Below are 230,686 nucleotides of genomic sequence, written 5' to 3'. Positions count from 1 at the left end.
CCTGATCCTTCAGCTCCTTCATCTGAACCATAAAATCCTCCAAGACAAGCTTCATGGCGTCATTTGTCAACCTGAGGTCCTGATTCTGCTCAGCAAGGTATTGTATGTACCGGTCTTTTTGATCGTCTGCCATACCTTCACTATAATTTATAGGGTTCCGTGAGTAGGTTTCCCTACTCAACAATTCCCTTTTTGAGTCTATTATATGTTGCAGTTCGATCATGTTTAAACCTTTGATTTACAGATATAAAGGTACTAAAATAATCGCAAAAACGCAAGCAAATAGACATATTAATTATCTGATTTTTAATGTTTTAACTATAGGGTTTTCCAGTATCAGGACCACATCTTTCCAGTCAATCCGATAAATGGTATCCGCCCCGTTCCGCTCCACTTTCATGAACTGGTAGCCCGCGACAAACTTCTTTTCGAACAGGCTGTATGAATGATTGTCAAATGAAAACATACGGACTATCCTTCGGTTTCGCGACATGACAATGAAGACATCCCCGTCACAGGGTTCCCGGTGAAGCCGTTCACGGATGATGGACAACACACGGCTGTGCTTACAACGCATGTCGGTAAAGTCACGCACATAATAAAAATGATTCAGGCCGGTAACACTCAGCATAGACCCTCCAGCTTCTCTATCATCCGGACTAAATCCTGATAGCTTAAATTCTTTTGGGACAAGTGCAATCCATTACTGATACGGATGTCTATCCATATGCGGACGGGATTGTCATTACCGCTTCTTGATACAGGTTTAGGCCGGTCACCAATTTTAGTCTTTTCTTCATGGGTAATCTCAGGAGCACCGTCAACCTGAATCTCAACTACTTTTTTGCGGGTATCCTTAAACCATTTCTGGAAAATGTTATAAGGGACTTTGTTCTTGACACAAAACGATTGGAGAGATTCTCCACGGGGTAACGCCTCCGTCTGGTACTGAAAGTAAAACCTTTCAAGATCTTCACTGCTATACATAATTCTATAAATTTGGTTGGCAGCGAAGTTACCCATTTCAATCAATAGCCATTTTTTGACTGCTTACCAAAACAAACTAAAACTTTCTTTCTTCTTAACTTTTACGTTTGCCTGCCATTTGTTCTTCGGATCTGCGCTATAGAACTTGGTTTTGACAATTGCATTGGGATTCTCTTGTTTTCTATCGCCATGCTTAGGACTTGTACGGTACTCAAAATGCAGGTGCTCATCCTCGCCAGACAAATTATAAGCATTCCCTGTAATACCGCTTTTACCCAATACAGTGCCTTTTCGTACTTTCTCGCCATATTTTACAGAAACTGTACTCAAGTGGGCATAAAAAGAATAATAAATTCGTTTAGGCCTTTTGTGGGTAATCAAAACACAATGTCCATAATCAGGATGATTCTGAATCAATGATACAACGCCATCTCCCACTGCATAAACAGGTGTTCCTTGAGGTGCATAATAATCAAATCCTCGATGCCAACGCACACTGCCATCTGCATTATGTCTTACCGGACCAAATAGATTGCTTGCCTTATTGGCTCTTATTTGGGGATTGGCGACAGGGTCTCCCCATGAAGTATCAAAAGAAATCTCGCCTAAAGTCAAATCAATGTCCACATCAAAAAGTTTGAAAATGGAATCATTTATACTTAATTCAATTTGTTCTTCCTGCTGTTGAGGCTTTGAGTTTGATTTGGACTTTTGCTTCTCTTGGAATATCTGGTCAAACGATATTTCTTGCAGTTTTTTGAAATTATCATTTGATTGCGCAAAAGCACTCGACCCATACAAAATGAATATGGAATACAATAAGATTCTTAAAAGATTTGTATTTATAGCCAGCATCACTTCAACTCTTTATAGTGGACAGCCCCATAAAATATATCGCATAACCGTTCATGCATTTCATCATTTTCATCAAAGTATCGGACACCTATTGCTCCAATATCATATCTGTCATAAATATCCTCAGGTTCATGTATCGAATTATTTGTTATCACTTCTCTGTAAATGTCTTTTAATTGATTTAATATATAAGGATAAATAGGGTCATCATTACTATCTGATATTTCTTTCACATAAGTTATAGTGTCTTTTACGACTTGGCTATAAGTGAACTTTGTCGGCATTTCAGAAAATCGCTTGTACATGATTTGAATGATATTTTATTTAATGTTCGATTTCTTAACAAAGAACACTTGCGTACCGCCGCCCGGTACTTTTACCGGATTTTTACGATCACTCCATGAGTCCGTTGTTTTTCTTGCTTTTGTAACAACATAAGGTGTGTTTTCTGTTATTTCAACAGAGTACATTTCTCTTTTAAATGGAATTTCTTTTCCCTCTGAAGTTTCCAACTTACCTCCATCGGCGATGCCAACACGTCCAGGTGTTGTGTTTGAAGAGTCGATTTCTCTTATTCCATAATTACCCGGTGCATCTATGATAGTTCCATGTTCGTTAACTTTTCTGAACATATAATATCTATCTCCTTTCTGTGCGATTCCTTTTTCTATGATAGGTGATGACACATCAACACAGTTCAAATGAGATTCTCTTTCAAACATGTCAACATCCGAACCATCATATAGCTTAGAGATTTCATCTCTTCTATAGTAACGCACCTTCTTCATAAAGAAATCAGAATCCGAGTCAGAAATTCCTAATTGTTTTAATTTCTGTGGTGTGATGTCTATATATTTAAATTCTTTAGAAGCCTGAGCTAATTGGGCATGCCGCTTATATTTGTCAGTTTCTTTAGCTGCTTTACTAATCTTCTGCATTACTCCTGTCTTTTGCAATACCCTCGCTGTTTTTGCCCCCCTATACGCAATTTTAGCTCCGCCAACGACATCACCAATCAAAGGTACGGCTGCTATGATGGATAATCCTGCACCAACCCAATCACCTCTCAATGCCGAAATAGCGGCATTCATCAAATCCGGGATAGCTCCAACGCCCGGTGTCATCCCAGCAACATCCAATGCCATCTGTACACCATCTAGAACTGACTGTTGCGATAATCTTTCTCTATCAAGCGCATTAAACTCTTGAAGAAGTTCTTCCGGAATTTCTTGCATCGCTTTTTCCTGCTGTGTTTCACTCCTTTGTGAGAAAGATACACCACGTACCTTTATTTCTAAACTTTGCCCCGGATTTACAATCGAAATTGTTCCCCCATACATGCACCTTAAAGTCGCAGGCTCCAATAAAGCCGGTTCTCCACATATCAGGCTGTCTTTATCTATAGCCTGCCATTTAGGACATGTCCCCGGTACGCAAGGCATGGGAGTAAGCTTGCCATGATTAGCGGCTGTTGCAGATGCAGTTGGGGGATAACCCAATGAACGGCATCTACCAAAACTTGGGATATTTTTTATGGATACATAATCCGCTATATTGGCTTGATCTTTTCCAGTTAAAGAAACATTTTTAGGCGTTGCTTTCAATTTGGGACACGATGTTCCCATCGTGCATCTCAGCGTTGCCCCTGTACAAACATATTTCATAATCAGCCCTGTTGGATGTTAGCGTACTTTGACTTTCGAAGCTTGTATAGACACTTCTCTTTCTGCTTCCATTGAAATATTCCCTTTAGATTTTATCCCGATATTCCCGTCTGCATTAATTCCTATATTCCCTTTGGCATTGATGTTTACATCTGTATCTGCAACAACTTCTACCTCTCCAGCAGAATAGATGGTTATTTTCTTGTCATCGGCAGACAGTGTTATGTGATAAGTATTGTTTTTATTGTCATAGATTTCGATTAAACCCGCTTCACCTTTATCGTTAAACAGAATCGTATGTCCATTACGAGTCCTGATAGCTTTTACATTATTACTTGTCCCATCTTTTTCTTGCGACACAGCCCATGCCTCATCAGGCTTTCCTGTCCCACCGTTATAAAATGAACCGATGATATATGGGCGTTCAGCATTGTTCATTTCGAACCCGACCATAACCTCTTCACCTATCTCTGGCACGAATTGTTGTCCTTTGCTCTGACCAGCATAAGGAACGGCTATACGCAACCAAGGTGTTTTCATGTCCTTGTCTTGTATTTCCTGCCATGGGAACTGTACCCGCACACGGCCTAACATCTGTTCATCTTTATTCTCGACAACTTTTGCTCTTTGCTGGGGAGCCGACGCAAACACATCAGCATCAGAATAGGAAGGGTAGTCACATGCCACAGGTATGGCCATAAAACTATTGGAATATTCCTGCCTATAATCAAACGAGTGGTTAATGCCTATGACCTTTAATGATTTCTGTTCCACATCTTTGCTTTCTCCAGATTTATTTTGGACATTGTCACGAATTAGAAATGTCTGTCCGATTTTTAGCATAGCCAGTTTAGAAAATCCTTGAACGGTCATAATACCCGTTTTCTTCCCTTCTGCTTCTACTTTCAGGGAATAATCTAATATAGCATCGGCTCCTTCGTCTTCCTTTCCACTGTCAAATCCGCCAGCTTTCAATGCCACGGTTTGTTCGTCTTGAAATCTTTGTATTGAAGCATTGTATGCTTTGTCAGTCCAATCATTCACTGTTCCATCGGCCATACCTTGTGCTGACGTTTTTAGAATGTCCTTACCCTTTCCATACTGATAATAATCCGGAAGTAAATGACTGAATGAAAATGAAGTCACATTTTGATGCAGGCTGTATGACATCAAGCTTCCTCCCGGATATTCCAAATTTGCAGCCGATGAATCTTCTATATCCAATTCACCAAAAACAAATGTATCTCCTGTATTATACATCCATTCTCCGAAACGCATTGCCAACATGCTAATGAAAGCGTAGTCACTTTGGTCGTATTGTACAATATAGGGTATCTTATCCTTAAACCTTGGTGACACAATTGATTTTATGTCGCGGTATGGTTCAAGGACAGTATCTATTATTTCTTTCAATGTCATATTTTCAAAAGAACGACAATGTGGGACATTTTGGAGCAAGGCATCCCATGTGGCTACAGTGATACTTGCTGATTGGGCACTTGCTGTCGCTCTTGAAGCAGACACATCTATAATCATTCCTTTAAATACGAAAGCTACTTGAGGATTGGCTTCTTCATCGTCCTGGCTGGCCTTTATCGTTGAAACATTTATTTCCAATGATTTCCCAATCAACTGCGTGATATTAGCAAACACCACATCCTGTTGTGTTTCTGTTTTGTCTTCTTTTTCCAAAGAAAAGCTTAACAACATCGGTCGCAGTAATTCTTGAGAAAGGGAATAACCGTTCAACACATAATTTTCACCATTAATGACGCAACACGAATTTTGTGAAGATGGACAGCCTTCTAAAACCACCTCGATTTCGTGAATCATGTCTGCGCTGTAGTTTCCACCCTGTGTCTGTGTTTGGGTACCAGATTTCTTTTCCGAGCTATTCTTTTGCTCGTTTGGATCAGATTGTCCCGTCTGAGTTTTTTCGTCCTTACCCTCTTCCTTTCCCGTGTTTTTAGCTTGGCTGCCGTTGCCATCGGTATTTTCAGTTGGGTCAGGATTGGGTTCATATCTTCCTAACTCGTTCTCCTCTATCTTGTTTTTTATGTCTTTGCTTCTAAAGTCCAAGTATGTTCCGCGGATGGAATTAATAGTGTCTTTTACCCCACTGATTCCCGCCGATATATTTCCCTCTTTAAATGCATTAAAGCTGCCTATGCCTATCGATGCCGCACCCGCCAACGAGCCTAACGAGTTAACGCCCATGTTGTTCAGGTTGTCTAACTTTCCAAGAATTACGCTGTCTCTGCCTGTTACGGCCGAAAATAGATTATTGGTGATAGCATTGACCTTGTTAACGGCATTGTTTATGTTCTTCAGTCCTGTTTCTATCTTCTTGGCAGCGGTCGAAGGGTCGCGCCAACTTCCACCGAAGACATCTCCCAATTGCATGAACTCATTCACGCCGCTTATTGCGTCCGAGGCTCCATTCTTGATAGCAGACGCTGCGTCATAAAGTTGGTCTCCAAATTGATATCGAGCCCAAGCCTCAATATATTCCGTAGAACTGTCACCTGTAACAATTGAGGATAAATCGCTTATAGCCTCATCATAGCCTTTGTCCATTTGTGCGGCAGCATTGGCCATATCTTGGGGCGATACCTTTCCAGAAAGGGTATCGGACAAGTTATCGAAATTTCCCACTCCTTGGGCTACAGAAGCGTCAAGCTGCTGTTTTTCTTTATTTACATTGTCCAGTTGCTTTTTCTGTTCGTTAAGCTGCCTCAGCTCTTCTTCCAGTTCTTGTCGCCTTTTCTCACGTTCAGGATCCACTGGCTCAGCTTTTTTATCCGCTATCCTGTCTTGAATGTCTTTCTTGGCCTCATCAAGTTCCTTGTCGATTTTGCTTATGTCATCCAACTTCATCAAATCATCGGAAGTCTTGATAAGCTTATCATCGATTTCCGCTTCGGCAGCGGCTAATCGGGTATCCAGCTCTTCCAGTTTTTTACTGGCATTTTCCAGCTCTTCCAGCGATTTGTAGTTAGCCCTCTGCACTTCATTTATCTCATGAAGTGCCTCATACTTTGACTTAAACCGCCCTATGGCCTGAGGATAAATGGGGTAGGGGTTATTCATAAGGAACAATTGTTATCGGGTTATCCAATCATTTTCAAAGTTGGCCGAACCGCCGAAAGTGAATTTCCTTGCGCTAAGTGTGATTTTTGTCCGCACCAACAGACTATTGCTGTTGTTAAAATACTGGTACATGTTCACCAAGTAGGCATCTTCAAAAAAGAGGTGGAGGTATTTTTTTTGATTGTCGTCAGTCGACAGCAGCATTTCAATCGTCCCGTCATGTGTCTCCGCGCGGTTGAACATCCAATTGTAAAAAAACAAATCATCGTCCCCTTGGGCGGGCATAACAAATTTTATCAATCCGCTTTGCGGCCTGGATGCAGGTTTGCTGCTTTCGTCTAGCGATTGGTAAAATTCATACTCACATTCTACCAATTCATATTTTTTCCCATTATAAGCTTCGACCTCTGCAGCCGAAGTTTTTTGCTGGTCCATTATCAAAGTCGCCTTAAATGCCATGCGTTCGTTGAGTTAAGGAATGCGACCGCCTGCAACGCAGGCAGTCGCGTGTTTTAATTTTAAATTAGTTAAAGAGCCCAGTGATTATCGTATTCTACGCTACCCTTACCCGTCACTGTGAGCTGACGGCAAGTAATAGTAATAGACTCATACATGCGATCTGTGTTGGTATCATCATATACTTCTTCATAACTTACGCAATAAGCGTCAATGAAAGAAAGAGTTTTCATGATACCGCCAAGTTTGTTAGGCCATGTGATGGTGCCATTCTTTGAACCGTAAGAGTCACATGTCCACTCCAATAAGTCTGTATTACCGGCATCTGTTGATTTAACCTTCAAGTTGATTACTCCACCACGGGTTGTACCTGTAGGTTGTCCTTCCACGTCAATCTGTTGATTGAACTGATACTGTACATAAGTGACTTCGCGATCTTCGCATCCGTCAACCTTTAGCTGCGCTGTTCTAGGTGCTGCCATGATTTTAATTTTTTTAAGTGAATAAATTATTTGATTTCATTTGTCCATTCTGTTACGCCATTATCCCCATTATGTCCGGTCAACTTAATGTAGAAATTCTTAGCTGCAAAGAATGGTTTTAACTCAATCTCAATTTCAATATCTTTTGTTTTCTCGTTACGAACGATTTTGGGATTCGAGTACCCTTCTATAAGTTTGCCAGGTCCCTTGTAATCTTCCAAGAAATCAATAACCTGCTCACGGATTTCTTGTGCCAATTTACCGTTCCAATTTTTAAAAGCCTCGTCATTAAAGAAATTAGAAAACACTTTGCCTATCCAATCGAAAACCCGTACAATCGGATATTCCTGCAAACCAATAGTAGCACCATTATAAAGAGAACGGTTTGAAAAAGCCATTACACGGTTCTCTTCAAACGTCATAGGAACTACTCCTTTGTCTATTAAAGCAGTCAATTCAGATTTTAACAAATCGAGACGTGTCCCTTTTGCCATGTCTATTGTGCCATACTTTTTCCCGGCGATACCTTGTGAAATAGGGGTTTCATCCGTATTGCTCATGCGCCCGGCAATTGCTGCAGAAGGCGGCAAGAACAAATCTTCTTCTTCATCATTTGCCTCATCTGATTTCTTACGTCCAAGGATGTAATTACAAGCCATAATGACGTTGGCCAAGTATGCATCGGTGTCACTTAAGTTTGCTTTGTCCAATCCTTTATTAAGCAGTTTCAATGTAGGAGAATCTGCATAGTCTGTAACCAACATTACTTTGTTGCGGTATGCCATTTGTCCCCACATATTTACAATCTGTTTACTTCCAAGATAACCGGGACTGACTAACAAGGAATAATTTTCCTTGAGGGATAACCGGTCAAAACTTCTATTTAGCTCATCGCGGACAGCTGCAAATACACGACCATCTGGATCTCCTAAATCTTCTTTATCTACATTGATAAGGTTTAAACATTTCAATTTGGATTGGCCGGAATTAGCAAAAAACTCTCCAAGCGAACGGTATGCAATCTCCAGTTTACGTGTCTGCTCATGCACGCTCCCTAAATTTTGAAGAAGATTCTTCTCTGCGGCTTTGGCAGCCTCCTGACATTTGTCCACTGCTTCTGAAGCTGTGGTTGCATCGCTATCCAAGATACTCAACCACATAAGCAAGTCTGTTTTAAGACGTTTACGTTGCTCTGCGAATTCACTGTCTTGCAAAAATATCTTTTTAGCGGCCCTGCTTTCCGGATTCATATTCTCAAGTCCGTCAGCCATTGTCTCCAAAAGGTCGAAATCTCCATAATCTTCCAGTCCTTCCAAGCTTTCTTTCAGACGTTCAGCCGGATTTTCAATTTTCTTCACCTCATCCAAATAAGCACTTTCTGCTGTTGTTATGGTATTGGCTGCTTGAGGCTGTAATTTTAATTCTTCTGGCATATTATTTGAATTTATTGAGTTAGACTTTTATTTTAAGCGGCATTAAAATGTGCATATTGTAAACCATGTGATGACTCAAGCATGCATTTTGATGAACATAAGTGACTTGGGTGTTTCACATAAGTAACTCGGACGTTTCACATAAGTAAGTCTGGTCTATCACTTATGTTCGTTTGAGGGGGATTGGGACAAAACACACAAATCCATACTGCCATAGTATAATTAATTCTTTTCCAGTTCAGCCAACAAAGACTGCAAAGCAGTAATAAGGTGCTTTCTGCTCTCCTCGTTCTCAAAAGCACGTCTAAGCACTTTATTTTTAATCATTTGTTGTTCAATAGTTTTAAAAGAATCAATTGTCGCTTTTTGCTGACTTAGATAAGCGCTTTGTTTGATAAGTTCCTTGTCATCAAAATCTTTAAGGGCATTAAACTTGAAGTTTTCTTTAACCGGACGTCCTTCCAAATCCAACATTTGCACATTGCGTTTTTCCGGTTGGTAATGGTTAAACACATCTTCCATTGTTTCCGGCTGGAACACATCACCCGGTTTAACAGGTGCCATATCAGTAAACTGATCCACATAGAGGGTCTTGTTTTGAGGAAACTCAATAATCCCATCTACCGCCTCCGCATCGAGGACTTTTGAAATTACGGTTTTCTTTGCCATATTATTGCATGTTTAAATAATTATTCATGATGTATAATTTCCCATTTCAATTCATTCCTTTCGTCCAAAGCAAGTGTAACATGATCACCCTCTCGCAGTTCGCCGGAAATAATCATTTTCGACAAGGGACGACGGATGTCTTTACGAAGAATGCCTAGAATCGGTCTTGCTCCATATTGAGCATTAAATCCATTTATAGCAATCTTATGAATTGCTTTTTCGTCTACCTGAAGAGTGATATTCTGCTCACTTAATGTTTTCAATAATCCTTTTAAATGAATGTTGAATATCACAGTCACAATCTTTTCGTTGATAGGCGCAAAGGGAACTATTTCTGTTAGACGAGCTAAAAATTCAGGACGGAAATATCCCTGCATTACTTCAAGCATATCATTATGGGTCGGTACTAAACCTTTTTCAAATTGTTCAAAAATATACTGGCTCCCAATATTAGATGTAAATATGATCAAAGCATTGGAAAAATCGCCAACTCTTCCCAATCTGTCATGCAATTTCCCCTCATCTAAAATTTGCAAAAACAAATCAAATACGGAACGATGTGCCTTTTCTATCTCATCAAACAAAACTATCGAATAGGGCTTTTGTCGGATTTGATTCACTAAAAGACCACCTTCCTCATAACCGACATAACCCGGAGGTGCCCCATAAAGTAACGCTACTGAATGTTCCTCTTTGTATTCAGACATATCGAAACGCAAAATTGCGGTTTCATCTTGAAAGAGAAATTCCGCCAACGATTTTGCTAACTCAGTCTTCCCTGTACCCGTCGGTCCTAAGAAAAAGAAACTACCAATAGGCTGCCCTTTCTTATTCAAACCGGAACGGGATTCATAGATAGAATCCAATACGGCTTTAATGGCATGATCCTGTCCGACTACACGCTTCTTTAAAATTTCCTCAGCATTGACAAGCCGCTCGCGTTCGGCAGCTTGCACATCGCCTAAGGGTATACCGGTTTTCTGAGATACGACTTCTTTCAAATGTTCTACACCTACGATTTCTTTCCGTTCATTGGGATGTAAATCATTTTTTATTTTCAATAAAGCCATGGTACGGTCGATCAAGTCAATTGCCGATTCAGGCAAGTGTTTCTCGCTGAAGTATCTTTTGGCAAGTCGAATGGCATTTATCAATAAATCATCAGAAGCCTTTAACTTGTGGAATTCTTCAAATGACTTTATTACAGTCTGAAGTATGATTTCAGTACTTTCGATAGATGGTTCTTCTAGGATAATCCGCTCAAACTTTCCGGTAATCTCTTTATCTGTTTCTATATTTTTTGTAAATCCCTCGATAGAAGAAGTGCAGACACACAGCAATCCTTGATTTAACGAAGCTTTCAGTAAGTTTATGGTTCCATTCAACGCTCCTTGCTTGTCCATTAATTGGTCGAACGATTCGATGACTAGGATGGCATTATCCATATCAGACAATTCATCCAAGATTTTTTTCATTCGGCTTTCAATCTCGCTCTTATAAGAAACCCCGATAGATAGAGCGATTGTATCAAGTTCGTAAACTTGTGCATTCTGAAGAAAGGTAGGTACTCTTCCTGCTACTATAGCTTGTACAAGTGCGTGGATTAGGGTGGTTTTGCCCACACCGGATTCTCCTGTGATAAGAATATTGGCTTTTGTTTTTCTTCCGAGAATGCCGAATATTTCATTCAGTTCTTTTTCAAAACCTACAGCTTCAGGAAGCTTTCCTTCTATCTGTTCTTGGTTTTTCCAAATGCAATATGTTGCTACATTCTTATTTCCATTGTTTTTAGTTCGAGTTGTAGAATTGTTCGCTGCGTTTGTTTGACCCTCTCCAAAGTTTCCGCAAACAGCCATAATATCTTCTTTCTGAAGCGGAAGTGTCTTAAGTTGTTCAAATGTGAAACCAACCCCAGGAGTTACAATAGCTATCAGTAATGAAACCGGATCAATAGATTCTTTTTTCAATGCCACTCGGACACTGTCAGCCTCATTAACGACAGCTTTTGAAAGTGGAGAAAGACCCTTTTGCGGAGAAGAATCATAATTCTTTTTGGACATCTTAATCCGCATGTCTGCCCAATCAAGAATATAGTAGTAATCCGCATTCAAGCTTTTTTCAATGAATGAGACTAACCCCACATCTTTATGAAGCAATGCCTTCAGGATATGAGCCGGTTCTATTGCCGCATTCATGTTTTCCTTAGCGTAGGCTTCCGCAATTTGGAAGACTTCTAAGGTACTATCACTAAAGTTATTCAACATATTTGTATTCATTAATTCATTAATCCAGCAAAATAATTTCCTTTGCAACCGGAGTCGTTTTCTTTTGTATAGGAGTGATAGTCACTGTTGTTTTTTTGTTCCTCTCTCGTGGCTTTGGCTTAACAAATACCATTTCAAATGGATACTCAATGGTTGGACAACCAATTTCCGTAATCCGAACAGAGAAATTGATACGTTCTTGGTCTATGCCAAACAACTGAAAGATATAATGGTTTTCTGTTATTTTATTCAAGATAGGCTGCTCCGAAAAATTTGAAGCGACAACTTCCACATTCTTGAAATAATTGCTTTCATCATTTCTTGCTACATCAGTTTTTATCAGATCAAATTCAACTGAAATTGTATCATTGGCTGAAGATATAGAGAAATTGGTATTGGATAAATTCACTTCGTAGTATTTTACATACCACTCAGATATCGTGACTTTATGAGGTACAGAAAGTAGTCCATCGTAACGTAACGAATAAAAATAATCGTGTGCAGTCAATGTATCGGTCAAATCTTTGGGTATAGATAAACGGCAATTATAGGTCAATGTATTCCCTTCGACATTTTCATTTTCCGTACGGGATTCTATTTGTATTTCACAATCCTCTGAATGGCTTGCCACTGTTGCTGATGTGCATTTAATATAAGGAGGCATCAAAGTTGTCAGCTTAGCATCATAATATTGATGATTAAAACCAATGTTTTCATTGTTATTCAACTTAAACAAGAAATTGTTATCCGAGTCTACGGTTATCACCCCACATTTGCCGTCAGACTTCACTATAGCCAAATCATCCTCCAAATGAAGAATCTCGTCAAATTGAGGAGGAAGAAGCTCTTTCCCTTTAAAAACCAGCCCATAACGGTTATCCTTGGATAACTTTTTAAATACACTCGTATAAGTACGCTCTGACTCCAGTGGAAATTCACTGATTACCGGCTCGTTTCCCAAAAGCTCCATATATTTTAATCGCATAAATTGATCAAAAATGAACTTGCCGTTCTTTGCACCAACTAAATAACCCTCGTCTCCTTTTATTATTGGAATTTCTTTTGCAGGAGAAACAACCAATGATTTTTTGTTGAATGTGCTATCTATCGAAATAGGAGTCAGTTCGTAGGTTTCTGAATCGATGGTATAGAATTTCTTTTTAATTGCTATGATTGCCCTTCCATTATGAAATGAAGACATAAAACTAATATCTTTTTTATCTTCATCTTGCAATACAAAAGGAATACCTTCTGTATTGATAAAATCACAATATGTCTCATTCGGATTCTTAGGATAATCTGCGTAAGACTTCACCAAAGCATGACCATCAAAAAATGGATACGCTTCAGCAAACGGACCGAAAACTTGTATGCCTTCAGTATTGAGATAGAAATATTGATTGTTCTGCCTAACCAACAACAACCCAGAATAAAAACGGTTTACTCCGTCAGGTAATTTATATTCTTTTCCTTCTATAGAAAAGATCTGCCCATAAGGATCTGTTATACCATACAGTTTCCCGTACTTGAAAAGCAAAGCCCTTTCTTCTTTAAATGCAGTAATGCTGTCAAATTCCAATGGAAGAATCTCCTTCCCTTCTTTATTCAACAAGCCGATTTTACCATTTGAAGCAACTTTCAATAAACCATAATCCATCATTTCTATAAAGTCATAATTAGGGCGTACCAACCACTTGGCTATTTGTGCTTGCACAGATAAACTCAAACATGCCATTATGACCCAAGCTAACATTTTCTTATTCATTTTCATGCTTTATTTTTTTAATGCGTGATAAGACTTTATTTATTTTTTCTATGTACTCTTTGTCTTGATTCTTTATAGCCTCATTTTTGCTCTTATTTAGCAGTTTAACTGCGACCTCAATGTCACGATTGACAACCATCCCATTCAGATAATATTGCGCTAACCAAGACATGGCCTGATAGTTGGTCGAATCTGACGCTTGAATAGCCTTTTTCAACCAAGTCATTGCTTCTTCGTTCTTTGCATTTTCAATCAGAAGTCCCAATGAATCTGTAATAAGTCCTAAATTCTTTTTGCGCAATAAAGACAAACTATCCTTTGGCGCCCACACATACGTATAAGCGACTTGGTACATTGCAGGCATGTAACCCTTTTCCGCTAAATTCAACATGCCGTCAAAGCCTTGTGATGTCTTTTCTGGCTCCGAACTGTTTAGTTCGGTTAAATAACTTTGGTATAATTCTTCCGGAGTAGGTTCAGAGGCAGAAGAGGCTAATGACCAATAAACAATACACCCACATACGGCTGCTGCCAATACTGCAATACCACTTGTTAGTATCGTTTTGTTTCTGTACCATGGCTCGGGAAAGACAAAAGCATCAATTGCAGCTCTAAATTGAGCCGATGTCGTATAACGTTCCGATTGCTTTTTAGCAGTGGCCTTTTTAATGACAGTTCTGATTTGATAAGATTGGATGGCTTTCAATGGTATCGTTTTCTGTAACTGGGCTTCCATCATATCATAAGAAGTGCCTTTAAAAGGTAGATGCCCTGTTAATAGCTGAAAATATAGAATACCTATCGCATATACATCTGTAGAAAAATTCTGATGCCGGATATCTCCAAGAATCAATTCGGGGGCTGCATACCCTGCTTTTCCTAAAAATTGTCCGGAAGAAGTTAATCCTTTATCTGCCGTATTAAGCCGAACCAACTGCTTGGCTACACCGAAATCGATGAGTTTGATTTTCCCGTCTGTAGTTACCATGATGTTCGTTGGGTCTATATCTCTGTGGATGTAGCCCACATCATGCAAAGCCATTACTCCTGCCAAAACTTTCTTTATAATCTCTGTGGATTTCTGCTCCCGATTATCAATGTATTCTTCATAAAGTTTTTCTATACTGGGGTGCACCACACCGTGTCTATCCTCTAAATTACCAACAATTAAATTCGCCAAACTTATGCCATCCAGATATTCACTGATAACATGATAATGAGTGACGTCAGCACCAAGCATGTCTTTATCCTGGGTTTCTATAAAAGCATACATAAGGACGAGGCTCTCATTGTGCAGTTGTATGGAAGCTTCCCGTCTGGCTCGTTCAATCACAAGATCTGGAAGTCCTTCAAACATCGCTTTGATAGCTACTGGAGTTACACCTCCATTGCTGTCAATTCTTTTGCCAAGATAGACACGCCCCATTCCGCCTTCACCTAAAATGTCAGCATCCGTGTCGAATTCATAATAAACACCTTCGTTACGTTCTTTCTGTCCTTGCAATTTTCTTATTGCCATAATATGTCTTCAAATTTTAGCTAAATAAGCATCAACTACCTACAAAATAATTGCCTAATGGCTTAATTCTTACTATTGCCGTTTTTATTTATGACATTAATCACTATATAGTCTTCTTTTCCTTGAATATATAATACATAGTCACCGGTTTCGTTTAAGGGAAATGTAATTTTGATGTTGCTTAATGGAGTAACTTCGCGATTAATTCCAATGGGTGATTGCACCAAATCTTGATAAGTGATAACTGGCAGAGAGACAATCCGTTTCTTTTTGCCGTTTGGAACTGTTACATTTTCAACATGAGCCTTTACCAAAGTTATTACATTGTCTACATTTCCCAAATTGGCTTCTACACAAATGGTATCACCCACCGTTGCTTGTGCAGATACAACTGAAGTTAACACAAGATATGAGCCAACGGGGTTAAGTTGTACAAAATATGCAGGTTTTCCATTGAGAAGGATTTCGCCTTCTTTCAAAATTTTATCATATACAGCTACATAGCTCTCGTTGGGAATTTTAGCATACGATACAATTTTATTGAGTGGTATCGTACGCTTGCTGCCGTCTTCAAAGTTGAAAACAAGTTCTTTACCTGAAGTCCTCGAGGAAATAAAACCCACTAAAGGACCATGTTCTTCTTTAACCTGAATTTGGTCAAGCAACTGTATTTGTGACCATAAATCCAACTTATCACTTAGCTTTTCCGTTCGAATTTGTTGCACTTGGCTGAATTTGAAAGACAATACCTCTTCATCATCGGTCAGTATTTTCAAATTTCGTCCTGGAAATTGTTCTATGATTTGCCCGGTAATCTCAGTACCATCATCAAGTACCACTATTTCTTTGACACCTGAAAAGAGATTCTCTGGTCGTCTGTTTTTCACACTGCGATACATATCCCCCCAAGCAAATGTATATTGGCTTCGCCCAAGATCTAGAAATTTAATTAACGAACCTTTTTCCAATAAAAAAACCCTGTGGAATGTACTATTCTTAAACTCCAAAGTCGTTAATTCCAACGATTTACCACTTGTGCTTTTTACGTACTTATCATTTTGTTCCGCCCATTCTTTCCATTCTTGAGATAATGATTCTGATGGAATCCTTTCGGTTATTCTATTCAGAAGCGAATCACTATTTACAACGATAGTAGCTTCTTCAGTTTGAAGCGTTATTTGTTTTCCGGGGATTTGTTCAGCAATATATCCCTTTATAATGGAGCCGTTCTTCATGTAAATCTGTTCGATGTTTTGTGCAAATGCATTTGCACTAACATAAAACATGATTAACATATAGAAGTATTTATTTCTAAGCTTCATAGCAATCTATTATATGCAACATTATGATTTTATGTGAATGCTCGTAAAAGCAAGTTCATACCCTCTGAAAATGAATATATACTTCAATAGCATGCGGAGATAACTTCAACTCCATTCGGAAATATACTAAGTGGGCAAAGTAAGTATACCTTCGTTTTGAGTAGTAATAGTCTCTGTAACTTGCGAATATTCATTTGACTTTATTGATTGGATTAGACAGGCGTTTCATGCTGTTTCATATCCAACTTAGTGTAAATAACAGCACCATTTATTGTGTCAAGCACGACTTTCAAATCTCTATTGCCATTATAGAACACATGCGCAAATTCATTACTCTCATTTTCTGCCGCAGTGTATATCCTTGACAAATAGTCACGGATATCACTAATTTTAATAGGTTTATAGTAAACCCAATATTCAGAGACTTGGTTATCTGTATTAAATACGAATCCTACAATATCTGCATAATCATTATTCTCGATGTAGTAATAATCACTTCCATTTGCAGAATAAGAATTGTCAGAGAAGCTATAGTTACAGCCGTAATCTTCCATTGCTGATCTTACCGTATTTTTATCAGAGCCAAACAGAGTGGTAAAGTCTATCCACAAATTTTCTTCTTGAGGATAAAATTTTGAACGAAGATTATAACTCAAGAAATAAGTATATTGATCTTCATCTTCATTATATCTCCTTTCTAATGCAACACGGAATTTTGAATCCTCTTCAGATTTTCCTAACTCAATGTATGTAGAATTGTTCGGACCATATTTGCCTTCTTCTTCAGCTTGGAATTTCTCAGATAGGAGACCTTTAAGATAATCAAAAGATTCATCTGATAAAGTCGGAAGAAGTAGTTGAATTTGACAACAACTGCTAAAATCCGGATTTAAATATGCTGTTGTTACAAATTGTTCATAATGATTAGCCTTTGAGCGTGGATAGTAAGAAACATATAGATTAGATAATGTATTGTGATCATATGGTTCCATATCTAAGAACACGTTTGCATAGTCTTCATTTTCTCCAAGTATATTTTCATACTTAGTATTAACCATATCCTCCATTAGCTGGTTGTTGTAGTCAGCTACAAACTGCTCTGTGTATCTTTCATGATTATAGTCGGCGGGATATTCCATTACAACAAGTTGCATCGCATCAAGAATCATATTAACTACATATTGCTTATTTGATGAAATTTCCGGCAAGATTTCACTTGTACCCTCTGTATCAAACTCACCACAAAATTTAATAAATGTATCGTAATACTCTGGGGGTAATTCTCTTTTTTGTATATGGAAACTGAATCCTTTGCTTTCTTCCGGAAGTAATGCACGATAAAGATAACTTGTTGGAGCTTTTTTATCAGTCCATTTCGTTAGTACTTCTGATATTGCCAAATTATAATTAGATAACTGTTCACTATAGTTAAAAGAAAAATTCCCATTTTCAAATCTTACATTATTTTTAGCTTTAAGCGCTTTAATAAAGTAGCCGTCGGTCAAAACAGAGAATCTACTATAACCATCAATACCCCATCCAGAATAGTCTTTGTCGCTCATATAAACATGTACCAAACTTGTTACAGGTTTGATATCAGCAGTAATAGCCTTAGATGTATTTGTTATTTCGATTTTTTGTACATCTATGCCGAGAGTTTCAAATACGACAGGAAAATAACTGCTGTTTTCTGTTATCGATAAATCTTGAATATTAGATTCATTTTCTATATTCCAAAATTTGTATCCAGTGCCACCGAGACCATCTCTAAAATCAGCTATACAAACTACAGTATAATTACCAAGTGCCAAATATGGTGCATAATTCAAAGATTCAGATAAGTTATTACACAGCTTCTCTGCTTTATCTACAAGCTGACCATTTTCATTATAAACTAAAGCTAACAAATTAAGTTTCCATCCATCTTTGTTCATATCAAAATCCCCAGCCTGAAATTGTTCATAGTCATCAAATATGTGAGCTGCAGTTATACCAATTTCTGATTTATAATTAATCTCAATTTCTTCTTGATCTGTACATGAGACAAATACTGCCACTATTGCAAGAAGACCTGCTATTATCTTTTTCATATATATTCCTATGTTATAACGTTAATAAATCGGATTAGAACAGCCAGCCTACCGTGACTTGAATGTTGTTGTTTTTCCATTTCAAATTCTCCCCTAAATCGGTAAGACCGATTGAGTATCTTGCACCAACCATAAAACCGAAATCAAACTCGTATGCAGCACCTACTCCTATACCCCAATTAAAACCTTTACAGTCGCCTACTTTCACATTGGCATCACTCAACTTTAAAAAATCAGGGGAAGATGACAACAGATAAGAGAACTCCGGTCCCACCTCGATACTAAGCGCAGACAACGGATATACTTTCAGCATTACTGGGATTTTTATATAATTGAGTTTGATATCACCACCGTCACTTTTTATCGCCTGATATGAGTATAACACTTCCGGTTGCAGTCCCCACAGTCCCGTCCCAGGCAGACTGCTTGCCGTCCGTTGCCCCCAGTGGAAATTCATCAAAGCACCAATTTGAAATCCTGTTCCCATAGAGAAACCAGGGTCAAACGTCATATCATTGCTTATATTCGAAAGATTGACTCCAGCTTTTACACCATACTTTATAGCCAAAGCAGAGCCATGACGTTTTGTTACCAATCTCCCATCTGTTTCAGTTTTGGGATTGCCATACCCCCTGTCTATTTTGACCTGAGCCATGACATTGCTCAATGCAAGAAAGGCACTGACAGCTAAGATGAACAATTTCTTTCTCATAAAATAATTATTAAATGGTTATATAATAGTGATTTTTTTCTTTTCCCTTTCCCGTTTTGGATGAGTAACCATCTTGCTGATTTCTTTCTTTATCGTAGGGCAACCTTCTTCTGATATAGTTATATTATATGTAAACGTTCTACTTTCCCCTTCAGGGATATAAACGGGTATAGAGATTGCCATTTTTTCCCCAGGTGCAAAACTATATTCCTCGCCCCCTGATACTTTAACCTGAGTAGTAACATTAGACTTTCCGACCTTCGATTCTATTACGATATTAAGCAAAGCATTACCTTTTTCATCAGTTGAATTTCCACCCGTTACACTAACATCATACCCTTCTTCGTGTTTTGAAGACAAGGTTATCAAGCGATGCATCCATTCCAAACCATCATAAGTTACTGCAATATCCACTTGTCGGGTTGTTACATTATCAAATTTCGTATCGGACTGAAAATAGGGCAGATGCAATTTCCAAACTTCTCCGTGTCGTTTTAATGGGGCATAACGCAAGTAGCCGTCTTCGTTGATATAGCATTTCAAGCGTAAAGGATTCACATCTTTCATGTCCACTTCAACTTCCACATATTGTTGAGGCTCCATTTCGTCCAAATTCCCTGTCAAATTGCTTGATAGCGGATTATGATGGAAGACAATAACTTGAGTAGGAGCAACCAGTTCAATGCCGGCTGAAGGATTCAATTTGAGAATACCTATTGTTTTATTTTTTGCACCGACTATTGCATACTTTTTCTCATACGTTTCTACAGAATTAAACGAATGCTCCAATATAGGTTTTCCTAAGTATGTTATTTGAATTCCATCCTGCGTCTCTTGCTTGCTGAGCAACTCAGAACTTTCGGTAATGAACAATGGCGTATCATTTATTTTATAAGGCAGGTCAAAATTATAATTTGCCCCTGATATACGCCACTGATTGTCAATGTAGTAATGATGCCCGTTTTGGCTTGCCAAATATGTAAAATCATCAGACAGGTCAACGAACATTCTGCTTTCAAGCTTTTTAACACCATCTAACTTGTTTCCATCCAGCTTCATGATTCTCAACAAGTCACCTCCTCTTATAGATGAAGTTACAGCCAATAGTCGTCCATCAACCAAAGAACTTAAGAACTTGTATTTTGTATCCGATATAATAGCAGAGCCACCAGACTTGTTGATAAGGCCATAATATCCATCTCCATCGGCATATTGAACAGTTGCAATGCCGTTTTGAAACGGTGCAGCTAAATAGAAGCGGGCTTTAATCGAAATATTACCTTGATTATTTAGATAACCACATAAGCCGGATTCGTCTTTATACCCTAACAGCCCTTCTTTATAATAAGGATAGGCTGTCGCATATATGGGTTTATCTGCAAAACTACGCAAAATTTCCCCGTTTTGGTCTATAATACTCAATATCCTACGTCCCGTTTTATCCAAAACCAAGGCTCTATTTTCAACGTAAGAAGTTATACTATCATATTTGACTTCCAACACTTCTTTCCCGTCAACAGCGGATATTATCCCCCATTTCCCCTCTGATTGTACTTTAAATAAATCATGCCCCATGTATTGTATTCCGGAAAAACTTCCAGGACGACACAACCATTCCATACTTTGAGCCATACCACTGGCAGCAGGGAATAACAACACTATTACAAATAGAATAAAAGCTTTCAATTATTATCCTCCATTGATTGGGTTAATAATTCTTTCGCATGAATTGCTTTTATGGCATAGTTGAAACCTTGACTTTTGCTCACTCCAGAGTTCAATACCCCAACCAATTGGCCTTTGTCATTGAATATAGGAGATCCGCTTGCACCTCCGTATGATGGGGCATTAAATCCAAAGGAATATCTGGTGCATTCTTGTGTGATGCTTCCACCATTTGCAAGGAGTTGTACTCCTTTAGATGACTTCAAGTCTTGAAGACTTAAACCGAAAGGAAATCCCATCGTGTATATATGTGATCCGACCCTTATTTCCGAATCATCAATAACAGCTTGATTCAAGTCTACTATGCAGATGTTTTCATCAGGTAACCTTTTGGATTCCAATTGCAGTATGGCGACATCTTTTTCTATATTGTCATGCCCGACCAATTCCCGACATTGCTTTAAGTTTTCCACGCTAAAATAGGAGCCGTTAGGTACCATACCAATATAAGAAAGCACTCCCTCTACCTTAATTTGAGAAGTAAAAGCATTAAGTGCAGGATTCTCGGATGCGACAGTAGCGATAAGCATTTTGTATTTATCTGATATCATAGACAATTCCTTATCAAACAACCAAGGTCTAGTGATATGTAAATTGGTTACAATCTTACCGTCCTCTGAAACAAAGAATCCTGTTCCAGTAAAGCTATTCATTTTAGAACGCCCTCCATCAACCTTTTGAATTGTTCCATTCGCCCAAACGACTTCAGTAGGCAGTCCCAATTTCTCCAAATCCAAATTACCGGCAGAAACTTTGTAATAATAAAATCCCAATAATAACACAGTCGAATTTTTATACTTGGTATAAATTTCTTCATCTGACATGTGCTTGCCAGAATAAGACAATGCTGTAGGTTTATTATCCCAATTATTGCCAATCAGGCGATAAATTCCATATATGCCGCCACATAATAGGAGCACAATGAACAAAACGGAAAAGATTTTTTTATAATTGACAGTTTTCCCTTCACCATATGGATTTGGAACCGATACCCCAGCACATAATATCTTATCCCCTTTTTTTAATTTCACATCTTGATTGGGAGGGATTGCCCGCCCGTTCACTGTTGTCCCGTTTTTACTATGGTCTTGTATATACCATTTCTTGTCGCTCATTAATTTGAGTGTTGCGTGGAAACGGCTGACTTTATCCCCTTGTAATTGATATTTGTTTCTGAAATTCGTTCCAATCCCTCTCATCTCTTTAATTTTAGACATGTCTGGCATGGGAAGGGCAGGTATTTTATTCCAATCCAATATTTGATCAGCAAAGCGGATAACATCACCCCTTTTTACTGGAACCTCTTTATCCGGTTGCAGCCTATGGTCATTAAGATAAGTACCATTCCTGCTTCCTTTATCTGTCAACAGGATTTCTCCATTGTCAAGCAACAGCAATTCGGCATGATAACCACTAACAAATTGGCTATTTAATCTTATATGAGAATTATTCCCACTTCCTATTACAATCAGCTTCATGCGTATATATGTTTTTATTTAGTATATAGGATCGTAAATTTCTTCTTTTGTTTTGTTCGCTTTAATCGTGTCTTTATTTTCCTGCTTAGGTGGAACGGGGGCTTCTGGCTTCACAACTACAGTGTCTCTGACAATTACCGTATCAGGTTCAGGTTCCGGAATGACTGTTGGTGGTTCTGCTATTGGTTGAGGCTCCACTGGCGCCACCTGCCGGTTATTATCATAGAGATATTTTGTTCCTAAAGCAATACCAGTTAAAACAGCTAACGACATAACTACTACTAGCATTGTTCGAAGTGTATTTTTCTTTTGAAAAGGGATCAATGACCAATCCAAATTATAGATATGCGCAAATGATACAACATCCTTACGCGATACGGGTATCTCTACATTGGAGGACATTTTCATTCCGTTGACATAAGTACCGTTCCGACTTTGGTCTGTCAAGAATATCTTGCCATTCGACTCAACCCTAATGGTTGCATGTAGCCTACTGATAATGTCGGTGTTGTCCGGTATTACAATATCACATCCTTCATCCCTACCTATTGTATATATCTTTTTCATTTCCTATATTTCTATTTGGCTTATTTCCCATAAAAGGATATTCTTCCTTTATCTGTTAATCATGTTGCAAATCCTTTCCCAAAAAGAATAGTCACCGTGTTGCATAAGGATATTGAACACAACCCCTCCTATCAGCAATAAAGACAAAATAACCAATAAGATTTTAGTAGACTTTTTCATCTTCTTCTTTAAAGTTGAATTGCCATTCATCTCCAATATGGCTGCAGTCAAGTTGTCATATTCAGTTCCGCTGTTCCTCCCTATGCTTTCTATAACATTTGCCGTGGAATCAAGTATTTTGTCAATGGATTTCTTTTCGGATAAATGTTTAATAAATTCATCTTCCGGCATGGCTCCCCAAAAACCATCTGTACAAAGAACGAACCGATCCCCTTTTCGGTAAGGAAGCTCAATTGTCTCAACTTCCATATCTGTTTCTATTCCGAGTGCTTTTAATATAACATTAGATTGTGCAGACAGTCTGGCTTGTTCTTCGGATATGACTTTTTTCTTGACCATCTCAAATACCATTGAGTGATCAAACGTTCTGAAAATTTTTTTCCCTTTCCTCAATTGATATATCCGGCTGTCCCCCACATAAGCTGCAATAGCAGAACGGGGTGTCAGAAGGAGTGCTGTTACTGTTGTCCCCATACCTTGAAGTTCCGGAGTGTTTTTACCCTCCTCAATAATGGCCATATTCGCATTTCTGATGGCTTTAATCAACGTCATAGAAGGGTTAGCCTGTTTATCTGCTGAAGCCATGGTCTCAAGAATCTTCTGGACAGCAAGCTGAGATGCAACACTACCACCCTGCATACCCCCCATACCATCGCATACTACTATCAGATATCCGAGTGTCGTTTTTTTTATACCGGCTGAATCCTGATTTTCTTTTCTTCCTCCTATTCGGGAATCGATAAAACCTAATATTTCTCCATTTATTTCAATTGGTGTGACCATAATTATATTATAAATAAGATAATTAAAAGAACAAACAACAATACAGCTATGCTTATTATCAGTTTCTTGTGTTCTTCAAACATTTCCTTGATCGGATTACTTTCCCCTTGAAGAGCTTCCTTTATTGCTAATTTGAACTCAAGTGCAGATTTAAAGCGTTTTGATGGGGATTTTTCTGTTGCTTTTAATATAACATTATATAATCTTCTCGGGATTTTTTTGTCATACGGCAACTTCATGGATATTTGTCTGGATAAAATCTCGGCCTCTATATTTGTCTTAAAAGGATTATGTCCTGTTAACAATTCATAGAACGTGATTCCTGTAGAATAAATATCTGTTTGCGCATTGATTTCCGTATCGGCAGAATCTCGCAAAATCTGTTCAGGAGCAGCATATTGTGGGGTTCCGATAAAACCAAAAGATGAATATTTATTTCCTCCACTCATCCTGGCTATTCCTAAATCCATAAGTTTTACTGTTGAACCATTTTCTATCATCACATTAGATGGTTTTACATCCCGATGTACCACCCCTCTGGAATGAAGATATTGCAATGCATCCAACACATTACAAATTTCATTAGAAATCTTTTCTATTCTATCTGCCGGGGGTAAAGCATTTAACTGTTCCCGGACATGGGTTTCTAAGGTTATTCCAGCTACATAACCGCTTAAAATAAATATAGGTCCATAATCAGGATTATATTCACATAGACCTATCATCTGCACCAGATTCGGATGGGAAAAAGACAAGGAGGCTTCTTGTTTTGCCCTTTCTCTAATCATTTTATTGTTGGCATATATATCCTTGACCCTTTTTATTGCAACTCTTTGATTGGAGTTGCAACTAAATCCTAAATAAACTGTTCCCATTGCACCATTGCCTAATGGGGTAGAGTTCGGATCATAGTAATACCACTGCCCCGAGACCTGTAGATAAATATGCGGATCCCCTTCACGTTGGTATACTTGCTGAACAGTGTTATTATTCATACTTGATGGATTTTAACAATTCTATATTCTCCGTTAAGACTTTCTGAAGTTCTTCGTTATCATATCCGTGCCGAGAGTTTACTTTTTGTTCCAATAGCCTTAAAGCTCTTTCAAAAGAATTTAAAGCTTTCAATATATTATTCTCTGCATCGACTGTGTAATAGGCGGCTCCTAATATATAATACATTTCAGGAGTTAAAACTGATGTGTCTTGTATTTTAGACAAGTATTCTATAACTTTATTGAGCTCAAATTTATCAATATCGTTGCTCAAATTTAAATGCTTCCTTCTTTGAAGGAGCATATCACTCTTAGTTCCTGAAAAATAAGTAATTCCTACTTCAACTCTTGCACTATCATAGTTTTCATTAGCCAATTCCTGCATTTGCTTAAACCCTAATTTAACAGAATTTTCCATATTAGAATCTAATAATGACAAAGCTTTTTTATAGCGTTCAGATAGTGTCGGTTCTGAAAGAATTGCGTTTGTGCTTTCGGCATTATGTGCAAAGTAAAACCACGTACCACAACCCACGCCTACGACCAATACTATGGCTACAGCATATTTCCAAAGATTGTTTTTCGAAGGACATTTTTCTGCCATATCAATTGCAACTCGGAACTCAGCAATGGAATGATACCGATTCGTTTGTTTTTTTTCTGTTGCCTTCCGAATGATTTTCGCCAATGCTTTATTTTCTATATTTTTTACAGGGACTTTACGCTTAAGCTGTTCCTGCAAAACCTCGTATTGACTGCCCGTAAAAGGCAACTCTCCTACTAAAAGCCTGTAAAAAAGAATACCTAAAGCATAGATATCTGTCGTATAATTCTGGCTTTTGACATCACCCAATACTAACTCCGGCGAAGCATATTCTGCTTTCCCTATGAATTTTCCCGCTGCTGTCATTAACTTGTCTTTAGAACCTAAAGCATTCAGATTCTTTGCAATACCGAAATCTATCAATTTTATGCAGCCATTGTTGGTCACCATTATATTGCTTGGATCAATGTCACGATGAATATACCCCTTATCATGCAATGCCAACACTCCTGACAAAATATTCTTAATGATATATATGGATGTATTTTCCTTGTCTTTTACGTAGTTTCTATACAGGTTACGAGCGAAATCATTATCCTGATCCGTTACATTGTCAAAATGCCCGACTAATAAATCAGACAACTCCATACCATGCAGGAATTCACTAATGACATAATGATGATAGATTACTTCGCCCCAACGATTTTTTTCAAAGACACTTATTAGCCCTAACATCTCTACAAGATTGTCATGCCGAAATTGAATGGAAGCTTCACGCTCAGCCCTGGCATAAACTTCTTCAGGAAGATTGTCATGCAATGCTTTTATCGCGACTTCTGTTCGCACACCGCTTTTTTCATCTACACAAAAGCCACGATATACAACTCCCATTCCCCCCTCTCCTAGCGGAGGGGAATCGGCATCATATTCGTAATATATGCCTTTCTGTTTCTCGGTTTGTCCCTGTAATCTTCTGATTTGCATCGGAGATTGCTACATAAATATAGTTCCACCAGGTTTCGTGACAGGCTTATTCCCTGATTCATCCAATCCGACTGTTCCACCTTGGGAAACAGCATTTCCCTCATCATATCCTTGAGTATAACGATTAAAGGCCGGTGCTGCATAAGGATTGGTATTTATGGGAGTGTTGTTGGAGGCCTGTGTTGACATAAACTCACGACAAACGTTCAAACCAATTTGTTTGGCATCAATTAAGATAAAAAACAAATCATAATGTTCACCTATAGTAATAATATCACCATTAAAACATTCTCTTTGATCAAATCCCAGACTCTCACCATTTATCATTGTCCCACAAGTTGAACGGGCATCACAAATAGAGGCAATGATTTTTTCTGGATTTTTCATTTGCCTTACAACCAGTACTGCATGTTGATCTGATACGGTTGCTTCACTTAAGCAAATATCACAATCTGCAGAACGTCCGATACTGTTTGAACCTATGTGAAGCGGCCAATATTCACCGGCACTTGTTCTTGAAATAGAATACAGAAAACCGACAACTGGTTTCTGATTAGGAACATTATTGGGCACTGTCCCAAATGGATTGGGGACAAAAGTGCCGTCATGTGGCTTAGGTTCTGATTGGCGATGATTTTGCGGTAAATCCGTATATGCATCTTCCATTCCCGGAATAATAGTTTTATTGCTGCTCATAATTTATTTATATACAGTTTTATATCACTCTTATTTTTTTACATTTCCAAATTCCTAATGCAGGATTTATTCTTCCCAATAAAACATGACTTATCATGAAAGTTCTAAAAAATTACAGATTATTTCTCCATTTTTTTCTCCGACTTCAAACGCCAAGTCAGCTATTTTATTTAGAAGCAATAGAATTTTAATTGATTTCTTTTTATGGTCATTTCACTTATATTCATTTGCAGGAATGTAATCATTAATCACTATTTTTTTACTCCAGTTGCAATTCTATATTTCCGATGGGATTTATTTCTCACATGGTCTGCTTGATCGTAAGTGAAAACATTGATTCTTCTTTCATTGTTAGAAAGTTTCATGATGACAAGAAAAGGGGGCTAAATAAAATGAAGATAATTTTAAAATCATTTTACATGCTCTAAATCTTTTGCTGAAATGGACACGCTGGCACATCCCAAACAATCTATCACAATCATTATCTTGGAATTTCCATCAGAGTCAACAGATGCATAGCCGACTAATCCTCTTAACGACCCGCGTCTCACCCTAACTTTATCTCCTTTCCGAATAGTCAAAGGCTCCATCGTGATTTCAGAATCTGCATTTCCCAACATAAACTTGAATTGTTCAATCTGTTCATCTGGTATAATAGCAGGTTTATGCTCACCAGGAGCCGTCAAGAAACGATATATAAACGACAAGTTACGAACTTTCTCCAATTCTTTAGTTGTCAATTTAACGAAAATCATCATAGGAATCACCACACGCTCCACTTTTTTCCTGCGGTCACTCCATTGATGCATTTCTATTTGTATGGGAAGAAAAGTCTCAAAATTTAACAACTGCAGTTTTTTATTCGCTGTCTTTTCACAATTCATCTGAACCAGAGCGACAAACCAATGCTTTGGACATGCTTCGCTTTCGTCTGTCACATTTCCGACAGGCGAAACCGAATGAATTTGACCACATATCTCCATTGCTTTTCGCATTTAAACTTTCGTCAATTTATCCGAAAGAAATAGATTGACACTCGCAAATGTATGTAAAATATAGATAATCTAAAAACATTTTACACTAAAATAATCGATTCCTGCTAAACAACACACCTAATTATTACAAATATAAATCATCTGATAGCATATAATATTGAAAAACAAATTATTTTATATCATATCTATTTTCATATAAGCCTACACAGAGACAAAAGTGTGTAAATCTGCATTTTTTACATATCTATCTCGTTATGTATAAAGAACTTATTAAAAACTAATTAAAAATATATACATCATATATCATTGTGTTACTTTTACATATTTATATAGACACCAAAGAATAATAAGAGTTCGTTTAAATTTTGCTCAGGTTAATTTTTCGAATTGTTTTCGAGGATGTTTTTCTGATTTTATGAGGAGGATAGCGGGCTATCTGAGGAAAAAAATCGGGAAAACAGGCCGGAAACAAACGAAAAAGGACCTGATAGAATATTACTTTATTGGAAAATTTAAACGACAGGCTCTAAGATAAATGACAGACTGCACCCCAAGCCCAAGCACGAACAGGTATTCCACTGCCCAATAAGCTGCTAACGGAACATTACGATGGCTTAATCCCCATAAGCAAAACAGATAAACAATGGTTGTTGTCAGTTGAAATACAAATACAGTCCGCGTTGCTCCTGTTCCTGTCGCTGCGTTCAGATAAACATAGCCGGGAAGTGCAAAGAAGTAATTCAGCAGCATAACCATAAACGGCAACCATGCAACTTGTACGATAACCGGATTTTCTGTGTAAGCCCCGATAATGTGTTGGTGAAAGACCAAGGCAAGAACAATCAATGGGATACCTGTCACATATCCTAAACGGATAATTTTGTGACAAAGCGGGAAGATTTTTCCCTTTTCACCTGCTCCAATCAGGTTGCTCACCAAAGAACTGGTAACACCAGCCAGTGCATTGACGATAACGGAAAACAGGGCTGAAACACTTCTTACAATATTCGATACAGCCAATTCTGTTTCTCCCAAATGCTCGATAGCCAAGAAGAACAGAAACCAAATGGCTACACTGACAAAGAATTGGAGCATGCTCCATACCGAGATAGAAAATATTTCTTTTAATATCTTTATCTCAATGTGCCAGCGTAAGCCATATACTTTTTCATCAATATGCCGGAACAGATATATTGTCAATACTACCAGCGAACACATTTCGGCAAACGAAGAAGCTATGGCTGCTCCTGATATGCCCATATCGAATCCGAATATCAGGAGCCAATTCATCGGAATATTCACCAGTACGGCTGTGAAAGCCGCCATGTTCAAGGCTTTTGTCTGCGTAATGCCTACTAAAAACGAACGTAAGGCTAGGAGTGGGAAAGAGAATAACAATCCCCAAATACGCCAATTCAGATAACACACAGTTGCGTTGTAGACATCGTCTGAAGTTATCAGATGTTTCAGCAGAACTGGAGAAAGTATTTGAGACAACAGGCAAAGGAATGCCGCTAGCATCAGCAAGAAAAACAGTCCTTGAAAGAACGTTTTTCCTGTTTCTTCATACCGTTGTTCTCCGTTACGGCGGGCGATTACTACCTGTAGCCCTAAACTGAACCCGAAGCCGAGCATATAGATAGCCAGATACCAGATTCCGGCAAGTGCGGATGCCCCAAGTTCTACATCGCCTACGTGCCCCAAGAATAAGGCATCGGTAATATTGATAAGTTGCTCGATAAGGATGCTCATCATTACAGGAAAAGCGATGAGCCAAATATGCTTATATGTATAGTTCATTGTTCAACTTGATATGATGCGACAAGTCCTGCTGCACGTAGCGGCATGACACATCGCATAATTATAAATTTGGAATAATGGCAAAACAAGAAAGGACAAACCTGTTATAAGCCTGTCCGTTGCTGAATAGCTATGACTGAAATGCTATCCGTTAAGCGCAGCTATATGCACACTTGCCATTTCATAGGATTGAACAACTGGTATTTTTCTGTTAGTTATGCGAATCAGGAGTTAAAAGGGAGTTATAGGTAGTTATCGCCCGTCGGTGCGGGCTGGGAGTTAGATGCCAATACCTTTTGCGCCGTTTTCAGAAGCAAGGCTATTGGCCTTTAACTCCTGAACGAAGTGATAACTCCTGTGAAACTTAACTACGTTTAACTCCTGACTGGCATTAGTTCTGCAAAGATAACATTTGTTGTTGATTATACCACCAGACAGTTGATTTCTTTTTGCAGATTCTCCAAAAAACACGAAGCATGCGCGCCGTCCATCTGTGTATGATGAAACTGGAAAGAAACAGTCAGTTTCAGTTTCCATAAATGCCGTTTGTATTTGCCCCAAATCAGAAACGGATTATTGAACACTCCGCTGTACATACCTACCGCTCCGTCTATTTCATATTGCACAAGGGCAGATGTGCCAATCACCATGCAATCCGTCAAGTCATGATTCTGACAGCTTTCAGCAACTTGCCTGGTCAGCCGCAGGTAATCTTCATTGAATTGTTTCAGGTCATTAGAAAAAGGAATGTCGCAGGAGCTTATTTCTCCTTCTCTATTAGCCACAACGGCACAAACGGCAATGTTGTCATATTCTATCAATTTTTTACCGACCGGAAGCATATAGAACTCTTTGATATGGCGTGCTGCCCGTCCGATGCACCAGCACATCAGCATATTGAACTTTAATCCAGGCCGTTTGCTTATCCGGGCAAGGCGGGTTACATCTATGGTCTTGAAAAAGGTGAGCATGGGCATGGGGGCATCTATCCACATTTCAAATGCGTATGCACGGGTCGTTTCTTTCGGATTTACTTCTTTCATTTCTATCATTAATATAGTATAATAAGGGCAAAGGTAAGTAAGATATTGGACAATGGATAGAACAAAAGGGACAATATGTTGGATAACTCAGGTTCATAAAAGGATTCCCATTCAATTTGCAGGCGAACGGGAATCCTATATTATATGTGTATTTTATATGAGGTTGTTATTAGGTAAATTTACTGGCTTCAGCCCCATTTCCTCAGCTTTCTTCAGCATGAAACGGAAAGCTGCATCGTGTTCGTTAGGGATGAGGCCGTCAAGGATGGCATCTTTGATGGCACTCTTCAGATCACCTATTTCACGGCAAGGATGTAGGGCGAATATCTGCATGATTTCCTCTCCGTCTACCGGCGGCTGGAAATTACGGATGCGGTCTTTTTCTTCCAAATCCTTCAATTTTTGACGTACTAATTTGAAATTGTCCAAGAAGCGTTGTTTACGGGCTTCATTTTTCGAAGTGATGTCGGCTTCACACAATGCCATCAGGTCATCGATATCATTACCTGCCTCGAAGAGTAAGCGGCGCACGGCAGAGTCGGTCACAACATCATCGGCTATCACAATGGGACGCATGTGCAGTCCTACCAGCTTCTGTACATACTTCATCTTTTCGTTCATCGGGAGTTTCAGGCGACGGAAGATTTCAGGTACCATTTTTTCTCCTATGTAGTTATGGTTGTGGAACGTCCATCCCAGACGTGGGTCCCAACGTTTAGTGCGTGGCTTGCCGATGTCATGCAATAGAGTTGCCCAACGCAACCAAAGATTATCCGAAACCTTGGAAATATTGTCCACCACCTCCAGGGTGTGGTAGAAGTTATCTTTATGTCCACGTCCGTTCCGCACCTCTACACCTTGTAGAGCTGTCAGTTCGGGAAATATCAGTTCCAGCAGGCCACAGCGGTCCAAGTCGACGAATCCTTTCGACGGTATGGGTGAAAGCAAGATTTTGTTCAGCTCGTCTTTGATACGTTCGTACGAAATGATTTTGATGCGTTCGCGGTTGCGTTCCAAGGCATTGAATGTTTCTTCATCGATGTAAAAATTCAGTTGGGTAGCAAACCGGATGCAGCGCATCATACGCAATGGGTCATCGCTGAACGTGATATCCGGGTCGAGCGGTGTGCGGATAATCCGTTCTTTCAAGTCTTTCAGCCCGTCAAAAGGGTCTACCAGTTCTCCGTATCGCGCCTGGTTCAGACAGACCGCCATGGCATTGATGGTAAAGTCACGGCGGTTTTGGTCATCTTCCAGTGTACCGTTTTCTACTACGGGTTTGCGGCTGTCATGACTGTATGATTCTTTCCGTGCCCCTACAAACTCCACTTCGGTATCGAAGTATTTTACTTGTGCGGTGCCGAAGTTACGGAATACCGATACGTGTGCCTTGCGTCCCAGTTTTTTGCCCAAAGCTTCGGCGGCCTCGATGCCGCTTCCTACTACTACTACGTCAATGTCTTTCGAAGTCCGGTTGAGGAAAATGTCGCGTACGTAGCCTCCTACTACGTAACATTCCAATCCCAGTTCATCGGCGGTTTCGGAAATCAAGTTGAATATTTTGTTGGTAAAATGTTCCTTCAGATTCATTCTTAGTTGATTTTCGTTTCGTTTTTTGTGTTCAAAACTCGTAAATAGCGTGCAAAATTACAAAAAATAGGGGAGCTTTACCGAATATGAACCGATTAAATTGTATTTTTGTTTCATGAAAGGAGATTGATAATGATAAAAAATGAACACGGAGATACGACTCTCTGGAAAATTTCCTTTGTATTTCAAGTGAAAAGGCGATGCCGGACGTTTTATTTACAATGTTTTTGCATTTGCCTGTCTCTGTGTTCGGATATTAAAAACTGATGCGTATGAAAAAGATGATGGTAGCGGCTGTGTGCCTGGTGATGTTCCTTGCGGGGTGCAACAATGATTCGAAACGTGCAGGAGAATTGTTTCAGCGGGCTGAGTTATCGTTTGCCTCCGGAAACTACAACCTTGCCAAACTGCAGATAGACAGTATCCGCACGCTTTATCCTAAGGCCGTGGATGTGCGTAAAGCAGGTGTCCGCCTGATGCAGCAGGTCGACCTGCACGAACAGCGCAAGACGCTGGCTTACCTGGATAGTATGATGCAGGTGAAGCAAGCTGCGCTTGATTCGATAAAAGACCGTTTCGTGCTTGAGAAGGATACTGCCTATCAGGAGACCGGCAATTATTTTTATCCTACACAAGTGGTAGAGAAGAACATCGGGCGTTCGTTCTTACGGGCTCAGGTGAACGAGCTGGGAGAGATGTTGCTTACCTCGATTTATTGTGCCGGTGGAAGCATACACCATACGGCAGTAAAAGTGAGCACAGATGGCGACCTGTTTGCCCAGACTGCTCCTTCGCCCGACAGTTATGAGACGACCGATTTGGGACGTCCAATCGAGAAAGCCGACTATCGGGTAGGAAAGGATGACGGGGGGGTAGCCGCCTTTATCGTTGCCAATCAAGACAAACGCCGTTTCCGGCTGGAATTTATCGGTGACCGAAATTATACAACTACGATGCGTACCGATGATGTGAAGGCTATAGCGGCTGTTAGTGACTTGGCGCGTATTCTTTCGGCAATGGAACAAATCCGTAAAGAACAGAACGAAGCAAACCTGAAGCTGAAGTTTGTCACCCGTAAGATGGAAGAAGCGGAAAAAGCTGGCAAGGAATAATTCCCAAGTACAACAAACTGTTCAGAACCGCTCTTCTTAAGCCAGCATACACACTTGATCCGGAGTGTCTCTGTCACTTATTAGTCCGCTTCACGATAAAGATGCTGGCTTCGTAGAGTAGGGACATCGGGGCAGCTACCAATATCAGGGTAATGGCATCCGATGTAGGCGTAATGATGGCAGATATGACCAGTGCAATGATAATGGCATGTTTGCGGTAAGTACGCATGAAAGTAGATGTAAGAAATCCCAGTTTGGCGAAAAGCCAGGCAAGGATGGGAATTTCGAACGTGATGCCCAGCATCAGGCTCAGCATAGTCAGAGTGTCTATGTATGAACTGAGCAGAATCGCATTTTCTACTTCCGCACTGACCTGATAAAGGGCAAGGAAGCGGAAAGTAAAAGGAAATACCAGAAAATAACTGAACAGTACGCCTAGCAGGAACAGTATGTAGCCCCACATTACTACGCGTAGGGAATAACGTCGTTCGTTGGCATAAAGGGCAGGCGAGACAAAACGGAACAGTTGATAAAGTATGTAAGGCGAAGCCAGCACAATGCCCGCATAGAGCGATACGCTCATGTGGGTAAGAAACTGCCCCGAAAGTTTGGTATTGATAAGCTGTATATGAAAATCTGGGACGGATAATCCCGGAATGTGTAAGGCGTTTCCGATACGGTCGAACCATTGGTAGACAATGAAGCCATTCTCTTTGGGTGCAAGGATGATGCCGAACAGTTCGTCTTTGAAGCAGAAGGCGGCAAGCATGAGCACTCCCGTCACGATGATGATGCGGAATAGCACTTTCCGCAATTCATCTACGTGATCCCAAAAAGTCATGTTCGATGCATCGTTCGTTTTTGTGCTATCCCCTTTCTCTTTCATCATTTGTCTTTATCGGTATTCGGTTGGGTGTTTTCGTCTTTCTTTGTGTCTGCCTTTAAGTCTTCTTCCAGTCCGTTCACACCGTCTTTAAAGCTTTTCACGCCTTTACCCAGTCCTTTCATCAGTTCAGGAATCTTCCTTCCGCCGAAAAACAGCAACAGAATCAATACGATGACAATCAGTTCTTGCATACCGATGCCCAGGAGTAAGAGTGTAGTGTTCATATTTCTTGCTTTTAATGAAATTTCGGCGACAAAAGTAACAAATAAATCAAAGAAGGGAGTATAAAGGCAAGTGTTTTTAATAAAAAATAAAAAACGAGACGGAAAAACAGAAGATAGTGGAAAAACGCCGGTTCGTGTGGATTTTCCATGAAAGAATCAATCCGCATGAATCGGCGCAAATCAGTGTTTCGATTTTAGAGGTTGTTTTAGAAGCGTGCAGCAACTTTTGTCCAGTCTATCAGTTTCCAGAATGCTTCGATGTATGCAGCCCGTCGGTTACGATAGTCGATGTAGTAAGCATGTTCCCATACATCAATGGTAAGGATGGGCTTCATGCCTCGGGTCAGCGGGTTGCCTGCGTTCGGTTCGGAAAGGATGCAAAGTTTCTTGCCGGCATCTTCTGCCAGCCATACCCATCCCGAACCGAAGAGAGTGGTAGCTTTTTGGGTAAACTCTTGTCTGAATGCTTCTACCGACCCGAAGTCCTTTGCCAGTTTATCTGCCACCGAGGCAGGTATGTCTTGAGGTTGTGCGGTCAGTGTTTCGAAAAAGAATGTATGGTTCCAAGCTTGTGCGGCATTGTTGAAAATGCCTCCGTCGGCTTTGCAGATAATGTCTTCCAGACTCATGTCCTCGAAGGGCGTTCCGGCTATCAGTTTGTTCAGATTGTCCACGTAGGTTTGCAGGTGCTTGCCGTAATGGTATTCTAAAGTTTCTTGGCTCATCAGTGGAGCCAGTGCTTCCATCGTGTAGGGAAGCTGAGGCATTGCATGTTTCATGATGTTTGTTTTTAAAGGGTTTATATATTATCAACACGGAAAGATACGAAAAAGTTGTGGCAATCCGTATATTCTTTGCCATAAATTTCCGGATTGTTATGTAGAGAGGTTTGGCAAGTGATGCAAATCAGCAACCAGCACCTCCAGCCAATTCTCGTTAACCTAAAAATAACATTGCGATAACATAGTGTGTGAGAACAGATGCTTACTTTTGCGTCAGTAAAACTTAAATGAGAAATATGAAAGCTAAGCATGTGAATCGTATGCAGATGTTGGTCATCTTTGCGTGGGTATATCTGTTTGTCAGATGTGGTTATCGTCCCCTGAAACAATGGCTTGTTGATGGTCAGGTAGTTTGGAACACTTATGAATGGAGGTATGAATTGGGAGCGGCACTCGGTTCACTTCTATTCATTGGTATAGTCTATATGGCAATCATTTGGGGATATCCGTGGTTGAAACAGGTGTTGGGAAACTCTTCGGATTCTGCAAGAAGATAAGAACTGTTTTTAAAGAAGATAAGTCTATGAAACAATAGTAATCAGTAAGTTGTATCATTACGAAAAATGCTGAACGGGCACAGAGGTATGTTTGGATATTATGTCAAGTTACGCCTGCAGAGCGGAGGCAGGTTGCTGAAGGAATTGGGCATTGTGCGGAGCGTGTTGCTGGTTGGGCTGCTCGTCCTTGCCGTAGCGATATTGTGTAAGGTAAAGACAGGCTGGATGCTTCCGGTTGCCTGCCTGCTGGTGATAGGTGCTTATCACCAGGCAAGGAAGGACAGGGAATTTTTGCGCAGGTTTACCGATAATGTGTCGGTTTTCTTCTGCTACGAATACCTTTTGCTAAGCCTGCCTTTTGCCGTAATAGCAGGGATACGGGGCGAATGGCTGATAGCTTTGTGCATGCCGTTGGGGATTTGCCTGTTGCCTTTCGTGCCTCCTGTCCGTTTCCGGATAACCCCCATAAGGTTCGGATTCCTGTATGCCGGCAATATGGAATATCTCCGGATGTTCCGTCGCATGAGCTGGCTATACCTTATTGTAATAGGTATGTCGGCATTGGGATGTCTGAACGGCAATGTACGGGTGGCAAAGGTGGGCATGTTGGTTTGGGGCATTATCCAGTCGGGTGCCTACAGCTACGTACTCGATGCACATCTGTTGCAGAAGTTCAAGAGTTATCATATCCTGCAGAGGGAATTATGGAAAGCGAATAGCTGGAATGCATCGGTGCTGTTCCTGCCTTTCGGGATGATGTGCCTTGCCGGAGGGTTCCGGGCAGAAGACGTACTGTTTTTCTTTTCCTGCCTGACATCGGGTATTCTCTATCTGCAAAGCATGGCGTTGTTCCGTTGGGTCTGTCCGGTAATTGTCGGTATTGCGGTGATGCAGCTTGTCGTATGTATTCCTTTGTTTGCATGGACTTGTTTCGCCTGGGTGGGCTGTCTGGCAGAATTGACGGTCGTGGGAATACTTTCGTATGCGGTATGGATAAAATGGAAAGCTATATGGAAATAATACGTGTGGAGAATATGTCAAAGTCGTTCGGGCGCGCAAAAGTGCTCGATGATGTTTCGCTGGTTTGCGACTGGGGAAAAGTGTATGGACTGGTAGGGGACAATGGATCAGGAAAGACAACTTTGTTCCGTTGCCTGACGGGGATGGCTTCGTATGAAGGCATGATTCGGAAAGGCGAGTGGGTGACGGTAGGTTATTTGCCAGCCGATAATTTCTTTTATCCGCTGGTGACGGGATACGAATACATCGAGTTTTGCCTGCGGGCATACGGGAAGAAGGTCAACCGGAAGCAAATAGATTACTTGAATACAAAAATGTTCCGTCTTCCTCTCGGCCGCTATGCTTCCGAATATTCCACAGGAATGCAAAAGAAGTTAGGCTTTATGGCGGTCTGTCTGCAAGGCCCCGACCTTTATATCCTGGATGAACCGTTCAATGGCATTGACCTGAAAGGATGTATCCAGATGAAGCAGCTGATTCGCAACCTGAAAGCACAATGGAAAACCGTCATCGTATCTTCGCACCGGCTGGATGCCTTGCACGAGGTGTGCGACACTATCTATTACCTGCGTGAAGGCAAGCTGCTGAAAAGATTCGCCTGCGGGTCTGTGAAGAAATCGAACGGTTTATTCTGCACGAAGAAGAGGAAGCGTGAGTGTTTTTCACCACAGATTACACGGATTGAAAAAAACGGAAACAGTTTTGAATGAATCAAAGAAGGACGTTGCGTACATTTATACAATCAGGAGTTAAAAGGGAGTTATAGGAAGTTATCGCCCGCTGGGAGTTAGATGCCAATGCTTTTTGGCGCCGGTTTCAGAAGCAAGGCTATTGGCCTTTAACTCCTGAACGAAGTGATAACTCCTGTGAAACATAACTACGTTTAACTCCTGATTCGCATAATTAATCCCTCAATACGTTCACTACATTTCAGTTTCCGCTTAGGTTATATTATCGATGCAAGCGGCATCCTTTTATGGTTTCCATATCAAAACCGTACGTTCTCCAATTGAAAACCGTACGGTTTCCATATCGAGAACGTACGGTTTTCAATTGGAGAACGTAAAAGTAAGACTGCTTAAAGCAGATTATGAACCATTCAATCATGTATTGGTTCATATTCGGTCAAATAAATTTATCGGGGAAAACGGAAACATCAAGCCAAGAAAAACTTTTTGGAGACATTCAGAACAGTTTCTGATTTATATTGAATTCGTATGCATTTTTAGAGGGTGTTGATTTGGTCTTCGCTTAAACCGCTGCATTTAGCGATAATATTAACAGGAACCCCTTCCGCTTTTAAACTTCGAGCCATTTCGGCAGCCTTTTCTTCCCGTCCTTCTTCTTTCCCTTCTTCTTTCCCTTTTTCATGTCCTTCTTCCCATGAAATTTTCTTTGCGGTATCAATCGTATTTTTCCAGTCTCGATAGATTTTTAAGCTTTCTTCGTAATTATCGTATTCCACCTTAGTGAACTTGGCAATTTCGGCAGCTTCGAAAAGCTTGGTGAAAATGCGTTCTTGTAAGGCTTTGGGACGTTCCATCAATCGGGAAAGATTGCGAAGAACAAAAAGCCATTTCTCGAACATGTCAGTCAATTCATCTTCTGTTTTATTGAATTTGGGCATTTCCAAGTAGATGAAAGTCAGTTTATCGTAAAAGACTTCTTTGGTCTGGTTATCAAATAATTGCACTTCGTGGTGGAAATAATTGTCGTTATCTTTATCAAACGTGAAGTTGAGGATGCCAATGATATAGACTGATTTCAGCTGATAATCCCACTCCCCTTTCTGTCCTTGTTCACGGATGGGAAAAGTTGCATAGTAAAGACTACGGTCCTTAAAATACTGCTGGATGCCTCGCTGCATCTCGACTAATAATTTTTCGCCATTTTCATTTTCGCAATAAACATCGAACACGGCTTTGCGGTCGGCTTCACTGATGCCGAGGTGTTCGGTATTGAGATAGGTGAGGTCTTTCACCACTTCTCTGCCATGGAGCAGGCTATTGATGAAACTGATAAGCAAGTCTTTGTTTATCTCGGTGCCGAACAGTTTCTTGAAACCGAAGTCGGTATACGGGTTGACGTATCTGTCTCTTAATTCTCTGCTTTCCATAAGCGAATTTGTTTTTTATGATTTACAAAGATACGAATTTCAGTGAAATTATCCATTGGTTTTCGGGATTTAATTGCCTTTCATCGATTTTATTAAGAAGCGGTAGTTCAGCTTGGAACGGGCGCTGCTTTCTTTTTTGACTTCTTGCTCAAATCCGTTGTCGTAGAAACTGGCATAGATTTCGGCAAAAACGTCCAGTACTTGTCCACAATATTTGTTGAAGTTTTCTTCCAATTCCTGTTCATTGAATCCTGTTCCCACAATGGAAAAATCAAAATAGATAATCTGAAAGGCATTCTTCAACGGTGTGGGATGTTCTTTTATCCAGAGTCCGTCGAAGAGTGTATCGAACCGGTCCGCTTTGGCAATGTCGTAATACGTCCGCATCATGCTGACAAATACGCTCTTTCCGAATCTTCTGGGACGTATAAGGAAAAGGTAGTTGCTTATCTCCTCCAGCATGGGAAGATACATCGTCTTGTCTACGTAATAGGAATTTTCCTGCCTTAACTGTTTGAAACTTGCCACTCCGTAAGGGATGCCTTTCACTTTTTCCTTTTCCATACCAGAATTGTTTTATGGGTTTGTCGTACGACAAAGGTACATTTTTTCACCACAGATTATACAGAAGGTTGTTTTTTGTTTGGTATCAGCTGCCCACGTCTGTAGCTCTATGCTGTAAGTCCCGTTAACCTAAAGATAACATTGTGATAACATAATATGTGGAGACTAATACTTATCTTTGTGCTGTTAAAAGAAAGATTGTTTAATAAAATAGTAAGAAAAACTTATGAAAAGATTTACGAAATTTATTTGTTTTGCCTTGGCGGGATGCTGCATGCTTCCTTTGGGATTACGTGCACAGCAGATGCCTCCTGTACCAGTGGACAAGAACGTCCGCATCGGAAAACTGGACAACGGACTGACCTACTACATCCGTCACAACGACTATCCGGAAAACCAGGTGGACTTCTATATCGCCCAAAAGGTAGGGTCCATTCAGGAAGAAGAAAACCAGCGCGGATTGGCTCACTTCTTAGAGCACATGTGTTTCAACGGCACCAAGCATTTCCCCGGCAACACGTTGATTCCCTGGCTGGAATCGGTAGGCGTGAAGTTCGGCATGAACCTCAATGCCTATACAGCTGTCGACGAGACCGTGTACCGCATCTGCGGAGTGCCTTCGGAACGCATCGGCGTGCAGGACTCCTGCCTGCTGATTTTGAGCGACTGGGCAAACGGTTTGTTGCTCGAAGACAAAGCCATTGATGAGGAACGTGCCGTGATTCATGAAGAATGGCGCAGCCAGATGCCTCCCATGCAGCGTATCTTTGAAAAGACATCACCGGTTATTTTCCCGGATAGCCGGTATGGCAGCCGTTCTCCTATCGGACTGATGTCTGTTGTCGACCATTTCCCTTATCAGGCTTTGCGCGATTATTACGAGAAATGGTATCGCCCCGACTTGCAGGGAGTCGTGGTGGTAGGTGATGTGGATGTAGACCGCATCGAAGCGAAAATCAAGGAGCTGTTTGCGCCTATTGAGCTTCCTGCCCAGCCTGCCGAACGTGTTTATTATCCGGTAGATGATTTTACCGAACCGGTGATAGCCATCGGACAGGACAAGGAGCAGGGCAACTCGCTGGTGAAGTTCTATTTCAAGTATGATGTATTGCCCGATTCGCTCCGCAACACGATGCTGGCGCTTACCACCGAATACATGCTGGACATGGCGGACATGATGATGATGTATCGCCTGCACGACATCTCCACCCTGCCGGATGCTCCGTATGCTTTGGCGCAGGGACAGCATGGCGACATGGAGTTGTGTAAGACCAAGAAGGCGATGGCATATATTGCCGTGCCGAAAGGGAGCGACACCGAACCGGCTATGGATGCGGTCTATCGGGAAGTGTTGCGTGCCAAACGCGGAGGCTTTACCGCTACCGAATATGCCCGTTGCCGTTCTGAATACCTGTCGCAACTGGAGCAGGCATACAATAACCGCAATCATCAGGAGAACCGGAAGCTGGCAGAATCTTATGTCCGTAACTTCCTCGACAAGACACCGATTCCGGGTATCGAGAACGAGTATCAGCTGATGAATATGCTTGCCAATCAGATTCCGGTAGAGGCGGTCAATCAGATGTATGCCCGGTTGCTCAACGAACGGAACATGGCTGTTCTGATTGCGCTTCCCGAAAAAGAAGGTGTCGTTTGTCCGGATGCCGCGGCCCTGAAGGCTTCATTGGCACAGATAGATGCCGAAGAGATTGCCCCGTATGTGGATAATGTAAAGGATGAACCGCTGATAAGCCAGCTTCCGGCAGCCGGAAAGGTAGTATCGGAAAAAGCGCTTCCCCAGTTTGGTGCCAAGGAATGGATGCTGTCGAACGGGGTGAGAGTGATTGTGAAGAAGACCGATTTCAAGAACGATGAAATCGTATTCCGTGCTACGGCTAAAGGCGGTACGTCGGTTTACGGCGACGAATGGGTAAACGATTTGCTATTCATGCCTGTCGTGGCTGCCCAGCATGGTTTGGGCGAGTTCACCTTTTCCGATTTGACAAAGCAAATGGCAGGAAAGCAAGCGGTTGTCAATATCGAACTGGACCATTATGTGCGCAATGTCAGCGGCAATGCCACTCCCAAAGACCTGAAGACCCTTATGGAATTGATTTATCTGAACTTCACGCAATTGAATGTCACCGCCGATGAGTTTACGGCATTACAGAATCTGTTGAAAGGCGTGCTTCAGAACCAGGAATCCAATCCCCAACTGATTTTCCAGCAGAAATTGAATCAGTTTATGTATCAGTCGCCGCGTATGCAGATGTTGGATGCAGCGGATGTCGACGGGGCGAACCGTGAGCATATCCTGAAGATAATCCGCGAACAGCTTGCCAATGCTTCCCAGTTTACTTTCGTATTCAGTGGAAACTTTGATGAAGCAGAATTGAAAAGCCTGGCGGAACAATATCTGGCTTCGTTGCCGTCCGACCCGACACAGAAGGCTGAAATCAAGCGTATCAGCGGAATTGGGGTGACTGCAGGCGAAAAGACCGGAGAGGTCAAACTGAAAATGGAAGTGCCGCAGGCGTATGGAGGTATCTTCGTAAGCGGAACCGTTCCTTATAACTTCAAGAACCGGATATTGGCATCGATGTGTGCCCAGCTGATGAGTGCCCGCCTGCTCAGCGAGGTAAGAGAGAAAGAGGGGGCTACTTACTCCATTTCTACCAGCGGTATGCTGGAGCGTACTTCGGATGTGCCTTTGGTATATCAGACCGTATTCCCGATGAAGCCGGAGAAGAAAGACCGGGCGCTGGAGATTATCCGCAACGAATTTACGAAGCTGGCGCAACAGGTAGATGAGGCAGAACTTACCAAGGTAAAAGAGTTTATGGTAAAGCAGTTTGCCGAAATGGAGCGCACCAACAGTTATTGGTGTGGCGAGATAGCCGGAAACGAACTGCTTCCTTCCGAATTGCCTGCCGATACCAAGGCGGTGATTGAAGCGATAAGCGCGGCGGATATCTGCGGCTTCATGAAAGAATTGGAAGCCCAGCAGAACTACCGTGTATTTGTGGTGATGCCGATGTGATTTTAGTTAACTAGTTGACCAGGTACTAGGTGACTAGGTTTTAAAAAACAATACTTTATCAAGTATATAGTCTTGCTGATGTTTACTAATGTATTTAATATCTAGTCACCTAGTCACCTAGTACCTAGTCACCTGAATAATTACCTTGGAAATAATAATGCAAATTCGGTGAACTCTCCTTCGATGCTGGTGACGAATACTTTTCCTTCGTGGGCATGCATCACTTGTTGTACGAAGTTCAGCCCTAAGCCGAAGCCGGAAGGCCTGTTCTTGTTCTTCTTTCGTCCGGCTGCGGCACGTTCATACTTGTTGAAGATAGTGCGCTGGTCAGCTTCCGAAATGCCCAAGCCGTTATCATGTACCTTGACGACGGTGTATTTCTCGTTCAGTTCCGAACGGATACGGATGTCCACTCCTTCGGGTTTCGAATACTTGATGGCGTTGTCCATCAGGTTGCTCAATACCTCTTCCAGGTATTCTTTGTCGGCATATACCATCGGAGCCTTCAAGTCGGCGGTGAAGCGGACAGGCTTTTGCGCCTTGGCGGTAAACTTCACGGTCAGGTTTTCTACTATCGGTTCCAGCTGTACGTCTTCCCGGTTCATTTCCAGCTTGTGGCTTTCCAGCTTCGACAGGGTGAGCACCCTGTTGGTAAGGGTCAGCAGGTGGTCCACTTCGTTTTCGGCTATGGTGTAATATTTCTCTTTTGTCTCGGGTTTGTTGTCCAGCCTTCCGCTATGCAGGAAATAGAGTGCGGTGAAAATGGAGCTGAGCGGTGTCTTCATGTCGTGTATCATGGCATAGGTGAAGTCTTCCCGTATCTGGAAAATCTTGTTCATACGCGCGATGATACGGATTTGGTAGATGATGCAGGAGATGACAAAAGATAAGATAATCAATGTGGAGATAATGAGAAGCCCCATGCGTTCAAAAAAAACTTTATGCGGATTTGTTAAAATAAGCTGTATACCTAAAGATTTGTTTATTCTGATTGGTATAATTGAGGTTCTGAGACTACCTATCGTGGGTATTGTTTTTTGTTGACTTTTCTGAAATATTTCGTTTTCGTTATAGGGATTGACAACACAAACTACATATTGGCTTTTGAGATTTCTATTGCATAAATGTAAATTAACTAATGAATCAATTTCATTTAAAGAATACCGAATACCTAATTTATTAATTCCTTCATAGATATAGGTGTTTATAGGTAAAGAATCATTTGGAGCTCCTCCTCCGATTATAGTACCTTCTGGAACTTTTTTAGATATTAAATTAGCTTCTTCATATAGTGCTGTATCTAAAATGGACGTACATTCTTTTTGGATGTCATTTCTAATTAAGGTGTATACATTATATAGCCACACCGCCTGCAAAGCCAATGCCCCGATAAGTCCTAAGAAAGTCAATGCGCTTAGGCCTGCGAATCGCCGGTTCTTTTTATCGGCGAAAAACTCTTTTATCTTTTTCTTGTCCATAGCGTGTTATGTATCTTGTTTTCTGTGGGCAAAGATACGATTATCCGCGAAAAAATCCCCGTTAACCTAAAGATAACATACCGATAACCTATGGGATGAGAACAGATACTTATTTTTGCACCAGTAAACAATAAAAATGGATAGACGTATGAAAACAAATTTAGGAACTCTGTTTGAGGACACTTTTGAGGAAGAAAAGAAACGGAAAAACAAAATGCCGCTTTGGGCGGACCTTCTGCTGATTGCGGTCTTTTTCTTTATAGCCGCCGGAGGTGCGGATATTCTCGCTTTGGCTTTATCCGATGAGGCTTTCCGGCATACGGGCGAGTATCACCTGCTGTATATGGGATTGCAGGCTGGAGCGACATTTCTGGCAATATTGCTTTTGCATTGCCTGATAGACCGCCGTCCGTTCCGCGAACTGGGAATGTCTGCTTCCGGCACTTGGGGCAAGTACCTGCAGATAGGTATCGGCTGGACATTCGCTTTGTTTGTTATCGGTTTCGGCATTTGCTGGTTGAGCGGTTCGGTATCCGTTGCTTCCGTGCAATGGCATTGGAAAGACTTGTCGCTCAGCCTGCTTGTATTCTTTATCGGAGCTTTTAGCGAAGAAGTATTAATTAGAGGATATCTGCTGACCCGCTTGTGCCGCACACGGATGAATGTGTGGGTAAGCCTGATTATCTCTTCCGCCGTATTCTCTGCCCTGCATCTGGCAAATTCCGGTATCAGTCCGGTTGCGCTTGTCGAGCTTTTCCTGAGTGGCATCACATTCGGTTGCATGTATCTGTTTACCAAGAACCTGTGGTTTCCCGTTATCGCCCATTGTGCCTGGAACTGGATTCAAGGGCCGGTGTTCGGTTTCAAGGTTAGCGGGACGGATATGTTTTCTTCACTCATCACCCAAAACATGATTCATCCGAACCTTATCAACGGAGGTCTGTTCGGTTTCGAAGGTTCCCTTGTCTGTATCGTGCTGGAGATAGTCTTTATCGGACTTTTGATAAAGGTTTTTAAGTAAGGATATTTAGAAGAAATTGTTTTGAATTTCTACAAATATCCTATGTAGGGGCGTATCGCATACGCCCCAGAAACAGCCACGTGGATAAGTTGGCGTATTCGGGCGTATGCGATACGCCCCTACAAGTCGATTGGGTAAATACAGCATTCGGCATTTTATTTTGAGAAGGCAAAGAACGAAGAGTGTCGCATTTCATTTCTGATTGATTATAAAATATAACCCGTAATCCGGCTATATAATTGCCCTCGAAAAGTAATATATTCATCTGCCAATGAATATATACTGCAACCGCCGATGAATATATATTTGTTAGCGGTTGCAGTATATATTACTTTAGGCATCGGTTTTATTGGCTGAACTCCGGATACCTGTTTCCTCTCCTATCTGTTCTTTATTTATCCGGACATGAATTTCGCAAAAAGCTTATGTAGGGGCGGGGTTTGCCCGCCCGAATGTATCAACCGATGCAGTTGCTGGTGTTTTTGGGCGGGCAGACCCCGCCCCTACGGTTGTGATGGAATGAACACATTCATTCTTTTGGAAAAAACAAGGCGAACTCGGTGAACTCTCCTTCGATGCTGGTGACGAATACCTTTCCTTCGTGGGCATTCATCACTTGTTGCACGAAGTTCAACCCTAAGCCGAAGCCGGAAGGCCTGTTCTTGTTCTTCTTTCGTCCGGCTGCGGCACGTTCATACTTGTTGAAGATAGTGCGCTGGTCAGCTTCCGAAATGCCCAAGCCGTTATCATGTACCTTGACGACGGTGTATTTCTCGTTCAGTTCCGAACGGATACGGATGTCCACTCCTTCGGGTTTCGAATACTTGATGGCGTTGTCCATCAGGTTGCTCAATACCTCTTCCAGGTATTCTTTGTCGGCATATACCATCGGAGCCTTCAAGTCGGCGGTGAAGCGGACAGGCTTTTGCGCCTTGGCGGTAAACTTCACGGTCAGGTTTTCTACTATCGGTTCCAGCTGTACGTCTTCCCGGTTCATTTCCAGCTTGTGGCTTTCCAGCTTCGACAGGGTGAGCACCCTGTTGGTAAGGGTCAGCAGGTGGTCCACTTCGTTTTCGGCTATGGTGTAATATTTCTCTTTTGTCTCGGGTTTGTTGTCCAGCCTTCCGCTATGCAGGAAATAGAGTGCGGTGAAAATGGAGCTAAGCGGAGTCTTCATATCGTGTATCATGGCATAGGTAAAGTCTTCGCGTATTTGGAAAATCTTGTTCATCCGTGCGATGATACGGATTTGGTAGATGATACTGCTTACCACCAATATTAAAATAATGATGGTGGCTAAAATGAGCAGTCCCATGCGTTCGAGAAAAGTCTGAAAAGGATTGGTCAGTATGAGTTGAATGACTTGGGTATAGTCGGAACGTATCGGAAAATATTTAGGTTTTATGCTTAGCCACGACATTTCTTGATGTGTCCCGATGCTGTCCAGCCTTTCTCCTGTTTGCAGGTTAATAAGATAGATGTAATATCTGTTCCCTAAATCTTTATTTACCAGCAGTTCGTTTGTGATTGAATCTAAGTTATGCAACGACATTGGATACCCCATATCGTTCAGGCGTTGGTAAAAATAGGTCATTGGTGGAATGGTATCATTGGTTGGGCCGCTCATGATTTTTGTACCTTTAGGGGTTTGTCCGAATCTCATGTTCCCTTCTTCTTCCAGGGCTTTTTCAATCGTTTCATAGCTTTCTTTGCGGATATTAGCTTGTATCAACTGGTATGTATTGATGAGCCACACCGCTTGCAAAGCCAATGCCCCGATAAGCCCTAAGAAAGTCAATGCGCTTAATCCTGCGAATCGCCGGTTCTTTTTATCGGCGAAAAACTCTTTTATCTTTTTCTTGTCCATAGCGTGTAATGTATTTTGTTTTCTGCAGGCAAAGATACGATTATCCGCGAAAAAATCCCCGTTAACCTAAAGATAACATACCGATAACCTAAAAGGAAAGACGGAACGCTTACCTTTGTCATATCAAAATAAAACAAAAGTATCACATTAAAATAGAACGTATTATGAAAACAATGAATTTGAAAAAAGCAGCGAGTGTAATGGTATTGGTAAGTGTAGCAACAGTGATGAGCGCACAGACTCCGGAGAAGTTGTTCAACGATGAGTTGGCGGGCAAGCGTGTGACGGTGCGCGAGGTATGCGCAAAGACCGATATGGGTTACGTGAAATCGGTGCGTAGCGAAATGGTTTATTCGGATAAAGGCGAACTGCAGAGCAAAGACATCTACCGTTGGAACGCGGCAAGCCAAAGCTGGAAACTCTCCCGTAGCTATGATTATGCTGCCGAAGGCATCCGCTTTACCGATTACGAACGGTAATGGCTTGTTCACCACAGATTATACGGATTGAAAATAATTAATAGTGAACAATTAATAGTTAATAACGACAAGCACAACTTTGGGTTATTTATGATTCGCTCTTAATTGTAACTTAATCTGTGTAATCTGTGGTGAAAAAGCTCTTATCCCGTTACCAGCATCAGCCCGATGCCCCGCACGGTTTTTATTTCGATATCTGCATCAGATTCGAAATGTCTGCGAAGCTTGTTGATAAACACATCCAGACTGCGCGAGGCAAAGAAATCGTCTTCCGTATTCCAAAAACGGCTCAGAATAGCTTCGCGGCGCACCACTTCGTTCTTGTTCTCGGCAAGCAGCTGCAATATCTGAGCTTCCCGTTGGGTCAGCACTTGAAGCTTTCCGTTTGTATCATTGCGTAAAGTGGCATGGGCGGGTTCCAGCGTATAGTGCCCTATTTTGAGGCAACCGTTTTCCGAACGGCTTTTCTCTCCGCTCTTCATCTTTAGGATGGCATGAATATGGGCGTCCAGTTCATCGGGTACATAGGGCTTTTTTACATAATTGTTTACCCCGAACCCATATCCTCTCCGTACGTCTTTAGGAGAAGTCAGAGCCGAAGCAAAAAGGATAGGGGTATCACCATCGGTCTCCCGGATGCGTTTTACCATTTCGAATCCGTCCATTTCAGGCATATCAATATCACTGATAATGATGTCGGGTCTGTGCTGTTCCCAGGCTTCCAGTCCCTCTTTTCCATTGGCAGCGGTACACACATCGTATCCGCCTATCAGTTCCTGCAGTCCGCTCTGTACGATGTAGCACAGGTTGGGATCGTCTTCTACCAACAAAAGTTTAATCATAATCCTTGTTTTCGTTCAATCTGGCGGTAAAGATAACGATTATCCTGTCAAATAAAAAGAGAATATGCTCCTTTTTCCAGTCTTCGTCACTCAAAAAAGCAGGGGAACAGGTATGCCGAACGGCACGTACAGTAGTGTAATGAGGCAGGAAAACAAAAGCAGGAAGAAAACGATTTCGTTTTCCTCCTGCCCGGTTATTTTTTCTTACCGAAATGATAAAATGCTATTGTTTATGAGCAACGCAATACCTGACCGATGCGCAAGGTTGTGGTACGCTTAATGCCGTTCATCTTACACAGACGGTCGATAGATACGTGGTAAATCCGAGATATACGTCCCAAGGTATCTCCCTTGCGTATCTTATGATAACGGATAGCACCACCTTCTGCAGGTGAAGATTCCGCGTTCTCGATTTTCTTCCCGCTCTTCAAGTTTGCCAATGCACGTGTACGCTGGTACGGATAACGGTTTGCGTTACGGATAAACAGGTAACTGTCTGCCACAATATCCTGTTTCGGAAAATCAAACATAAATTCAGGATTAATCACCTCGCCCAAGAAACGGGTTTCGAAATGCAGGTGCGAACCTGTAGAACGTCCGGTATTGCCTCCCAGACCTATCACATCGCCAGCCTTTACGTATTCGTCTTCTTTCACCAGTTGTTTGGAAAGATGACCGTAAATGGTCTCCAACCCGTTGTCGTGACGAATAACCACATACTTGCCATAACCGCGACGCTCATACTTCACCATACGTACTTTCCCGTCGAAAGCCGCCCGAATGGTATCACCGATATATACTTTAATATCTAACCCATTATGCATACGACGCCAGCGCGGACCGCACTTTGAGGTAATCTTCGTATGCGTAGTGGGCATGCAGAAACCGGTTAAATCAATTCGGAATGTATCTGGGACTTGTACCGTATTGCCATAAGCATGTACACGGTCGTTCTGCCAGTTCGGATACAGATTATAGGCAGGATAAACGGCTTGTTCAGCCTTGATTTGGCGAATCAGCGCCAACGAGTCTACAGCTTTCAGCTTTCTGTCGATAGGTGCCTGGCGTGCCAGCAAGTCCTGCCCCGATACGTTTACGCTCACCAGCGCCAACGCAGCTACCGCTACTGTTCTAATACATTTTAAAATCATTATATGCCTTTCTTCTTTGCTTGTATTCATCAGCCGGATTTCTCTTTTTCCGACTAAGGCCAGAATATCATTTATGGTTAATTAATCAGCTAATTCGAGCATCGTGTAAACATACGGATGCTTGCTTTTGTTCAAAAAGCGTTCCAAATATAGCTTTTTTTCTGCAATGTAGAGTTAGCAGTTAACTATTTTTTATGTATTTTTATGCCACAAATAAACCTTATTGATCTATTTATGTTTCACAACATGTATTTTATGCTTATTCGGATAATTTTCTAGGGAAAGGCGTGAATGAGACGGAAAGCATGTAAGAAATAGAAGCTGTTTTGAATTTCTCCAAAAAGTTTTTCTTGGCTTGATGTATCCGTTTTCGTGTGTGCTTTGGGCGATTTTTTGGTCCTTTTCGCTCCTGTTCTTCGTCAGATAGCCCGCTATCTTCCTCATCACAGAAGCGGAAATGCCTCAAAAACTCATCCCAAATCATCGCACAATAAATTCAAAACAGCTTCTAAATCAATATAAAGATTAGAGCCTGTCTGGGTTTATCGTGTGCTGATTGGGGATGTTTTTGTAGAGACGCAAAATTTAGCATCTCTACTATAAGGAAGATAGCGGGCTATCTGATCATTAAAGATAAATCTGGCAATCCGTATCAGCATAAAGCGATGAATCTGCTGGCTTTATCAAGGAGTTTCATCCGCTTTCATTGGCAGATGAAGATGATAGACCGGTATACTTATTTACAAGCTATCGGGCAAAGATGTTTGCTGGAATTATCTTACAACATCTTTAGTGCCAGCTTGATGACTTGTTCTACAGTAGCATCGGGATCGGCTTTCAGGATACTAGCCACGGCTTTGTGCGTAGGAGCCTGTGCGAAACCTAACATAATCAAGGCGGCTACGGCTTCTTCGTAGATTTCGGTGTTGACAGATGCAGATATGGATGATACGGTCTCCGCCTCGGTAATACCTGTGGAGGCTATCTTGTCTTTCAGTTCGACAATGATGCGTTGCGCTGTTTTCAGCCCGATACCTTTTACGGTTTTCAGTAATTTGTCGTTTCCGCTGCTGATGACGTTGCACAATTCATTGGGCGAAAGAGCGGAGAGAATCATCCGTGCAGTGTTGCCTCCGATGCCCGAAACGGTGATGAGCAAAAGGAAAAGCTCGCGCTCCTGCTTGGTGGCGAAGCCGTAGAGCACATGGGCGTCTTCGCGGATTGCCTCGTAGATGAAGAGTTTGACTTCCTGCTTCCCTTGAATGGCGGAAAAGGTGTTGAGTGAAACATTGATGCCATAGCCTACACCGTGGCATTCTACTATTGCCATGGCGGGAGTCAGTTCGGTAAGTTCTCCTTTGATATATTCAATCATCTTTTTTGCTGCAATTTCTAATTTCGATGCAAAAATAGGCATAAGAAAGTTATAAATCATAAGTTTTGTGATAATATTTTCAAAATCGCTTCTTTCCGGTATGTCACGAATCGTTTCGTTTTTCTATCTTTGTGGCGTAAAAGTCGGTGAGTGACACACCACAGATTACACAGATTAGTTCAATTGAAGATTCATTTTAAAACATCAAACACGATGAAGAAAATTAGAGCAGCCGTAGTGGGTTACGGTAATATCGGAAAATTTACGCTGGAAGCGCTGGAAGCGGCTCCCGATTTCGAAGTGGCAGGTATCGTGCGCCGTCATGGGGCGGAAAACAAGCCTGCCGAGTTGGCAAACTATGAAGTGGTGAAAGACATCAAAGAACTGAAAGACGTGGATGTTGCCATTCTTGCCACTCCGACGCGCAGCGTAGAGCAGTACGCCAAAGAAATCCTCGCACTCGGTATCAACACCGTGGACAGCTTTGATATCCATACACAAATCAGCGACTTGCGCCGTACATTGGGCGAAGTGGCTAAGGCAAACAATACCGTATCGGTTATTTCGGCAGGCTGGGACCCGGGAAGTGACTCGGTAGTACGTACCTTGCTGGAAGCCATTGCTCCGAAAGGCATTACCTATACCAACTTCGGTCCGGGCCGCAGCATGGGGCATTCTGTAGCTGTGCGTGCGATTGCCGGTGTGAAAGATGCGTTGTCGATGACTATTCCGGTAGGTACGGGTATTCATCGCCGTATGGTATATGTAGAGCTGGAAGAGGGTGCCGACTTCAAGCAGGTAGAAGCAGCTATCAAAGCTGACCCGTATTTCGTGAATGACGAAACGCACGTGAAACAAGTCGCTTGTGTGGACGACCTGAACGATGTAGGCCACGGTGTGAACTTGGTTCGCAAAGGTGTATCGGGCAAGACTCATAACCAATTGTTCGAATTTGATATGAAAATCAACAATCCGGCTCTGACTGCCCAAGTACTGGTATGCGTAGCCCGCGCCTCGATGCGTCAGCAACCGGGATGCTACACAATGATTGAGATTCCGGTGGTAGACCTCCTTCCGGGAGACCGTGATGAATGGGTGGCACATCTGGTATAATCTGGACGGAATCACATTGAAATAACAAAGACGCAGAAGTGTAAAGGGATTATTATACTTCTGCGTCTTTCTTGTTTCAAAGATATTAACCTTGCACCTTCCAGTCGTCAATGGTTCCGGTCTGCGAGGAGAAGCTGGCACCTATTTTATATATAAGTCGCCTGTCGGAAGCATACGGGCGTGCGTAGCCTTTTTCCTCTATCTGCTTTAAGGCTTCGTCTGCCGTTCCGTTCAGCTTAAATTCGAAGATATAGACGTAATCGGGTGTCTCTACGATGCAGTCCACCCGTCCTTCGCTCTGTTCCTTTTCGGTATAGACCGTATAGACGCTGACCAGGCGGAATATCAGGTAGAACGTATAGTGGAAATAACGCTCCCTTTCCCTCTCGTCCTGCTTGCGACGCATGGTATAGGGAATGTCGGCAAGGAAGGAGGTGAATAGCTTGTTTAATTTCTCCAATTCTCCCCTGCGCAAAGATAGGACCACATTACGCACCCAACTGCCCATTTCTTGCCGGGGCTTCAAATAATCTGAAGCAATCAATGCCACAAATCCTTTCTTGACTTCGTTGTTGGGAAAATCGAGCAGGAATGTCCCGAAATCGCGATCATAATCTTTGATGGTGAGGTATCCGCTCTGGTAAATCATCGGCAACGGTTTTTCTACATTTGCCTTATAGTCGACAAATTCCTGCGGGTCGTAATATTTTCCGGTCAGTTCATCCAGGTTCTCATCGGTATGCGCAAGCAGGCGGATTAGGTATGAAGGCGTACCGCTACGGAACCAGTAATCACGGATAGAGCCGGAAGCAAAAGCATTGAGCAGGCTGAAAGGATTGTAGACATCGGTCATCTTTTCGCTGAAATGATATCCATCGTACTGGCGTTTGAGCAGACCGGTCATCTCTTCCTTGGATATGCCTTCCCTGTCTGCCATATCACTTATTGGACCGGCAAAGTAGTGTTCCAGTTCTTCCTGAGTGATACCGCACAAGGCTTCATAGCGTATGTCCATGCTGATGTCTGCAGGCTGGTTGAAACCGCTGAACACGCTTACCTGCGAGAACTTGGTAACCCCCGTAAGCAAGACGAACTGCAGGTCATCATCCGCAGCCTTGAATACCGAATAGAATCCTTTCAGCACTTCCCGGTTCCGGTCCTCCAGCAGCGTTTCCTCCTGTTCTCCCTTAATGCCCGTATCGAGTACGTCCAAGATAGGCTTGTCGTATTCGTCAATCAACACCACACAACGTCTACCCGATTGTTCATGGGCTTGTTTGAGGACGTAGGCAAAGCGTTTCCCTATATCCGTATAGTCCTGGTTCTTTCCGTATTCCCGTTCCCAACCTTTTATGGTGCCTTCCAGTATATCTTCCAATGTACCCGGAACGGTAAAGTTGCTTCCGTTGAAGTCGATGTGGAATACGGGATATTCCCTCCATTCCGTTTCCAGCTTCTCGATGGCAAGTCCTTTGAACAGCTCTTTCTTACCTAAGAAATAGTTCTTCAGGGTAGACACAAGCAGGCTTTTCCCGAACCGCCTCGGACGGCTGAGGAAATAAATCTTCCCTGTTGATACCAGCTGGTATATCAGGGCGGTTTTGTCTACATACGTGTAGTTGTCCTCTCTTATCTGTGCAAAGCTCTGGATGCCTATCGGGTATTTCATATCGTATGGCTTATTGGTATAGCACAAAAATAGTGAGAATATTTTATATTGCCAAATATATTAGGGATGCAGAATTTTTCGTATATTGGGGCATGGAGTTATGGATAGGCTATGAGAGTAAATACATTGATATGGTTTGTGTTATTGGTTTTGACCGGGTGCGGAGGCAGGCAAATGCGAGGAATCGATTCTTCGGATACATTGGTGGTAAAATCCTCACCTGTGGAAAAACAAGCTACGGGAATGGATATGCTTTACCGTTTGTATAAAGTGTATGGGATATCGGGTGATTTGGCAAGCGACCCTTATTGTCCGCCGTTCCTGAAGGGGGTATATTACGATAACGGCATGTTGGTATTTCAGGTAGAAGGCGATACTGTAGCTATACGTCAGACTTTGGAACAGAAAACGGGAAGCAGTGCTTTTCATTTGGAGTTGACAGGTGATTCGTTGTTTTCGCAGAAAGATTTGATAGTATTGCAAAGGAAGGTCCGTCAGCGTTTGGCTTTACCGGAGAATACCGATGTCAATGCCAATGTGGTAGGGTATGGTATAGGGGCGCATCATTTATCCATAAATCTGATAGTAAATACACCCGAAAGTCAGCAGGCGTTCCGAAAGAAGATTATTGATTCGCCTGCTTTACAATTTAGTGGAGGTCGTATGGATGAACCTTGTACGAAAGAAGGTATAAGCGGGATATTAGGCGTACATTTGAAAACCACTTCTCCGTCTTTTTCTGTCCAATCGGAAACCGTAACTTTTATCTTGTCAAATGAAAGTGGTACGAATATCCATTATGGAGCCGATTACTCGTTGGCTTATGAACGGGAGGGGCAATGGTATCATTTGCCTATAAATCCGAATGTAATAAGTATAGGCTATGTCTTGTGTCCGGGCAAAACGGAAAAGCTTACTGCCCACCTTTATCCCGATGTGCATCCCAACAAACCCGGACGTTACCGTTATTTCAAAGAAATCACTATTGGGGATAATCGTGAAAAGATTCTGTTAATGGCAGAGTTCCGTTTGGAAGATTAGCCTTGAATCTTCCAGTCATCAATGGTTCCGGTCTGCGAGGAGAAGCTGGCACCTATTTTATATATAAGTCGCCTGTCGGAAGCATACGGGCGTGCGTAGCCTTTTTCTTCGATTTGGCGTAATGCCTCATCTGCCGAACCGTCGAGCTTGAACTCAAAGATATAGACGTAATCGGGTGTTTCTACGATGCAGTCCACCCGTCCTTCGCTCTGTTCCTTTTCGGTATAGACCGTATAGACGCTGACCAAACGGAATATCAGGTAGAACGTGTAGTGGAAATAACGCTCCCTTTCCCTCTCGTCCTGCTTGCGACGCATGGTGTAAGGGATGTCGGCAAGGAAGGAGGTGAACAGCTTATGCAGCTTGTCTGTATCACCTTCCTCCAGCGCATCGATAAGGTCTTGTATCCAACTATTTACATTTTCCCGTTGGGGCTTGAAATAGTCGGAAGCCACCAGAGATACAAATCCTTTCTTCACTTCATTGTTGGGGAAGTCGAGCAGGAATGTGCCTCGGCGTGGTTTATAGTCCTTAATGGTAAGGTATCCGCTCTGGTAAATCATCGGCAACGGTTTTTCTACGTTTGCCTTGTAGTCGACAAACTCCTGCGGGTCGTAATATTTTCCGGTCAGTTCATCCAGGTTCTCATCGGTATGCGCAAGCAGGCGGATTAGGTATGAAGGCGTACCGCTACGGAACCAGTAATCACGGATAGAGCCGGAAGCAAAAGCATTGAGCAGGCTGAAAGGATTGTAGACATCGGTCATCTTTTCACTGAAATGGTATCCGTCGTACTGGCGTTTGAGCAGACCGGTCATCTCTTCCTTGGATATGCCTTCCCTGTCTGCCATATCACTTATCGGACCGGCAAAGTAGTGTTCCAGTTCTTCCTGGGTGATACCGCACAGGGCTTCGTACCGCCTGTCCATGCTGATGTCGGCAGGCTGGTTGAAACCGCTGAACACGCTTACCTGCGAGAACTTGGTAACTCCGGTGAGCAAGACGAACTGCAGGTCATCGTCCGCAGCCTTGAATACCGAATAGAATCCTTTCAGCACTTCCCGGTTCCGGTCCTCCAGCAACATTTCCTCCTGTTCTCCCTTAATGCCCGTATCAAGCACGTCCAGGATAGGCTTGTCGTATTCGTCAATCAATACCACGCAACGTCTTCCCGATTGTTCGTGAGCCTGTTTGAGGACGTAGGCAAAGCGTTTCCCTATATCCGTATAGTCCTGGCTCTTTCCGTATTCCCGTTCCCAACCTTTTATGGTGCCTTCCAGTATGTCTTCCAACGTACCCGGAACGGTAAAGTTGCTTCCGTTGAAGTCGATATGGAATACGGGATATTCCCTCCATTCCGTTTCCAGCTTCTCGATGGCAAGTCCTTTGAACAGCTCTTTCTTACCTAAGAAATAGTTCTTCAGGGTAGACACAAGCAGGCTTTTCCCAAACCTGCGGGGACGGCTGAGGAAATAAATCGCACCTTCCTTTACCAGTTGGTAGAGTAAATCCGTTTTGTCTACATAACAGTATCCTTCTGTTATCATTTTCTCAAAGCTCTGTATGCCTATCGGGAATTTCATCGTACTACATTATTAAATATATGCAAGTACAAATATAACGATAATTTGCCAGTCCGGCAAAAAGATAGGGATAGTTTCAAAATTTAACAGAACTTCTGCCCGAAGAACAGATGCTTTTTTGTTCCTTTGCAACCGTAATTACATAAAAGGAAAAGACGATGACGTTAGCAAGCATAGTATGGGATGTAGATCCTGTTTTGGTACATTTGGGACAGATTGAACTCCGCTGGTATGGACTGATGTGGGGATTGGGGTTTATTTTGGCGTACGAGATTGTATCGCGCCTGTTCAAGAAAGAAGGATATCCCGACAATTGGGCAGACAAGCTCTTTGTATATTGCATTGTAAGCAGTGTGGTCGGTGCCCGGCTGGGACATTGCCTGTTCTACGAGTGGGACTATTACAGTGCCAATCCGGCAGAAATTCTGAAGATATGGAAAGGCGGGCTTGCCAGCCATGGAGGCGTGTTCCTCCTGATACTGGCATTGGTGTGGTATTCCAAGAAAGTAACCAAGAAAAGCGTTTGGTGGCTTTTCGACCGGATGATACCTGCCGTAGCCGTGGTATGTATGTGCATCCGCTTTGGCAACCTGATGAATTCGGAGATATTCGGTTATCCTACTACTCTGCCTTGGGGATTCGAGTTTGTCCGTTCGCGCGAGTGGCAGGAATTGTATAACCAAAATGGACTGGCTCAAGCTTGTCATCCCACACAGATTTACGAGATGCTCTATTGTTTCGTGGCATTGGTCGTTTCGTGGGTGATGTATCATAAATATCAGTTGCAAAAATACGTAGGGCTGATAACGGGCGTATCTCTGTTGATATTTTTCGGCGCGCGCTTCGGACTGGAGTTTATGAAGAATCCGCAGGTAGCCGAAGAGATAGGCATGACGCTCAATATCGGACAGTTGCTAAGTATTCCACTTATTTTATTGGGAATCTTTCTTATCGCTACATGCAAGAAGCGGAAAGAAGACTGGAAATAGACAGACAAAATAAAGGTGTCTGGCTTGGTAAGTCCAAACTTTTTCCATACCTTTGCGTGGGATGATGAAAGTAAGATAGCACGCTATCTTTCTGGTTAAAGAATTGGAAAAATCTTAGGATTCATCCCCCCAATTAGCGTGCGATAAATTCAAAAACAGTTTTTATAAAACAACAAAACAATGCAAAGACACAACACAATCGGTTTATCACATAGCGCTTCTTCGTAGAAGGGCGAGGATGACGTGTGCTTTTGTCGGGCGAATGTTTTTGCTTGGCAAGGCATGGCGTTTTCATACGTGATGGAATCGGCAACCGCTGGAGAGCGGCAGGGGTTGTTGTGTTCTTTGGCTTCGTGTGTATTTGCCTTTTTTCCGGATGGGGAAGAAGGGCTTTTTAATATCCGCATTCCACCCAATTGCCTTGTAGGGGCGTATTGCATACGCCCCGAAGACATCCGCATGGGTTAGTTGATGCATTCGGGCGTATGCGATACGCCCCTACATGGGATGTTTGCGGATATTCAAATTTTGTTTTCTTATGTTTAATCTTTCATTGTTTTGTTGTATATGAAAAATCATCAGATTCGCGCGAGGCGCGCCGAAGGGAGTGCGGTTTCTGCTCCCGAATATGCTGTAAATTGTTTGAATGTTGATATTATCCTTGCAAAAGGACGGAGCGACGTGCGTGAATTGTCTGTCCGTCTTTATACTTCCGCTTACCGGCTGATGGGTGTCGCTGCCCGGCAGGCGTCCTCAAGCAAGGCGATACGTACGTGGCATTTCGAAGTCTCTTCATCCGATGCCTGGACGGGCGGGACGTATCGGGCTTTTGTTTATGTCAACGGCGTTCCAAGCTGGAAAGCGGAATTGTTTCTTTACACGGGCGAAGGCATTGATTCGAGTGCCCGTTTGGAAAGCCTGGAGCCTTCTTCGCCCGAAATGCTCTTTGCCGGGCGGTTGGCTTTCCGGTCGTGGTGGCCTGTTTTGGAAGGCTTTCATCTTGACGAGGATTTCATCGTCCGTTTCATGGAGCAAATCCGGCTCTTTACGCAAAATATAGAAACGAAGACATGGGCTTCGGTACCTCCGCTTCAAGTGACGGGCGATGCCGATTGGGCGGAGCGGTTCGCTTCGTTGGTATTGGTTCCTTGCGTTAAGGAGGAATGGGGGAAAGAATGCGTGCTGACCGAGGTGAGCGGGGCGGATGATGATATGCTTTCCCTTCACTTGTTGGAGCGGGTGTGTTACCTGGTAGGCGCCCATATCGCTCCGGATACGGTATTTGTTTTTCACGGATCCACTCTGACCATGGAATGGCTGAATGCTGATTACTACCCTTATTTCTCGCTCTTCGAGAATGAAGACACGTGTTTTCGTCTGCCCGAAACGCTTCTTACCGAAAGGAAGACGGAGCCTGAAGGCTTCTCTCCGGACGAAACGGAAATGCCGGAAGCGGCAGAAGTACAGGACGAGGAAAGGAAACCTGCCTTGCAGCGGTTGGAAGAAATGGTAGGTCTTTCGCGGGTGAAAGACGAACTGTGCGAGGCTTGCGCGATGGCTTTGTTCACCCGGCGCCGCAAGGAATTAGGGCTGGAAGTTTCGGCAGAGAACCGTAATCATTTCTTGTTCTTGGGCAGTCCGGGTACGGGGAAAACCACCGTTGCCCGCCTGATAGGGGAAATTTACCATGAAATGGGATTGCTCTCACGTGGGCATACCGTAGAGACGAACCGCGCGAAACTGATAGGCGAGTTCATCGGTCAGACCGAGCAAAAAACCTGTGCCGCGATAGCTGAGGCCCGTGGCGGGGTGCTTTTCATTGACGAGGCTTACACACTTGTTCACGAAGACGATTCGCGCGACTTCGGCAAGGAAGTGATTCATGCTTTGATGACCGTTCTTTCCGAACCGAATCCCGACCTGATAGTCATCCTGGCGGGTTATGAAATGCAGATGCAGGCGTTGTTCCGCCTGAATCCGGGGCTGGACAGCCGCTTCCCGCTCCGCCTTCACTTTGATGACTTCACATCGGACGAATTGACGGAAATGGCGCGGCACTTGTTGGCGGAGCGTAACTTCGAACTGAGCGAGGCGGCAGACGTCCGCTTGGCGAAGCTGATAGAAAAAGCCGTCTTGCATAAGGATGAGCATTTCGGCAACGGCCGCTGGGTACACAATCTGGTAGAGCACGGCATCTTGAAGTGCATGGCAAAACGGGTGATGGCGTTGCCGCTTTCCACCGAATCCTCCGAATTGTTCCGCTGGATAGAGGAAACGGATGTCGCCGGAGCCGAACCTGCCTTCCTTTATGAAAACGCCCCGAAGGTTGCATTGGCGAGGCGCATCGGCTTCACTGCTTGACTGGGGTACTTACCCCGATGCATATGGCTGTTTGAAACGTTCCATATAACTCTGTTTTCAGTCCTCCTTAATTAGGACTGCTGTGTTGAGGAGTAGAAACTGCAGTCCTATTGGTAGTAGGACTGCAGTCCTGGCAGTACGCTCGGCATGAGCATTGTCTAACGGGTGTAAGTCCCGAGTGAGCCCTAATAGCGGGAATCACATAGCCCAAGGCAAGGGTGTCCATCGCGAGGTGGAATCTGAAGGAAGCCGGCGGCAAACATCTGGTCTAACGAACAGAAACTTCATACAAGGCATTTGACCGTGGGTAAGGTTTCTACACAAACCAAAGCCCGATAGCTATTCGGAACGGTCGGTGTAAATGAAGTAGGCATAAGATGGAAAGACAATGCCCTTATCCGAGGAGGTCTCACGGACGCATGGCGAAGACGTACCCATTCGATGTGCCCTGACGGAGTAAAGCTTGCCGTGAGAAGTCAGCAGAGGTTATAGTACCTAAGACACGTGTGTCTATGGGGAAGGACCGAATCGCGCAGTGCAATAGTAAATGACTGCTACCCTTGAGACTCTTTTGTAGTCAGATGTCCGAAAGGAGCTTCCCTACTCACCACGATAGGACGGAATCCGACAATAGAGTAGGAGTGACGCTAGTCCGAGGGATGGCTGAAAACAACTTGCCACACATCGTGAGATGAGAAAGCGCGAAACCGCCGTATGCGGAACCGCTTGTACGGTGGTGTGGGAGGTCGGTAAATGTGAAAGTAGGAGGCAAATGCCTTTCTATGATTAGCATTTACCTCCTACCCGATTATTAGGATTATGCGAGGACTGGTATGGCAAATACTATCAGTGTAGCTTTGAACCCTTGGAAACAATAGTTTCGGCGCGCACTCGCGCACCTCCCTGTTGTGATTTTGCTCTTAAATTGGTATCTTTGAACCATTGAAAACAACTGGACGGTGGTTATCGGCACTCCCTGGTGGGTTGTGATTTGCTTTCAAATTAGTATCTTTGAACCATTGAAAACAACTTTATTTTTCTATTTTGTTATGTTGAACGAAGTGAAGCATCTCGTAAACATTGAAGATACTTCACTTCATTCCCTTAGACAGGGAGTGCTACTATGCAAATTTATTACCCTATTGTTTTCATCGCATTCTGCAAGCGGGTGAGAAACTCATCCGCTTCGTTCATGCTGAGGCAGAGAGGAGGAAGCAGACGGATGACATTGGTTCCGCTTACACCTGTAAAGACTTTTTGCTCGAAGAGCAGTTTCGTACGCAGCTCTTTAACAGGCTCTTCAAATTCCAGCCCTATCATCAGACCACATCCGCGCACTTCCTTGATGCCCTTGAAACACTTCAGTTCTTCTAATAAATGTGTGCCGATTTTTGCCGCATTTTCTATCAGCTTCTCTTCTTTTATGACATCCAGTACGGCAATTGCTGCGGCACAAGCCAGGTGATTACCGCCGAAAGTCGTGCCCAATTGTCCGTAAACGGGTTTGAATTTCGGACTGATGAGTACGCCTCCCATGGGGAAACCGTTGCCGATTCCTTTGGCTACAGTAATGATATCGGGGCGGATGCCGCTGTATTGGTGAGCGAAGAACTTGCCGCTTCGTCCGTAACCCGACTGGATTTCGTCCAGAATCAGTACGGTGTTGTTTGCGTCGCAAGTTTGGCGCAAAGCTTTCATAAAGTCCGTATCGGGTATCCGGATGCCGCCTATCCCTTGAATACCTTCAATGATAACGGCGCAGACATCGCCTTTTGCCAGTTCGGCTTTCATGGCTTCTGTATCATTCAGCGGTAGGTAGGTAACATGTTGGTTGGCGTTAACAGGAGCGATGATTTTCGGATTGTCGGTCACTTCTACCGCCAGCGAGGTACGTCCGTGGAAAGCTTTGCCGAAAGAAACGATGCGTGTGCGTCCGTTATAGAAAGACGCCAGTTTCAGGGCATTTTCATTGGCTTCGGCTCCTGAATTGATTAAGAACAGCTGGTAATCGTCATAGCCGCACATCGCTCCCAACCGGTCGGCAACTTCCTGTTGCAGCTTGTTAATGACCGAGTTGGAGTAGAATCCCAGCATAGCAACTTGTTTGCTTATCATTTCCACATAATGCGGGTGTGAATGCCCGATGGAGATAACGGCGTGCCCTCCGTACAGGTCAAGGTATTCTTGTCCTTTGTCATCCCACACGTGGCAGGCTTTTCCCTTGACAATGTTAATGTCAAAGAGAGGATATACATCGAATAATTTCATTTTATATAATGAAGAATTAAGAATGAAGAATGAAGAATTCAGTGGATGTTTTCTTCATTCTTCTTCTAGTTATTTTTTACTGTTTTTATTGATGAAACGAATAGGGCTATTAAAAAGCACTTGGCTTCAGCTTGAGTCCTGTCGTTTCTTCCAGGTTGAACATCAGGTTCATGTTGTGTACTGCCTGGCCGCTGGCGCCTTTCAGCAAGTTGTCGATGCAAGACACGATGAGGAGTTTGTCTTCGTGTTTTTCTAAGTGAATCAGACACTTGTTGGTGTTGACCACTTGCTTCAGGTCGATGCTCTTTTCTACGATATGCACGAACGAGTCTTCGGCATAATAGTCTTGATACATCTTCACGATTTCGGGCAATTCTACCTTCGTCTTTATGATTGTAGTGGCGAAAATGCCTCGGGCGAAGTCGCCGCGGTAAGGGATGAACGTAATATCTGCATCGAAGCTGTTCTGCAATTGCTTCAGCGACTGGCGTATTTCCGGAAGGTGCTGGTGCGTAAACGGCTTGTAAATGCTCAGGTTGTTGTTCCGCCAACTGAAATGCGTAGTCGCTCCCGGTTTTACTCCAGCTCCCGTACTTCCGGTTATGGCGTTTACAATGATATCACCTTTCAACATCAAGTGTTTTGCCAAGGGCAACAACCCCAACTGGATACAGGTGGCGAAACATCCCGGATTGGCAATGTGCTTGCTATGACAGATGGTGCGGCGGTTCAGTTCGGGAAGGCCGTATACGAAGTCATGGTCTTCAGCGGCAATGCGGTAATCCATCGACAGGTCGATTATCTTCAAATCTTCGGGCAGGTTGTGGCTTTCCATAAACTTGCGCGTGTCACCATGTGCCGTACAGAAAAACACCACATCCACTTCATCCAGTGGCAGTGCATCGGTAAAGGTCAAATCGGTTTCGCCATACAGTCCTTCGTGTACATCGGTAATCTTATTTCCGGCATTGCTCGAACTGTTGATGAAATGAATCTCCACATCAGGGTGATTGATAAGCAGGCGAATCAGTTCGCCTGCTGTATATCCTGCTCCTCCTATAATTCCAGCTTTTATCATACTCAGTTATTGTCTTCGGGAACGATAATCCACATTAATAAATAGATGATGACACCTGCAAAAGCGGTAAAGACGGTCAGCAATGCATAGATAAGCCGTACCAGTGTCGGATCCAGATCGAAAAAACGGGCTATGCCTGAGCATACACCGGCTATCATTCTGCTATTGCGTGGACGTCTGAGTTTCTTTCCTTCCATAGTTGTTGGTTTAGTGTTACATCATTTCGTCTTTATGGTTTGCGTAATAGGCTCTCAGCGGAGTGGAGAGTACTTTGATAAAGCCTTTGGCATCTTCTGCCGTCCAGCCTTTCTGCATTTCCCCGTATTCGCCCAGCTTGTTCTTTACCAAGTCGTCTTCTGATTCTACGCCTACGGTAGAGAAGCAATAGGGGCGGAGTTCAAGGATAGCCGTACCGTTTACGTTGCGTTGCGATTCGGTCAGCATGGCTTCGATGTCGCGCATCACCGGTTCCAGGTATTGGCTTTCGTGCAAGAACATGCCGTACCAGTTTGCCACCTGGTCTTTCCAGTATTGCTGCCATTTGCTCAACGTGTATTTTTCCAGGAAGCGGTGTGCACCGATTATCAGCATCGGAGCTGCGGCTTCGAATCCTACGCGCCCTTTGATGCCGATGATGGTATCGCCTACGTGCATATCCCGTCCGATACCGTAAGGTGCTCCGATTTCTTCTACACGCTGGATGGCTTTGATTTTATCATCGAACACTTCCCCATTGACAGCGTACAGCTCGCCTTTCTTGAATTCCAGTTTCAGCAGTTCGCTTCCTTCCTTGGTGACTTGTTTCAGGTATGCACTTTCGGGCAGTCCTTGTGCCGAATCCAAGATTTCCCCTCCGCAGATGGAAGTGCCCCAGATGCCTACGTTATAGGAGTATTTCAGCTTGGTGAAGTCGGCTTCGAAACCGTGCTCTTTCAAGTAATTGATTTCATAGTCACGGCTTAATGCCATATCGCGGGTCAGGGTGATGATTTCCACTCCCGGAGCCATGACCAGGAACGTCATGTCGAAACGTACTTGGTCGTTTCCCGCACCGGTAGAGCCGTGCGCAATGGCATGTGCACCGATTTCGTTGGCATAGCGGGCAATGGCAAGTGCCTGGAAGATGCGTTCCGAACTTACGGAAATAGGATAGGTGCCGTTACGCAACACGTTCCCGAATATCATGTATTTCAGGCTCTTGGCGTAGTATTCTTGTGTTACGTCGAGGGTGACATATTTCACCGCGCCTAATTTATAGGCATTCTCTTCATTCTTTTTCAATTGTTCGGCACTGAATCCGCCCGTATTGGCACAAGCGGCATATACTTCATATCCTTTTTCTTTTGCCAGATACATCACGGTGAACGAAGTATCCAGCCCGCCGCTGAAAGCAACGACAACTTTTTTCTTTTCTTCCATAAGGCTATATTTATTATGTGTAATTCTTCATTCTTAATTCTTCATTTGTCAGAAGTTTGTATGTTCATCGTCTGTATGCAGTGCCGGGTCGTATAACATGGCCGTGCAGATGCAGAACTTGCGGTTTTTTGCCATCAGTATCTCGTGGTTGATGCATCCTTCGCATCCTTTCCAGAACGCTTCGTCATCGGTCAGTTCGTTGAATGTTACCGGTACATATCCCAGTTCGGTGTTCATTTTCATGACAGCTGCCCCTGAGGTCAGGCTGAATATCTTGGCTTTGGGCCAGCGCAGGCGTGCCAACGTAAACGAAGCGTGTTTGATTCGTTTGGCAAGTCCGCATCCGCGGTATTTAGGGTGGACAATCAAGCCCGAAGTGGCTACATACTCCTTGTTTCCCCATGATTCGATGTAAGTAAAGCCTGCAAATTCATCCCCGCAAAGGGCAATGATGGCTTTGCCTTCTTTCATTTTGGTTGCGACATATTCGTGCGTACGTTCGGCAATGCCTGTGCCCCGCACTTTGGCAGCTTCCCGGATGGTATCCAGAATTGTGTCTACGTATGCTTCGTGCGAAGCATCTGCCACCATAACGTCTATTTGTTTTGCGTCCATTTCTGTATGATTATTCTTTATAAGTTGATATTCGCTATCACATGAGCAAGTGCCTGTTTCAATTCCGTACGGGTGCATCCTTCCCGCATGACCAGCATGATGGTATCATCGCCTGCTATGGTTCCGATGATTTCATGAAAATGGTTGTTGTCTATGTCGTAGGCAAGGCTGCTGGCATATCCGGGGCGTGTCTTGATGACGGCAATGTTTCCGGAAAATTCAATAGACAGGAACCCTGTATGACGAAGCATTTCCGATGCGCTTTGCGGGTCGGTCATGCGTTTGTACATGGTGTTGTTGGGCAACACATATACGTAATTGCCGTTCATGCTTGCTGCTTTTGCCACTTTCAGTTGTTTCAGGTCGCGCGAGAGTGTGGCTTGTGTAAGTTGGAAACCTTCTTTTTCCAGTTCTGCCAAAAGTTCTCCCTGACTGCCTATCTCTTTGCTTGAGATAATCATCTTGATGGAATCGAGTCTGCTGTTCTTGCTTTTCATCTGCATATTTATTCTTCAATCGGGTGCAAATATACAGATAATATGGAAACAATATTCATTTTGAGCGAATATTTTTTCTAAAAACTTGTATTTATCCACTTTTACACCTTTTTCCTGTTGTCGGTATCCGGCATTGCTTGAAATAGTCCTTTCCCTTTGTTGATAAATTCCGCAACGTTTTTTGCTTTCAGCTTCACCAGTAGCCGTTTTTTACATTTTGTCAAACAATCTGTTCCGATTTCCGGAGAAAATGTGTAAGTTTGCCTGACTATTAGAAATCATATCATGAAAAGACATAGGTTGACTGAAGACAAGGACCCGATGGGACGGGCCATTTACGAATATTTTACAACTGGGAAAGCTGGAAAGTTAAGGGTGTTTTCCTCACAATTTGATGAAGATGAATTGCCGGTAAAGGATTTGTTCCGCACTTTGGAACAGATGCCTTTGTTAGAGCAGAAGGCTTTGCAGCTGGCATACGGGCGGATATTGGATGTGGGAGCAGGGAGTGGATGCCATTCGCTTGTTTTGCGGGAGATGGGGAAAGAAAGCCTGGCTATTGATATCTCGCCTTGGGCGGTGGAAGTGATGAAAAAGCGGGGAATAGACGCTTATCTGACAAATGTGTTTGATATGGGATTTACAGGGCGGTTCGATACCATTCTGATGCTGATGAATGGCTCGGGTATCATTGGTAAACTGAAAAATATGCCGGCTTTTCTCACAAGGGTTAAGCAACTTTTGGCTCCGGAAGGATGTGTACTGATGGATTCGACTGACCTTCGCTATCTGTACGAAGATGAAGACGGGAGTTATCTTGTCGACCTTGCTGCTGATTATTATGGTGAAGTAGACTTCCAGATGCAGTATGGCAAGGTAAAGGGAGAACCGTTCGACTGGCTTTACATTGATTTTGATACCCTATCGGCATACGCCACTCCGTATGGTTTTCGGGTAGAAAAGGTGATGGAGGGCGAGCATTACGATTACCTTGCGCGGCTGTCCTTGCGTTGAGGATTTTTCATCACAGGTTATAAAATTTGAATATCCGCAACATCCCATGTAGAGGCAAAAAGCGGATATTCATTTCAGAAAACCATCCACAAAAATATTTTAGAAGCTGTTTTGAATTTCTCCAAAAAGTTTTTCTTGGCTTGATGTATCCGTTTTCGTGTGTGCTTTGGGCGATTTTTTGGTCTTTTTCGCTCCTGTTCTTCGTCAGATAGCCCGCTATCTTCCTCATCACAGAAGCGAAAATGCCTCAAAAACTCATCCCAAATCATCGCACGATAAATTCAAAACAGCTTCTGAATTTCTCCAAAAAGTTTTTCTTGGCTTGATGTATCCGTTTTCGTGTGTGCTTTGGGCGATTTTTTGGTCCTTTCCGCTCCTGTTCTTCGTCAGATAGCCCGCTATCTTCCTTATCACAGAAGCGAAAATGCCTCAAAAACTCATCCCAAATCATCGCACGATAAATTCAAAACAGCTTCTTATCAAATCTGTGTAATTTGTGGTGAGTTTTATCACAACACGCCGAAGTGTTTCAGCGCATTCAGAATACCGTCTTCATCTACTGAAGTGGTTACATAGTCGGCCGCGTTTTGTACTTCGAGAGTAGCGTTGCCCATGGCTATGCCTGTGCCCACGTGGCGTAGCATCGGAATGTCATTGCCTCCGTCGCCAAATGCCATGGTTTCTTTCAGGTCGATTCCATAGTGTGCGATGACCTTGTCGATGCCGTGGCTTTTGCTGTTTCCACGGGCGATGATGTCAGCAAAGAGGGGATACCAGCGCATCGGTTCGCAGTGTTTTAGTATACCCGAAAATACTTTGTTATCATCATCCGCCTTGAAGTAGCCCATGATTTGCAGAATTTCCTTGCCTCGTGCATATTCGATGGGTTGTACGGGAGGTATGTCGATTTTTATCAGGTCTGCTACTTCCTGTACAGCCTCGTTCACCCCTGTGATGAACCATGTATCGTCGTGGACGAATACGAACGGGAGTTCCGGATGTTGTTTATTGAACAGGATGAGGCGTTCGATGTCATCTTCCGGAATGCTGCCTTTGTAGATGTCTTTGTGGTCGGAAGTGAAGCAATAGGCACCGTTCAAGGTGATGTAGCCGTCAAAAGGCAGATTGCCCACTGCTTTCTGCATCAATACTTTGGGGCGTCCGGTTGCGATGAATACCTTGATTCCCTTTTCGCGTACAGCGGCAAGAGCTTGGCGGGTAGATTCGGGAATTGTATGGGTATGAAATGATACCAATGTCCCGTCTATGTCGAAAAAGATTGCTTTGACCATAAGTTGACTTGTATTTCTGGGTACAAAAGTAGACAATTCCCTGCATATTTACAAATGAAGCGTGGTGGTTCCTTGTATCAGGCAAAGCAACAGTACACCTGTCATGGCGAGGATGACCACTATCACCAGGCAGTAAGTGAACATCAGGACCGTCTTCCAGAAGCTGCGCCACCATGTGTAGAGGTATAGTTGGTGATAGTCCCACCAGAAAAGGAGGAAGATGAACCAGAAGGGTACTTCATAGAGGTCGTCTACGTGTGCCGTGCCATTGAACGGTACTACAAGGGTACTGATAAGCAAAATCTGTGTAGCGATGTATGCCTGTATGAGGATATGTTCCATCAGGTTGAACATGTCAGGTTTCCTGCGCCGGTAGAATGCCCAGCGGGTGGCGACGGCAAGCAAGGGCAGGGTAAGAAGAATGTGAAAAGCCTTGTTGCCGTGCCCCCATCGTTTCAGCAGGTTCCATACATTCGCCAGAAAGGGTACATCTTCCAGCCATGTTTCTACTTTTGTGTAGACGGAGGACGATATTTCATCAAGGTCGCCATTAGATTGGGGCTTGCCTGCAATGGAGTCTTGGCGTTGTATTTCGGCTAGTGTCTTTTCTATTTCGCTGATGGAAAATTCAAGGCTCTTTTGCATGGCTGGATTGTCTGTCTGTCCTTTTTCGAGTTCCAGCTTGTCGATGGTAGCTTGCAGGGTTTCTGCTTTTGTGAGTGGAACATCGTTTTTCTTTGCGGTCTGTTCTTCTTTCTTTTCCCGTATTTCGGGTATTATCAGCTGGGCGGTGAGCGTATAGAAGGCGGTCATCAGGAATACCATTGCCAGCGGGAGGGTATAACCTATGCGCCGTCCACGGATGAAGTCGCGCATCATGTGTCCGGGACGGTAGAGTAGTTCCAGCAGGGTATGGGCGAACTTCCCGTCTACGCGGAACACGGTTCGGAGTATATTGCCCACAATGCCTCTCAGTACATATCGCGGAGTGTTGCGGCTTTGTCCGCACCGCGGACAGTAGTTGCCCGTGAACGTATTGCCACAATTCTTGCACGTGCAAGGTTTAGTGTTCAGTGGCGGAGCTACATTGCCACGTATCTGCCAGATATGGAATACACGCAGGCGCACCGTGAGAGGATGCAGGAAAGAGGCAAGTGCGTTATGCCATGCAAGGGGGAGTATGCGCCGGCGCTGTGCGGTGAACCACAAGCTGAGGAGAAACAAGGTCGGGAAGAAAAATGTGTCAGCTTCCGACAGGGGAAACAACTCGTAATAGCAGAAGAACAGTAGCAAGAGCAACCAAAGGATTTGTCTGATATGAATAGGTTTTTTTGTACGTGAAGTTCGATTCATAACGTTTTTTGTTTGCAAACTTAATAAAAACCTTTGTATTTTGTATCCGGTTGTACTAAAAATCCGTGTATTGCTTTTCGTTTGACGTCCGCTTTGTTTTACGCGATAAGATAAAAATCCGATGTCTTCTGTATGCCTTTCCAGAGGAAGTTATAAGTGTCAGTAGTTCCAGAGCATTGAAACCATAGTTTCATATTATTAAAACTACAGTTTCATTGCACTTAAACTTTAGTTTCTATATTATAAAACCGATTGACACTATTATCTCCTCTGTTCGATGAATATCGTATGGAATGTCGGTACAGCTGTGTGGATTAGCCGTCCTTGCGGTAAGCGAATATGCCGAAGGAATGCTGGAGTGCCGGAACTGCCTTTAAGCGAAGGTATGGAGTAACGCCTTCCGCCTATCGGAAAATGAAAAAAAGAAACCTTCTTGGCTCAATCCGCTGAAAAGTGCAAGGTTATTCCACGGAAATTTTATACTTTTGTATTCCTGTTGTCGGAGTGTGGATGGCAGAAATGAAAGCTACGAATCTATGTCGTCTGTGGTGCGGCCAGGGTGAATCAAGTATATATAATATAAGGTATAGGAAAATATGGCATATCAATACAGTCGGATAACGGTAAAGATAGGGAGTAATGTGCTGGCACGCAAAGACGGAACGCTGGACGTGACCCGTATGTCGGCACTGGTCGACCAGGTAGCAGAGTTGCACAAGGCAGGAGTGGAAGTGGTGCTGGTCTCTTCAGGAGCAGTCGCTTCGGGGCGGAGTGAAATAAAGGTTTCGCGTAAGCTGGACAGCGTAGACCAACGGCAACTGTATTCGGCCGTAGGGCAAGCCAAATTAATTAACCGTTATTATGAACTGTTCCGCGAGCACGGCATAGCCGTAGGGCAGGTGTTGACCACGAAAGAAAGTTTTGGCACACGCCGGCATTACCTGAACCAACGGCATTGCATGCAGGTGATGCTGGAGAACGGAGTGATTCCCATAGTCAATGAAAACGATACTATTTCGGTGACCGAACTGATGTTTACGGATAACGATGAGCTTTCGGGCTTGGTGGCTTCGATGCTTGATGCGCAGGCGTTGATTATCCTGAGCAACATCGATGGCATTTACAATGGTTCGCCTTCAGAGCCTGGCACTTCGGTGATACGGGAAGTAGAGCAAGGGAAAGATCTGTCCGACTATATACAGACCGAAAAATCTGGATTCGGTCGGGGTGGTATGCTTACCAAGACCACTATTGCCCGTAAAGTAGCAGACGAGGGTATCACGGTTATTATCGCCAATGGAAAACGGGATAATATTTTGACCGATTTGCTGGAGTATCCCGAAGACACGGTTTGTACACGGTTTGTGCCTGCATCCGAAGCTGTATCGAGTGTAAAGAAATGGATAGCCCATAGTGAAGGGTTCGCCAAGGGAGAGTTGCACTTAAACGCTCAGGCTGTAGAGGCATTAAAAGGCAAGAAGGCAGTAAGTATCCTGCCGGTAGGTGTAACATGCATCAAGGGAGATTTTGAAAAAGATGATATAGTGAGGATTATGGATGCCGGAGGAATACAGATAGGGGTAGGGCGTATCGGAGTAAGTTCGGCAGATGCCAGACTGATGTTGGGCAAACATGGAAAACGTCCGCTGGTGCATTACGATTATTTGTATCTGGAATGACAGATAATGTATGGATGAAATGCATTTGTTTTTTGCAGGCATTCTTTTTTTTATCTATATTTGCCATCAACATGTGGTTTTTAGAGACATGAAAATTATCTGTTTATTCCTTTTCCTATTGGGAGTGGGGCAATGTTGGGCAGTATCGGAGGTGCCCGATAGTGTCATCAGTTTTGAATACATACAACGGATTCATTTGCAGGAACCCAACCAGACATTACAACTGTTGGATTCCATCGAAGAGCATCATGTGCCAGGGTTACAGCCTTTCGAGATAGACATGTTGCGAAGCATGTGTTATGAGGTAAGGGGTGAATATCTGCTGGAGGAAAGATTTGCGCGGAAAGCTTTGGCTCAAGACTCTATACGGTTGGTTCCCATGCGAAAACTGAGAATGCTGGCAATGTTGCTTACGACTTTGGTCGAACAGGGGAAAAACGAAGATGCTATCCGTTTCGGAAAGCAGATGATGGAGCTGGCACGTCAATTGGATAGACCGGATAAAGAGGCTAGCGTATATTTTAATTTAGGACGCATGCACCGGAATATGGAGCGGAGGGATGAGGCTCTGACATTTTACCGGAAGGGCATCAGTCTTATCGAAGATACCAAAAATGTAAGTGTCATGGCACGCCTTTCTACAGCTTATGGTGGAATGATGGGAATCTTTATTGATAGTGGTAATTATGAGGAAGCCATTAAAATAGGCAAACTGCGTGAGGCATTGATACGTCGCATGAGCAAGATGTCTGGTCCGCCTGCCGGATACATTGACCAGCAATATGGGTATTGTTATTCGAAAATGGCATACATTTTTTTACAGGTAGGTAAAAAGGAAGAAGCGGCTGAATATTACAATCGTTTTGAACAGACCGAAATGTCAAAGTCACCTTTCGGTGCCAGTGAGATTGTTCCATACTTGTTGGAGATGCGGCGATATGAGGAAGTGCTGCGTTTGAATACGGTTGATATGCTGGCTTACCGGCAGGGAGGAAATGGCAATGATACGTTAAACTATAATTATAGTGTGATATTAGACCGTTTTGCCCAGGCATATCGTGGGTTGAAACTTTATGAGAAAGCGGATGCCTACCAGCAACGGCTTACTGTGTTGCTCGATAGCATTTATAGCCGTGAACAGGCGAGTCGGGCACATGAGTATGCTACGGTTTTCCGCTTGCATGAGAAAGAATTGCAACTGGCAAATACGCAGGTTGAAGTGCAGAAGCGCAATTTCCTGATGGGTGGTTTATGTTGCTTATTGTTCTTTTTGGTAATCTTTTTAGTGATTACTTGCCGGAATCTGACTATTACCCGTCGGAAAAACCGCATAGTTGTAAAGCAAATCGAAGAACTGTTGGCACAACGTGAAGAATTGCATAAGGTTTGTTGTGGAAATCCTGAAGCATTGTTGGATGAAAAAGGGAAAAATCAGGAAAGCCAACCTGATGGAACAGGAATTTCGGACTCGGTATCGGATTGTGCAGATAACATCTCGATGGAGAACAGGCGTTTTTTACGTATGGAATATGCCGTAGTGAAAGACAAGCTTTTCCTCCAGCCCGATTTTGGCCGAGATGAACTGATAAGCTTGAGCAATATCAATAAGAACGATTTGCCGCGTATCCTCCGTAAGTATGCCAATGCAGATAATGTGAGTTCTTATCTGAATCGTTTGCGTGTGGAATATGCGATAAAGTTGATGAAAGAAAAACCGAACCTGTCATTTGATGCGATAGCCAAAGAAGCAAGTTTCAACAGTCATAGCACTTTTTACCGTGCTTTCTATAAGGTCTGCGGCATGACTCCGGCACAATATATGAAGGCATTCGGAAAAGAGAACGACTCTCAGTTTGAATGAAATCACACAAACAGAGAGTCGTCCGGATTCCGGTCGGTGTGCATGGATTATTGAAGGTTGATTTCTAATGGGAAACTTACGTAAGAGATAATGTCGTCTCCCCAATTTCCTATAAGTCCTACTTGATAGCTGATTGTTAAGGTGACAGGCTCAGAAACACTGAGTCCGGCATCCCGTATTACCTGATTATAATCGTATTTTTTCATGTTTTGGATGGCTTGGCCGGCTGCCTGCATAGCCATATCCCTGAGATCTTCGTCTGTAAGTTCGGCATGGTCGATGGTGATGGGGATAGAGTTATTTATCAGCTGTTGCTGGTCTTGGTATTCCAAGATGGTTTCAACAATGGCTGGGTCTATGGTCCAAGGAGAGTGTTCTTGGTATCTCACTGTAAAATTTGCAGTACTGCTTTCATCCGAAGAACAGGATGAAAAGATGGGTAACAAACAACAAATGAGAAGCATCATTTGTTTCATTCTTTGAATTTTTTGCTTTGTTTTCATACTTTTTATTTTAGGATTATTAATCTCATCTTCTGACGGTAACCACTAATGTGCTTCCGTTATCTAATGCCGTTTTTATTTCTTTCTCTCCTTTTGTAACTTTGCATAGGCTTAATTCCTCTCCCAGTACTTCTTCTACTTTCAAACGGCCGATTTCAATCCGTGCCTCTTTCCCGGCAATCTCCTTTACCGAATAGACATCAAACTGCTGGCCTTTGTAAGCACTCAGCGAAGTGCCTAAATCAATGTATACCGTTTTTTTGTTTTTCTTTTTTTATTTCACCCCGCTCTATGATAGTGGCATTGACGGGATACCTGGCATTGAAATAACCGGCAATGATTCCGGAAAGGTTACTGAGTGCTGCCGTCACCGCCTTGTCTTCGCTGGCTGTATCAGAACCACTGGCATTGAAAGTACGGCTGTCTTCCATCACACCGGTATATGCATTCTTTACATTAACGGTTACGCTTATGTTGGCTTCCACATTCGTATAAGGTGTAAACGCTGAATTTTTCAGCCTTTTCCGTTCTTTAAGCGAAGGACCGTTGGATGTAGCACTGATGCTGACAATGGTTCCGTCTGTGTAAAGAAGATTTTTGTCTTGAAGTTTTTCGTTTTGAAATGTTTTCCCGTCTATCACCTGCAGTCTGACTACATTCCCGAATCCTTTGGCGATACTTGCCCTTACATCATCGGCATAATCGGACAGCTGGGTGGTATTTTTCCCTTTTATAATTGATGAAGTGATATTTTTCAATACTTTGCCGGCATTGTCATTTTCTCCTTTCGGAGTGTAATTAAAGTGCCCTATACCTATTTTATAAATGGCGTTTCGTTCTACTTGTGCTTGTATGTCGTGTACAGTTGATAACATAAAGCATGTTGCCAATAAAAAAAGAAGTCGTAAATTCATAAGCCTACATTGTTATAAGATATTAATTTTTTGCAAAGTTATTGATTCTTTATATCAGACAAAGTGCTAAGAGTTACTTGTCGCTTTCACTTTGTCCGTTATTGTGTCTCATTTTGTCTAATGAAATGAGTAAGAGGCCTTTTTGACTTGAAGGCGTACTATTTTTATAATTTTTCCAATTTTCTGCCGTTCCTTATCAAAATCTTTCGTAATTTTGGCAAGAACTAACAGAATTATAGATATGGATGAACAGATAAAACAAATTGCCGAGCGTTTGCGGGGATTGCGCGACGCATTGGAGCTAAGCGTGGAAGAAGTGGCATCGGACTGTAAACTGACAGCTGAAGAATACCGTGCCCTTGAATCAGGAGAAAGCGACCTCTCGGTCAGTCTTTTGCAACGCATCGCCCACAAATATGGCATTACGCTAGATGAACTGATGTTTGGTGAGGAGCCGAAGATGAAATCGTATTTCCTTACCCGTAAAGGGACAGGAGTTTCGGTAGAACGTACCAAGGCTTATAAGTATGAATCACTCGCTTCGGGATTTAAGGACAGGATAGCCGACCCGTTTATTGTGACGGTAGAACCTAAACCCGAAGGTACTGCCGTATACTTTAACACACACGAAGGACAAGAGTTCAACTTAGTAATAGAAGGCCGCCTGTTATTGAACATCAATGGGAAAGAACTGATACTGAATCCGGGTGACAGCCTGTATTTCGATTCAAGCAAGCCGCACGGCATGTTGGCGCTTGATGGAAAAACCGTGAAGTTCCTTGCGGTAGTGATGCAATAAAATTGGTTTATATAATGGAAATTCACCACAGGGGACACAGGGTATCACAGAGGTTTTAAATTTTCCTCCGTATGCCCCTGTGTTCTTTGTGGTGAAAAAAACGAAACACGTATGTTAGAAAGATTTGTAAGTCAGACAACTTTCTCCTCGCAAGAGGATTTCATCAAGAATTTTAGAGTAAATGTGCCTGAGAATTTCAATTTCGGGTACGACATCGTGGATGCTTGGGCAGCAGAACGTCCGGAAAAGAATGCACTGTTGTGGACCAATGACAAAGGCGAATGTATCCAGTTCACTTACGCCGATTTGAAGAAATATACCGATATGACCGCTTCTTATTTCCAGAGTCTGGGAATAGGCAAGGGCGACAAAGTGATGTTGATATTGAAACGCCGCTATGAGTTCTGGTTCTCGATTATCGCTTTGCACAAGATAGGAGCTGTGGCGATCCCCGCTACCCACCTGCTGACGAAGAAAGACATTGTCTATCGGTGTCAGGCTGCTACTATCAAGATGATTGTAGCTGCGGGTGAAGGAGTGATTCTGAAACATATCGTAGATGCAATGCCTCAGTCACCCAGCGTAGAAAAGCTGGTCAGCGTAGGTCCTGAGTATCCCGAAGGATTTGAGGATTTTCATAAAGGCATCGAAAATGCTGCACCTTTCACACGTCCCGCGAATGTAAACACCAACGATGACATCATGTTGATGTACTTCACCTCGGGCACTACCGGCGAACCGAAGATGGTGGCACACGATTTCACCTATCCTTTGGGACATATCACTACGGCGAGCTTCTGGCATAACCTGCACGAAGACAGCCTGCATTTTACCATTGCCGATACAGGCTGGGGCAAGGCTGTATGGGGAAAACTGTATGGGCAGATGATAGCAGGAGCTAACATTTTCGTCTACGACCACGAGAAGTTTACACCTTCTGATATTCTGAAGAAGATTCACGATTATCACATCACTTCACTTTGTGCACCTCCCACCATTTACCGCTTCCTTATCCGTGAGGACTTGAGCAAATACGACTTGTCTTCATTGGAGTATTGTACCACGGCGGGTGAGGCGTTGAACTATTCGGTTTACGAAACCTTTTTGAAGATAACGGGCATCCGCTTGATGGAAGGATTTGGACAGACCGAAACTACCTTGACACTTGCCACTTTCCCGTGGATGGAACCCAAGCCGGGAAGCATGGGCGTGCCTAATCCTCAATATCAGATAGACCTGTTGAAACCTGACGGCCGCTCTGCCGAGGATGGCGAACAAGGACAAATCGTGATACGTACTGACAAAGGCAAACCGCTGGGGTTGTTTAAGGAATATTATCGTGCGCCCGAACTGACCCGTGAGGCTTGGCACGATGGAGTATATTACACCGGTGATGTGGCTTGGCGTGACGAAGATGGTTACTATTGGTTTGTAGGACGTGCCGATGATGTCATCAAGAGTTCGGGGTATCGCATCGGTCCGTTCGAAGTGGAAAGTGCCCTGATGACCCATCCAGCCGTAGTAGAGTGTGCCATAACGGGAGTGCCTGATGAAATCCGCGGTCAGGTGGTGAAGGCTACCATTGTATTGGCAAAAGATTATAAGGCAAAAGCCGGTCCCGACTTGATAAAGGAACTTCAGGATCATGTGAAGCGGGTAACCGCTCCTTATAAATATCCGCGTGTGATAGAATTTGTCGAAGAATTGCCTAAGACTATCAGCGGGAAAATCCGCCGCGTGGAAATCCGGGAAAAGGACAATGGATAAATAAAACAAGACCGGACATCGTTGCTGGAATGCAGGATGCCCGGTCTTGTTATGGAACAAAATACGAAATTTTTATTTCTTAATGCGGTTGTAACGGCTCATGAACTTGTCTACACGTCCTGCGGTATCAACCAATTTTGATTTACCTGTATAGAACGGGTGAGAAGAACTGGAGATTTCCAACTTTACCAAAGGATAAGTTTCGCCTTCGAATTCGATTGTGTCTTTGGTTGCACAAGTTGAACGTGACAAGAACATGTCGCCATTTGACATGTCTTTAAATACTACCGGACGGTAGTTTTCAGGATGAATGCCTTTTTTCATTTCAGTATATACTTTTTATTGTTATTATTCAATGTTTTGTTGGTAACATCCGATTCTCTTTTCGGACATTGTTGTGTAATGGTTTGTTTCGGGTTGCAAAGATACGGCTTTTCTTTGAAATAGAAAAAGTTTTGGATGTTTTTTCACGAGAGAATTCGCAGATTTCTTGATTAAGGAGATGAAAACCGGAAATAAACAATGCTTTCTTTGTTTTTTATTCTTCAAAGGGGGGCAGGGTGTTTGGTTGTCAGCCGTTTGTTGTTTTTGCTACCTTCACTTTGCATCCTTGCTGATTCTTAAAAAAAACGTGTGAATTTTAATAAAACACCTTAACATGGATTGTTTTTTCGGGAAGAATGTGGTGGATTTGCCACATTTCTTTTTACATTTGCAATGGAATTAATTTCACTAACAATTATAAAACGTACAACAATGGTTAATTACAAAGACTTAGGCTTGGTAAACACCAGAGAGATGTTTGCTAGAGCAATTAAAGGTGGATACGCTATCCCGGCTTTCAACTTCAACAATATGGAGCAGCTGCAGGCTATCATCAAAGCTTCGGTAGAAACAAAATCTCCGGTTATCCTGCAGGTTTCTAAAGGTGCGCGTAACTATGCAAACCAGACCTTGCTTCGTTACATGGCTGAAGGTGCTGTAGCATTTGCTAAAGAATTGGGTTGCGAACATCCTGAAATCGTTCTTCACCTCGACCACGGAGATTCTTTCGAACTCTGCAAGTCTTGCGTAGACCTCGGTTTCTCTTCAGTGATGATTGACGGTTCTCACCTGCCTTACGAAGAAAACGTTGCTTTGACTAAGAAAGTCGTTGAATACGCTCATCAATATGATGTAACTGTAGAAGGTGAACTGGGTGTATTGGCTGGTGTAGAAGATGAAGTTTCTGCAGAACACCATACTTATACTAACCCTGAAGAAGTTATCGACTTCTCTAGCCGTACAGGTTGCGACTCGTTGGCTATCTCTATCGGTACTTCTCACGGTGCATACAAGTTCAAACCCGAACAATGCCACGTAGATCCGAAGACAGGTCGTCTGGTTCCTCCTCCTTTGGCATTCGACGTATTGGATGCTGTAATGGAAAAACTTCCGGGCTTCCCCATCGTATTGCACGGATCATCTTCAGTTCCTCAGGAATATGTAGACATGATTAATAAGTACGGAGGCAAGCTGGAAGCTGCTATCGGTATTCCTGAAGACGAATTGCGTAAGGCTGCTAAATCTGCAGTTTGCAAGATTAACATCGATTCTGACTCTCGTCTTGCCATGACAGCTGCTGTTCGTAAGGTATTGTTCGAAAAACCGGCTGAATTCGACCCGCGTAAATATTTGGGCCCGGCTCGTGACGAAATGGAAAAGATGTACAAACACAAAATCGTTAACGTATTGGGCTCAGACGGCAAGTTGGCTCAATAATCATTGCTTGTAAAAAGCATAAAAACTTTATACACCTATAACTATAAATGTGAGCCGCCCCTTCGTGATGGAGGAGCGGCTTTTTTGCATCCTGCTAATCAGGATTGAAAAGGAGTTGGCAGAAGTTATCGGCCACCGGGCTGGGAGTTATACCATGCGCGGTATGGATTTGTGCATTGCTCAGCACATTTCGTACCGCTTCCGTAGAGTGCACATCCTCTCTATCCTGTGGCATATACAAAATACATAAATGAATGCCGCGGAAATATATCAGCCATTTGAGGCTTGCATTTCAAGTAGGAAGAAGCTTATTCTACTACCCATTTCGGGTCGTGCGGGAAGGTGACACGCGGATTGTAGTACATTCTTTCTTTGTCAGGGATGCGGAGGTAGTACGTTTTCGAGCCGTGAACGTGCAGGGTACGTGAGCGGAGCCAGGGATTCATCGTGCGCAGCAGGGCGTATGTGATGCCTTGGCTCTTGGCGAAACGGGGCAAGTCCTCGATGGTTTCTTCTACTTTGATTTCACGGTAAGGGATGGGAGGATAGAGATCGGATGCGTGCAAGCGGAAACCAAAACGGGTGGGGTCGGCAAACAGCATTTTGGCTGCAAGGATGCGGTAAACATAGCGGGCAGTTTCTTCAACCAGTTGGAGGTCAAGGGCATCTTCTTCGTATTGCCGGTCGAGCTCACGCGAGATACGTCCTTGTCCGGCATTGTAGGACGCAGCTACACTTATCCAGCTTCCGAAACGTGCATAAGCTTGTTTCAGATAGCGGCAGGCGGCACGGGTAGATTTCTCTACGTGGTAGCGCTCATCGACTGAATGGCCTACTTCCAGTCCGAATTCGCGTCCTGTGGCGGGCATAAATTGCCATAGACCTGCTGCGCCGGCAACTGAACGTGCCAGTGGATTGTTGTTGCTTTCAATAGACATCAGGTATTTGAAATCATCGGGCACGCCGTTTTCGCGCAGGATCGATTCTACAATGGGAAAGTAGCGGTTGGCGCGTTTAATCATCTGCAAAGTGGTACTGTGCATATATGAAAAGGCTAGCAGTTCGCGGTCCATACGTTCGCGGCGGTCAAAGCGGGCAAGCGAGATGGTTTCGCCACAGAAGGTCATGCTTTGTGGCACTTCGATGCAACTGTTGGACAATGTGGCAGAAGAGGATGGCTTTTCGGAGGTTTGTGCCCATAAGGATAGGGTACAGGCAACCAGTGCCAGAAAAAGAGCAGTCGCAGACAATCCGAAAGGGAATGATATTTTCATTTTCTTATGAGGGTTATTCTTCAAGGGTAAAACTTTTCAGTATGGTTTCAGGAAGTGGGTCGGCAGGGTCGGTGTATACAATAGAAACATAGAAGCCGCTCGTGTCTTCTTTGGTGAGCAGGTAACTGTACAGACATTGGTCGCTTTCACAATTTCCGCGTAGGAACACTCCGTAGAATTGCGGAAGTTCGAAATCGACGGTAGGGCTTTGCTGGGTCACTTCGTCATCTGTCGCAACGTTTTTCAATTCTTGGGCTATTTCTGAACGTTGAATGCCTTCACCGTCGAGCAGTTGCACTGTGATGAAATAAGTGGGGGTGCTGATGATGTAACCTTCTTCCGAGTCGTCTTCTACGGTATAGCCTGCGGGTGCCTGGAAGGCAATCCCGTAGGCTTGCCATGCAGCAGGTTGTAAACTCTCGGCACTTACGTCGCTTATGGCAAGTGTGATGATAAGAAGAAATGCCACGGCAATTGTTTTCATACCTGTCTCCGTTCTACTACTTTTCGTGCATATACTTCTTCTTCCTTATTCACCATAACCAATACTTCTCCTCCTATTCCGGAATAAGGTGAGGTTACGGCGGAAAGAGTTTCGTCTTTCAACATTGCTGATACGCCTGCTGATTCCAATAATCCTTTTATCAGTTCGGCTTCCCACAGACCACCTCTGTAGACTTCTACTAATGAACCATACGATTTTGCTTCCATAACTGTATATTTTTAGTTTATCTATAACCAAAGATAGGAAAGTTTTATGAAAAGAGGAAATTAATGGGCAAAAAAGTATCGGATTCATCGAAAGAATCTTACATTTGTGTGGATAAAAAGGACTTGAATGTGTAAAAAGGAATAAGTGTATGAATATTACCGACACCTTACAGAAAGTGAGACAAGCATCGCGTATGTTGCCTCTGCTGGAAGAAAAACGTATCAATGAAGTGCTGCGGGCTGTATCGGAAGCTATTATCAGGCAGACTGATGACTTGTTGAAGGCGAATGCCGAAGACTTGCGGCGCATGAATGAGAGTGACCCGAAATATGACCGTTTGAAGTTGACTCCCGAACGTTTGAGAGGCATCGCTTCGGATATGATGAATGTGGCTTCGCTGCCTTCTCCATTGGGCAGGATATTGGAAGAAACGGTGCGTCCTAACGGATTGCGCCTGAAAAAGGTGAGTGTGCCTTTCGGGGTCATCGGCATTATCTATGAAGCGCGTCCCAATGTGAGCTTTGATGTGTTCTCGCTGTGTTTCAAGAGCGGAAGCGCTTGCGTATTGAAAGGCGGGCATGACGCGGATTGCTCGAACCGTGCCATCGTATCTTTGATTCACGAAGTGTTGCAACGGTTTAACCTGGATGCACATCTCGTGGAACTCCTTCCGGTGGAGCGGGAGGCTACGGCGGAACTGCTTCATGCCGAAGGGCTGGTCGACTTGATTATTCCTCGCGGGAGCAAAGGATTGATAGACTATGTGCGCCGTGAAGCCACCGTGCCGGTTATCGAGACAGGGGCAGGTGTGTGCCATACGTATTTTGATGTAGCGGGTGACTTGAAAAAAGGTGCTGCTATCGTGAATAATGCCAAGACACGCCGGGTAAGCGTATGCAATGCCTTGGATTGCTTGCTGGTGCACCGGGAACGTCTGGCGGACTTGCCTGAACTGTGTGCGCCCCTGCAGGCATCGCAGGTGATTTTGTATGCGGACGGACCTGCCTGTCAGGCACTCGAAGGGCATTATCCCGCCGCATTGCTTTGTCCTGCCTCGCCGGAAAGTTATGGCACGGAATATATGGATTATAAAATGGCTGTCCGTACCGTGTCGGGTATAGAGGAAGCACTTGCCCACATCGATACCTATAGTTCGAAGCATAGCGAATGCATTGTGACGGAGGATAAAGCCGCTGCTGCTTATTTCCAGCGCATGGTAGATGCGGCATGTGTGTACGTCAATGCACCCACATCGTTCACCGATGGCGCCCAGTTCGGGTTAGGGGCTGAGATTGGCATCAGTACGCAGAAGCTCCATGCCCGCGGACCGATGGGCTTGCGCGAGATTACCACTTACAAGTGGTTGATAGAAGGAGATGGACAGATTCGAGATAATTAATAATAGACAATTAATAGTTATAACTGTATGAGAACTTACACGAATGTATTTGACTTGGGCGACCTGAAGACCGCCCTTTCCGAAGCTTTTGAAATCAAGAAAGACCGGTATAAATATGAGGCATTGGGCAAACACCGCACTTGCTTGCTGATATTCTTTAATAATAGCTTGCGCACACGGCTTAGTACTCAGAAAGCCGCACGCAACCTGGGCATGGACGTAATTGTGCTCGATGTGAACCAGGGAGCGTGGAAGCTGGAGACCGAGCGTGGCGTGGTGATGGACGGAGATAAGAGCGAGCACCTGTTGGAAGCTATTCCGGTGATGGCATCCTATTGTGATATTATCGGCGTACGCTCGTTTGCCCGTTTCGAGAGCCGCGAGGATGATTATACCGAAAAGATTCTGAATCAGTTTATCCAATATTCGGGCAAGCCGGTATTCTCCATGGAAGCAGCTACGGGACATCCGCTTCAGGCTTTTGCAGACTTGATAACCATTGAAGAATATAAGCGTACAGAGCGTCCGAAGGTGGTTTTGACATGGGCGCCTCATCCGCGTGCCTTGCCTCAGGCTGTGCCCAATTCGTTTGCCGATTTCATGAACGAAGCCGATGTGGATTTTGTGATTACGCATCCTCACGGCTACGAACTCGACCCGAAGTTTGTACGTGGCGCCAAAGTAGAATACGACCAGATGAAGGCTTTCGAAGGAGCGGATTTCATTTATGCAAAGAACTGGGCATGTCCGGGTGTGACCAATCCTGCCGATTATGGTAAAGTGTTAAGCAAGGACATGAGTTGGACGGTAGATACAGAGCACATGAAAGTGACGAATGACGCGTTCTTCATGCACTGTCTTCCGGTACGCCGTAACATGATTGTGACCGATGATGTGATAGAGGCTCCTACTTCGTTGGTAATCCCTGAAGCTGCGAACCGTGAAATTTCGGCAACGGTCGTGCTGAAACGTATGTTGCAAGCGTTGTAAGTTAATAGTTGCTAATGAATAATGCGAATCAGGAGTTAAACGTAGTTATGTTTCACGGGAGTTATCACTTCGTTCAGGAGTTATACTTCACGCGGTATTTATTTTGTGCATTTTGTATATGCCACGTAGTAGAGACGATGTGCACATCGTCTCTACAGAAGCGGCGCAAAAAGGTATTGGCATCTAACTCCCAGCCCGCACCGGCGGGCGATAACTACCTATAACTCCCTTTTAACTCCTGATTGGCATTATTTACTATTTTTCCACTTCCTTGCCGTATTCTTTCCAATTGTCAAATCCTTTGTCGAGGTTGTAGACTTTATATCCTAAGTTGGTAAGGATGCGGGCGGCGTTCCGGCTTCTGCGTCCGCTTTTGCAGTATACAGCCACAGGACGGTCTTTGTCGAGCATTTCTTCGGAAGCAGCAGCAAAATGGTCTTCCAGTGCATTGATGTTCAAGCTGCCCGGAATGTGCCCTTCACTATATTCTGCTACCGTACGCACATCTACCCGTTGCACGTTTTCATCTTGAATCAAGCGGTCGAACTCATCGGCTGTGAGATTCTTGAATTTGTCTTGCGGTCTGGCACTGCATGCCATCAGTCCAAGCAGGCAAACAATTACGAAAAAAAAGAAATAAAGTGGTTTAATCATAAGGCTTGGTGTTTTTTTTGTTGTTATTTGTGAGGGAGGGCGTTATTTTCTCCATTTTCAATAAGTAAAATCTCTGTAAGTTTCTCCCTCTTTATATGTATTGAGCCTGAAGCGTATTTTGTCTCCTGTATGCAAGGTGTCCCGATAGCGGCGGAGCGGTACGGAAAGATAAGCCTGTTCCGTAAAAGCTTCATAGTCGTTGTTGCTGTTATGGAAGAGTTGCAGGTTCAGTGTACGTATGTCCGAAGCATCGGCTGATATGCTGTCTTCTATGAAATAGAAAGCATGTGTCTGGTCTTTTCGCCGTACTTCTAAAATCAGGTTCAGGTAATCGCCCGAACGCCAGATGCTCTGTATGTCCACGGGATCGGTATAAATGCTGTCTTTCCATGCACCTGCCTTGACGGGGTAAGGAGAAATTACCGTTCTGCTGGAATAGAGTATGGCTTCTGGTTCATTTCCGTCCGTTTGCTCATTCAGAATTTGATATACAGATACCGTGCGGTATAGGGTATCGGCACGAAGACCGTCCAGACCTTCTCGAGGTTGTACGGCATAATGTTCGCCATCATCAGCTATCAGGTGGGTAATGGTTCCGGTTGCATCGGTCTGGAGATCGATGAATTCTGTTATGACGCTGGGGTATACATAGGTTTCTTCCTTGCATGCAGTCAGTAACAGACATAGGAAGGAAATGTATGCGAAGATACGTTTGGTCATGTGTGTAATGCTTTCAGGTGGTTGATGACAGGGTTGGCATACATCGTAAGAATGCAGCGGCGTAAGAACGGCAGGTCTTTATTGGGTAAGTCAATCAGTTCGAGCCTTTCTTGCAGGTATGTTTCAAATTTTGTCACGTCGGCAGCATTGTATTGTCCGGTAAATTTTTGTGTATCTTCCAAAAGGTCGCAAGCGATATAGTTTCCCGGATATAAGCGATAGTTGAGGTGGATATGCTGGTCGATAAGTTGGGCAATCTTTAAGAAAAGTTCGTTTTTGGGGCATCCTCGTAAGGTCTCCAGTTCATCGTTGATGCACGGTGCGGTCTGGAAATACACTTTTCCTTTGTATCCGAAGATACCGGTCTGCATATTGGTCAGGTCGTCTTGCTGGCTTTTCTTGAAGTTTTCGATATCTCGCTTTTGCTGCATTTCCTTGGCTTTCAGGAAATCGCACGGGTCGTATTCATACGACAAGGAAGTGGGAACAATGTTCAGCTCCTTCAGGTAGTCGATGGTGTCTCCTGTGCTTCCCAGTGCCAGCATTTTCAGTACACTTTCTTGTGTCCGGTCGTTCGAATCCTTAGCGCGTCCTTCCCGTTGGGCTATCCATACATTTTCTTTTTTCTGTGTAATGGCAAAATGAATATAGCGTGACATGCGTGCAGATGAAAGTAACATCTGGCGCATACTGAGGGCACGCTGCACGATGAATGATTTGTTCACTCGTACCAGTTTCTTGATCCATGGGTAGATAAGCAGGTTGTCACCGATAGCTATTTCTACTGTAGTAGGGAAATGGTTGTCTAGCAGTCCGAGGGAAAGAAATCCAGGGTCAAGCACGATATCACGGTGATTGGATATGAAGGTGTAGTTCTTTTCCTTGTCGGTCAGTGAAGAAGCATTCAGTGTGAAGCCGTCGCTGTGTTCTTTGATGATTTGGTGCAGCAACGGATAGAATATGGTTTTTTGTACTTCCAGGTTGTTTTTGCACTGGTGCAGCTTATGGCTCAGCATATCAAGAGGCATGCCTGGCATAATCAGGCTGATGACAGCCTGAAAAGCGGGGTCGGCAAGTAGTTCATCGAATATCTGTGGAAGCTCTTCTGGGGTATACGGACGTATTTCATCGAATTCGGCTGGAATGTTCATGGCGTTTGGTTTTAAATTTTGTCTTCAAAGGTAAGCATTTTAAATGAAGAATGAAGAATTAAGAATGAAGAATTCCATGCAGGCAAAGCAATTCTTCATTCTTAATTCTTCATTCTTCATTCCGAGAAGTTGTCTTCTATGATGTCGGTCATAATTTCTTCCATATTGATGCCTGCGGCACGTGCTTGCTGTGGAATGAAGCTTGTTGCGGTCATTCCCGGAGTGGTGTTGATTTCAAGCAAGTTGATTTTTTCGCCTTCGGTGATGATATAGTCTACACGTACCAATCCTTTGCATCCCAGAATATCGTAAATGGCAGAGGTGAGCTTTTGTACGCGTCCGGTCAGTTCGGGACTGAGACGTGCGGGGGTGATTTCGGTCACCTGTCCGTTGTATTTGGCATTGAAATCGAAAAACTCGTTCTTGCTGACCACTTCCGTGATAGGCAACACCACCGACTTGTCCCGTGTCTTGTAGCATCCGTTCGCCAGTTCAATGCCGTCCATATAGGCTTCTATCATGGCGTCATCCGATTCGGCGAAAGCCGCTTGCAGGGCAGGTTGGATTTGTTCTTTGGTTTTCACCTTGGTTACGCCGAAGCTCGAACCGCTGGCATTGGGCTTGATAAAACAAGGCAGTCCGATTTTCTCGATTACTTCTTCATCGCTGATGCCGTTCCGTTTGTGTACCAGCATGGATTCTGCGATACGTATCCCGAAGCTTTTCAGATATTGGTTTGTCATGAACTTGTTGAAAGTCAGTGCGGATACCAATACGTCACACGTGGAGTAAGGGATGCCGAGCAGTTCGAAATAGCCCTGCAGGATGCCGTTCTCGCCCGGTGTGCCGTGGATGGTGATGTAGGCGAAGTCGGGCTTTATCTTTTGCCCGTTCTCCATAAAGCTGAAGTCGTTTTTGTCGACCGTGCTCTTCGAGCCGTCTTCCAGGATGGCATTCCAGCCTTTGTGTCCCAACTCTATGGTATATACTTTATAAGTTTCTTTATCGATGAAGGAATAAATTCCTTCTGCACTTTTCATGGAAACATCGTGTTCCGATGAGTCTCCTCCTGCTACGATAGCAATGATACGTTTCATGATTCTTCTCGATTACTGATGTATGCTCTCCATTTTTCCAGCAAATGTGTCATGTCTTCGGGCAATTCGGAAGTGAAAAACAGTTCCTTGCCTGTGCGGGGGTGAACGAATCCCAGTGTCTTGGCGTGCAGCGCTTGCCGGGGACAAATGGCGAAGCAATTGTTCACAAATTGTTTGTATTTACTAAAATGAGTTCCTTTCAATATTTCGTGCCCTCCGTAACGCTCGTCATTGAACAGTACGTGTCCGATGTGTTTCATGTGTACACGTATCTGGTGCGTGCGTCCGGTTTCGAGTACGCATTTCACGAGGGTGACATATCCCAGACGTTCCAGTACCTGATAATGCGTTACGGCATGTTTCCCTTGCGTAGGGTCACTCATCACCGCCATCTGCATACGGTCTTTCGGGTTACGCCCGATATTGCCCTCGATGGTTCCTTCGTCTTCATCGATGATGCCCCATACCAGTGCATTGTATTCACGTTTTGTAGTTTTGTTGTAGAATTGCATGCCTAGATGGGTTTTGGCATCCGGAGTCTTGGCTATGACCAACAGGCCGGACGTGTCTTTATCTATACGGTGCACCAGCCCTACTTGTGGGTCGTTCGGGTCATACGTAGGCACATTGCGCAGGTGCCAGGCGATGGCGTTTACCAACGTGCCGTGATAGTTCCCGCAACCCGGGTGTACCACCAGCCCCGCCGGTTTGTTTACCACCATCAAGTCATCGTCTTCGTACACAATATCCAGAGGGATGTCTTCGGGGATAATGTCGTTTTCATACCGGGGACGGTCCATCATGACGGTCAGTACATCAAGCGGCTTTACTTTGTAGCTGCTTTTTACGGGTTTCCCGTTTGCCATGACGTATCCGTTATCTGCAGCCGTTTGGATACGGTTGCGCGATGCGTTGACGATACGTTCAAACAAATATTTGTCGATGCGTACCGGTGTTTGCCCTTTGTCTACGGTAACCCTGAAATGTTCGTATAATCCGGACGAGGAGTTTACCGGTTCGATATCGTCCAATGAGTCGTCCAGCTCAGTGATGTCGTTTTCTTCCATTCGTCTGTTTGTATTGTCTTTTTTAGAACCAAGAGTCATCTACTTGTGCTTCGCTTTCCTGTTTCAGGTTGAGTCCTAAAGTATCGGTAGCAAGGGAGTCACGCAGGTGAGTGTTTCCGATGCACAACGTCAGGACAGCCTCGAATGGCACTTTGTCACCCGACTTCAGGCTCTTGCCCCGATATTTGATGCCATATACCCAGTCTTGTTCTCCAGGTACCAGTTCCGGTTCGGTCAGTTTGAATTTCATGGCTTTCAGCTTTGCAGCAGCCTGACGTACGGAACTGTTGTCGATAATGTCGGGGATTCGCACACGGGGAACCTCCCGTGTGTTTATAGTAAGATATATGGTACGTCCTTCTTTTACGCGCATGCCTCCTTCAGGCTTTTGTTCGAGTATGATGCCCGGAGAGAGTTCTTTCACGTATGTAGAGTCTACCACTACGCCCTGCATGTTTTGGTTCTGAAGCAAGAGTTGTGCTTGCTCCAATGACTTGTGCTTGACGTTGGGGACAAGATACGATTGCCCATGATGTGTATAGGCATCCAGCCAGAACAATGTTCCGCCAATGGCTGCCAGAATCACTACCACCATTCCGATGATGTTCAGCCAGAAGAAGCGGTTTTGCTTGAACGAGAAAAAATCTTTCAGCTTTATCATAATCTTAGTCTTATGAAAATCAGTCTTTGGTTATGCCTGCAAAGATACAATAAAAAAGAAAAGCCACAAAACACTGTCTCAGCATCTTGCGGCTCTTAGCTTTTTCTTTTGTCTCGGACTTATGCTTTAACGCCGTTATATTCGTCAGAGACAGTCAGTTTCTTACGACCTTTAGCGCGGCGTGCAGCCAATACGCGGCGGCCATTAGCAGTTGCCATTCTTTCACGGAAACCGTGTTTGTTTTTTCTCTTTCTGTTCGAGGGTTGATAAGTTCTTTTCATTTTTCGTATCTAATTATGTTATTATTCCATGCGTTCGGGCTGCAAAAGTAGTGACTTTTTTTAAATAAACCAAATGGCTAAATCATTTTTAGACAAATCTTTTTGTGTTTTTTCGTGATTTAGATTAATTTTGCACCCGAATTGATAGTGATGAATACAAATCAATAATAACATAAATAAAGAATTCAGTTATGATTAATGCTCAAGACATTAAGATTGGAACCGCAATCCGTATGGATGGCAAGTTGTATTTTTGCATCGACTTTTTGCATGTAAAACCGGGTAAAGGAAATACCTTTATGCGTACGAAGCTGAAAGATGTGGTAGACGGATATGTGTTGGAACGCCGCTTCAACATCGGCGAAAAGCTGGAAGATGTACGTGTAGAGCGTCGTCCTTATCAGTACCTTTATAAAGAAGGTGAAGATTATATCTTTATGAATCAGGAGACTTACGAACAAGTGCCCATCGCTCGCGACCTGATTGAAGGCGTTGATTTCTTGAAAGAAGAAATGGTGGTAGATGTCGTATCAGATGCTTCTACAGAGACTATTCTCTACGCTGAATTGCCGGTGAAGGTACAGCTGAAAGTGACTTATACCGAACCGGGTTTGAAAGGTGATACAGCTACCAATGCCACCAAGCCTGCTACGGTAGAAACAGGTGCTACCGTACGTGTACCTTTGTTTATCAACCAAGATGAAATGATTGAAGTGGATACACGCGATGGTTCATACGTTGGCCGTGTAAAAGCTTAATCAGGTATATACCTTATTATATATAGGCTGCGTTTTCGGTAAGGGGGAATGCAGCCTAACTTTTTTAGAACCTGTTTTAGAAGCTGTTTTGAATTTCTCCAAAAAGTTTTTCTTGTCTTGATGTATCCGTTTTCGTGTGTGCTTTGGGCGATTTTTTGGTCTTTTTCGCTCCTGTTCTTCGTCAGATAGCCCGCTATCTTCCTCATCACAGAAGCGAAAATGCCTCAAAAACTCATCCCAAATCATCGCACGATAAATTCAAAACAGCTTCTTACTTATAACATTATGTTATGAGAGAAATTCAAAACGGTTTCTAAACAGGTTTTTATCCGAATCTGAAATTTGTGCCGATTGATAGGCTGATTTTTGGCTTATTTATGATATCCTTTTAAAAATGGGACAAAGATTATATAAATAGACCTTGTATATATTGGGAATTTGTCCCATTTTTGCGCTTGATTTACAACAACTCGTATAAGATATTTGTTGATTAACTAAACTTTAATTAGAAAGAAATGAAAAAGAATTTGTTTTTTTATGTGTTTGCCGTGCTTTGCACGATGCCTTTCTTCACTTCGTGTAGTGATGATGACGAAGATACTCCGGTAGTGATTCCGGTGAGTGAAGAAATTGCCGGGAATTATAAAGGTACCTTGGACGTAACTGTAGATGGTCAGAAATTGGCTTCTGTAGCCCAACGGATAAGTGTTGCAGAATCTGGTGATAATGCTATAAATCTTTCTATTGCAGATTTTTCGTTTTTAGGAATAGAAGTAGGGGATATTGATTTGAATAATTGTGCGCTGACTCCTAATGGTGAAAGATATGATTTTACGGGAGTGACTACAGTTGAAAGCACAATTCTTACAGCTGATGTAAATGCAACCGGTTATTTCAATAATGGCGGTCTGCATATAGATTTGGATATTGATGCAACGCTGGGAGGGCAAAAGCAGGCAGTGACTGTTACTTACGATGGAACCCGTCTGACTGGTAACGAAAGCAGTGCGGCACAAATTACATCTTTCACATTCGATACATCAGTAGCTGCTAATGCAGCAGTACTTTCTCAACCGGTAATAGATGAGGCAAATGCTACTATTACTTTCAAGGCAGAAGAAGGTGGTGATGTAAGTGCTTTGGTTCCGACTATTGAAGTTTCAGCCGGTGCTACGGTAACTCCGGCAAGCGGTTCGGCTGTAAGTTTTGCAAGTGGCTCGGCTACATTTACTGTAGTAGCTGAAGATGGTACTTCTAAGACTTATACTGTTTCTTGCAGCATGGGTAGCCTTATCCAGTACGATTTCGAAACATGGGCTACTCCCGAAGGTGCTATGTATCCCGAAGTGGTAAATCCCGAAGGCTGGGCTACTTGTAACGATGCCGTAGCCTTGATAAAGAACTTAGGTAGTTTGGGAGGCATTACTTATACGGGTGAATATCCGGTACGCCAGACTACAGATGCTTATTCGGGAAGTACAGCTGCTATGCTGGAATCGGTTGATACGCAAGGTGGAAATATTTTTGGACAAACCATACCGAAGGTGACTGCCGGTTCTATGTTCTTGGGTACGTTTAATGCTTTTGCTGCTATGACTGACCCGATGGCAACGACTGAATTTGGTATTCTTTATGATAAAAAGCCTGTGAAGGTATCAGGTTATTATAAGTACACTCCGGGTGCAGAGTTTTATAATGCTGCAGGGGAATTGCAGGCAGACCAGAAAGATGCTTGCGCCATCAGTGCTGTTTTGTATGAAGTGGAAAGTGAAGATGAAACGTTGAATGGAAGTACTATCTATACATCAGACAAGATTGTGGCAATGGCTTCTTTCAGTTCTGGAGAAACTGTAGCTGAATATACTCCGTTCGAACTGAATTTGGAATATGTAAAGGACTATGATGCCAGCAAGACATACAAGTTTGCCGTTATCTTCTCGGCAAGTGCAGACGGTGCGGCTTATAATGCGGCTGTAGGAAGTACATTGTATATTGATGATGTAACGATAGAAAATGAAGCTGTAACAGAATAAATCTGTATACATCTGATAATGTCAAAATAGTGAATCATCCTGAAATCGGAAAGTAAATTGTTGGTTTCAGGATGATTTGTTTTTTGTCAAAATGCATGTTTGCCAACAGCCAATACATACTCCTGAAAAATGAATATATACTGCATGTGCGGTTGAATATATACTTCATCGGCGGTTGAATATATACTTCATCAGCAGTTGAAGTATATCTTCATCAGCGAATGCAGTGCTACTGCGTTTTCAACCCTAGCTGGACTGGCTGATTGCGGACATGCGTATTGGGCAATTATTGTCCATAGGCATACCTGAAATCATTTTATGTGATGTTCCCAAGTGTGGTAGAGGCTTTGCCATTGAGGATAATTTCTTAAAGTTTCCTGTATTCCAGCGGACTGATACCCACATAGCGTTTAAAATATTTGCCGAAGAACGAGATGTTGGCAAAGTTCAGCGAGTCGGAGATTGCCTGTATGGTGAGGTTGGTCGATTTCAGTTGTGACTTGGCATCCATAATAACCATCGATGAAATGACATCAATGCATGTCTTGCCCGTTATCTGTTTTACTACGGCGCACAGATGTGCATGCGTAATACCCAGTTTTTGTGCATACCAGCTTACGTTGCGCGTCTGGTTGTAGTGTTGGGTGACCAGTTGCATGAAGCTGCGGCATATCAGTTCGCTTTTCGACAAGGAAATCTTGTCATAATGCCGGCTTTTGTAGATGATGGAGATACCCGTATGAACGTCAGCATATAGGTTGGGGGCTATTTCCTGGCGTATTTTTTCGTTGAATTGTTCGTACATACCTATCAACATCTGCAGGTATTTTTCCATCATGAGTGCTCCTTCGGATTTTAGTGGGATAACTGGCCGCCCTAACGTAAGGAAGATTGCGTCCAGCATGGAACGCGACTGTCCGCTCCGTTCGATAAATCCCGAAGAAAATCCTAGAAAATAGATTTTCAGGTCACCTCGTACTTCGTTTATCTGGAAGATGGTGCCTGGCATCAGTGTAATGACGTCGTTGGGCCGCACTTGTATTTCGTTCAGGTTGACCATGGCTTCCACTTCTCCAGCAAGGCACATTACAAACATTTCACATTTCAGCCTTACGGGATAATGTGCATACAGGCTCAGCAGGTCTTTGTTGATGTCAGTACCTATCACCCAGTCTTCGGGCAGGTCTATCTTAGGCAATTCTTTTTCGTTTGTTTCCATGCTATTGATTGGTGTTTGGAGGCAAAGTTACTTTTTAATCTTGAAATCCGTCATTATCAGGTATAAAAGATTTTTTCAAATTAACAATTGAGACACACGTAATGTCTGTACCGGACGATTGTTTATCACGAAGGACATAGAGTCTCGGTCAATTGCGGCGATTCCGTACAGGCAAGGTGGTGAAGCGTTTTGTGTCTTTGCGTTCAGTTGATCAATAGACAAAAAAATACCGGATAATAAAAATAGAACAAAAATAATAAAAATAGATATTGTGAGTTTTTGTGAAAGATTGCAATTTTGCAGACGAAAAAATAACAATACAAAGAGTAAACGGGGATTCCGTATGTTTGGACTCGGGAATGAATGTGTTTACCGGATCCTAAGAAAAGGACAATATGAATGATGCTCTATGGTTTATATTCCGGTTATGGTGAAGAAAATACAATATATGTACGTTGGTGGAGTTACCGGAAACTTAAAAAACAAAAATGGATGAAAGGCTAACAAGCTTAAAATTAAGTAAAGTAGTAGAGCATCGTAATTATTGAAGAAAAGGCCAAAATGCTAAAAAAAGAACAATTGGGAAAACTCAAACTTAAATACTTAAAACTAGAACAACAACAATTTTAACATGAGAAAGATGAAAAAGTATGTAGTAATGTTTTGTGCGCTGTTAGTGATGGGTGCATCTGTTGCATCCTGCTCTTCAGATGAGGAGGTGGTGCAGGGCGCAACAGAAGGCAAAGGCTTGGTGAAGCTTTCGCTGAATGTAGGGACAGAGTTCCAGTCGCGGGCTATTACCGAATCAGATTACACCAATTTGGCTAACTATACCGTACAGATTCTGAAAGACGGGAATGTAGTAGACGGTTGTGAATGGACAGGTACGACTATCCCACAAGATTTGATAGAATTGGATAACGGAAGTTATACGGTGCTCGCTTTTACTGGTGAAGACTACAAGGGGGTTGGTGCTACCACGAAAGGAATGTATGTGGAAGGAAGTGCTGGCTTTAATGTGAACAGTGACCAAACGGCGACTGCCACGGTGAACTGCACCCCACAGTGTGCACGGGTAACGGTGAACTTCGATGCCAAGATGGCAGATTATTTCAATGATTATTATGTGGTGTTTACCGGAACTGATGCTTTGGGTGAAGGTAATTATACATGGAATAAGGATAATGCCGACCCCGTCTATATGGCGGTCACAAGTTCAGAAAAACTTACCGCTACCATTAAGCTGGTAGATAAAGAAGGAAAAACTGCCAGTGATATTGTAAGGACACACGATATCAGTGCTGCCAAGGCATGGAAGCTGAACATTGCTCCAGTAGTGGAAGAAGCGACTGGAAATGTGGGTATTACTATTGAGATAGACAATTCGGTCAATGATATTCCTATCGATATCGAAATCCCTTCGGATTGGCTTTAATAGATAAACAAACTTTAAAACAGAACAACGTATGAAATTATTCAATACAATAACGGCATGTCTGCTGCTTTGTGCCGGTCTCGTATCGTGCGAGATGAAAGATGAACTGAAAGGCAGCGGTGCGGGGACTTCCGAAGTGGGATACCTGAACTTGGGTGTAGCGGTCAACGCTTCGCAAAACAGTGTGGTTTCGCGTGCGGATAATGCAAACAATGATGGTGAAAATGTAGGTGTAGCAGTCAGTGCCGATGATTTCCCGGTAACCATTATTGGTGTGACTGACCCTTCTTACTCCAAGGAATACGAAAGCTATGCAGCCTTGAAGGCGGAAAACGGGGGCAAGGTGGAACTGCCCATAGGCGAATATACCGTAACGGCACATTCCAATGCTGAATTGAAGCCACAGATGGCTGCTCCTTATTATGAGGGTACGACACCTATTAAGATAACTGCAGGGGTGGAATCTTCTGCCGAGGTAAAATGTACCATGAAGAACATGAAGATTCAGCTTACTTATACAGCAAATTTCTTGGCGAAGTTTGAATCGTGGTACATTACGATAAGCGCTGGTAACAATACCTTGGAATTTGACGAAACAGACAAGAATCCGGCTGCAGTTTATTGGCTAGTAGCAGAGAATGTTACAGAAATCAAGGTCGATATTACTGCTACGCCGACGGGCGGAGGACAGCCGGTTCCCGATTCTCGTGTCTTGTCTAAACCTGATGGCAGCAATTGGGCAGGCAGCGATGCGTTGACTATCCAAATGGAAGAAAATACTTCAGATGATCCGACAGGTATCCAAGGTAGCGGAATTACGATTAATGCAAGTGTTTCGTTTGATGAAGATTCAGAAGATGTGCCGGTAACGGTTAAGCCGGGTAATGATGGTGATGATGACAATAAAGAGCCGGAACCGCCGACTCCAACTCCAGAACCGGAATTGCCTACTGTGACATTCCCGCAAAATACATATACATTACCTGCGGATGCTTCTAAGAATGCGGATGCTGCCATTACATCTACAGCCAAAGGTGGATTACAGAGTGTAAAAGTTCAGATTATCGGTGGTAATGTTGGTTTCGCGGGTATTACTTCAGAGATGGGGTTTGCAGATGGACTGGAACTTGTTGGAAATACAACTTTAGGTCCCGTTATTGGTGCCATTGTTCAAGGCTTGGAAATGCCTCAAGCAGGGGATACGAGTTATACATTTCCTGTAGGAGGTTTCTTCGAAATTTTGCAACAAATGGGAGCGACTACCGCTGAGGATGGACATGTATTTAACATTACGGTGACCGATGCGAATGGTACAGCTTCTGAAAGTTTAAGTGTAAAAGTCACAGAGTAAAGAGAGGAGGATTAGAACAATGAAACGCATATATACTATTTTATTAATAGCAAGCACCCTCTTCTTCTTTGCTTGTCAGCAAGAAGAAAACTTGGCAGGAGGGGCTACGGGGTATCTTCGCTTGACGGTAAACGAAGACATGAGTACCAACTCGCGTGCAGATGTGCCCGAAGGTTATAAACCCGAACAAATCGCTGTGCAGATTGTAAACGCAGAGGGCGAGACAGTAGAAGAGACTGAAGACTGGAAATTGTGGCAAAATAAATCCATTGAACTGCCTGTAGGTACGTACACCATTAAGGCTTCTTCCAATGGATGGGACGGACAGGCTGCCGGTTTTAATATTCCTTATTATACAGGCAGCAAGGAAGTGACGATTGCAGCGGATAAGGAGGTTAATGAAACCATTACGTGTACGCTGGCAAATGTGAAAGTGACCGTGAACTTTGATAAGGCATTGCTTGCAAAAGTACGTTCTGTTGCGGCAACTGTTGACAACGATGCTGTATCGAACGGCACATCGGCTACTTACAGCTTGGCTTTTGAGTCTACGGAATCCCGTTCGGCATATTTTCCGGTATCAAGGTTGTTCGCGAATATTACAGTGGTGAACAATGAAGGTGTTTCGAACTCGATGCGTAAGGAGTTGACCGATGCGGAGGGTAATCCAGTGAAAGCCCGCGATCATTTCATCTTAAATATTAAGGAGTCGGGTACAGGCGAAAGCGGCATTTCGGTTACTGTGGATCCTACTACGCACGAATATTCGTATACCTTCAATGTATCGACCAAACCTACCAGCGGAGCGACTATGACAGCAGGTGCATGGGATCGTTTGGCATACTTGCAAGCTACGAATGTAGTTCCCGGAACAGGCGTAAGCACCGAGGGCATGAAGTTTCAATACCGGAAAGCTTCGGAAACTGCCGTGTTGGCTGAAACAGATGAGACTTCGTGGATAGACGTGGTAACGACAACAGAAGAAAACAAGTATACTGCGATGCTGACAGGATTGACTGCTGAAACGGCATACGAATACCGCTTGGTAAATGGCAATGGAGATGTAATCTCTACTCAGTCGTTTACTACGGGTGAAGCAGATGCACAGACTGCATTGCAGAATGGAGGATTTGAAGATTGGTGTACAATCCAAACTCAAGGATTGTTTGGCAAAGTAAATACGGCTTATCCTAATGCTTCTGCTGATGTCAATTTTTGGGATACCAGTAATACAGGTGCTAATACAATGAGTACGAATGATCCGACAAGCAGTGTAACCTCTCCCATTGTATCAGGAACGCATGCTGCGAAGTTGGAGTCGAAAAAAGTAGTCATTGCTTTTGCTGCGGCAAGTTTGTACACTGGAACTTTTGGTAGTGTTCAAATGTCATCCATGAGTGCAACGCTTAATTTTGGACAACCTTTTACTTCTCGCCCAATCGCATTGCATGGATATTATCAATACACACCGGCAAATGTGGATAATGTAGGCGATAATTTGCCTGCTGATGCAACTGTTTCCGAAGGTAATCCTGACGAGTGTTCTATTTATATAGCTATGGCTAAAAAGGCTTATGAAATAGATAATAGTAATCCTGATACATTTATAGATTTTGAAGGTGATGACAATATTATTGCATATGGTACGATTGAGGGCGATTATGTAAAGACGAATGGAGCTGCAAATGGTTATACCGAATTTACCATTCCTTTGCAATACAAGGAAAGTCAATTTGGTGCGATACCGACCCACATCATCATTGTTTGCTCGGCAAGTAAATACGGTGACTATATGACAGGTGGTGAAGGCAGTACCCTCTATGTAGACGATTTCAGCCTTGTCTACGAAGGTACACCCGCTATTTGGAAAAACAAGTAAATAATAAGTATTAAGTAATGTCATCCTGAGCGTAGCGAAGGATCTCTGCCACTTGGTGTGGATGTACGCGAGATTCTTCACTTCGTTCAGAATGACATTTGTAGCGTCTAAGCATTTATACATCGAAATAACCTTTTACATGACAAAAAGATTACTTTTAGCCATTGTGCTTTTGGTAGGCGTGACGCTTACGGCAGGAGCACAGAAAGAAAGACGGAAGTTCAAGCGCATCGACCGGGGTGTGCAGGAATCGGTATTCATCCCCAAAGGGCAATGGATGGCAGGAGGAAGCATTTCGTATTCCGAGCATGAGGAAGACAACTTGAACTTTTTGGTCTTGAAAGACGTGCAAGGGGAGGGATACAGTTTCAAAGTCAGTCCCTACTTCGGCTATTTTTTTGCCAACAACATGGCGGCAGGTTTCCGCTTCACTTACGACCGTGCTTATCTGGATATGCCCAATTTTGACCTTAATTTGGGAGATGACTTGAACATCAGTCTGAGCGACCTGTACTACCTGCAACACAAATATGAGGTATCAGGTTTTTTGCGTACTTATATGCCGATAGGGAAAAGTAAGATTTTCGGTCTGTTCAATGAAGTGCGTCTTACTTACGGATATAGTGAGGGAAAGAACTCTACGGGTTCGGGGACAGAATACGATGGAACTTACCAGACCGCCAACCACTTGCAGATAGGCATTGCGCCGGGCATGACTGCTTTTGTGACCGACTGGGCAGCGGTTGAAGTGTCGATGGACATCATGGGATTTGACTTCAAGTGGCAAGACCAGAATACGAATCAAGTGGAAACCGGAAAGCGCCGGACCAGTTCGGGAAACTTTAAGATAAACCTGTTTTCCATCAACATCGGCATGACGTTCTATCTCTAAAAATGATGAATGAAGAATGATGAATGAAGAATTTTTGTATTGTATGAGAAAATCAATTGGTCAATGGACTTTCGCCGTTCTGTTACGATGTATGGCGTTAGGTGTGCTTTTCCTTTCCTCTTGCAAGATAGATAATGATATCCCTTATCCCATTGTGTATGGCAACATCACGGCTTTGGAAGTGGAAGGACAGCGTGCCGGAGAGGATGGCGGAAACGTGCAGGCAACTATCAGCGAACAGAACCGTACGGTGACGCTGTATGTAGACGATTCGGTAGATCTTAGCGAGTTGCGTATTACCCGTCTGACGGTTTCTAATGAGGCAGAGCTGATTCCCGACTCTGCTGCTTGCCAGGATTATGCTCGTTTTCCACGTTCAGGCTTTGCTTCACTTGATGACCTGCCCTTGTCGATGGATACACGCATGGATTTTACTCAACCTGTGCATTTCACTTTGCGTACATATCAGGATTACGATTGGACGGTGACGGTGGAGCAGATTATCGACCGTCAGATTATGCTGCAAAATCAGATTGGCAATCCGATTATTGACACCAATACACGGACGGTCATTATTTATGTAGATTCCGAACAGCCGTTGAATGCCATTAAGGTGACTTCGTTTAATTTGGCAGGTGCACATGGAACGGTTGCTCCCGATCCTACGGAGTTTGATACTTTCGACTTTTCTTCCCCCGTGGATTTTTATGCTACATACGGTTGGGAAGAAGTGTCCTATCGCTGGCGGGTATATGTCTATCATCAGGAAAGTAGCGGAGCGGCAACGGGTGATGTGTTTGCCCGTGTCACTACCGCTTCGCTGAACGGCAGTATTCAAAATGGGAAGACACCAGTGGTAGAATATAAAACGCAAAGTGAAAGCACGTGGACGGAATTGTCTTCATCGGCTGTAACGGTAAGAGGGACATCGTATGCGGCAGAATTTAGCGGGCTAAGTGCCGGCACTACTTATCAATATCGGGTAAGCGTAGACGGAGTAGCAGGAGCAGAACAATCGTTTACCACTGCCCCTGCTACTCCGTTGGAAAACGGAGGGTTCGAAAATTGGTATATGGATGGGAAAGTATATATTCCCAATGTCTTAGGCAGTAGTTTTTGGGGAAGTGGGAATCCGGGTGCTGCTCAATTCCTTAGTAATCTGACAACTCCTACTTCGGATGCAGTATCCGGGCAGGCAGCTTTGTTGGAATCAAAAGATGCTGTTATCAAGTTAGGGGCTGGCAATATCTTTACGGGTGATTTTGCGCTGGATGGTACGAATGGTATTTTACATTTCGGGCAACCTTTTACCACATTCCCTACGGCATTGCGTTTTTATTATAAGTATACGTCAACTACAATTAATAAAATAGGGAATAGTGTAGGAGAGTTGGAAAACCTGCGTGGACGTCCGGATTCGTGTCATGTTTATATTGCTTTGTCCGATAAATCGGAGCCTTATGAAATACGTACTGCTCCATCGAAGCGGCAGATGTTTGATAAGAATGATGCGAACATCATCGCATATGGAGAATTTATCTCGGCGCAAACAACTTCATCGTACCAGCAGATTACCATTCCGCTGGAATATCGTGCGAATAACCGCACGCCCCGTTACATTGTTATCGTAGCTTCGGCAAGTAAATATGGTGATTATTTTATAGGAGGAGTAGGCAGTACACTTTGGTTAGACGAAATGGAATTGGTATATGAATAAGGTAAAGTTTTTAGTGGCAACATTGCTGGGCGTGCTTTTTGTAGCATGCAGTGAGGAAGAAAACCTGTCGCAAACAGGCAAGACGGGGTTTCTTGTATCGTTGGCGGAAGATGTAAAGGTGGAGTCGCGCAGTACGCCTGAGGAGTTGGGCGAGCCTGTGGCTTCGCAATTCAACTTGAAGATAACGAATCAGGTAACAGGAAGCGAACTGTACAACGATTCGTACACAAATCAGTTGATTCCGGCATCTGCCGGTATGTATGAGATAGAGGCAACGTACGGCGATAATCCGGTTTTGGCTCTGGATGCCCCTTATTATAAAGGTACTGCTGAAGCGGATTTGGCGGATGGAGAATCAAAGACTGTGCAAGTAAACTGTAAAGTTGCCAATGCCTTGGCTTCGGTTGTGTTTGATAATAGCGGAACGAATACATTCGAGAGCCAGTTTGCTTCGTCGTATGGAGTGAGGGTCAGCGTCAATGGCTCTTCCACCACATTGACCGATAATGGGAAAAGTGCTTATTACCGTGCAGGTTCGATGCCTGTCTTTACTTTTGTGGGAACTTTGCGGAACGGAGGAGGCGAGAAAGAAGTGCCTTTGGAGAATTCCGATCTTTCCAGTCCGTCTACCTTTGCTGCCGGAAAGCATTGCCGGATTACGCTGAAGCTAAGTGACGCTGCTCCAGGTTTGCGTGTAGAGATAAGCAAGGTGGAAGTGGATTCTGTTACCATTAACGAAACGATTCCATTGGAATGGTTGCCGAAGCCGAAAGTGACGGCGGAAGGATTTACAGACAATACATTATTTATGTATGAAACAGAAACACCGACTGCTAAATTTAATTTTAATCTTTCTTCAGCCTTGCAAGAGTTGAAATTTACGTTAAATCTGGCGGATGAAACATACCAGTCATTAAATAAAACTTATACGTTGTCTGAGTTATCGGAAGAGGACAGAACGGCTTTAACAAATGCCGGTGTTGTATTGCCTGTGATTGGTTCCAAGGAAGCATCGTTAGATTTTACAGGATTGGCTGCTAAATTGACAGGAAGTACAAGTGGAGAAGTCTTGTCGAATGTCATAACACTGGATGAAGTAAAGGCTAATAATCGTGTATTGGAAGGTGAACAGGTCTACACGATTCAAACCAGTGCACCTGATTTTGAGTTGATTGTTTATCCGGGCAATACTTGGACGAAACAGTTTACAGCAAATACGCAAATTATACATGGCAATGCGGATGTGATTCGGAAAGGGATGACGTTTGAATATAGAACAAGTGAGACTGATTGGATGTCTTCAAGAGATAGTTTAATTACAGGATTAACACCGGGTACAAATTATCAGGTAAGATTGAAATATGGCAAGCATTACAAAGAGACGAATGTAGCGACTTATCCTATAATTGAACTGGAGAATGGAGATATGGAGGATTGGAATTATGATGATGGACCTGAAGCAAGTTGGCCTAGTAAAGGACCTTTTTGGAAAAGATGGTATGTTCGTACTAATAAAGATGAAACGACTGATGGTTGGTGCTCATTAAATTATTATACAACAAGTAATAACGACCCTAAAGCTTATTGTTCTAATTCGGGAACAGAACAAAGCTCTGATAAGCATAGTGGTAGTTATGCTGCTGAAATAAAAACAATAGGATGGGGTGATGGTACAACTGCAGCATCTCCTTTTTCTACCATAAAACAAAATACACCAGGAGAATTGTTTTTGGGTAAAATTAATAATAATGAAAAAGAGTATGGCATTCAATATGAATCCCGACCGACTAATTTGATATTTTGGTATAAATATAATCCGGAGGGATCTCATGAATTTACTGCAAAAATAGTGATTGAAAATAAGAATGAAAATGTTATTTTAGCAGAGGAGATATTTAATGGAAGCCAGCAGGATAATTATGTTGAAAAAAATATATTTATAAATTATAAAGATGAATATAAACATTTAGAACCAACGCATATGTACATTTTATTTTCTTCAGGAGAGAATTCGAATTCAGAGGTTGACAAGGCCTCTGTGTTACGTGGTAGTCGACATATAGGAAATATTCTCTATATCGATGACATCTCTTTAGTTTACGACAAATAAAAAGAAATCTGAATGTCCGCATTTTGCCAAATTGATTGTAGGGGCGTATTGTATACGCCCTGAAAGTTCCACATGGATAAGTTGGTGCATTCGGGCGTATGCGATACGCCCCTACACTGGCTGTTTGTGGATATTCATTAAAAGAAATAATCAATGAAACAAACAATACTATACTTATTATTAGGAACCTTCCTCTTGGCAAGCTGCCAGCAGGAAGATATATCAAGCAATACAGCTACGGGATACTTGGTTTTGGAAAGCATTGACGTGCAAGTAAACCAACAAACGGTATCATCGCGTGCGGTAGATGCAGACCTTTACGTCGATATCTTGCAAGAAGATGCCATATTCCGTCAATACGGTCCGGGGATGGTGCCCGACCGCATCGAACTGCCTGAAGGAACCTACCGGCTTCATGTGTATAATGCAGCTGCTACTTTGCCTGATCCTTATGACGGAAACGGGGTGGCTATATTTGAATATACCGGAGAGCCTATTACGGTAGAGGCCAATGGAACAACGCTGATAGAAGAGATAGAAGTACCGATGATTAATTTTGGTGTTACATTACAACTTCCAGAAGAATTCAATACCTATTTCAAAAATTATGCATTTACGGTGACAAGCGACAGGTCGGTGGAATTGAAAGAAGGGGAAACTGCTTATTTCCCTTATAATAGCGACAAGGTAACATTCAGCTATTCATTGAAAGCGACCAATGCAGATGGGGAAGAGTCGGAACCGGAAGGGGGAACGAGGAACGAAGTCGTTTCCGGAACAATCTATACCGTATCCTACGAAATGGAAACTCAATCGCTCAATATAACTGAATAATCTGTCCGTAATCGACCGGTCTTTATAGGCCGGTTGCGGACTTTTACCAGATTATATTCTCTTTCTGATATCAGTACAGACCGTGTCCTCGACAATTATTCTAGTACAAAGACCGGATGGTTGGGAGTACTGGCTTCAGGGCGGTAGGTAAAGCCTTCCCATTTGAATGTCTTGATTTGTTCGGGGGCTTCTATCCGATTTTTTAAGAGAAATCGGGTCATTTCTCCGCGACACATTTTGGCGTAGACGGTAATGCTTTTGAGTTTTCCCTCTTTTTGTACCAAAAAATCAGGGGTAATGACGTGCACGGCTTCGGTGATGCGTTCCCAATGAAACAGGTCTTTCATTTCTGCACTGGCAAGATTGACAAGTATGCCTCCCTGCTTACGGATGGCTTCGATAAACCAGCTGGTCAGTATGGGTTTCCAGTAATCAAACATTGTGCAATCGTGTTTAGGCAGGCATACGTTGCCTTCGAGACGGTAGGAATGAATCAGGTCGAGCGGACGCAACAAACCGTACAAAAAGGAAGTGATAAGCAGATGCTCTTGTGCATAAGTGAAATCATCGAGCGTAAATGATGAGCCATTAATGTGCTTGAATACCATACCTGTATATGCCAGCAAGGCGGGGAGTGAAGGTGTGTCGGGTGAAAAGAAGTTCTGATAGCGCAGGTAGTTCTCGGCAGCCAGCTTGGTATTGATATGGAGCAGTTTGCCTAAATCATCGGCACTGAATTGATTCATTTCCATAGCGTTTGCCAGGGCTTCGTTTTCGAAGTAGGGTAAGGTGGTAAAAGGTAAGGTGACCCGGGGGTGACGTTCGGTCATGGTTTTGGCACACGAAATGAATAGTAGCATACAAATTTTGTTTTTTAGAGGTTAAAAGAATAAAGTAGTTGAGGCGTTGACGCCCCAACTACTTTATTCCTTTATTTATATTCTTGCCAACTCTTTATCTTGATGTCTTCCTGCTTCATCTGACAGAAAGCTTCGATAAAGGCTTTTGCCAGGCGGGCATTGGTAATAAGCGGGATGTTATGGTCGATGGCACCCCGGCGGATACGGTATCCGTTGGTCAGTTCACGTTTGGTGTGATTTTTCGGAATGTTTACAATCAGGTCAAACTTATGACCGGCAATCATCTTCATTACGTTGTTTTCGGCATGTGGACGTTCATCGGGCCAGAATACCGGAGTGGTAGGAATGCCGTGTGAATTGAGGAACGTGGCTGTACCAGCTGTGGCATAGATGTGGTAGCCGTTCTTGCTCAGTTCGTGGCTGGCATCCAACAGGTCGACTTTTGATTTTGTGGCACCCGAAGAAAGCAGGATGGATTTTTTCGGTATCTTGTATCCGGTGGCTATCATTGCATTCAGCAGGGCTTCGTCGAAATCATCACCCAGGCAGCCTACTTCTCCGGTAGATGACATGTCTACTCCTAATACCGGGTCGGCATTCTGCAGACGCGCAAACGAGAACTGGGAAGCTTTTACGCCTATCCAGTCGATGTCGAATGCCGACTTGTCGGGACGGGTGTAGGGAGCATCGAGCATGATGCGTGTGGCTGTTTCGATGAAGTTGCGTTTCAATACTTTCGATACGAAGGGGAAGCTGCGTGAAGCACGCAAGTTACATTCGATAACCTTTACTTCGTTTTTGCGTGCCAGATACTGGATATTGAACGGACCGGAGATATTCAGCTCTTGTGCGATGCGCCGGCTGATTTTCTTGATTTGGCGAGCTGTCGAGAAGTATATCTGCTGTGCGGGGAAGACCAAAGTGGCATCACCCGAGTGTACACCGGCATATTCGATGTGCTCAGAGATGGCATATTCTACAATTTCGCCGTTTTGTGCCACGGCATCGAATTCGATTTCCTTGGTTTCCTGCATGAATTGGGATACCACTACAGGGTATTGCTTTGAAACCTCACTTGCCATTTGGAGGTAACGCTTCAATTCTTCTTCATCGTAGCATACGTTCATTGCAGCACCGCTTAATACGTACGATGGGCGCACCAGAACAGGATAGCCTACTTTTTCCACGAATTTCTCTACGTCTTCCAGGCTGGTCAGTTCCTGCCAGGCGGGCTGGTCGATACCTAGTTGGTCGAGCATCGCTGAGAACTTGTTGCGGTTTTCGGCACGGTCGATGGAGATGGGTGAAGTACCGAGGATGGGTACCGACTGGCGGTAAAGCTTCATGGCAAGGTTGTTCGGGATTTGTCCGCCTACCGACACGATGACACCGCGGGGCTGTTCCAGATCGATGACATCCAGCACACGCTCGAATGATAATTCGTCGAAGTACAGGCGGTCGCACATATCATAATCGGTCGATACGGTTTCTGGATTATAGTTAATCATGATTGATTTGTATCCCAGTTTGCGTGCAGTCTGGATGGCATTCACCGAGCACCAGTCGAACTCTACCGACGAACCGATGCGATAGGCACCTGAGCCAAGCACAATGACTGATTTTTCGTTCTTATAATAATTGATGTCATAGCCTTCGGTGCCATATGTCATATAGAGATAATTAGTCAGTTCAGGATGTTCCGAAGCCACGGTGTTGATACGTTTTACTGCAGGAAGGATACCCAGTTGTTTGCGATAGTCGCGTACCATAAGATTTTCTTTTTCCATGGTTCCGTTTGCAGGCTTCAATACGAAACGGGCAATTTGGAAATCGGAGAATCCCAGGCGTTTTGCCTCACGCAATACATCAGCAGGAAGTTCTTCCAGTGTGTTGTAAGTCTGTAACTTGTGCTTGTAATCAACGATGTTTTTCAGGCGTTCGATGAACCATGGGTCTATCTTGGTCAGGTCGTAAATACGTTCGATGGTATAGCCTTCTTCCAATGCCTGTGCGATAGCGAAGATACGGAGGTCGGTGGGGTTTGCCAGTTCATCGTCCAGATTATCAAAGCGGGTATGGTCGTTGCCTACGAAGCCGTGCATGCCCTGTCCTACCATACGCAATCCCTTTTGGATGATTTCTTCGAACGAACGTCCGATGGACATGATTTCGCCTACCGATTTCATACTCGAACCAATACGGCGTGATACGCCCACAAACTTGGTCAAGTCCCAACGCGGAATTTTGCAGATGAGATAATCCAGCGAGGGAGCCACGTATGCCGAGTTGGTCGTGCCCATTTCACCAATTTCATCGAGGTTGTATCCCAAAGCTATTTTTGCAGCTACGAAAGCGAGCGGATATCCGGTGGCTTTCGATGCCAATGCGGAAGAACGGCTGAGGCGTGCGTTCACCTCGATGATGCGGTAATCATTGGTTTCGGCATGGAAAGCGAACTGAATGTTACATTCACCCACGATGCCCAGATGGCGTACACATTGCTTGGATATTTCCTGTAGCATGGTGACTTGTTCTTCTTTGAGCGAACAAGTGGGGGCAACTACGATGGATTCGCCGGTGTGGATGCCCAGTGGGTCAAAATTCTCCATGCTTGCTACGGTGAAACAATGGTCATTTGCATCGCGGATAACCTCAAATTCGATTTCTTTCCAGCCTTTCAGCGATTCCTCTACCAAGATTTGCGGAGAGAATGTGAAAGCACTTTCAGCCAGTTCGATGAAAGCTTCTTCCGTGGGGCAGATACCGCTTCCCAAGCCTCCCAGCGCGTATGCCGAACGAATCATTACCGGATAACCGATGCGGCGTGCGGCTTCGATGGCATCTTTAGTGTTTTCTACAGCTTGGCTGATAGGGGTCTTTAGCGAAATTTCATTCAGCTTCTTAACGAAAAGATCACGGTCTTCGGTGTACATGATGGCATCTACCGAGGTGCCCAGCACTTCTACGCCATATTCTTTTAATGTTCCGTTGGTATACAATTCAGTACCGCAATTCAGGGCGGTTTGTCCTCCGAAAGCCAGCAGGATGCCGTCGGGCCGTTCTTTCTTGATGATTTCGGTTACAAAATACGGAGTGACCGGCAAGAAATATACTTGGTCGGCAATGCCTTCCGAGGTCTGGATGGTGGCGATGTTGGGATTGATGAGCACCGAACGTATTCCTTCTTCGCGTAAGGCTTTCAGTGCTTGCGAGCCCGAGTAGTCGAATTCTCCGGCTTGTCCGATCTTGAGTGCGCCCGACCCAAGGACCAGGACTTTCTTTAATTCCTTTTTCATGGCATTATATAGATTTATGTTGAGTTAATAATTAATAGTGAATAATGAATAACGAGGGTTGTAGTCTGCTACCGTTGTTAATTATTCATTGTTCATTATTAATTGGATGGACTCTTTTTGCAAAGGAACAATTTATTTTTGAAGAAAACAAAGGTTTTGATTATCTTTGTCCCAATAAATTTAATGAGAAATTATAATATGGGAAAAGAAAAGATTATTTTGACCGGTGACCGCCCTACCGGTAAACTGCATATCGGACACTATGTAGGCTCATTGCGCCGCCGTGTGGAGCTTCAGAACTCGGGGCTTTATGATAAAATATTCGTGTTTGAGGCCGACGGACAGGCGTTGACCGACAATATCGACAATCCGGAGAAGATACGTCAGAACGTGATAGAGGTAGCGCTCGATTATTTGTCGGTAGGATTGGACCCTGCCAAGTCGACTATCTTTATCCAGTCGCAGATACCGGAGTTGTGCGAGCTTACCTTTTATTATATGGACCTTGTCACCGTATCGCGCTTGCAACGCAACCCGACGGTGAAGACCGAAATCCAGATGCGTAACTTCGAGACCAGCATCCCTGTAGGATTTTTCGTATATCCGATTAGCCAGGCGGCAGACATCACCGCTTTCAAGGCAACGACCGTCCCCGTAGGCGAAGACCAGGAACCGATGTTGGAACAGGCACGCGAAATCGTGCGCCGCTTCAACTATATTTATGGCGAGACATTGGTAGAGCCGGAAATCCTGCTTCCTGATAATGCCGCTTGCCTGCGCTTGCCCGGTACGGACGGAAAGGCGAAGATGAGCAAGTCGCTGGGCAACTGTATCTACCTTTCCGACCCGGCTGATGAAGTGGAGAAGAAAGTGCGCAGCATGTACACCGACCCTACGCACATCAAGGTGAGTGACCCCGGCAAGCTGGAGGGCAATACGGTATTTACGTATCTCGATGCCTTCTGCCGTCCCGAACACTTCGAACGTTATTTGCCCGAGTATCCCAATTTGGACGAGCTGAAGGCTCACTATACCCGTGGCGGTTTGGGCGATGTGAAGGTGAAAAAGTTCCTGGCGGCTATCATGCAAGAGGAATTGGAGCCTATCCGTGCCCGCCGCAAAGAGTTCGAGAAAGACATTCCGGCTATTTACGACATGCTGAAGAAAGGGTGTGAGGTGGCACGTGAAGCCGCTGCACAGACACTTGATGAGGTGCGCCGTGCCATGAAAATCAATTATTTCGATGACGAGGCGTTGATAGCTGAGCAAGCCAAGCGGTTCGGGCAAGAATAATTATATGGAAAGGGGCTTATTTGCCATGGAACGGCTAGATAAGCCTCTTTTCCATTAAGAGAATAAGAAGCTGTTTTGAATTTCTCCAAAAAGTTTTTCTTGGCTTGATGTATTCGTTTTCGTGTGTGCTTTGGGCGATTTTTTGGTCTTTTTCGCTCCTGTTCTTCGTCAGATAGCCCGCTATCTTCCTCATCACAGAAGCGAAAATGCCTCAAAAACTCATCCCAAATCATCGCACGATAAATTCAAAACAGCTTCTAAAAAAACAATTGAATTCCGCAAACGTCCCTATAGCCAATTAGGCAAAATGCGGAATTCATTAAAAACAAATCTACTGATCTATGTATTGATGAAGCTTGTCGGATTTGTCGGATTTGATTTTTTTTGAAAAAAAATGCTCAAAAGTTTGCAGATTCAAAAATAAGCTGTACCTTTGCAACCGCAAATGAGAACGAGACCTTCGGGCGTTTAGCTCAGCTGGTTCAGAGCATCTGCCTTACAAGCAGAGGGTCGGCGGTTCGAATCCGTCAACGCCCACTTCACCAAAGCTATATTAGTCAAATTTCCCCCTTCGGGCGTTTAGCTCAGCTGGTTCAGAGCATCTGCCTTACAAGCAGAGGGTCGGCGGTTCGAATCCGTCAACGCCCACTTCACCAAAGCTATATTAGTCAAATTTCCCCCTTCGGGCGTTTAGCTCAGCTGGTTCAGAGCATCTGCCTTACAAGCAGAGGGTCGGCGGTTCGAATCCGTCAACGCCCACTTCCATTTAAATTAATCCTTTATTTTTTTCTTGATATTCATTCTATGAAAGATTTTGCTGCCATCGATTTCGAAACAGCCAATGAATGTCCATCCAGTGTATGTAGTGTCGGGGTGGTAGTGGTACGTGAAGGAAAGATAGTCGGCAAGCTCTACCGTTTGATACGTCCGTGTCCTGATTATTATGCATATTGGAATACGCGCGTGCATGGATTGACCTCCCAAGATACAGCCCATGCGCAGCTCTTTCCGGAGGTATGGGCGGAAATAGCCCGGCTTATAGGGGATTTGCCTTTAGTGGCTCACAACAGTCCTTTCGATGAGAGGTGCCTAAAGGCAGTGTTCCGCACATATGGAATGGATTATCCCGATTATACCTTTTATTGTACATGCCGTGCTTCGCGGCGTGTTTTTGGCAAGCAGTTGCCTAACCATCAGTTGCAGACTGTAGCGGCTTGTTGTGGATACGACTTGACTAAACATCATCATGCGCTGGCTGACGCTGAGGCATGTGCACAGATAGCTCTTCAGATTCTGTAAGTTCTAAGAAACTGTTCTGAAAACGAATACATCAAGACAAGAAAAACTTTTTGGAGAAATTCAAAACAGTTTCTAGCATATAAGTAAGTGTGCAAAATTAAATGATATTGCCAGAAACACAGATTTTCGCGGATTAGCGCAGATTATTGTAATTTACGATTTGACAATTTGCTATCTACTATTTGAGCTTTAAATCGTACTTCGTAAATCGGAAAATAGTAAATTAAAAGAATCCGCGAAAATCTGTGTTAATCTGTGTTTCTGAGCAGACACATTATATAAACTAATTCTCAACATCTACTTATCAACTGCGTGGCAAGATGAATTGCAGTCCTGTCCCAGTCCTATGCTGTCAGGACTGTTGTCCTATATAACCAGTACTCCAGTCCTATATCTACTACGACTGCAGTCCTGGTAGATTAGGATTATGCGAGGACTGTATCTTTCTTTGCCGATACAGTCTTGTCCGGAAAAAGAACAAGTAATGTCCGCAGCGGCCATCCCCAATGATTATGCCCAAAATGATGGTATAATGATTGGGGAGGAATGCGGACATTCATATTGTATCTTTGCGTTCGGCCTGCTTGTTTAATCCAGTTTCAGCACTGCCAGAAAAGCTTTTTGCGGTACTTCCACTGTGCCGATTTGTTTCATACGTTTCTTTCCGCGCTTTTGCTTTTCAAGTAATTTGCGTTTGCGGCTCACGTCGCCTCCATAACATTTTGCCGTTACATCCTTACGTACAGCCTTGATGGTTTCGCGGGCAATGATTTTTGAGCCGATAGCTGCCTGGATAGCTATTTCGAACTGTTGGCGTGGAATGAGTTCTTTTAGTTTTTCGCACATACGGCGTCCCAGTTCGTATGCATTGTCTACGTGGGTGAGGGTAGAGAGCGCATCTACCGGTTCGCCATTGAGCAGGATGTCCAGCTTCACCAGTTTTGAGGGGCGGAATCCTGCCGCATGATAATCGAACGAGGCATATCCTTTTGAAAGACTTTTCAGTTTATCGTAGAAGTCGATGACGATTTCGCCCAGTGGCATCTTGTAATGCAGTTCCACGCGATTGCCCGAAATATAGTCTTGGCGCACCAGTTCGCCACGCTTGCCCAAACAGAGCGTCATGATAGAACCGATATAGTCGGTCGTGGTGATGATGGAGGCATCGATGTAGGGCTCTTCGATGTGGTCGATAAGTGTCGGGTCGGGCATACCGCCGGGGTTATGCACTTCTTGTACGCCTCCTTGCTTGTCGTATACCATATATGATACGTTGGGCACGGTGGTGATGACGTTCATATTGAACTCGCGGTCTAACCGTTCCTGTACAATTTCCATGTGGAGCAAGCCCAGAAATCCGCATCGGAAGCCAAAACCAAGTGCGAGAGACGATTCGGGTTGAAAAGTGAGCGAGGCATCATTCAGCTGGAGTTTTTCCAGTGAGGAACGCAGGTTTTCATAATCTTCCGCCTCGATAGGGTAAACACCGGCAAATACCATCGGCTTTACTTCTTCGAAGCCTTCAATGGCTTTCTCGCATGGGCGGTCGATGTGGGTGATGGTATCGCCCACCTTAACCTCACGTGAAGTCTTGATGCCCGAGATGATGTAGCCTACATCACCTGTTCGCAGTTCTTTGCGTGGTACTAAATCCATTTTCAGTACGCCTACTTCATCGGCATCGTATTCTTTTCCTGTATTGAAGAATTTTACTTTGTCGCCGGTGTGGATGATGCCGTTTTCTACTTTAAAATAGGCGATGATGCCGCGGAACGAGTTAAAGACAGAGTCGAAAATCAATGCTTGGAGTGGTGCGTTTTCATCACCTTGCGGACAAGGTATCCGTTCGACAACTGCTTTCAGTATTTCTTCCACGCCCATACCGGTCTTTCCCGAAGCACGGATGATTTCCTCACGCTTGCATCCCAGCAGGTCGATGATTTCGTCTTCTACCTCTTCGGGCATAGCGCTGTCCATGTCGCATTTGTTCATTACGGGGATGATTTCCAGGTCGTGTTCCAGTGCCATGTAGAGGTTTGAGATAGTCTGTGCCTGTACTCCTTGCGAGGCATCCACTACCAGTAAGGCTCCTTCACACGCAGCGATGGAGCGTGACACTTCGTATGAGAAGTCTACGTGCCCTGGGGTATCGATGAGGTTGAGAATGTATTTTTCGCCTCCGTAGGTGTATTCCATCTGGATAGCGTGGCTCTTGATGGTGATGCCGCGTTCCCGTTCCAGGTCCATGTCGTCGAGCATCTGCCCTTCGGTGATTTTGATAGTCTGGGTGTATTCCAGCAAGCGGTCGGCAAGTGTGGATTTCCCATGGTCAATATGGGCGATGATGCAGAAATTTCGGATATTCTTCATATAGTTTACTTGATTACAGCGTTTTGTGCGCAAAGATAGCGAAAAATGTAAAAGTGACCAAATTTGAAGTTCACCACAGATTACGCAGATTAAATCAATCAATGTGATATGAATGGTTCATCGTGATAGTTGATTTAGAAGCTGTTTTGAATTTATCGTGCGATGATTTGGGATGAGTTTTTGAGGCATTTTCGCTTTTGTGATGAGGAAGATAGCGGGCTATCTGACGAAGAACAGGAGCGGAAAGGACCAAAAAATCGCCCAAAGCACGCACGAAAACAGATACATCAAGCCAAGAAAAACTTTTTGGAGAAATTCAAAACAGCTTCTTAATCTGCGTAATCTGTGGTGAAAAAATTAATTTCTCTCTTTCGCTACGATGAGATTCAGCCGCCGGTAAACATACGAGAAGGCAGGAATCAGGAAGAGGCAGGCGAAGAGCCATGCGGTAGGGTCGCCGAAACATACACCTAAGAATCCGAATGCCGGAACTACGATGAGGCTGACCAACACACGGGCTATCATTTCGGATACACCCGAAAACATGGCGAGTTTGGTATAGCCGGCTCCCTGAATGCTGTAGCGAAGAACACTCAGCAATCCGAGCAAGGGGAAGAAAGAAACGTTGATATGGACAAAGAGAGCCGTATCTTTAATGATTTCCGTTTCGTTTGGGTCGACAAACAGAAGGGCTATCTTATCTGCCCAACCCCAGATGATGATGTTTACTGCTATAATGTAAATCATCATCATGCCTACTGCCGACTTGATTCCTTGCCAGATACGGTCGGGTTTGCCTGCTCCGTAGTTTTGTCCGCTATAGGTAGCCATCGCCATGCCTAAACTGTCGAGGGCGCACATAAATACCATTTTAATACGCATCGCAGCCGTAAATGCCGCAACGCACGCCGTGCCTAATGCATTGTTGGCACTTTGCAGCATGATACTGCCAATGGCGGTAATGGAGAATTGAAGTCCCATCGGTACACCGATAGACAAAAGTTGCTTGGCAAGTTCGGGACGGAATCGGCGGTCGGAAGCTGTGGTGCGCAATATCTCGAACTTACGGTTCATATAAAGGTAGCATAAGAGTGCGGATACGCCTTGAGATACTACCGTAGCTATTGAAGCTCCTGCCACTCCCCAGCCCAATACCAAAATGCAGAACAGGTCGAGGAATATGTTTAATACGGTAGAAAGAAGCAGGAACCAGAAAGGGGTCTTGCTGTCTCCCAAAGCCCGGATAACACTCGAAAGCAGGTTGTAGAAGAATGTGCACGGAATACCGATGAATGTGATGAGCAGGTATTGATAAGCTCCTTCGAAGATATTTTCAGGAGTTTGCATGCTTCGTAGGATGAAGGCGCAAAGCAAACTGGTAATGACGGTTATCGCCACCGACATGACTCCGGCTATTTTCAGGCTTACAGATACGTAACGGCGCATCGTGACATAATCTCTTGCACCGAACTTCTGTGCCACGGGGATAGCGAAGCCTCCGCAGCATCCGTTGCAGAACCCCAGTATCAGGAATACCACCGAAGTGCTGGCTCCTACCGATGCCAAAGCATTGATGCCTAAGAATTTGCCCACGATGGCGGCATCTACCAGTGAGTAGGTTTGCTGAAGCAGGTTGCCCAGCAGAAGGGGCAGGGTGAAGTTGAATATCAACGGCAGGGAACGCCCCGAAGTCATCTCTTTTGATTGTGCCATACAAGATTGTACTAATTACCGGGGTGCAAAGTTAGCCGAAAGCCGGAAACATTGTTCTTTTCCGATGGGAAGAATCGGGCGTTTAGCCCTGAAATCTTGCGATAAATCAAGAATGCAGGAGCAGGAGACTTGGAAATGGGTGAAGAAAAACGTACCTTTGTGAAAACCGTTGAGAGAAGACTGAAAGAGTGTATGAAGTATTTATTCTTTATTATACGTATATTATTCGCATGTGTGGGGCTGATGGCAGGAAAGGCTTTTGCCGAAAGCCCTTTTGTGGTGTTTTCGCCTGTTGATGCTACTCAAGGTTTGTCGGGCAATCAGGTGCGGAACATTACCCAGCTGCAGGATGGACGTATGATGATTACTACGGCGGGGCAATTTAACCTGTACGACGGGACGGGCTTCGATTATTTGCACTACGATGCCCGTCATATCTGCCGCCTTTCGGATTATGCCGGTTTTCATCATTCGTATACCGATGCAGCAGGACGGGTATGGATGAAAAACCAGCAGGTTTTGATGGTGGTAGACGGCAGGACTGGACAGATGTTGGAGCATCCTGACAGTTTGTTTGGAAAATGGGGAATACGGGAGCCGTTGAAAGATTTTTTTATGGATACGGAAAAAAACTTCTGGCTGCTTACTGAGTCCGATTGTCTGATGCGTGTCGCAGGGCAAGCATTGCAGGCGGAACCGTTTTTGTTGCACGTGTCTGCTTTGACGTGCGGACAAAAAGATGTGCTTTATGATTTAGAAGTAGTGGACGACCACCTTTATCTGTTTTACCGTTCGGGAATTCTGTTGTGTTATGACTTGCATACGCGAGATGAAGTATGTCGTCGGTCGTTGGGAGAGGTCTTGTCAGAAGGCTGGTATGGAAACACTTCGTATATGCTGGCATCTGCGGGAGGACTGTACCAGCTGTGCAACGGCGTGCATGGAGGAGCATTGCTTTATTACGATTGCCGTCGCCAGATGTGGACTGAAGTGCTTCGTGCCGATTATTGGCTGAACTATATTGCCTTGGATTGTGAAGGTAATATTTGGTTGAGTTGTCGGGAAGGATTATGGTTTATTGGAGCTGATTTACAGGAGAAGCATTACATACCTGTCTTGAAACTGGTCGACGGAAGAAGGATTGAGACCGAAGTCAGTACGGTTTACAACGATGCCCAAGGCGGGTTATGGGTAGGTACTCTGAACCGGGGGGTATTGTATTATCACCCGGCACGTTTCCGTTTCCGGAACGTGGGACGTACGTTGTTTCCTGTTCCCGGTGATGAGGCCTTGCAGGTGACGGGTTTTCATGAAACAGATAATCGGCAGATATTGGTAGAGACCACCGAAGGAATGTTCCGGTATGATCCTGCAGATGCTGTATCTCCTTTAAAGAAGATGGATATTCCTATCCTGAAAAAAGAATTGGGAAGTCTGGTGCAAGGTGGTCCGGCGATTTTACAGGAGATGCCATTAGGTAAGGATTCGTTGGTGGGGATTACGATAGAGGGTCTGTTTGTACGTAACCGTCAAGGGCGTGTGTTATCTTATATTCCATCTTTGCATCCTTGTAACGCACTTTGTGTAGATGGCAGAGGGGATGTATGGATTGGACAGGAAGACGGACTGGTGCTTTGGAATCCTTCAACAGGCAGGAGGCGTACGTTTTATACGACCGATGGTTTGGTAAATAATGCAGTACAGTCTATTATCGAGACTTCCGATTCCACATTATGGGTTTCCACAGCTAACGGTCTGTCTTGTCTGACTGTACGTCCGGCAGATGACGGGACTTGGCGTTATGTATTTGTTAACTTTAATCAAGACGATGGGATTATCGGAAACGAGTTTTGTCCGCGTTCGGTTTTCCGGACTTCCGATGGTACGCTGTATTGGGGTGGCATTAATGGATTCAATGTGATGGGTGCCTCTCATTCTGTGGCCGCACCTTCTCCGTTTGTGCCTGTGTTTGTAGGATTCAGTTTGTTCGGGCAAAAGCACCCTTTGCCTTCTTCAGGGGAAGTGGCTTTGGCTTATGACCAGAATTTTTTCTCACTGGAGTTTTCAGCACTGAACTATGTCAATCCTACACAGACGCATTACCGTTATATTTTGGTGGGGATAGATGCCGAAGAGCAGGAAATGTGTTCATCAGACGGCCGTGGTTATGTCACTTATACAGACTTGCCTCCGGGCAGTTATCGATTTAAGGTACAGGCAACACGGGGAGGCGAACCATGGACAGGACGTTATGCCGAATTTGGTGTAATAATAAGACCTCCTTTTTGGCGTACGCCTTATGCTTACGGATTGTATGTTTGTTTGGGAGTAGGTTTGACATGGTTACTGGCTGTAAGTTATGCACGGCGTAAGCGTCGTAGCCTGGTGCGTGAACAGAAAGAAAAACTGGATGAGATGAAAGGCGTGTTTTTGAAGAATATCCATAGCGAACTGCAAGAACCCGTAGACAGGATACTTTCTCCCCTGGACAGTGTGCTTGTATCGTTGGGTGAAGGAGAGGTCCGCCAACAGCTTCAGGGAGTGAGGCAGGAAGCAGAGGAAATGAAAAAACTGATAGACCAGTTGGCAGAGGGGGTATTGCTTCCTTTGCCAGCCGATGAAAAATCGATAGATCTGGAATCCTTGTTGATGGATATGCGGCATTTGCTGGTCTTGCAGGAAGAACGCAAGCTTCATCCGAGGGCTGTCCAGTCGCAAAAGGAAGCAGGTCCTTTGCTTACTGCGGCAGATGAAGCTTTTGTGCGTAAGGCTTTGCAATGTGTAGAGTCCAATCTGGATAATCCGGGTTATTCAGTGGAAGCTTGGAGCCGCGATATGGGGATGGACCGTACAGGGCTTTATCGTAAATTGACTTCCTTGGTGGGAAAGACACCTACCGGCTTTATCCGATCGGTACGCTTAAAGCAGGCGGCGTGCTTGCTTGACAAGGGCTATACAGTGGCTGAAGTGGCGGATATGGTAGGGTTCAGTACGTCAAGTTATCTGAGCAAGTGTTTTCAGGAAGAGTTCGGCGTTCGTCCTTCACAATATGCTCAACGGAAAGAAAAACATTGAAAAACAGCCCGATTTCAACATTTGTATAGTTTCTTGCAACGTGTGTGCATCTTCGTAACAGTCGAAATCCGTTACCTTTGTAAACCAATTGACAAACATCTAATATCTAAAATGTAATTATGAAAACATTCCGATTTGTAGGGTTAGCCCTGTTGCTGTGCAGTTCAGGGTTATCTGTGGCTCAAGAGGTGAGCCGGACGGCACATGGCGTAAAGCTGGAGGTGCCGGGTGAGAAGTTTAGCTGTGAGGTGCAGTTTTATACTCCCTCCATTGTGCGTGTGGTGAAATATCCGCAGGCAACAATGCCGGAGGAGAAGAGTCTTGCAGTGGTTCTTTCTCCCACCGAAGATATAAAGTTTAAGGTAAACGAGACGGATGATGCCGTAATATTGAAAAGTGCCGCCGTCACGGTCACGCTTGATAAGCAGGAAGGCACCTTGAGCTTTGCCGATTTGCAAGGTAATGCCTTGTTGACAGAGCAGGGAGAACCTTCTTTCAAACCTTATCAGGAGGGAGCCGATAAGGGATACTACCGTGTCTGTCAGGCATTCCGGCTGGATAAAGACGAGGCAATCTATGGGTTGGGACAGCTTCAGACGGGCAAAATGAGCCAGCGTAACCAGCAGAAATATCTTATTCAAAGCAATCTGGAAGACTCCAGTCCGTTCTTCCAGTCGGTTAAAGGCTATGGACTGTATTGGGATAATTATTCTCCTGTTACTTTTACCGACAATGCCGATGGAACTTCTTTCGATTTCGAGGTAGGAACGTGCGTTGATTATTATTTTATGTATGGCGGAAATGCGGATGGAGTGATTGCCGACATGCGTGAGCTCACCGGCCAGGTTCCGATGTTTCCTTTATGGACTTACGGTTTCTGGCAAAGCAAGGAACGTTATAAAAGCCAGGATGAGGTAGTAGGAGTTGTGGGCAAGTATCGTGAACTGGGTGTACCCTTGGACGGTATCATTCAGGACTGGCAGTATTGGGGACACAATTATTTGTGGAATGCCATGGACTTTACCAACCCGCTTTTCCCCGACCCGCAGAAAATGCTTGACGATGTGCACGGCATGAACGCTCATATGGCCATTTCTATCTGGTCTTCGTTCGGTCCTGCTACGAAGCCTTATCGGGAGCTGGCTTCCAAAGATTTGCTTTATGATTTCAAGACTTGGCCTGCATCAGGTACCGAAGGTTGGCCGCCCGATCCTGAATATCCGTCGGGAGTAAAGGTATATGATGCTTATTCGCCTGAAGCTCGTGACATTTATTGGAAATATTTGAACGATGGTATTTTCAAGTATGGCATGGATGCTTGGTGGATGGACTCTACCGATCCGGACCATCTGGACTTTAAGCCGGGCGACCTTGACCAGAAGACCTATCTGGGTACTTTCCGTAAAGTGCGCAACGCCTATCCATTAATGTGCGTGGGAGGTGTTTACGATCATCAGCGTGCCACAACCTCAGATAAGCGCGTGTTTATACTTACACGTTCTGGATTTGTAGGCCAGCAACGCTACGGCGCCAATGTATGGTCGGGCGATGTGGGTTCTTCTTGGGAAAACTTGCGTAAACAGGTGCCGGCAGGACTGAACTTCTCGCTTTGCGGTATGCCACACTGGAACAATGATATCGGTGGCTTCTTTGCCGGACAATATAATAAGAGCTGGAATGACGGGACGGCTCCCAAGAATCCGCTTTATCAGGAACTTTTTGTGCGCTGGATGCAGTTCGGTACCTTTACACCGATGATGCGTTCGCACGGTGCAGATGCACCTCGTGAAATTTATCAGTTCGGGAAAAAAGGTGAACTGGTGTATGATGCCATCGAGAAAATGATTCGTTTGCGTTATACGTTGTTGCCTTATATTTATTCTACTTCTTGGGAGGTCAGCCATCGTCAGTCTACGTTCATGCGTGCGCTTGTAATGGATTTTCCTGCAGACAAACAGGTGTGGGACATGAATGATGAATATATGTTCGGCAAGGCATTCCTCGTGGCACCGGTACTCGAAGCACAGTATACTCCCGAAACGGTGTTGAAAGTCGATGAACAAAGTGGATGGAACCGTGACAATGCTGGAAAGGCTGGAGATGAAACGGGTACCTTCGACTTTACTCAGAAGAAATCAGCTCCTGTCTATCTGCCCGAAGGTACGGTATGGTATGATTTCTGGACTAACGAAAAACTGGACGGAGGACAAGAGTTTGCACGTGAGACTACTCTCGACCTCATTCCGCTTTATATCAAGGCAGGTAGCATTGTGCCGCTGGGACCTGATGTACAATATGCTACAGAAAAACCGTGGGATGTATTGACGCTTTGTGTCTATCCCGGTGCCGATGGAGATTTCACGCTTTATGAAGACGAGTTTGACAATTACAATTACGAAAAAGGTGCTTATACCGAAATCCCGATGACATGGGATGAGGCTTCCCGTCGTCTGACTATCGGTGCACGTAAAGGGTCATACCCAGGTATGCTGGAAAGCCGTAAGTTTATCGTGCGTACTCCCGATGGCAAGGAAAAGACAGTAAACTATACTGGCAAGAAACTGACGGTAAAATTGTAAGAAGCTGTTTTGAATTTCTCCAAAAAGTTTTTCTTGGCTTGATGTATCCTTTTTCGTGTGTGCTTTGGGCGATTTTTTGGTCCTTTTCGCTCCTGTTCTTCGTCAGATAGCCCGCTATCTTCCTCATCACAGAAGCGAAAATGCCTCAAAAACTCATCCCAAATCATCGCACGATAAATTCAAAACAGCTTCTAAGTCAATGCTGCTTAGGTAACTGAAAAGCAAATTGTAAATTTTCTATTCGGAAATCTGTATGCGATTGCAATGCGTTATTGGGTTTAAGAGCGGCAGCCAGTCTGCAGAGATACATGTTTCCGGCTTATAATGTAATAGGGCAGGTCTTTTCCTGCCCCTATTACATTTACAAGGATTTATTGGTGGATAATTTTTTACTGGATTCCGTTTTCACGCAGTTTCAGTTGCCATTCCCATGCCGAGCGCAGTGTGTCTTCCAGTGAAGTTTCTGCCTTCCAGCCTAGTTCGTTGTTGGCGTATGTCGGGTCTGCCCATACTTGTTCGATATCTCCTGCGCGCCGTTTGCCTATCTGGTAGTTCAGTTTTACACCTGTCGAAGCTTCAAAAGCGTGAATCAATTCCAATACAGAAACGCCTTTTCCAGTACCGATGTTGAATACCTCTACTGTGTCTTTCTGCTTGCCGTCCAGAATACGGTGCATTGCTGTGACATGTGCTTTTGCCAGGTCTACTACGTAGATGTAATCGCGGATGCACGAGCCATCCGGTGTGTTATAGTCATCACCGAATACAGTAAGTTTTTCGCGGATGCCGATAGCTGTTTGGGTCAGGTAAGGGATGAGGTTTTGCGGTACACCGTTGGGTAGTTCGCCGATAAGTGCTGTCGGATGAGCTCCAATCGGGTTGAAGTAGCGTAGCAGGATGGCGTGTATGGGTGATCCTGAAGCGATGGTGTCTCGGATGATTTCTTCATTGATTTGCTTGGTATTTCCGTAGGGGGATTCAGCTTTCTTGATAGGAGCCTCTTCGGTAACGGGTAAATGGTCCGGTTGGCCGTATACAGTGCATGATGAAGAGAAAATGATGCCTTCTACGCCATGGCGTGGCATTAGTTCCAACAGGTTGATAAGCGAGACGATATTGTTGCGGTAGTATAGCAGAGGTTTCTGTACAGACTCGCCTACGGCTTTGCTGGCAGCGAAGTGAATAATTCCTTTTATGCCTGGATATTTCGTGAATACGTTTTCCAGTGCGGCATAGTCCAGACAGTCTACGTGTTCGAAAGCGGGGCGGATGCCAGTTATTTTTTCAATGTTGTCCACCACATCGGCGCGTGAGTTTGACAGGTTATCCACAATCACTACATCGTACCCGTTGTTTTGCAATTCTACTACGGTATGCGAACCTATGTAGCCCGTACCGCCAGTTACTAAAATTCTTTCTTTCATTTTATAAGGTATTAATTTGATAAGGTTCTTATATTATCCATACAAAAATAGAAAGAAATATCGAAAAATGAATGTATTAAAAAACAAAAAGGCGCAAAATGACCGATTTGTAGTCCCATTATGACGATTTTGATACACAGGCTTTCGGCAGGGGACTTCATGAAGTGTCTAAAAAATAAAGACGATGATAGAATTATTCCTATCTTCGTCTTTATGTCGGAATGAGGCGACTCGAACGCCCGACCCCTACGTCCCGAACGTAGTGCGCTACCAACTGCGCTACATTCCGATTGTGTATCGTCCTCTTTCGATAACGGGTGCAAAGGTAAGGCTTTTTTTGATATTCACAAAATAATAGTCGTTTTTTTTCTTGAAAAATGTGAATTTCTTTTATACCGCTTGTGTTTTTGCTGTATAATTGGCTGTGATGGGAGAATGCGCAGCTGTTATACAATGTGTGGTATGGATTTATGCTTTTTGTTGATGTTGTCACAGGACACATGAATTCACAGACAACACAGAGAAGCACATAAGCAATAAGCAAAAAATCTGTGTTTGCTTGTGTCTTTCAGGTGTGAAAAGAGGCAAGTAAACACATTGGTTTCCTTGCCTCTTCCTGATTTGCAGAGCTTAAATATATATGCTCTTTGGGCTATTTGAATTTTCTAATTTATAGCATCGCCATTTCGTTCAATACATTGTAAACTGAGCTGCAGATACCCAGTAGAACGATACCCAACAGGCAGATAACCAGACAGGCACGTGTCATACCACTGCTACGGAAAGTGGGCAGCGGGTTGTCGTTCGGAGTAATGTACATCGCTTTCACGATGAGCAGGTAGTAATACAATGAGATGATTGTGTTGACCAATGCCAGGAATACTACCAGCCAGTGTCCGGCATGGAAAGCTGAAGCGAACACGAAGAACTTCGAGAAGAAACCGGCAAACGGCGGAATACCTCCTAGCGAGAAGAGTGCCAGTGTCATGATGAAGCTCAGGTGCGGGTTGGTTTTGTAGAAGCCGTTATAGGCATCGCGGTCTACACGTCCGCCGTTGTGTTGTTCTACAGTAGTGATGACACCGAAAATGGCAAGATTTGCCACGATGTACACGATGACATAGTAAACCAATGAAGCCATACCTTGTCCGTCGGCTCCAAGTACAGCCAACATAATGTAACCTGCCTGTGAGATACTACTGTATGCCATGAAGCGTTTCAGATCGTGCTGCAGGATAGCGAAGATGTTGGCAATGGTGATGGTTACAACAATAACTACCGACAGCATCAGGCTCCAGTTATCAATCATGGGACCGAATACTTTGACCAAAATGCTCATCAAAGCGAATGCTGCTGCACCTTTCGATATAACCGACAGGTATGCAGTAATGGCAGTTGGCGCACCTTGGTAGGTATCGGGTGTCCACATGTGGAACGGTACCAGACTCAGCTTGAAGCCCAAACCGGCGAAGAAGAAGACCATTGCCATGATTTGCAGCGGAGTGCCTGTAAGCAAGGCAGGCAGGTCATCGAAGTACATGGTTCCGCACGTGCCATAAACCAACGATAGGCCATATAGCATCAATGCCGATGAGAACATGGCGTTCAAGATAAACTTGGTGCCTGCCTCTGCACTATGATGCCGGTATTTGTCGAAGGCTATCAGGCAAGCCATCGGGATGCTGGCAAGTTCCAAACCTACATAGAAAAGCAGGAAGCTGCCTGCACTTACCATATAGTACATACCCAGCAGGGTAGAGAGTGTAAGCACATAAAATTCGCCGGATTTGTGGCGGGTGTCTTCGCGATTAATCCATGAGTCTGCCTGCATGAATACCAGCAAGGTGCCTACAGTGAGAACGGTCTTGACGATGGAAGCCATCGGAGTCGTACGGAACATACCTCCGAAAGCTTCGCCTGTGACCGGCATGATGTTCAGTGCGATTTGCACTACTAAAAGTCCGCATGCCAAACCCTGTAACGCCTTGTGGTTAGGCTGTTTCAGTATTAAGTCGGCAAGCAAGATGATAATCAGTATCACTGCCAGACTGATTTCTGCTTGCATGGCGGAAAATATTGCACTTATATCCATAATGTCTTGATTAATGTATTAATTGTGAAATGATAGGTTCGACACTTCCGCTGATGACGTCACTTACCCAGTACGGAGCAAGTCCAAGTCCGGCAACAGCTGCGATAAGGCAGATAACGGCAAGGCGTTCGTCCCATGTGGCGTCTGTCAGTTTCAGGTGTTCCGGATTCTTGCAGGTTCCATACAGGATTTTTCCAACAACGCGCAGGATGTACACTGCTGTGATGACGATACTCATCGTAGCGATGATGGTACAGGTGCGGTGGAAGAGGTCTGTATGCTGGAATGAACCGACAAAGACGGTCATTTCGGCAATAAATCCGCTTAAGCCCGGCAAACCGAGATTGGCAAGACCGGCAATCACATAACCTACTGCCAAAAAGGGCATGATTTTCATCAAGCCGCTTAACTGGCGGATGTCACGGGTATGTGTGCGTCCGTAAATCATACCGATGAGGGCAAAGAACAAGGCTGTCATCAAACCGTGGCTCAGCATCTGCAGGATAGCACCTGTCGAGCTGACACGGGTAGCCATCAGCAAAGCAAACAATACCAAGCCGCAGTGGCTTACAGATGAGTAGGCATTGATGTATTTCAAGTCGGTCTGTACGACGGCGCTGAATGCTCCGTAAACAACCGAGATAGTAGTCAATACCAAGAAGAAATCACCCCAATATGCCATACCGGTAGGCATCAGGTACATTGCCACACGGAAGCATCCGTAGCCTCCCAGTTTCATCAATACGCCGGCATGGAGCATAGATACGGCGGTCGGTGCCGAAGCGTGACCGTCAGGGCTCCATGTATGGAATGGGAAGAGGGCTCCCAGTACACCGAATCCCAAAAATACCATTGGGAAGAATACCTGTTGGAATTCAGTCGGTATTTTCAGTTTGGCGATTTCAATCACGTTCATGGTTTCTGCTCCGGCACCATAGAAGATACCCAGAATACCAATCAGCAGGAATGCCGAACCACCCATTAACATCAAGGTCAGCTTCATGGCAGAATATTCTTTGCGGCCGCTTCCCCATACGCCGATAAGCAGGTACATCGGAATCAATGCCACCTCGTAGAACATGAACATAGTGAACAGGTCGGTAGAGATAAAGAATCCGAATACACCGGTACTTAATAAAGTAAACCACATAAAATATTCTTTGGTAAGCGGCTTCAGCTTCCACGAAGCGAATGTTCCGGTGAACACGATGATGGCACTCAGCAGCAACATTACTACCGAAATACCGTCGACACCTACTGAGTAGGCAATGTGTAATGGGGCATACCAGCTGATGCTATCGGTAAAAAGCATTTCTTCGGTTGCACCCCCGTTTCGAAGTCCAATATAAGAAACGGTAAGGTATGCGGCAAGAACCAGCAGGATACTGGATCCGGCTACCATCACTCCTCTTACCTGATTCAGGTTGCGGGCTATCCATAAACCCAACAGCATCAGCAGAGGTACTAATACGAAAAGACTTAATATATTCATAATACTAATAACATGACGGTTAATACTATAACTCCACCCAGGAACCACATGGTATAGCTCTGGATTTTACCATTCTGTATAGGCTGGGCTGCTTCACCTGCCGCGTTGGTGCTCCAAGCCATGAAGTTCATGAATTGGTCGATAACGTGACGGTCGAACCAGGCAAGTGGAGTAGAGATGCAGCGGAAAATGATTTTCTTGGTTACGAACAACCAGATTTCATCCATGTAGAAACGCTTGTAAGCGGCACGGTGCAACGTCGGGAAACGTTTTGCCAGCATATCGGCAACCGGTTGCTTGTCGCGTGCATACATCCATGTAGCCAGTGCGATAGCAATCAGGGCTACCACGATGCTGGTTACTGCCACTTGGGTATTCAGGTGGATGTCGTAAGCATGACCGTTAGCTGAAACAAAGTGACCGAACGGAAGAATCCAACCACAAACAATAGTGATGGCTGCAAGTACCATCAGCGGGAAAGTCATGCTCAGCGGACTTTCGTGCGGGGTATGATGTTCGTGCAGTTCCTTATTCTCTGTTCCCCAGAAGATGCCGTAGTACAGACGGAACATGTAGAATGCTGTCATGCCGGCGATAATCGTCATAATCCAACCGATTACCGGACTGAACTGGAAGCAGGCGGTCAAGATTTCATCTTTTGAGAAGAAACCTGAGAACGGAGGGATACCTGCAATAGCCAGGCAGGCAATCAGGAAGGTGATGTGGGTAATCGGCATATACTTGCGCAAACCGCCCATGGTAGACATTTCGTTGCTATGTACGGCATGGATGATACATCCGGCACCCAGGAACAACAAAGCCTTGAACATGGCGTGAGTGAACAGGTGGAACATACCAGCCATATAGCCCAAACCGCCTTCATGCGGGTCGGCAGAAGTACAAACTCCCAGTGCTACCATCATGAAACCAATTTGAGAAATGGTTGAGAAGGCAAGCACACGCTTGATATCGCTCTGCACACAGGCGACAGATGCCGCATAGAAAGCTGTGAATGCACCTACGTATGCTACAAGATGTAGTGTCTCGGGGGCATAGCCGATAAACAATGGGAACATGCGGGCTACCAGGTAAACACCGGCAACCACCATGGTAGCAGCATGGATAAGGGCGCTGACTGGTGTAGGACCTTCCATGGCATCGGGCAACCAGATGTGCAACGGGAACATGGCACTCTTACCAGCACCACCAATGAACATCAGTCCGAGGGCTAACGGCAGTACCATACCGCATTTCATCAGCTGTTCCTGTTCGGGAGTGAAAGTAAAGGTTCCCATATAGAAACCGTAAAGCAGAATACCGATGAGGAAGCCCAAATCGGCAAAACGTGTAACGATGAATGCTTTTTTGCTTGCTGCAATGGCTTCTGGCTTCGTATAATAGAATCCGATAAGCAAATAAGAAGAAACACCCACTAACTCCCAGAACACGTACATCTGGAAAATGTTGGTAGCAAGGACCAATCCCAGCATAGAGAATGAGAAAAGCGACAAGAATGCATAATAACGCTGGAATCCCACTTCTCCTTTCATGTAACCGAATGAGTAGATATGCACCATCAGGCTGACCGTCGAGATGACAACCAGCATCATTACCGAAATCGGGTCGAGCAAGATGCCCATGTCAATGTGCAGCGAGGTGTTGAAGGGTAGCCATTGGATATTCCAAGGCATCAGCGTCTGGAAAACTCCTTCTGCCGTGCGTGGAGCCGTGAAGTATTCGTAAGCGGTGAGGTAGCTCAGAATCGTAACAGCTGTCAGTGACAATGTGCCGATGAGCCCCGCTACGCGATGTTTCATGTACATACCCGTCAGTCCCAATATCAGGAAACTCAGAACGGGCAGCGCGAGTATCAGTATTGTATATTCCATAATCGATAATTGTTTTAGTTATCCTTTCATGTCGGTGATGTCATCGGTCAGGACTTGTTTCACGTTGCGGTACACATTGATGATAATGGCTATCGCTACGGCTGTTTCAGCTGCTGCGATGGCAATACCGAATAACGTGAAGAAATGTCCTTCCAGTTGTCCTGGAAAAAGATAACGGTTGAATACGGCAAAGTTAATGTTCGTTGCATTCAGCATAAGCTCGACGGAGATGAGCAGTGCCAGCAGGTTTTTGCGGGTAAAGAATCCGTAAATACCACAAAACATCATGATGGTACTGATGACCAAGTAATGTATTACATGTATTTCCATAAATTGAACCTCCTGTTTATTTTTCCTTTCGTGCGATCAGGATGCCACCAATCATACATGCCAGCAGCAAGACACTGACTACCTCAAAAGGTAATACAAATTGATATTTATCCGTTCCTACAAGAGCCAAGCCAACTTCGCGTGAGGGAAGTTCTTCTCCCAGCGGGATAGTGTTGAGGGCAAATCCATTGGTGAAAAGCAGCAAGAGAACCAATGCGGCACCTACTACTGTGGTAGCGAGCAGGCTGAATAGCTTGGCTTTGCTTACTTTGTATTTCATGTCTTTGTCCGAACGGGTCAATGCGATAGAGAATACATACAATACAATGATACCTCCGGCATACACCATCAGCTGGACAGCACCCAAGAACGTGTAGCCCAGCATAAAGAATATCGCCGCGGTTCCGAAGAGAACAAACAGCAGGTAGGTAGCGGCACGCAACAGTTTGCCTGTGGTTACAGCAAGTACCGAGCACACTGCAATGGCGAGTGCCACTACGAAGAATACGATATTTTGAAATGATAGTATTTCCATATTCTATTTTGATTATTTAGCGAGGGTTGAACCTTCGTGGTTAAGGGTCAAGACGAGCTTGTCTTTCTCGAACACCGCGTTTTCAAAATCGTTGGTGAACTCAATGGCACCATGAGGGCAGGCATTCACACACAAGTTGCAAAACATGCACGAGCCAAGATTGTACTCATATTTGACCAATACTTTTTTCTTCTTTCCGTCGGCATCTTCACGCGTTTCTGTCGTGAGTTTGATTGTGCCGTTCGGGCAATTCATCTGACACAGTCCGCACGCGATGCAGTGATGATGGTTCTCTTCATCGTGAATCATCGTCAGCTTGGCACGGTGGCGTTCGGGGATGTGCAGGGTCGTATGACGGTTTTCAGGATATTGCTCGGTAATTTTCGGTTCCAAAAACACTTTCATCGAAGTGCGCAGGCCGATAAGCAAGCTTTTTAAGCCTGAAGCATATCCTTTTATATAGTCGCTGAAACTTTCCATGTTAATTCTGTATTAAAAAACGAGTCCATAAACTTTGCATACAGCCATCACCAGCATGACGAGCAATGACAACGGCATGATGTATTTCCATTCCAAGGTCAGTACTTGGTCGATACGCAGACGTGGGTAAGTCCAACGCAGCCACATCAGCAGGAATACGACGAAGAACGTTTTTCCCAAGAACCATACAATACCCGGAATGTAGTCCATTACAGCGTTGAATCCGTCAAGACCGGCAATGTGTAGCGGCATCCATCCTCCCAGGAAGAGGGTAGTGGCGATTCCCGATGTGATGAACAGGTTCAGGTATTCTGCCAAGTAAAAGAATCCGAAATGCATACCCGAATATTCGGTATGGTATCCGGCTGTCAGTTCTTGTTCTGCTTCGGCAAGGTCGAACGGGCCACGGTTTGCCTCGGCATTACCTGCAATCAGATAGATGATGAATGCTACGATGGCTACGATATGTCCCTTGAAAATGTTCCAGCCGTTGGCTTGACTCATTACGATTTCGTGGATATCCATTGTTCCACTTAGCATCACCATGGTCAGTACCGTGATTCCGATAGAGATTTCGTAGCTGATGAGCATTGCACCGCTTCGTACGGCACCGATAAGGGTATATTTGCTGTTACTACTCCAACCGGCAAGCAAAATGCCCAGGATACCGATGGAAGAGGCTGCCAGCACAAACAAGATGCCGATGTTCATACTCAGAATTTCTCCACCATTGTGCCAAGGCAGGCAGGAGAACGTCAAGATGGAGGCAAGAATCACAAGGAAAGGAGCCAGACCGTATAGGAACTGGTCGGCATTCTTCAGCTTGAATACTTCCTTGATCAGAATCTTGATAACGTCTGCCGGAACTTGCAGCAGACCTCCTTTGCCACCTACACGGTTGGGACCGATACGGCACTGGAAAGCCGCGCAGACCTTACGTTCCATATAAATAAGGATGATGGCAAGCACGGCATATAATACCAAAATAATAACACCCACAACGACACATTCCAGGAAAATGGCAAGACCTTCCGGCATTATACCGCACAGCCAAGAGTGGATGGCGGCCAAGAGCGGTTGCAGGTTATAGTAATCTAAAAATGCTTGGTTCATATTGGTTTATTCTTAATTTTTAATAGGCTTGCGCCGAACGTTGTTTCTTCTTTCTCATCGGTCGATATCCGGGATAACGAAGTCTACCGAAGCACCGATGGCAATCAGGTCGGCAAATTTCCAGCCACGGCAAAGTGTGTCCATCGCCTGTACCAGTGGCAATCCTGTCGAGCGGAAGTGCATACGGTAAGGAGTCTTGTCACCATGACTTTCGATTACGACACCAAATTCGCCACGGCTTGCCTCTACTGCCGATGTCCAGATACCTTCCGGCAACTTGATAATCGGTTTGGTCTTTACGCGGAATTCACCTGCCGGAATGTTGTCTATCAGTTGTTCGATGATGCGGCATGATTCCATGATTTCGTCCATACGTACCATGTAGCGTGCGAAAGTATCACATTCGTTGTAAGTGATTTGCTTGAAATCCACCTTGTCATACAATGCATACGGGTGGCGTTTGCGCACATCGTTTGCCCATCCTGTAGCACGTCCTGTACCTCCGGTGCATCCCATTGAGATAGCGTCTTCTTTGGTCAGGATACCTACGCCTTTCATACGGGTATCAGCAATGACGTTTCCGGTAAAGATATCGTGATAGTCCTTGATGACTTTACGCAGATGCTTGATGAAATCTTTCACTTTCTGGCAGAAAGTGGGGTGAATATCATCTTGCACGCCGCCGATTACGTTATAGTGCTGAATCAGACGTCCTCCTGTAGTTTCCTCGAAGATGTCGAGTATCATCTCTCTTTCACGGAATCCGTAGAAGAACGGAGTCATGGCACCCATATCCAATACCAGACAAGAATAGAACAGCAAGTGAGAATCGATACGTTGAAGCTCGTCCATGATGGTGCGGATGTATTGTGCACGTTCCGAGATGTCGATGCCGGCAGCTTGTTCGATACATGTACACAGTGCGTGGCGGCTTTGGTGGGCACTCAGATAGTCCAGACGGTCGGTCATGCCCAATGTCTGCGGATAAGTCAGGCTTTCGTTCATCTTTTCGATGCCGCGGTGGATGTATCCCAATACGGGATCGACTTTCTTGACCACTTCTCCGTCAAGCGCGATGCGCATACGTAATGCACCGTGTGTAGACGGGTGTTGGGGACCCATGCTTACGACAAAATCATCTTCACCGAACACACGGTGGTCAATGCCTTGCAGGGTTCCGTCGCGTTGCAGACGGTATTCTTTGGTAATATCCGCATTGATTTCATTGTCCAAACGCAAAGGGTTTGATTTCATATCGTAGTCTTTGCGCAGCGGCCAGCCTATCCAGTCTTCCCGCAAGAAAAGACGGCGCATGTCCGGATGGCCGGTAAACAGGATGCCGAAAAAGTCGTATACCTCGCGTTCTTTGATGAGGGCAGTCTTCCATAAATCGCTTACAGTGGGAAGCAACGGCTGTTGGCGGTCGGTTGTTGCGGTGCGGATGGCTATGGTATCGCCCGTTACGGTCGATTCCATGAAGTAGATGGCTCCCAGGCCTTCTTCACCCCAGTCCATGCCTACAATGTCGCGCAAGAAATCCATCGGGCTTTGCGGGTCGTTTCTCAATCCTTCTGCCACGTGACGGAAATCGCTTAATGGCACTTTGATGACTCCGGCATTTCCCGGACACACTTCTGCTCCTTGTATTGTCTTCATTACGTCGTCACGTTTCATACCTGACCTCCTTTCGCCTTTTCTGTTTCGTTATCGTTTACCTCATCATTTGCTTCGGTCTTGCGGTTTACACCTCCCAGGTAGCGTTCTACCTTCATTTTGCGTTGCAATTGCATCAAACCGTAATAGAAGGCTTCAGGACGTGGAGGGCAGCCGGGAATGTATACGTCGACAGGAATTACTTTGTCGATACCGTTTACTACGTTGTAGGATTTGATGAACGGACCTCCTGAAATGGTACATCCGCCTACGGCAACTACATACTTGGGCTCTGCCATCTGATCGTACAGACGTTTCATTACAGGAGCAGTACGATAGGTGATGGTACCCATTACCACCAGTACATCGGCTTGGCGAGGGGAGTTACGTGTTACCTCGAATCCGAAACGTGCCATGTCGTAACGTGCGGCACCCAATGCCATGAATTCGATGGCGCAGCAGCTTGTTCCCAGCAACAATCCCCATACAGAATTGCTTCGTCCCCAGTTGATCAGGTCATCGAAAGTGGTCAGGATAACACCTGCACCATCATCGTTCAACTGCTGGACCATGCGTTCCAGATAGTCGTTGTTCTTGAACTCATCATACTGCATAGAGCGGATTTTCGGTTTCTTTATTTCCATTCCAACGCTCCTTTCCGCCAGGCGTATGCCAAGCCCAAAATTAATACTAACAAGAAGAATGATACACACACTAATGCGTAGGCACCGATTTCAGTCACTACATTCGCCCACGGGAAGAGGAATACGGTCTCGATGTCGAACATCAGGAACAAGATGGCAAACAGGTAATAGCCTGCCTTGAACTGTACCCATGACTGTCCGCGGGTCGGGATACCGCACTCATATGGTTCACCCTTTTGCGGGTTGAACGTGTGAGGCGCGATAAGGTTTGAAATCGTCAGTGCCGCTACCACCAGCACAACGGCTGTCAGGATAGCTACAACTAAAAACGTGAAAAACATATATATAATTATATTTGATGATAATTCTCTTGTCGTGTGCGATTACGGCCGGTCTCGGAAAAGGCACACACCATTCCTGCCCTTATAGGTGGCACTATAAAGGATTCATAAAGTATTAGTGTGGGTTTTGTCCGTTTTTTCATTGCTGACCAGTCTGAAAACTGGAGGCAAAGATACGTATTTATTTTTAATTAACAGGAAGCAAAATTGCATAAAAAAGTAGACAAGCGGGCAAATATTTAAGAATCTCTATGTTGGGCTAATGGTAAAAGCGGTTCAGAGGAGGGGTTTGGAGGTGTGAAGACAGTCTGTTGTCAATTCTTGTTGGTCAGGACAGGTGCAAGGCTGGACTGTGTAATTTGATGCAATCGGTATGTGTATGCTGGTGTGGCTTGTCGGGTGGAGGAAGGTGTATGGATGTCCAGAAATGAGAATGTCTGCATCTGACCAATCATTATTCCAGCATATATCAACTGCATGATAAGATGCATTGCAGTCCTTGCCCAGTCCCAGTACCAGTAGGACTGCAGTCCTACTGGTACTGGGACTGGCAACGCAGTTAACTGTCTTTGCCGACACAATCTTATCCCGGAAAAGGACAAGCAATGTCCGCTGCCTCCGCCCCATAATTATGCCCACAATGATGGTATAGCAATAGGGGAATGCGGAACATCCTCTAAAACAATTCACAAAATAAACCTGGGCAAGATTTAGGAACTGTCTCTTAGAAGCTGTTTTGAATTTCTCCAAAAAGTTTTTCTTGGCTTGATGTATCTGTTTTCGTGTGTGCTTTGGGCGATTTTTTGGTCTTTTTCGCTCCTGTTCTTCGTCAGATAGCCCGCTATCTTCCTCATCACAGAAGCGAAAATGCCTCAAAAACTCATCCCAAATCATCGCACGATAAATTCAAAACAGCTTCTTAATTGAAGAATTTTTCTAATTTTTTAATCATCATGTTCAGGCAGAACACCACAACGTGGTCGTTTTCCTGAATGGTAGTGTTACCTGTTACCAAGATACCTTCTCCGTTTCGTATCAGTCCTCCGATGGTAGCTCCTTTGGGTAATCCGGCATCTTTTACCTGCGAACGGGTGATGCGTGCTCCTGCCTTGACGGTAAACTCTGCTACATCGGCATTGGCAAAGGTAAGACATTTCACGTTCGATACGTCTGCATCCAGCATCATCTGGTAAATATGGCTTGCTGCGATGAATTTCTTGTTGATGACACAGCCTATGTCCATGCTTTCAGCCATACTGATGTAGTCTACGTTTTCTACTTGTGCTACGGTTTTGCTCACACCCATCCGTTTGGCTGCAAGGCAGGCAAGGATATTTGTTTCGGCGCTTCCGGTCAGGGCAACGAATGCTTCAGTGTTTTTGATGCCCTCTTCTGTCAGCAGGTCTAAGTCTCGTCCGTCTCCGTTGATAATCATTACTTTATCGTCTACCAGTTCGGTCAGGCGATTGCAACGTGCATAGTCGCTTTCGATAATTTTGGTACGCATGTATTCGGGCATGTATTGTACTGTGCGCACGGCGATGCGGCTTCCTCCCATAATCATCACGTTACGCACGTCGGCATAGTTTTCTTTGCCTGCAATTTTGCGGATATAGGGTATGTATTTTTTTGTGGTGGTAAAATACACAATATCGTTCAGCAGGATAGAGTCATCACCTCTGGGGATGATGGTTTCATTGCCACGCTTGATGGCAACGATGTGGAATGGAATGTTTTGTCCGCCTAGTTCGTAGAGGGGAATGTTTAAGATTTCGGCCGTTTCCCGCATCTTGGTTCCGATAAGCACGAGTGCGCCTCCTGCAAACTCCCACCACTGGCGTATCCAGCTCATCTTGACTGCGTCGACAATGTCTTTTGCTGCCAGCATTTCAGGGTAGATGAGTGAATGTACTCCACGTTTGGCGAAAAATTCCTGGTATTTAGGCAGCAAGTATTCGTAATTGTCGATACGGGCTACGGTTTTCTTGGCTCCTAGTCCGGCAGCAAGCATGCAGGCGGTCATGTTCTGGCTCTCGTTGGGAGTGACGGCTATAAACAAGTCGGCATTTGCCGTTCCTGCTTCTTTCAGTCCGGATATGGAAGTAGGAGAGATGTTGACCGTCATCAGGTCGAAATTGTTGCCAAGTTTTCCCAGTCTGTCTTCGTCTTCATCCATGAGGATGATGTCTTGTTTTTCTCCAGCCAGCAGTTTGGCAAGATGGGTGCCTACTGCGCCTGCTCCTGCAATAATGATTTTCATACTTCAAGTAAATGAATAAGTGTGTTATATATCGTTGTCTTGTCTATACCACAGATGGCATGTAAGGCTTCTACGGGTCCGTGTGGAATGAAACGGTCGGGGATGCCCAGTCGTTTGACGACAGGTGTATATCCGTTATCGGACATGAATTCGAGTATGGCACTACCCATTCCTCCTTTCAGGATGCCGTCTTCTACGGTAACGATACGATGGAATCGTTTTCCTATTTCGTGGAGCATGGCTTCGTCTAATGGTTTCAGAAAACGTAAGTCATAATGGGCAATGCTCTTCCCTGTATGTGCCTCGCTTTCGGTAATAGCCTGTGCGGCATCGTTGCCGATAGGACCGATGGTGATAACGGCAAGGTCGGAACCGTCTTTCAGCTTTCTGCCTTTTCCTACCTCGATGGCTTCAAACGGACATTCCCAGTCAGTCTGTGTTCCTCTGCCACGTGGATATCGGATAGCGAATGGTCCTTGGTCGGGTAGTTGTGCTGTGTACATCAGTTTACGTAGCTCGTGCTCGTCGTATGGTGATGCGATGGTCAAGTTAGGAATAGGGCGCAAATAAGCCAAATCGAATATACCGTGATGAGTCGGTCCGTCTTCTCCTACCAATCCTGCACGGTCTAGGCATAGCACTACGTTCAACCGCTGGATAGCTATGTCGTGAATGATGTTATCGTAGGCACGTTGCATAAATGATGAGTAGATATTACAGAACGGTTGTAATCCTTCTTTTGCCATTCCTCCTGAAAAAGTTACGGCGTGTCCTTCGGCGATGCCTACGTCAAAAGCCCGGTCGGGCATGGCTTTCATCAATATGTTCATCGAACATCCGGTAGGCATGGCAGGGGTGACACCGATAATTTTCTTGTTTTGCCTTGCCAGTTCCAATAAGGTATTGCCAAATACGTCCTGAAACAGGGGAGGCATTCCGGTAGTGTCAGGAATGATACGTTCACCGGTTTCTTTATTGAATTTTCCGGGAGCGTGCCAAAGGGTCGCTTCTTTTTCAGCCGGTTTGAACCCTTTGCCTTTAACGGTATGGATATGCAACAGTTTTGGTCCTTTCATGTCCTTTATTTCTTTCAGGACTTTGGTCAGTGAAAGCACGTCGTGTCCGTTTACTGGCCCGAAATAGCGGATGTTCATTCCTTCGAAAATGTTTTGCTGTTGGGTCAATACCGATTTTAGGCTGTTGTTGAACCTCAGCAGGCTTTTTTGGCGTTCTTCTGTCAGAATGCCTATTTTACGCAGCTTTTGAGCGATGGCAAAACGCAGACGGTTGTATCCTTCCGAGGTTTGCAGGTTCAGCAGGTATTGTTTCATGCCTCCTACGCTACGGTCGATGGCCATGTTGTTGTCGTTAAGGATAATCAACAGGTTATTGGGAGTGGATGAGGCATTGTTCAGTCCTTCGAAAGCCAGTCCGCCACTCATTGACCCGTCTCCGATGATGGCTACTACATGCCGGTCGTCTTCTCCTTTTCGCGAGGCGGCGACCGCCATTCCTAATGCGGCAGAGATGGAATTGGATGCGTGTCCGCAGGTGAATGTATCGTATTCGCTTTCGGCAGGTGAGGGAAAGGGGCACAAACCGTTCAGTTTCCGGTTGGTGCAGAACCGGTCACGGCGTCCGGTCAGAATCTTGTGACCGTATGCCTGATGCCCTACGTCCCATACGATGCGGTCGTAGGGAGTGTTGAATACGTAATGAAGGGCAACTGTCAATTCAATAACTCCCAAGCTTGAACCGAAATGCCCAGGATTACGGGAAAGTTCGTCAATAATCATTTCCCTAAGCTCTTTGCAAACTTCCGGAAGTAAATCGGCTGGAAGATGGCGCAAATCCTTTGGACTATCTATTTTGTTCAACAATTCGTAAGAAGTAGCTTGTTCCATCTGATTTCTTTTCAATATTAATGGTGCAAAAGTACAATAAATATGTGTAGAGTGTTTACATTTGTACCAAAAATAACGAATATAGTCTGTTTATGGAGTTTAGAACAAAAGTGGATTTACCTGTAGGGATGCCTCCAGTCAATCATTCGGATGTGTTGATGTTGTGGGGATCTTGCTTTGCTGAAAATATCGGGAAGTTGTTTATGGATTATAAATTCAGGTGTGATGTGAACCCGTTTGGTGTGTTATACAATCCAAGTTCGATAGCTGAGGCTATTTCGCAGGTGGATTGTCCTTTTATATATAATAAGGAAAATCTGAAGGAATATCAGGGTGTTTGGTATAGCTTGATGCATCATAGCAGTTTCTCGTCGCGCAATCCCGAAGAATGTCTGACTAAAATCAATGCCCGGTTGCTACATGCTAGAGAATGTCTGCATCAGGCACATTGGGTGATGTTCACTTGGGGAACCGCTTGGGTATATGAGTGGAAAGAAAACGGACAGGTAGTGGGGAACTGTCATAAATTGCCTGGGAATTGTTTTAACCGTCGGTTGTTGGGAGTAGATGAAATCGTAGGGGCTTATTCCTTGTTGGTGGAGAGGTTGTCAGCGTTGAAGCCTGATTTGCACTTTTTGTTTACAGTGAGTCCTATCCGTCATGTAAAAGATGGTATGCATGGTAATCAAATCAGTAAATCTGTGTTGTTGTTGGCCGTGCAAAAACTGATAGACGCCTATCCAGCCCGTTGTTTTTATTTTCCTTCTTATGAAATCATGGTGGATGAATTACGTGATTACCGTTTTTATGCTGATGATATGTTGCATCCGTCATTCCAAGCTGTCCATTATATATGGGAATGTTTTGGGCAGACTTTTTTTCCGCCGGCTACCCACCGCTTCCTTAAAGATTGGGAAGTGGTGAAAAAAGGACTGGAACATCGTCCGTTTGACCCTGATTCGAAGCAATATCAGCGTTTTTTAAGTCAAATACTGTTAAACATAGAAGCGCTAAAAGAAAAATTCGCGTACTTAGATGTCCAAAATGAAATTAATCTATGTCAAGCTCGATTGAAGAAATAGTTTCCGTAATAGGAGCAAATCGTGTCGGAGACCGTCCGGCACAGGTTGATTGGATACTGACTGATAGTCGTTCGTTATGTTTTCCGGAAGAAACATTGTTTTTTGCGCTGAAGACTAAACGCAATGACGGCCATAAGTATATTGAAGAATTGTATGCACGGGGTGTATATAATTTTGTAGTTACTGAAATTCCGAAAAAGATGCAGGGCTGTAAAGATATAAACTTTCTGGTCGTGAGTAATGTGCTGAAAGCTTTACAGCGTTTGGCTGCTAAGCATCGTGAGCAATTCGATGTCCCTGTTGTGGGCATTACGGGAAGTAATGGGAAAACGGTGGTAAAGGAATGGCTTTACCAGTTGCTAAGCCCGGAACGGAGAATTACACGTTCGCCGCGCAGTTATAATTCTCAGATCGGTGTTCCTTTGTCGGTTTGGATGATGGATTCACATACGGAACTGGGTATTTTCGAAGCAGGTATTTCTGAAATGGGGGAAATGGAAGCCTTAGAGCCTATTATCCGTCCCACTATCGGTGTGTTGACTAATATAGGTGGTGCTCATCAGGAGAATTTTACTTCTTTGCAGGAGAAATGTATGGAGAAATTGCTCTTGTTTAAGGATTGTGATGTAATTATTTATAATGGCGATAATGAACTGATAAGCAGTTGTGTGGCGAAATCGTTGTTCGCAGCGCGTGAAATTGCCTGGTCAATGAAAGATGTGGAACGCCCTCTTTTTGTCGAGAAAATAGAAAAAGATGCTACGGGTACGACTGTGAAATATAGGTATTTGGGATTTTTTAAAGAATACCGTATTCCGTATATTGATGATGCTTCCATTGAAAATTCACTGAATTGCCTGGCGGTAGCTTTATATCTGATGGTCTCGCCTGAGACAATAGCCGAACGGATGGCTTGTCTGGAACCGGTAGCTATGCGGCTGGAAGTGAAAGAGGGTAAAAACGGCTGTGTGTTGATAAATGATAGTTATAATTCAGATTTTGCTTCGTTAGACATAGCACTTGATTTTATGGCAAGGCGGTCTGAAGGTAAAATGCGCCGTCGTACGTTGATTCTGTCGGACATTCTGGAGACTGGGCAGCCGGGAAAATTGCTTTATCGCCAAGTCGCAGACTTGGTTCATAGTAGAGGAGTAGACCGGTTAATAGGAGTGGGCGAAGAGATTTCGGCTGCTTCGGCTCGTTTCGAAGTGAAGGATAAACAATTTTTCCAGACTACGAAAGAACTGATAGCTTCCGGTGTGCTTGCTTCGTTACGGGACGATGTCGTTCTGGTGAAGGGGGCGCGAGCTTTTCATTTTGATGAGGTGACGGATTTGTTGGAGTTGAAAGTACACGAAACAATTCTGGAAATAAACCTGAATGCTTTGGTCGATAATTTGAATTATTACCGCAATAAACTGAAACCTGAGACTAAATTGATGTGTATGGTCAAGGCATCGGCATACGGGGCTGGTCCGTTTGAAGTGGCAAAGACTTTGGAAGAACACCGGGTTGATTACCTGGCTGTGGCTGTGGCAGATGAAGGAGCTGATTTGCGGAAGGCAGGCATTACTTGCCCTATCATAATCATGAATCCAGAAGTGACGGCATTTAAGACAATGTTTGCCTATCGCCTTGAACCGAATATTTATGGCTTTCGCATTTTGGAAGATCTGATTAAAGCTGCCGAACGGGAAGGAGTGTCTAATTTCCCTATCCATATTAAAATTGATACGGGCATGCACCGCTTAGGGTTCGATCCGTATAACGATATGAAACCGTTGGTTGAACGTTTGAATCGTCAGTCGGCAGTAATACCACGTTCGGTCTTTTCACATCTGGTGGGAAGTGATTCTTCTCGTTTCGATGCTTTTACACGAAAGCAGATTGAAACGTTTGAAGCCGCTTCGGCCGAATTGCAGGCCGGATTTACGCATAAGATTTTACGTCATATTTGTAATACGGCGGGTATCGAACGCTATCCGGGAGCACAATTTGATATGGTACGGTTGGGTATAGGATTGTATGGGATTGATCCTTATACCAATCGTGTCTTGCATAACGTAAGTACGCTGAAAACTACAATTTTGCAAATTCATAATGTATCAGCAGATGAAACTATTGGCTATAGCCGGAAGGGAGTGTTGCACCGTGACTCACGCATTGCCACTGTTCCTATAGGATATGCTGATGGATTGAATCGGCATTTGGGGAACGGTAATGCCTACTGTTTGGTGAATGGACAGAAAGCCCCGTATATAGGCAATATCTGCATGGATGTGTGTATGATTGATGTGACAGGTATAGACTGTAAGGAAGGGGATAAGGTGGTTGTCTTTGGAGATGACCTGCCCGTGACGGTGTTGTCGAATGCTCTTGATACGATACCTTACGAGATTTTGACCAATGTTTCGAATCGCGTAAAACGGGTATATTTTCAAGATTGAAAAGTCGTTTAGTCGTATTTTATGGCAAAATATGAGGCGATTTTTAGCGAGAATGTAGTAAAAGAGGGGGATATTCAAATAAAATTTAAAATTTAAGCCAAAATAACGGCATTTGATTTTGATATGTCATGAATTTCTTTTTTCTTTGTAGCTGTAAAAAACATTTGGGGCAATAAGCCTGCCTGATATCTTTGTTAACGTAAACTAAGAAGACGGTGCAAGTGTGTTGTCCCAGTAAGAAGACCGACATTCAATTAAATTTCTAATTAATATTAAAAGAGTAATTTTATGGAAACTACTAAAAAACAAAAACAAGGATTTAAGGGAATTGAAGCTGCTGGTTTAGTTATTATCGCATGCTTTATTGTTGCATTGTGTATTTACAAGTTCGTGTTGGGCGATCCGTCTAACTTCATGAACAATGACCCGAACAACCACCCGCTGCCGGGTAACATGTTGGGTACTATCTACAAAGGTGGTGTTGTAGTACCGGTTATCCAGACTTTATTGTTGACTGTGTTGGCATTGAGCGTTGAGCGTTATTTCACTATCCGTGCTGCTTTTGGCCGTGGTAAATTGGTTAAATTCGTTGCTCAGATTAAAGATGCTCTGGCAAAGAATGATATGGAAGCTGCTCAGGCATTGTGCGACAAGCAACGCGGTTCTGTAGCAAATGTAGTAGGTGCAACTTTGCAGACTTATCGTGAGATGGAACAAAATGCTGAATTGGATAAAGACCAGAAGGTATTGGCTATCCAAAAATCATTGGAAGAAGCTACTGCATTGGAAATGCCGATGTTGCAGCAGAACTTGCCGATTATCGGTACGATTACTACATTGGGTACATTGATGGGATTGCTCGGTACAGTTATCGGTATGATCCGTTCATTTGCCGCTCTGTCTGCTGGTGGTGGTACTGACTCAGTTGCGTTGTCAACCGGTATTTCTGAAGCCTTGATCAACACTGCATTCGGTATCTTGACTGGTGCGTTGGCAGTTATTTCTTACAACTACTTTACTAACAAGATTGATAAACTGACTTACAGCCTTGACGAAGTAGGCTTCTCTATCGTACAGACATTCAACGCTACCCATAAATAAACAAGAGACACTTATTGGTCTTTGTGTAAGACGGAAAACGTTATAACTAATTTTTAATAAATAGTTAATTATGGGTAAAGTTCAAATAAAAAAGAAGTCCATGTTTATCGACATGACTGCCATGAGTGACGTGACCGTGTTGCTGCTTACTTTCTTTATGTTGACAGGTAACTTCATTAAGAAAGAGCCGGTACAGGTCGTTACTCCGGGTTCGGTTTCCGAAATCAAGATTCCGGAAACGAACATTCTGCAGATTCTTGTCGAACCGAGTGGCAAGATTTTTATGAGTCTTGACAAACAGCAGGATATGGCAGCTACATTGGAAGCCGTAGGAAAAGAATATGGTCTGAGTTTCACTCCGGAAGAAGTGAAAAAGTTCTCGGTATTCCAAACGTTCGGCGTTCCAATGAAGAATATGAAGCAGTTCCTCGCACTTCCAGGCGAAGAGCAGGACAAGATATTGAAGGATTACGGAATTCCTTGTGACAGTGTGGACAACCAATTTAAGGCTTGGATACGTAATGCACGTGCAACAAACCGCGACTTGCGTATTGCTATCAAGGCCGACCAAAGTACTCCTTATTCTGTCATTAAGAACGTGATGAGTTCTCTTCAAGATTTGAAGGAAAACAGATACAATCTGATTACTTCATTGAAACAAGTGTCTGACGAATAAAAAAGGAGAATTTTAAATATGGCTGAAATACAAGATAATGGTGGAGGCAAAAAAGGTAAAGGATCAAAGCAGAAAAAAATGGCTGTTCGCGTCGACTTCACGCCGATGGTGGATATGAACATGCTTTTGATTACTTTCTTTATGCTCTGTACCTCGTTGAGCAAACCTCAGACGATGGAAATTAGTATGCCGACCAATGATGAGAATATTACTGAAGACCAGCAGAATAAAGTAAAGGCTTCGCAAGCTCTTACAATGCTGTTGGATGCAGATAATAAGCTATATTATTATGAAGGCGAACCTAATTACGAGGATTATACTTCTTTGAAAGAAACCGATTATACTGCCAATGGTATCCGTAAAGTATTGCTCCGCAAGAACTACGAAGCCGTGAAGAAAGTAGAAGAGTTGAAGCAGAAGAAGGCTAATCTGGAAATTACGGAAGACGAGTACAAAAAGCAGGTATCGGAAGTAAAGGCTGCCAAAAATACACCGACTGTGATTATTAAGGCAACCGATAAATCTACTTACAAGAACCTGATTGACGCGTTGGATGAAATGCAGATTTGCAGTATCGGTAAATATGTGATTGTTGACATTACGGAAGGAGATCAGTTCCTGATCGACAATTATAATTCCAAGGGTCAGCTGACCAGAGATGCAGCAGCTAGTTGAAATGTGTAACACCTTAAAAAGAAAAGAATATGGCAAAAATAGATTTGATTTCTTTGGAATGGTGTGAGCTCATTTTCAAAGATAAAAATAAAGCTTACGGTGCGTATAAAATGCGCCGTGATTTTGGTAGACGTCAGTTGGCTGCTATCATTATTGTAATTGTCGTTGCTGCTGTAGGTTTCTACCTTCCTCGACTGATACAGATGGCTATTCCGGAAAAGGAAGAGGAAATGTTGGAAGTAACACAGCTTTCACAATTGGAAGAACCAGAAGTTAAGCAAGAAGAGTTGGTAAAACCGGTAGAACAGATCGCTCCTCCTCCTCAGTTGAAGAGTACCATCAAATTTACTGCTCCGGTCATTAAGAAAGATGAAGAAGTAGCAGACGAAGATGAATTGAAGAGTCAGGACGAGTTGACCGAATCAAAGGTGCAGATTTCTATTGCCGATGTGAAGGGTAACAACGAATTGGAAGGTGCTGATATCGCTGATTTGCAAGAAGTGATTACACAAGCTCCTGAAGAGAAAGAAGAACCTTACACGATGGTAGAACAGATGCCGCAGTTCCCCGGTGGTCCGGCTGAATTGATGAAATACATTTCGAAGAATCTGCGTTATCCGGCTATTGCTCAGGAAAACGGTATTCAGGGACGTGTTATTTTGCGATTTGTCGTGACTGCAGAAGGTAATGTGGAAGATGTGCAGGTTTTGCGTTCTTTGGATCCCTATTGTGACAAAGAAGCTGTACGTGTAGTACAATCTTTGCCGAAGTGGATTCCGGGTAAGCAGAATGGACGTAATGTACCGGTATATTACACTTGTCCGATTGTATTTAGATTGCAGTAATATTTTAAGGAAGCGTGTATGAAAGGAAGTCTTTTAGGTTGTGTTTGTTTACTTTTGGCGTTGGTTTCTTGTAGTCAGAAGCAGGCGGGCGATGGTCAGACTTTGTATTCGGGTTCCATAAAGATTGCAGTAGATGAATCGCTGCGGCCGATTATGGAAGAAGAATTGCAAGTGTATCTGGCATTGACTCCAGAGGCTGAAGTAACTCCTATTTATTGTAGTGAGGTGGAAGCCATTAATTTGCTTTTGCAAGATAGTGTGCGGCTGGCGATTGCAAACCGGCGCTTGAGTGATAAAGAACTGGCTTCTTTTCATACGCGCAAATTCTTTCCAGAGTCCATTCGAATGGCAGTGAGTGGCATTGCTCTGATTACGAATCTGGAGAATGAAGATTCGTTGATAACAGTAGGGCAGTTCCGTCAAATTTTGACTGGTAAAGTAAAATCGTGGAAAGAGTTATATCCGACCTCTCGTTTAGGTGATTTGAATGTAGTGTTTGATAATCCTAATTCGGGAACTATACATTATGCTATTGATTCAATCTGTAAAGGCGAGCCGTTGGCTTCAAATTTGACAGCATTGAAATCGAATGAGGAAGTTATCGAGTATGTATCTAAGACTCCTAATGCGTTGGGAGTTATCGGAGCTAACTGGGTAGGTAATGCAGCAGATTCTACTCACCTTACGTTTAATGAAAGTGTAAAGGTGATGTCTGTCAGCAATTCAGGACATGCGACGGTAGGAAACAGTTATAAGCCCTATCAGGCTTATCTTGCTTTGAGAGAATATCCATTGGTTCATGATGTCTTTATTTTAATAAACGATCCACGTAGTGCTTTGCCAACCGGTTTGATGACTTTCCTTACAAGTGACAAAGGACAAAGAATTATCCTGAAGTCGGGTATTGTGCCGGCAACGCAGCCTGTTCGTTTAGTGAATGTGAAAGATGAGTTTTAATAAGGAATTAATATATGATTATGAAAACTAGAGTTTTGAGTGCATTTTGTTTGAGCTTTTTGTTGTCTGCTTCTCTGTATGCTCAGGAGCCTTTGACTCCCGATATGACAAAGCAGATTGACAAGATTGCTGCAATGATTAAAGATAATCCAGATGCTGCTGAAGATGCTTTCGATGAACTTCTGAAAGGTAAAAATAAAAAGAATGTATCTTTGTTGGTTGCCATTGGTAAAGCATATTTAGACAATGGTAAAATGGATGCAGCGAAAGAATATGCAGAACGTGCAAGAAAAGTGGATTCGAAAAATGGAGAGAGTTATGTTCTGCAGGGAGATATTGCTCTGTCTGTGAAAGATGTGGGTACAGCTTGCGGTTATTATGAACAAGCTATCTTGTTTGACGAGGATTGTTATGATGCATATTATAAGTATGCAAATGCATATATTGGTGTAAATCCTCAGTTGTCAGTAAATATGTTGCTGAAGCTGAAAGAAAAACATCCGACAGAAATTCGTGTTGACCGAGAATTGGCAAATGCTTATTATCAGATGGGTAGTTATGGTAAAGCTAAACAGGTCTTTGATGAATATATGCAAAAAGGAAATCCGGATGTGCAGGATTATTCACGCTATTCGATGTTGCTTTATTTAAATAAAGATTATGCACAGTCATTAGACATGGTCAATAAAGGTTTGGCTATGGAAGCAGACAATCATTTGTTGAAGCGCTTGAAAATGTATGACTTGTATGAAACGAAGGCATATACAGAGGGTATTCAGGCTTCAGATGTATTCTTTGCTGACCCGAACAATCCGGATTATGTATATATGGATTATTTGTATCGGGGACGTCTGTACGCAGCCAATAATGAAGTAGATAAGGCTATGGTCGAATTTGATAAGGCCATGAAAGCAGATGAAAAGAGTGAACATCCTGAAATAGCTAAAGAAGCTTCAGAAGCACAACAGAAAGCGCAAAATTATCCGGAGGCCATCCGTTTTTATCAGTTGTATTTAGACGGTATGAAGGATAAGGCTGAAGTGACAGACTTGTTCATGTTTGGCCGTTTGTATTATATGGCTGCGGGTGCGATGACGCCGACTCCGGGTGATTCTACAGCCAATCAGTCTGTAGCCGCTGTAGATACTATCCAGCGTAAAGCGTATTTGATGGAAGCTGATACTATTTTTGCCCAGGTTGCTGAACGGGTGCCTGATAATTATTTGGGTAATTTTTGGCGTGCGCGTACAAATGCTATGCTTGATCCTGAAACTACAATGGGATTGGCAAAACCTTATTACGAAAAGGCACTTGCTATTTTGGAGCAGAATCCGAAAGCATCAAAGAATGTGCTTATCGAATGTGAAAGTTACTTGGGGTATTATTATTTCTTGAAAGAGGAATATGAACAATCTAAGGTTTATTGGGAAAAGATTCTTGCAATAGATCCGGAGAATCCTACAGCTAAACAGGCAATGGAAGGTCTCAAGCCTTAGTATTTAAATATATAGATTAAAGATTTCAACGTTAAGGACACTGCAGGAGGGTCATGCGATATGCTTGTTTCTGTGCAGTGTCCTTTTGTTTTTGATTTATAAGTTTGTTTAATTAATTACGTATAATGGATTTTATTATTGATTTTGTTTTGCATATCGACAGGTATATGATTGATATTGTGCAGAATTATCATACTTGGACATATGCTATTTTGTTTCTTGTCATTTTTTGTGAAACAGGTTTGGTAGTTACTCCATTTTTGCCTGGCGATTCTCTGTTGTTTGTTGCAGGTGCCATTACCGCTTTACCGGATATGCCGTTGGAAATACATACATTGGTACTTGTCGTTTTTCTGGCAGCAGTATTGGGGGATTCGTGCAATTATATGATTGGGCATTTTCTAGGGCAGAAGTTATTTAGTAATCCTAATTCGAAAATATTCAAGCAAAGTTATTTGAATAAGACCCATGATTTTTTTAAGAAGTATGGAGGCAAGACCATTATTATAGCCCGTTTTGTCCCTATTGTCCGCACTTTTGCTCCGTTTGTAGCTGGTATGGGTAAGATGCATTATTATTATTTTATGTGTTATAACCTGATTGGTGCCGCTTTGTGGGTTGCCTTGTTTGCCTATGCGGGACATTTCTTTGGAGATCTTCCTTTTGTACAAGAAAACTTGAAATTGCTGCTTGTGGCTATTATCTTTATTTCTTTGTTGCCGGCTGTATTTGAAGTAGTACGTGCTAAACTGAAAAAAGGATGAAATATTCGTTGATTATTCCTGTCTACAATCGTCCGGATGAAGTGGATGAATTGTTAGATAGTTTGACAAAACAACATTATACGGAATTTGAAGTGCTCGTGGTAGAAGACGGGTCTTCAAATTCTTGTGAGTCTGTGGTAGACAGGTACGCAGAATTATTAAATATACATTATTTTGTAAAATCTAATTCAGGTCCTGGACAAACGCGGAATTATGGAGCGGAGCGCAGTCATGGCGAATACCTGATTATATTGGACTCTGATTGTGTGTTGCCTCCAGGTTATCTTGATGCGATAGAGGCTGAACTGCAAAGAAACCCTGCTGATGCTTTTGGGGGACCGGACCGTGCGAATGATTCGTTTTCTTCCATCCAAAAGGCTATTAATTATGCCATGACTTCTTTTTTTACAACTGGAGGTATTCGGGGAGGTACGAGGAAAATGGATAAGTTCTATCCCCGTAGTTTTAATATGGGAGTACGGAGAGAGGTTTATCAGGCATTGGGAGGATTTTCGAAGATGCGTTTTGGTGAAGATATTGACTTCAGCATCCGGATTTTCCAAAATGGCTATCATTGCCGGCTTTTTCCTGAAGCCTGGGTGTGGCATAAGCGCCGTACGGACTGGCATAAATTTTTCAAGCAAGTATACAATTCGGGGATTGCACGTATTAATCTTTATAAGAAGTATCCAGAATCGCTGAAGTTGGTACACGGGTTACCGGCTGTATTTGTTTTGGGGGTGATTGCTCTTCTGCTGGTTGCTCCGTTCTGTATTTGGAGCTTGTCATTGTTGTTGGTATTTTCTTTGATTATTTTTATTGATGCTTCGGTGCAAAATAAAAGTGTCTGGATTGGTATACTTTCTGTTGTTGCTGCGTTTATCCAATTAACAGGATATGGTTTGGGATTCCTTTGTGCATGGTGGAAACGTTGTGTATGCCGGCAAGGGGAGTTCGCAGCTTTCGAGAAGAATTTTTACCAATAATGGAAAACAAATTGACTATTAATCAGTGGGCAGAAGAAGACCGTCCACGTGAACGGATGATACAGCAAGGTTCAGCAGCATTAAGCAATGCTGAGCTGCTTGCTATTCTGATAGGCTCTGGCAGTCAGGAAGATTCGGCTGTGGGACTGATGCGGAAAGTGCTTGACTGCTATCACAACAGCCTGAGTGAATTAGGGAGAGCTAATATTGAGGATTTATGCCATTTTAAAGGTATTGGCCTGGCAAAAGCCGTGACGATTCTTGCTGCTTCAGAATTGGGAAAGCGACGCATGGAAGAGGAGCCTAAAGAGCGGAAGCAAATTCGTACGTCCCGTGATATTTATGAGCTTTTTTACCCGTTGATGTGTGACTTGCCAATTGAGGAATGTTGGATATTGCTGCTTAACCAGTCTTCGAAAATTATAGATCGTGTCCGTATCAGTCAGGGTGGACTGGCTTCCACTCAGGTAGATGTGCGTTGTATTTTGCGGGAGGCTTTATTGAAACGTGCGGTATCACTGGTGCTTTGTCACAATCATCCTTCCGGCAATATTTCTCCTAGTCCTGACGATGACCGTCTGACTCAATCGGTAAAGCAAGCTTCTGCGCTGATGAACATACGTTTGCTTGACCACTTGATTGTGACAGACGGTTCTTATTATAGTTACTCTGATGAGGGAAGAATGTGAAGAAACAGTATCGTTTCAAGCGTTATTGCCGGTCTTTATTGATTGTTAAGGTTGGTTATCCAATTTTGTATGGCATCGTTGTTCATTCCGTTCAGCAACTTTCCTTCTTTCCAGTTCAGGCTTGGATAGGATTTTTTCAATTCGGAAACACTGTTACTGATACTGCTTCCACCGGAAGTGGCGAACGGAATGAGGGTTTTGCCTTTCAGGTCATGACTTTCAATGAATGTGTTGATGATTCTTGGAGCAAGGTTCCACCAGATAGGATAGCCGATAAAAACGACATCATATCCGGCAATGTCCGTTTCCGTTGCTTTAAGTGTCGGACGGGATTGGGCATCGTCCATCTCTACTGAACTACGTGACTGGCGGTTGTTCCAGTCGAGGTCAGCCTCAGTATAAGGGCTCTGAGGTGCAATTTCGAACAGTTCTCCTCCGGTAATGTCTGCAATGTTACGAGCGACTTGGGCAGTGGTTCCGGTTGCTGAAAAATAAGCGACCAACGTCTTGGATGATGTGTTGCTTACATTAGGTTTGTCTTTCTTTTGGGCGCAGGCGGTAAAGCAGATGGCAAGTACTGCCGCGATGGATAATAAAATCTTGTTCATAACGTAATGTTTTTATTTCAAATGATTATTATCTGTTGAGCCATTGTTAATCTCTTTCAGCCACTCTGTTAGCATAGTATGGCAATTGTCAGTCTGTGACGAACGTATCCACAGGCTGGGTGTCATTGTTTTCTACAAAGATAGTGCGAATGTGTAACATCGTTTTTGCCCTTCGGCTCAAAGTGTTTTGTTGTGAGGGTCAAAGCAGGGAAATCACTGTTTTTCCTTGCTCTGCTTTCCGATTTTTGCTATCTTCGTAAACAAAAATAATATGAGCGCATCATTTCATATCATAGACAAATCTACGTGGGAACGAACTATTTACTTTGATTACTACTATTCCCAAATCAAATGTAAATACAACCTCAATGCCAACATTGACATTACCCACCTTGTAAGCGAACAGAAAAGAAGAGGAATCAGGTTCTTTCCTACGATGCTTTATGTCATTATGAAAGCTGTCAATCAGAACAAAGAATTTCGTATGAGTTTTAACGTAAATGGAGAGTTGGGATATTGGGAAGAGGTTGTTCCATGTTACACCTTGTTTCACCCGGAAACCAGGACATTTACAGATATCTGGAGCGAATATTATGATGATTTCGATACGTTCTACCACACCGTTGTGGAAGATATGGAAAAATACCGCAATGTGACAGGAGTCATTAAAGCACGTCCTGAACAACCAGCTAATTTTTGTCCCATCTCATGCCTGCCGTGGCTGAGTTTTACAGCCTTTGCACAAGATACTTATACGGAAAGTGCGTTTCTTTTTCCGCTCATTAAATTCGGGAAATATTTCGAGGCGAATGGACGTGTGGAGATACCGATTTCTGTCTTCGTCAGTCATGCTGTAGCTGATGGGTATCATACGTGCAAGCTTATTAATGATATGCAGAACATCGCACGGAAATTCTAATCAGATTTATACTTTAAGCGGCATTAAAATGTGCATTTTCTTGTTTTGAATTTCTCCAAAAAGTTATTCTCGTCTTGATGTATCCGTTTTCGTGTGTGCTTTGGGCGATTTGGGGATCCTTCTGTTCTTCGTCAGAAAACTCACTATTTCCCTCATAATAGAGACGCAAAATTTTGCGGTTGAAAAATCATCCCCAATCATCACACGATAAATTCAAAGCAGTTTCTTACTGACTGCCGCCCTTCCAGATAATATCATTGCAAGACGCATCCGGTTGCGGAAGTCTGCGGATATAGGTGCGTCGGCAAACGCATATAGGCTTATCCGCTGTAAGATTATTAATCTTCAGGCTGCAAGATTATTAATCTTACAAGCAGAAGATTAATAATCTTACACCAGACGAAGCTATCTGCGTTGAAGCAAGAAGATAATAACAACAACCTTTTAACTAATCTGCGTATGATAATGTACCGTTTAGTAATGTAGGCTGAACGGAACGGAGACAGCATACAGGAATTGTGACATCAACAAAATGCACCAATCCATACCGCGCATGGTATAAGAAGTTCTGAAGATCCCCTGCAAGCGGAACGGCTGACAAGGGATTTTTAATTTCAGAATCCCACTTGTTTCTGTTGTTCGGCATTGTAGCGGTCGCCCGTCACGGGAATGGCTGCAACGGCATCTTCCAACTGTTTCCACTCTTCGGCAGAGAGGTTGAAGTCCAGTGTGCGCAGGTTTTCTTCAAGGTGCGAGAGCTTCGTGGTGCCGGGAATGGCTACTATCCACGGTTCTTTCTGCAAAAGCCAGCCGAGGGCAAGCTGGGCGGCGTTCATGCCCCGTTCGCGTCCGAAGCGTTGCAGCACATTCACGATGCGATAATTGGCACGCATGGCTTCCGGCGTGAAGCGGGGCAGCGTGGTGCGGTTATCGTTGTGCGGGTCGAACTCGGTATATTCATTTAAGTCGCCGCCGAGGAAGCCCCGGTTCATCGGACTGTAAGGCACGAAACCGATACCCAGCTCACGGCATACATCCAATACACCGTTCTTCTCTACCTCACGGTGCATCAGGTGGTATTCGCTCTGGATAGCGGTCAGCGGACAGACGGCGTGCGCCTTGCGGATAGTCTCTGCGCTGACCTCGCACATGCCCCAATGCAAGACCTTGCCTTCCTTTATCAAATCGGCGATAGTCCCCGCCACGTCCTCCACCGGCGTGTTGCGGTCGAAGCGATGTTGGTAGAACATCGGGATGACATCGGTGCGCAGGCGTTTCAACGATTCCTCGCAATAGCGGCGGATGGTGGCGGGACGGCTGTCTTGTCGTCCGGTGGCTTTCCCGTCGATGACCTCATGACCGAACTTGGTCGTCACGTTCACTTTACCCCGAAACTCTCCCAATGCTTCGCCTGCCAGTTCTTCATTGTTCAGCGGACCGTAGATGATGGCGGTGTCAAATAGCGTCACGCCACGGTCCATCGCCTCGTGCAGCAGGCGGATGCACTGCTTTTTGTCGGGATGATAACTGCGGTTGTAGGTCATGCCCATCACACCGAATCCCAATGCCGACACCTCGAAAGCCGCCTTGCCTGTACCGAGCGTACGGTGGGCGGTAATGGTTGCGGCTTTTGCATCACCGGCAAATGCTCCCTTGCTTCCGGCAGCCACGTGGGTGGCAGCCTGTACTTTGCCCAATGCCGGGGAGACAGCCAGAGCTGCGCCCACGGCAGCCGCCGTCTTCAGAAAACCGCGACGGCTGAAACCTTCTTTCTTGTTCAAGTCTTCCATATTGCCTTTTAAATGAAAAATGCGAATCAGGAGTTAAACGTAGTTATGTTTCACAGGAGTTATCACTTCGTTCAGGAGTTACAGGCCAATAGTCTTACTTCTGAAACCGGCGCAAAAAGGTATTGGCATCTAACTTCCAGCCCGCCCTGCGGGCGATAACTACCTATAACTCCCTTTTAACTCCTGATTGGCATGAAAAAAATTACTTTATTTTCAGTCCCGGAATCAGCGGTGTCGTATCCACCAGTTCCAAATCCTTTACCATATCCAGCGTACCCTGTTTGTACTTCTGGAAATGGAGAGTCTTCAAATGGCTTTCGTAAGCGGCACGGTCGGCATAGATTTCGAGGATGGTAATCTTGTGGGGCGCATCCTTTTCGGCTGTGGCATAAAGAGTGAGCACGCCCGGCTCCAGCCGCATGGAGGCTTCTATTTCCTCTTTCAGATAGGCGTTGTATTCATCCAACCGTTCCGGGTCTACTGTTATTTTCGAAAGGCGTACCAGGTTATCCGTAGCCGGTGCAGCCGGTTTGGCCGCTTCCTGCTTGATGATGCGCAATGCCTTGATGGCTGCCGGGAAACCGATGTAGGGAAGGCATTGGATGACCGCTGCGGTCACTTCTTCGGGCGTATTGCCTGCCTGGATGTTTCCGTGGAAATGCGACTGCAACTGGCTTTCCGCTTCCAGTGTCGTCAGGATGCAGTAGCCGAGCAGTTCTTTGGTTTTCAAGTCAAGTCCGTTACGGGTGTATATTTCGCCAAAGAAATAGTCGGTCAGGAAGCGTGCTACCTCTTCACCCATTCCGCCGGGCACGCCTTCCATCACGGCAGAGATTCCTCCGTGGTAGAGTTTGTCCTGAATGGCTGCGCCCTGCTCATGACGGTTCGCTTCGGTGACGGTGGTCTGATTCTCCAAGGGAAGGCTGATGTCGCGCTCCTTGAATACTTCGTTCACCGTTCCGACGGCATTGAGCATCTTGGGGAAACCGATGAACGGTGCTGTCAGATACATCGCTTCCCGTAATTCCACAGGGGTGACGCCCACGTTCAGGGCGGCTCCCGCATGGACTTTCAGTTGCGGAAGCGTCTGCATCGTGGCAAGGGTGACACAAGTAATCATTTCGCGCTGTTTCAAGCTCAAGTTTCCCGTAGTAAACACTTCGCCGAAGATAAATTTCTGAAGGATGTCCATCATCTCCGGGTCTGTGCCCTGTCCGGTCAGGGCTTCACCGCCGAAAAGGGTACGGTAATTTTCCTTGCACGTTTCTATTCTGTTCATTGTTTCGTCGTTCTGTGCCTTTGCCGGCATGAGTCCTGCCAGCAATAAGGCGAATATAATTACAGATTGTTTCATATTCATCATGTTACTGTCTATAGACTTTTTCCTAACTGATATGCCTGTTCGGGATAGCGGGTGTTGCGAATGGAACCTGCCGTCCATACCCCGGAAGCGACCACCTCACCCACACTTTCCCAGCCGAGATATTCCATTAATGTGCGGTAATGCAGCAGCATCGGTTCTGCTTCCTTCTTCGCCGTATCGGCATAGGTCATCAGGTAAGCAGCCTTCTTGTAATGGCCTTTAATTTGCCCGTTGATGGCATAGAACCGGTCGATTACCCGTTTCATCTGTGCTGAAATGCCAAAATAATACATCGGTGTGGCGAACACTACCATGTCTGCCGCGATGAGATGCGGACGCAGTTCATTAAAATCATCCTTTATCACACACGGACCGTCCATGCCGCAACGGTTGCAGGCACGGCAAGGTTCCACTTGTTTGAAGGCGCAATCGAAACGGTATATCTCATGTCCTTTTTCCTGTGCGCCTTTGATGAACTGTTCCGCCAGATAAGCCGAATTTCCATTCCGGCGGGGACTACCGGTCAATACTACTATTTTCATTCTACTACTATTTTTAGTGTTCAAATTTTCTACGGCTTTCATGATGCCGCCTCCCAAGATCATACTCCCTGTAGCTGCGAGCAGGGATTTACGGAGAAAATCTCGGCGCTTCATCAGTTCTCAGGATTAAATGTTTTTCCAAATGTCGTACATTTAGCGATTTCGTCTCCCGTCCGCAAATAGGTATAGTTGGGCATTTCGAAGAGGACGGGCTTCACTTTGCTGTAGTCCGGCTTCCCTTTGTCATTGAGAATACTTTCTTCGGCATAGGTGTTCGTGATTTTGCAGATGAAGTTATCGAACGTATCCGTTCCGTAATTATCTACCACCTCACATTCCATCACCAACGGACTTTCATCAATGACAGGAGTTCCGGCTTCACCCGGATGCCAGGCAAAAACTTCCGATTTGTCCGTTTTCGCTCCGCTGACGCAACCGACATAGTCAGCACGTTGCAGCATGGCTTCGTCTACCATATTGACGGACACCTTGCCTGTGGTTTTCACACCTTGGTTGGTGTAATGCGCCTTGTGCATACTCAGCAGGATGCGGTCGTGCCCGATGATGCCCACATGGGCAACGAGCAGCCAGTTTACCTTTCCGTTTACCTCCGTACCCACTACTACGGCGGGAGTAGGATACAATGCCAATGTCTGGCCGATGTTCTTTTTCATATTCTCTTCCGTTTGAAAATTGTATGACTATTTGCCGGTCAACGCCTCCTGGTCTTCGGGATATCGTGCTCCGATGATTTCGATGCTGTCCAGATGACGGCGGATATCGGCAAGCTCTTCCGTGGTAAAGCGAATGTCCGCTCCGCCGATATTCTCCTTGATGCGTTCAATACGTTTCGTGCCGGGAATAGGGACAATCCACGGTTGCTGTGCCAGGAGCCAGCCGATGGCAATACGTGCCGGAGAGGTTTCTTTCCGATGGGCAAGTTCTTTCACATACTCTACCAACGCTACATTGTGTTGCAGGTTCTCCGGCTGGAAACGGGGAATGGAGGAACGGAAATCCGTCTTGTCGAACGTGGTGTTGCGGTCGAAGCGTCCGGTCAGCATGGCTTTCCCCAGCGGACTGAACGGCACGAAGCCGATGCCCAGCTCCTCCAAGGTAGGGAGCAGTTCCTTTTCCACTTGACGGTACCACAGGGAATATTCGCTCTGTACTGCCGCAAGCGGACATACGGCATGGGCGCGGCGCACCGTGGCAGGGGCGGCTTCGGACAAGCCCCAATACAACACCTTGCCCTCTTTGATGAGCGAAGCAACCGTATCCGCCACTTCTTCTATCGGCGTATCCGGGTCTACCCGGTGCTGGTAGTAGAGGTCAATGTGGTCGGTACGCAGGCGGCGGAGCGAACCTTCCACCGCCCGGCGGATGGTGTCGGGTTTGCTTGACAGGCTTACGGGGCGTGCCGATGTATTAAGGTCGGGCATATCCACCAAGTTATAGCCGAACTTCGTGGCGATGACTACTTTGTCGCGGACCGGTTCCAAAGCTTCGCCCACTAACTCTTCGTTCTTGAACGCACTATACACCTCTGCCGTATCAAAGAATGTAACTCCCAACTCTACCGCCTCGCGCAGCGTGGCGATGGCTTCTTTCCGGTCGGGATAAGGAGGATAACTCTGCGTAAATCCCATGCAGCCCAGTCCTACTTCCGAAACTTCCAGTCCTTGTTTTCCTAATGTTCTTGTTTTCATCGTTATTATTTGCCTAATGAGAGCGTTACCGTTACATCACCGTTTCCCAATGCTGATTTCAATTGTGCGCCATTGGTATTATCTATCTTGCCTATGTGGGTGAAGTTCCACGAATTGGTCGAATAATAAATTACCAGGTATTTCCCCTGGTAAAGGATGATGTCGCCGGGACCGGTCGATGTCTGTCGGTCATTGCGCGGAAGGCTGGTACCCAGCGGTCCCACTTTTTCCATGTTGCCGTAGTCTTCCATTTTCACGGTGACGTCTCCTTTTGATAGCAATTCTATCAAAGCATCTGCGGACGAATTATCCGCTAAAGTGGCGGTAAATGTCTTACCGTCCTTGATGGTCAGTCTGATTGTGTTATTTCCCATATTTGCTTTCATTTGATTGTCTGAAACTCTTTGTTGTGCCTGAACTGCTGTCATAAAGACCGAGAGCAGCAACAGGAGGACGAGATGCAGTCTATTCATCGTTTTTTCCTTTTTCTAAAATTACTTACCATGTAGTCGACAGCGCCAATCCTGACGGAGAAGCGCTTTCCCCGGCGGGGACAACGTCAATCCTGATGGAGAAGTGCTTTCCCCGCTGTTCCCAATGGGAGTCGTTCTTATTTGTAAGATTCCCGATAGACGTTTACGATATCTTCGTCCGACATCTGGACACGGTCGCTGGTGAACATCACGCCCATTACCTCGCGGGTGTTACGCATCAGCGTCTCGAACTCGTCGGGAGTAATGCCGTAGTCGGACATCTTCAGGTCGGCTACGCCGCACGCCTCTTGCAGACGGGTGAGGGCGGTCAGGAAGTCTTCGGGTTTCGTGGCTTCCGGCATACCCATTGCCTGTGCCATGCGGATGAAGCGATCGTCGCAGGCATGGTGCTCGATGAAATATTTATAATAGGCACGGCTCACCATAATCAGACCGGCACCGTGGGGCAGGTTGGGATGATAAGCGGAAAGGGCATGTTCCAGGGCGTGCTCGCTGGTGATAAGCGTCAGGCACATCACGCCGCCGGACAACGTATTGCCGAAAGCCACACGGGTACGGGCTTCGAGGTCGTTGCCGTCCTTGATGGCACGGGGCAGGTATTCGGCAATGTTGCGGATGGCTTCGAGGGCATACATGTCGCTCATCAGATTGGCACCTTTCGCAATGTATCCTTCCGTGCTATGGAACAGGGCATCGAAGCCTTGATAGGCAGTGAATGTTGCCGGTACACTTTTCATCAGTTCCGCATCAACGATAGAGAGGACGGGAAACAGGGATGCATCACCCACGAAAGCTTTCTCAAACGTGTCTTCCTTCGTAATAACACCGGAGTTGTCCGTTTCCGACCCTGTACCTGCCGTGGTGGTAATAGCAACGATAGGCAACGGCTTTACGGCAATAGGCTGTCCTTTTCCTGAACCAATGGGCACGTAATCCCACAGTTCGCCTTCATTCGTAGCCATAACTGCAATAGCCTTTGCGCAATCCATGACACTGCCTCCACCCAACGCAATGAGAAAATCACACCCATTGTCACGCGCAGCCTTTGCACCGGCATTGACGTTGCCTACGGTAGGATTGGAAGCTACACCGTCGAAGATGCAGGTCTCCACACCGGCTTTGTGCAACTGCTCTTCCGTGCGAGCCAGATAGCCGTTGGCGCGGGTGGATTTACCATTAGAGATGATAATGAGGGCACGCCGTCCCGGCATGGGTTGTTCACTCAGTTTGTTCAGCATCCCTGCACCGAACATTACACGGGTAGGGATATACATGTCGTAGTTGTTGTTCGTTTTCATTTTGTAGGTTATATTTAATGATTCTGATGCAAAGGTAGCAGACTGCCGGTGGAAAGGAGATAACATATTTACTGACGGTTGTAACCGATTTACGGATTATTTTCCCATTGTTTCCTTTACTTTTGCCAACAGATTGGGAATATCCAGATGCTGCGGGCACTTTGCCAGGCATTCTCCGCATCCGATGCACGATGAAGCCGGATCGCCGCGCTGGACGGGAGACATGGATACAGTGTAATCCATCATTGCCCGCTCCTTGTTGCGGTGCAGCAGGTAGTTGTTGTAGACATAGGCGAAGATGTAACCGATGGCAACATTTTGCGGGCAGGGAATACACTGGTAACATCCGGTACAGTCAATGTGTCCTGGTGCATGGCGGTAAGCGTAGATGGCTGATCCCAATGCCTCGCGTTCGGCAGGTGTAAGCATATTCGGTTTTGCCTTGGCTGCATAACTCAGATTTTCCTCCACATCTTCCATGGAACCCATGCCGCTGACGGCTACGCTTACTTCGGGAATGTCCCACAGGTAATCCAGTGCCCACTCCGCATCGGGTTTTCGGATACCGGTAGAGGCAAGCGCATCGCGCATCACTTGTGGCAGGTTGGCAAGGAAGCCGGTGCGGACAGGCTTCATTACCGCCAGCCCCATACCGTTGGCAGCGGCATATTTCGGGCCGAGCACACCTGCCTCGTATTCATAATCAAGGTAATTGTGCTGGATAAGGCAGAAATCCCATGCCGGTGTATATTCGACTACCCGTTTGAACAGTTGCAGGCTGTCGTGGAAAGAGAATCCCATAAAGCGTATTTTCCCTTGCGCCTTCAGATTCTCCATCTTCTCGATAAGCCGATACGGCAGCACATAGTCTTTCCATGCCCGGTGCATAATCATGTGGATGTGGTAGAAATCAATCACATCCGTATCAATCGCACGCCGGGACTGGTCGAAGAACTTTTCGAAATCGTCTGCATTCTGCATCTCCCACCACGGCATTTTGGAAGTGACATAAACCCGGTCGCGCCAGCCTCCTGCAAGTGCCTTGCCGACTGCCTGCTCGCTTTCGCCTCCCATATAGACACGTCCGGTATCAATGTAGTTCACTCCGCCTTCGATGGCACGGTGTACCATCGGGGTAGTCTGGTCGAAATCCACATGCCCGTTCTTCATTGGCAGGCGCAACATGCCAAAACCTAATGCCGATACATTTACCCCTGTTCTGCCCATCGGGCGGTATTGCATCTGCGAGTTGTAATTCAGAATATCTTTTGCTTTCTGCTCCTGCTCCACACGTCTGTTTGCTTCTTGCGCAATGGCTTTCGGTCCCATTGCGGCACCGACAGCCGCAGCGAATAATCCGCTTTTGATGAAATCTCTTCTATCCATAATTTTTAAATGAAGAATGAAGAACTAAAAATGAAGAATTAAAGATGAGTCAATCCAATGAGCCACGCCGGGTTGTGGCGTACCAGTAAGTCAATGTCGCTTTGAGGGATGCCTTCTGCCAGCAGTTTCAGGATGCAATCCCTCATACCCTCAATGGGGTGTGGCATCACCGCCTGTCCTAAGTCGGTGGAAATGAAACTCCGTGACGGGGCAATGCGAACAAAACCGGCAAACTCCCCGATGCTTTGCCGGGAATATTGCGGCATCTTTGTGCCTTTTCCCCACAGGCAGGGCAGGTAGCAATATTCGATGTACGCACCAAGGTCGATGCACTGCTTGATCTGGTCGGCAGTCATTTTCCAGAAATGAGAATTGGCATGAGTGACGACAAATTTGTCCACACCTATTTCCTTTGCCCTACGGGCGAGCGTGATGCTTTCCTGCGGCGAAGCGTGTCCGGTGGCAAAGATGATGCCGGCTTCCGCACAGATTTCCATTATGCGAATGACTTCGGGCAATACCTGTCCGTTATCATCCAACACGGGAATGCCTTTCTCTTTCCTGCCTTCACATTGGTAATGATAGGCTGCGTCAAGTGTCGGCATCCAGATGCACCGGCACAGTCCTCCACTTGTTTCTACGGCTTTCTGTGCGGCAAACGGATTTACCTTGTCCCCATGCACACGGTTCATGCAGAAACTGCCGAAACATTCCGCTTCCGGCAGTGCTTGCCGGATGATATATGCCCTGTCGTGACAACTGAAGTCATTGGACTTGAACATCACGGCACGGTATCCGGCACGCATGGCATCCTGCATGAAACCATATTCATCTACCGAGCGTTCCCGCGAATCGGGGCGGCAGTGCAGGTGGATGTCGCATACTCCTTTTACTAATCCGTCTTCTGTAAACATATCATTCTTATCTCCATTTTTCTCCGAAAGAAAATCCATGGCACGGGCAGGTATCGCTGCCTGTGCGAACAATACTCCTCCGGTCAGCACGGAACTCTTGATAAAGTCCCTGCGATTTATTTTTCCATTATCATTCATCGCTTTTCTTTTTTTGCAAAAATAGCCGGTATCTAACTTAAAGGACATAACCTATTTACGGAGATTTGTAACTCATTTACAGATTACGGTTCAACGCCGATACAAGTTACGGTAGAAACTTTTATTTTTGCGATACAAGAATGTAATGATGATACGAATATGAAAACAGATTTGATAAAAATGGATACGGTAGAAGAGTACAACAAACTGTTCGGACTGGAAACACTTCACCCGTTGGTGAATGTCATCGACCTTTCGGAAGCCACCCGATTCCCTACACGTTTCACTATCAATTACGGCATCTATGCCCTGTTCTTGAAAGAAACCAAATGTGGCGATATCCGTTATGGAAGGCAGGTTTATGATTATCGGGAAGGCACGATTACCAGTTTCGCACCGGGGCAGGTGTCGGAAACGGAAATGCTGGAAGGCATGAAGCCCACGGCACGCGGCATTGTGTTTCATCCCGATCTGATTAAAGGCACATCGCTCGGACAGGAAATCAAGTCTTATTCTTTCTTCTCTTACAATTCTACCGAAGCCCTGCACCTTTCGGACGAAGAGAAAAGCATCATCCTCGATTGTCTGGCTAAAATAAAAATAGAACTGACGCATCCGATAGACAAGTTGAGCAAACGGTTGATTGCAAGAAATATCCAGTTGCTGCTTGACTATTGTATGCGTTTTTATAACCGGCAATTCGTCACCCGCGAGAAATCAAACAAGGATGTGCTGACCCGTTTCGAAGCTTTGCTCGACGATTATTTTCAAAGTGGAAAGTCGCGTACCAACGGACTGCCGACCGTACGGTATTTTGCCGATAAGGTATTTCTTTCTCCCAACTACTTTGGAGACCTTATTAAGAAAGAAACGGGAAAAAATCCGCAGGAATACATCCAGGGTAAAATCATAGATACTGCCAAAGACATGCTCGCCGATACGGAGAAGACCGTAAACCAGATTGCCGATGAATTGGGCTTTCAATATTCCCAACATTTCAACCGGGTATTTAAGAAAGTGGCAGGATATACGCCCAGCGAATACAGAAAACGGGTGGCTGCAGGGTGAATTGCGGTCGAACGCTTTGAGCTGCTCTATATTTTCGGGAGAAGCTGCTGCGTTGAAACGAATCTGTCCTTTTTTATCGAAAATGACATAACGTGGTATAAACAAGGTTTTACGTTTGTCTCCGAATGTTTTATATATCTCATCATGAAACTGTATGCGTACATGTTCTCCCATCAAATCATAGGCATTTATACTTTGAATGGTGTGAAATTGTGTATTTAAATGGCAGTTTCAAAGAAAATAATGAAAAATATGCCGGGTTGAGCCTGAATTTCAGAAGATGGTCAGGAATCAATTCGAGGGCTGGAAAATCAGGAGTAGTCATAGCAGCTTTCGTCTCTATGGTTGAAACGGATGGAACAGTGAGGAGCCGAGTCAGAGCGAGGAGTTCTGATGACGGCTTTTCTTTTTTCTCTTTATTTTATTCATCTATACGGCGCAGTTTTTCCTGATTCTTCTTATCATAGGCTTCTCCTCTTGGCAACAGATACTCGAACATCACCACATCATTTTCAATATGGACATGGAAGGTGAAGAACGCCCGGTAACTGCCGATGCGTATGCGATAAACGAAATCATAGCCGACCAGCTTCTTGCAATCAGTTATTTCATCAATACATCGGGCTTCCATGACTCCCTGTATGGCATTCCTGACAGAATCAAGTACTTTGCCGGATAATTTTCTGACTGCCTTAACAAATGCCTTTGAATACTCTACCTTCATTTCCTTTCAATACCCAGCCAGTTTTCAAAATCCTGTTTTTCTTTTTCCCCGACCCTTACATGCCCGTCAGGTTCATTTTTTGAAAGCCACCGGTATGCATCATTGTCATCCATACCGGCTAGCATATCCTCTACGTCTTTCGCAAGAAGTCCCTCAATGTATCTTTTTAAATTGGTGCCTTGCATGGCTGCTTTTACAGACAGATACCGGAAAATATCTTCTGGTATGTCTATTATTTTTCTTCTAGTAGCTTTAACCGTAGTATCCATAATATTCGTTTCGTTTTTCGCAAAGGTATATAAAGTATATGATATATACAACTTTCTGGTGGTGAGATTGTGATTCTAAACATTTCAAAACAACGCCACAAATCCGTCTTTCCGAACAAAAAAATAGGAACTAAGTTTTTATGCTTAATTCCTATAACTTGTTAATCTCTAAAAGATTATCAGCGGAGAGACAGGGATTCGAACCCTGGGAACAGTTACCCGTTCACCGCATTTCGAGTGCGGCCCGATCGACCACTCCGGCATCTCTCCAAAATAAAAAGCGCTTTCTGAAAAAAATCATGAAAGCGCTTCTGTTCAGCGGAGAGACAGGGATTCGAACCCCGGGTACCTCGCGGTACAACGGTTTTCAAGACCGCCGCAATCGACCACTCTGCCACCTCTCCTTAAACTGTAGGGTAAGTGCTTCTGGTTTTCAAAAGCGTTGCAAAGGTACGGATTATTTTTGAATATGCAAGCGTTCGGGCAAAAAAAGTATGAGAAAGGGGGAGTTTTACTAAGATTTGTCTATCTTTGCCCTCATTATCAAACTTAATGAACGGAATTATGAATAAGGCTATTATTACTGTTGTAGGAAAAGATTCGGTAGGCATTATTGCCAAAGTATGTTCGTATCTTGCAGAAAACAATATCAACATTCTGGATATATCGCAGACTATCGTGCAGGAGTTCTTCAATATGATGATGATTGTGGATATGGCGCGTATTGCAAAACCGTTTGAGCAGGTGGTTAATGAACTGACTGAAGTAGGACAAGCGCTAGGCGTGCAGGTGAAATGTCAGCGTGAAGAGATTTTCGATAAAATGCATCGGATTTAAAAAAAGGCTGGCTTATGATTAATATATCAGAGGTTCTGGAAACCAACAAGATGATTGAAAAAGAAAATCTGGATGTGCGTACCATTACAATGGGTATCAATCTGTTGGAGTGTGCAGATAGCAACGTGGATATTCTTTGTCAGAAGATTTATGAAAAGGTAACCCGGCTTGCCAAAGACTTGGTAAAGACAGGAGAAGACATATCGAAAGAATACGGGATTCCTATCGTGAACAAACGTATCTCGGTTACGCCGATTTCATTGGTGGGTGGGGCAGCTTGCCAGACTACTGCCGATTATGTAAAGGTTGCACGTACGCTAGACCGTGCAGCAGAGGAATTGGGGGTGAATTTCATCGGTGGCTATTCGGCTATCGTCTCTAAAGGGATGACACGAAGTGATGAATTGCTGATTCGTTCTATCCCTGAAGCCTTGGCCTGCACCGAACGTATCTGCAGCTCGGTGAATGTAGGTTCCACTAAGACGGGTATCAATATGGATGCAGTGCGTCTGATGGGGGATATTATCAAGGAAACGGCTCGGCTTACTGCAGAGCGTGATTCGCTGGGCTGTGCCAAGCTGGTGGTATTATGCAATGCTCCCGATGATAATCCGTTTATGGCAGGTGCTTTTCACGGCGTTTCGGAAGACGATGCCATTATCAATGTGGGCGTAAGCGGTCCTGGAGTAGTGAAGTATGTACTCGAACAGATTCGGGATGCCGATTTCGAAGTGTTGTGCGAAACTATCAAGCGTACAGCGTTCAAGATTACCCGTGTAGGACAGCTGGTGGCTCAGGAAGCCTCGCGCAGGTTGGGGATACCCTTTGGCATTATTGACTTGTCATTAGCTCCTACGCCGGCAGTAGGCGATAGTGTAGCGGATATTTTGAAGGAAATCGGACTGGAACACCCGGGAGCACCGGGAACTACGGCGGCATTGGCTTTGCTGAACGACCAGGTAAAAAAAGGAGGTGTAATGGCTTCTTCGTATGTAGGAGGTCTGAGTGGTGCTTTTATTCCGGTGAGTGAAGACCAAGGGATGATTGATGCGGTAGAAGCAGGGGCACTGACTATCGAGAAACTGGAAGCGATGACTTGCGTATGTTCGGTAGGATTGGACATGATTGCTATTCCGGGCGATACGCCGGCTACTACTATTTCGGGTATTATAGCCGATGAGTCGGCTATTGGTATGGTGAACCAGAAGACTACGGCGGTGCGTATCATTCCGGTAGAAGGAAAGAAAGTGGGCGAAACGGTAGAGTTTGGTGGCTTGTTGGGATATGCTCCTGTTATGCCGGTCAACCGTTTCAGCTGTGAGGCTTTTGTGAACCGGGGAGGACGCATCCCTGCACCGATACATAGCTTTAAGAACTAAGCAGAAGTATGGCAGTTGATTTAGACGGACTGAACGAGAGCCAGCGGGAAGCGGTGCTCTATATCGACGGGCCTTCGCAGGTGATAGCAGGGGCAGGTTCGGGTAAGACGCGTGTATTGACATATAAGATTGCTTATCTGATGGACCAGGGTTATGAGCCTTGGTCTATCCTGGCTCTGACTTTTACCAATAAGGCGGCCCGGGAAATGAAGGAACGCATTGCACGGCAGGTAGGAGAGGAGAAGGCACGTTATCTGTGGATGGGGACATTCCATTCCATCTTTTCCCGTATCCTGCGTGCCGAGGCAGAACGGTTGGGCTTTTCATCTGATTTTACGGTATATGATGCGGCTGACTCGAAAAGCTTATTGAAAACCATCATTAAGGAAATGGGGCTGGATGACAAGACTTACCGTCCGGGACTGGTACAGAGCCGCATCAGCCAGGCAAAGAACCAGTTGGTATTGCCTGTGGCGTATGCGTCAAATGCTGAATGTTATCAAAGTGATGTGGAGGCAAAAGTGCCTGCCATACGTGATATTTACCTTCGTTATTGGGAGCGGTGCCGGCAAAGCGATGCCATGGATTTCGATGACTTGCTGCTTTATACCTACTTGCTGTTCGAACAACATGCTGATGTGCGCGAGAAATATGCCTCACGCTTCCGTTTTGTATTGGTAGATGAGTATCAGGACACTAATTACGCCCAGCACCGCATCGTGTGGCAGCTCACCGAGAAATACCGCAAGGTATGTGTCGTGGGAGACGATGCACAGAGCATTTATTCGTTCCGTGGAGCCAATATCGATAATATCCTTCATTTCAGACAGACTTACCAGGAAGCGCGGCTTTTCAAGCTGGAGCAGAATTACCGTTCTACACAGACCATTGTGAAAGCCGCCAACAGCCTGATAGCGAAAAACCGCGCGCAGATACACAAAGAGGTGTTTTCGGAGAAAGACAAGGGCGAACCGATTCCGGTGTTCAAAGCTTATAGTGACGTGGAGGAAGGAGAAATCGTTGCAGGTACGATAACCCGGATGGTGGCGAGAGACGGATACGGATATGATGATTTTGCCGTTCTGTACCGCACCAATGCACAGAGCCGTATTTTCGAAGAATCGTTACGTAAGCGAGGGCTTCCTTACCGTATTTATGGTGGATTGTCTTTCTATCAGCGGAAAGAGATTAAGGATGTGACGGCTTATTTCCGCTTGGCGGTGAACCCTCATGATGAAGAAGCGTTCAAGCGGATTATCAATTATCCGGCAAGGGGTATCGGCGATACGACGCTGAATAAAATTACAAGTGCGGCTACGCAACACAATGTCAGTCTGTGGACGGTACTGAACGAGCCTTTGGCGTATGGTCTGTCATTGACGAAGAGTACAGTTGCCAGATTGCAGGGGTTCCGCGACCTGATAGCCGGATTTGCTTCGGATGTGGCAAGCAAAAATGCCTACGGCTTGGGGCAGGACATTGTCAGGCGTTCGGGGATTGTTGCCGATGTGTACCGGGACCGGTCGCCCGAAAATCTGAGCCGGCAGGAGAATATAGAAGAGTTGATCAACGGTATGCATGACTTTTGTGCCAGCCGTGAGGAGGAAGGGAACAGCCGTGTGTCACTTTCGGATTATCTGCAGGAAATATCCTTGCTGACCGACCTGGATAGCGAAGAGGGTGAAGGTGCCAAAGTAACACTGATGACCATTCATTCGGCCAAGGGGCTGGAGTTTAAGAATGTGTTTGTAGTTGGGCTTGAAGAAAACCTGTTCCCCAGTCCGATGGTGTCTGGAAATTTAAAGCAGCTTGAAGAAGAACGGCGCTTGTTCTATGTAGCGATTACACGTGCCGAGGAGCATTGCTTCTTGTCTTATGCCAAGTCGCGCTTCCGGTATGGGAAAACAGAGTTTAGCAGTCCCAGCCGTTTCTTGGGTGACATTGATGCGCGTTATCTGAAATTGCCCGAAGAGGACGCTGCCTTTTCACGTACTACGCAGAACGAGCGTGCCAGCCGATTGGCTCCAGAAGCTTCGTCGGGCATTTCCCGTCCGAAAGTTGCAATGGAGAAGCCTCGTGTAGTCTCTGTGGCAAGTCCGCGTAATCTGCGTAAGCTTTCCCCAGATGCTCCGGATGCGGCAGGTCCGGCACTTGGAGCAGGCCTGTCGGTTGGTCAGATGATTGAACACCAGCGTTTTGGTATCGGTAAGGTAGTGAAAGTAGAAGGCACGGGCGACAATTGCAAGGCGACCGTAGAGTTCCGGCATGCCGGTGTGAAGCAGCTTTTGTTGAAGTTTGCCCGTTTTAAAGTAATAGAATAATGTTTTTCACTACAGGCGAATTTAAAAAATAAAATGAATATCCGCATTTTGCCCAATAAGGAGTTAAAAGGAATTATTTCAGGGAGTTAAAATGATTTAGAAGCCAATACTTTAGCATCGATTCTGTAGAGACGATGTGCACATCGTCTCTACTACGTGGCATATACAAAATGCACATACCGCATGAAGTATAACTCCTGCCGAAGGCATAACTCCTTCTAACTCCCTTTTAGAAGCTGTTTTGAATTTATCGTGCGATGATTTGGGATGAGTTTTTGAGGCATTTTCGCTTCTGTGATGAGGAAGATAGCGGGCTATCTGACGAAGAACAGGAGCGAAAAAGACCAAAAAATCGCCCAAAGCACACACGAAAACGTATACATCAAGACAAGAAAAACTTTTTGGAGAAATTCAAAACAGCTTCTTATACTATGGGTATTTTGCGGAATTCAAAAAAATAAAAATAATCTGTGTTGAGAAAAAGCGAAACAGTAGTAGTATGTTAGATGTAACTAAAGTTCCTTCTCCGTGTTATGTAATGGAAGAAGATTTGCTCAGGAAAAACCTGGGGGTGATAAAGTCGGTAGCCGACCGGGCTGGGGTAGAAATTATCCTTGCGTTTAAAGCATTTGCGATGTGGAAATCGTTCCCGATATTCCGCGAGTACATCAGCCATACGACGGCAAGTTCGGTGTACGAGGCACGTCTGGCTTTCGAAGAGTTCGGAAGTCGGGCGCACACCTATTCGCCGGCTTACACCGAAGCTAATTTCCCAGAGTTTCTGAAATATAGCAGCCATATCACATTCAATTCACTTTCGCAGTTCGAACGTTTCTATCCGATGGTTAAGGCTTATCCTGAACCGGTTTCTTGTGGTATACGTGTCAATCCGGAGTATTCGGAGGTGGAAGTGGAACTATATAACCCTTGTGCGCCGGGCACACGTTTCGGAGTGACGGCAGACTTGCTTCCCGAACGTTTGCCCGAAGGCATTGAGGGTTTTCATTGCCATTGCCATTGCGAGTCCAGTTCGTACGAGCTGGAACGTACGCTGAAGCATATCGAAGAAAAGTTTTCGCGCTGGTTCCCGCAGCTGAAATGGCTGAATTTGGGAGGTGGGCATCTGATGACCCGTAAGGACTATGATGTAGAGCATCTGATTGGATTGCTGAAGGGGTTGAAGGCACGTTATCCGCATTTGCAGATTATTCTGGAGCCTGGCTCTGCCTTTGCCTGGCAGACGGGACCGCTGGTGGCTTCGGTGGTGGATGTGGTAGAGAGCCGGGGAATCCGTACGGCGATTCTCGATGTAAGCTTTACGTGCCACATGCCCGATTGTCTGGAGATGCCTTACCAGCCGGCGGTGCGTGGGGCAGAGTCGCTTCCCGCCGATGCGGTCAAGACGGCAGGTCCCGAAGCCCACGTGTATCGTCTGGGTGGGAACAGTTGCCTGAGTGGCGACTATATGGGAAGCTGGAAGTTCGACCATGAAGTGCAGGTGGGCGAACGGATTGTGTTCGAGGACATGATTCATTACACGATGGTGAAGACGAATATGTTCAACGGTATTCACCATCCGTCTATTGCCCTGTATCATAGCAATGGTGAACTGGAAGTATATCGTACCTTCGGTTATGAAGATTACCGTGACCGGATGTGTTGAGAAACTGTTTTGAATTTATCGTATATAAAAGCCTCCTCAAACGAACATAAGTGAACCGTCTGACTCACTTATGTTAAACGCCTAAGTTACTTATGTTAAACGGGCAAGTTACTTATGTCCGTTTGCTGAGCCTCTTTTGCCCGTTTTTCCGGATAGTATCATAGCCAGACGCAGGAGGTTGCGGAAGCCCGCGGATATAGGTGCGTCGGCAAACGCATATAGGTCCATCCGCTGTAAGATTATTAATCTTCAGGCTGCAAGATTATTAATCTTACAAGCGGAAGATTATTAATCTTACACCAGACGAAGTTTTCTGCATCGGGAGAAGAAGATAACGACAACCTTTTGAGAAACTGTTTTGAATTTCTTCAAAAAGTTTTTCTCCGTCTTGCTGTATTCGTTTTCGTGTGTGCTTTGGGCGAAGTATAAGATGCCGTTTAAAGTATAACAAAAAAGAGGTTCCGTAACGTGCGGAACCTCTTTTTTGTTAGAGTGTGCAATCTGCTTTTACCTTTTTATCCTATGAAAACTACTATTTATATTGTTAATTTTGTGCCAAGTCTACGGCATAGTTGGCGCGCTTGCCCGACGGATAGACACCGGTCATGAACAATACCTGGTCGGGCGACTGGGAAGCCGCTTTCATCACGTCTTCCAAATCCTGTACGGTACGAAGTTGTTTGCCGTTGGCTTTCAGAATGATGAATCCTTTGCGGATGCCGCTGTCTGCCATACGTCCGTCGCTTACACCTGTTACCTGTACACCATATCCTAAGTTGAGCTGGCGTTTCAGTTCGGCAGGCACTTCGCGGAAGGCTGCTCCCAGCAGTTCCATGTCGGCTTTCTTCACTACTTTCGTATTACCTTGAGCGTTCTTCAGAGTGATGGTGAATTCCTGGTCTTTCTTGTCGCGGAATACTTTCACTTTCACCTTGTCTCCCGGACGTTTCTTGGCAAGGATGCCTTGCAGAGAAGCCATGGTTTCTACCTTCTCACCATCTATGGCAATGATGACATCGTTTACTTTCAAGATGCCGGCAGCCGAGCCTTCTTCTTGTACTTCTACAACTTGTACACCATATCCGATGCCCAGTTCTTTCTGCTCCTTACGGATTTCTTCCGGAAATTCTTCTTTACCCATATCGCGTCCTCCGATGCCCAACAAAGCACGCTGTACGGTTCCGTATTGCTTCAGGTCGGTCACCACCTTGGTCATGATGCTGGTAGGTATGGCGAAGCCGTAGCCCGAATAAGCTCCGGTGGGAGAAACCAGCATGGCGTTGATACCCACTAACTCGCCTTTTGCATTCACCAGTGCACCACCACTGTTTCCTTGGTTGATGGCGGCATCGGTCTGAATGAATGATTCTACCTGATTGGCACCTAACCCACGTGCCTTGGCACTTACGACACCCGCCGTTACGGTAGAGCCCAAATTGAAGGGATTACCTACGGCAAGCACCCATTCGCCTACCTTCAAGGCATCCGAGTCGCCTACCGGAATGGCAGGAAAATCATCGCCTTCTATCTTCACCAAAGCCAGGTCGGTAGTAGCATCGGTACCGATAACCCGTCCTTTCATTTCCCGTCCGTCGTGCAGCTTGACCGAAATCTCGTCGGCATCATCAATCACGTGATTGTTCGTCACAATGTATCCGTCCTTCGAGATGATAACGCCCGAACCGAATCCGCGCTGTTCGGGAGTCTGGACCTGCTGCTGGCGTCCGCGGCCGTCACCGAAAAAGAAATCGAAAATATCCGGTTGGGTCTGTATTACCTTCGTCTTACTCCGCTGGATAGCCATGATGTGTACTACAGAGTTCAGTGAACTTTCGGCTGCTTGTGTCAGGTCGACGGGCTGCATTTTCGATGTATCGAATGCAGCATATTTGGCTGGAGTAGCCGTTTGGAACTCTTCGTAGAAAGAAGCGTTCTTTGTATCTTTAGACTGGAGGATGGCATACGAAGTCACTCCTGCCACTCCTGCGCTTACAGCAATCAGTGCGACTGCTCCTAATGCGAACTTAGTTGTCTTTTTCATATCTATAACTGGTTTAAATCGTTAATTTCGTTATTGCTTTAACATTTCATCTGCTAAAGTAGAACAAATATTATGCGGTTGTACTCCTTGTGTGTTCTTTTTTCTCTCTTTTAACAAAGCAAGACAGCTCCTTAACCGCGCTTAACGGGGATAACTGACAAATTTGCATTCATTATCAGTCACTTTTGCAGTCGTAAAAGATATTTCTCGTAAAAATGGCAGGAGGAATGCATTTATTGCGTACCTTTGCAGTCAGAAAGCAGTCGGACGGTCTGTCGCTGGTGTTTCGGCACAAGAGGAAAGTCCGGGCAACGCAGAGCATCCTACTTCCTAACAGAAAGCTATCCGCGAGGGTAGAGTAATGCAGAAGAAAATAACCGCCGCTCCTACCCGGAGAGGTAAGGGTGAGAAGGTAGGGTAAGAGCCTACCAGCCGCGTGGTGACACGCGGGCTGTGCATCTTAGGAGTTGTAAGGTCGTGTAAACCGGCATTAACGAGGGTTGCTCGCCCCACGTCGGAGGGTAGACCGCTAGAGCCTTTTGGTGACAAAGGGCGTAGATAAATGACAGACACCTTATATTATATAAGGAACAGAACCCGGCTTACAGGCCGGCTGCTTTTTTTAAATTAAGAATGAAGAATTAAGAATGAAGAATTTAACTTCGTCCGCATGGCATTGGCTTACGCCGAACGCTGTTTCTTCATTCTTTATTCTTCATTCTTCATTTAATAACTATGAGACTGCAATATTGGCTTCAATTCTTGACAGACGGCATCTGGAGAATCACCGAAGATGAGGTAACTCCAGTGAGGAAGCGCCTGTATTCGTGTGTGAAAATCATTTACCTTTCGATAGAGCAGTTCTTGAACGACCGCATTCCGGTGCGTGCTTCGGCACTGACGTATAGCACATTGCTGTCTATCATCCCCATCCTTGCCCTGCTGTTCGCCATTGCCCGCGGCTTCGGTTTCGATGCATTGATGGAGCAGCAAATCAAAAGCGGTGTGATAAGCCAGCAGAGCGAGCTGGTGTTTTCGTGGGTCAATTCTTACCTGCAACACGCGCAGAGCGGCATCTTCATCGGCGTGGGCCTGATTATGTTGCTGTTTACCATCCTGATGCTGATAGACAACATCGAGCGCAGTTTCAACGCCATCTGGCAGGTAAAGCGTCCCCGCACGGTGTTCCGCCAGATAACCGATTATTTTTCGATGCTGCTACTGCTTCCGTTGCTCATTGTTATCTCCAGCGGTCTGACCATCGTGATGACCACGTACGTGAAGGATTTGGAAACCTTCCTTCTGCTGGGACCGATGCTGAAGTTTCTGGTGCGTCTCGTCCCGTATGCCTTAACGTGGGGGATGTTCATCGCGCTATACGTGTTCATGCCCAACACGAAAGTGAAGCTAAGCCATGCCTGGTTTCCGGGGATACTGGCAGGTAGCGCCTTTCAGGCTTTCCAATATTTCTACGTCAACAGCCAGATATGGATTTCGAACTACAATGCCATCTACGGAAGCTTTGCCGCCATCCCGATGTTCCTGTTATGGACACAGGTGTCGTGGACCATCTGCCTGTTCGGTGCCGAGATGAGCTATGTCAGCCAGAACCTTTCTTCGTTCAGCTTCGGGAAAGAAACGGCGCATATCAGCCGGCGCTACCACGATTTCTTCTGTGCCATCGTGCTCTCCGCTATCTGCAAGCGGTTCGAGCACGAGCAGCAGCCCTATACGGCAGAAGAGCTGAGCAAAGAGCATAAGATTCCCATCCGGCTGACAAAGAATATCCTCTACGAGCTGACCGATGTCCGTCTGGTTTACGAAACTTCTGATGACGATAAGGAAGGAAACATCCGTTACTTGCCCGGAATGGACATCAACCGCCTGACCGTAGGTGTGCTGATAGAGCGGCTGGACAGTGCCGGCGCCGAAAACTTCAAGATAGACAAGGAGGACTATTCGGCTTCGTGGCATGTCCTGATTGAGGCAAAGCAGGTGTACCTGTACCAAAACGGGCGCATTCTGGTGAAGGATTTGTGATTTTTATCAATAAAATGCCCTGGCAAACTTTTGCTTGCCAGGGCATTTATTGATGTAGTACGCTCGGCATGAGCATTGTCTAACGGGTGTAAGTCCCGAGTGAGCCCTAATAGCGGGAATCACATAGCCCAAGGCAAGGGTGTCCATCGCGAGGTGGAATCTGAAGGAAGCCGGCGGCAAACATCTGGTCTAACGAACAGAAACTTCATACAAGGCATTTGACCGTGGGTAAGGTTTCTACACAAACCAAAGCCCGATAGCTATTCGGAACGGTCGGTGTAAATGAAGTAGGCATAAGATGGAAAGACAATGCCCTTATCCGAGGAGGTCTCACGGACGCATGGCGAAGACGTACCCATTCGATGTGCCCTGACGGAGTAAAGCTTGCCGTGAGAAGTCAGCAGAGGTTATAGTACCTAAGACACGTGTGTCTATGGGGAAGGACCGAATCGCGCAGTGCAATAGTAAATGACTGCTACCCTTGAGACTCTTTTGTAGTCAGATGTCCGAAAGGAGCTTCCCTACTCACCACGATAGGACGGAATCCGACAATAGAGTAGGAGTGACGCTAGTCCGAGGGATGGCTGAAAACAACTTGCCACACATCGTGAGATGAGAAAGCGCGAAACCGCCGTATGCGGAACCGCTTGTACGGTGGTGTGGGAGGTCGGTAAATGTGAAAGTAGGAGGCAAATGCCTTTCTATGATTAGCATTTACCTCCTACCCGATTGCTCGGCATGAGTATTAGCTAACGGGTGCAAGTCCCTAATGAGCCCTAATAGCGGGAATCATACAGCCCAAAGCAAGGGTGTCCATCGCGAGTTGGAATCTGAAAGAAGCTTGCGGCAAACATCTGGTCTGACGGACAGAAACTTCATATAAGGCATAAGACTGTGGGTAAGGTTGCATCACAAATCAAAGCCCTATAGCTATTCGGAACAGTCAATGTAAATGAAGCAGACATAAGATGGAAAGTTAATACCCTTATCCGAGGAGGTCTCACGGACGCATGATAATAGTGAAAAAGAAATCGAAATCAGCGGAGTAAAGCTTGTCGTGAGAAGTCAGCAGATGTCATAGTAGCAAACGTGTCGATGAGTTTGTGAAGGACTGAACCTAATAATTAAACGATAGTAATTGAAACATACCTAATGAGAGAACGAATGCAGAAAACATTATCTAAAGTTAATGGCTGCCCTCAAAGAGACAGGTCGGAAACCGAATGGTATGGGGGAGTGCAGACTTTCATGTGGATGTGTGAAGACAACATCGTGGAAGTACCATTCGACAAGGAACACCTTTTCGAGCAAATCCTGAGTCCTGCCAATCTTAATCGAGCCTATAAGGCAGTGATTGGTAACAATGGCAGTGGCGGTATCGACAAGATGTCATGTGAACAATTGTTTTCATGGCTATCAGCCAATAAAGATGCGCTCATCCTTTCCTTGATGGACGGTTCTTACCGTCCGAACCCCGTCAGAAGGGTAGAAATCCCCAAGGACAATGGCAATATGCGCCTTTTAGGAATCCCCACCGTGGTAGACCGTATGGTGCAACAAGCCATTAACCAGGTTCTGACCCCTATCTATGAGTGCCAATTCTCGAGGAGAAGCTACGGCTTCCGTCCAAGAAGAGGTTGTCATGACGCACTGCGAGGGGCGCAAGAAATAATCAATGCAGGCTACATATATGTAGTAGACCTTGACCTCGAGCGCTTCTTCGATACCGTGAATCATAGCAAACTCATAGAAATCCTCAGCCGTACTATTAAAGACGGCAGAGTTGTCAGTCTAATACACAAATATCTCCGAAGCGGTGTAATGAACAAAGGTCTGTTCGAAGCGAGCGAGGAAGGAACTCCCCAAGGAGGACCACTAAGTCCTTTGTTGAGTAATATTATGCTTAATGAGTTGGACAAGGAACTCGAACGCAGAGGGCTTCCTTTTGTCCGCTATGCCGATGACTCGATGATATTCTGCAAGTCCAAGAGGGCGGCAAGAAGAGTCAAAGAGTCCATAACCCGATTTATAGAGGGAACTCTATATCTCAAAGTCAACAAGGAAAAGACTGTAGTGTCGTATGTCCAAGGAGTTAAGTATCTCGGCTACTCCTTTTATGTAATGAAAGGCAAATGCCGCCTCACAGTACATCCGAAGTCCAAATCCAAGATGAAATCAAGACTCAAAGAACTGACGAATCGTAACAACGGATGGGGATACGTCAAGAGGAAACAGAAACTGAAGGAGTACATCCGTGGATGGATTGGATACTATCACCTAGCCGATATGAAACGTTTTCTTCTTGATACGGATGAGTGGTTAAGACGGAGAATACGCATGTGTATATGGAAATCTTGGAAGAAACCCAAGACCAAGGTGGCAAACCTCGTTAAATGTGGTATTGAAAAATACAAGGCATGGGAATGGGGTAACACCCGCAAAGGTTATTGGCGTATTGCTGACAGTCCTATATTGAAGGTGGCGATAAATAAGGAGAGCCTACGAAAGGCAGGATATCCTACCTTAATGGGCTCGTATCTCGAATGGTACCCAAAATAGGAACCGCCGTATGCCGAACGGCACGTACGGTGGTGTGAGAGGTCGGTAAACATGAAAATAGGAGATAAACACCTATGATTAGTGTTTACCTCCTACTCGATGTAGTACGCTCGGCATGAGCATTGTCTAACGGGTGTAAGTCCCGAGTGAGCCCTAATAGCGGGAATCACATAGCCCAAGGCAAGGGTGTCCATCGCGAGGTGGAATCTGAAGGAAGCCGGCGGCAAACATCTGGTCTAACGAACAGAAACTTCATACAAGGCATTTGACCGTGGGTAAGGTTTCTACACAAACCAAAGCCCGATAGCTATTCGGAACGGTCGGTGTAAATGAAGTAGGCATAAGATGGAAAGACAATGCCCTTATCCGAGGAGGTCTCACGGACGCATGGCGAAGACGTACCCATTCGATGTGCCCTGACGGAGTAAAGCTTGCCGTGAGAAGTCAGCAGAGGTTATAGTACCTAAGACACGTGTGTCTATGGGGAAGGACCGAATCGCGCAGTGCAATAGTAAATGACTGCTACCCTTGAGACTCTTTTGTAGTCAGATGTCCGAAAGGAGCTTCCCTACTCACCACGATAGGACGGAATCCGACAATAGAGTAGGAGTGACGCTAGTCCGAGGGATGGCTGAAAACAACTTGCCACACATCGTGAGATGAGAAAGCGCGAAACCGCCGTATGCGGAACCGCTTGTACGGTGGTGTGGGAGGTCGGTAAATGTGAAAGTAGGAGGCAAATGCCTTTCTATGATTAGCATTTACCTCCTACCCGATTGCTCGGCATGAGTATTAGCTAACGGGTGCAAGTCCCTAATGAGCCCTAATAGCGGGAATCATACAGCCCAAAGCAAGGGTGTCCATCGCGAGTTGGAATCTGAAAGAAGCTTGCGGCAAACATCTGGTCTGACGGACAGAAACTTCATATAAGGCATAAGACTGTGGGTAAGGTTGCATCACAAATCAAAGCCCTATAGCTATTCGGAACAGTCAATGTAAATGAAGCAGACATAAGATGGAAAGTTAATACCCTTATCCGAGGAGGTCTCACGGACGCATGATAATAGTGAAAAAGAAATCGAAATCAGCGGAGTAAAGCTTGTCGTGAGAAGTCAGCAGATGTCATAGTAGCAAACGTGTCGAAGAGTTTGTGAAGGACTGAACCTAATAATTAAACGATAGTAATTGAAACATACCTAATGAGAGAACGAATGCAGAAAACATTATCTAAAGTTAATGGCTGCCCTCAAAGAGACAGGTCGGAAACCGAATGGTATGGGGGAGTGCAGACTTTCATGTGGATGTGTGAAGACAACATCGTGGAAGTACCATTCGACAAGGAACACCTTTTCGAGCAAATCCTGAGTCCTGCCAATCTTAATCGAGCCTATAAGGCAGTGATTGGTAACAAGGGCTGTGGCGGTATCGACAAGATGTCATGTGAACAATTGTTTTCATGGCTATCAGCCAATAAAGATGCGCTCATCCGTTCCTTGATGGACGGTTCTTACCGTCCGAACCCCGTCAAAAGGGTAGAAATCCCGAAGGACAATGGCAAGATGCGCCTTTTAGGAATCCCCACCGTGGTAGACCGTATGGTGCAACAAGCCATTAACCAGGTTCTGACCCCTATCTATGAGTGCCAATTCTCGAGGAGAAGCTACGGCTTCCGTCCAAGAAGAGGTTGTCATGACGCACTGCGAGGGGCGCAAGAAATAATCAATGCAGGCTACATATATGTAGTAGACCTTGACCTCGAGCGCTTCTTCGATACCGTGAATCATAGCAAACTCATAGAAATCCTCAGCCGTACTATTAAAGACGGCAGAGTTGTCAGTCTAATACACAAATATCTCCGAAGCGGTGTAATGAACAAAGGTCTGTTCGAAGCGAGCGAGGAAGGAACTCCCCAAGGAGGACCACTGAGTCCTTTGTTGAGTAATATTATGCTTAATGAGTTGGACAAGGAACTCGAACGCAGAGGGCTTCCTTTTGTCCGCTATGCCGATGACTCGATGATATTCTGCAAGTCCAAAAGGGCGGCAAGAAGAGTCAAGGAGTCCATAACCCGATATATAGAGGGAACTTTATATCTCAAAGTCAACAAGGAAAAGACTGTAGTGTCGTATGTCCAAGGAGTTAAGTATCTCGGTTACTCCTTTTATGTAATGAAAGGCAAATGCCGCCTCACAGTACATCCGAAGTCCAAATCCAAGATGAAATCAAGACTCAAAGAACTGACGAATCGTAGCAACGGATGGGGATACGTCAAGAGGAAACAGAAGCTGAAAGAATACATACGTGGATGGATTGGATACTATCATCTTGCCGATATGAAACGTTTTCTTCTTGATATAGATGAGTGGTTAAGACGGAGAATACGTATGTGTATATGGAAAGCTTGGAAGAAACCCAAGACCAAGGTAGCAAACCTCATTAAATGTGGCATTGGAAAATACAAGGCATGGGAATGGGGTAACACCCGCAAAGGTTATTGGCGTATTGCTGACAGTCCTATATTGAAGGTGGCGATAAATAAGGAGAGCCTACGAAAGGCAGGATATCCTACCTTAATGGGCTCGTATCTCGAATGGTACCCAAAATAGGAACCGCCGTATGCCGAACGGCACGTACGGTGGTGTGAGAGGTCGGTAAACATGAAAATAGGAGATAAACACCTATAATTAGTGTTTACCTCCTACTCGATATGAAAGAGACTTTTACTTCACCTGATGCCAGCAGGGCGACATGATGAAGGTAAATTCATAATCGCCGTAGGGCAGGCGGTATTTCTCCAGCGGGAGGGCACCCCAGCTGTTGACACATCCCAAGCCCATCTGCGCCTTGTCGATACACAGGCTGGTCATGCCGGCTTTGTCCAGTTCGCCTGAGTGGCGTTGGATTTTCACCCAGCCTTCATCAAGGTCTTCGATGCGGTAGGGCAGAGCCGATGCCGAGAAGGGAGCTTCGGATACGAACATCAGTCCGTTGCCCGCTTTGTTGATGACCTGCCACCAGCGGAGATCGGTCTTGTTTCCGCTTTCCTGCGGACGGATGTACGGATAATACTGGTCGTCTACCTGCTGGCGGTATACACCCAGCGGCGTAGAATGGTTGCGGTCGGAATAGTTTTCCCACGGACCTCTGCCGTAGAACGAAATGGTTTCGAACTGGCGGGGCATCATCAGGTTCATGCCGAAGCGGAACATGTCTGATACCTTCGCGTTCGGGTCGGCTTTCATTGCCTGTACCACTTTTACCGCACCCTTGTTATTGATGAGGTAAGTGAGCGAGAGAGTCGCCGAAACGGCTTTCAGTTCATAGTCGGCACTGACTTTCACCATGTCGTTTTCCATTTCGCTCTTCAGCGAAGTGAGGCGGATGCCGGGGTTCTTCCATGCCACATATTTCTGTTGCAGGCCGGCTCCGAAATCGTTGTCGGTCGGTGCACGCCAGAAGTTGGGTGCCAGTGCGGTGCCCGGTTCGAGATAGCTTACGCCTTCTACTTCATAGACGGTGAGGTAGCCGGTGTATTTGTTGAATTCGATATCGAAGTTTTCGCCTTTCACTACCAGGTAATTGCTGTTGGTAGCATCGATTTCCGGCACGATGATGTCCTGGTTGCTTTCTTTTACATTGGCAAACTCCAGTGCCGGTGCTTCGTAGGCTTTCAGAGTCAGCTGGTCGTAGGCTACGGTATGACCGGCGGGCAACATGCCTTCGGCGTTTTTCAATACGTATTTCACGTTCAGCAACCATTCGCCTTCGGTACCGATGGTGCCATAATCCAGTGTCACGTCTTTAGTCTGGTGAGGAGCTATGCTGAGGCTTTCTACTGAGCCTGTGCGTACAATACGTCCGTCGTGAAGCAATTCCCATTCCATGCGGTATGCCGAAAGGTCGCGGAAGAAGTATTCGTTATACACCTTTACAATGCCTTTTTGTACATCGGCAAGGGTGGTCCAAATGTCCTGATAGAAGTAGCGCACTTCGTAGGCGTGCGGGTTGGGCACACGGTCGGGGCTTATCAGACCATTGTCGCAGAAGTTGATGTCGCTGGCATCAAAGCGGTTGAAGTCACCTCCGTAGGCATAAATAGTCCGTCTGTTCTTTCCGGTCCAGCGACACGACTGGTCTACAAAGTCCCAGATAAATCCGCCCTGGTATTTGGGATATTTGCGTACCAGGTCCCAGTATTCCTTGAATCCACCTTCCGAGTTGCCCATGGCGTGTGCATATTCGCACTGGATGAGTGGTTTCTGCTTGCTGTTGTCTTCGCAATAGGCGATACATCCCTTGTAGTCGTAATACATCGGGCAGAAGATGTCGGTCTTTCCGTCTTGGCGGGCTTGTTCGTACTGCACGGCACGGCTGGGGTCTTCTGCCTTCACCCAGTCGTAGGCAGCTTCGAAGTTGGGTCCGTATCCGGCTTCGTTCCCGAGCGACCAGAAGATGATGCTGGGATGGTTGAACGAGCGTTGCACGTTGCGCTGGTTGCGTTCCATGTGCGCTTTGGCATACGAAGCGTTTTTTGCCAAAGTCTTGTCACCGTATCCCATACCGTGCGATTCGATGTTGGCTTCGGCTACCATATAGAGTCCGTAGCGGTCGCACAATTCATACCAATATGCATCATCGGGATAGTGGCAGGTACGTACGGCATTGATGTTAAGCTCTTTCATGCGCAATACGTCTTGAAGCATACGTTCGCGCGATACATAGTAACCGCCATCGGGATCCATTTCGTGACGGTTGGCACCTTTAAACAATACCGGCTGGCCATTGACCAGTATCTGTGCGTTCTTCAGTTCGATTTTGCGGAAACCTACGTTTACCGGAATCACTTCAGCACCCGAAGCACCTTCCATCTGTGCATAGAGTGTATAAAGATAAGGAGTCTCGGCGGTCCACTTGTGCGGGTTTTCAACGCTCATCGTTACCGTTTCCCCTTTGGTCGAAGCTGAAGCCACTTCCTTTCCTTCGGCGTCTTTCAGGGTCAGCAGCACGTTGCCACTTCCTTTCAGCTGTACATCAACGGCAAGTGTACCGTTTTTGTATTCGGCATCCAGATCGGGGGTGACGCGGATGTCTTCGATGCGTTTCTTGTTGCGTGCATACAGATAGCAGTGGCGTGCCACTCCGGTGTAGCGGAAGAAGTCCTGGTCTTCCAGGTACGACCCGTCGCACCAGCGGAATACCTGGAACGCGATTACGTTTTTCTGCCCCGGTTTTAGGTAAGAGGTCAGGTCGAACTCGGCTTCCAGCTTGCTGTCCTCGCTATATCCTACGAATTTCCCGTTTACCCAAAGGTACATGTTCGAGCTGACGGCACCGAAGTGTGCGATAATGTCTTTCCCTCTCCACGAAGCCGGAACGGTGATTTCCCGGCGGTAAGAGCCTACATGGTTCTTTTCGGTGGGTACGTAGGGAGGATTGCTTTCGTATTGGTTCCGCCAGGCAAAGCCGGTGTTTACATAGATGGGGTCTCCGTATCCGTTCAGTTCCCATACGCCGGGTACTTGTATGTCATCCCATCCCTTGTCGTTGTATCCGGTTTTCCAGAAATCGGTAGGGCGCTGGTCGGCATTTGCCACCCAAAAGAATTTCCAGGTGCCATCCAGGCTCATATAGTTCTGCGATTGCGTTTTCCCATTTCCGATAGCTTCTGCCGACTCGTATGCGAAATAGTCGGTGTGCATCGGCGCACGGTTGATGGCGTTTATTTCCGGGTCTTGCCACTCTTTGAATGTCTGGGCGTTCCCGGCAAGAAGAGAGATGCCCAATAATCCCAATGCAAATGTTTTTCTCATGCTTTCAATTTTAAGTGTTAATGATGTTACAAACATAATTGATATTCCACCACAGATGCACACAGAGGATTTAATATTTTTCCTCTGTGTCCTCTGTGATGAATGCAAGCATTATCCTACCAGCTGCATCATGCGGCTCAGGTATTTGCCGATGATGTCGAATTCCAGATTTACCACGCTTCCTATGTGCAGCGTGTGGAAATTAGTATGTTCGAAGGTATAAGGGATGATCGCTACTTGGAACGAGTCTTGCGTCGGGTTACATACGGTCAGGCTCACCCCGTTGACGGTTACCGAGCCTTTGTCTACGGTAAAGTATCCGCGTTTCGCCATTTCGGGCTGGAAATCATACTTGAACGTGAAATACCAGCTTCCGTCGGCATCATCAATAGCCGTGCATACAGCTGTCTGGTCTACATGTCCCTGCACGATATGTCCGTCCAGCCTGCCGTTCATCAGCATGCTCCGTTCTACGTTCACTTCATCGCCTTCTTTCAGCAGCCCGATATTCGAGCGTTCGATGGTTTCTTTCATGGCGGTAACGGTGTACGTATTGTTTTCGATGTGAACCACGGTGAGGCACACACCGTTGTGCGACACGCTTTGGTCTATTTTCAGTTCATTTACAAACGAACACGTCAAGGTCAGATGCAGGTTTTCCTGTTCTTTGACTATCTTGACTACTTTGGCACATTCTTCTACTATTCCTGAGAACATAGATATTGAGTTTTGAGTTTTTGAGTTCTTAAGTTTTTGAGTTCTTGAGTTATGCTTTCGGTATGGGTTTGCTCCATACGGTTACTCCTTCCGAGTCGATTACCGATATGGTACCTCCGGCATATTCTTCGATGTAGCTCCCGCCTTTGGCGAGTATGTCTTCTGCCATGTGGATGGCTTTCTCTTCGGTTTTGATGGAAAATCCCTTGTTGTCGCTCGAACTTTGGTCCGAGAAATAAATGTCATACGTTTTCATTTCGTTCAACTATATTAATTATGGTAATGCAAATATATACAGGCTACGGTTAGCAACCAAAAAATCGAAGCGTTTTTTCTTGTGGAAATGTTCCGCTCTGCCTGCACTTATTTGTATTGGCACGCAAAAGTATCTGCATCGGCAGGTGCAACTATATGCGTGGCATGATGCAACCGGTTTCCGTGACTGGCGTGACAAACGAAATAAAGTTAAATATTTGCTTGGTTCTGTTATCCGAAGCAGAATAATGTGTTTCTTTGTACCTCATAATCGTTTAGTAAAGTTATGAATACAAAAAGAACACTTATAGGGGCATTGGTCGTATTGATGGCTTTGGGCTTGTCCAGTTTTAAACAGGAAGACGACCGTAATTTCCAAATAGCGAAGAATCTGGATATATTCAATGCTATTTTCAAGGAACTTGATTTGTTTTATGTCGATACCCTTAATCCGGAGAAAGTGATTCAGAACGGGGTAAACGGCATGTTGGCACTTACCGACCCTTATACGGAATATTATCCCGAAGAAGAAGTGAGCAGCTTGAAGGAGATGATTACCGGAAAGTATGGAGGTATCGGTGCGGCTATCCGGTATTACAAGAAGAAAGACCGTATTGCCGTGATAGAGCCGATAGAGGGTATGCCGGCTGCAGAGGCAGGAGTAAAGGCGGGCGACATTATCCTATCAGTAGGAGGGAAGGACATGGTTCGTGGTGATTTGAAACCTCAAGAGTTTTCGGAGAAAGTAAGTGAGGCTTTACGTGGCGAACCGGGTACATCGTTTATCCTGAAAGTGCTCCGTCCGTTGAAAAACGACAGCACGGTGATGGAATTTAAGATTACCCGTAAGAATATCCGGAACAATCCGGTGCCTTATTACGGTATGGTGCACGATAGTATCGGTTATCTGGCGCTCAGTGGCTTTACCGACAACTGTGCCAAGGATGTAAAAAAAGCATTCATTGAACTGAAAGATAAAGGAGCAAAGGCATTGATTCTCGATTTGCGTGACAATGGGGGAGGATCGTTGCAGGAAGCGGTAGACATTGTCAATTTTTTTATACCTAAAGGCAAGGAGATAGTCGTAACCAAAGGTAAGATCCGTCAGGCTGCAGGGTCTTTTAAGACCGCGAATGAACCGATTGATACGGGAATGCCTCTGGCTGTATTGGTTAATGGCAACACCGCTTCGGCTTCTGAAATCTTGAGTGGCTCGATGCAGGATTTAGACCGTGCAGTTATCATTGGCACCCGTACGTATGGGAAGGGATTGGTTCAGACCACTCGTCAGCTTCCGTATAATGGGACACTGAAGGTGACTACTTCGAAGTATTATATTCCCAGCGGGCGTTGCATTCAGGCAATAGATTATGCGAAGAAGAATGCTGATGGTTCGGTGGCACGTATCCCCGACAGTCTGACCCATGTGTTTTATACAGCTGCCGGTCGTGAAGTGCGTGATGGGGGAGGCATACGTCCCGACATAGAAGTGAAAGGTGATAAGTTCCCTAATATTCTTTTCTATTTGCTGAATGATGATTTGATATTTGACTATGCTACCCAGTATTGCCTGACTCATCCGGCATTGGTCTCTGTAGATTCGTTGCAGATTACAGATGAGGATTATGCCGATTTTAAAAAACTGGTAAAGGATGCCAACTTCACTTATGACCGCCAGAGCGAACAAATGCTGAAAACCTTGAAAGAAGTAGCCGAATTTGAAGGGTATATGGAAGGCGCGACCGAAGAGTTTAAGGCATTGGAACAGAAACTGAACCATAACTTGGATCGTGACCTGGATTATTTTTCCGGACCGATAAAAGAACAGATAGCCGAAGAAGTAGCAACCCGATATTTCTTTGAACGGGGTGCGGCGATGCAGCGTTTGAAAGACGATGCCGACTTGAAGAAAGCGATTGAAGTGCTGACGTCTCCTGCGGAATACCGCAAGATTCTTTCAGTGCCGGAAGCAAAAACAGAATCGGATGCGCACACGGCGTCACAAAAATGATTTTGCAAAATATTTTTATGGAAGTATATGGTAAATAGAGAAAAGTTTCCTATTTTTGTGGAGTAAATAACTAGTCCTAAAATCAGTAGAAAAGTAAATCATTATGGAAAACGAAAATAATAACAATCCGGAACAATTGCAGATAGAGCTGAAAGAAGAAGTGGCTCAAGGTACGTATGCCAATTTGGCTATTATCACTCATTCTACATCTGAATTTATACTTGATTTTGTACGTATCATGCCGGGACTTCCTAAGGCCGGCGTACAGTCGCGTATAGTGATGACTCCTGAAAATGCCAAACGCCTGATGTTTGCTTTGCAGGATAATATCGTAAAATACGAAAAGAATTTCGGACCGATTCAGATGCCAGAGCAGCAGCGCAATGCCAAAACCTTTGTACCCCCTTTGAGTGATTTCAAAGGTGAAGCATAAGAAGCACTTAGAACTAGATATAAATCCGACTGGAATCGGTGCAGGCCTGAATGGGTTTGCCCGATTTGCAGTCGGTCTTTTTTTGATGTTGTTTTTCTTGTGAGAAATTTAAGTGTATTTTTTAGGGAATAAGAAGCTGTTTTGAATTTATCGTGCGATGATTTGGGATGAGTTTTTGAGGCATTTCCGCTTCTGTGATGAGGAAGATAGCGGGCTATCTGACGAAGAACAGGAGCGAAAAGGACCAAAAAATCGCCCAAAGCACACACGAAAACGGATACATCAAGCCAAGAAAAACTTTTTGGAGAAATTCAAAACAGCTTCTAATAGTTCCATGGATGCGCCATCCCGGCGTATCCACGGATTTTTTTAGTGTATAACCTATCTAGAAAATTAATGAAAAGCCTTATTCCCAGATTCCTTCCGATGTCATTTGTATACGTCTGATGGTACCGTCTTCGTTATAGTACAGACGGTCGATACAGATGGCCCGTCGGAAACCGCAGCCATCGGTATTAATACTCCCGTTGTGGTAGATGAAATAGGATTTCCCCTTGAATTCAATGATAGCCTGATGGTTGGTATTCGAATTACCAGCTATTTCGTTCAGGATGCCTTTGTATTCCCATGGACCGTTAATGTTGCGGCTCATGGCATAGCAGATTTTTTCAGGAAACTCGGATGCAAACGACAGGTAATACCAGCCGTTATGTTTGTGTATCCAAGGCGCTTCGGTGAAACGGGGCAACTGTATGGGCATAATCGGACCGTCCAGTTCTGTCATGTTTTCTTTCAGCTTGGCATAATAGCATTGGGTATTTCCCCAAAATAAATATGCCTGTCCGTCATCATCAATGAATACAGTAGGGTCTATGTCGTCCCATCGGATGGAGGTATATTCAGTTGTCATGTCATTGGTAATAAGTGCCGAACCACGTGCATCTTTAAATGGACCGATAGGAGAGTCGGAAACGGCTACTCCGATAGATTTGCCGGGAATAGTGGCATGTTCTACGGTCACATACCAGTAGAATTTTCCGTTGCGTTCGATTACCTGGCTTGCCCATGCTTCTCCTTTCGCCCATTTAAAATCGGTAGCTTTTAATGTATAGGCATGTTCGGTAAAAGTATGCATATCTTCGGTAGAAAAAATGCACCATTCGTTCATCAGGTAGTATTGTTCGGGAGCAGGGCATTCATCGTGTCCGGCATAAATGTATACTTTGCCGTCATAAACCATTGCTGCAGGGTCGCCCAGATATTTATAATTGACTATCGGGTTGCCAGATGCAACAAACGTTGTATCATTGTTACTGGCAAAGGTCGCAAAGCTGCCGGCACATATCATCAAAGTCAGCAGCATCATGGATTGAATACGTGTGTTCATGTTTACTTTTCTTTATTAGATTTTTATGTCATACAAAAATAAGAATGTTCACTTCCAGGAAGGTGGATATTTACCTTTCTTTGGTGGACATTTGTTTTTTGTTGTATAGTTTGGAGGTTTGTTACTTCATTTCAAACGAATAGTGACTTTCAGGTGGTGTTTTGCCATATTAGAAAAAAATGATAATCTTCTTTTTAGAAACTGTTTTTGAATTTATCGTGTGCTGATTTGGAATGGGCTTTTGAGGCATTTCCGCTTGTGCAATCGAAGTATATATGCATTTTCTGAAGGCATGCATCATGCCTGCAGGTAGCTCTACCGGTGTGTCTGTGACGGGGGATTTCCAGGTATCGGGCAGGCAGATTCGGGGAGAGGGGTGGATATTTATCCGTTTTGGGTGGATATTTGTTTCCTGTAGCTGCTTTCTTCGGATGAAGTGTTCTGCCGGTAAAAGAAAGTTCGTATATTTGTTGGTGAAGATAGATGGGGAACACCGGAGTGGATGCTCCGGGATACTTGTCGTTAACTATTAGAGACAGATACTGATGAAAATACGATACTGTTCATTGCTTGTGTGGATATGCGTGTTGCTGCATATACTTCCTGCCTTTCCGCAGAATAGGGGAGGCAATTATTTGTTTACCCATCTGACAATGGATGATGGGTTGCCCAAGAATTACGTGGAGGATTTGATGAAAGACAGCCGTGGCTTTTTATGGGTCTCTACAGGGGGAGATGGTGTGACGCGTTATGACGGGTACGATTTTATTACATTCAATGCTTTTTCGGGAGAGACACGGCTGAAGAATAATTTCATCGTGAAGTTCTGTGAGGACCATTTCGGACGGATCTGGATGGCGGGAGAGCAAGGCTTGGATATTCTGGATGTAAATAGTCTGCGTTTGATAGGTGGCCAGGAGCTGGGTGGAAAATTTGCATCGGCTGCTTTTCATTCCGCCTCTTTTGTCTATTGTTCTTCTTCTGGCAATGTGTGGGTGGGTGCAGATGATGCTTTGTATAAAATCGCGTTTTCTTCAGACGGTAAAGTGGAGTATATTACACGGATATGCGATCTTTATTTGTATAACCGTAGCTTGGCTTTCTGTGAGGCGGATGGATATATTTGGTTTGATTATCTGGGCACATTGTCATTGATAAAAGAAAGTGTGTCAACTCCTCAAAAACCGGTGCCGGTATTTTCGTCTGATGCATTTATTCCGGCAAATACCGTCATGCAGTGCATCTTCCCTTGGCAGAATGACTTATGGATTGGAACCAATAAAGGATTGTTTCGTTATAACGTACGGACAGAAATATCAAGGGCTTATTATTATAATGAGCGTGACCCGTTTTCGTTGTCGCAGAGTTATGTGACGGATATCAACCTGACTCCCGATGGGGTATTGGTAGTCGGTACCTTGAAGGGGTTGAATCTGTATAATGCCGTAAGCGACAATTTTACCCGCATCCTTCAATCGGAACAGGCAGACGGTGCATCCGGATTGAATTGTAATTTCATCAATTGCCTGCTTGCCGATGAAAATTTGCTTTGGATAGGTACAGAGGTGGGAGGATTGAACAAGATGTTCATTTCGCGTTTGCAGATACAGAACGACTTGCATTCACAAGAAGATGCAGGAAGCCTTTCGGGGAATCTGGTTAATGCTATCCTGGAAGATGAAAACGGGTCGTTATGGATAGGGACGGTTGAGGCTGGGCTTAATCTTCGCCGTGCAGGGAAACAGTATTTCGAGCATTATACAACGGGATTGCCGTCACGCTTGAGCCATAATTCGGTCAGTGCGCTGGCGTCTGACGGGAAAGGCCGCATTTATGTAGGAACGTGGGGCGGAGGTTTTGGCTGGGTGAGTGGAAATAATTTGTCCGACAAGACTTTTCATCCGGTTTTGTCTTCCGAAATTCCTGAACTTTTCCAGGCTTTTGTCAGTGTGCTGCTTTACGATTCGTTGAATGACTTGTTATGGATTGGCACGAACCGGGATATATTGGCCTATCATCCAGCTACGGGGAAAGTGTTTGATCCTTTCCACGGCAAGCGCCGGGGAAGTGTTTATGGGTCGTTGGGAGGATGCATCACGTCCGATGGCATTTTATGGATAGGGGTCAGCTCTGGGTTGTATCAGATTGATTTGCACACGTATGGGAAGGACTCTTTGGAATATGCCTTGTATGACCATAAGCTTGATAATCCTTCCGAGCGGATGGCAGAGCGGATAACATCGGTTTGTCCCGGGAAAGATGGGGATGTATGGATTGGTACAAATGGGAATGGCTTTTATCGGGCAAAAGGGAAAGTCGGCAATTGCCGTTTCAAGGCTTTTACTGCGAAAGATGGTTTGATAAACGATAATGTGATAGGCGTGTGGGAAGGCAAGGACGGATATGTCTGGCTGACTACCAATAATGGCTTGTCACGTTTCAATCCCAAAGATAATACGTTTCAAAATTATACGAAACACGACGGCTTGCTCAGCAACCAGTTTTATTGGAATGCCATCGGCGGCTCGAAAAACGGTGAAGTGTATGTCGGCAGTACGAACGGTTTTTCGGAAATCCGTTTTATCCCCCGTGTAGAATCGGATAAAGGATTTCCATTGACATTTACCGGACTGTTTAGTTTTGACCGTGACGTGGCATTTGCGGATAATCGGGTGAATATTCATGAACGTGACAAGCAACTGACGGTGCATTTTGCATCCTTGGATTATAATCCTTCTGCCTTGGCATGTTATGCTTACCGGTTGGAAGGATTTGATGACAAGTGGATAGAGGTTCCTGCCAATCAGCATACCGTATCCTATACCAGCCTGCGTCCGGGAAAGTATGTGTTCGAATTGCGTTATGCTTCGGATGGAAAAAACTATGTTTCGCCTACGCAGACTTTGATGATTGAGGTTACGCCTTATTTTTACAAGACTTTTTGGTTTCAGTTGCTTGTCGGGCTGGTCTTGCTGATGTTGGTATATGGGCGGTTCCGCTCATTAAAACATCAGCAGAAATTGCTTCATACATTGGTAGAAGAGCGTACCCGGAAACTGGAAGAACAGAAAAAGCTTTTGTCCGACCAGAAGGAGGAACTTTCACATCAGAATAAGTTGTTGAAAGAATCGAACGAGAAGATTACCAGCCAGAAGAACAAGATTCTGGAAATGTCACGGAAGGTGGAAGAACTTACTGTTGACAAGCTGGCTTTCTTTACTAATATTACGCATGAATTCCGTACTCCGCTTACGTTGATCATCGGTCCTATCGAACGGGCTTTGAAGTTGAGTTATAATCCTCAGGTTATCGAACAGCTTCATCTGGTGGAACGCAACTCAAAGTACCTGTTGTCGCTTATCAATCAGTTGTTGGATTTCCGGAAGGTGGAAGAAGGACGGGTGAAGATTGTTTCCAATTACGGTAATATCCGTAGCTTTGTAGAAGAATTCATGCCTTCGTTTACGGTATATGCGCAGGCACGTGACATTGATTTGCGTTGTTATGTCCGTCTGCACAATCCGTTTATGATGTTTGCCGAAGATATCTTGCGTAAGATTCTGGCCAACCTGATAAGCAACGCCCTCAAGTTTACCCCTAAAGGCGGGCAGGTATCTGTTTATATAGCTTCGCTGATGTCAGAAAACGGCGAGAAGTTGTTTATTAGCGTAAGCGATACAGGGAAAGGAATCCCCCAGGAAGACATCGACCGTATTTTCAACCGTTTTTATCAGGCGGATAACCAATATCAGGTATCGGTGAGCGGGCAGAGCGGAACGGGCATCGGGCTGTATTTGTGCCGGAAGCTGGTCTTGTTGCTTTCGGGCGAGATAGGAGCGAAGAACAGGCCGTCGGGTGGTTCTACCTTCCGTGTCTTGCTGCCTGTGGTGCGTGGAGAGCAGCCCCGGCCGGCAGTGGCAGAAACCGAAGAGATACATCCCGAACTGATGCGTAACAGCCGGCTGACGATGCTGGTGGTAGAAGACAACAAGGACATGCGCGATTATACCCGCTCTATCTTGCGCGAGTATTATAATGTGGTAGAGGCTGCTGATGGGGAAGAGGCTCTCCGGATGCTGAAAACGTATTCGGTGGACTTTATTATCAGCGACCTGATGATGCCGGTGATGGATGGTGTGGAACTGTTGCATCGCGTGCGGAGCGATTTTTCCATTTCCCACATACCTTTCCTGATGCTGACCGCCAAGACTTCGGACGAAGCCCGGCTGGACAGTTACAAGATGGGGGTGGATGCCTATCTGCTGAAGCCTTTCGATGAAAACATGTTACTGGCACGTATTGCCAGTATTCTGGAAAACCGTAAGCGTTTCCAGCAGCGTTTTTCTATTGACATGGATACAGATTCCCTGGAGTTGGCAAATGAAAATTCGGGAGACAAGAAGTTCCTGGAAAAGGCGATGATGGTGGTGAAGGATAATTATAAGAATTCCGATTTTGAGGTGAGCGACTTTATTCGTGAGATGGGCATCAGTAAAAGTTTGCTGAATAAGAAGATGCAAAGTCTGGCAGGTCAGTCGGCTGGTCAGTTTATACGTAACTATCGGTTGAACCTCGCTCGTGAACTGTTGTTGAAAAACAAGGTGAATCATACGATGAATATTTCGGAAATAGCATATGCTGTAGGATTCAACGATCCGAAATACTTCACCCGTTGTTTCACAAAACATTTCAATGTTACGCCTAGTAGCCTGATGGAGGATTGATTGGGGAAGCTCTCCACCTGAAAGGGGCGTTTGTCCACCTCGTTTTGTGTTTGTTTTTGCAGCTTTGCACTATGCTTGCCAATCGAGTGAGTCTAATTATTGAATCAGATATAAAACCACAAGCGTATGAAAAAAGCTATTTTATTGACCATGTTTTTAGGTTCAGCATGGTGTGGCTTCGCCCAACAGCCACAAGTTACCGACAATCCGTTCGTGCACGACCCGGTAATGGCGAAGCAAGGTGATACTTATTATTTGTTCGCTACGGGCGAAGGAGTGTCTGTCATGTCCTCTAAGGATTTAAAGACTTGGAAGTTCGAGAAACCCGTGTTTGCCGAAGCTCCTCAATGGGCGGTGGAAGCTGTAAAGGGGTATAAGGGACATACATGGGCTCCCGATATCATTTACCACAATGGGTTGTATCACTTGTTTTATTCTTGCTCGGCATTTGCCAAGAATACTTCGGCTATCGGACATGCTACCAATCCGACGCTTGACCCGTCTGAACCTGACTTTAAATGGACGGATCATGGAAAAGTAATCCAGTCGATTCCCAACCGGGATATGTGGAATGCTATCGACCCTAATATCATCATCGGTGAGGACGGTACGCCATGGATGAGCTTCGGCTCATTTTGGGATGGTATTAAAATGGTGAAGCTTACTGATGACCTGATGCAGGTGGCACAGCCTGAAGAATGGCATTCGCTTTGCAGCCGTCCGCGTTCGTTCGAGCTGGATGATAAAGATCCGGGTGATGGAGCTGTAGAAGCTCCGTTTATCATGAAGCACGGAGACTATTACTATCTTTTCGTTTCATTTGATTATTGTTGCCGGGGGAAAGATAGTAATTATAAAGTCGTGGTAGGACGCTCGAAGTCGGTTGTCGGACCCTATGTCGACAAAGAAGGGAAACCGATGGCAAAAGGAGGCGGAACGCTGGTGATAGAAGGAAACGAAGCGTATGCCGGTATCGGACATAACGCAGCTTATCATCTGGACGGAAAAGATTATTTCTTATGCCATGCTTATTCGATTGCAGAAGATGGAGCCCCGAAATTGTTTATACGCGAAATGACATGGACATCTGACGGATGGCCTGTAGTCAATTATTAAATGAAGAATGAAGAATGATGAATGAAGAATCGCTTCGCCCGCATGGAAATTCTTCATTCTTCATTCTTCATTTCTCATTCTTCATTCCTGCTAATCAGTTCCAGCAGTTTCTCCACCGCCTGCTCTTCGGGGATATTCTTTTCAATGCATTCTTTTTTCTTATAAAGGCTGATTTTGCCTCGTCCGGCACCTACATAGCCATAGTCGGCATCTGCCATTTCGCCCGGACCGTTTACGATGCAGCCCATGATGCCTATCTTCAAGCCTTTCAGGTGCGAGGTCGCGGCCTTGATGCGGGCGATGGTTGCTTCGAGGTCGTAGAGCGTACGTCCGCATCCCGGGCAGGAGATGTATTCGGTTTTCGAAGTACGCAGGCGTCCGGCTTGCAGGATGCCGAATGCGGTTTCGTCTGATTTCAAGTCGGAGATAGCATCACCGTCGTTATAAAGCAAGATGCCGTCGCAGAACCCGTCGATGAGTAAAGCGCCCATATCCGTAGCGGCTTTCAACTGGAAATCTTCCAGACAGGTTTCCTTATAGTACTGGAAGAACACCAATGGGTTTTTCAGCCCTAATGCCATCAGTTGGTGGGCTAAGCCGCGGAACTCGCCCAAGCGGTTCACATGGTTGCTCTGTGCGATGATGACGGTTTCCGGATGGCGGCGCAGGCAGGCGATTGCTTCTTCGTCCAACGTCAGATAGGTAAGGAAAAGGAATTTCCGTTCTGCCTGGCTGAAATGAAGCTCAATCAGTTGTTTGTGGCTGAATGCCGGATACGTGCCTTCGCTTCCGTCCCAGCGGTTAGCGTCTACGATGTAGCCGATGCCCGGCTGGCGTTCTTCGGGCAAGGTCTGCCCGCAATAGATATAGTCCGGACGGAATTGTCCGCTTGTCTCCATATTCCCGTTGAGGCGTGCCGAAATGACTACGGGCACTTGTTCTCCTCCGATGTTTCCCACGGGTGTAGTAGCACGGCGCGCAGGGTCGGTGTAGCAAAAGCCTTCCGCTTCCATCCCGGGTATGTAGACATGGCCGTTCCGCTTGGCGACGTAGTCCACCAATTTGCGTGCAACGGGTATTTCGGCTTCAGGAGCTTCTGTAAGTGAGACACGGATGGTGTCGCCCAGTCCGTCGCATAGCAGGGCTCCGATGCCCAATGCCGACTTGATGCGCCCGTCTTCCCCGTCACCCGCTTCTGTCACGCCTAAATGAAGCGGGAACGCCATGCCTTCTTTTTCCATTTGCGCCACCAGCAAGCGGACCGTTTTCACCATAATGACGGTATTCGATGCCTTGATGGAAATGACCACGTCCGTGAATTGTTCTTCCACGCAGATGCGCAGGAACTCCATGCACGATTCCACCATGCCTGCCGGTGTATCGCCATAGCGCGACATGATACGGTCGGACAGCGAGCCGTGGTTCACCCCGATGCGTATGGCGGTATGGTTTTCCTTGCAGATGTTCAGGAAAGGGACCAGCCGTTCGCGTATCTTTTGTATCTCTTTGGCGTATTCTTCATCCGTATACTCCAGCTTCTTGAAGGTACGTGCGGCATCGGTATAGTTGCCCGGGTTAATGCGTACCCCTTCGGCATAAAGTGCTGCCACTTCCGCCACTTTCGGATTGAAGTGGACGTCAGCAATCAGCGGTGTGCCGTAGCCTTTCGAGCGCAAGCCGATGTTGATGTTCTTCAGGTTCTCGGCCTCACGTGTGCCTTGGGTGGTGAGGCGCACATATTCGCCTCCAGCTTCAATGATGCGGATGGCTTGTGCTACACAGGCTTCGGTATCGGTGGTAGGCGTATTGGTCATGCTTTGCACCCGGATGGGGTTAGTGCCTCCCATAGGTGTGCCGCCTACATATACTTCGCTTGCCTGGCGGCGTGAATAATTGAAATAATCCATGTTTTTTTTAGTTGACAAGGTACCAGTTGACAAGGTGACAAGGTTCTGAATACCTTTGTTGGCACCAGTCGATGGTATCTGAAACCTAGTCACCTAGTACCTTGTCACCTAGTTACCTAAAAAATCAATCTACTTTGTACTCGTATTTCACCTCTTTCAGGTCTTGGTTGGCTTTGACGATTTTGTTTTTCAAGCCTTCCTTGTATGCGGCAAACTTCTGTGCCAACGCCTCGTCAGACAGGGCGAGCATCTGCACGGCAAGGATGGCGGCATTCATCGCCCCGTTGATGGCTACCGTAGCCACGGGGATGCCCGGAGGCATCTGAAGGATGGAATACAAGGCATCTACACCGTCCAGGACGGAACCTTTGATAGGGATGCCGATGACGGGCAGTGTGGTATTGGCGGCAATGACACCCGGCAATGCAGCCGCCATGCCGGCTCCGGCAATAATGACTTTCAGGCCCCTGCCTGCGGCTTCTTTGGCAAACTTCTCCACTTCGGCGGGAGTGCGGTGGGCGGAAAGGGCGTTCATTTCGAACGGCACTTGCATGTCGTTGAGGAAAGCCGCAGCCTTTTCCATAACGGGAAGGTCGGAAGTGCTTCCCATGATGATACTTACAATCGGTTTCATGTCGTTTGTTTTTTGAGGAGTTAAGAAGTTAAGGAGTTAAGAAGTTAAAGAGGTTCGTTTTCATCAACCTGACTATTGGCTTTAACTCCTAACGGAGCGCAGCGGAGTGATAACTCCTTTAACTCCTTAACTCCTTTATTAAATTATTCATTAATCAGTTGCTTGTATGCTTCTGCATCCAGCAGTTCGTCTAGTTCTGATGCATCAGTCGGTTTGATGCGTACCAGCCAGCCTTTGCCGTACGGGTCTTGGTTCACCAGTTCCGGATGCTCTTCCAGTTCCGGGTTTACTTCCAGCACCTCTCCGCCTATTGGGAGGAAAAGGTCGGAAACGGTTTTCACTACCTCTATGGTGCCGAACACTTCGCCTTTGTCCAGCGTCTCGCCTTCGGTGGTGATGTCTACAAAGACGATGTCACCCAATTGGTCTTGTGCGTAATCGGTAATGCCTACATAGGCTTCTTCACCTTCCAGGCGAATCCATTCGTGTTCGTTCGTGTACTTTACATTCGTAGGGAAATTCATAATTCGAGATTTTAAAGGTTTATATTTCCTGCAAATGTACGAATTTAAAATGAAGAATGAAGAATGGCGGAGCCAGAATTTCTTTATCCGTATGGTAAACCTTGCACGGGCAGGCGTAGCGAATGGGGAATTGAAGCCGGATGAGAGCGTGATGCATATACCTGCGTTTGTGTCCGGAACTATATGCATCGGCATGCGCATATAGGTGCATCGCCGGCCGCTCTTTCTTCCGGTAGCGGGAAAAGCCGGATACTGGTATGGGAAGTCTGAACGGATTTTACGTTTCGAAAATGTCTAATTTCCTCTCTTGGACGGTCGATATATCAGGAGAATCATTACTTTTGCCAGTAAAACCAAGAAATTATTACCATGAAAAAGAAAGTACTTTTGTGTTTGCTTAGTTTCTGTTCGCTCTTTGCATGGGCGCAAAGGCAAGAGACATTGTTAGAGAAGAACTGGAAATTCACGAAAGGTGATGCGCCTGAGGCTGTGCAAGAGACGTTTGACGATACGCAATGGGAAACCGTGACCGTGCCGCATGACTGGGCTATCTATGGTCCGTTCGACCGGAGCCATGACCTGCAGAACGTGGCGGTTAAGCAGAACTTCGAGACGCAGGCTTCGGTGAAGACGGGACGCACCGGAGGACTTCCCTACGTGGGCACAGGCTGGTATCGCACCACCTTCGAAGTGCCTGCGGGCAAAGAGGCTTCCCTGGTGTTCGATGGTGCCATGAGCGAGGCGCGGGTTTACGTGAACGGAAAAGAAGCGGGCTTCTGGCCGCTGGGGTATAATTCGTTCCACATTGACGTGACACCTTATATCTATACGGACGGGCGGAAGAATACGCTGGCAGTACGTTTGGAAAACCGCCCGCAGTCTTCGCGCTGGTATCCGGGGGCAGGGCTTTACCGGAACGTACGGCTGGTGACTACAGAAAAGGTGCATGTGCCTGTATGGGGGACGCAGCTTACTACGCCTCATGTGGAAGCCAGCTATGCCTCGGTGAAGCTGCTTACCACCGTTGCCCATGCAGGGGATAAGGATATCCGCATCGTGACGGAGATTCTCTCACCCGAAGGGAAGGTGGTAGCAGTGAAAGACAATACGCGCAAAATCAATCACGGAATGCCCTTTGAGCAGAACTTTCTGGTAGATGCCCCGAAGTTGTGGTCGCCCGAAACGCCTTTCTTGTATAAGGCGGTATCTAAGATTTACGTGGATAACCGGCAGGTGGACGAATACACGACCCGTTTCGGCATCCGCAGCCTGGAGATTGTGCCCGACAAGGGTTTCTTCCTGAACGGGAAGCACCGCAAGTTCCAAGGGGTGTGCAACCATCACGACCTCGGTCCGCTGGGGGCTGCCGTGAATGTGGCTGCCCTGCGCCGCCAGCTGACGATGTTGAAGGACATGGGGTGCGACGCGATACGTACCGCCCACAACATGCCGGCTCCCGAACTGGTGGAACTGTGCGACGAGATGGGCTTTATGATGATGCTGGAGCCGTTCGACGAATGGGACATCGCCAAGTGTGAGAACGGTTATCACCGCTTCTTCGGCGAATGGGCGGAGAAAGACATGGTGAACATGTTGCGCCATTACCGCAACCATCCCAGCGTGGTGATGTGGAGCATCGGCAACGAGGTGCCTACCCAGTGGAAGCCCGAAGGGTATAAGGTGGCTTCGTTCCTGCAGGACATCTGTCACCGCGAAGACCCTACGCGTCCGGTCACATGCGGCATGGACCAGGTGTCGAGCGTGTTGGGCAATGGGTTTGCCGCCATGCTGGATGTGCCCGGATTCAATTACCGTGCCCACCGGTATGTAGAAGCCTACAACCGCCTGCCTCAGAACATTGTGCTGGGCTCGGAAACATCTTCTACGGTCAGCTCCAGAGGGGTGTATAAGTTCCCGGTACGGAAGCGCGGCGATGCCAAGTACGAAGACCATCAGTCGAGTGGATATGACTTGGAGCATTGCTCGTGGAGCAACGTGCCCGATGAGGATTTCGCCCTTGCCGACGATTATCCGTGGACCATCGGCCAGTTTGTATGGACGGGCTTCGATTACTTGGGCGAACCTTCGCCTTACGATACCGATGCCTGGCCCAGCCATAGCTCGTTGTTCGGCATTATCGACCTGGCAAGCCTGCCCAAAGACCGCTATTACCTCTATCGGAGTATCTGGAACAGGAAATCACCTACCTTGCACGTGTTGCCGCACTGGAACTGGCAGGGCAGGGAAGGCGAAAACACGCCGGTATTTGTCTACACCAGTTATCTCGAAGCGGAACTGTTCGTGAACGGCAAGAGCTATGGGAAGCAGCGCAAGCTGACGCGCGAAGAAAGCCAAGCCCTGCAGGGCAAGGATTCGCTTTGGCTCCAGCGCCGGTATCGGCTGATGTGGATGGATGTGCCATACGAGCCGGGCGAGCTGAAAGTAGTGGCTTACGATGCATCCGGAAAGGCGGCGGACGAAAAGGTAGTGCGTACGGCTGGCAAGCCTCACCACATTGAGCTGGTGGCAGACCGTACGGAGCTGGCGGCAGACGGGAAAGACCTTGCCTACATCACGGTGCGCATCGTGGACAAGGATGGCAATCTGTGTCCGATGGACAACCGCCTGGTACACTTCTCGGTAAAGGGGGCAGGCACGTATCGTGCTTCGGCAAACGGTGACCCTACCTGCCTCTATCTGTTCCACGAAAACCGGATGCCAGCCTTCAGCGGTGCATTGACCGCCATAGTACAGACTAAAGAAGAAGCCGGAGAAATCTGTTTCGAGGCGAAGGCAAAGGGTGTGAAGGGCGGCAAGCTGACCTTGCGCACGGTGCGTGAATAGTCTGTATATATTATAATTGGGAGATTTTTGAGCAAACGATAAAACCTGTCGTTTGCTCTCTTTTTATCTAAAGATTTGGTGGATACCGGCAAAACGCGGAAAACATTTGGTGGAAATGTGATATCAAGATTTTTGCACAAACGACATGTTTTGTCGTTTACCCTTTTTATCTTTGCCTCGAACTAAAAAATAAACACTATGGGAAAACGGTTGGAAGGTTTGCAGCGCATGTTGGTCATTCTCAACAAGCTGGAAGGCAAGAGGCGGTATGTGCCTGTGGAAGAACTGAAACACTATGTGGCAGATGCAATGGCATTGCGCGGCTATTCGGGTGTGACGCAACGCACGTTGCAACGCGACTTCAAGGAAATAGAAAGTCTGTTTGGCATCAGTATCGGGTTCAACGAGAAAGCCCACGGGTATTATATAAAGGAAGAAGACAAAAATGCGCCGGAACGGTACGGCCAGCTGCTTCAGAACTTCGACCTGCTCAATGCCTTGGAAGGAGACACCAACTTGCGCACCTATGTGTTGGCGGAACATCACCGCCCGTTGCCCAGCGAGTGCCTGCCGATGCTGATAAGTGCCATCAAGCATACACACCCTGTGGTGTTCCGCTATACGCTGGTAAGGCAGGGCGATAAGGTAGAGGAAAAGAAAGTCCTTCCCCATTACTTGAAAGAGTCGAACCAGCGGTGGTACCTGTTGGCATACGAAGGGGATGTGCTGAAGACTTTCGGAGTAGACCGTATCCGTGACCTGCGTATATGCGCAAGCGAGACTTTCAAGCGGAATATGGATATAAACGTGGACGAGCTTTTCCGCGATTGTTACGGCATCTGGAACCAGCCGGACATCCCGGTAGAAGACGTCGAACTGAAGTACGATGCCTTGGACGGCAAATTCCTGAAGTCGGTACCTTTGCATCATTCCCAGCAGGTCTTGACAGACAATGCGGACGAGTTCCGCATCAAAGTACACCTGCGTATCACCAATGATTTTGTGATGGAGCTGCTTTCCCGAAGCCGTTCGCTGGAAGTCATCAGCCCGCCCCACCTTAGGGAACGGGTACGGAAAGTGTACGAAGAAGCGTTGAAGCGGAATGAATGATCGTAGGTTGAAGCATAACAGGAACTCAAAAACTTAAAAACTCAAAAACAGAATACTTATAGCCTATGAAAAAGATCTATTTATGTATGCTCATCGTTGCGTTTTGTTCGTGTATGGTCCATGCGCAGACGTTACACCGCTATGTGGTGGAAGTGGAAACGGTTCCCGATAAGAGGGAATACAAAGCTGAAAAGCTGATTAACGGCAATGTGCGGCTGGAGCCTCAAGGTCCGAGGAAGACGGTAAGGTATTACGAAATCCTTTCGCGCACGCCCTTGACGGCAAAGCAATGCCAGGATTCTATCCGGTTGGGCAAAGCCCGTCAGGTTTCCAAGCCTGTACGGAAGTACCGGCACCGGAAGAACGTGACGCTGGAAGGTTGGGACGGTGTCAATCCGGCGGATGTGGAACCTACAGAGTATGACCTCAATTACGAAGACCCCGACCTGTATGATTTTATAGCAGACTGAAAACTTTTCCGTAAATAACATTAAACTGCTTTCGAAAAACGGATATATACTTCGATTGCCGGTGAAGTATATATTCTTACCCAGTTTCAGTATATATGAAACTGCGAATGAAGTATATATTCGTTTTCAAAGCAATATGGCTGTTTGGGTAAATAAATGCCTAATGCTTCCACGCCTTGTTCATAGTTAAGCACTTCTTTGGCTACATTTTCCTCAACTCTAGACAATCGCTTTTTCCGGATAGTATCATAGTAAGATGCAGCCTGTTGCGGAAGCCTGCGGATATAGGTGCGTTGGTTTTTCCATTGATTTTCCGTAAATCTGTATAAGGGTTCCTCTTTGAAATCAAGAGAGTTAGAAGAATTACCTCGTTTTCGGGTAATGAGTTGGCAACTGTTCTAATTGCCGTGGTCTGCATCGCTTTGCTTGTTCCGGTAACTCTTCGGAGGGCAAAGGTACAAAATAAGAACAGAAGAAAGAATATCTATGCCTTTCTTTCTTCTGTTTATAAATGGAACAAAATAACGAAAATCAAATAAGTTCAGTTGCTATCTATTCTTACCACTCGGAAACCAACATTGGCATAGCCTTGCGAGCCGTCCCTTGCTACATCGGATTTCTCACTGCGGCAATCGTCACGGTCGGAATCCCAACTGCCACCTTTGATAATATGCAGTCCGTCAGCATTGGTCGAGGAACTCCATTCCCAACAATTTCCCCAAAAGTCAATGCCGCCACAGGCACCCTTGCTTTGCGCGTATGCATCCACAGTTGTCAATCCACGTTCCGCATGACCGGAATTCATGGAAACATCCTTGGGCATGTGTCCGGCGGCAAGCACCCATTCTTCTTCGGAAGGCAGGCGATAACCGTGCTTGGTATCTTTTGCAGAGAGCCAGTTGCAGTAGGCTTCGGCATCCTTGAGCCCAAATCATTAAAAATGATTTGTTTCATGACTTCCTTTTGCCTTAATAAATAATACGATTTTCCTCCGTCCAGCCAAGGCAATGCCAGCGTCTAGAAGTGGCAATCACTCAGTTTTTGCGCGTATGTTTTTTCTTTCGGCTGCGGCTTCCTCTTGCAGTTGTTTGTAAAGTACTTGTTGGTCGGAAGTCAGCACAGCCGCAATGTCTGTTATCAGCTTTTCCATTGCTTCTTTACGCTTTTCTTTGGGGGCGGTGTTTATGCAATGTGACGCAGGAACTTGCAGTCAATGCCATTATTGCCATTATCGCCATTCCCAGTTTTCTTGTTGGTCTCATACTGTTCAATGTTTTAAGTTATACATTCATGTTGTCCGTTCTCGTTCGTAAGCTCGTTTGAGCGGACGTTCTGCTTATAAGACCCGGCAAAGGAATAAAAGTAAAATTGACGATGTAAGAAGCTGTTTTGAATTTCTCCAAAAAGTTTTTCTTGGCTTGATGTATCCGTTTCCGTGTGTGCTTTGGGCGATTTTTTGGTCCTTTTCGCTCCTGTTCTTCGTCAGATAGCCCGCTATCTTCCTCATCACAGAAGCGAAAATGCCTCAAAAACTCATCCCAAATCATCGCACGATAAATTCAAAACAGCTTCTAATTTTTTCCGTGATTTTCTTCTGATTGCTATTTTATCGCGTTAATCTGTTGTTTCGTTCGATTTTTTCAGCGATATTTTTTATTTTTGTCCATTGCTATTCCACTCGTTACTTTATTGACGTTTATCAGTTGTTTTGTTACAACAAAACTGATTTCGTACATACCTGGTAGCCGTTGGATTATCGGATAAATACTTTGCAGGTAACTGCAAGCGTACAAGATGGATTTGACAATATCAAATGAAATTATTATGAGGATAAGACTTTTATTGCTTTTATTGATGTGCGGTTTGATGTTTTCCGTTAAGGCTCAAACTTATCAGCCTACCGCAGAGAATTTGAAAGCCCGCCAAGAGTTCCGTGACAAGAAATTCGGTATATTCCTGCATTGGGGATTGTATGCCATGCTGGCAACAGGTGAGTGGACCATGACTAACAAGAACCTGAACTATAAGGAGTACGCTAAGCTGGCTGGGGGATTTTTTCCTTCGAAGTTTGATGCTGCCAGGTGGGTGAGTGCCATTAAAGCATCGGGGGCGAAGTATATTACTTTTACGACACGTCATCACGAAGGTTTTTCGATGTTTGATACGCAATATTCGGATTATAACATTGTGGATGCCACACCGTTCAAGCGTGATGTGCTGAAGGAGCTTGCCGATGAATGTCGTAAGCAGGGCATCGGTTTACATCTTTATTATTCGCATATCGACTGGTACCGTGAAGATGCGGTATGGGGACGCACGGGACGTGGAACGGGGCGTCCTAACCCAAAAGGGAACTGGAGGAGCTATTATACTTTCATGAACAACCAGCTGACTGAGTTGCTGACCCATTACGGCCCTATCGGTGCTATTTGGTTCGACGGTGTATGGGATCAGGATCAGAATCCCGGCTTTGATTGGGAATTGGATGAGCAATATGCTTTGATTCATCGATTGCAACCTTCCTGCCTGGTGGCTAACAATCATCACTTCACACCCTTTCCGGGAGAAGATATTCAAATCTTCGAACGTGACCTTCCAGGAGAAAATAAAGCCGGACTTTCGGGACAAGACATTAGTTCTTTGCCTCTGGAAACCTGCCAGACGATGAACGGTATGTGGGGGTATAAGATTACAGACCAAAACTATAAGTCGGCTAAAGACTTGATTCAATACTTGGTGGGTGCAGCCGTGAAAGATGCTAACTTATTATTGAATATTGGTCCGCAGCCCGATGGAGAATTGCCCGAAGTGGCGTTGCAACGTCTGGCGGAGATAGGTGAGTGGATGAAAGTTTACGGTGAGACCATTTATGGCACACGTGGCGGATGTGTCGGTCCGCATCCTTGGGGAGGCACCACCCAAAAAGGCAATAAGCTTTATGTACACATCCTTAACCTGCAAGACAAGGCTTTGTTTCTTCCGCTTACCGGCAAGAAAGTAAAGAAAGCTTTTTATTTCGTAAACGGAACACCCGTGAAATACGAGAAGAACCGTGTAGGTTACACGCTTTTGCTTGATAAAATACCGACGGATATTGATACGGTGATAGCATTGGAACTGGAGTGAGCCGGATTCAGATAAACAATATTCCGATAATACCACAGAACAGTCCGATGAGGAAGCCTCCGCCCACTTCATTCAAGGTGTGCTGGCGGACGATGATGCGTGCCGAGCCTAGCATGCCGGTGAGCAGGATGAAGATGCAGAGCCACCACGTAGGATTGAACTGGAATATAAAACTGTATGAAAGCAATCCGCCTATCATCATGCCGCCGCTTGCCATGTGGGTGCTGATTTTCCATTTAAGATTAATAAGCGCACAGATGACCATACAGAGCAAGGTTGCCACGATGATGCCGCCCATATAGCGGGGAAGATGATAACGGTACATCGTGACAAGGCATCCTACATAGCTCAGGATGGTAAGGATATAGGGTACATAGCGCCGTTCGCGTTTGCCTAGTTCATGAAGAGACCATCCGTTGATTTTCTGCATCAGATATATGCTCAGCATCGGCAAGAGGATGGTGAAACAATACACTATGGCAAGCACGATAAGTTTGTATTGGAGTGGCAATATGCGCAGGTAGGTGAAGAGAAAGAGCAGGACAAAGGCCACGAAAGGGACCATAAAGGGGGTGAATACAGCCGACAGGATACGGGCTGCCGTTACCCACGGGTCTTTTTCTTCTCTAGGGTTCCGTTGTACGGGGTCGTGATAAGTCAGTTGGTCGGGGATGTTTGTATCTTCCATTGTTTTTATCTTCTTAGTCGTGCTACAGGGATGTTCAGTTGCTGCCGGTATTTGGCTACAGTGCGCCGTGCGATGGGGTAGCCTTTGTCTTTCAGTATATTGGCAAGTTCGTCATCAGTATAGGGTGCGTTCTTGTCTTCATGGTCTACACATTCTTTCAGTATACGCTTGATTTCGCGGATAGAAAGTTCTTCGCCGTTTTCGGTAGTATATCCGTCGCTGAAGAAAAATTTGAGCGGATAGATACCGAAGTTGGTCTGCACATATTTACTGTTGCTCACGCGTGAGATGGTAGATATATCCAGATGGGTACGTTCTGCCACGTCTTTCAGTATCATCGGGCGGAGGAGCGATTCGTCTCCTTCCTGGAAGAAGGGGCGTTGCAGGTCGATAATTGCCTGCATGGTACTCATCAGGGTTTGTTGGCGTTGTTTTACGGCATTGATGAAGTTTTGTGCTGCGTCTACTTTCTGTTTCAAGAACAGGAGGGTATCTTTCGATTCCTTGCTTTGGTTCGCTTTGTTGCGCGTATGCTCGTCCAGCATGTCGGTGAATTCGCGGCTCAGCCGGAGTTCGGGTACGTTGTGGTTGTTGAGGCTGAGGCTGATGGTGCCGTCGTCTTCGGTTTCAACGATGAAGTCGGGAATGATTTGTTGCAGGTTTTTCCCGATGGCTTCTCCCATTGAGCTTCCAGGACGCGGATTGAGTTTTACCAGTTCTGCTACAGCATCGTTGTATTGTTTTTCAGTGATGTTCAGTCTTTGTAAGATTCTGTCTTTGTTTTTTTTGGTGAAGTCATCGCAACATTTGTCGATAATGTTGTATTCGATTTGTTTCAAGGGTGAATCTTCTTTCCGTCTGATTTGCAGGAGCAGGCATTCTTGCAGGTTTCTTGCTCCGATTCCAGCGGGGTCGAAGTCCTGGATGACAGACAAAACGTGTTCTACTTCTTCGGGTGTGGTGCTGATGCCTTGGTAGATGGCAAGTTCGTCGATGATGGAGTCAATGCTTTTCCGCAAAAGCCCGTCATCGTCGAGTGAACCGATAAGGTATTCTCCCAATTGCTTTTCTTCGGGTGTCAGGGCTTGCATGTCAAGCTGTTCTTTCAGGGTTTCATAAAAAGAGACATTGTCCGAGAAGGGTATGTCTTCGGGAGTATCGTTTTTTGAGCGGTTGTTCTCTTGTAGTTTGTAGTCGGGGATGTCATCTTCGGTACGATAGTCACCCAATGAGAGATCTTCTCCATAATCGGTGTTGGGCTCGCCGTCCTGGTCGGTGGTGGCATAGTCTTCCCCCTCATCGCCGTGCAGGTCATCTCCAGAAGGCTCCTTGCCTTCTTCCAGTGCCGGATTGTCCAGAAGTTCCGCGTGGACGCGCTCTTCCAGTTCTACCGTAGGGAGTTCCAGTAATTTGACCGCTAAAATCTGTTGGGGCGACAAGGTTTGTACTTGTTGCTGTGTCTGTGTCTGTACTTGACTTGAATGTATTGCCATAAGCCGGATTTGATTAACTTTCGCAAAGGTAGGAAATAAATTTGAGAATGAATCGTTTTTTCCTTATCTTTGTTCAGTCATGCCAGATTTGCAATCCGGAGCCATTTGTTGATGATGCGGATTGCAAATCCAGCGTGACGGGGAAACATCTATGTAGGGGCGTATCGCATACGCCCGTATGCATCCACTAATCCGCGTAGATGTATTCAGGGCGTATGCGATACGCCCCTACAAGATTGGTCACACACTGTGTGGCGAATTGGGAAGGGCAAGTAAAACAGGGGCGAGCAAACCCTGCCCCTACGGTTGTTTTTGTGAAACGAGGAATATATAGTAGAACAAAATTGGTTTGCGAAAAAATCTTGATGTATTGTCATCTAAGGGAACGAACGTGAAGGATCTCGTAGACATCCACGTGGGCGCATCCGAGATGCTTCACTTCGTTACCAATGACGAATTTACAATTTGTCATAATCGAATGGGTTTTCCGCAGGAAATAGGCACTCAGCATGACAAATGATTTTTCGCATTTTATTTCTGATTGACTATAAAAAGCAAGACTTATGAGAAAATTAGTTTGTGTCGGTATGCTATGTGCATTGTTATCTGCATGTACATCTCCGTTCGAGAAGCAGGTGAAGGCTGATTTCCAGGCGAAAAAGGCTTTGTTCTCACAAGGGGATTTCTTCGGTGTGTTCGATGATGAAGGATTGACAGCTGAAGAACGGGATGCCCTGATGTTCTTTTATGCGTATATGCCGGTGGGCGATATTACGGATTATTCGGGCAACTTTTATCTGGAAAACATCCGGAGCTCGTTTGCCACGCGCGAAGAGACGGAGTGGGGAAAGAAGATTCCCGATGATGTGTTCCGGCATTTTGTCCTTCCGGTGCGGGTGAATAACGAGGCGCTCGACCGCTCGCGGATGGTGTTCCACGATGAACTGATGCCCCGCCTGAAGGGATTGGCGATGTATGACGCCGTGCTTGAGGTAAACCATTGGTGCCACGAGAAGGCGAATTACCAGCCTTCGGACGCGCGTACCAGTTCGCCCCTTGCCACGGTGCGGACGGCTTACGGGCGTTGTGGGGAAGAGTCTACTTTCCTTGTGGCTGCGCTCCGCTCGGTGGGCATTCCGGCACGGCAGGTCTATACGCCCCGCTGGGCACATACCGACGACAATCATGCGTGGGTAGAGGCTTGGGTAGACGGGAAATGGTATTTCCTGGGAGCGTGCGAGCCTGAGCCGGTGCTTAATTTGGGCTGGTTCAACGAGCCGGCAAGCCGCGGCATGCTGATGCACACCAAGGTGTTCGGCTATTACGAGGGACCGGAAGAGGTGATGCGCACCACCGCCAATTATACCGAAATAAACGTGATAGGCAACTATGCGGAAAACGCACCTGTATCGGTACGGGTAACGGATATAGATGGAAAGCCCGTCGAAGATGCTTGCGTGCGCTTTGGCATCTATAACTATGCGGAGTTTTATCCGGTTTCATCCCAGAAGACAGGTGCGGACGGACGGGCAAGCCTTTCCGCCGGACTGGGAGATATGGTGGTGCTGGCGGTGAAAGACCGTGCGTTCGGAATACAGAAAGTGTCTTTCGGAAAAGACAAGGAAGTAAAACTCCGGCTCGAACATCAGGTAGGCGACACGCTTTCGTTCTCGTTTGACATCGTTCCTCCCGCAGGTGACCCGACACTTCCGGAAGTCACGCCGGAGCAACGCGCTGAGAACGATATCCGTTTCAACCGGGAAGACTCCATCCGCCATGCGTATATTGCTTCCTTCCCCGGTGCGGACGCAATTCGTGCCTTTGCCTCGGAAACGGGATATGATGCAGAAGCGGTTGCACCCTATATCGTGGCTTCGCGCGGAAACGCTTCGGAGATAGAGGCTTTCTTGAAAGAGGCGGCAGGACGGGAGATGCGGAGTCGTGCGCTGGATTTGCTGGGCACACTTGCCGAGAAAGACTTGCGCGATGCGGAGGCAAGCGTGCTGGACGACCATCTGTATCATACGGATTCGCTGGCGGATGTGGCTACGGTCTTGGCTCCGCGCATCGGATACGAAATGCTGACTCCTTACCGTTCGTTCTTCCGGCGTGAGATACCCGAAACGGATGTCGCCCGTTTCCGCGAGAAACCTTTGGAACTGGTGGAATGGTGTAAGGATAGCCTGATGCTCCGGGATGACTTGTGTACGGTGGGTACGGTGATTTCTCCCGAAGGGGTATGGAAAAGCCGTATGGCAGACCGGACTTCGCGGAACACGTTCTTTGTAGCGGTGGCACGTTCGCTCGGCATTCCCGCATGGATAGACCGTGTGACGGGATATGTATTATATAAGGAGAACGGCAAGGATGTAGCGGTAGATTTCGAAAGCGGGCGTTCGGAACAAGTGGCGGAAGGCACGCTGAAGCTGGACTATACGCCGATACCCCGTCTGGGCGACCCGTCGTATGCACGCCATTTCTCCTTGTCCCGTTTCGATGGGGAAGGGTTTGCCTTGCAGGTTTATCCCGATTTCGAGCCTTGGAGCAAGTTGTTCAAAGAACCGGTCCCGGTTCCGGCAGGCTATTACATGCTGGTGTCCGGCACCCGTCTGGCTAAGGGAGGCGTGCTGGCGCAAGTGTCTTTCTTTGGCGTGGAGCAGGATAAGGAAACCGATGCAGGACTGGTGATGCGTGAGAGTGAGGAGGCGGTCAGTGTGATAGGCAGCTTCAATTCGGAATCCAAGTTCCAGACTCCGGAAGGTGGGGAGACTTCGGTTTTGCTCACCACGGGCAGGGGCTATTTCATTGTGGGCATTTTAGGCGTGGGTGATGAGCCTACCAACCATGCCTTGAAGGACATCGCCGCCAAAGCCTCGGAATTGGAGAAATGGGGACGGAAGATTGTGTTGCTTTTCCCCTCACGTGCCGCATACGAGAAATATCAGTCGGCTCCGATAGAAGGCTTGCCTTCGACCGTAGTTTTCGGTATTGATGCTGACGGAAGCATAGAGGCCGCTATCCGGCAGGAGATGAAGCTTCAGGCTGGCACCCGTCTTCCGGTTTTCATCGTAGCCGATACGTTCAACCGTGTGGTATTCGAGTCGCATGGCTATACCATCGGCATGGGCGACCAGCTCTTGCATACGGTTCATGGGTTGTAAAAAGATTGGTTTTCACCACAGATTAGTCAATTTACGATTTGATAATTTACTATTTATGCGAATCAGGAGTTAAACGTAGTTAAGTTTCACAGGAGTTATCACTTCATTGAGGAGTTAAAGTCCAATAGTCCTGTCTCTGAAAACAGTGCAAGGGGTATTGGCATCTAACTCCCAGCCCGCCCAGCGGGAGATAACTCCCTTTTAACTCCTGATTGGCATTATTTACTATTTTGATATATTCCGCAATTAGCCAATGTAGGGTGGGGTTCGACCGCCTGTATGCGTCCACGTGGATGTTTTCGGGCAGGCAAACCCTGCCCTACAAGTTAATTGGCAAGATGCGGGATTCATTAAAAAGAAGCATAATGAAAAACGAATTTTTGCTTTCACTCTCCAAAGAAGAGTTGATACGGTTGATAGAAGATTATTCGAAAAACTGGCTGGCGATGGACGGCGTGTGGTTTCAGTCGGTAGAGCGGATGCGTGGGATGGACGAGGCGATGCATCACGATGCCGAGGCTTGGCAGAGGTTTACCGTGATTGAAGCCAAGCGCATCAAGGCGTTCTTGGGCTTGCCCGAACGTGCCGGCTTAGAAGGACTTGCCCGTGCTTTGCAATGCCGTTTTTATGCGAATCTGAATGAGGCGGATATCATCATGGATGCCGAAAGGAAAACATTGGTGTACCGTACCCGTGAATGTCGGGTGCAACGGGCACGCGAACGGAAAGGAATGCCTTTCCATCCTTGCAAGCCAGTAGGCGAGATAGAGTATGCAGGTTTCGCCCGTACCATTGACGAGCGCATCTCGTGCGAGTGCATTTCATGCTTTCCCGACGTGACAGACCCTGCATGTTGTTGCGCTTGGCGTTTCAGGCTGGATGATTAGTCATACGGTGTTCCGCATAATGCTTCAATTGTAGCCCGTACCCGTCGGGATGTAGTGACATCGCGGGTATATTCGTCTGCATCTTTGCTTCCCATTGTGACTTCTGGATTGGTGAAAAGCATACGGCTCTTCACTTGCTCGCGGGCAGAGAAATGGAATTCCCGGATGCTGGTGTCTTGTGCCAGCTTTCGGATATTTGTTTCGTTCACGCCACATCCGGCAAGAAGGATGATGCGCTCTTTGGCATATACTTGCAGGTCTTTGAGAAGAGGGGCACCTTGAGGGGCGGTGGGTTGCTGGCCCGAAGTAAGGATGCGTGTCACTCCCAATGATACCAGTTCATCAAGTGCCCGGTAAGGATTCTGGCAATGATCGAAGGCACGATGGAAGGTGACAGGGGTGTCTCCGCTGGCTTCCATCAGTTTTTGCATCAGTGCCAGGTCGATGTTGCCTTCCGGTGTGAGACATCCGAACACCAGTCCGTCGGCACCAGCCTTACGTGCCGTGCGGATATCTTCCAGCATTGTTTCTGCTTCGATGGGAGAATACAGGAAATCGCCTCCCCTTGGGCGGATGATGACATGCAGACGGATGTCGAGCATCCGGCGTGCGGTCTTGATTTCACCATACGAAGGGGTAGTCCCTCCTTCGGGGATGCCGGCGCACAGTTCTACGCGCTGGGCTCCTCCTTCTTGTGCGGCAAGACAGCTTTCTACCGAATTGGCGCACACTTCGAATGTGTATTTTCTTTCGTTCATCGTTTTAAAGTATGTGTAAAATTAGTATTCTCACCACAGTGGGCACGGTGGCAAACTGCGGGAATTAATATCTGAAGCTGCTTCCACCCAAGAATTCGCGAAGGAGCGAGGTGGGTGGTAACTGATTATCGGGGATAGACGTAAAATAGCCCAGAAAACGAAGCAGGCGGTTGGCTTCCGAATACGCCGGACAATTGTTCGGTACTTTGCGTAAGAGGGGTTCGGCATAGTCTTTCAGCACGGCAAGCTCGAACAGAAGGGCGGAGTTGAACATTGCATCGGCATATTCCTGGTAAGGGAAAATCCACTTTTCTTCTCCTGCACGTACGCTTTCCCACCGGTTGATGGTATCCTCGGCACTGCTTCCCCGGTATTTCGAGTCACGGATGATGCGGCGCAGGAGCCGGTTGTCTGTCGTTGGGATATAGTTATGATTATCCAGTTGGATAGTGGTCAGTGCCGATACATAGATTTTGTATTTGTTCGCTTCCGGAATGTGGCGTGTCAGTTCGGGATTGAGTGCGTGTATGCCTTCCAGTATCAGAATCATGTTGTCATTGATACGGAGTTTCCTGCCACTCATTTCCCGTTTCCCTGTCACGAAGTTGAAGCGTGGAAGTTCAATTTCTTTACCGGCTATCAGATCTTGTAATTGCGATTCGAAAAAAGGCAGGTCGAGGGCATAGAATGATTCGAAATCGTGCTTCCCGTTTTCGTCCAACGGGGTATCGTCGCGGTTCACGAAATAATCGTCCAGCGAGATAGGGTAAGGGCGCATGCCGTTGGTGATGAGCTGTACGCTCAGGCGCTTGCTGAAGGTGGTTTTTCCCGATGAGGACGGTCCCGAAATCAGGACCAGTTTGACACGTTCCCCGTTCTGGTCACGGTGGGTGATTTCATCGGCGATGCGGACGATTTTCTTTTCCTGAAGTGCTTCGGATACATTGACCAGCTCGGTGGCAAGCCCTTTCTGGCACGCGATATTGAAATCGCCTACGGTGGCGATGCCTAAGATCTCGTTCCAGCGATGGTATTCTTGGAATACTTCCAGCATTTTTTCTTGCTTTACCACTTCTTCCAGCCGGGTAGGGTCTTTCCGGTTAGGGATGCGCAGGAGTAGTCCGTCATAGTATTTTACGATGTCGAACAAACGGATGTATCCGGTGCTGGGGACGAGGCTTCCGTAATAGCAATCCGTCGTGTTTCCCAGCCGATAGTAAAATGTGTATAACTGGTCATAGCTGCGGAGGAGTTTTGCCTTGTCCATCATCCCGTGCTGGAGGAACATTTCGGCCGCTTGTCTGGTGTGGCACTCGATGCGCTGGAAAGGGATGTCTGCTGCAATGATTTCCTGCATTTTCTGCTTGATGCGAATCACATCGTCTAGTCCGATGGAACGGTCCAGATGCAAATCGCAATAATAACCTCTTGATACAGGATGCTCCAGCGAGATGCTTCCTTGAGGATAGAGTTCTTCTACCGCCTTGACCAGAATGAAACACAACGAGCGGAAGTAAGTGCGCATTCCTGAAGGATTTGTGATGTCGAGGAACTCGACATCCTTATTATAGTATACTCTGAAGTTCAGGTCTTCTACTTTATTGTTTACCTTGGCGCTTACCACGCCATAAGGCATATCCAGTCCGAAACCGTTATAGATGTCGAGCAAACTGCTCCCTTCGGGAAAACTTTGGGTGGAATTGTTGTTTTTGCAATAGATGTCTACCATAAAGGTGTATATTTGTTGTTTTCGAGGGTTAAGTTACGAATTAATCCCGACATTCATTGACTTTTAAATCTTTTTTTATTTGATGGTATAGTTCCCAAGAAAAATCAACGACTTTTGATTTATATCAAGAATTTGCGAGAAGAATGCGAAAAACTGCTTTTAAATATAATAACATATGTCGTAAACCTGTATTTTTGTGTCGTAAAACATAAAAACAGGATAACTAGTATGCTTAAAAGGATGAAAAAAATTCTTGTAACAGGTCTTCTGGAAATGAAGAACAACAATGTGCGTATCTGGGAAGACATGACACGTTGACAGAAGATTAGGATTTTTTTGAATGTAGTAAAAAGTAAATGAAAATGGAATGAATAATGGAGGTTGCAGGGCGTAGAGCTTTGCAACCTTTTTTGTTAATGTGCTAATGAATAATGATTAATGTGCTAATGAATAATGTGCTAATGTGAGAATACATTATCACATTGCCACATTATCACATTAATCATTAGTACGCTGTTTTGTCCGTTTTATTTTCCCAGTCGGTGAAAGCTTTGAGGGCTTCTTCGGGCAAGAGGCGTTCCGCTTGCAGGCGGCGGTCTTCAGGATTCAGTTCCAGTTCTTTGTAGATGAATGCGTCATCGAATCCGATACGGGCGGCATCGTGTTTGTCGTTTCCGTAATACATGCGGTCCAGATGCGCCCAATAGATGGCTCCCAGACACATGGGGCAAGGTTCGCACGAGGTGTAGATTTCGCATCCGCTCAGGTCGAATGTCCCCAGTTTCCGGCAAGCGGCACGGATGGCGCTTACTTCGGCATGGGCGGTAGGGTCGTGGTCGGGGGTTACTCGGTTGGTACCTGTGGCGATGATTTCCCCGTTGCGTGCGATGACGGCTCCAAAGGGGCCTCCTCCTTCGGCTACATTGCGTATCGACAGTTCTATAGCTTTGCGCATCAATTCTTCTTTCGTCATAAGCTTTCAGGTTTAAGTTTCGTGTCCCTAAAGATACGTTTTTTTCACCACAGATTACACAGATTCATAAAATTATTTAGGAATAAAAACATAAGGATTGCCAGACATTCATGGATAAATAAAATCTGTGTAATCTGTGGTGAAAAACACAAAAAAAGCGGAGGCACTTTTACGTACCCCCGCTTTCTTTTTATCGGGTAAGAGATATATTACATCATGCCACCCATGCCTCCCATTCCGGGTGCCGGCATTTCGGGCTTGTCTTCTTTCTTATCTACGATGACACATTCTGTAGTCAGGAACATACCGGCGATAGAAGCCGCATTTTCCAATGCTACACGGGTTACCTTGGCAGGGTCTACCACGCCTGCGGCATGCAGATTTTCGTAAACGTCTGTGCGTGCATTGTAGCCGAAGTCACCTTTGCCTTCACGTACTTTCTGAACAACTACTGCACCTTCCTTGCCGGCGTTGGCAACAATCTGGCGCAACGGTTCTTCGATGGCACGTTTGATGATTTCGATACCGGTAGTTTCATCGGCATTGTCACCCTTCAAGCCTTCCAGTGCATCGATGGCACGGATGTAGGTTACGCCACCGCCCGGAACGATACCTTCTTCGATAGCCGCACGTGTCGCGCACAAAGCATCGTCTACACGGTCTTTCTTTTCCTTCATTTCCACTTCGCTGGCTGCACCTACGTAAAGCACGGCTACACCGCCCGACAATTTGGCAAGACGTTCCTGAAGTTTTTCCTTGTCATAGTCGGAAGTAGAGTTCTTGATTTCAGCCTTGATTTGGTTGATACGGTCCAAAATGTTGTCTTTGTCACCGGCACCGTTCACGATGGTTGTGTTTTCTTTTGTGATGGTAACTTTTTCGCAGCTACCCAGCATGTCGATAGTGGCTTGTTCCAGTTTCAAACCCTTTTCTTCGCTGATGACAACACCACCCGTCAGGATAGCGATATCTTCCAGCATGGCTTTACGACGGTCGCCGAAGCCCGGAGCCTTAACGGCACAAATCTTCAACTGGCCACGCAAGCGGTTGACAACCAATGTGGTCAAGGCTTCGCTATCTACATCTTCTGCGATAACCAGCAAAGGACGTCCGCTCTGTACGGCAGGTTCGAGGATAGGCAGGAAGTCTTTCAGGTTGCTGATTTTCTTATCGTAAATCAGGATGTACGGACGTTCCATTACGCATTCCATCTTTTCTGTATCCGTTACGAAGTAAGGAGACAGATATCCACGGTCGAACTGCATACCTTCTACAACGCCGATGGTGGTGTCGGTACCTTTGGCTTCTTCGATGGTGATGACACCGTCTTTCGAAACCTTACGCATAGCGTCGGCAATCAGTTTACCGATAACCGGGTCGTTGTTGGCAGATACAGTAGCTACTTGTTCTATCTTGTCATAGTTGTCTCCTACGGTTTCAGCCTGAGCCTTGATGCATTCAACGACTTTCGCTACGGCTTTGTCGATACCACGCTTCAAGTCCATCGGGTTGGCACCGGCGGTTACGTTCTTCAGTCCTACGCCTACGATAGCCTGAGCCAGTACGGTTGCGGTAGTTGTACCGTCGCCTGCATCGTCGCCGGTTTTCGAAGCTACAGATTTCACCAACTGTGCGCCGGTGTTCTGGAAAGCGTCTGCCAGTTCGATTTCTTTTGCTACGGTTACACCGTCTTTCGTGATTTGCGGAGCACCGAATTTCTTTTCAATGATGACGTTACGTCCTTTCGGACCCAGTGTCACTTTTACGGCATTTGCCAGTTCGTCCACGCCTTTCTTCAACTGGTCGCGGGCATCAATATTGAAAAGTATTTCTTTTGCCATGATTCTTCGTTTTTAATTGTTCATTATTCATTATTAATTGAGTACGGCGAGCACATCGCTTTGACGCATAATCAGGTATTTTACACCGTCGTGTTCGATTTCTGTGCCCGAATATTTGCCATATAATACTTGGTCGCCTGCTTTCAGGATCATTTCTTCGTCTTTTGTGCCATTGCCTACGGCTACAACTTCACCTTGCAACGGTTTTTCTTTTGCTGTATCGGGGATGATGATGCCACCGATTGTCTTTTCTTCTGCAGGTGCCGGAAGAATTAGCACTCTGTCTGCTAATGGTTTAATGTTCATAATGTTTATATTTTTATACGTTATTCATTAAATTCTATCGGGCTTGTCCATGCAAGCCACCTTTCTCTCTACCAAAACCGTGCCAAAGTGTTTTTCTGACATTCTGTCAGCATGATGTCTGCCACATAGCTGCGTGGACAGATGCATATAGGTACATCGGGCGGCGCACTTATATGCCTTGCCGGTTCAGGCTATCTGCCTTGCGGCACGCAGAATCATGTCTACGGCTCCATCGATTCCGGTCCGCTCGGTGTTGATAATCAGGTCGTAGCCATTGATGTCGGTCCATTGCTTGCCGGTGTAGTGCCAATAGTGGTTGGCACGTCCGGTGTTGACCTGTTCGATTTTTCTGGCGGCATCTGTTGCCGAAAGGTGAAGTTCGTCGGCAAGCTGCTTGACCGCAAAGTCCCGTCCCGACATGATGAAGACACGGAGCACGTGCGGGTCATCGCGCAAAATCCAGTTTCCTAACCTGCCGATGATGACGCAAGGGCTTTTGTGCGCCAACCCGCGGATAGTCCGGCTCTGGCTGACGTAGATGGCGTCTTCTTTCGAGGGGTTCATGGATGCCGGTATGCCGCTGTCGGCAAATATCATTTCCCACAGGCGGGAGGTGGAAAGGGTTTGCTCGTTCTGTGCCACGAAGTCGGCGGAATATCCCATCTGTTGTGCCGTCTGGTCGATGAGCTGGCGGTTGTAGCAGGGGCATCCCAGGCGGCGTGCTACTTCCGCACCGATGGCATCGCCTCCGCTCCCGTACATGCGCGCGATGGTGATGACGTGGTTGCCTCTCCACTCGTCGCTGGTTTGTGGGGCAGCTTTCCGGCGCTCGCCTTTGGGGATGAAAATCAGGTCTAACCACTGGAGGTGAGGCGAGAATACCCGTACCATGATTCCTACGTAGAACATGGATACCAACGTGCCTACGCCCACCATCTTCCAGCTCCAGTGCCCGAAATAGACGAACATGAAAACGGTGCCGATGCATACTAAGCAGGTGTCGGAACAGATTTTCACCTTGCCGAAATCTTTTCTGAGAAAACGGGAGATGGCAAGCGGAAGCCCTTCGCCGGCAAGCATCAACGAGTCGCAGCGCACCTCGCAGGCGATGCCGAATGCCAATATGGCACCTCCGGCGAGCAGTTCGATGAAACGCAACGGGTAACCTGCCACCGGATTGAGCTCGAAAGGCACCTGTAGCGGCGCGGTGAGCCACATGGTGAGGTCGGTGTAGAAACCGAAAAGGAAAGAAACCAAAATCTGGGTGTACTGGCGTTTCTCGAAATCCTTGCGCAAGAGCAGCATCTGAATCAAGATGAAGAACACATGCATGCAGATGGTGAGCTGGCCCATCGTCATCTTCATCCCCGGTATCAGCGAGAGGATATAGGGTGGGGCGGATATAGGTGATGACCCGAGATTGGCGCGGATAGACAACGAGGTGCCTAAGGCGATGACAAAAAGAATAATGACAAAACTGGCATAGCGGCGCATCCACTCTGCCTTGCTCCTTTTTAATTCCATTGTTCTGAACTTTTAAAAATCAGTGCGAAAGTACACAAAAATCAGCGTTGTTGGCTTAAGTCCCGGCAGCGCTTTAAACTTATTTAAACTCCTTACGGTTATCATCCTTACAATTCCAGCAGAAATGACAATGCCGTCAATTGTATCACCGGCTTTTGAAAATTCAATGTAGCATTTGTCATTTGTAAGTTTTGTAAGGGGGCGTTACGATTGTAATGAAATTGTTATCTTTGTTCTCCGTAAAAAAAAACTTGTTTGTATGGAAATACTATATTTGATTATCGGGCTTGTCGTGGGATGCGTGGCAGGCTGGCTGCTTGCATCGCGGAAAGGTGCGGCACTGGAAGTACAGCTGAAGATGCAGGAAATGCACGCTCACGAATTGATAGAAGCCGAACGCCGCCGTTCCGAAGAAAGGCTGGCAGAGCAGAAGCGCGAGATGGAAGACCTGCACAAACGCTCGGCACTGGAGTTTGAAACCTTAGCCGACAAGATACTCCGCCAGCGCGCTGAGGCATTCAACCGCCAGAGCGCAGAAAGCTTGGGAGCCTTGCTGAAGCCTTTGGGTGACAATCTGAAGGAGTTCAGGCATAGGGTGGAAGAGGTTTATGACAAAGAATCGAAACAACGTTTCTCGCTGGAAGACCGCATCAAGGAGCTGGTGCAGCTGAACAAGCAAATCAGCGATGATGCCAACAACCTGACCCGTGCACTGAAAGGAGACTCGAAGATGCAGGGTAATTGGGGGGAAATGGTGTTGGAAACCATTCTGGAAAACTCAGGACTGCGTGAGGGCGAGGAATATTTCCGCCAAGAGTTCTTGAAAGATGAGAAGGGGAATCCTGTACGCAACGAAGAAGGGCAGCGGCTCCAGCCTGATGTGCTGGTGATGTATCCCGATAACCGCCGCGTAATCATCGACTCGAAGGTGTCGCTCACCGCTTACGCCGCTTATGTGGTAAGCGAAGACCGCGAGGAGCAGGAGCGTCTGCTCAAGGCGCACCTGACATCGGTACGTGCCCACATCGACGAGCTGAGCCGTAAGGATTATTCGCGCTACGACATCGCCTCGCTGGATTTCGTGATGATGTTCATCCCCAACGAGCCTGCCTATGTGCTTGCCCTGCAGGCGGATCCTGACCTGTGGAACTATGCCTACCGCAAGAAGGTGGTGCTGATGAGTCCTACCAACTTGATAGCTGCGCTCCGGTTGGCACTCGACCTGTGGAAGCGGGAATATCAGGAGAAGAACATTCAGGAAATTGTGCGTCGTGGCACTGCACTTTATGAGAAGCTGGTAGGGTTTACCGAGACTTTCGAACGGATAGGGGATACGCTGAAAGCGGCTTCTTCGGCATACGACACGGCATTGGGACAACTTTCGGAAGGAAAAGGCAACGTCATCCGCCAGGCGGAGATGCTGAAAGAGTTGGGGATTACACCGAAAAAGCAATTGAAAGTTTCAAGCGATGAGGTAACGAGATGACTGGGCTACAAGGCTTTAAATAGTCGTGCTGGCATCAACCGGATGGTGTGAAATGAATGTCTGCATTTAGCCGGCAAGGAGTTAAAGGGAGTTGGAAGCCAATACTTTTGTGCTATTGGCATTTAACTCCTTCTGACTCCTTTTATCTACTGGTATTTTCTAAAACCTTGTCAACTAGTCAACTTGTTACCTTGTCAACTTTATCAGAAAGAGGCAATCAACTCGTCCGGAGTGATCAAAGCCTGCTCTCCGGTCGCCATATTCTTAAGTGTCACTTTGCCTTCCTGCATTTCGTTTTCACCCACGATGGCTACGAAAGGGACCGCTTTGGCATTGGCGTAGCTCATCTGTTTCTTCATCTTGGCACTGTCGGGATAAATCTCGGCAGAGATGCCTGCCGCACGCACTTTCGCGAGAATCGGAAGTACATAAGCAGTTTCTGCTTCACCGAAATTAACGAACAACACTTGTGTGCCAGCCGATGCATCTTTCGGATACAGGTCGAGCTGGTTCAGAACGTCATAAATACGGTCGGCACCGAATGAGATGCCTACGCCCGATACACCTTCCATGCCGAATACACCTGTCAAGTTGTCATATCGTCCGCCTCCGCTGATGCTTCCTATCTGTACGTCAAGGGCTTTCACTTCGAAGATGGCGCCCGTGTAATAGTTCAGGCCGCGTGCCAGAGTGAGGTCAAGTTCCACTTCCGAACGGATATTCAGTCCGGCAAGTGTCTTCAGGATAAACTCGCTTTCTTCGATGCCTTTCATTCCTGTCTGGCTGGCGGCGAGCACCTGTTTCAGGGTGTCGAGCTTTTCTTCGTTTGTTCCGCTCAGCTGGATAATGGGCTGAAGCTTGTCGATGGCTTCTTGTGGGATACCTTTTGAGGCAAGTTCGGCATTGACATTGTCTAGTCCGATTTTGTCCAGCTTGTCGATGGCTACGGTGATGTCTACTATCTTGTCCGCTTCGCCGATGATTTCGGCTATACCGCTCAGGATTTTGCGGTTGTTTATCTTGATGGCGACACGGATACCGAATTGGGTGAATACGGTATCAATCATCTGCACCAGTTCTACCTCGTTCAGGAGTGAGTTGCTTCCCACGACATCGGCGTCACATTGGTAAAATTCCCGGTAACGTCCCTTCTGCGGTCGGTCGGCACGCCATACGGGCTGAATTTGGAAGCGTTTGAAAGGGAATGTCAGTTCTTCGCGGTGCATTACCACGTAGCGGGCAAAAGGAACGGTAAGGTCATAGCGTAAGCCTTTTTCGCAAAATTTGCTTGCCAACTTGGCCGCGTTGCGTGAGAGCAGCTCCTCATCGGTAAGTCCCGAAAAGTAGTCTCCCGAGTTTTGTATCTTGAAGAGCAGTTTGTCTCCTTCTTCGCCATATTTGCCCATCAGCGTAGAAAGGTTTTCCATAGAGGGGGTTTCTATCTGTTGGAACCCATAGAGGTGGAATACCTTGCGGATGGTATCGAATATATAATTACGTTTCGCCATTTCCACGGGCGAAAAGTCTCTGGTTCCTTTCGGAATGCCTGGTTTTGTTGCCATAATAAATCGGTTTTAAAAGTTTGTGGTCGCAAAATTACGGAAAAAACCTTTATCATTTACCATTTACTGATTACCATTTTGTAGCCATAAGCAGCCGTAATTTGTAAAAGGCAAAATAGGAACTCGCAAAATATCTTTACTAGCGGCGGTTGGTGAAAATCGACACGTAGTAAATCAATGTGGCAAGCGACCCCAATGCAGCCACTACGTAGGTATATGCCGCCGATTTCAAGGCATCGAAAGCCTGAGTCTGGTTATAGGCATTAGTGATGCCTGCCCCTTTCAGCCATACCAGGGCACGTCGGCTTGCATCGATTTCTACCGGCAAGGTGATAAAGCTGAACAACGTGGTCATCGCAAAAAGGCAGATGCCGATAAGCATCAGTTGGGGGAACGTATTGATGAGGAACATTCCTGCCAATAACACCCATTGCACGATGGAAGAAGAGAACTGCACCACGGGTACTAGCGCCGAACGCATCTGAAGCGGAGCGTAGGCCCGTGCGTGTTGTATGGCGTGTCCGCATTCGTGTGCGGCTACGGCTGCTGCGGCTACACTGCACGTGTTATAGACCCCTTCGCTGAGATTGACGGTTTTGTTGGCAGGATTGTAATGGTCGGTGAGCATACCCGGTGTGCTGGTAACCCGGACATCGTAGATGCCATTGTCGCGTAGCATTTTTTCAGCAACCTCTTTGCCTGTCATTCCATTGGTTAGCGCAATGTGTGAATACTTGTCGAACTTTCGTTTCAAGTTAGCCTGTACCCAATAACTGATAAGGGCAATGGCAATAAATAAAATCCAGTACATCATAAGTGTTATATTCTTTAAATCATATGGTTTCGTCAGAAACGTTACAAATATCTTGCCAAATGTAGGGAAAAATCGAAAACTAATCAATCTGTCAGGCATTTTATTGAGGAATATTTAGCCAAAAAGGCAATATATTTGCCCACCGTCAAGTTAGAAGTGCAACTCCGCCACCGCCTTCCTCCGTCCTTGGAGCGTAGCGGAAAGGGCGGAGGAAGGCGGTGGAAGCCCGGAATCAGGGTCATCCGGCAATACAAAATAAAAAAGGGAGACCTCTGTCTCCCACGGATTAATTACTTTTGTATTGTCTATGAAGTATAAGCACTTAACCCGTGAGCAAAGGTACGCAATTTACCTGGGACGACAAAAGGGTGAGACTCTGGAAATGATTGCTCGTTCCATAGGAGTCCACAAATCGACGGTAAGCCGTGAGATAAAGCGTAACTCCACGCCGAGCGGCAAGTATGTATGGAACAAGGCGCATGACATGGCAGAATCCCGCCGGTGTCATACGCCCGGCAACAGGGGGCTGGATGATGTGCTGCAATGGCGCATCATTGAGTTCATAAAAAACGAGCAGTGGTCTCCCCGGCAGATATCCGGACGTTTGAAGCTGGAGGGTATAAACGTCTCCCATGAAGCCATTTACGCCCTCATCCGCAAGGACGAAAGCGGGGAACTGGCTTCCCATTGCCGGCATAAGATGAAATACAAGCGCAAGGCCTCACACCGTCATGAGACTAAGGCCACGAACATCCGTAACCGTGTGAGCATACACGAGCGTCCGGCGGAAGCCGACGGCAAACGTTTCGGGGACTGGGAGATGGACCTCATCGTGGACAAGGACAGCAACGCCATCCTCACGCTGACGGAAAGGAGCACGAACTTCCTGTTGATGGAAAGGCTCAAGCACGGGAAGAAAGCGAAGCCTGTGGCAAGAACCGTGTGGAGGTTGCTGCTGCCATACAAGGGAGAGGCCTTGAAGTCCATCACCACGGACAACGGCAGTGAGTTCGCCGAGCATGAATGGATAACCAAGAAGCTCAACGTGCCCGTGTATTTTGCCGATTCCTATTGCGCATGGCAGAAAGGAGCCATAGAAAACGGCAACAAGCTGATACGGCAATATATCCCGAAAGGAACCGACATCAGTACGGTTACAGAAGGAAAAATAACCAAGATCAGGAAGAAAATTAATGCCAGACCGAGAGAAAAACTCAATTTCTTGACTCCGGCTGAGGTCTTTTTCAAAAATATTTCGTAATGTTGCACTCGCTGGTTGACTCTGCCGGCAATATATTTGTACTTTTTTTGAAGAATCCTTTGCAGATTCGGAAAAAAGTTATACCTTTGCACACGCAATCAGGAATGATGGCAAACAGGTTTGATTCGCTAGCTCAGCAGGTAGAGCACAACACTTTTAATGTTGGGGTCTTGGGTTCGAGCCCCAAGCGGATCACCAAAGAGAGGTCTTCAGAGGTGAAGACCTTTTCTTTTTAATTCGTATAATACTGCTGGCGTTCAATTAGTTACATCTTCTTTTGAGGCAGCATAAAAGGTGGTGACACCATCAAAAAAAACGAGAAAAAGCGACACACTTGGACGTAAAAAGCCCCTTTTGGACGGGTTTTGTGTTACCATAGCTGTGTTACCAATCTCACAAATGTGTTACCATTATGAGTAAGTACGTAAGATTGTTCTTCAACCGGAAGAAGAAAGCCACGGCAACAGTGGCGGGAGCTATCGAAATTGTGGTCTGTCTCCAGCGTGAACGCTGTTATTTCCATTCAGGGCATAGCGTTACCCTTGACCAATGGGAGAATGGGGTGGTGGTGAATCATCCGCGTGCCGTTGTCATCAACGAGGAAATCCAGAAAAAAGTAACCGAATTCGAGCATATCCTTATCGCCATGCAGGTGAACAAGGACGATATGACTATCGCTCAATTCAAGACCTACTTGAGTGCGGACGGCGGCAACCGCCGTAACTTTATGGCGTGGCTTAGGGAGCGTATTAATAATCGTCCGCTCCGTGAAGGTACTCGAAAGGGACATCTGACCACCTACAAAGCACTTGAACGTTTCGGCAAGTTCAAGACTTTTGATGATGTAACCCTGCAACATATCTATCAGTTTGATCTTTTCATCAGGGAAGAACAGACCTATACCACCAAAGGCAAACCAATCGTCAGAAGTCAGGCAGCCATCCACAACTACCACAAGCGGTTCAAGTCGTATGTGTCCGAAGCTTTCCGCCTTGGGCTCATCAAAGAGAACCCATACGAGCGGTTCCAAGACAAGCGTGGGGAGAAAAGTGACCGTCCTCACCTTACCGAAGCTCAACTGAAAAAGCTAATCCGTATGCGAGAGGAGAGCACGGATGCAGTAATGAACAAGTATCTTGATTTCTTCCTCTTCCAGACTTTTACAGGCATGGCATACAGCGATGCCAAATCATTTGACTACGAGCAGCACGTTGTTTCCATTGACGGTAAGGACTACATTGACGGTCACCGCATAAAGACAGGAAATGAGTTTGTCACACCTATCCTGCCCATCACACGGAAAATCTTGGAGCGTAACAACTTCAATATGGAGATAACCTCCAATCAGAAGTACAATCAATTCCTTAAAGGCATAGGCTTGGCTCTCGGCTGTCCTTTTCCTTTAACCACACATATTGCCCGCCATACATTCGCCTGTACGGTGGCTCTTGGGCAAGGAATATCCAAAGAGGTGCTGCAAATTATGATGGGGCATACCTCTATAAGGACAACCGAAATCTATGCGAAACTGCCCATGCAATATGTGTCGCAGAACATTGGAGATAGGATGTTCAGGGTTTGGAAATAAAAAATTACCGCAAGTAAGAGCTAAGGTGCTTATATCGAGAGGGGGTCGTTAAAATGACGACCCCCTCTATACACTCTAAATGTTATATGGATAGTGGGCCAAAAATGGTACAAATAAACTATAAATCAAGTATATCATCAGTTCTTTGTGAGAACTTTGCTATACTCCCCGGCATTTCGCGAATGTCTGCTTGCCTTGACATTCAAAGTAGAGTCTTGATTGGCAAAAGTCAATCACTTTATGCAAGCAAGGAAACATCTCGCCCCGATATGGAAGTCTGTGGTGTTGTTCAAGTCTTAAATACCGCAATTATAAGTAATAGCAGACAAAGGTAGTATGGCTGATGAATTGAATTTGTTAATGTTTGAGTTAGCCAGCCAAACACGAAGAAGAATTATTATTGAAAGAAACGCCTGACCATGGCTATATAGCCGTACGGTCAAGCGTTACTGAAAAAAGATTTTGTTTATAGGGTTCCGGCATTTTCCCGATATTCTTTCGGGGCGCATCCGGCTGTACTCTTGAACAGCCTGGTCAGGTGCTGGGGATATTTGAAGCCGGTTTCGTAGGCTATCTCGCTGATTGTCTTGTCTGTTTCAAGAAGAAGGTCTTTTACTTTGTCAATGACTGCTTGATGGATGCATTCAATGGCGGATTTCCCAGTCTGCATCTTTACCATGTCTCCGAAATAGTTGGCGGAGAAATGTAGCTGGTCGGCACACCATGCCACCGAAGGCAATCCCTGCTCCTCAGGTCTGTCGGAATTGAAATAATCGTTCAGCAGCGTACGGAAGCGGGTCAGCACATCACTGTTAATGACGGAACGGGTGGCGAACTGGCGGTCGTAGAAACGGAGGCAGTTGTTGAGCAGCACCTCAATATTGGAAACGATGATACTCCTGCTGTGCTTGTCAATGTCGTGCCTGAGTTCCTCTTCTATCTCACCGAAACAGTTGAATACGGTCTGCCGTTCGCGTTCTGACATGTGCAGAGCCTCATTCACTTCGTATGAGAAGAATGTATAGTCCTTCATCTTGTGGGCGAGCGATGTGCCACGTGTCAGATCAGGATGGAAAAACAAACCATAGCCCTGCGGGTGCGGCGTATATCCGCCGTCATCAATTCCTATCACCTGACCGGGTGCAATAAAGACCAGCGTGCCTGCCTCATAGTCATACTTGTTGCGTCCGTAAGTCAGCGGTCCGTATATTTCGTCTTTCAGCAGAATGGCATAAAAGCCTAAACGCATTCGGCGGTGGGGGCACTTCTCCATTTTTGAGAAATCGGCTAAACTTACCAGCGAATGCTGCGTTTCAAGTCCATGAAACTGGTTGTAATCGTCTATTGTTCTCAAGTCTAAAATGTCACTCATGATTCTTTCCTTTCAATGAACGCAAAGATACTGAAAATATTGATTATTACTGCCGAATAATTGATTATTATGCGGTAAAAGAAGCATTTCTGTAAAACATCTATTCCTTTCTGTAATCCGTATAAGGATGAATTTCTGTGTTTGGCGTACCTTTGCACCAGCAATAGAATAAAGAAATTATATTTTAAATAAACGCAGATAAAATGGAAGAAAAAGTAATTGACATCAGAATTCCCGATAAGGAACGTGATGACGACGGTCAGCGCACCGCCCGCCTGGTATTCAAACTGAACCATACGATGCCCGGCACCGACGAGTACAATGCCGTGCTTCACGAACTGTTTCAGGACAACATTGGCGAAGGCAGCATGGTGACGGCACCGCTCACACTCGTGCTTGCGCGCCCCGTGAAGATAGGCAAAGGCGTAATGGTAATGAGCAACTGCCTGATGATGTCCGCCGGAGGCATCACTATCGACGATGACGCCATGATAGCCGCCAACGCACAGCTCATCACCAACAATCACGACCCTTACGACCGTCCACTGTTGCTCTGCAAGCCCATTCATATCTGCCGCGGCGCATGGATTGGGGCAGGCAGTACCATTTTGCCGGGCATTACGGTGGGCGAATATGCCATAGTAGGTGCAGCCAGCGTCGTAACAAAGGACGTGCCGCCTTACGCCGTTGTGGTAGGAAACCCGGCCAAAGTGGTCAAGTATTTGGACAAGGAAAAGTTTGAGAAATAAAACAGTAATAAATCGTTGGCGTGATTATTTGTGCCCGTTGCGGCAGACACTTCCGGTTTGTTACATTAAGACGGCTTATACTTACGGTTTTCACTTGCTTCCGGCAGGCTTGCAAGAGACGACCTTTTAAACTGCAAAAGACCGTCTATTAAAAGGTAAAAGACCATGTCTCGAAGACAGAAAGACCACCTTTTGAAACCGTAACCGTCGGCGTGCAGCTGACAATAATATCGCCAACTGATGAAGTAATATTAAAATAAAGAAAGGATCTTGTATGAGTTTTAAGGTTTTTATGCCCACCTTGTGGTACTTCGGACAAGGGGCATTGAATGAATTGGGCAAACAGCAGCTGCCCGGAAAGAAAGCGCTGCTGGTCATATCAAACGGAAAGTCAATGCGTGCCAACGGTTATCTGGAGCGCACGGAAAACCAACTGAAATCGGCAGGTGCTGATTATGTGGTGTTCGACAAAATCGGCGCCAACCCGCTGAAGCCCGTAATCATGGAGGGTGCAGCAACGGCGCGTGAGGCACAGTGTGATTTCGTGGTAGCGTTGGGCGGAGGCAGCGTGATGGATGCGTCAAAGGCCATAGCCTTGATGGCAACCAACGACGGAGACCTGTGGGACTATGTGCAAGGCGGTACGGGTAAAGGGAAACCTATTGAAAACCATCCTCTGCCCATCGTTGCCATTACCACGACAGCCGGTACGGGTTCGGAAGTGGATTGCGGCGGTGTGGTCAACAATCCCGACACCAACGAGAAAATGGGCATTGTGTACCCTGTTCTCTTCCCGACATTGTCCATCGTCGACCCGGAACTGATGGCAACTGTTCCGCCGACATTCACGGCTTACCAGGGCTTTGACACATTGCTGCAAGCCACTGAATGCTACATTAGCCGCGCGTCCAACCTGATGTGCGACATGGTGGCCCGTGCAACCATTGAAAACGTAGGCAAATACCTCGCCCGTGCCGTAAAAGACGGGCACGACATGGAAGCCCGTGAACACGTGGCTTTTGCCAACACCATGTCAGGGTATGCCATGATGACTGGCTCATGCACCAGCGAGCATGCCATGGAACATGCGATGAGCGCCTATCATCCGGCTCTGCCGCATGGCGCCGGACTGATTATGATTTCGCGCGAATATTATACCTATTTCATCAACCACAACGTCCGTGGCGAACGGTTCATTGACATGGCGAAGATGCTTGGTAAAGAGGACGCCGGAGAACCTATGGACTTCGTGAAGGCACTCGTCGATTTGCAACGTGCCTGCGATGTGGACGGACTGAAGATGTCAGACTATGGCATACGTCCAGATGAATTTGAACAGTTTGCCAAGAACGCCCGTGAAACTACCGCCGGACTCTTCATGGCAGACCCAGTGGAAATGTCGCACGAGGACTGTGTGGAAATATACCGTAAGTCTTATAGATAAACCGTCTTCAGACAGAAATCAAAAGCATTATCCATCGTAATGCTTACGCTGTGGCACATACTTTCTTTTCCCACAGCTAAGGCGCAAAATAACAGTTTGGGTAAAATGGGAAAGGATTGCCATTTCCATTTTGCCCTATTTCTTTAAGCGACAAGACACAGCCTCCGCAAAGTAACCACATAATAAGACTGTTGTACTTCACAGTCTTAATTGTTTTCGTTCTATTTTCCAATCATACTTCCCCTTCGCCACATCGCCAACCTCTTTGAGTGTATGGCGATGTTTAATTTCGTCAAAAGGCTGTCGGCTCTCCGCATAACCACAAAGCCATGCTCCGACCGCATTTTGCTGTTCGGTTGTTTCTCCGTACTCCTGCATCACGCTTTTGATGTCGGCTGCTTCGGACGGGGCAAAGAAAGACTTGTGGCACTCCGTGCCGAAATGGATAATCGCATCAATGGCTTGCTTAAAGACTTCGCTTGCCTTGTAGAGAATGCCGGCAAGCAAATTAAGAATATCCCGACTCGCTTTCAGCGCATCCTGTAACAGGCGGATTGTCTTGTCTTTCTCCGCCGTGGCACGGCTTACGGTAAAGTCAATGCGCTGCCGCTCGCCGTCCTTTTGCTCCTGAAGCTGCCGTACCGCCTTGTCCCTTTCAATGGCAAGTGAACGGCTCTGCATCAAAGCCCTGTCCCGTTCGGTTTCTGCATTCTGTTTCTCCGTTGCAAGTACTTTTGTCCTCTTCTCAACTTCCTTGTTGACGGCATCGGGAAAGGCTTTTCTGATGCGCTCGTTCTCGGCTTTCAGCTTGGCGTTTTCCTTTTCGATTGCTGCGAATTTGCCCACCCCGACAAGGCTACTTACACTGTCCAATATGCTGTCCATTTTCGCCTTGCGCTCGTCTTTTAACTGACGTTCCTTTTCGGCAATGTCTTTGTCAAGGGATTGGCGGTATTTCTCTTTCGCCTTGTTCTCACCCTCAATGAACTGCCGTTCCGGATAACTTCGTCTGGTGTAAGATTAATAATCTTCCGCTTGTAAGATTAATAATCTTGCAGCCTGAAGATTATTAATCTTACAGCGGATGGACCTAGTTAACCTCTCTCATAATCTACGAAACTGTATGCGTAGGCATGTTTTTCGTCAACGGAATGCGTTTCCCGGTTCACCACTTTCCAGTGGGTCGTGTCGATTTCCGGAAAGAATACGTCCGCTTCTTTCTTGTCATCTTCTATTTCGGTTAGGCAAAGCCGGTCGGCGATGACCAAGGCTTCGGCATACAAGCCGGCTCCACCTATAATATATATGTCTTCTTCTTTGCAGCAATGCATCAGGGCTTCTTCCAGCGAGTGAAAGCATTCGGCACCCGGAAAGTTGTGGTCACCTTTGCTTAGTACGATGTTTCTCCGGTTGGGCAATGCCCCTTTCGGAAACGATTCGAAAGTCTTTCGTCCCATAATGATGGTGTGTCCCGTGGTCAATGCCTTGAAGCGTTTCAGGTCATTGGGCAACCAATAAAGCAATTTGTTCTCGAAACCGAGTCCCCGGTTTTTGTTGATAGCTGCGATGATGGTAATCATGGTGAGTTCTATTATACAGATACTTTTCCTGCGATATGTGGCCACGGATTGTAATCGGTCAGTTCGAAGTCTTCATATTTGAAGCCGAAGATGTCCTTTACGTCCGGGTTCAATCTCATTTTCGGGAGCGGGCGAGGCTCACGGGTCAGTTGCAGGTCTACTTGTTCCAAGTGGTTCAGGTAGATGTGCGCGTCGCCTAACGTATGGATGAACTCACCGGCTTCCAGCCCTGTCACTTGCGCCATCATTTGGAGCAGGAGGGCATACGAGGCGATGTTGAACGGTACGCCCAGGAAACAATCGGCACTGCGCTGGTACATTTGCAGGCTCAGCTTTCCGTCCGCCACGTAAAATTGGAAGAACATGTGGCAAGGCGGCAGGTTCATGTTTTTCAGGTCCGCCACGTTCCATGCGTTGACGATAATCCTCCGCGAGTCGGGATTGTGTCTGATGGTCTCTACGGCTTCCGCTATCTGGTCGATAACCCCTCCTTCGTAATCGGGCCATGAGCGCCATTGGTATCCGTAGATGTGTCCTAAGTTTCCGTCCGCGTCCGCCCATTCGTTCCAGATGCGCACGCCGTTTTCTTGCAGGTAATGCACGTTGGTGTCTCCGCTCAACATCCAAAGCAGTTCGTGGATGATGGACTTGAGATGCAGTTTCTTGGTAGTCACCAGCGGGAATCCGTCCGCAAGGTTGAAGCGCATTTGGTGTCCGAATATGCTGATGGTGCCCGTTCCCGTACGGTCATGCTTTTGCACGCCTTCGGTGCGGATGCGTCTGAGTAGGTCTAAGTATTGTTTCATTCTTGTCGTGTTTGCTTGAAATTTGGGCAAAGGTAATCAGATTCGGCCGAATGCGCAAACATTCTTTTTCAAAGATTGCCCAAAAGCTCTCGCAAACGAACATAAGTGAGAGGGCTGACTCACTTAGGTGAAATGCGCGAGTTACTTATGTGAAACGGCCGACTCACTTATGTTCGTCAAAACGCATGCTTGAATCCTCTCCGGTATTGAGGATAATCTCGCGATTTTTATTTAAATTTGCCGTTCATTATTATAATAGATGCTTATGAATCTTCCTGTCGATTTTATAACCCGGACGGGCGGCTTGCTGGGTGAAGGGCAGTTTGCCGCTTTTCGTGAAACGCTTGCCAAGGAACCTCCGGTCAGTATTCGTATGAACCGTTTGAAGACGGATGCCGTGCCTGCCGGCGGGCGTCAGGTGCCGTGGTGCGGGTCGGGTTATTACCTGGCTTCCCGTCCTACATTCACGTTCGACCCTTTGTTTCATGCCGGATGCTATTACGTGCAAGAAGCTTCCTCGATGTTTCTCGAGCAGGTCTTGACGCAATATGTACACGAGCCGGTGGTGATGCTCGACCTTTGCGCCGCTCCGGGAGGAAAGTCTACGCTGGCACGTTCGGTCTTGCCCGAAGGAAGCCTGCTGGTGGCGAATGAAGTGATGCGCAACCGGGTGCAGGTGCTGGCGGAAAATGTGACGAAGTGGGGGCATCCCGGTACGGTGGTCTTGAATAATGATCCGGCGGATTTTGTGCCGTTGGGCGAGTTGTTCGACGTTATCCTGACCGATGTGCCCTGTTCGGGCGAAGGCATGTTCCGGAAAGACCCCGTGGCGGTAGAAGAGTGGAGTGTGGAGAATGTGACGCTATGTTGGCAACGCCAGCGCCGCATTGTGCGTGATATCTGGCATTGCCTGAAGCCTGGTGGGTTGTTGGTGTACAGCACGTGTACGTACAATCGGGAGGAAAACGAGGACAATGTGGCATGGATCGCCGAGGAACTGGGGGCGGAAGTTCTTCCGGTAGAAGTGCAGCCCGGATGGAACATTTCCGGCAATTTGGTTGGAAAAGATTTCCCTGTCTATCGTTTCCTGCCTCACCGCACCGAAGGCGAGGGATTGTTTATGGCGGTCTTGCGCAAGTCGGGAGAAACGGATGCAGCCCCATGCGGCAAGCTTTATAGAGAAAGACGGGGCAAGGGAGGTAAAAGTAAGCCGTCGGTTGTACCTAAAGAGGCCAAGGCATGGGTGAAACAGGCGGATGACTATTCGTTTGTGGCCGGTCAAAACAAAATAACAGCTTTCCCGGTGGCTTATCAGGAAATATATGAACGGCTTCGTGATACAATGCATGTGGTTTATGGAGGTATTCAGGTAGCAGAAGTCAAGGGAAAAGATTTGATACCGTCTCATTCTTTGGCAATGTCTGTTTGTCATGAAGACGTATTTTCTTCTGTAGAAGTAAACTATGAACAGGCAATCGCTTATTTGCGGAAAGAATCGGTAGTTTTGCCTTCGGATATGCCTAAGGGCTATATATTAATAAGGTATAAAGGAATGGTTTTGGGATTAGTCAAGAATATAGGCAATCGGGCAAATAACCTTTATCCGCAGGAGTGGCGTATACGGAGCGGCTATTTGCCTGAACAGGTTGTCTGTGTTTTGTGATTGTTTTTTTACCACAGATTATATATTGTGATACTGATTTATTTGCCAAATATTTTTACAATAGTCCGTTAAAAAATCAACATATCGGCGATGATGTTTTTAGCTGATATGTCAAGGTCGGTAGGGAAATAAATCTTGTGCCCTCTTGATTCAGGATAATGAACACGACTCTGATGTTGTGTTTCATCGCAGAGGACTTCCGAATAATGACTCAGATGAGTGAAATTTATCTTTTGGGGTAGTGCCATATACATTTATTTCGCAGCGCTTCGTTTTGGTATGAAAGTTATGAAATCAATCCCAAGAAGAAAGTGCGTGTCTACATGGATAGGAACAATCCTTCAGACTACTATGTGGACGTGGACAGTGTTGTAGGATAAAAAGCAGGATAAAGAACAGTAACTTGGCAAAAGTTTGCATAACTGGGAAACTCTTGTTATCTTTGAATTTGAAATGATTCTAAATAACGGAAGAGATGAACGAACAGGTGTTGCATAAACTGAAGGTGCTTGCCGAGTCGGCTAAGTATGACGTGTCGTGCGCGTCGAGCGGGACGGTGCGCCGCAATACGAAGGGCGGTGTGGGCAATACCGTGGGCGGTGTGGGTATCTGCCATAGCTTTGCCGAGGACGGGAGGTGCATCTCCCTGCTGAAGATTATGCTGACCAACTATTGCATCTACGATTGTGCCTATTGCATCAACCGGGTGAGCAACGACATCCCGCGTGCCACGCTCTCGGTGACGGAACTGGTGGAATTGACCATGGAGTTTTACCGTCGCAATTATATCGAGGGGTTGTTTCTTAGCTCAGGCGTGGTGCGCAATCCCGATTATACGATGGAGCGGCTGGTGCGGGTGGCGAAAGACCTGCGGGTGAAGCACCGTTTCAACGGCTATATCCACTTGAAGAGTATTCCCTGTGCCAGTCAGGAACTGGTGCACGAGGCGGGGCTGTATGCCGACCGTATGAGCGTGAACCTGGAAATCCCTACCGAGCGGAATCTGAAGCTGCTGGCTCCGGAGAAAGACCATCGTAGCGTGTACTTGCCGATGAAGTACATTCAGCAGGGCGTGCTGGAAAGTGCGGAAGAGCGCAAGCTGCACCGCCATGCCCCGCGTTTCGTGCCGGCAGGGCAGAGCACGCAGATGATTGTGGGTGCCACCGACGAGACCGACAAGGACATCCTCAGCGTATCGTCGGCGCTCTACCGCCAGCCTACGATGAAGCGGGTTTACTATTCGGGTTATGTGGCGGTGAACACGTACGACAAACGCCTGCCCTTGCTGAAACAGCCTCCGCTGGTGCGCGAGAACCGCTTGTATCAGGCAGACTGGCTCTTGCGGTATTACCAGTTCAGGGTAGACGAACTGGTGGACGACGCTTCGCCCCACCTGGATATGGAGATTGACCCCAAGCTGGCGTGGGCGTTGAAGCATCCCGAACTGTTTCCGGTCGATATCCAGAGTGCCGACTACGAGATGTTGCTCCGCGTGCCGGGCATCGGGGTGAAGTCGGCAAAGATGATTGTGATGTCGCGCCGTTTTTCGCGCATCGGCTTCTACGAGTTGAAACAGATGGGGGCGGTGATGAAGAAAGCGCGTTTTTTCATTACGTGCCGTGAGCTTCCTGACAAGACCATCCACGAGTTGGGACCGGCGGGCGTGCGCAGGCTCTTGCTTCCCAAGCCGAAGCGGAAAGAGGACGAGAGGCAATTGACGCTGGATTTCAGGGATTAGGTGACTAGGTACCAGTTGACTAGGTACTAGGTTCTGAATAGTCTTGTTGACGCAAGCAAAACTATCTATAACCTAGTCGCCTGGTACCTAGTCAACTAGTCAACTTATAAATGCTTTTTTATTATGCTGAAAAAACTACTGAATGAACTGAAACGAAAAGACCACCAGCGCTATTTGGGCGGGTTGGATTTCTTCAAGTATATCGGTCCCGGACTGCTGGTGACCGTAGGATTTATCGATCCGGGAAACTGGGCTTCGAACTTTGCCGCGGGTTCTGATTTCGGATATACCCTGTTGTGGGTGGTTACCCTGTCTACGGTGATGCTGATAGTGTTGCAGCACAACGTGGCACACCTCGGCATCGTGACCGGCTTGTGCTTGAGCGAGGCGGCACACCGTTATGCGCCCCGCTGGATTGCCCGCCCCATATTGGGCAGTGCGGTGCTTGCCTCTATCTCTACCTCGCTTGCCGAGATATTGGGCGGAGCGATAGCCCTGCAGATGCTGGTGGGGATGCCCATTGTATGGGGCGCGTTGCTCACTACGGTGCTGGTGGTGGTGTTGCTTTTCACCAACTCATACCGGCGCATCGAGCGTGGCATCATCGGTTTTGTGTCGGTCATCGGGCTTTCTTTCCTCTACGAGTTGTTTCTGGTGGACATCGACTGGCCTCTTGCCGCCCGTTCGTGGGTGGTGCCCAGCATCCCTCAGGGCAGCCTGCTTATCATCATGAGCGTGCTGGGTGCGGTGGTGATGCCCCATAACCTCTTCCTCCACTCGGAGGTGGTGCAGAGCCGTGAGTATAATAAAGGAGACGACCG

The 230,686-nt window shown here is 45.5% G+C and carries 193 protein-coding genes, 7 tRNA genes, 1 other RNA gene and 3 pseudogenes (2 of these 204 only partly in view); 79 read left to right on the top strand and 125 right to left on the bottom strand.

The window, feature by feature from the left end; genetic code table 11:
- The 28 genes from B5G04_RS03680 to B5G04_RS03545 form a co-directional block, all read right to left on the bottom strand.
- Positions 1-223, bottom strand: part of the annotated coding region (locus tag B5G04_RS03680) for an IS66 family transposase (RefSeq protein WP_087395858.1) (this coding region is incomplete at its 3' end). The annotated region extends 1,459 nt beyond the left edge of the window; 223 of its 1,682 annotated nt are in view.
- 72 nt (positions 224-295) lie between these two features.
- Positions 296-631, bottom strand: a complete 336-nt coding sequence (gene tnpB, locus B5G04_RS03675) for an IS66 family insertion sequence element accessory protein TnpB (protein ID WP_087395778.1) — start codon at positions 629-631, stop codon at positions 296-298.
- A complete protein-coding gene (locus tag B5G04_RS20185) occupies positions 625-987 on the bottom strand; it encodes a hypothetical protein (RefSeq protein ID WP_204246993.1) in 363 nt (120 codons plus the stop codon). The genes tnpB and B5G04_RS20185 overlap by 7 nt, the downstream gene beginning before the upstream one ends.
- 63 nt (positions 988-1,050) lie before the next feature.
- Positions 1,051-1,842 (bottom strand): M23 family metallopeptidase, encoded by a 792-nt coding sequence (locus tag B5G04_RS03665; RefSeq protein ID WP_087395776.1) that lies wholly within the window; start codon positions 1,840-1,842, stop codon positions 1,051-1,053.
- Positions 1,842-2,075 (bottom strand): hypothetical protein, encoded by a 234-nt coding sequence (locus B5G04_RS03660; RefSeq protein ID WP_143270421.1) that lies wholly within the window; start codon positions 2,073-2,075, stop codon positions 1,842-1,844. The genes B5G04_RS03665 and B5G04_RS03660 overlap by 1 nt, the downstream gene beginning before the upstream one ends.
- Positions 2,076-2,162: 87 nt before the next feature.
- On the bottom strand, positions 2,163-3,506 hold the full coding sequence (locus B5G04_RS03655; RefSeq protein WP_087248503.1) for a PAAR-like protein: 1,344 nt from the start codon (positions 3,504-3,506) through the stop codon (positions 2,163-2,165).
- 18 nt (positions 3,507-3,524) lie between these two features.
- Positions 3,525-6,596: a phage baseplate assembly protein V gene (locus tag B5G04_RS03650; protein ID WP_087248501.1), complete on the bottom strand. Its 3,072-nt coding sequence runs from the start codon at positions 6,594-6,596 to the stop codon at positions 3,525-3,527.
- 12 nt (positions 6,597-6,608) lie between these two features.
- On the bottom strand, positions 6,609-7,055 hold the full coding sequence (gene tssD, locus B5G04_RS03645; protein ID WP_087248499.1) for a type VI secretion system tube protein TssD: 447 nt from the start codon (positions 7,053-7,055) through the stop codon (positions 6,609-6,611).
- A gap of 68 nt (positions 7,056-7,123) precedes the next feature.
- A complete protein-coding gene (tssD, locus tag B5G04_RS03640; RefSeq protein ID WP_087248497.1) occupies positions 7,124-7,534 on the bottom strand; it encodes a type VI secretion system tube protein TssD in 411 nt (136 codons plus the stop codon).
- Positions 7,535-7,560: 26 nt separating this feature from the next.
- On the bottom strand, positions 7,561-8,967 hold the full coding sequence (locus B5G04_RS03635; protein WP_087248495.1) for a hypothetical protein: 1,407 nt from the start codon (positions 8,965-8,967) through the stop codon (positions 7,561-7,563).
- 222 nt (positions 8,968-9,189) lie between these two features.
- Positions 9,190-9,636 (bottom strand): hypothetical protein, encoded by a 447-nt coding sequence (locus B5G04_RS03630; protein WP_087248493.1) that lies wholly within the window; start codon positions 9,634-9,636, stop codon positions 9,190-9,192.
- 20 nt (positions 9,637-9,656) lie between these two features.
- The gene (locus tag B5G04_RS03625; RefSeq protein WP_087248557.1) at positions 9,657-11,900 is read right to left on the bottom strand and encodes an ATP-dependent Clp protease ATP-binding subunit; all 2,244 of its coding nucleotides are present in this window, start codon (positions 11,898-11,900) and stop codon (positions 9,657-9,659) included.
- Positions 11,901-11,919: 19 nt separating this feature from the next.
- The gene (locus B5G04_RS03620) at positions 11,920-13,671 is read right to left on the bottom strand and encodes a WG repeat-containing protein (protein WP_087248491.1); all 1,752 of its coding nucleotides are present in this window, start codon (positions 13,669-13,671) and stop codon (positions 11,920-11,922) included.
- Positions 13,658-15,184 (bottom strand): serine/threonine-protein kinase, encoded by a 1,527-nt coding sequence (locus B5G04_RS03615; RefSeq protein ID WP_087248489.1) that lies wholly within the window; start codon positions 15,182-15,184, stop codon positions 13,658-13,660. Before B5G04_RS03615 ends, B5G04_RS03620 begins: the two co-directional genes overlap by 14 nt.
- A gap of 62 nt (positions 15,185-15,246) precedes the next feature.
- Positions 15,247-16,506 carry a hypothetical protein gene (locus B5G04_RS03610; protein WP_140406877.1) on the bottom strand — a complete coding sequence of 420 codons (1,260 nt, stop codon included), beginning with the start codon at positions 16,504-16,506 and terminating at the stop codon, positions 15,247-15,249.
- Positions 16,507-16,718: 212 nt separating this feature from the next.
- Positions 16,719-18,596 (bottom strand): hypothetical protein, encoded by a 1,878-nt coding sequence (locus B5G04_RS03605; protein ID WP_087248485.1) that lies wholly within the window; start codon positions 18,594-18,596, stop codon positions 16,719-16,721.
- A 34-nt stretch (positions 18,597-18,630) separates the two neighbouring features.
- Positions 18,631-19,308 (bottom strand): porin family protein, encoded by a 678-nt coding sequence (locus B5G04_RS03600; RefSeq protein WP_087248483.1) that lies wholly within the window; start codon positions 19,306-19,308, stop codon positions 18,631-18,633.
- A gap of 18 nt (positions 19,309-19,326) precedes the next feature.
- Complete coding sequence (locus B5G04_RS03595) at positions 19,327-20,994, bottom strand: WG repeat-containing protein (protein WP_087248481.1); 1,668 nt, start codon at positions 20,992-20,994, stop codon at positions 19,327-19,329.
- Positions 20,991-22,511, bottom strand: a complete 1,521-nt coding sequence (locus tag B5G04_RS03590) for an FHA domain-containing protein (RefSeq protein WP_087248480.1) — start codon at positions 22,509-22,511, stop codon at positions 20,991-20,993. The genes B5G04_RS03595 and B5G04_RS03590 overlap by 4 nt, the downstream gene beginning before the upstream one ends.
- Before the next feature lie 18 nt (positions 22,512-22,529).
- Complete coding sequence (locus tag B5G04_RS03585) at positions 22,530-23,078, bottom strand: FHA domain-containing protein (RefSeq protein WP_087248478.1); 549 nt, start codon at positions 23,076-23,078, stop codon at positions 22,530-22,532.
- Between the two features lie 48 nt (positions 23,079-23,126).
- Positions 23,127-24,041 (bottom strand): protein phosphatase 2C domain-containing protein, encoded by a 915-nt coding sequence (locus tag B5G04_RS03580; protein ID WP_087248476.1) that lies wholly within the window; start codon positions 24,039-24,041, stop codon positions 23,127-23,129.
- 2 nt (positions 24,042-24,043) lie between these two features.
- Entirely contained in the window at positions 24,044-25,036 is a 993-nt protein-coding gene (locus B5G04_RS03575) for a serine/threonine-protein kinase (RefSeq protein WP_087248474.1), read from the bottom strand.
- Entirely contained in the window at positions 25,029-26,564 is a 1,536-nt protein-coding gene (locus tag B5G04_RS03570; RefSeq protein WP_087248472.1) for a serine/threonine-protein kinase, read from the bottom strand. Before B5G04_RS03570 ends, B5G04_RS03575 begins: the two co-directional genes overlap by 8 nt.
- Positions 26,565-26,573: 9 nt before the next feature.
- The gene (locus B5G04_RS03565) at positions 26,574-27,260 is read right to left on the bottom strand and encodes an FHA domain-containing protein (RefSeq protein ID WP_087248470.1); all 687 of its coding nucleotides are present in this window, start codon (positions 27,258-27,260) and stop codon (positions 26,574-26,576) included.
- 410 nt (positions 27,261-27,670) lie between these two features.
- The gene (locus tag B5G04_RS03560) at positions 27,671-28,255 is read right to left on the bottom strand and encodes a UpxY family transcription antiterminator (protein WP_087248468.1); all 585 of its coding nucleotides are present in this window, start codon (positions 28,253-28,255) and stop codon (positions 27,671-27,673) included.
- A 495-nt stretch (positions 28,256-28,750) separates the two neighbouring features.
- A complete protein-coding gene (locus B5G04_RS03555; protein ID WP_087395774.1) occupies positions 28,751-30,055 on the bottom strand; it encodes an MATE family efflux transporter in 1,305 nt (434 codons plus the stop codon).
- Positions 30,056-30,477: 422 nt separating this feature from the next.
- Positions 30,478-31,098 carry a CatA-like O-acetyltransferase, family 2 gene (locus tag B5G04_RS03550; protein ID WP_087248464.1) on the bottom strand — a complete coding sequence of 207 codons (621 nt, stop codon included), beginning with the start codon at positions 31,096-31,098 and terminating at the stop codon, positions 30,478-30,480.
- Positions 31,099-31,251: 153 nt separating this feature from the next.
- Positions 31,252-32,688 (bottom strand): HD domain-containing protein, encoded by a 1,437-nt coding sequence (locus B5G04_RS03545; RefSeq protein ID WP_022041142.1) that lies wholly within the window; start codon positions 32,686-32,688, stop codon positions 31,252-31,254.
- A 272-nt stretch (positions 32,689-32,960) separates the two neighbouring features.
- Here B5G04_RS03545 and B5G04_RS03540 point away from each other — a divergent pair, with 272 nt between their 5' ends.
- Positions 32,961-33,800: a hypothetical protein gene (locus B5G04_RS03540; RefSeq protein WP_087248555.1), complete on the top strand. Its 840-nt coding sequence runs from the start codon at positions 32,961-32,963 to the stop codon at positions 33,798-33,800.
- A gap of 73 nt (positions 33,801-33,873) precedes the next feature.
- On the opposite strand, the gene tatC is transcribed toward B5G04_RS03540, so the two are convergent.
- From tatC to B5G04_RS03525, 3 genes are all read right to left on the bottom strand, one after another.
- Positions 33,874-34,689 carry a twin-arginine translocase subunit TatC gene (gene tatC, locus B5G04_RS03535; RefSeq protein ID WP_239414020.1) on the bottom strand — a complete coding sequence of 272 codons (816 nt, stop codon included), beginning with the start codon at positions 34,687-34,689 and terminating at the stop codon, positions 33,874-33,876.
- Positions 34,686-34,910 carry a twin-arginine translocase TatA/TatE family subunit gene (locus B5G04_RS03530; protein WP_022041145.1) on the bottom strand — a complete coding sequence of 75 codons (225 nt, stop codon included), beginning with the start codon at positions 34,908-34,910 and terminating at the stop codon, positions 34,686-34,688. The genes tatC and B5G04_RS03530 overlap by 4 nt, the downstream gene beginning before the upstream one ends.
- A gap of 206 nt (positions 34,911-35,116) precedes the next feature.
- Positions 35,117-35,689, bottom strand: coding sequence for a superoxide dismutase (locus B5G04_RS03525; protein WP_087248462.1), 573 nt, complete (start codon positions 35,687-35,689; stop codon positions 35,117-35,119).
- A gap of 239 nt (positions 35,690-35,928) precedes the next feature.
- Between B5G04_RS03525 and B5G04_RS03520 the strand changes: the two genes are divergently transcribed.
- From B5G04_RS03520 to B5G04_RS03510, 3 genes are all read left to right on the top strand, one after another.
- On the top strand, positions 35,929-36,189 hold the full coding sequence (locus B5G04_RS03520; RefSeq protein ID WP_022041147.1) for a hypothetical protein: 261 nt from the start codon (positions 35,929-35,931) through the stop codon (positions 36,187-36,189).
- A gap of 87 nt (positions 36,190-36,276) precedes the next feature.
- Entirely contained in the window at positions 36,277-37,209 is a 933-nt protein-coding gene (locus B5G04_RS03515) for a hypothetical protein (RefSeq protein WP_087395772.1), read from the top strand.
- Positions 37,200-37,919 carry an ABC transporter ATP-binding protein gene (locus B5G04_RS03510; protein ID WP_239414019.1) on the top strand — a complete coding sequence of 240 codons (720 nt, stop codon included), beginning with the start codon at positions 37,200-37,202 and terminating at the stop codon, positions 37,917-37,919. Before B5G04_RS03515 ends, B5G04_RS03510 begins: the two co-directional genes overlap by 10 nt.
- A gap of 515 nt (positions 37,920-38,434) precedes the next feature.
- Here B5G04_RS03510 and B5G04_RS03505 read toward each other — a convergent pair.
- Both B5G04_RS03505 and B5G04_RS03500 read right to left on the bottom strand, forming a co-directional pair.
- Positions 38,435-39,325: an Rpn family recombination-promoting nuclease/putative transposase gene (locus B5G04_RS03505; protein WP_087248458.1), complete on the bottom strand. Its 891-nt coding sequence runs from the start codon at positions 39,323-39,325 to the stop codon at positions 38,435-38,437.
- A 69-nt stretch (positions 39,326-39,394) separates the two neighbouring features.
- Positions 39,395-39,889: an AAA family ATPase gene (locus B5G04_RS03500; RefSeq protein ID WP_087248456.1), complete on the bottom strand. Its 495-nt coding sequence runs from the start codon at positions 39,887-39,889 to the stop codon at positions 39,395-39,397.
- Positions 39,890-40,115: 226 nt separating this feature from the next.
- Here B5G04_RS03500 and B5G04_RS03495 point away from each other — a divergent pair, with 226 nt between their 5' ends.
- Positions 40,116-42,929, top strand: coding sequence for a M16 family metallopeptidase (locus tag B5G04_RS03495; protein ID WP_087395770.1), 2,814 nt, complete (start codon positions 40,116-40,118; stop codon positions 42,927-42,929).
- Between the two features lie 140 nt (positions 42,930-43,069).
- Here B5G04_RS03495 and B5G04_RS20385 read toward each other — a convergent pair whose 3' ends face one another.
- Entirely contained in the window at positions 43,070-43,852 is a 783-nt protein-coding gene (locus B5G04_RS20385) for a HAMP domain-containing sensor histidine kinase (protein WP_239414018.1), read from the bottom strand.
- Between the two features lie 703 nt (positions 43,853-44,555).
- Between B5G04_RS20385 and B5G04_RS03485 the strand changes: the two genes are divergently transcribed.
- Positions 44,556-45,428, top strand: a complete 873-nt coding sequence (locus tag B5G04_RS03485; RefSeq protein ID WP_087395767.1) for a type II CAAX endopeptidase family protein — start codon at positions 44,556-44,558, stop codon at positions 45,426-45,428.
- Between the two features lie 529 nt (positions 45,429-45,957).
- Here the strand turns inward: B5G04_RS03485 and B5G04_RS03480 are convergent.
- Positions 45,958-47,295 carry a HAMP domain-containing sensor histidine kinase gene (locus B5G04_RS03480; RefSeq protein ID WP_087395765.1) on the bottom strand — a complete coding sequence of 446 codons (1,338 nt, stop codon included), beginning with the start codon at positions 47,293-47,295 and terminating at the stop codon, positions 45,958-45,960.
- A gap of 164 nt (positions 47,296-47,459) precedes the next feature.
- Here B5G04_RS03480 and B5G04_RS03475 point away from each other — a divergent pair, with 164 nt between their 5' ends.
- Positions 47,460-47,774, top strand: a complete 315-nt coding sequence (locus B5G04_RS03475; RefSeq protein WP_087395763.1) for a DUF3836 domain-containing protein — start codon at positions 47,460-47,462, stop codon at positions 47,772-47,774.
- A 143-nt stretch (positions 47,775-47,917) separates the two neighbouring features.
- Here the strand turns inward: B5G04_RS03475 and B5G04_RS03470 are convergent, their stop codons facing one another.
- The 4 genes from B5G04_RS03470 to ruvA form a co-directional block, all read right to left on the bottom strand.
- The gene (locus B5G04_RS03470) at positions 47,918-48,616 is read right to left on the bottom strand and encodes a response regulator transcription factor (protein WP_087395761.1); all 699 of its coding nucleotides are present in this window, start codon (positions 48,614-48,616) and stop codon (positions 47,918-47,920) included.
- A 230-nt stretch (positions 48,617-48,846) separates the two neighbouring features.
- On the bottom strand, positions 48,847-49,767 hold the full coding sequence (locus B5G04_RS03465) for a peptidoglycan DD-metalloendopeptidase family protein (protein ID WP_087213194.1): 921 nt from the start codon (positions 49,765-49,767) through the stop codon (positions 48,847-48,849).
- A gap of 259 nt (positions 49,768-50,026) precedes the next feature.
- The gene (locus tag B5G04_RS03460) at positions 50,027-50,251 is read right to left on the bottom strand and encodes a hypothetical protein (RefSeq protein ID WP_158100030.1); all 225 of its coding nucleotides are present in this window, start codon (positions 50,249-50,251) and stop codon (positions 50,027-50,029) included.
- A 294-nt stretch (positions 50,252-50,545) separates the two neighbouring features.
- Positions 50,546-51,142, bottom strand: coding sequence for a Holliday junction branch migration protein RuvA (ruvA, locus tag B5G04_RS03455; RefSeq protein ID WP_087395856.1), 597 nt, complete (start codon positions 51,140-51,142; stop codon positions 50,546-50,548).
- A gap of 213 nt (positions 51,143-51,355) precedes the next feature.
- Here ruvA and B5G04_RS03450 point away from each other — a divergent pair, with 213 nt between their 5' ends.
- Entirely contained in the window at positions 51,356-52,255 is a 900-nt protein-coding gene (locus B5G04_RS03450) for a diaminopimelate dehydrogenase (RefSeq protein WP_013618489.1), read from the top strand.
- Between the two features lie 85 nt (positions 52,256-52,340).
- Here the strand turns inward: B5G04_RS03450 and B5G04_RS03445 are convergent, their stop codons facing one another.
- Positions 52,341-53,924, bottom strand: coding sequence for an ATP-binding protein (locus B5G04_RS03445; protein WP_087395757.1), 1,584 nt, complete (start codon positions 53,922-53,924; stop codon positions 52,341-52,343).
- 111 nt (positions 53,925-54,035) lie between these two features.
- On the opposite strand from B5G04_RS03445, the gene B5G04_RS03435 reads away from it, so the two are divergent.
- Positions 54,036-54,965 (top strand): immunoglobulin-like domain-containing protein, encoded by a 930-nt coding sequence (locus B5G04_RS03435; protein WP_140406968.1) that lies wholly within the window; start codon positions 54,036-54,038, stop codon positions 54,963-54,965.
- Here the strand turns inward: B5G04_RS03435 and B5G04_RS03430 are convergent.
- The gene (locus tag B5G04_RS03430) at positions 54,962-56,548 is read right to left on the bottom strand and encodes an ATP-binding protein (protein ID WP_087395753.1); all 1,587 of its coding nucleotides are present in this window, start codon (positions 56,546-56,548) and stop codon (positions 54,962-54,964) included. The two genes, B5G04_RS03435 and B5G04_RS03430, sit on opposite strands and share 4 nt — an antisense overlap.
- A gap of 158 nt (positions 56,549-56,706) precedes the next feature.
- On the opposite strand from B5G04_RS03430, the gene lgt reads away from it, so the two are divergent.
- Positions 56,707-57,537 (top strand): prolipoprotein diacylglyceryl transferase, encoded by an 831-nt coding sequence (gene lgt / locus B5G04_RS03425; RefSeq protein ID WP_087395751.1) that lies wholly within the window; start codon positions 56,707-56,709, stop codon positions 57,535-57,537.
- Between the two features lie 567 nt (positions 57,538-58,104).
- A complete protein-coding gene (locus B5G04_RS03415; RefSeq protein WP_087395854.1) occupies positions 58,105-59,898 on the top strand; it encodes an AAA family ATPase in 1,794 nt (597 codons plus the stop codon).
- A gap of 1,134 nt (positions 59,899-61,032) precedes the next feature.
- Here the strand turns inward: B5G04_RS03415 and B5G04_RS03410 are convergent.
- The 6 genes from B5G04_RS03410 to argR all read right to left on the bottom strand — a co-directional run bounded on the left by B5G04_RS03410 (position 61,033) and on the right by argR (position 65,775).
- Positions 61,033-62,166, bottom strand: coding sequence for an aminotransferase class III-fold pyridoxal phosphate-dependent enzyme (locus B5G04_RS03410; RefSeq protein WP_087395747.1), 1,134 nt, complete (start codon positions 62,164-62,166; stop codon positions 61,033-61,035).
- A 109-nt stretch (positions 62,167-62,275) separates the two neighbouring features.
- Positions 62,276-63,244, bottom strand: a complete 969-nt coding sequence (gene argC / locus B5G04_RS03405) for an N-acetyl-gamma-glutamyl-phosphate reductase (RefSeq protein WP_087395745.1) — start codon at positions 63,242-63,244, stop codon at positions 62,276-62,278.
- Between the two features lie 2 nt (positions 63,245-63,246).
- Positions 63,247-63,441: a PspC domain-containing protein gene (locus B5G04_RS03400; RefSeq protein WP_022039049.1), complete on the bottom strand. Its 195-nt coding sequence runs from the start codon at positions 63,439-63,441 to the stop codon at positions 63,247-63,249.
- Positions 63,442-63,457: 16 nt separating this feature from the next.
- A complete protein-coding gene (locus tag B5G04_RS03395) occupies positions 63,458-64,663 on the bottom strand; it encodes an argininosuccinate synthase domain-containing protein (RefSeq protein ID WP_013618751.1) in 1,206 nt (401 codons plus the stop codon).
- A 48-nt stretch (positions 64,664-64,711) separates the two neighbouring features.
- Positions 64,712-65,278: a GNAT family N-acetyltransferase gene (locus B5G04_RS03390; protein WP_087250929.1), complete on the bottom strand. Its 567-nt coding sequence runs from the start codon at positions 65,276-65,278 to the stop codon at positions 64,712-64,714.
- Between the two features lie 17 nt (positions 65,279-65,295).
- Entirely contained in the window at positions 65,296-65,775 is a 480-nt protein-coding gene (gene argR, locus B5G04_RS03385) for an arginine repressor (RefSeq protein ID WP_022039047.1), read from the bottom strand.
- Positions 65,776-66,060: 285 nt separating this feature from the next.
- Here argR and B5G04_RS03380 point away from each other — a divergent pair, with 285 nt between their 5' ends.
- On the top strand, positions 66,061-66,789 hold the full coding sequence (locus tag B5G04_RS03380; RefSeq protein WP_087395743.1) for a methyltransferase domain-containing protein: 729 nt from the start codon (positions 66,061-66,063) through the stop codon (positions 66,787-66,789).
- A 74-nt stretch (positions 66,790-66,863) separates the two neighbouring features.
- Here B5G04_RS03380 and B5G04_RS03375 read toward each other — a convergent pair whose 3' ends face one another.
- The 4 genes from B5G04_RS03375 to B5G04_RS03365 are packed head-to-tail and all read right to left on the bottom strand — an operon-like array spanning position 66,864 to position 69,434.
- Complete coding sequence (locus tag B5G04_RS03375) at positions 66,864-67,058, bottom strand: hypothetical protein (RefSeq protein WP_158100029.1); 195 nt, start codon at positions 67,056-67,058, stop codon at positions 66,864-66,866.
- On the bottom strand, positions 67,055-67,240 hold the full coding sequence (locus tag B5G04_RS19620) for a hypothetical protein (protein ID WP_158100028.1): 186 nt from the start codon (positions 67,238-67,240) through the stop codon (positions 67,055-67,057). Before B5G04_RS19620 ends, B5G04_RS03375 begins: the two co-directional genes overlap by 4 nt.
- Before the next feature lie 58 nt (positions 67,241-67,298).
- A complete protein-coding gene (locus B5G04_RS03370; RefSeq protein ID WP_087213543.1) occupies positions 67,299-68,081 on the bottom strand; it encodes a Cof-type HAD-IIB family hydrolase in 783 nt (260 codons plus the stop codon).
- Between the two features lie 48 nt (positions 68,082-68,129).
- Positions 68,130-69,434 (bottom strand): DUF3667 domain-containing protein, encoded by a 1,305-nt coding sequence (locus tag B5G04_RS03365; protein WP_087250934.1) that lies wholly within the window; start codon positions 69,432-69,434, stop codon positions 68,130-68,132.
- 596 nt (positions 69,435-70,030) lie between these two features.
- Here B5G04_RS03365 and proB point away from each other — a divergent pair.
- Positions 70,031-71,113 carry a glutamate 5-kinase gene (gene proB, locus B5G04_RS03360; RefSeq protein ID WP_087250937.1) on the top strand — a complete coding sequence of 361 codons (1,083 nt, stop codon included), beginning with the start codon at positions 70,031-70,033 and terminating at the stop codon, positions 71,111-71,113.
- A gap of 88 nt (positions 71,114-71,201) precedes the next feature.
- Positions 71,202-72,974: a helix-turn-helix domain-containing protein gene (locus B5G04_RS03355; protein ID WP_158100027.1), complete on the top strand. Its 1,773-nt coding sequence runs from the start codon at positions 71,202-71,204 to the stop codon at positions 72,972-72,974.
- Between the two features lie 47 nt (positions 72,975-73,021).
- On the opposite strand, the gene B5G04_RS03350 is transcribed toward B5G04_RS03355, so the two are convergent.
- Positions 73,022-73,363 (bottom strand): hypothetical protein, encoded by a 342-nt coding sequence (locus B5G04_RS03350; protein WP_140406969.1) that lies wholly within the window; start codon positions 73,361-73,363, stop codon positions 73,022-73,024.
- A 356-nt stretch (positions 73,364-73,719) separates the two neighbouring features.
- Positions 73,720-74,352, bottom strand: a complete 633-nt coding sequence (locus B5G04_RS03345; RefSeq protein WP_087395738.1) for a hypothetical protein — start codon at positions 74,350-74,352, stop codon at positions 73,720-73,722.
- 280 nt (positions 74,353-74,632) lie between these two features.
- On the opposite strand from B5G04_RS03345, the gene B5G04_RS03340 reads away from it, so the two are divergent.
- Positions 74,633-75,190, top strand: coding sequence for a cupin domain-containing protein (locus B5G04_RS03340; protein ID WP_013617872.1), 558 nt, complete (start codon positions 74,633-74,635; stop codon positions 75,188-75,190).
- Positions 75,191-75,301: 111 nt separating this feature from the next.
- Positions 75,302-76,957 (top strand): AMP-binding protein, encoded by a 1,656-nt coding sequence (locus B5G04_RS03335; RefSeq protein WP_022038819.1) that lies wholly within the window; start codon positions 75,302-75,304, stop codon positions 76,955-76,957.
- A 72-nt stretch (positions 76,958-77,029) separates the two neighbouring features.
- Here B5G04_RS03335 and B5G04_RS03330 read toward each other — a convergent pair whose 3' ends face one another.
- Positions 77,030-77,281 carry a type B 50S ribosomal protein L31 gene (locus tag B5G04_RS03330; RefSeq protein ID WP_022038818.1) on the bottom strand — a complete coding sequence of 84 codons (252 nt, stop codon included), beginning with the start codon at positions 77,279-77,281 and terminating at the stop codon, positions 77,030-77,032.
- A 432-nt stretch (positions 77,282-77,713) separates the two neighbouring features.
- Here B5G04_RS03330 and B5G04_RS03325 point away from each other — a divergent pair, with 432 nt between their 5' ends.
- Positions 77,714-78,718, top strand: a complete 1,005-nt coding sequence (locus tag B5G04_RS03325; RefSeq protein ID WP_087250948.1) for a class II fructose-bisphosphate aldolase — start codon at positions 77,714-77,716, stop codon at positions 78,716-78,718.
- Between the two features lie 308 nt (positions 78,719-79,026).
- Here B5G04_RS03325 and B5G04_RS03320 read toward each other — a convergent pair whose 3' ends face one another.
- The 3 genes from B5G04_RS03320 to B5G04_RS03310 are packed head-to-tail and all read right to left on the bottom strand — an operon-like array spanning position 79,027 to position 80,703.
- Positions 79,027-79,992, bottom strand: coding sequence for a lytic transglycosylase domain-containing protein (locus tag B5G04_RS03320; protein ID WP_087395851.1), 966 nt, complete (start codon positions 79,990-79,992; stop codon positions 79,027-79,029).
- A 13-nt stretch (positions 79,993-80,005) separates the two neighbouring features.
- On the bottom strand, positions 80,006-80,476 hold the full coding sequence (locus tag B5G04_RS03315) for a hypothetical protein (protein ID WP_087395736.1): 471 nt from the start codon (positions 80,474-80,476) through the stop codon (positions 80,006-80,008).
- Positions 80,473-80,703: a DUF2007-related protein gene (locus B5G04_RS03310; RefSeq protein WP_022038814.1), complete on the bottom strand. Its 231-nt coding sequence runs from the start codon at positions 80,701-80,703 to the stop codon at positions 80,473-80,475. Before B5G04_RS03310 ends, B5G04_RS03315 begins: the two co-directional genes overlap by 4 nt.
- A gap of 149 nt (positions 80,704-80,852) precedes the next feature.
- Here B5G04_RS03310 and B5G04_RS03305 point away from each other — a divergent pair, with 149 nt between their 5' ends.
- Complete coding sequence (locus tag B5G04_RS03305) at positions 80,853-82,103, top strand: glutamate-5-semialdehyde dehydrogenase (protein WP_087250953.1); 1,251 nt, start codon at positions 80,853-80,855, stop codon at positions 82,101-82,103.
- A gap of 27 nt (positions 82,104-82,130) precedes the next feature.
- Positions 82,131-83,093 carry an acetylornithine carbamoyltransferase gene (locus B5G04_RS03300; RefSeq protein ID WP_087395734.1) on the top strand — a complete coding sequence of 321 codons (963 nt, stop codon included), beginning with the start codon at positions 82,131-82,133 and terminating at the stop codon, positions 83,091-83,093.
- 255 nt (positions 83,094-83,348) lie between these two features.
- Here B5G04_RS03300 and B5G04_RS03295 read toward each other — a convergent pair whose 3' ends face one another.
- From B5G04_RS03295 to rpmH, 7 genes are all read right to left on the bottom strand, one after another.
- Positions 83,349-83,747, bottom strand: coding sequence for a rhodanese-like domain-containing protein (locus B5G04_RS03295; protein ID WP_087251120.1), 399 nt, complete (start codon positions 83,745-83,747; stop codon positions 83,349-83,351).
- 57 nt (positions 83,748-83,804) lie between these two features.
- Positions 83,805-84,467, bottom strand: a complete 663-nt coding sequence (locus B5G04_RS03290) for a NigD-like C-terminal domain-containing protein (RefSeq protein WP_087395732.1) — start codon at positions 84,465-84,467, stop codon at positions 83,805-83,807.
- Positions 84,464-85,618, bottom strand: a complete 1,155-nt coding sequence (locus B5G04_RS03285; RefSeq protein WP_087395729.1) for a 1-acyl-sn-glycerol-3-phosphate acyltransferase — start codon at positions 85,616-85,618, stop codon at positions 84,464-84,466. Before B5G04_RS03285 ends, B5G04_RS03290 begins: the two co-directional genes overlap by 4 nt.
- Positions 85,619-85,734: 116 nt before the next feature.
- Entirely contained in the window at positions 85,735-86,715 is a 981-nt protein-coding gene (locus B5G04_RS03280) for a D-alanine--D-alanine ligase (protein WP_022038809.1), read from the bottom strand.
- Positions 86,712-87,782, bottom strand: a complete 1,071-nt coding sequence (locus B5G04_RS03275) for an RluA family pseudouridine synthase (protein WP_087251124.1) — start codon at positions 87,780-87,782, stop codon at positions 86,712-86,714. The genes B5G04_RS03280 and B5G04_RS03275 overlap by 4 nt, the downstream gene beginning before the upstream one ends.
- 22 nt (positions 87,783-87,804) lie before the next feature.
- Entirely contained in the window at positions 87,805-88,443 is a 639-nt protein-coding gene (locus B5G04_RS03270; RefSeq protein ID WP_087395727.1) for a PASTA domain-containing protein, read from the bottom strand.
- A 119-nt stretch (positions 88,444-88,562) separates the two neighbouring features.
- Positions 88,563-88,724 carry a 50S ribosomal protein L34 gene (gene rpmH / locus B5G04_RS03265; protein ID WP_022038806.1) on the bottom strand — a complete coding sequence of 54 codons (162 nt, stop codon included), beginning with the start codon at positions 88,722-88,724 and terminating at the stop codon, positions 88,563-88,565.
- Between the two features lie 191 nt (positions 88,725-88,915).
- Between rpmH and efp the strand changes: the two genes are divergently transcribed.
- Positions 88,916-89,482, top strand: coding sequence for an elongation factor P (gene efp, locus B5G04_RS03260; protein WP_022038805.1), 567 nt, complete (start codon positions 88,916-88,918; stop codon positions 89,480-89,482).
- Here the strand turns inward: efp and B5G04_RS03255 are convergent, their stop codons facing one another.
- On the bottom strand, positions 89,483-89,728 hold the full coding sequence (locus B5G04_RS03255; protein ID WP_158100026.1) for a hypothetical protein: 246 nt from the start codon (positions 89,726-89,728) through the stop codon (positions 89,483-89,485). It lies immediately after the preceding gene.
- Positions 89,729-89,997: 269 nt separating this feature from the next.
- Between B5G04_RS03255 and B5G04_RS03250 the strand changes: the two genes are divergently transcribed.
- Positions 89,998-91,515, top strand: a complete 1,518-nt coding sequence (locus tag B5G04_RS03250) for a PCMD domain-containing protein (RefSeq protein ID WP_239414017.1) — start codon at positions 89,998-90,000, stop codon at positions 91,513-91,515.
- Positions 91,516-91,882: 367 nt separating this feature from the next.
- Here B5G04_RS03250 and B5G04_RS03245 read toward each other — a convergent pair whose 3' ends face one another.
- Entirely contained in the window at positions 91,883-92,734 is an 852-nt protein-coding gene (locus tag B5G04_RS03245) for a helix-turn-helix transcriptional regulator (RefSeq protein ID WP_087251131.1), read from the bottom strand.
- Positions 92,735-93,365: 631 nt separating this feature from the next.
- On the opposite strand from B5G04_RS03245, the gene B5G04_RS03240 reads away from it, so the two are divergent.
- The 7 genes from B5G04_RS03240 (at position 93,366) to B5G04_RS03210 (ending at position 102,952) form a co-directional block, all read left to right on the top strand.
- The gene (locus B5G04_RS03240; protein WP_087251133.1) at positions 93,366-94,169 is read left to right on the top strand and encodes a DUF4493 domain-containing protein; all 804 of its coding nucleotides are present in this window, start codon (positions 93,366-93,368) and stop codon (positions 94,167-94,169) included.
- Positions 94,170-94,200: 31 nt separating this feature from the next.
- Complete coding sequence (locus tag B5G04_RS03235) at positions 94,201-95,520, top strand: DUF4493 domain-containing protein (RefSeq protein ID WP_087251134.1); 1,320 nt, start codon at positions 94,201-94,203, stop codon at positions 95,518-95,520.
- 19 nt (positions 95,521-95,539) lie between these two features.
- Positions 95,540-97,399: a DUF4493 domain-containing protein gene (locus B5G04_RS03230; RefSeq protein ID WP_087251136.1), complete on the top strand. Its 1,860-nt coding sequence runs from the start codon at positions 95,540-95,542 to the stop codon at positions 97,397-97,399.
- Between the two features lie 139 nt (positions 97,400-97,538).
- Positions 97,539-98,291, top strand: coding sequence for a hypothetical protein (locus B5G04_RS03225; RefSeq protein WP_022038798.1), 753 nt, complete (start codon positions 97,539-97,541; stop codon positions 98,289-98,291).
- A 43-nt stretch (positions 98,292-98,334) separates the two neighbouring features.
- Positions 98,335-100,008 carry a PCMD domain-containing protein gene (locus B5G04_RS03220; protein WP_239414016.1) on the top strand — a complete coding sequence of 558 codons (1,674 nt, stop codon included), beginning with the start codon at positions 98,335-98,337 and terminating at the stop codon, positions 100,006-100,008.
- On the top strand, positions 100,001-102,118 hold the full coding sequence (locus B5G04_RS03215) for a DUF4493 domain-containing protein (RefSeq protein ID WP_087251139.1): 2,118 nt from the start codon (positions 100,001-100,003) through the stop codon (positions 102,116-102,118). The genes B5G04_RS03220 and B5G04_RS03215 overlap by 8 nt, the downstream gene beginning before the upstream one ends.
- A gap of 153 nt (positions 102,119-102,271) precedes the next feature.
- Complete coding sequence (locus B5G04_RS03210) at positions 102,272-102,952, top strand: DUF4493 domain-containing protein (RefSeq protein WP_087251141.1); 681 nt, start codon at positions 102,272-102,274, stop codon at positions 102,950-102,952.
- A gap of 95 nt (positions 102,953-103,047) precedes the next feature.
- Here the strand turns inward: B5G04_RS03210 and B5G04_RS03205 are convergent, their stop codons facing one another.
- Positions 103,048-103,812 carry a YaaA family protein gene (locus tag B5G04_RS03205; RefSeq protein WP_087251143.1) on the bottom strand — a complete coding sequence of 255 codons (765 nt, stop codon included), beginning with the start codon at positions 103,810-103,812 and terminating at the stop codon, positions 103,048-103,050.
- 71 nt (positions 103,813-103,883) lie between these two features.
- Positions 103,884-107,108 carry a carbamoyl-phosphate synthase (glutamine-hydrolyzing) large subunit gene (gene carB, locus B5G04_RS03200; protein ID WP_022038793.1) on the bottom strand — a complete coding sequence of 1,075 codons (3,225 nt, stop codon included), beginning with the start codon at positions 107,106-107,108 and terminating at the stop codon, positions 103,884-103,886.
- 198 nt (positions 107,109-107,306) lie between these two features.
- On the opposite strand from carB, the gene trpS reads away from it, so the two are divergent.
- The gene (gene trpS, locus B5G04_RS03195; RefSeq protein ID WP_087251150.1) at positions 107,307-108,401 is read left to right on the top strand and encodes a tryptophan--tRNA ligase; all 1,095 of its coding nucleotides are present in this window, start codon (positions 107,307-107,309) and stop codon (positions 108,399-108,401) included.
- Here the strand turns inward: trpS and B5G04_RS19615 are convergent.
- Complete coding sequence (locus B5G04_RS19615) at positions 108,344-108,634, bottom strand: hypothetical protein (protein WP_158100025.1); 291 nt, start codon at positions 108,632-108,634, stop codon at positions 108,344-108,346. The two genes, trpS and B5G04_RS19615, sit on opposite strands and share 58 nt — an antisense overlap.
- Positions 108,635-108,863: 229 nt before the next feature.
- On the opposite strand from B5G04_RS19615, the gene B5G04_RS03190 reads away from it, so the two are divergent.
- From B5G04_RS03190 to B5G04_RS03175, 4 genes are all read left to right on the top strand, one after another.
- Positions 108,864-108,938 (top strand) — tRNA-Val (locus B5G04_RS03190).
- A gap of 36 nt (positions 108,939-108,974) precedes the next feature.
- A tRNA-Val gene (locus B5G04_RS03185) sits at positions 108,975-109,049 on the top strand.
- Positions 109,050-109,085: 36 nt separating this feature from the next.
- Positions 109,086-109,160 (top strand) — tRNA-Val (locus tag B5G04_RS03180).
- A 45-nt stretch (positions 109,161-109,205) separates the two neighbouring features.
- Positions 109,206-109,700 (top strand): 3'-5' exonuclease, encoded by a 495-nt coding sequence (locus tag B5G04_RS03175; protein ID WP_087213452.1) that lies wholly within the window; start codon positions 109,206-109,208, stop codon positions 109,698-109,700.
- Between the two features lie 588 nt (positions 109,701-110,288).
- Here B5G04_RS03175 and lepA read toward each other — a convergent pair.
- Complete coding sequence (gene lepA, locus B5G04_RS03170) at positions 110,289-112,070, bottom strand: translation elongation factor 4 (protein WP_087248214.1); 1,782 nt, start codon at positions 112,068-112,070, stop codon at positions 110,289-110,291.
- A gap of 162 nt (positions 112,071-112,232) precedes the next feature.
- Here lepA and B5G04_RS19610 point away from each other — a divergent pair, with 162 nt between their 5' ends.
- Complete coding sequence (locus B5G04_RS19610) at positions 112,233-112,403, top strand: hypothetical protein (RefSeq protein ID WP_158100024.1); 171 nt, start codon at positions 112,233-112,235, stop codon at positions 112,401-112,403.
- 24 nt (positions 112,404-112,427) lie between these two features.
- Here B5G04_RS19610 and B5G04_RS03165 read toward each other — a convergent pair whose 3' ends face one another.
- The gene (locus B5G04_RS03165; protein ID WP_087248216.1) at positions 112,428-113,783 is read right to left on the bottom strand and encodes an MATE family efflux transporter; all 1,356 of its coding nucleotides are present in this window, start codon (positions 113,781-113,783) and stop codon (positions 112,428-112,430) included.
- A gap of 159 nt (positions 113,784-113,942) precedes the next feature.
- Between B5G04_RS03165 and B5G04_RS03160 the strand changes: the two genes are divergently transcribed.
- Together B5G04_RS03160 and B5G04_RS03155 are read left to right on the top strand one after the other, a co-directional pair.
- Positions 113,943-116,858, top strand: coding sequence for a helix-turn-helix domain-containing protein (locus B5G04_RS03160; RefSeq protein WP_239414015.1), 2,916 nt, complete (start codon positions 113,943-113,945; stop codon positions 116,856-116,858).
- Positions 116,859-116,977: 119 nt separating this feature from the next.
- Positions 116,978-119,437 (top strand): TIM-barrel domain-containing protein, encoded by a 2,460-nt coding sequence (locus tag B5G04_RS03155; protein ID WP_087248218.1) that lies wholly within the window; start codon positions 116,978-116,980, stop codon positions 119,435-119,437.
- Here the strand turns inward: B5G04_RS03155 and B5G04_RS03150 are convergent.
- From B5G04_RS03150 to dxs, 16 genes are all read right to left on the bottom strand, one after another.
- On the bottom strand, positions 119,404-119,604 hold the full coding sequence (locus B5G04_RS03150; protein ID WP_158100023.1) for a hypothetical protein: 201 nt from the start codon (positions 119,602-119,604) through the stop codon (positions 119,404-119,406). The two genes, B5G04_RS03155 and B5G04_RS03150, sit on opposite strands and share 34 nt — an antisense overlap.
- A 222-nt stretch (positions 119,605-119,826) precedes the next feature.
- Entirely contained in the window at positions 119,827-120,861 is a 1,035-nt protein-coding gene (gene galE / locus B5G04_RS03145) for a UDP-glucose 4-epimerase GalE (RefSeq protein ID WP_022039673.1), read from the bottom strand.
- A gap of 216 nt (positions 120,862-121,077) precedes the next feature.
- Positions 121,078-121,150 (bottom strand) — tRNA-Pro (locus B5G04_RS03140).
- Between the two features lie 381 nt (positions 121,151-121,531).
- Positions 121,532-122,953: an NADH-quinone oxidoreductase subunit N gene (locus B5G04_RS03135; RefSeq protein WP_022039674.1), complete on the bottom strand. Its 1,422-nt coding sequence runs from the start codon at positions 122,951-122,953 to the stop codon at positions 121,532-121,534.
- 10 nt (positions 122,954-122,963) lie between these two features.
- Positions 122,964-124,445: an NADH-quinone oxidoreductase subunit M gene (locus tag B5G04_RS03130; protein WP_087210630.1), complete on the bottom strand. Its 1,482-nt coding sequence runs from the start codon at positions 124,443-124,445 to the stop codon at positions 122,964-122,966.
- The gene (gene nuoL / locus B5G04_RS03125; protein ID WP_022039676.1) at positions 124,442-126,334 is read right to left on the bottom strand and encodes an NADH-quinone oxidoreductase subunit L; all 1,893 of its coding nucleotides are present in this window, start codon (positions 126,332-126,334) and stop codon (positions 124,442-124,444) included. The genes B5G04_RS03130 and nuoL overlap by 4 nt, the downstream gene beginning before the upstream one ends.
- Positions 126,335-126,352: 18 nt before the next feature.
- Positions 126,353-126,664 carry an NADH-quinone oxidoreductase subunit NuoK gene (nuoK, locus tag B5G04_RS03120; protein WP_022039677.1) on the bottom strand — a complete coding sequence of 104 codons (312 nt, stop codon included), beginning with the start codon at positions 126,662-126,664 and terminating at the stop codon, positions 126,353-126,355.
- A gap of 16 nt (positions 126,665-126,680) precedes the next feature.
- Positions 126,681-127,199, bottom strand: coding sequence for an NADH-quinone oxidoreductase subunit J (locus tag B5G04_RS03115; RefSeq protein ID WP_022039678.1), 519 nt, complete (start codon positions 127,197-127,199; stop codon positions 126,681-126,683).
- A gap of 12 nt (positions 127,200-127,211) precedes the next feature.
- Positions 127,212-127,679: a 4Fe-4S binding protein gene (locus B5G04_RS03110; protein WP_022039679.1), complete on the bottom strand. Its 468-nt coding sequence runs from the start codon at positions 127,677-127,679 to the stop codon at positions 127,212-127,214.
- A 12-nt stretch (positions 127,680-127,691) separates the two neighbouring features.
- Positions 127,692-128,717 carry an NADH-quinone oxidoreductase subunit NuoH gene (nuoH, locus tag B5G04_RS03105; protein WP_191764353.1) on the bottom strand — a complete coding sequence of 342 codons (1,026 nt, stop codon included), beginning with the start codon at positions 128,715-128,717 and terminating at the stop codon, positions 127,692-127,694.
- Positions 128,718-128,846: 129 nt separating this feature from the next.
- Positions 128,847-130,466, bottom strand: a complete 1,620-nt coding sequence (locus B5G04_RS03100) for an NADH-quinone oxidoreductase subunit C (RefSeq protein WP_143270420.1) — start codon at positions 130,464-130,466, stop codon at positions 128,847-128,849.
- Positions 130,463-131,089 carry an NADH-quinone oxidoreductase subunit B gene (locus B5G04_RS03095; RefSeq protein ID WP_087210640.1) on the bottom strand — a complete coding sequence of 209 codons (627 nt, stop codon included), beginning with the start codon at positions 131,087-131,089 and terminating at the stop codon, positions 130,463-130,465. Before B5G04_RS03095 ends, B5G04_RS03100 begins: the two co-directional genes overlap by 4 nt.
- On the bottom strand, positions 131,080-131,430 hold the full coding sequence (locus B5G04_RS03090; RefSeq protein ID WP_022039683.1) for an NADH-quinone oxidoreductase subunit A: 351 nt from the start codon (positions 131,428-131,430) through the stop codon (positions 131,080-131,082). Before B5G04_RS03090 ends, B5G04_RS03095 begins: the two co-directional genes overlap by 10 nt.
- Before the next feature lie 276 nt (positions 131,431-131,706).
- A complete protein-coding gene (locus B5G04_RS19605; protein WP_158100022.1) occupies positions 131,707-132,324 on the bottom strand; it encodes a hypothetical protein in 618 nt (205 codons plus the stop codon).
- Between the two features lie 25 nt (positions 132,325-132,349).
- Positions 132,350-133,690 (bottom strand): Trk system potassium transporter TrkA, encoded by a 1,341-nt coding sequence (trkA, locus tag B5G04_RS03085; RefSeq protein ID WP_022039685.1) that lies wholly within the window; start codon positions 133,688-133,690, stop codon positions 132,350-132,352.
- Complete coding sequence (gene dxs / locus B5G04_RS03080) at positions 133,687-135,594, bottom strand: 1-deoxy-D-xylulose-5-phosphate synthase (protein WP_087248225.1); 1,908 nt, start codon at positions 135,592-135,594, stop codon at positions 133,687-133,689. Before dxs ends, trkA begins: the two co-directional genes overlap by 4 nt.
- Before the next feature lie 92 nt (positions 135,595-135,686).
- On the opposite strand from dxs, the gene B5G04_RS03075 reads away from it, so the two are divergent.
- From B5G04_RS03075 to radC, 11 genes are all read left to right on the top strand, one after another.
- Entirely contained in the window at positions 135,687-136,676 is a 990-nt protein-coding gene (locus B5G04_RS03075) for a GSCFA domain-containing protein (RefSeq protein WP_087395725.1), read from the top strand.
- Entirely contained in the window at positions 136,652-139,123 is a 2,472-nt protein-coding gene (locus tag B5G04_RS03070) for a bifunctional UDP-N-acetylmuramoyl-tripeptide:D-alanyl-D-alanine ligase/alanine racemase (RefSeq protein WP_087248229.1), read from the top strand. Before B5G04_RS03075 ends, B5G04_RS03070 begins: the two co-directional genes overlap by 25 nt.
- A 288-nt stretch (positions 139,124-139,411) precedes the next feature.
- Positions 139,412-140,224 (top strand): MotA/TolQ/ExbB proton channel family protein, encoded by an 813-nt coding sequence (locus tag B5G04_RS03065; RefSeq protein ID WP_022039689.1) that lies wholly within the window; start codon positions 139,412-139,414, stop codon positions 140,222-140,224.
- A gap of 70 nt (positions 140,225-140,294) precedes the next feature.
- Entirely contained in the window at positions 140,295-140,900 is a 606-nt protein-coding gene (locus tag B5G04_RS03060) for a biopolymer transporter ExbD (RefSeq protein ID WP_087211778.1), read from the top strand.
- A gap of 18 nt (positions 140,901-140,918) precedes the next feature.
- Positions 140,919-141,575 carry a biopolymer transporter ExbD gene (locus B5G04_RS03055; RefSeq protein ID WP_022039691.1) on the top strand — a complete coding sequence of 219 codons (657 nt, stop codon included), beginning with the start codon at positions 140,919-140,921 and terminating at the stop codon, positions 141,573-141,575.
- A gap of 29 nt (positions 141,576-141,604) precedes the next feature.
- Positions 141,605-142,420: an energy transducer TonB gene (locus tag B5G04_RS03050; RefSeq protein WP_022039692.1), complete on the top strand. Its 816-nt coding sequence runs from the start codon at positions 141,605-141,607 to the stop codon at positions 142,418-142,420.
- Positions 142,421-142,438: 18 nt separating this feature from the next.
- Positions 142,439-143,377, top strand: a complete 939-nt coding sequence (locus B5G04_RS03045) for a substrate-binding domain-containing protein (RefSeq protein WP_022039693.1) — start codon at positions 142,439-142,441, stop codon at positions 143,375-143,377.
- Between the two features lie 20 nt (positions 143,378-143,397).
- Positions 143,398-144,873 carry a tetratricopeptide repeat protein gene (locus B5G04_RS03040; protein WP_087248326.1) on the top strand — a complete coding sequence of 492 codons (1,476 nt, stop codon included), beginning with the start codon at positions 143,398-143,400 and terminating at the stop codon, positions 144,871-144,873.
- A gap of 125 nt (positions 144,874-144,998) precedes the next feature.
- Positions 144,999-145,637: a DedA family protein gene (locus B5G04_RS03035; protein WP_022039695.1), complete on the top strand. Its 639-nt coding sequence runs from the start codon at positions 144,999-145,001 to the stop codon at positions 145,635-145,637.
- The gene (locus tag B5G04_RS03030; protein WP_087248231.1) at positions 145,634-146,623 is read left to right on the top strand and encodes a glycosyltransferase; all 990 of its coding nucleotides are present in this window, start codon (positions 145,634-145,636) and stop codon (positions 146,621-146,623) included. Before B5G04_RS03035 ends, B5G04_RS03030 begins: the two co-directional genes overlap by 4 nt.
- The gene (gene radC / locus B5G04_RS03025) at positions 146,623-147,312 is read left to right on the top strand and encodes a DNA repair protein RadC (RefSeq protein WP_022039697.1); all 690 of its coding nucleotides are present in this window, start codon (positions 146,623-146,625) and stop codon (positions 147,310-147,312) included. Before B5G04_RS03030 ends, radC begins: the two co-directional genes overlap by 1 nt.
- Positions 147,313-147,347: 35 nt before the next feature.
- Here radC and B5G04_RS03020 read toward each other — a convergent pair whose 3' ends face one another.
- Complete coding sequence (locus B5G04_RS03020) at positions 147,348-147,920, bottom strand: flavodoxin (protein WP_087248233.1); 573 nt, start codon at positions 147,918-147,920, stop codon at positions 147,348-147,350.
- 271 nt (positions 147,921-148,191) lie between these two features.
- On the opposite strand from B5G04_RS03020, the gene B5G04_RS03015 reads away from it, so the two are divergent.
- Positions 148,192-148,839 carry a CatA-like O-acetyltransferase gene (locus tag B5G04_RS03015; RefSeq protein WP_087248235.1) on the top strand — a complete coding sequence of 216 codons (648 nt, stop codon included), beginning with the start codon at positions 148,192-148,194 and terminating at the stop codon, positions 148,837-148,839.
- A 614-nt stretch (positions 148,840-149,453) separates the two neighbouring features.
- Here the strand turns inward: B5G04_RS03015 and B5G04_RS03010 are convergent.
- The 9 genes and pseudogenes from B5G04_RS03010 to B5G04_RS02970 all read right to left on the bottom strand — a co-directional run bounded on the left by B5G04_RS03010 (position 149,454) and on the right by B5G04_RS02970 (position 158,473).
- Positions 149,454-150,629 (bottom strand): aldo/keto reductase, encoded by a 1,176-nt coding sequence (locus B5G04_RS03010; protein WP_087395721.1) that lies wholly within the window; start codon positions 150,627-150,629, stop codon positions 149,454-149,456.
- 202 nt (positions 150,630-150,831) lie between these two features.
- On the bottom strand, positions 150,832-151,983 hold the full coding sequence (locus tag B5G04_RS03005; RefSeq protein ID WP_087395847.1) for a carboxymuconolactone decarboxylase family protein: 1,152 nt from the start codon (positions 151,981-151,983) through the stop codon (positions 150,832-150,834).
- Between the two features lie 17 nt (positions 151,984-152,000).
- Positions 152,001-152,534 carry a flavodoxin family protein gene (locus B5G04_RS03000; protein ID WP_087212256.1) on the bottom strand — a complete coding sequence of 178 codons (534 nt, stop codon included), beginning with the start codon at positions 152,532-152,534 and terminating at the stop codon, positions 152,001-152,003.
- 149 nt (positions 152,535-152,683) lie between these two features.
- A pseudogene (locus B5G04_RS02995) lies at positions 152,684-153,208 on the bottom strand (flavin reductase family protein); the annotation flags it as partial.
- 27 nt (positions 153,209-153,235) lie between these two features.
- The gene (locus B5G04_RS02990) at positions 153,236-154,243 is read right to left on the bottom strand and encodes an aldo/keto reductase (RefSeq protein WP_087248241.1); all 1,008 of its coding nucleotides are present in this window, start codon (positions 154,241-154,243) and stop codon (positions 153,236-153,238) included.
- A 5-nt stretch (positions 154,244-154,248) separates the two neighbouring features.
- Complete coding sequence (locus B5G04_RS02985) at positions 154,249-154,716, bottom strand: cyclophilin-like fold protein (RefSeq protein WP_087395717.1); 468 nt, start codon at positions 154,714-154,716, stop codon at positions 154,249-154,251.
- A 137-nt stretch (positions 154,717-154,853) separates the two neighbouring features.
- Entirely contained in the window at positions 154,854-156,035 is a 1,182-nt protein-coding gene (locus B5G04_RS02980) for an iron-containing alcohol dehydrogenase (RefSeq protein WP_087395713.1), read from the bottom strand.
- Between the two features lie 96 nt (positions 156,036-156,131).
- Positions 156,132-157,421, bottom strand: coding sequence for an aldo/keto reductase (locus tag B5G04_RS02975; RefSeq protein ID WP_087248247.1), 1,290 nt, complete (start codon positions 157,419-157,421; stop codon positions 156,132-156,134).
- Between the two features lie 38 nt (positions 157,422-157,459).
- Positions 157,460-158,473 (bottom strand): DUF6282 family protein, encoded by a 1,014-nt coding sequence (locus B5G04_RS02970; protein WP_164496633.1) that lies wholly within the window; start codon positions 158,471-158,473, stop codon positions 157,460-157,462.
- Positions 158,474-158,632: 159 nt separating this feature from the next.
- On the opposite strand from B5G04_RS02970, the gene B5G04_RS02965 reads away from it, so the two are divergent.
- A complete protein-coding gene (locus B5G04_RS02965; protein ID WP_087212235.1) occupies positions 158,633-159,541 on the top strand; it encodes a helix-turn-helix domain-containing protein in 909 nt (302 codons plus the stop codon).
- A 421-nt stretch (positions 159,542-159,962) separates the two neighbouring features.
- Here the strand turns inward: B5G04_RS02965 and B5G04_RS02960 are convergent, their stop codons facing one another.
- The 4 genes from B5G04_RS02960 to B5G04_RS02945 all read right to left on the bottom strand — a co-directional run bounded on the left by B5G04_RS02960 (position 159,963) and on the right by B5G04_RS02945 (position 160,938).
- A complete protein-coding gene (locus B5G04_RS02960) occupies positions 159,963-160,265 on the bottom strand; it encodes a hypothetical protein (RefSeq protein ID WP_087212232.1) in 303 nt (100 codons plus the stop codon).
- Positions 160,262-160,534 carry a hypothetical protein gene (locus B5G04_RS02955; RefSeq protein ID WP_013619293.1) on the bottom strand — a complete coding sequence of 91 codons (273 nt, stop codon included), beginning with the start codon at positions 160,532-160,534 and terminating at the stop codon, positions 160,262-160,264. The genes B5G04_RS02960 and B5G04_RS02955 overlap by 4 nt, the downstream gene beginning before the upstream one ends.
- A 183-nt stretch (positions 160,535-160,717) precedes the next feature.
- Positions 160,718-160,804, bottom strand: a tRNA-Ser gene (locus B5G04_RS02950).
- Positions 160,805-160,853: 49 nt separating this feature from the next.
- Positions 160,854-160,938 (bottom strand) — tRNA-Ser (locus B5G04_RS02945).
- Positions 160,939-161,098: 160 nt separating this feature from the next.
- Here B5G04_RS02945 and B5G04_RS02940 point away from each other — a divergent pair.
- The 5 genes from B5G04_RS02940 to nspC all read left to right on the top strand — a co-directional run bounded on the left by B5G04_RS02940 (position 161,099) and on the right by nspC (position 166,734).
- Positions 161,099-161,371 carry an ACT domain-containing protein gene (locus B5G04_RS02940; protein ID WP_022039868.1) on the top strand — a complete coding sequence of 91 codons (273 nt, stop codon included), beginning with the start codon at positions 161,099-161,101 and terminating at the stop codon, positions 161,369-161,371.
- A gap of 14 nt (positions 161,372-161,385) precedes the next feature.
- Positions 161,386-162,750, top strand: a complete 1,365-nt coding sequence (locus B5G04_RS02935) for a PFL family protein (protein ID WP_022039867.1) — start codon at positions 161,386-161,388, stop codon at positions 162,748-162,750.
- Positions 162,751-162,758: 8 nt separating this feature from the next.
- The gene (locus B5G04_RS02930; protein ID WP_087395710.1) at positions 162,759-165,071 is read left to right on the top strand and encodes a UvrD-helicase domain-containing protein; all 2,313 of its coding nucleotides are present in this window, start codon (positions 162,759-162,761) and stop codon (positions 165,069-165,071) included.
- Positions 165,072-165,328: 257 nt separating this feature from the next.
- Positions 165,329-165,532 carry a hypothetical protein gene (locus B5G04_RS02925; protein WP_158100021.1) on the top strand — a complete coding sequence of 68 codons (204 nt, stop codon included), beginning with the start codon at positions 165,329-165,331 and terminating at the stop codon, positions 165,530-165,532.
- 38 nt (positions 165,533-165,570) lie between these two features.
- Positions 165,571-166,734: a carboxynorspermidine decarboxylase gene (gene nspC, locus B5G04_RS02920; protein WP_087213280.1), complete on the top strand. Its 1,164-nt coding sequence runs from the start codon at positions 165,571-165,573 to the stop codon at positions 166,732-166,734.
- A gap of 544 nt (positions 166,735-167,278) precedes the next feature.
- On the opposite strand, the gene B5G04_RS02915 is transcribed toward nspC, so the two are convergent.
- Positions 167,279-168,775 carry a trypsin-like peptidase domain-containing protein gene (locus tag B5G04_RS02915; RefSeq protein WP_087213278.1) on the bottom strand — a complete coding sequence of 499 codons (1,497 nt, stop codon included), beginning with the start codon at positions 168,773-168,775 and terminating at the stop codon, positions 167,279-167,281.
- 259 nt (positions 168,776-169,034) lie between these two features.
- On the opposite strand from B5G04_RS02915, the gene rnpB reads away from it, so the two are divergent.
- From rnpB to ltrA (B5G04_RS02890), 4 genes are all read left to right on the top strand, one after another.
- An RNA gene (gene rnpB, locus B5G04_RS02910) (RNase P RNA component class A) lies at positions 169,035-169,396 on the top strand.
- A 114-nt stretch (positions 169,397-169,510) separates the two neighbouring features.
- A complete protein-coding gene (locus tag B5G04_RS02905) occupies positions 169,511-170,815 on the top strand; it encodes a YihY/virulence factor BrkB family protein (RefSeq protein WP_087395704.1) in 1,305 nt (434 codons plus the stop codon).
- A 1,152-nt stretch (positions 170,816-171,967) separates the two neighbouring features.
- The gene (gene ltrA, locus B5G04_RS02900) at positions 171,968-173,374 is read left to right on the top strand and encodes a group II intron reverse transcriptase/maturase (protein ID WP_087395700.1); all 1,407 of its coding nucleotides are present in this window, start codon (positions 171,968-171,970) and stop codon (positions 173,372-173,374) included.
- Positions 173,375-174,573: 1,199 nt separating this feature from the next.
- On the top strand, positions 174,574-175,980 hold the full coding sequence (ltrA, locus tag B5G04_RS02890; protein WP_087395696.1) for a group II intron reverse transcriptase/maturase: 1,407 nt from the start codon (positions 174,574-174,576) through the stop codon (positions 175,978-175,980).
- A gap of 114 nt (positions 175,981-176,094) precedes the next feature.
- Here the strand turns inward: ltrA (B5G04_RS02890) and B5G04_RS02885 are convergent, their stop codons facing one another.
- The 3 genes from B5G04_RS02885 to B5G04_RS02875 all read right to left on the bottom strand — a co-directional run bounded on the left by B5G04_RS02885 (position 176,095) and on the right by B5G04_RS02875 (position 180,157).
- The gene (locus B5G04_RS02885) at positions 176,095-179,184 is read right to left on the bottom strand and encodes a glycoside hydrolase family 2 TIM barrel-domain containing protein (RefSeq protein ID WP_087395692.1); all 3,090 of its coding nucleotides are present in this window, start codon (positions 179,182-179,184) and stop codon (positions 176,095-176,097) included.
- A 111-nt stretch (positions 179,185-179,295) separates the two neighbouring features.
- On the bottom strand, positions 179,296-179,901 hold the full coding sequence (locus B5G04_RS02880) for a riboflavin synthase (protein ID WP_022040254.1): 606 nt from the start codon (positions 179,899-179,901) through the stop codon (positions 179,296-179,298).
- A gap of 49 nt (positions 179,902-179,950) precedes the next feature.
- A complete protein-coding gene (locus B5G04_RS02875) occupies positions 179,951-180,157 on the bottom strand; it encodes a hypothetical protein (RefSeq protein WP_013619416.1) in 207 nt (68 codons plus the stop codon).
- Between the two features lie 285 nt (positions 180,158-180,442).
- Here B5G04_RS02875 and B5G04_RS02870 point away from each other — a divergent pair, with 285 nt between their 5' ends.
- The 3 genes from B5G04_RS02870 (at position 180,443) to B5G04_RS02860 (ending at position 182,973) form a co-directional block, all read left to right on the top strand.
- The gene (locus B5G04_RS02870; protein ID WP_087395688.1) at positions 180,443-182,167 is read left to right on the top strand and encodes a S41 family peptidase; all 1,725 of its coding nucleotides are present in this window, start codon (positions 180,443-180,445) and stop codon (positions 182,165-182,167) included.
- Positions 182,168-182,270: 103 nt separating this feature from the next.
- On the top strand, positions 182,271-182,600 hold the full coding sequence (locus tag B5G04_RS02865; protein ID WP_022040256.1) for a DUF3467 domain-containing protein: 330 nt from the start codon (positions 182,271-182,273) through the stop codon (positions 182,598-182,600).
- A 157-nt stretch (positions 182,601-182,757) separates the two neighbouring features.
- Positions 182,758-182,973, top strand: a complete 216-nt coding sequence (locus B5G04_RS02860; RefSeq protein ID WP_158098082.1) for a hypothetical protein — start codon at positions 182,758-182,760, stop codon at positions 182,971-182,973.
- A 33-nt stretch (positions 182,974-183,006) separates the two neighbouring features.
- Here the strand turns inward: B5G04_RS02860 and B5G04_RS02855 are convergent, their stop codons facing one another.
- Positions 183,007-183,966 (bottom strand): glycoside hydrolase family 43 protein, encoded by a 960-nt coding sequence (locus tag B5G04_RS02855; RefSeq protein WP_087251478.1) that lies wholly within the window; start codon positions 183,964-183,966, stop codon positions 183,007-183,009.
- A 566-nt stretch (positions 183,967-184,532) separates the two neighbouring features.
- On the opposite strand from B5G04_RS02855, the gene B5G04_RS02850 reads away from it, so the two are divergent.
- Both B5G04_RS02850 and B5G04_RS02845 read left to right on the top strand, forming a co-directional pair.
- Complete coding sequence (locus B5G04_RS02850; RefSeq protein ID WP_087395685.1) at positions 184,533-188,711, top strand: two-component regulator propeller domain-containing protein; 4,179 nt, start codon at positions 184,533-184,535, stop codon at positions 188,709-188,711.
- Between the two features lie 126 nt (positions 188,712-188,837).
- Positions 188,838-189,827 (top strand): arabinan endo-1,5-alpha-L-arabinosidase, encoded by a 990-nt coding sequence (locus B5G04_RS02845; RefSeq protein ID WP_087395682.1) that lies wholly within the window; start codon positions 188,838-188,840, stop codon positions 189,825-189,827.
- Positions 189,828-189,901: 74 nt separating this feature from the next.
- Here the strand turns inward: B5G04_RS02845 and B5G04_RS02840 are convergent, their stop codons facing one another.
- The 3 genes from B5G04_RS02840 to gcvH form a co-directional block, all read right to left on the bottom strand.
- The gene (locus B5G04_RS02840; RefSeq protein ID WP_087395680.1) at positions 189,902-191,734 is read right to left on the bottom strand and encodes a 4-hydroxy-3-methylbut-2-en-1-yl diphosphate synthase; all 1,833 of its coding nucleotides are present in this window, start codon (positions 191,732-191,734) and stop codon (positions 189,902-189,904) included.
- Between the two features lie 124 nt (positions 191,735-191,858).
- Entirely contained in the window at positions 191,859-192,368 is a 510-nt protein-coding gene (gene purE, locus B5G04_RS02835) for a 5-(carboxyamino)imidazole ribonucleotide mutase (RefSeq protein ID WP_013617968.1), read from the bottom strand.
- A gap of 143 nt (positions 192,369-192,511) precedes the next feature.
- Positions 192,512-192,892, bottom strand: coding sequence for a glycine cleavage system protein GcvH (gcvH, locus tag B5G04_RS02830; protein WP_087395676.1), 381 nt, complete (start codon positions 192,890-192,892; stop codon positions 192,512-192,514).
- Positions 192,893-192,926: 34 nt separating this feature from the next.
- Here gcvH and B5G04_RS19600 point away from each other — a divergent pair, with 34 nt between their 5' ends.
- From B5G04_RS19600 to B5G04_RS02815, 4 genes are all read left to right on the top strand, one after another.
- Positions 192,927-193,097: a hypothetical protein gene (locus tag B5G04_RS19600; RefSeq protein WP_158100020.1), complete on the top strand. Its 171-nt coding sequence runs from the start codon at positions 192,927-192,929 to the stop codon at positions 193,095-193,097.
- 164 nt (positions 193,098-193,261) lie between these two features.
- Complete coding sequence (gene galB / locus B5G04_RS02825; protein ID WP_087395672.1) at positions 193,262-195,736, top strand: beta-galactosidase GalB; 2,475 nt, start codon at positions 193,262-193,264, stop codon at positions 195,734-195,736.
- A 198-nt stretch (positions 195,737-195,934) separates the two neighbouring features.
- The gene (locus tag B5G04_RS02820; protein ID WP_087395669.1) at positions 195,935-196,846 is read left to right on the top strand and encodes a WYL domain-containing protein; all 912 of its coding nucleotides are present in this window, start codon (positions 195,935-195,937) and stop codon (positions 196,844-196,846) included.
- 65 nt (positions 196,847-196,911) lie between these two features.
- Positions 196,912-197,316: a hypothetical protein gene (locus B5G04_RS02815; RefSeq protein WP_087395666.1), complete on the top strand. Its 405-nt coding sequence runs from the start codon at positions 196,912-196,914 to the stop codon at positions 197,314-197,316.
- Positions 197,317-197,857: 541 nt separating this feature from the next.
- On the opposite strand, the pseudogene B5G04_RS02810 reads toward B5G04_RS02815, so the two are convergent.
- Together B5G04_RS02810 and B5G04_RS19595 are read right to left on the bottom strand one after the other, a co-directional pair.
- Positions 197,858-198,226: pseudogene (locus tag B5G04_RS02810) on the bottom strand (SUMF1/EgtB/PvdO family nonheme iron enzyme); the annotation flags it as partial.
- Positions 198,227-198,596: 370 nt separating this feature from the next.
- Positions 198,597-198,863: a hypothetical protein gene (locus tag B5G04_RS19595; protein WP_158100019.1), complete on the bottom strand. Its 267-nt coding sequence runs from the start codon at positions 198,861-198,863 to the stop codon at positions 198,597-198,599.
- Between the two features lie 277 nt (positions 198,864-199,140).
- Here B5G04_RS19595 and B5G04_RS02805 point away from each other — a divergent pair, with 277 nt between their 5' ends.
- On the top strand, positions 199,141-200,442 hold the full coding sequence (locus B5G04_RS02805; RefSeq protein ID WP_087395844.1) for an alpha-L-fucosidase: 1,302 nt from the start codon (positions 199,141-199,143) through the stop codon (positions 200,440-200,442).
- A gap of 7 nt (positions 200,443-200,449) precedes the next feature.
- On the opposite strand, the gene B5G04_RS02800 is transcribed toward B5G04_RS02805, so the two are convergent.
- Positions 200,450-201,130: a phosphatase PAP2 family protein gene (locus B5G04_RS02800; RefSeq protein ID WP_204246988.1), complete on the bottom strand. Its 681-nt coding sequence runs from the start codon at positions 201,128-201,130 to the stop codon at positions 200,450-200,452.
- 5 nt (positions 201,131-201,135) lie between these two features.
- Positions 201,136-202,623, bottom strand: coding sequence for an RNA polymerase factor sigma-54 (gene rpoN / locus B5G04_RS02795; RefSeq protein ID WP_087395663.1), 1,488 nt, complete (start codon positions 202,621-202,623; stop codon positions 201,136-201,138).
- A gap of 563 nt (positions 202,624-203,186) precedes the next feature.
- Between rpoN and B5G04_RS02790 the strand changes: the two genes are divergently transcribed.
- Together B5G04_RS02790 and B5G04_RS02785 are read left to right on the top strand one after the other, a co-directional pair.
- Entirely contained in the window at positions 203,187-205,784 is a 2,598-nt protein-coding gene (locus B5G04_RS02790) for a transglutaminase-like domain-containing protein (protein WP_087395660.1), read from the top strand.
- A gap of 365 nt (positions 205,785-206,149) precedes the next feature.
- Positions 206,150-206,671: a DUF6125 family protein gene (locus B5G04_RS02785; protein ID WP_087395657.1), complete on the top strand. Its 522-nt coding sequence runs from the start codon at positions 206,150-206,152 to the stop codon at positions 206,669-206,671.
- Here the strand turns inward: B5G04_RS02785 and B5G04_RS02780 are convergent.
- The 6 genes from B5G04_RS02780 to B5G04_RS02750 form a co-directional block, all read right to left on the bottom strand.
- The gene (locus B5G04_RS02780; RefSeq protein WP_022039852.1) at positions 206,668-207,429 is read right to left on the bottom strand and encodes a copper homeostasis protein CutC; all 762 of its coding nucleotides are present in this window, start codon (positions 207,427-207,429) and stop codon (positions 206,668-206,670) included. The genes B5G04_RS02785 and B5G04_RS02780 overlap by 4 nt on opposite strands.
- A 64-nt stretch (positions 207,430-207,493) precedes the next feature.
- Positions 207,494-209,158, bottom strand: coding sequence for a nucleoside kinase (locus B5G04_RS02775; RefSeq protein ID WP_022039851.1), 1,665 nt, complete (start codon positions 209,156-209,158; stop codon positions 207,494-207,496).
- 505 nt (positions 209,159-209,663) lie between these two features.
- Positions 209,664-210,131: a nucleoside deaminase gene (locus B5G04_RS02765; RefSeq protein WP_087251184.1), complete on the bottom strand. Its 468-nt coding sequence runs from the start codon at positions 210,129-210,131 to the stop codon at positions 209,664-209,666.
- A gap of 209 nt (positions 210,132-210,340) precedes the next feature.
- A complete protein-coding gene (groL, locus tag B5G04_RS02760; protein ID WP_087208725.1) occupies positions 210,341-211,972 on the bottom strand; it encodes a chaperonin GroEL in 1,632 nt (543 codons plus the stop codon).
- Between the two features lie 33 nt (positions 211,973-212,005).
- Complete coding sequence (locus B5G04_RS02755; protein ID WP_087395654.1) at positions 212,006-212,278, bottom strand: co-chaperone GroES; 273 nt, start codon at positions 212,276-212,278, stop codon at positions 212,006-212,008.
- Between the two features lie 186 nt (positions 212,279-212,464).
- The gene (locus B5G04_RS02750) at positions 212,465-213,802 is read right to left on the bottom strand and encodes a cytidylate kinase family protein (RefSeq protein WP_087395651.1); all 1,338 of its coding nucleotides are present in this window, start codon (positions 213,800-213,802) and stop codon (positions 212,465-212,467) included.
- Positions 213,803-214,061: 259 nt separating this feature from the next.
- On the opposite strand from B5G04_RS02750, the gene B5G04_RS02745 reads away from it, so the two are divergent.
- Positions 214,062-215,288, top strand: coding sequence for a DNA recombination protein RmuC (locus B5G04_RS02745; protein ID WP_022039845.1), 1,227 nt, complete (start codon positions 214,062-214,064; stop codon positions 215,286-215,288).
- A 203-nt stretch (positions 215,289-215,491) separates the two neighbouring features.
- Here the strand turns inward: B5G04_RS02745 and hisS are convergent, their stop codons facing one another.
- Entirely contained in the window at positions 215,492-216,850 is a 1,359-nt protein-coding gene (gene hisS, locus B5G04_RS02740; protein ID WP_022039844.1) for a histidine--tRNA ligase, read from the bottom strand.
- A gap of 139 nt (positions 216,851-216,989) precedes the next feature.
- Positions 216,990-217,664, bottom strand: coding sequence for a zinc metallopeptidase (locus tag B5G04_RS02735; protein ID WP_087251179.1), 675 nt, complete (start codon positions 217,662-217,664; stop codon positions 216,990-216,992).
- Between the two features lie 307 nt (positions 217,665-217,971).
- Here B5G04_RS02735 and B5G04_RS02730 point away from each other — a divergent pair, with 307 nt between their 5' ends.
- From B5G04_RS02730 to B5G04_RS02720, 3 genes are all read left to right on the top strand, one after another.
- Positions 217,972-218,925, top strand: coding sequence for an IS30 family transposase (locus tag B5G04_RS02730; RefSeq protein ID WP_087395476.1), 954 nt, complete (start codon positions 217,972-217,974; stop codon positions 218,923-218,925).
- A gap of 122 nt (positions 218,926-219,047) precedes the next feature.
- Positions 219,048-219,123, top strand: a tRNA-Lys gene (locus B5G04_RS02725).
- A gap of 214 nt (positions 219,124-219,337) precedes the next feature.
- Entirely contained in the window at positions 219,338-220,513 is a 1,176-nt protein-coding gene (locus B5G04_RS02720; protein WP_087249356.1) for a site-specific integrase, read from the top strand.
- A 466-nt stretch (positions 220,514-220,979) separates the two neighbouring features.
- On the opposite strand, the gene B5G04_RS02715 is transcribed toward B5G04_RS02720, so the two are convergent.
- Positions 220,980-221,885 (bottom strand): helix-turn-helix domain-containing protein, encoded by a 906-nt coding sequence (locus B5G04_RS02715; RefSeq protein ID WP_087249358.1) that lies wholly within the window; start codon positions 221,883-221,885, stop codon positions 220,980-220,982.
- 203 nt (positions 221,886-222,088) lie between these two features.
- Here B5G04_RS02715 and B5G04_RS02710 point away from each other — a divergent pair, with 203 nt between their 5' ends.
- The gene (locus B5G04_RS02710; protein WP_087395648.1) at positions 222,089-222,634 is read left to right on the top strand and encodes a DapH/DapD/GlmU-related protein; all 546 of its coding nucleotides are present in this window, start codon (positions 222,089-222,091) and stop codon (positions 222,632-222,634) included.
- Between the two features lie 274 nt (positions 222,635-222,908).
- Entirely contained in the window at positions 222,909-224,078 is a 1,170-nt protein-coding gene (locus B5G04_RS02705; protein WP_087249362.1) for an iron-containing alcohol dehydrogenase, read from the top strand.
- A 198-nt stretch (positions 224,079-224,276) separates the two neighbouring features.
- Here B5G04_RS02705 and B5G04_RS02700 read toward each other — a convergent pair.
- The 3 genes and pseudogenes from B5G04_RS02700 to B5G04_RS02690 form a co-directional block, all read right to left on the bottom strand.
- Positions 224,277-225,074 (bottom strand): annotated as a pseudogene (locus B5G04_RS02700) (mobilization protein); the annotation flags it as partial.
- A gap of 98 nt (positions 225,075-225,172) precedes the next feature.
- Positions 225,173-225,658, bottom strand: a complete 486-nt coding sequence (locus tag B5G04_RS02695) for a dihydrofolate reductase (RefSeq protein ID WP_087249364.1) — start codon at positions 225,656-225,658, stop codon at positions 225,173-225,175.
- Between the two features lie 11 nt (positions 225,659-225,669).
- On the bottom strand, positions 225,670-226,464 hold the full coding sequence (locus B5G04_RS02690) for a thymidylate synthase (protein WP_013617267.1): 795 nt from the start codon (positions 226,462-226,464) through the stop codon (positions 225,670-225,672).
- A gap of 265 nt (positions 226,465-226,729) precedes the next feature.
- On the opposite strand from B5G04_RS02690, the gene B5G04_RS02685 reads away from it, so the two are divergent.
- From B5G04_RS02685 to B5G04_RS02675, 3 genes are all read left to right on the top strand, one after another.
- On the top strand, positions 226,730-228,127 hold the full coding sequence (locus B5G04_RS02685; RefSeq protein WP_087249408.1) for an rRNA cytosine-C5-methyltransferase: 1,398 nt from the start codon (positions 226,730-226,732) through the stop codon (positions 228,125-228,127).
- Between the two features lie 475 nt (positions 228,128-228,602).
- Positions 228,603-229,865, top strand: coding sequence for a putative DNA modification/repair radical SAM protein (locus B5G04_RS02680; RefSeq protein ID WP_087249366.1), 1,263 nt, complete (start codon positions 228,603-228,605; stop codon positions 229,863-229,865).
- A gap of 126 nt (positions 229,866-229,991) precedes the next feature.
- Positions 229,992-230,686, top strand: the 5' portion of a protein-coding gene (locus B5G04_RS02675; protein WP_087249410.1) for an Nramp family divalent metal transporter. The gene runs 559 nt beyond the window's last position; the window shows 695 of its 1,254 coding nt (coding positions 1-695); the start codon lies at positions 229,992-229,994; its stop codon lies off the right edge, out of view.

Source organism: Bacteroides sp. An51A, from assembly GCF_002161565.1.
GTDB lineage: Bacteria > Bacteroidota > Bacteroidia > Bacteroidales > Bacteroidaceae > Phocaeicola > Phocaeicola intestinalis.
The sequence above is the reverse complement of the archived record's forward strand: the minus strand, read 5'-3'. Positions and strand labels throughout refer to the sequence as shown.

What these genes read in the sequence shown, in the direction of transcription:
- B5G04_RS02860 (WP_158098082.1), top strand. Translation starts at nt 182,758, where the DNA reads ATGATTTGGGATGAGTTTTTGAGGCATTTCCGCTTCTGTGATGAGGAA.
- B5G04_RS03610 (WP_140406877.1), bottom strand. Translation starts at nt 16,506, where the DNA reads ATGAAGCTTAGAAATAAATACTTCTATATGTTAATCATGTTTTATGTT.
- B5G04_RS03410 (WP_087395747.1), bottom strand. Translation starts at nt 62,166, where the DNA reads ATGAAATTATTCGATGTATATCCTCTCTTTGACATTAACATTGTCAAG.
- B5G04_RS19615 (WP_158100025.1), bottom strand. Translation starts at nt 108,634, where the DNA reads ATGATTTGGGATGAGTTTTTGAGGCATTTTCGCTTCTGTGATGAGGAA.
- nspC (WP_087213280.1), top strand. Translation starts at nt 165,571, where the DNA reads ATGTTAGATGTAACTAAAGTTCCTTCTCCGTGTTATGTAATGGAAGAA.
- efp (WP_022038805.1), top strand. Translation starts at nt 88,916, where the DNA reads ATGATTAATGCTCAAGACATTAAGATTGGAACCGCAATCCGTATGGAT.
- B5G04_RS03605 (WP_087248485.1), bottom strand. Translation starts at nt 18,596, where the DNA reads ATGAAAAAGATAATAGCAGGTCTTCTTGCAATAGTGGCAGTATTTGTC.
- dxs (WP_087248225.1), bottom strand. Translation starts at nt 135,594, where the DNA reads ATGGAACAAGCTACTTCTTACGAATTGTTGAACAAAATAGATAGTCCA.
- B5G04_RS03135 (WP_022039674.1), bottom strand. Translation starts at nt 122,953, where the DNA reads ATGGATATAAGTGCAATATTTTCCGCCATGCAAGCAGAAATCAGTCTG.
- B5G04_RS03230 (WP_087251136.1), top strand. Translation starts at nt 95,540, where the DNA reads ATGAAACGCATATATACTATTTTATTAATAGCAAGCACCCTCTTCTTC.
- lgt (WP_087395751.1), top strand. Translation starts at nt 56,707, where the DNA reads ATGACGTTAGCAAGCATAGTATGGGATGTAGATCCTGTTTTGGTACAT.
- B5G04_RS03005 (WP_087395847.1), bottom strand. Translation starts at nt 151,983, where the DNA reads ATGAAACAATCTGTAATTATATTCGCCTTATTGCTGGCAGGACTCATG.
- B5G04_RS03335 (WP_022038819.1), top strand. Translation starts at nt 75,302, where the DNA reads ATGTTAGAAAGATTTGTAAGTCAGACAACTTTCTCCTCGCAAGAGGAT.
- rpoN (WP_087395663.1), bottom strand. Translation starts at nt 202,623, where the DNA reads ATGGCAATACATTCAAGTCAAGTACAGACACAGACACAGCAACAAGTA.
- B5G04_RS02970 (WP_164496633.1), bottom strand. Translation starts at nt 158,473, where the DNA reads ATGAATGATAATGGAAAAATAAATCGCAGGGACTTTATCAAGAGTTCC.
- B5G04_RS02715 (WP_087249358.1), bottom strand. Translation starts at nt 221,885, where the DNA reads ATGAGTGACATTTTAGACTTGAGAACAATAGACGATTACAACCAGTTT.
- B5G04_RS02780 (WP_022039852.1), bottom strand. Translation starts at nt 207,429, where the DNA reads ATGAACGAAAGAAAATACACATTCGAAGTGTGCGCCAATTCGGTAGAA.
- B5G04_RS03040 (WP_087248326.1), top strand. Translation starts at nt 143,398, where the DNA reads ATGAAAACTAGAGTTTTGAGTGCATTTTGTTTGAGCTTTTTGTTGTCT.
- B5G04_RS03015 (WP_087248235.1), top strand. Translation starts at nt 148,192, where the DNA reads ATGAGCGCATCATTTCATATCATAGACAAATCTACGTGGGAACGAACT.
- B5G04_RS02820 (WP_087395669.1), top strand. Translation starts at nt 195,935, where the DNA reads ATGGGAAAACGGTTGGAAGGTTTGCAGCGCATGTTGGTCATTCTCAAC.
- B5G04_RS03325 (WP_087250948.1), top strand. Translation starts at nt 77,714, where the DNA reads ATGGTTAATTACAAAGACTTAGGCTTGGTAAACACCAGAGAGATGTTT.
- B5G04_RS03295 (WP_087251120.1), bottom strand. Translation starts at nt 83,747, where the DNA reads ATGATTAAACCACTTTATTTCTTTTTTTTCGTAATTGTTTGCCTGCTT.
- B5G04_RS03575 (WP_087248474.1), bottom strand. Translation starts at nt 25,036, where the DNA reads ATGAATAATAACACTGTTCAGCAAGTATACCAACGTGAAGGGGATCCG.
- B5G04_RS02990 (WP_087248241.1), bottom strand. Translation starts at nt 154,243, where the DNA reads ATGAAAACAAGAACATTAGGAAAACAAGGACTGGAAGTTTCGGAAGTA.
- B5G04_RS03240 (WP_087251133.1), top strand. Translation starts at nt 93,366, where the DNA reads ATGAGAAAGATGAAAAAGTATGTAGTAATGTTTTGTGCGCTGTTAGTG.
- B5G04_RS02850 (WP_087395685.1), top strand. Translation starts at nt 184,533, where the DNA reads ATGAAAATACGATACTGTTCATTGCTTGTGTGGATATGCGTGTTGCTG.
- B5G04_RS03095 (WP_087210640.1), bottom strand. Translation starts at nt 131,089, where the DNA reads ATGGAAATAAAGAAACCGAAAATCCGCTCTATGCAGTATGATGAGTTC.
- B5G04_RS03130 (WP_087210630.1), bottom strand. Translation starts at nt 124,445, where the DNA reads ATGAATATATTAAGTCTTTTCGTATTAGTACCTCTGCTGATGCTGTTG.
- B5G04_RS03450 (WP_013618489.1), top strand. Translation starts at nt 51,356, where the DNA reads ATGAAGAAAATTAGAGCAGCCGTAGTGGGTTACGGTAATATCGGAAAA.
- B5G04_RS03465 (WP_087213194.1), bottom strand. Translation starts at nt 49,767, where the DNA reads ATGATTTTAAAATGTATTAGAACAGTAGCGGTAGCTGCGTTGGCGCTG.
- B5G04_RS03010 (WP_087395721.1), bottom strand. Translation starts at nt 150,629, where the DNA reads ATGGAAGACTTGAACAAGAAAGAAGGTTTCAGCCGTCGCGGTTTTCTG.
- B5G04_RS03570 (WP_087248472.1), bottom strand. Translation starts at nt 26,564, where the DNA reads ATGCAAATCAGAAGATTACAGGGACAAACCGAGAAACAGAAAGGCATA.
- B5G04_RS02870 (WP_087395688.1), top strand. Translation starts at nt 180,443, where the DNA reads ATGAATACAAAAAGAACACTTATAGGGGCATTGGTCGTATTGATGGCT.
- B5G04_RS02815 (WP_087395666.1), top strand. Translation starts at nt 196,912, where the DNA reads ATGAAAAAGATCTATTTATGTATGCTCATCGTTGCGTTTTGTTCGTGT.
- B5G04_RS03245 (WP_087251131.1), bottom strand. Translation starts at nt 92,734, where the DNA reads ATGGAAACAAACGAAAAAGAATTGCCTAAGATAGACCTGCCCGAAGAC.
- hisS (WP_022039844.1), bottom strand. Translation starts at nt 216,850, where the DNA reads ATGGCAACAAAACCAGGCATTCCGAAAGGAACCAGAGACTTTTCGCCC.
- B5G04_RS03560 (WP_087248468.1), bottom strand. Translation starts at nt 28,255, where the DNA reads ATGCGAAAAGCAATGGAGATATGTGGTCAAATTCATTCGGTTTCGCCT.
- B5G04_RS03365 (WP_087250934.1), bottom strand. Translation starts at nt 69,434, where the DNA reads ATGAATCGAACTTCACGTACAAAAAAACCTATTCATATCAGACAAATC.
- B5G04_RS03525 (WP_087248462.1), bottom strand. Translation starts at nt 35,689, where the DNA reads ATGAAACATGCAATGCCTCAGCTTCCCTACACGATGGAAGCACTGGCT.
- tssD (WP_087248499.1), bottom strand. Translation starts at nt 7,055, where the DNA reads ATGGCATTTAAGGCGACTTTGATAATGGACCAGCAAAAAACTTCGGCT.
- B5G04_RS19595 (WP_158100019.1), bottom strand. Translation starts at nt 198,863, where the DNA reads ATGATTTGGGATGAGTTTTTGAGGCATTTTCGCTTCTGTGATGAGGAA.
- B5G04_RS03370 (WP_087213543.1), bottom strand. Translation starts at nt 68,081, where the DNA reads ATGGTCAAAGCAATCTTTTTCGACATAGACGGGACATTGGTATCATTT.
- B5G04_RS03020 (WP_087248233.1), bottom strand. Translation starts at nt 147,920, where the DNA reads ATGAACAAGATTTTATTATCCATCGCGGCAGTACTTGCCATCTGCTTT.
- B5G04_RS03055 (WP_022039691.1), top strand. Translation starts at nt 140,919, where the DNA reads ATGGCTGAAATACAAGATAATGGTGGAGGCAAAAAAGGTAAAGGATCA.
- B5G04_RS03600 (WP_087248483.1), bottom strand. Translation starts at nt 19,308, where the DNA reads ATGAGAAAGAAATTGTTCATCTTAGCTGTCAGTGCCTTTCTTGCATTG.
- galE (WP_022039673.1), bottom strand. Translation starts at nt 120,861, where the DNA reads ATGAAAGAAAGAATTTTAGTAACTGGCGGTACGGGCTACATAGGTTCG.
- B5G04_RS03000 (WP_087212256.1), bottom strand. Translation starts at nt 152,534, where the DNA reads ATGAAAATAGTAGTATTGACCGGTAGTCCCCGCCGGAATGGAAATTCG.
- B5G04_RS03205 (WP_087251143.1), bottom strand. Translation starts at nt 103,812, where the DNA reads ATGCTACTATTCATTTCGTGTGCCAAAACCATGACCGAACGTCACCCC.
- B5G04_RS03530 (WP_022041145.1), bottom strand. Translation starts at nt 34,910, where the DNA reads ATGAACACTACACTCTTACTCCTGGGCATCGGTATGCAAGAACTGATT.
- nuoL (WP_022039676.1), bottom strand. Translation starts at nt 126,334, where the DNA reads ATGGAATATACAATACTGATACTCGCGCTGCCCGTTCTGAGTTTCCTG.
- B5G04_RS03400 (WP_022039049.1), bottom strand. Translation starts at nt 63,441, where the DNA reads ATGGAAGGAAAGAAACTCAGACGTCCACGCAATAGCAGAATGATAGCC.
- B5G04_RS02855 (WP_087251478.1), bottom strand. Translation starts at nt 183,966, where the DNA reads ATGATGCTGCTGACTTTGATGATATGTGCCGGCAGCTTTGCGACCTTT.
- B5G04_RS02980 (WP_087395713.1), bottom strand. Translation starts at nt 156,035, where the DNA reads ATGAAAACGAACAACAACTACGACATGTATATCCCTACCCGTGTAATG.
- tatC (WP_239414020.1), bottom strand. Translation starts at nt 34,689, where the DNA reads ATGATGAAAGAGAAAGGGGATAGCACAAAAACGAACGATGCATCGAAC.
- B5G04_RS03290 (WP_087395732.1), bottom strand. Translation starts at nt 84,467, where the DNA reads ATGACCAAACGTATCTTCGCATACATTTCCTTCCTATGTCTGTTACTG.
- B5G04_RS03050 (WP_022039692.1), top strand. Translation starts at nt 141,605, where the DNA reads ATGGCAAAAATAGATTTGATTTCTTTGGAATGGTGTGAGCTCATTTTC.
- B5G04_RS03435 (WP_140406968.1), top strand. Translation starts at nt 54,036, where the DNA reads ATGAGAGTAAATACATTGATATGGTTTGTGTTATTGGTTTTGACCGGG.
- B5G04_RS03565 (WP_087248470.1), bottom strand. Translation starts at nt 27,260, where the DNA reads ATGAGCAGCAATAAAACTATTATTCCGGGAATGGAAGATGCATATACG.
- B5G04_RS03270 (WP_087395727.1), bottom strand. Translation starts at nt 88,443, where the DNA reads ATGATAAAGCTGAAAGATTTTTTCTCGTTCAAGCAAAACCGCTTCTTC.
- B5G04_RS03510 (WP_239414019.1), top strand. Translation starts at nt 37,200, where the DNA reads ATGGAAATAATACGTGTGGAGAATATGTCAAAGTCGTTCGGGCGCGCA.
- argR (WP_022039047.1), bottom strand. Translation starts at nt 65,775, where the DNA reads ATGAAAAGCAAGAACAGCAGACTCGATTCCATCAAGATGATTATCTCA.
- B5G04_RS03480 (WP_087395765.1), bottom strand. Translation starts at nt 47,295, where the DNA reads ATGGACAAGAAAAAGATAAAAGAGTTTTTCGCCGATAAAAAGAACCGG.
- B5G04_RS20185 (WP_204246993.1), bottom strand. Translation starts at nt 987, where the DNA reads ATGTATAGCAGTGAAGATCTTGAAAGGTTTTACTTTCAGTACCAGACG.
- nuoK (WP_022039677.1), bottom strand. Translation starts at nt 126,664, where the DNA reads ATGGAAATACATGTAATACATTACTTGGTCATCAGTACCATCATGATG.
- radC (WP_022039697.1), top strand. Translation starts at nt 146,623, where the DNA reads ATGGAAAACAAATTGACTATTAATCAGTGGGCAGAAGAAGACCGTCCA.
- B5G04_RS03225 (WP_022038798.1), top strand. Translation starts at nt 97,539, where the DNA reads ATGACAAAAAGATTACTTTTAGCCATTGTGCTTTTGGTAGGCGTGACG.
- B5G04_RS03090 (WP_022039683.1), bottom strand. Translation starts at nt 131,430, where the DNA reads ATGTTTTTCACGTTTTTAGTTGTAGCTATCCTGACAGCCGTTGTGCTG.
- galB (WP_087395672.1), top strand. Translation starts at nt 193,262, where the DNA reads ATGAAAAAGAAAGTACTTTTGTGTTTGCTTAGTTTCTGTTCGCTCTTT.
- B5G04_RS03475 (WP_087395763.1), top strand. Translation starts at nt 47,460, where the DNA reads ATGAAAACAATGAATTTGAAAAAAGCAGCGAGTGTAATGGTATTGGTA.
- B5G04_RS02745 (WP_022039845.1), top strand. Translation starts at nt 214,062, where the DNA reads ATGGAAATACTATATTTGATTATCGGGCTTGTCGTGGGATGCGTGGCA.
- B5G04_RS03545 (WP_022041142.1), bottom strand. Translation starts at nt 32,688, where the DNA reads ATGAATCTGAAGGAACATTTTACCAACAAAATATTCAACTTGATTTCC.
- B5G04_RS19600 (WP_158100020.1), top strand. Translation starts at nt 192,927, where the DNA reads ATGTACGAATTTAAAATGAAGAATGAAGAATGGCGGAGCCAGAATTTC.
- B5G04_RS03115 (WP_022039678.1), bottom strand. Translation starts at nt 127,199, where the DNA reads ATGGAAATACTATCATTTCAAAATATCGTATTCTTCGTAGTGGCACTC.
- B5G04_RS02960 (WP_087212232.1), bottom strand. Translation starts at nt 160,265, where the DNA reads ATGAAGGTAGAGTATTCAAAGGCATTTGTTAAGGCAGTCAGAAAATTA.
- purE (WP_013617968.1), bottom strand. Translation starts at nt 192,368, where the DNA reads ATGAAACCGATTGTAAGTATCATCATGGGAAGCACTTCCGACCTTCCC.
- B5G04_RS03430 (WP_087395753.1), bottom strand. Translation starts at nt 56,548, where the DNA reads ATGAAATTCCCGATAGGCATACAGAGCTTTGAGAAAATGATAACAGAA.
- B5G04_RS03390 (WP_087250929.1), bottom strand. Translation starts at nt 65,278, where the DNA reads ATGGACGCAAAACAAATAGACGTTATGGTGGCAGATGCTTCGCACGAA.
- B5G04_RS03330 (WP_022038818.1), bottom strand. Translation starts at nt 77,281, where the DNA reads ATGAAAAAAGGCATTCATCCTGAAAACTACCGTCCGGTAGTATTTAAA.
- B5G04_RS03520 (WP_022041147.1), top strand. Translation starts at nt 35,929, where the DNA reads ATGAAAGCTAAGCATGTGAATCGTATGCAGATGTTGGTCATCTTTGCG.
- B5G04_RS03255 (WP_158100026.1), bottom strand. Translation starts at nt 89,728, where the DNA reads ATGATTTGGGATGAGTTTTTGAGGCATTTTCGCTTCTGTGATGAGGAA.
- tssD (WP_087248497.1), bottom strand. Translation starts at nt 7,534, where the DNA reads ATGGCAGCACCTAGAACAGCGCAGCTAAAGGTTGACGGATGCGAAGAT.
- B5G04_RS03540 (WP_087248555.1), top strand. Translation starts at nt 32,961, where the DNA reads ATGAAAAAGATGATGGTAGCGGCTGTGTGCCTGGTGATGTTCCTTGCG.
- trpS (WP_087251150.1), top strand. Translation starts at nt 107,307, where the DNA reads ATGGGAAAAGAAAAGATTATTTTGACCGGTGACCGCCCTACCGGTAAA.
- B5G04_RS03320 (WP_087395851.1), bottom strand. Translation starts at nt 79,992, where the DNA reads ATGAAAATATCATTCCCTTTCGGATTGTCTGCGACTGCTCTTTTTCTG.
- B5G04_RS02680 (WP_087249366.1), top strand. Translation starts at nt 228,603, where the DNA reads ATGAACGAACAGGTGTTGCATAAACTGAAGGTGCTTGCCGAGTCGGCT.
- B5G04_RS02720 (WP_087249356.1), top strand. Translation starts at nt 219,338, where the DNA reads ATGAGTAAGTACGTAAGATTGTTCTTCAACCGGAAGAAGAAAGCCACG.
- B5G04_RS02800 (WP_204246988.1), bottom strand. Translation starts at nt 201,130, where the DNA reads ATGGAAGATACAAACATCCCCGACCAACTGACTTATCACGACCCCGTA.
- B5G04_RS03550 (WP_087248464.1), bottom strand. Translation starts at nt 31,098, where the DNA reads ATGAAAGAAGTAAATCCGAAAGAAACGACCCGTGCATACGCATTTGAA.
- B5G04_RS03620 (WP_087248491.1), bottom strand. Translation starts at nt 13,671, where the DNA reads ATGAAAATGAATAAGAAAATGTTAGCTTGGGTCATAATGGCATGTTTG.
- trkA (WP_022039685.1), bottom strand. Translation starts at nt 133,690, where the DNA reads ATGAAAATCATTATTGCAGGAGCAGGCGCAGTAGGCACCCATCTTGCC.
- B5G04_RS03630 (WP_087248493.1), bottom strand. Translation starts at nt 9,636, where the DNA reads ATGGCAAAGAAAACCGTAATTTCAAAAGTCCTCGATGCGGAGGCGGTA.
- carB (WP_022038793.1), bottom strand. Translation starts at nt 107,108, where the DNA reads ATGAAAAAGGAATTAAAGAAAGTCCTGGTCCTTGGGTCGGGCGCACTC.
- B5G04_RS03305 (WP_087250953.1), top strand. Translation starts at nt 80,853, where the DNA reads ATGAATATTACCGACACCTTACAGAAAGTGAGACAAGCATCGCGTATG.
- rpmH (WP_022038806.1), bottom strand. Translation starts at nt 88,724, where the DNA reads ATGAAAAGAACTTATCAACCCTCGAACAGAAAGAGAAAAAACAAACAC.
- B5G04_RS03665 (WP_087395776.1), bottom strand. Translation starts at nt 1,842, where the DNA reads ATGCTGGCTATAAATACAAATCTTTTAAGAATCTTATTGTATTCCATA.
- B5G04_RS02865 (WP_022040256.1), top strand. Translation starts at nt 182,271, where the DNA reads ATGGAAAACGAAAATAATAACAATCCGGAACAATTGCAGATAGAGCTG.
- argC (WP_087395745.1), bottom strand. Translation starts at nt 63,244, where the DNA reads ATGATAAAAGCTGGAATTATAGGAGGAGCAGGATATACAGCAGGCGAA.
- B5G04_RS03045 (WP_022039693.1), top strand. Translation starts at nt 142,439, where the DNA reads ATGAAAGGAAGTCTTTTAGGTTGTGTTTGTTTACTTTTGGCGTTGGTT.
- B5G04_RS02775 (WP_022039851.1), bottom strand. Translation starts at nt 209,158, where the DNA reads ATGGTAGACATCTATTGCAAAAACAACAATTCCACCCAAAGTTTTCCC.
- B5G04_RS03300 (WP_087395734.1), top strand. Translation starts at nt 82,131, where the DNA reads ATGAGAACTTACACGAATGTATTTGACTTGGGCGACCTGAAGACCGCC.
- B5G04_RS02695 (WP_087249364.1), bottom strand. Translation starts at nt 225,658, where the DNA reads ATGATTACCATCATCGCAGCTATCAACAAAAACCGGGGACTCGGTTTC.
- B5G04_RS03485 (WP_087395767.1), top strand. Translation starts at nt 44,556, where the DNA reads ATGAAAACAAATTTAGGAACTCTGTTTGAGGACACTTTTGAGGAAGAA.
- B5G04_RS02845 (WP_087395682.1), top strand. Translation starts at nt 188,838, where the DNA reads ATGAAAAAAGCTATTTTATTGACCATGTTTTTAGGTTCAGCATGGTGT.
- B5G04_RS03070 (WP_087248229.1), top strand. Translation starts at nt 136,652, where the DNA reads ATGTCAAGCTCGATTGAAGAAATAGTTTCCGTAATAGGAGCAAATCGT.
- B5G04_RS02935 (WP_022039867.1), top strand. Translation starts at nt 161,386, where the DNA reads ATGATTAATATATCAGAGGTTCTGGAAACCAACAAGATGATTGAAAAA.
- B5G04_RS03065 (WP_022039689.1), top strand. Translation starts at nt 139,412, where the DNA reads ATGGAAACTACTAAAAAACAAAAACAAGGATTTAAGGGAATTGAAGCT.
- B5G04_RS03165 (WP_087248216.1), bottom strand. Translation starts at nt 113,783, where the DNA reads ATGGCACAATCAAAAGAGATGACTTCGGGGCGTTCCCTGCCGTTGATA.
- B5G04_RS02930 (WP_087395710.1), top strand. Translation starts at nt 162,759, where the DNA reads ATGGCAGTTGATTTAGACGGACTGAACGAGAGCCAGCGGGAAGCGGTG.
- B5G04_RS02765 (WP_087251184.1), bottom strand. Translation starts at nt 210,131, where the DNA reads ATGACGAAAGAAGAATTGATGCGCAAAGCTATAGAACTGTCGATACGC.
- B5G04_RS02735 (WP_087251179.1), bottom strand. Translation starts at nt 217,664, where the DNA reads ATGATGTACTGGATTTTATTTATTGCCATTGCCCTTATCAGTTATTGG.
- B5G04_RS03110 (WP_022039679.1), bottom strand. Translation starts at nt 127,679, where the DNA reads ATGGAAAGTTTCAGCGACTATATAAAAGGATATGCTTCAGGCTTAAAA.
- B5G04_RS03340 (WP_013617872.1), top strand. Translation starts at nt 74,633, where the DNA reads ATGGATGAACAGATAAAACAAATTGCCGAGCGTTTGCGGGGATTGCGC.
- B5G04_RS03035 (WP_022039695.1), top strand. Translation starts at nt 144,999, where the DNA reads ATGGATTTTATTATTGATTTTGTTTTGCATATCGACAGGTATATGATT.
- B5G04_RS03655 (WP_087248503.1), bottom strand. Translation starts at nt 3,506, where the DNA reads ATGAAATATGTTTGTACAGGGGCAACGCTGAGATGCACGATGGGAACA.
- B5G04_RS03495 (WP_087395770.1), top strand. Translation starts at nt 40,116, where the DNA reads ATGAAAAGATTTACGAAATTTATTTGTTTTGCCTTGGCGGGATGCTGC.
- B5G04_RS02905 (WP_087395704.1), top strand. Translation starts at nt 169,511, where the DNA reads ATGAGACTGCAATATTGGCTTCAATTCTTGACAGACGGCATCTGGAGA.
- B5G04_RS03235 (WP_087251134.1), top strand. Translation starts at nt 94,201, where the DNA reads ATGAAATTATTCAATACAATAACGGCATGTCTGCTGCTTTGTGCCGGT.
- B5G04_RS03470 (WP_087395761.1), bottom strand. Translation starts at nt 48,616, where the DNA reads ATGATTAAACTTTTGTTGGTAGAAGACGATCCCAACCTGTGCTACATC.
- B5G04_RS03585 (WP_087248478.1), bottom strand. Translation starts at nt 23,078, where the DNA reads ATGAAAAAGATATATACAATAGGTAGGGATGAAGGATGTGATATTGTA.
- B5G04_RS02785 (WP_087395657.1), top strand. Translation starts at nt 206,150, where the DNA reads ATGAAAAACGAATTTTTGCTTTCACTCTCCAAAGAAGAGTTGATACGG.
- B5G04_RS02975 (WP_087248247.1), bottom strand. Translation starts at nt 157,421, where the DNA reads ATGGATAGAAGAGATTTCATCAAAAGCGGATTATTCGCTGCGGCTGTC.
- B5G04_RS03210 (WP_087251141.1), top strand. Translation starts at nt 102,272, where the DNA reads ATGAAACAAACAATACTATACTTATTATTAGGAACCTTCCTCTTGGCA.
- B5G04_RS03555 (WP_087395774.1), bottom strand. Translation starts at nt 30,055, where the DNA reads ATGAACTATACATATAAGCATATTTGGCTCATCGCTTTTCCTGTAATG.
- B5G04_RS03100 (WP_143270420.1), bottom strand. Translation starts at nt 130,466, where the DNA reads ATGAAACGTGACGACGTAATGAAGACAATACAAGGAGCAGAAGTGTGT.
- nuoH (WP_191764353.1), bottom strand. Translation starts at nt 128,717, where the DNA reads ATGCCGGAAGGTCTTGCCATTTTCCTGGAATGTGTCGTTGTGGGTGTT.
- ruvA (WP_087395856.1), bottom strand. Translation starts at nt 51,142, where the DNA reads ATGATTGAATATATCAAAGGAGAACTTACCGAACTGACTCCCGCCATG.
- B5G04_RS02805 (WP_087395844.1), top strand. Translation starts at nt 199,141, where the DNA reads ATGAGGATAAGACTTTTATTGCTTTTATTGATGTGCGGTTTGATGTTT.
- B5G04_RS03395 (WP_013618751.1), bottom strand. Translation starts at nt 64,663, where the DNA reads ATGGAAGAAAAGAAAAAAGTTGTCGTTGCTTTCAGCGGCGGGCTGGAT.
- B5G04_RS03310 (WP_022038814.1), bottom strand. Translation starts at nt 80,703, where the DNA reads ATGGAAGCAAAATCGTATGGTTCATTAGTAGAAGTCTACAGAGGTGGT.
- B5G04_RS02690 (WP_013617267.1), bottom strand. Translation starts at nt 226,464, where the DNA reads ATGAAACAATACTTAGACCTACTCAGACGCATCCGCACCGAAGGCGTG.
- B5G04_RS03590 (WP_087248480.1), bottom strand. Translation starts at nt 22,511, where the DNA reads ATGAAGCTGATTGTAATAGGAAGTGGGAATAATTCTCATATAAGATTA.
- B5G04_RS03150 (WP_158100023.1), bottom strand. Translation starts at nt 119,604, where the DNA reads ATGATTTGGGATGAGTTTTTGAGGCATTTTCGCTTCTGTGATGAGGAA.
- B5G04_RS03215 (WP_087251139.1), top strand. Translation starts at nt 100,001, where the DNA reads ATGAATAAGGTAAAGTTTTTAGTGGCAACATTGCTGGGCGTGCTTTTT.
- proB (WP_087250937.1), top strand. Translation starts at nt 70,031, where the DNA reads ATGGCATATCAATACAGTCGGATAACGGTAAAGATAGGGAGTAATGTG.
- groL (WP_087208725.1), bottom strand. Translation starts at nt 211,972, where the DNA reads ATGGCAAAAGAAATACTTTTCAATATTGATGCCCGCGACCAGTTGAAG.
- B5G04_RS03030 (WP_087248231.1), top strand. Translation starts at nt 145,634, where the DNA reads ATGAAATATTCGTTGATTATTCCTGTCTACAATCGTCCGGATGAAGTG.
- B5G04_RS02915 (WP_087213278.1), bottom strand. Translation starts at nt 168,775, where the DNA reads ATGAAAAAGACAACTAAGTTCGCATTAGGAGCAGTCGCACTGATTGCT.
- B5G04_RS03445 (WP_087395757.1), bottom strand. Translation starts at nt 53,924, where the DNA reads ATGAAATACCCGATAGGCATCCAGAGCTTTGCACAGATAAGAGAGGAC.
- B5G04_RS02710 (WP_087395648.1), top strand. Translation starts at nt 222,089, where the DNA reads ATGGAAGAAAAAGTAATTGACATCAGAATTCCCGATAAGGAACGTGAT.
- ltrA (WP_087395696.1), top strand. Translation starts at nt 174,574, where the DNA reads ATGAGAGAACGAATGCAGAAAACATTATCTAAAGTTAATGGCTGCCCT.
- B5G04_RS20385 (WP_239414018.1), bottom strand. Translation starts at nt 43,852, where the DNA reads ATGGGGCTTCTCATTATCTCCACATTGATTATCTTATCTTTTGTCATC.
- B5G04_RS02685 (WP_087249408.1), top strand. Translation starts at nt 226,730, where the DNA reads ATGAATCTTCCTGTCGATTTTATAACCCGGACGGGCGGCTTGCTGGGT.
- B5G04_RS03220 (WP_239414016.1), top strand. Translation starts at nt 98,335, where the DNA reads ATGAGAAAATCAATTGGTCAATGGACTTTCGCCGTTCTGTTACGATGT.
- B5G04_RS03275 (WP_087251124.1), bottom strand. Translation starts at nt 87,782, where the DNA reads ATGGAAGAAAACGACATCACTGAGCTGGACGACTCATTGGACGATATC.
- B5G04_RS02925 (WP_158100021.1), top strand. Translation starts at nt 165,329, where the DNA reads ATGATTTGGGATGAGTTTTTGAGGCATTTTCGCTTCTGTGATGAGGAA.
- B5G04_RS02985 (WP_087395717.1), bottom strand. Translation starts at nt 154,716, where the DNA reads ATGAATAGACTGCATCTCGTCCTCCTGTTGCTGCTCTCGGTCTTTATG.
- B5G04_RS03515 (WP_087395772.1), top strand. Translation starts at nt 36,277, where the DNA reads ATGTTTGGATATTATGTCAAGTTACGCCTGCAGAGCGGAGGCAGGTTG.
- B5G04_RS03315 (WP_087395736.1), bottom strand. Translation starts at nt 80,476, where the DNA reads ATGAAAACAATTGCCGTGGCATTTCTTCTTATCATCACACTTGCCATA.
- B5G04_RS03345 (WP_087395738.1), bottom strand. Translation starts at nt 74,352, where the DNA reads ATGTTATCAACTGTACACGACATACAAGCACAAGTAGAACGAAACGCC.
- B5G04_RS03415 (WP_087395854.1), top strand. Translation starts at nt 58,105, where the DNA reads ATGAAAAATCATCAGATTCGCGCGAGGCGCGCCGAAGGGAGTGCGGTT.
- B5G04_RS03375 (WP_158100029.1), bottom strand. Translation starts at nt 67,058, where the DNA reads ATGATTTGGGATGAGTTTTTGAGGCATTTTCGCTTCTGTGATGAGGAA.
- B5G04_RS03625 (WP_087248557.1), bottom strand. Translation starts at nt 11,900, where the DNA reads ATGTTGAATAACTTTAGTGATAGTACCTTAGAAGTCTTCCAAATTGCG.
- B5G04_RS19605 (WP_158100022.1), bottom strand. Translation starts at nt 132,324, where the DNA reads ATGATTTGGGATGAGTTTTTGAGGCATTTTCGCTTCTGTGATGAGGAA.
- B5G04_RS02790 (WP_087395660.1), top strand. Translation starts at nt 203,187, where the DNA reads ATGAGAAAATTAGTTTGTGTCGGTATGCTATGTGCATTGTTATCTGCA.
- B5G04_RS03580 (WP_087248476.1), bottom strand. Translation starts at nt 24,041, where the DNA reads ATGGTCACACCAATTGAAATAAATGGAGAAATATTAGGTTTTATCGAT.
- B5G04_RS03175 (WP_087213452.1), top strand. Translation starts at nt 109,206, where the DNA reads ATGAAAGATTTTGCTGCCATCGATTTCGAAACAGCCAATGAATGTCCA.
- B5G04_RS03280 (WP_022038809.1), bottom strand. Translation starts at nt 86,715, where the DNA reads ATGAAACGTATCATTGCTATCGTAGCAGGAGGAGACTCATCGGAACAC.
- B5G04_RS03380 (WP_087395743.1), top strand. Translation starts at nt 66,061, where the DNA reads ATGAAAAGACATAGGTTGACTGAAGACAAGGACCCGATGGGACGGGCC.
- B5G04_RS02755 (WP_087395654.1), bottom strand. Translation starts at nt 212,278, where the DNA reads ATGAACATTAAACCATTAGCAGACAGAGTGCTAATTCTTCCGGCACCT.
- B5G04_RS02940 (WP_022039868.1), top strand. Translation starts at nt 161,099, where the DNA reads ATGAATAAGGCTATTATTACTGTTGTAGGAAAAGATTCGGTAGGCATT.
- B5G04_RS03355 (WP_158100027.1), top strand. Translation starts at nt 71,202, where the DNA reads ATGAAAATTATCTGTTTATTCCTTTTCCTATTGGGAGTGGGGCAATGT.
- lepA (WP_087248214.1), bottom strand. Translation starts at nt 112,070, where the DNA reads ATGAAGAATATCCGAAATTTCTGCATCATCGCCCATATTGACCATGGG.
- B5G04_RS19610 (WP_158100024.1), top strand. Translation starts at nt 112,233, where the DNA reads ATGATTTGGGATGAGTTTTTGAGGCATTTTCGCTTTTGTGATGAGGAA.
- B5G04_RS03155 (WP_087248218.1), top strand. Translation starts at nt 116,978, where the DNA reads ATGAAAACATTCCGATTTGTAGGGTTAGCCCTGTTGCTGTGCAGTTCA.
- B5G04_RS03285 (WP_087395729.1), bottom strand. Translation starts at nt 85,618, where the DNA reads ATGAACATTCCAGCCGAATTCGATGAAATACGTCCGTATACCCCAGAA.
- B5G04_RS02750 (WP_087395651.1), bottom strand. Translation starts at nt 213,802, where the DNA reads ATGGAATTAAAAAGGAGCAAGGCAGAGTGGATGCGCCGCTATGCCAGT.
- B5G04_RS02880 (WP_022040254.1), bottom strand. Translation starts at nt 179,901, where the DNA reads ATGTTCTCAGGAATAGTAGAAGAATGTGCCAAAGTAGTCAAGATAGTC.
- B5G04_RS03060 (WP_087211778.1), top strand. Translation starts at nt 140,295, where the DNA reads ATGGGTAAAGTTCAAATAAAAAAGAAGTCCATGTTTATCGACATGACT.
- B5G04_RS02730 (WP_087395476.1), top strand. Translation starts at nt 217,972, where the DNA reads ATGAAGTATAAGCACTTAACCCGTGAGCAAAGGTACGCAATTTACCTG.
- tnpB (WP_087395778.1), bottom strand. Translation starts at nt 631, where the DNA reads ATGCTGAGTGTTACCGGCCTGAATCATTTTTATTATGTGCGTGACTTT.
- B5G04_RS03075 (WP_087395725.1), top strand. Translation starts at nt 135,687, where the DNA reads ATGGAGTTTAGAACAAAAGTGGATTTACCTGTAGGGATGCCTCCAGTC.
- B5G04_RS02885 (WP_087395692.1), bottom strand. Translation starts at nt 179,184, where the DNA reads ATGAGAAAAACATTTGCATTGGGATTATTGGGCATCTCTCTTCTTGCC.
- B5G04_RS02965 (WP_087212235.1), top strand. Translation starts at nt 158,633, where the DNA reads ATGAAAACAGATTTGATAAAAATGGATACGGTAGAAGAGTACAACAAA.
- B5G04_RS02955 (WP_013619293.1), bottom strand. Translation starts at nt 160,534, where the DNA reads ATGGATACTACGGTTAAAGCTACTAGAAGAAAAATAATAGACATACCA.
- B5G04_RS03500 (WP_087248456.1), bottom strand. Translation starts at nt 39,889, where the DNA reads ATGGAAAAGGAAAAAGTGAAAGGCATCCCTTACGGAGTGGCAAGTTTC.
- B5G04_RS02705 (WP_087249362.1), top strand. Translation starts at nt 222,909, where the DNA reads ATGAGTTTTAAGGTTTTTATGCCCACCTTGTGGTACTTCGGACAAGGG.
- B5G04_RS03635 (WP_087248495.1), bottom strand. Translation starts at nt 8,967, where the DNA reads ATGCCAGAAGAATTAAAATTACAGCCTCAAGCAGCCAATACCATAACA.
- B5G04_RS03505 (WP_087248458.1), bottom strand. Translation starts at nt 39,325, where the DNA reads ATGGAAAGCAGAGAATTAAGAGACAGATACGTCAACCCGTATACCGAC.
- ltrA (WP_087395700.1), top strand. Translation starts at nt 171,968, where the DNA reads ATGAGAGAACGAATGCAGAAAACATTATCTAAAGTTAATGGCTGCCCT.
- B5G04_RS02840 (WP_087395680.1), bottom strand. Translation starts at nt 191,734, where the DNA reads ATGGATTATTTCAATTATTCACGCCGCCAGGCAAGCGAAGTATATGTA.
- B5G04_RS02875 (WP_013619416.1), bottom strand. Translation starts at nt 180,157, where the DNA reads ATGAAAACGTATGACATTTATTTCTCGGACCAAAGTTCGAGCGACAAC.
- B5G04_RS19620 (WP_158100028.1), bottom strand. Translation starts at nt 67,240, where the DNA reads ATGATTTGGGATGAGTTTTTGAGGCATTTTCGCTTCTGTGATAAGGAA.
- B5G04_RS03250 (WP_239414017.1), top strand. Translation starts at nt 89,998, where the DNA reads ATGAAAAAGAATTTGTTTTTTTATGTGTTTGCCGTGCTTTGCACGATG.
- B5G04_RS03650 (WP_087248501.1), bottom strand. Translation starts at nt 6,596, where the DNA reads ATGAATAACCCCTACCCCATTTATCCTCAGGCCATAGGGCGGTTTAAG.
- B5G04_RS03615 (WP_087248489.1), bottom strand. Translation starts at nt 15,184, where the DNA reads ATGGCAATAAGAAAATTGCAAGGACAGAAAGAACGTAACGAAGGTGTT.
- B5G04_RS03460 (WP_158100030.1), bottom strand. Translation starts at nt 50,251, where the DNA reads ATGATTTGGGATGAGTTTTTGAGGCATTTCCGCTTCTGTGATGAGGAA.
- gcvH (WP_087395676.1), bottom strand. Translation starts at nt 192,892, where the DNA reads ATGAATTTCCCTACGAATGTAAAGTACACGAACGAACACGAATGGATT.